Origin of the sequence: Neisseria sp. P0018.S001 (assembly GCF_051957355.1) — a bacterium.
GTDB lineage: Bacteria > Pseudomonadota > Gammaproteobacteria > Burkholderiales > Neisseriaceae > Neisseria > Neisseria subflava_A.
Window position 1 is genome coordinate 1 of the sequence record NZ_JBQCWN010000004.1, and the last position, 183,681, is coordinate 183,681.

The window sequence follows — 183,681 nt, forward strand, 5'->3', positions numbered from 1 at the left end:
GTAAAGACAGCGATGCCCGTTGGATAAAGAAAAGCGGCCTCTACAAACTCGGTTACAAACAACATACCCGTACCGATGCGGAAGGCTATATTGAGAAACTGCACATTACCCCTGCCAATGCCCATGAATGCAAACACCTGTTGCCTTTGTTGGAAGGCCTATCCAAAGGTACGACCGTCTATGCCGACAAAGGCTACGACAGTAAGGAAAACCGGCAACATCTGAAAGAGCATCGGCTGCAGGACGGCATTATGCGCAAAGCCCACCGCAAACATCCGCTGTCGGAAGCACAAACCAAACGTAACCGATATTTATCAAAAACCCGTTATGTGGTCGAACAGAGCTTCGGTACGCTGCACCGTAAATTCCGCTATGCCCGGGCAGTCTATTTTGGTCTGCTCAAAGTAAGTGCACAAAGCCATCTGAAGGCGATGTGTTTGAACCTTTTGAAAGCGGCTAACAGGCTAAGTGTGCCTGTTGCCGCCTAAAAGGCGGCCGGATGCCTGATTATCGGGTATCCAAGGGGGATTAAGGGGGGTATTTGAGTAGAATCAGTGGATATTCGAAACAAAAACAGCCGAAAACCTGTGTTTAGGTTTCGGCCGTCGGGTAAAAGGGAGTTTTTGCAAAGGTCTCAGTCTATGAATTGGGTTGTAATCGTAAACCTAAGAGATATCTAAAGACTTACAAGTGCTATTTTTTGAAAAAGAAAAAGTCAAGCAGACTCAGATGCTTGACCTTTTAATTCCTCAGAGTTAATCTGTATTGTGTAACGCTACACAGTATTGGCGTATCGTTAGTGTTACAAAATATACGCAGAAATGCATTTGATAAACCCTTAAATAAGGAACTAAAAATGATTGTAAAACATCCTGGCTTAAGAATCAAAGAAGAGTTATTACCTAAAGGAATGACGGTAACAGAAGCTGCAAAATTGCTAGCAATTGGTCGACCTGCACTATCTAATTTCTTGAATGGTAAAGCAATGTTGTCACCTAACATGGCTCAGCGGTTATCAAAGACCTTTAACTTCCCATTAGATCAATTAATGCAATGGCAGGCTGAGTATGAAGATGCTCTAATTCAACAAACTGAAGCTCCTGCAACTCATATTTATGCTCCTCCTTTTTTAGATATAAAAGCAAATGATATTGAAAATTGGGTCAATACTTGCGAAATTTCATCAAGATCACGTTTATCTGTTTTTTTGAGAACACTGATCCACTCAACGAGCGAAAAAATAACTCAAATTGATTTTCCTGGAAATGATGATTCACAACGACCTGGCTGGGATGGTTGGATTGAGTCAAATGAAGCAACTCCGTGGATTCCTGATGGTAATTCAGGCTGGGAATTTGGTGTTAATAAAGATATTAAGGCCAAAGCTGATAGTGATTTTGATAAAAGCCTTAAGGCTCACCTTTCAGATTCTAAAAATATAACATTTATTTTTGTAACACCTCGTCGCTGGCCTGGAAAAAATAAATGGGTTCAGCAAAAGAAAGCTCTTAATAAATGGAAAGATGTCAGAGCATATGATGCAAGCGATCTTGAACAGTGGCTAGCTCAGTCATTACCAGCACAAAGTTGGCTGGCAAATGAAGCAAAATTGCCTACACAAAATGTAGATTCCTTAGATAGTGTATGTCAAGAATGGGCAAATGTGTGTAATCCAAGTTTAAATACGTCTTTCTTTAACAAATTAATTAAAGTATATGAAGAAAAGATTTTGGATTATTTATCCAAACCGCCCCAAAAACCTTTTTACATTGCAGCTGATTCTAAAATCGAAGCAATGGCATTTTTGTCCGCCCTGTTTTCAGATAAAAAATTTATTTCTTATAGAGATAATTGTCTAGTATTTAAAGAAGAGAATGTCCTTTCTCGTCTTGCTCAAGGCTCTAAGAGTTTTATTGCAATTACTGATAATAAAAACGTCGAAAAAGAGCTGGCTCAATATTCGCAAAAGATTCATGCCTTTGTTGTTTACCCTAAAAATACTCTAATACAAAATATTGATCTAAAACTTGAAATTTTAGATTCAGTAACTTTTCTTCATTCATTAGAAGAAATGGGGTATTCCTATGATACAGCACAAGAATTGGCAAAAAAATCCGGTTATTCATTAACAGTCCTGCGACGACAGCTGTCAAAGAATGAGGCTATTCATAAGCCTGAATGGGTAGATAGTCATAATCAAGTTCTTATTCCATTTCTATTTGCTGGAGGATGGGACAGTTCTAATCAATATGACATTTCTATCCTAGAAGCTTTATCAAAAAATTTACCGTATGAGTCTTTAGAACAAGAGTTTCAAGTAAGCTTGCTTCTTAATGACTCTCCTGTTTGGGCAGTAGACTCACATAGAGGAGTAGTATCAAAAATCGATTTGTTATTTGCTATTGCACCCTACATTACTAAAGCAGATTTAGAGCGCTTCTTTGACAGCGCTAAATTAGTTTTAGGAGAAGATAATCCTGCCTTAGATTTGCCTAAAGATCAGCAATGGCAAGCTAATATATATGATAAAAAGCGTCAGCATTCTAAAGGCTTGAGAGATAGTATAGGGGAGATGCTTATTTTATTGGCTGTTCATGGTAATGAATTATTTAAAAGTAGATTAGCTTTTAATTGTGAGGAAGCAGTAAATAAACTCGTGGAAGAATTATTCTCTCCACTTAACTTAAGAGTATTGCTTGCACAAGCATCTGATTTCTCAGTGTATGCAGAAGCGAGCCCAAAAGTATTTTTAAGTATTATAGAAAACGATTTGAAAACTGATAAGCAATTCTTAGAGCTAATGCAACCTGTTTCTACTGATATTTTCTCTTCACCTAAGTATACTGATTTGTTGTGGGCATTAGAGAAATTAGCTTGGGATAAATTAACAGTTGCTAGAGTGGTAAAAATTTTGGCTCAATTAAGTCAAGAGGAAATCACTGATAATTATAGCAACAAACCTTTTAATTCATTATCTGGAGTTTTTAGAGCTTGGTTACCTGCTACAAATATCAATACGCAAGAACGTATTCAATTATTAAAAGAGTTAGTTAGAAAATTTCCAGATATCGGTTGGCGAATTTGTATTAGCCAATTTCCAAGTACATCTGCTCAAACAGCATTTCCAGCTAGTAAATGTATTTGGAGGAATAATTGTGCTCAAAATACAGTAACTGAACAAGATGTTTATGATTTCTGGAATGCCTCAGTAGAAATAGCATTAACTTGGGCAAGTCATACATTTGAACAATTACTTGATTTAGTCAATCATATTCATGGTTTAACACCTAAACAGCAAAATAAAATTTGGTTTCTTATTAAAGATTGGGCATTAAACCAAGCTACAGAATCTGAGAAAATTACCATGCGAGAAAAACTTCGCACGACTATTTTATCTAAAAGAGCTAAAAGAGATTCTAATAGAATTATGTTTACGGAATTGGGCAAGCAGACATATGCAGCATTAGAACCCAAAGAACTAATAGATAAATATTTCTGGTTATTTAGATCTCATTGGGTAGATTACTCTACTGATGAGATAGAAGATGATCCAAATATGAATTTTGAAGAAAGAGAAGGAATTATTAACCAAAATCGTGTTGTCGCGTTAAAAGAAATTTTACAAGAAAAAGGACTTTCAGGAATTCTAGAATTATCTTTAAAAGGAGATTGCGCAAGTACGATAGGTTTTCTTCTAAGACGTTTTGTATTTTCATCAGATGAGGAGTCAGTACAATTAATTAAATTGGCTCTGGAGTCTTTTAAAAAAGATGCTCACATTAATTATAAGAACATTATTCGGGGATTGTTATCCGAAAGTGATGATAACACCTCTTTATTTGAAACCCTTTCTGGGTATTTAGATGATTCTGGTAAAGTACAAGTATACTTACAGGCACCTTTTGATTCACAGGTATGGAGCTTGGTTGAGTCTCTAGAGAAACATTACCAACAAGAATATTGGGAGCAAATTGTTCCATCATATTGTCAGAATATAAATGAAGCTGAAAATGCCGTAAGATGTCTGCTGTCAGCAAACAGACCTCAAACTGCTTTTTTATATATTAGTTTTAATCTAAAAAAAATATCTCCTAAAGTTATTTTTGAGATTTTAACAGCAATGCTTTTACCAACAGCAAAAAATGAAAATAATCCACCAGATAGTTATCGGTTAGGAGATGCATTTTCTCAAATTTCTGATTGTGAAACTTTGAGCTTAGAACAAAAGGCGAATTTAGAATTTTCCTACATAGTGGCTTTAGCACCTTATGGAAGAAAAAGTGAAAATTGTTCAATCAAAAGTTTAGAAAGATATTTAGAAGAACATCCTGAATTTTTCGTTCAACTTATCTCAAAACTTTATAAAAGAGATGATGGATTAGAAGATGAAAATGAGGCTGTTAACACGCAATTAGTTAAATATTACCGGTATACTTTAAATGCCTTAAGCCACATACCGGGCGAAGATAATTTAGGAAAAATTAATCCCGAAAAGCTTGAAGGATGGGTAAAACAAGCAATTAACCTTGCTGAAAAGCATGGACGTAGAAATATCGTTGAATATTTTATTGGTAAGTTATTAGGCCATTGCCAAAATGGAGAAGATGGGATTTGGCCTTGTGAAGGTGTACGTGATTTAGTTGAAGATATACATTCTAAAAATATGATTGAAGGAATGTATATAGAAAAACGTAATAGCAGGGGAGTTACAAGTCGTTCATTTGGTGATGGTGGTGCTCAAGAATGGAGAATATTCGAACAATATCAAGATTGGCGTAGACAATTAGCTATTACTCATCCGTTTGTGGCCGATGAGTTACTTGGTCAGTTGGCTAAGTCTTATAAAAATGAAGCTGAAATGTGGGATAATGAGCATCGATTAGATATGCATTTATGATGAATTAGGGATATCTAGGCGTTTGTGCAGCTAACTTTATATGGAAGGCCGTCTGAATACTAAATTTCAGATGGCTTTTTCGTGTAAAAGTGCGGTCAAAATTTTAGATATTTTTCATGATTGTTAATTTAATAAGATTCCTAAACCTATAAGACGATTATTTTCTATCTAATTGGAGATTGAATGATGAAAAAATTATTTACAGCAGTACTTTCTGCGGCAGCGATTGCTGTACCGTTTTTGGCTTCTGCGAATACTGCACCACAAACAGAACAAAGCGCAGTACAACCAGAAAAAGCAAAAAGTGTTTGGATTGATGTACGTTCAGCCGAGGAATTTAACGCAGGTCATTTACAAGATGCCGTGAATATTCCGCACGATCAAATCCTTGCACGTATTCAAGCGGTTAGCCCAGATAAAACTGCGCCCGTTAATCTCTATTGCCGCAGTGGTCGTCGTGTAGAAACCGCATTGACCGAGTTGAAAAATGCTGGCTACACCAATGTGACCAACCATGGTGGATATGAAGATTTGGTGAAAAAAGGATTGAAATAAATATCACATCTTTAAAAACAAAAATCCCCTGGCATAAAGCGTTAGGGGATTTTTTATGATAAAGAAATTATTTCTTCTCCATCGCCATTTGCGACATTTTTAGTACCAAATGGCGTGGTAGGAACGGAATGATCCAATCCAACATAAAACGCAGTTTTCCTTCGTTAAATGCCACCAATTCGCCGCGCATTATCGCCTTGTGGCCATACTGTGCCACGGATTGCGCAGATTTTGCGTTATCCCAGGCGGCCACACCCTGCAAATTGCCTGCAGCCACAAAGCCCGTTGCCACTGCGCCCGGGCAAAGTGCCGTAACTGTCACACCACTTACAGACACTTCCTGTGCTACGGCTTGACTGAATGAAGTTACGAAAGCTTTGGTGGCATAGTACACTGCCTGATTAGGGACGGGCATAAATGATGCGGTGGACGAAACATTCAAAATTCTGCCTGACTGTTGCGCTAACATGGACGGCAGATACAGTCGGGTTAACGACATCAGCGCGATAATATTCACTTGCACCATATGCATTTCATCTGCCAAATCCCGCTCGGCAAACTTGCCATGCCCGCCCAAACCTGCATTGTTGATCAGATAATCGACTTGAATACCTAACGCCTGGGTTTGCTCAAAAATGCGTTCGGCAGCATTAGATTCTGCTAAATCGATAGCAATAACGTACGCTTTAATACCGAATTGTGCGGTCAATTCTTCGGCAATTTTATTTAACTTGTCTTGGGAGCGTGCGACCAAAACCACATTGTCGCCTTGCTGTGCGTGAATTTTTGCCAATTCCAAACCAATGCCGCTCGATGCGCCTGTAATGAGTGCTGTTTTTACCATTTTGTTTACCTCTTGTTTAATTTATGGTGGTATTTTATGGTATAATTGTGTTGAATTAAAAGTAAAAAATGGCTTATTTATGGTAAAAAACAAACCTTTTATCCAAAATATCACATCGGAAGACGAAATCGGTCTGGAAATTTGCACTGCACAAGTGTTTTACCAAAGTGAAACAGCAGCAGATGCAGCCATTAAAACCCAACTTGAGCAACAACACCGCTTTGAATATTTTGTGTGGATTTGGGTGCAACAGGGAGAATGTCGGCACATTTTGGACTTTGCCGAGATGGTACAGCAAACAGGCGAATGGCTGCTGATTCGCCCTAAGCAAATTCACCATTTTACAGGTGTGGCAGACTGGGACGGATGGGGAATGTCCTTTGCGCCACAAATACTGACCTCCAATATTTCGGACAAGTTGAGACAACTGCCATCCCAAGGCAAGGTGGCGCCGCAACACGTGCCTTTGCTCACCCAGATGATGCATACCCTCTCTGATTTACGCTATGCGGACGATTTGGCGCAATCGGCAAAAGCCGAGCTGGTACAGCAGCAACTCGGTGTATTTTTAACTTGGCTGTCGTCGGTGTATTCGCCGCAAAACGCCCTGCCCGACCTCCCAAAGCAGCGTTGGCAGGCATTTTGTGCGTTGCTGGAAACGCATTTTTCCACACAGCACCAACTGGCGTTTTACGCTGATGCGCTTTCATGTCACGAAAAAACACTGAACCAAACCTGCCGACAATATGCGGGGCTAACAGCAAAACAGTTCATTAATCAAAGAATTTTATTGGAAAGCAAGCGATTGTTGGCTTATACGAAAGTGTCCGTCAAAGAAATCGCGTGGCAACTCGGCTTTGAAGAGGCTACGCATTTCGGCAAATTTTTTAAGAAAGAAATGCAGAAAACACCGTTGGCATTTCGCAAGGAATTTCAGCAGTCGTAGCCTAGTTTCAATAAAGCTGCCGTTGATATTCAATGTATTTAAAGTCAATGATGATTCAAATATAAAAGGCCGTCTGAAGAATTTCAGACGACCTTCTCTTTATCAATATCCATGAAACCAATTCAGACCACTGTTTTATTCTAAAGGCGTCACTTGGCCTACACATTTAATGCCCAAGATACGCGGAAACTGGACAGACAGCGATTTGCCTTCGCGTGTGAAAATCTCGGAATGGTTGATGCCGAAGCCTTTGATTTTTACCAGTGACCAACTCTCTTTGATATCAGGTGTTGGCACGTCTTGATAAATCAGTTGCTCTGGACCGCCGGCTTGATAGATTTTTACGGCTTTCATAATACCTCCCTAAGAATCTGATGCTTTCAGGTAGCCTACTGCCAATTTTACTTTCCTAACAACCCATTTTTCTCTAAATAATCCCGAGCCACGTTTTCTGCGCTTTCACCTTGCACTTTTACGCGGTAGTTCATCTCGCTCATTTCCTCTTCGCTAATTTTTCCCGCCAGTCGGTTAAGTGCGGTCACAATTTGCGGATTTTTTTCGGCAAATTCTGCTTTCATCAATGGTGCCCCCTGGTAAGCAGGAAACAGGGAAATATCATCTTTCAGTAGGTGCAATTGATATTGTTTCAATTCTGCATCGGTGGAGAAGGCTTCGACTAGGTCGATTTTGTCATTCAACAATGCCGTATAGCGTAAGGCAGGTTCCAAGCTGACAATGTGTTTTAGCATGATACCGGCTGCCTGCATGCCTTTGTAGCCGTCCGCTCGGTCGGTAAATTCCAGTGAGAAACCTGCTCGGATATCGGGCACAGCCTGCTTCAAGTCGCTGATGGCATTCAGTTGGTGCTCCGCGCCGTAGCTTTCTTTGACTGCCAACGCATAAGTGTTCTGATAAGACATTGGTGGCAGAAACTCTAACTGATATTGTTCCGCCAATAATTGTTTGCCCCGTTGATAGGTTTCATCTGGCGACAGATGGCGGTTCTTCTGTTCAGTTGGTACTTGTACTAAGGCTTCCAGCACTGTGCCGGTGAATTCAGGATAAATATCGATTTCGCCACTATTCAGTGCGCTAAACAGGAAAGTAGTTTTGCCAAAATTAGGTTTGACTGTGACTTTCACGTTCGAATTCTCACGTTCAATCAATAATTTATACATGTTAATCAGAATATCCGGCTCACTCCCCATTTTGCCGGCAACCACCACGTTTTTTGTAGCAGGTGTAAATGAAATCTGCGACAGACCGAGTGCGCCGAAGCCCACCGCCAATACAAGAATAATCGGCAACTTGCGTCGCGATTTCTGCAACAGCCCGATAATGCCGCTTACACCGACAGCCAATAACGCAGAGAACAATGCGCCGGTAAACGTCATTGTCATGTTGTTGCGGTCAATGCCGAGCAGAATCAGGTTGCCCAAGCCGCCTGCGCCAATTAATGCCGCCAGTGTTGCCGTGCCGACAATCAGCACTGCCGCCGTGCGAATGCCCGAAATCATGGCAGGCAAAGCCATCGGCAGCTCAATCCGACACAATGATTGCCAGCGCGATAGTCCGAATGCGGTGTACGCATCTTGAATCGATTGGTCGATTTGGGTCAGCCCCAAATAGGTATTTTGAAAAATAGGCAACAGCGCGTATAGCGTGAGCGCAATCAAGACGGGCGGCGAACCGATACCGACAAACGGAATCAGCAAACCCAGCAGCGCCAAAGACGGAATGGTTTGCAATATATTGGTGAACTGCAATACCGCTTCCGCTGCCCGCTGTCTGCGCGCAAACAACACGGCGGCAGGCACCGCAATCGCTACTGCCGCGAGCAAAGCCAGTCCGGAAAGCCATAAATGCGTAAGCAACATTTGCCAGAGTTCTGCTGGGGTAACGTTTAGGGATGAGAACATAGTTTTAATTGTTATGGTTAGTATGTTGAATAATAGATGTTTATGTTTGCTTTACAGCAAAGGTGTTAGCGCCGTGAAAAAGGTTTCAGACGGCCTTCACCATCATAACACTGCCCTTCTCACAGCTTCCTGTCCCTGTTTATCCAACCGTAAGAATTGGTGGATGATGCGTTCGGCATCGGGTGCATCGGCGGTGGAAAACAGCGATTGCACATAATCATTTGCCGGCTGCTTTTTGATTTCTTCAGGTGTGTCGATTTGTACCAGTTTGCCATTATGCATTACACCGATACGGCAAGCGAGTTTGGCGGCTTCCTGCATATCATGGGTAACGAAAACGATAGTGGTGCCAAATTTTTGGTGAATCATAGCAATTTGGTCTTGCAGCACGGTGCGCACCAGCGGGTCAAGTGCTGAAAACGGTTCGTCCATCAGCAGAACTTGGGGCTTGGCTGCAATGGCTCGCAAAATGCCGATGCGCTGCTGTTCACCGCCGGAAAGTTCGTGCGGATAGCGGTCGCGGTAGTGCGCAGGGTCAAGTTCCACCAGCTCCAATAATTCATTCACACGCGTTTTGCGTTCGGCTTTCGGCCAGCCCAGTACGTCAGGCATGAGTTCGATATTTTCCGCGACGGTCATGGTGGGAAAAAGCGCGATTTGCTGCAATACGTAACCAATTTGGTGGCGAAGCTGACGGATGTCGTAGTCTTTAATCCGTTTCCCGTGCAGATAAACGTTGCCATCGGTCGGTTCAATTAGCGCGTTAATCATGCGTAAAGTGGTGGATTTGCCGCTACCCGAGCCACCCACCAACACGAAAAATTCACCCTGATAAATGGTCAAATCCAAATCGTGCACAGCATATTTGCCGTCATATTGCTTGCCTACGCTACGAAACTCGATAAATGGGACAAGATTATTTTGCATATTGCGCCTTTACTACGTCTTCAAAACTAAGTGGTGCACGTCCCAACAACTGCGACAGGTCGTCTGAAACGGTAGCAAGCTCGCCTTTGGCAATGGCAGTGTAGGTAGAAACCCAGGCTTCAATCTGCCAATCGGGAGTGTCAGGATACTCAGCTTTGCGGCTGGCGAAGGCTTCTTCCACAGTTTCATTGTGGTAGCAATGCGGTTTGCCGGTGATTTCGGTTAAGACGGCGGCTATTTCAACAAAACTTAATGATTGGGAACCGGTCAGTGTGTAGGTCTGATTATCGTGGTGGTGATTGTCGCAAGCGATGTCGGCGATGATGTTTGCCGCTGCTTGGGCGACATCGCGCTGCGAAACGCAGGCAACGCGCCCATCGTCGGCTGGGCCTGCGATGATGCCGTCTGCGTTAGCAATTGTTGCCATCATCTCACTGTAAAAATTGTCGCGCAGAAAGGTGTAGCGCATATTTGTTTGCCGGATTGCATTTTCGGTAACCGCATGGGTACGCGCCAGCGTGAAGGTGCTATCCAACGCCGCCTGTGCAAAAGAGAGATAGACAATATGCTTCACACCCGCTTCCGAAGCAGCCTGCACCAAAGTCAAATGCTCCTGTTCGCGCATCGGACTTTCGGCGGCGGACACCATAAACAGCACGTCCACACCGTTTAATACCTGCTTAGCAAGCTCTAAATCACCATAGGCAAACCGTCGCGCCTCGCAGTTCGGCAAATCGGTCGCTTTGGCAGGATTGCGCAGCGGCAGAATAAGCGGCAGACCGCGTGTGTTCAGATGACGGGCGACCATACCGCCGATGTTGCCGCTGGAGCCAGTGATGGCTAGATTCATGTTGTTTTCCTTATGCGTTTTCTAAAGAGATAGCTTTGCCGTTTACAGGGTTTCTGTAAAACCATGTGCATGCTGCTTTTTGAGTTTCAGGTAGACTGAATAGATTCAAGGGATGGTTTATTGATGGTTATTATTGTAGCAGTTTTCCTACATACGATAAGCCGCGAAAGACTTACTTGATTATTAAGCTGAATAATACCGCAGGGCGATTTTTCAGGTATATTACGACCAAGCAGGTAATGGAAAACAGGCAGACCCCGACTATATGCGCTGGCAGCCTGTTGCAGTATGGGATGCCTACCTGCGCTACAAAATCGGCAAAAACCTGACTGCCGAGCTGGTGGGCAGCAACCTGACCAACCGCTACTACCTCGACCCGATGAGCCGCTCTTACATGCCTGCACCAGGTAGGACAATCCGCATTGTGATAACTGGAAAATGGTAATGATCAATTAATCATTTTGGGAGTAAAAAGCCGTCTGAACATTGGGTTTCAGACGGCTTTTTACATGATGGCTTAGTTATGCCCTACTCTTTCATATTATATGAAAGTTGAAGCTAACCTGCATAATTTTTATATCTTCTACTTTGGAAGCAAAAAGGCTGCTTGAAAATAAAAGGTCTATATTTCAGACGGCCTTTGCTTTATAGCAAACTCGAAATTTAAGCCACGAAATCCAAGCCTATGTCCAACGAGCGGCTGCTGTGGGTCAGATAGCCGAGGGCGATGCCGTCCACTCCGGTTTGCGCCACGCGCTTCAGGCGGTCGAAGCCGATGCCGCCCGATGCTTCGCAATAGACGGTGTGGGGGTAGGCGGTTTGCGTGTGGCAGCGGTTTGCCGCTTCTTTCAGGGTTTCGTCGTCCATGTTATCCAGCAAAATCCGTTCCGCGCCCGCCGCGATGGCTTCGTCCAGTTGTGCCAATGTGTCCACTTCGATTTCCACGCAGGTCAACGGTCCGACCGCCTGCTTTGCCTGCTGCACGGCTTGGGCGATGCTGCTGCAATAGGCGAGGTGGTTGTCTTTGATGAGTACGGCATCGTCTAAGCCCATGCGGTGGTTTACGCCGCCACCTGCTCTGACGGCGTATTTTTGCAGGACGCGCAACAGGGGGATGGTTTTGCGGCTGCACACGATGTCCACATTGTAACCGGCAACTTCGGCTACTGCGCGAGCGGTAGCGGTGGCGATGCCGCTCAAATGCGTAAGATAGTTGAGCGCGGTGCGTTCGGCGGCCAACAGCGCGCGGGCGTTTCCTGCGATGGTGGCAAGTGTCTGACCTGCGCAAACGGCTTGCCCGTCTTGGATTTCGGCTTGGAAACGGACGGACGGATCCATCGTCTGAAAGGCAAGACGCGCCAAATCCATGCCGGCGATAACGCCGTCTTTGCGGCTGACGAGGAAAAGTTTGGCGGTTTTGTCGGGAGCGATAACGGCTGCGGACGTAACATCGCCTCGCCTGCCTAAATCTTCACTTAAGGCTTGTTCTACCATGGGGCGCAACAGGGTATCGGGGAGAGGAAGAAGGTTGTTTTCAGACGACATGAAGGTTCCTTTGTTGGAAAAATATTGATATTGCCCGATGGGGCAAAATTTAATTTGAGGCCGTCTGAAAATCAGTTAGCGGCTACCCAGCGGCAGTCCGATATCAGAAATCAGCTGATCGGGCAGAACGTCGTCGCGGAAGCGGTAAAGCTGCGCGGGACGGCCTTTGCTGCCCGATACGCTGGTATCCGACGGCTCGATGAGGTTTTGCTGCTGAATCTGGCGGCGGAAGTTTTGCTTGTGCAGCAATCTGCCGCTGATGGCTTCGACGCTGTTTTGCAGTTGCAGCAGCGTGAATTCGGGCGACATCAGCTCGAAAATCACGGGGCGGTATTTGATTTTGGCGCGCAGGCGGGACAGAGCAGTCGCCAACACGCGGCGGTGGTCGTGGCGCATAGGCTGCCCCGTGAGCATGAAGTCGAAGTTTGCCTGCGGCTCGGCGGCTTCCGCTATCAGGCCGCTTTCATACAGCATTTCATAGCGTTGCAAAACGTATTCTTCCGACCAGTTTTCCGGTTCTACCCCCCAGCACAAATGAATGCGCTTGAGCCGTTTTTGGCGCACTTCCTCCGTATCCGCCGAGTTTGCCCAAATGCGCAGGTGGCTGACGATGGCGGCGCGCTGCCCGCCGTCGATGCGCAAATCTTCCCATGGAAAATAGCCGTAGCAGTCCTGCCATTTCGCGTCAGGATGCAGGATGTTGTCGGCCGCCTCGCGCACCAGCCCCAGATAGCTGACGTACAAGACAGGTAGGCCTTGCTCGTTTTGACGGCGCGTATCTACAAAGGTATAAAGCTGTTCCACATAGCCCATAGGCTGTGATGTCTGTTTGGCAACCCACATCCTGACTCCTGCTTGTAGAGAGTGGCGAAGCGGTGCAAGCAGGCCATTGGGTAATAGCTCTCCTTTGGCAACTGTCAAAACTCTCAAGCTGCCGTTTGTAATGGCGATCAGTACAGGAACCAGCTCGACGATACTTTGCGTATTGGCTGCTGTTTCAGGATAGGCATCCATGCGTGGCTTTCATTCAAGAGAAAACCTTATTGTAAACCAAAGCGGTTTTCAGACGACCTTGCTTATTATACTCAAATTGAGCATAATATAAAAACTATTTCAAAATATAAACGGCAAACCTTTATGCCGTCTGAAAAACCAGCTACAAGGAAACATCATGCAAACCGCCGCCCGCCGCTCGTTCGATTACGATATGCCACTCATCCAAACGCCGACTTCCGCCTGCCAAATCCGTCAGGCGTGGGCAAAGGTTGCCGACACGCCCGACCGCGAGACGGCAGGCCGTCTGAAAGACGAAATCAAGGCTTTGCTGAAGGAGAAAAACGCGGTCTTGGTGGCGCATTATTATGTCGATCCGCTGATTCAGGATTTGGCTTTGGAAACGGGTGGATGCGTGGGCGATTCTTTAGAGATGGCGCGCTTCGGCGCGGAACACGAAGCCGGTACGCTGGTGGTGGCGGGCGTACGCTTCATGGGTGAGAGCGCAAAAATCCTCTGCCCTGAAAAAACAGTGCTGATGCCTGATTTGGAAGCGGAATGTTCTTTGGATTTGGGCTGTCCGGAAGAAGCGTTTTCAGCTTTTTGCGACCAACACCCCGACCGTACGGTGGTGGTATACGCCAACACTTCCGCCGCCGTGAAAGCGCGTGCCGACTGGGTGGTAACGTCTTCGGTGGCGTTGGAAATCGTGTCGTATCTGAAATCGCGCGGTGAGAACCTGATTTGGGGACCCGACCGCCACCTCGGCGACTACATCCGCCGCGAAACGGGCGCGGATATACTGTTGTGGCAGGGTTCATGCATCGTCCATAACGAATTCAAAGGGCAGGAGCTGGCGGCGTTGAAAGCGGAACATCCCGACGCCGTGGTGCTGGTTCATCCCGAATCGCCGCAAAGCGTCATCGAGCTGGGCGATGTGGTCGGCTCGACCAGCAAACTGCTCAAAGCCGCCGTATCGCGTCCTGAAAAAAAATTCATCGTGGCGACCGATTTGGGCATCCTGCACGAAATGCAAAAACAGGCGCCCGACAAAGAATTCATCGCCGCGCCGACGGCGGGCAACGGCGGAAGCTGCAAAAGCTGCGCGTTCTGCCCGTGGATGGCGATGAATTCGCTGGGCGGCATCAAACACGCCCTGACGAGCGGGCACAACGAAATCCTGTTGGACAGAAAGCTGGGAGAAGCCGCCAAACTGCCTTTGCAGCGTATGCTCGACTTCGCGGCAGGGCTGAAGAAAAAAGATGTGTTCAACGGCATGGGCCCCGCCTGATTTGCCGTCCATATTGCCGTTTCAGACGACCTCTCCAACAAGGACAACACCATGCAAACCGATTGCGACGTATTGATTGCCGGAAACGGGCTGGCAGCACTGACGCTCGCCCTGTCGCTGCCTGAATCGTTCCGCATCGTCATTTTGTGCAAAAACCGGCTGGAGGACACCGCTAGCCGCCATGCGCAAGGTGGGATTGCGGCGGCGTGGTCGGGAGAGGACGACATCGAAAAGCACGTTGCCGATACCTTGGAAGCGGGAGCGGGCTTGTGCGACGAAGCCGCCGTCCGCACCATCCTGTCGCAGGGCAAACCGGCAATCGAATGGCTGCTGGCGCAGGGCGTGGCGTTCGACCAAAATAATAACGGCCTGCACCTGACGCGCGAAGGCGGGCATACCTGCCGCCGAATCGCCCACGTCGCCGACTACACGGGCGAAGCCGTCATGCAGAGCTTGATTGCCCAAATACGCCGCCGCCCGAACATCCGCGTTTGCGAGCGGCAGATGGCATTGGACGTTCAAACCGAATCAGGCGCAGCGTGCGGACTGACCGTCCTCGACTGTCGAACGCAAGAAACCTACCGCATCCGCGCCCGCCATACCGTACTCGCAGGCGGCGGCTTGGGACAGATTTACGCCGCCACCACCACGCCGCCCGAATGCACGGGCGACGCCATCGCCATGGCGATACGCGCAGGCTGCGCAGTCGAAAACCTCGAATTTATCCAATTCCACCCCACAGGCTTGGCAAGGCCGTCTGAAAACGGCCGCACCTTCCTGATTTCCGAAGCCGTGCGCGGCGAAGGTGGCATCCTGACCAACCAAGCGGGCGAACGGTTTATGCCACATTACGACCGCCGCGCCGAACTCGCGCCGCGCGACATCGTTGCCCGCGCCATCGCCGCCGAAATCACCAAGCAAACGCAAGACTTCGTCTCACTCGACATCAGCCATCAACCTGCAGAGTTCGTCCGTCAGCATTTCCCGTCCATCCATCGGCACTGCCTGTCCCAATGCGATTTGGACATCACGCGCCAAGCCATCCCCGTCCGCCCCGTGCAGCACTACACCTGCGGCGGTATTCAAACCGACCCCAGCGGCAGAACCTCCCTGCCGCAGCTCTACGCCTTAGGCGAAACCGCCTGTACCGGACTGCACGGAGCCAACCGCCTTGCCAGCAACTCCCTGCTCGAATGTGTCGTTACCGCCAGACTTGCCGCCCAAACCATCGCGGACAGACAAGCGTTCCAAACCGAACCATTCCAAAGGCCGTCTGAAAGCCCCTCCGCCGAAACAGACATCTTTTCAGACGGCCTCCAAAACGTATTCAGCCGACCCACCCTGCAAGCTTTCAACCAACGCCATCTGGGCATCATACGCAACGATACCGACCTGCGCCGCGCCATCGCCCAACTGCAGTTTTGGAAGCAAAACCAAGCCGAGCCATACACCGCGTCCGAATACGAAAACCGCAACCTACTCGAATGCAGCCTCGCCCTTGCCCAAGCCGCATACAGGCGGAGAGAGAACATCGGAGCACATTTTAATAGTGATTGTTGAGGCTGATAGAGACCTTTGCAAATGTTTCTAAATATTCTTTTGAATGATATGGGAAAACCACCTATCATCATTTTCTCATACATGAGATTCAACTATTAACAATGAAATTCCCATTTCTTGCTCTATTTGACTGAAAAAAGATACTGCGATTTTCTTTGCTTCTTGATAATTAATTATCATGGCAATACTCCAAATTGAAAATGTTTGAAGGTAGTAAAATTGACTTCGCCTCCTTTTTGTATTTGCCTATTAATATACCTTTTTGGACAACTGCGCTTTATAGCCCGCGCAAGATCGGCACATTAAATAAAGGCCGTCTGAAACGGTTTTTCTGTTTGCAGACGGCCTCTTGGCTCAAACCGTGAGAACCGCATGCGTGCGTTCCGCACACATCCTACTTGTTGAGTTTAGGTTTCATATGGGCCACGGCTTGCTTTCCAAATATGCTTTTATTTCATAAATTAGATTATTTATATTAGGGGAAACTACATTTCCTGTTTTTTCGATTACAAGTAGACAATTATATTTTATTGCCCAGTCAATGGTTTTCTGAATAAATTTAGTATAATCAAATCTTAAATCAAGTTCACACTCTATATCATCTGGCCAAACGGTAAGACTATTACCAAAATTATCACAAAACATGATTGCATCTTTATCCCAAGACTCTTTCGATTTAAGCTTTTTTTTGCTTCATTTATTATTGATAATAATATAAAATCATTATCGATAAAGTAATTTTCAAAACTTTTATTCTCATTAAAATTCTGAAAACCATTAGATCGATACTCATCAAGTATGATATCTTTATTTGCATTAAATTTATTTCTGATAGCAGCTGATGGGATAAGGTAGTACCGATAATTCCAAATTGCCATTTTTATTTACTCCTATAACGAGGTCTATTAACATTACCTGATTCATTCAAGACATCAATAGAATTTTTCCAATTAGTATTAGGAACGGGAAAGTCAACTTTTTTAAATTTTAATTCACGTATCCTTCCAAGCAAGCCGTAGCCCGCATTAAACCTATGCAGGTAAGGTGTGTGCGGTACGCACGCTGGCCTTGAGTGTGATAAAAAAGATCGTCTGAAAAAAGTTTCCAGCTTTCAGACGACCTTTTGCCAAATATTATCGGCAGCGGCTCAATGCCAACTTTAAACCTGCTCCGATTTCTTCAGGACTGTTATCCAATGATAAAATTACATTGTCTGCATCAATGGCATCCCACGCTTCCAGCTTGACATGGCGGCTCGGGCTGATTTTCAGGCAGCCGTTGTGCAGCCAAATATCCACGCTCATCATGTTTTTAAATAGGGCGCGTCTGGTTTTATAGCCCAAGTTCCCGCATAGATTGGCAACCCAATCCTCATAGCGTTGCCGAAATTTTTCGGTATCAAAAAAATCTTGGTCTTCTGGACTGTCATAAACGAAAGTCCTGCTGTTTGTCAACGCTTGCAAGACCGTCGTGCCTAAAGTTCCATTGTCGGTATCCAATGGCAGGATATGGGGGGGATATAGGTGGTCTGGAGCATATCGCCCAAATCCTGACCATGTTTGAATAATCAAGGCTCTTTCATTTGCCTTATAGCCAGCCCAATAATCTTGTTCTTGATTGAAAGTCATTTATTCGATCTCCGTAATTTTGACTGTAATGTTTTGACTTTTGCCATACTCTATCACACGTTGTAACTGCAATCTTTGCTCTTTATTAGTTTGTGCGGGTATGGCCAGATGGATTTCGCGCTGTTTGATCATGTCGGCCCTTAATGTCATACCCAAAAGGCTATGACGTTCAAAATTTGCCGTTTTAGAGTTGTATCTACACCGCTTCGGATGGTGGTTTTGCCGGCCGGGCTGCCGATATGGCTGTGGCGGCGGGTTGCTTTTGTCTGATTGCTGTGATGGCTTGTTGGAAGAAAGGCCGTCTGAAACGTATTTATTGTTTCAGACGGCCTCTTGGCTCAAACCTTGAGAACTGCATATGTGCGTTCCGCACACATACTACTTATTGAGTTTAAGTTTTATATGGGCTACGGCTTGCTATGCCGTCTTCTTTCCAGGTGTGGTCGCGGCTTTGGTTTTCGGCAAGGTAGGCGTTTACTTGGTCAGATGGCGGATTTTTTGTTCGTCGTAGATGATGGAGACGCTGATACCGGAGTAAGCGTAGATTGGGTCTTGACCTCAACCTACACTTGTTTTACATAAAATTTTGTGTCTCTGTTTGAAAAATCTAAATAACAACATTCTACTTTACCTATTGAATTGATTATAGTTGAAACAGGAATATTAAGAAGCCTAATACCCAAATCATCAATTTCAAAATCATTAATTCCACTCTTATAAAGGTAGCTTATTATTTCATCATTAATTTTTCCAAGCCAATTAAAAGAAATATCTTCTAAAAAAAACTTATTTGGTTCAAATATCTCTATCGCTTGAAGCTGATTTTTATCATCATAAAAACAATGGATATTCAACTCGGGAAAAACATCCATAGGAACTCGAGAGTATGATGACTTATAAATTTCTTGTACATCAGAACTAAATATTGCACGAACTTGTTTTCGATTCAGATTTGATGAGATAATGTTTACACAATTTTCTATTTTTTTTGAACTAAAATAAAAAATTTTCATAATTTTTTGCCTATTTTTTAGTTTTAAAAGAATTTGGGTCTAGTTTTCCCGAATACTCAAGCATCTCCTCGATTGCCTTATCATATTTGGATCCGAACTTAGATCTGATATCCCTCACATCCATTTCAATAGCCTCTTTCAATTTACCTTGTTCCAGTAACTCTTTTTGCTTAGCCCTATATTGGATAGCATAAGGAGAGCGTCCATAACTTTCAGTAAGCCGATGATCCTTCGGATCCATCTTAATAGCAGGACCTTGTTCACTACTAATGGGGGCTCCTTTATAGCAATCCTTCGCAGGACAATGATGCGAATCCAAACCGTCATTGGTCGGTTTTTTGGTTTCCGAATGCGCCCCTCCTTTGTACTTATGTTCCGTCGTTGCCAATGCCGTATCCGGAATCCTATCCCCCTTCGCAACATTGCCGTTTACAGGAATACGGATATTCCCCGCACCCGCCAATAAGGGATCTCTGCCGGTAACGGTCGGCCTGATGTTTTCCAGATTACGGATGCCTGCACGAACCGCTGCCTTTGTCCTCGGATTGGGGTTGACAAAGCTCATCAGTCCGTCGGCAACGTTCAGCGCAAGTTCTTCGTTTTTCCGCTCTCCCTGCCTGATTTTGGTATCTTTCGTCCCGCTGTGCAGCCAGGTCAGGTTGAGGTATTCGGGTTTGTCCTGTCGGCGGTATTCCTCAAACAGCTTCGGATCGTTGTAGGCTTGCGGATTTCTTGCGCCGTAGTCGCGGTAGTCCCAAGTATAACCCAAGGCTTTGTCTTCGCCTTTCATGCCGATTGTGGAAATAACCGTTTGGTCGGTATAGCCGTCTTGGGAACCTTTATCCACCCAGCGCAGTATCTGCCTGCGGATTCTCATTGCCGCTTCTTGGCTGCTGATTTTTCTGCCTTCGCGTTTTTCAACTTCGCGCTTGAGATCATTGGCATATTTGTCGAACTGAGTTTGATTGGGCGGTTTCAGTGCATAAGGTGATGCAGGCTACTTTTTCTGATTGCTGTGGCAACTTGTCGAAAGAAAGGACGTCTGAAACGTTTTTTCTGTTTTCAGACGGACTCTTAGCTCAAACCTTGAGAACCGCATACGTGCGTTTCTCACACATCCTTGTTGAGTTTAGGTTTCATATGGGCTACGGCTTGCTAGTGGTGGGAAAGCAAGGACAGCAAAGAATGAGTGCTGCACAAATAACCCTTGGCAGGCAAAGCAAAAAGGTCGTCTGAAAACCTAAATTGATGTTTTCAGACGACCTTTTTCATGAGTCGGCTTCCTTAAATTTTTAAGGTGTGAAAAACGGAAGTTTTCTATTTCAAATTATTATCAATTTTCCAAACGATAATATCGTTTTTAAAAAAATGAATTCGCTTTAACTTCATAGCCTTAAATTAATTACCCAAAGAAGGCTTGACCTAATGATTTAATATGGCTATGGTTCAATAAAAAATAACAATATTCTATACACGCACCGCAATGCTTTTTCCCTCCTCCTTATAGAAAGGATATTGCAATGCCCTGCTTGACCCGTACGTTGCCTCGTCTGACTGTCTTCCTGCTGTCCACCTTCGCGGCATTCTCCGCAGCTGCACACGGAAACCACACACATTGGGGTTACACCGGACACGACTCCCCCGAAAGCTGGGGCGAGCTTTCTGAAGAGTTCCGTTTGTGCTCTACAGGCAAAAACCAATCCCCCGTCAACATTACCGAAACCGTCTCCGGCAGACTGCCCGCCCTCAAAGTCAATTACAAACCGAGCGAGGTTAACGTGGAAAACAACGGCCACACCATCCAAGTCAACTACCCGGAAGGCGGCAATACCCTCAGCGTGAACGGACGTACCTACACCCTGAAACAATTCCATTTCCACGTACCCAGTGAAAACCAAATCAAAGGCCGCACCTTCCCGATGGAAGCCCACTTCGTCCACTTGGACGAAAACCGCCAGCCTTTGGTATTGGCAGTATTGTACGAACCTGGCAAAACCAACGACCGCCTGGCTCCGATATGGAACGTGATGCCGATGAAGGAAGGAAAGGTAAACCTCGACAAAGCTTTCGACGCCAGCACCCTGCTGCCGAAACGACTGAAATACTACCGCTTTGCAGGTTCGCTGACTACGCCGCCGTGCAGCGAAGGCGTATCGTGGCTGCTGTTGAAAACCTACGACCACATCGATCAGGCGCAGGCAGAAAAATTCACCCGCGCCATCGGCTCGCATAACAACCGCCCCATCCAGCCGCTTAATGCGCGCGTTGTCATCGAATAAACGGTAAAGCCTTAAACGAAAAGGTCGTCTGAAAACCTAAATTTGGTTTTTCAGACAACCTTTTTTCGCTCTTCATCACAATATTTCCGGAACAAAGTCATCGGCTTGGGTTTCAACTCAAGTCAAGACCTTTGCAAAATTCCCATGAAGACATTTAGGGGATTTGGGGAATTTTGCAAAGGTCTCACAAAGTTCCTACAGAACTAAAATGTAAAGGGCAGCCTGCACTCGCATCTATCAACGTGAAGGCTACTTTGTTTTCAGCCTGTCTGAAACGATCAAAAAACAGTATGATTTGTCTATTTTCTGTTTGGAGGAGTCATCCATGATCGCTGCTACCATCACGATCCAAGACCAAAACCTCGCCGGCAAAGTGTTGCACGAGCTGTTTTTAAAGTTCCGAACCAAGCACATCAGCGCGGCGGATCTGATTGCCGAACGCGTGCGGCAGGAAGTTGCAGCCTACAACAACCGCGCCGCCGATTTCCTCTTACGCCACAGCCTCGTTATCCCCACCGATCTCGGCGACATCGTGATTCGGGAAACGCACGGCAAAAAAGGCACGCCCCCGCAACCTGTGGACGTGGAAAAGCAAATCGCCGTCGCTTTGAAAGCTTTTGAGCAAAATTCGTTTTTCATTCTTGCCGACAATCGCCAACTGGAAACGCTGGACGATATGGTGTGCCTGCATGACGGGCTGGTCGTCAATTTCATCAAACTCACGCCGCTAGTAGGCGGATAAGCAGCCTGAAAACCGCCGCGCAACGCTACCTCACCTTTGTAGAAGATGCCCCATACAGCCTGAATAGTGCGGACAAGAAAACCCTTACCGACGTTATCCACCTTTGCAGCGAAATAACCAACACATTGATACGCAAGGACAGTCCTATGAGCCAAAACCAAACCGTGCAGATTTCCGACAGCCGCCGTGCCAAGTTCAATCAGCTTCTCAACACACTGGAAAAAGAATGGCTCCAAAGCCGTTCACACGAATACGACACGATAAACCTGAAGCTCTGCCCTAGTTTTGCCGAAGTGGAGAAAGCCGCACCCGGATACCGCGTCGATTTGCTGATCCACTGCATTGATTTGATACGCGGCTGGGGACGGAATAAAATTTTTAAAAACAAAGGCGAGGACAGGATACACAATTACGGCACCATCCGTGTAGCGGTAGCGATGGCTCTGGCGCGTAAAACGTTGCCGATGACTGAGCAGGATGTGCAGCGTATTTTTGCCGCCATGCTGGACGATAACGGGCTGTCCGAGCAGGAGGCAGATTACTATCCGCTCAAATATCTGATAAACCAAATCAAAAAACAGTTTCCCAATCCGAGCGAAACGCTTTCAGACGGCCTGAAAAACGCCTGCGACCGTTACCGCGTCTTTGCGGAAAACCTGTGGGACAAGAAAGCCGCTACCGCCAACCTTGCCACCCTGGCAGAACTGGCAGGCGGTTCCGCCGAAGCCTGCTTCCCCGCCCAAGATGACGAGTTTGCCCGATACGCCAATCCGCAACTTGCCGTGCTGCCACCGGAACAGCAGGACGTATGGAGCAAGATCATTGCGCTTGCCCTATCCGCCAATGCGGGCAAGCCAAGCGAAAAATACCTGAAAGAAGCCAAAACGCTAATTGACACGCTGGGGGCGGACAGGTTCAAAAAGATGCTGCACGGCTGGATAGAATTTGTCTACGGTAATGAAGAAGTACGTATTGAAACCTTTACCCACGAATACAGAGGCGGCTCATACAACTACGACACCCATGTCCTGCCCGTTTGCAGCATCAACCAGACCGTGCTCAAAGGGCTGGTGTGGATGTGCAGCCATTTCCACGACAGCGCCACCCTGTCCGCTCTTACCCAGCTTGCGCTGCATTCATACGACAAAATCCCCAATCTCGGCGCGCGCTATGCTGCTATGGGCAACGCCTGCTTCTACGCGCTGTTCCGCTCCAAAGGGCTGGACGGCATCGCCTGCCTTTCACGCCTGCGCCTGCGGATTAAGTTCAGCAACGTGCAAAGCGCGATTGCCAAATATTTGGACGAAGCCGCTGCGCAGCGGGGCGTATCCCGCAACGAAATCGAAGACATGGCGGTGGACAGCTTCGGCTTGCAGGAAGGCTGCCGTGACTACGACTTTGGCGGCTACACCTGCCGTCTGGCGGTAACGGGCGTAGGCAAGTCCGAACTGCGCTGGTTCAAACCCGACGGCTCGCCGCAGAAAACCGTGCCCGCCTTCGTAAAAACCGACCATGCTGACAAACTGAAAAAGATTAAAGCTACACAGAAAACCCTTAACGCCACGCTCACCGCCCAACGCGACCGCTTGGACCAAATGATGCGCTCCGAACACCGCGTACCGCTGGAACACGCCGAACAGTATTACTGGCAACACGGGCTGATGTCCTGCCTCACACGCTCGCTGGTATGGCAGTTTTTCCGCGACGAAAACGACACGCAGGGCAAATCCGCGCTGTGGCTGAACGGAACATGGGTGGACGAAATGGGCGCGCAAACCGATGTTTCGGACTGCCTGCAAGTCAGCTTGTGGCATCCTGCGCTCGCTACGCAGCAAAGCATCGCCCAATGGCGCAAACTGCTGCTGGACAAAGAAATCCGCCAGCCGCTGAAACAGGCATACCGTGAAATCTATCTGCTCACCGAAGCCGAAATCAACACCAAAACATACAGCAACCGTTTTGCCGCCCACATCCTGAAACAACACCAATACATGACGCTGGCCAAAGGGCGCGGCTGGAGAGGCTCGCTGGCCGGCGCGTGGGACGGCGGCGACGACGCAACCGTCTCGTTGGAATTGCCTGAATACAACCTGCTCGCCCAATTTTGGGCAAACGCGGTGGACAGCGAAGAAGCATGGACGGAAAGCTATATCTGGCAGTATGTCAGTACCGACCAAGTGCGCTTTCACCGGTTGGACGACGATTACCATGCCACCGCGCTGGACTTAATTGATATTCCGCCGCGCGTGTTTTCCGAAGTATTGCGCGACGTGGATTTGTTTGTCGGCGTGGCAAGCGTAGGCAACGATCCGACTTGGGAAGACAACGGCGGAGAGGCACGTTTTTACAGCTACTGGCAGAGCTATTCCTTCGGCGATTTGGGCGAAGTCGCCAAAACCCGCAAAGCCGTACTGGAAACCCTGCTGCCGCGCCTGAAAATCGCCAAGGTTGCCCACATAGACGGCAACTTCCTCATCGTACAGGGCAAGTTGCGTACCTACAAAATCCACATCGGCAGCAGCAACATCCTGATGCTGCCGGACGACCAATACCTCTGCATTGTACCCGACAGCCGCAAAAAAGACGCATCCGACAAACTGTTTATCCCGTTTGAGGGCGACAACACGCTCTCGGTCGTCCTCTCCAAAGCCATGCTGCTGGCGGAAGACGACAAGATTACCGACAGCACGATTACCTCGCAGATTCAGCGGTAAATTGGGACAGCCTGAAAAACGCAAATGCCTCCATCCTTGCGGTTTCAGGCTGTTTGGGAACACAAGACGCGTAGGCAGCACATGTCCTACCTACGGAAAGAACACAATACATATTTTTACCATAAATATATTGCTTTTCATCTGATTTAGATAACCGACAACATCATGAAACCTGCTTTTTACCTCCCAATATTGTTTTTACTTTCAGCGTGCCGTCCTGAAGCTGAAACAGCCGATACGGCTGCACCAACGGCACGTAAGCCTTCTTATTACGAGTCTGAAAAGCGTCAAACTGCAGTCACTCCAGTTAAAACACAAATTCCTGCATTATCTGTAATCAAAAGCCAAGCCGATTTTGACTTGCTTTCGCGTATTTATGAGCAAGGGAGCGAATATGAAATTCCTCATATCCTTTTCCTCATCGATCGCGAAGACGATGGCCGTACCGACTACATCAATACTCCCAAATTTCGGCTACATGAACGCTATTTAGCTACTATCTTGAAATCCATGCTGTCAAAAACTGAATTGAATCAACAATACCGTAGTCCCAACCGGCGTTATCTGTTTGGTACTATTAGTTGGCAGAATAGTACTCAGGAATATGTTTATGAGTTTTGGGAAGGAGACAAAATCACGCCTGAATTATTGAAATTGGCAGCAGGCCGTCTGAAAGACAGTTTCTACGCTCCGTTGCGTTATAAAACCAATTCTTTATGGCAGGAAACCGTTGCCGAGCAAAGTAAAGTTCCTTTTATTACCCAAGAAAGTTTGATTAAAAATTTTCCCTACCTGCCTCTAAACCAAGGTAAAGCGATAGGTACATTACGCGTTATTGCTAAAGAAGATGATCTTTATAATGTCGGCTCCGACGATATTATTATTTTGAAAGAGGTTCCCCTAGAGCTGCCACCTGTGGCGGGGATTATTAGTGAGAAACCATCCACTGCATTGTCCCATGTGAATGTATTGGCACGCGGCTGGGGGATTCCCAATATTTACCTTAAAGACGCAGAAAAAATCCTAGCCCCATATATTGGCCGTCGTATTGAATTTGAAGCGACTGCTAAGCAATACCGAATTGTCCAAACCAACCGGAACACTACCAGCAAAAGCTTTTCAGACGGCCTTACCCTGCCCCAACCTGATGTTTCCAATTACAACCTTCGGGCTTTGGCAAACCTGCGCCGTGATGACAGCTATTACTGCGGCAGTAAGGCTGCCAACCTCGGCCATATCCGCGCCCATATTGCAGGCAGTAATGTACCTGATGGATTCTGCATTCCGTTTGCCTACTATCAAGCCATGATGGATAGGCTGGGTATTAACGCGACAACACTGGCACAAATCGAAACACAAAGTGATGGGGACAACCGCAAGCGACGCACTGCCTTACTCACACTGCAGAAAAAAATTACCGATGCCGAAATCCCGTCAGAATGGAAACACAAATGGGTTGAACAATGGCGCAATCAATTAAACAGCAAAGGCGTGTTTGTCCGCAGCTCCTCTAATTCCGAAGACCTGCCCAATTTCAGCGGCGCAGGACTGTACACCACCGTGCCAAATGTTACCGATGAAAACGCGTTGGCCGAAGCAGTGAAGCAATCTTGGGCCTCCGTTTTCAATTACAGCGCATACGAAGCCCGCCGTATTGCCGGATTGCCTCACGATAGCGTGAAAATGAGTGTCTTTGTGCAACAAAGCATTAATGCAGATCTCTCCGGCGTACTGGTTACCATCAATCCTTATGATATTGCTCAGAAAAACAGCGCCTACATTGCCGCCAAACACGGGTTGGGTATTCGTGTCGTTGAGGGCAAACGGGTAGCCGAACAGGTAGTCTATAACCGTCGCAATGATTCTGTACAACGTCTCAGCTCCTCTAATGAAACCACAGCGCTGCAACTGGATAAAAACGGTGGAGTACGGGAAGTTCCTGTAACCAATGGCAATGTGATGAATCAAGAACAAATCCGTTGCCTTGACCAAACCGGCCAACAAATCAAACAGCTATTTGCTAATGGTGAGCAGGACATCGAATGGGCGTTTGACAATGGTAAGCTTGTTATCCTCCAGGCACGACCGTATCTAAACGGCACACGTTAAAGTAAAAAGGCCGTCTGAAATTATCGTTTCAGATGGCCTTTGCATCATAAGTTAGTTATACCCTATACTTCCAGGTCTCCAAGGAACTATGATGTCAAAACAACTCACTGTTTATTTTATTCGCCATGGCCGTACCCAATGGAACGAACAAGGGCTTTTGCAGGGATCCGGCAATTCACCACTGACCAAACAAGGGATTGCAGGAGCTCAGAAAACCGGGGCGGCGCTACAACAAGTAGAATTTACCGCTGCTTATTCCAGTATTTTACAACGCGCCATTGATACGGCTGGCCATATTATCGGTCAGCGTCCTATTCCTCTTTTTCAGCACTGTGGACTAAATGAGCAATCTTTTGGAAGTTGGGAAGGTATGCAGATCGCTGATCTGCGGAAGCTAACCGAATTCAAACAATTAACCAATGACCCGGCAGCTTATAAAGCATTAAGCAATGGTGGCGAAACCTTTGAACAATTAGCAGTACGTACAATGGCCGCCCTTTACGATATCATTAAAGTACATCAATCGGGAGCCAATATTTTAGTGGTATCGCATGGCCACACCTTGCGTCTCTTATTGTCCTTACTAGGCGGAGCGACTTGGGAAAACCATCGTGATGAGGGTAAATCCGTGTCATTGTTGAATACTTCGATCAGTATTGTGAAATACGATAGTGAAAGCGGTTTCCATATTGAGCAGCTTAACGATGTGGCTCATTTACAATGATCACAACTATTCATCAATAATAAAAAAGGTGGACATTTTTACCCACCTTTTTTGCCATTAACCAAATACTTTTTCCAAGTGTGCTTGGTAGTCTGCTAAGTATCGTGCTACTTGTGGATTTTTAATCACATCGTTACATAAGAATGTCGGCAGACGGGTCAAGCCGATGAATTCGTTGAGTTTGTGGAAGTGCATGTATAAAGCATCCACGCCTTTTCCTTCAAAGAAGTCTCCTTCACGAGTGAACGCTTCAATCGGGGCATTCCAAGTAAGCGAAAGCATGTGTTTTTTGCCTTGCAACAAGCCACCTGTGCCATAGCCTTCGCTTGGATTAACACGATGGCGACCATCACTGTGGTAAAGCTTGCCGTGTCCAGCGGTTAATACTTCGTCTATGTATTTTTTCACTGTCCAAGGTTCGTGCATCCACCAGCCTGGCATCTGCCAAATCACTGTATCCATCCATAAGAATTTTTCGATTTCTGCCTCAACATCATAGCCGGCATCAATCACGGTTTCTTTTACATCATGTCCAAGTGCGGTCAAAACTTCTTTCGCTTTTTTATGAAGCGTGTGGTTCAACTCGCCATGTGAATGTCCGAAATCTTTACCACCGTCTAATAATAAAATATTCATCTTCTGCTCCTACAACAAATAATTCTGAAAAATGAGGGCTTCAATTATGCCTTTTTACTGCATCTTTTAAAAGTGCATTCGCTTATACGCTATTTACAGACCATAAAGGGAAATTTCTCGTACCTATCATTAGCATTCATTATTCCTCTTCAATCAAACAAGCCTTTTCTATCAACTCTCTGATCCATTTATAAGCAGGATCTTTATGTGTCCGTTCGTGCCAAATCAGTGTTTTGGTAAAACCTTGAATTTTAAGAAGGGGTTCAAAGCGTTTGAGATTGGGCAAGTTGCCAATCAAACGTTCAGGCAGGACTGCCAATAAATCGCTTTGTTCTAGTAATTCAGGCAAAACAATAAAGTTTTGTACCGATAGGTTGACATTTCTTTGTAGCCCCATCGATTGCAGCGCTTGGTCGGTAACACCACTGAAGCTGCCGCCATGATAGGAAATTAAGGCTTGCTCTAACTGGCAAAATTGCTCAAGGGTAAGTTCTGTTTGTTGGGCTATTGGGTGATCGTGGCGAACGGCACAAATATAGCGTTCGTCATACAAATTTTTTGCGTGAATATCCTGTGCTTGGAAGTCTAGTGTAACCACCGCAAAGTCAATTTACTGCTGTTCAAGCTGATTTTGTACGATGCTTTCGTTAATCGCCAGCACCACCACTTTAATTTTCGGCGCTTGGATTTTAGAAAGCCTGCCTAACAACCGCGTGCGTGTATTAACCGAAGAAAGCCAAATCGGCAAACTCGCCAAAGGCTTGGCAGAAACTGTGCCAAATCCAATGGTAAACGGCCATTAAGCATGGTTAGACGGTTTAACAAAAGCTGCGAAAAAATAAAACAACCTGCACTTTTGAAAACAAGGTACAGGCTGCTTTAGGGTAATGAGCCGCTTATCAATCTAGCCTCACAGTCTCCCCGTCTTCCGGAACGTTCACACGGCTTTCAATGCCTTGACCGCGTATAAATTTACGCATATCGGCGCGGCTGACGGCGGTATGATTCACGGTATCCATGTGTACGGTGATGATTTTGGCCTTAGGCATGACTTGGCTGGCTTTTAATACATCAGCCGTCCCCATAATAATGCCGTCTGAAATGCCTGAAATCAGCGCGTAGCCCGTGTTCATAATCAGATAATCGGGTTTGTAGCGGTTCAATGCTTTGTTTACATCTGCCGTCCACACAGTATCACCCATAATATAAGCGGTTTTATGTCCGTTGCTTTGGAATACCACACCCATTGCATCACCTAAGATTTCGGCTAGCTGAGGGTTGGCATACATGGCTTCTGTACCATGTACGCCGCCGGTTTTGCTGATGGTTACGCCGTTGAAGACAGTGCTGCCGTTCAACACGCGTACATCAGTAAAGCCTTGGCTGCGGATTTTTGCCGCGTCAGCTTGGTGCTGCACATATACGGGCAGGTTCTTCGGAATAGAACGTGCGGCGGTTTCGTCCCAATGGTCTTCGTGAGTATGGGTAACGATAACTGCATCCACACCGTCCAAAATTTTATTCACGCTCATCGGCAGCCCGACCAGCGGCATTTTGGCTTGGTTATTGAACGTGCCGGGAAAGCCGTTCATGGAATGCTTGGGGGCGAAAAACGGGTCAACCAAAAACGTCTGTCCTGCATATTCGACCTTGGCGGTAGCATTACGGATATGTTGGTATGAATCGTCTGCCCAAGCGGAAAAGGCTGTCGCGCCCAAAACAGTGGCAAGAATAAATTGCTTGGATTTCATGATATTGCTCCTTAAAAAATCATAGAGCGTATTTTAAGCAGCAGGTGCATCGGCTAAAATGGGCAATATTGCCAATAAACGTAAGGATAGTGCCAAAATGTCGTCTGAAAACGAGCGTAACGAATTTCGCCAAAATCAAGCTGTCCCAAAAATCGTGCTATATGCTCAATCGGGCATGAATGATTTTGTCTTCAACATTCCCTTTTCTGTTTTTCAGACAACCTATCGGAACCATCCGCTCTTTGACCTGAAAATCTGTTCCGATGATAGCAAAGACGTTATTACGGCACTGGGCGCAAGCATTCCCATACATGGCGGCCTAGATTTGACGGAAGAAGCCGACATCATCGTCATCGCAGGCTGGCGCAATATTGAAGAAGCCCCGACACCCGAGTTGAGCGCACATTTACAGAAAGCAGTACAACGTGGTGCACATATCACTACCCTATGCTACGGCTCTTACGCCCTTGCCTACACAGGACTTTTAGACGGCAGAACCGCCGCGACCCACTGGCTTGCCGAAGACGACTTTGTCCGCCGTTTCCCTAAAATTCATCTGGATACCAACCGCCTTTATGCGGAAGACGGCAACTTTTTAACATCGGCAGGTGCGGCAGGCGGGCTGGATTGTTGCCTGTACCTCATCCGCAAAATCCACGGTGCAACCGTTGCCAACGACCTTGCCCGTACCTTGGTTGCGGCACCACACCGCGAAGGCGGGCAGGCACAGTTTATCCACCGACCTGTCGAACGTCGTACCGCCGATGACAAAATCAATCACTTATTGGACGAACTGCGCCAAAACCTTGCGACCCCATACCGCTTGGACGATTTGGCAAAAAAATTAGCCGTTTCCCGCCGTACCTTTATCCGCCATTTTTCTCAAGCCACAGGCATGAATTTCGGTGAGTGGCTCACCACAGAGCGGCTATGGCAGGTACAAGATTTATTGGAAAATACGGATTTGCCGATAGAACGCATCGCCGAACAAAGCGGCTTCGGCAGCGCAGCAAACCTGCGTTTACAGTTCAAAGCCAAGTTTAAAATCAATCCGAATGCCTGGCGGAAAGTATTTGGCAGATAGCTAAACACAATACCTCCTCCAAGTACAGGCTGCTTTTAAAGGCCGTCTGAAATCCCCAAAAGCAACCTGCACTTTTCAGACGGCCTTTTTTCTTTTTCAAAGAGTAGAGAAATTTCAAAGAGTTTTTATAAATCATCTTCAAAATCCAAACGCTTGTTCTATCCTAATCATTTATATTCAAAGATGACAAGCTCAATCTCATCCTCGCCAATAGAGATAGCGGCTCTTATATGGATACAAGATGCCGTCTGAAAGTTGAGTTTCAGACGGCCTTTGTGTAATGTGAGCTTTCCTACCATTTTTCATTGCATCGATGAATCATACTCCCTCTACGATGTAAATTATGTAAACACTGTGTTGATGGTTTATCATAGCTAGCCTGTACCAAGCAATCATAAATACCGTAATATGTATAAAATCAAAAACCAATAAGAGAAAAAATGAATAAACAACAACTTGCAGCCAAAATTTGGCAATCTGCGAATAAAATGCGTTCCAAAATTGAAGCGAACGAATACAAAGACTACATCTTAGGCTTTATTTTTTACAAATTTCTTTCTGATAAATTAGAAAAATATGCCCTTGAAAAAGACTTAGAAAAATCAAATTTTGCCGATGAGCTTACCGAATCTAACGTGGAGCTTGTCAACTATATCAAAAGAAATCTCGGCTATTTCATTAGCTACGAACATCTGTTTTCAACTTGGTTGGATCAAGGATCGAGTTTCAATATTGCCAACGTTCGTACTGCAATGAGCGCTTTCAGCCGCAATATTGCAGAAAACTATACTGCAGTTTTTGACGGTATTTTCAAAACCTTAGAATCCGGTTTGAGCAAATTGGGCGATACCGCCTCCAGCCAAACCAATGCAGTGAAAGACCTTTTTGTACTGATTGCCGATATACCGATGGACGGCAAACAGGGCTATGACGTATTGGGCTTTATTTATGAATACCTGATTAGTATGTTTGCTGCCAACGCAGGCAAAAAAGCGGGCGAATTTTATACGCCGCACGAAGTATCTTTGCTGATGTCTGAAATCATTGCCGACCATCTCAAAGACCGTGAAGAAATCAGCATTTACGACCCGACCAGCGGCTCAGGTTCATTGCTGATCAACATCGGCCATAGCGTTGCCAAACATCTCAAAAGCGCCGACAGCATCAAATATTACGCCCAAGAATTAAAAGAAAACACTTACAACCTCACGCGCATGAATTTGGTCATGCGCGGTATTTTGCCGAGCAATATTTTCACCCGCAATGCCGACACCTTGGAAGACGACTGGCCGCTGGAAGGCGATCCGCTGTATCTGGATGCCGTAGTGTCCAATCCGCCCTATTCCCAGCCATGGAATCCCAAAGACAAAGAAAGCGACATCCGCTACAAACGCTTTGGCGTTGCCCCGCAGGCAAAAGCCGATTTTGCCTTTTTATTGCACGACCTCTTCCACTTAAAGCCCGACGGCATCATGACCATCGTCTTGCCGCATGGCGTGCTTTTTAGGGGCGGAGAAGAAGAGAAAATCCGAAAAAATCTGATTGAATACAATCATATCGATGCCATTATCGGTCTGCCTGCCAATATCTTTTTTGGTACGGGCATTCCCACCATCATCGTCGTTTTACGCCAAGAGCGCGAACGTAACGACGTATTGATGATTGACGCCTCCAAGCATTTCATTAAAGTGGGCAAAAACAACCATTTGCAGGCAAGCGACATCAAGCGCATTGTCGATTGCGTGACCCATCGCCGGGAATTGCCTAAATTCTCCCGTATTGTGTCGAAAGCCGAAATTGTAGCAAACGGCTACAACCTCAACATTCCGCGCTATGTCGATTCCGCCGAGCCGGCAGAGCAATGGGATATTTTCGCCACCATACACGGTGGCATTCCCAAAGCCGAGCTGGCACAATTTGCAGACTATTGGGCAGCCTTTGACGGTTTACAGACGGCCTTATTTACCGATAACGGCACACCTTATGTGCAGCCGAAAACCGACAATCTCAAAGCCGCCATGCAAAGCCACGCCAGCGTGCTGAATTACCAAGCGCAATTTGCAGAAAACTTTGCCGATTTCACCGCTAGCTTGGAAACCCTGCTGATTGAGCCGATGGAAACGCTCAACATCTCCCAAACCCAGCAACAACTCGCCGAACTCATTCGGGAAAAAGTGCAGGCAATGCCTTTATTAGATTTCTATACCGCCTATCAAAAACTCGATGACCTATGGCGTGCCGATGTGGCAGGTATTGCCGCGGATTTGGAGATGATTCAAACCGAAGGCAAACAGGCAATTAAGCAGGTTGATCCATTTATGGTGCTGAAAAAAGACAGCAAAACCAAAAAAGAAGCCGAAGTACAAGACGGCTGGGTGGGGCATATTCTGCCGTTTGAATTGGTGCAGGCCGTCAAATTGCCGCAGGAATTGGCAAACCTAAAAGCCAAAGAAACCCGCTTGGCAGAAATTGTCGCCAAAATGCAAAGCATTTTGGAAAACCTCAGCGAAGAAGAAAAAGCCTGTCCGGCCGTTAATGAAGAAGGCGACGGCTTTATCAATACCGAAATTCCAAAAGCCTTGCAACAAGAATTGGAAGCGGACGGCGTAGCGATTGCCAAAAAAGCCGACTTGACCAAAGCCATTGACAAACACATTTTTACCGAAGAAAGCCTAGGCGCAAAATTGCAGGCTGCCTATAAGCTGCTTGCCGAAGAAAAAACGCTCAAGGCGGAACTCAAAACCCTATCCGCCGAGCTTCACAGCAAAACCAAAGCCGCCATTGAAGCTCTGGATGATGCCGAAGCCCTCGATTTGCTCCGCCAAAAATGGTTTGTTCCGCTCAATGCGGCGATGTGCAGGCTGCCTGAAAACATGCTGGCGCAATTCAGCCAAAAACTGACCGCACTTTGCGACAAATATGCCGACACCTATCAGCATATCAGCGAGCGCAAACAAGAAAGTGCCGCCGCACTGGCGCAAATGATGGACGAACTCACCGGCAGCGAGTTTGATTTGCAGGGCATTGCCGCATGGCAGGCAATTTTGAAAGGCTAAGGTGGGCAAGAGATGAATAAACAACAAGAGCCACGTTTGCGGTTTAAGGGGTTTACGGGAGCGTGGGAAGAGAAAAAATTAGAAGATATTTTTTATACGATTAGAAATGCCTTCGTTGGTACAGCAACGCCTTATTATGTTGAAAATGGTCATTTCTACTTAGAGTCAAATAATATAAAAAATGGCGAAATAAATAAAAAGAGTCAAATTTTTATTAATGATGAATTTTACTATAAACAGCAAGATAAGTGGCTCAAGACTAATGATTTAGTGATGGTTCAATCAGGACATGTTGGTCATTGTGCAGTTATTCCTGAAGAATTGAATAATGTAGCTGCTCACGCCTTAATCATGTTTTCGAACTATAAATTAGAGGCTAACCCATATTTTTTAAGCTATCAATTTCAAACTAATCGCAAAATCAATGAAATAGCAAAAATTACAACAGGTAATACCATAAAACATATTCTTTCATCAGACATGAAAGAGTTTGTGGTGGATTTCCCAATGGTAGAAGAACAAACCCACCTCGGTTTGTTTTTCCGTCGCTTAGACAGCCAAATTGCCGAGAGCCGTGCGGTGTTGGAAAAAAGCCGTCAGCTTAAAAAGGCAATGCTGGCAAAAATGTTTCCCGCAAATGGTGAAAAAATACCGAAAATCCGCTTTAAAGGGTTTGAGGGGGAGTGGAAAAGGAAAACGTTGGGGGAGGTTGCGGATATTGTCCGTGGTGCAAGTCCCCGCCCAATTCAAGACCCAAAATGGTTTGATGAGAAATCCGATATTGGCTGGTTGCGGATTGCCGATGTAACTGCCCAAAACGGACGCATTCATTATTTGGAGCAAAAAATTTCAAAAGCAGGGCAAGAAAATACTCGTGTGCTTGAAGAACCGCATTTGTTGTTGAGCATTGCCGCTTCCGTCGGCAAGCCCGTTATCAACTATGTCAAAACAGGCGTTCACGATGGATTTCTGATTTTCAGAAACCCCGACTTTGAATTGGAGTTTATGTATCAATATCTGGATAGTTTTGTTGAAAGCTGGCAGCGTTATGGACAGCCCGGCACACAAGTCAATTTAAATTCGGATATTGTGAAAAATGCGGAATTTTTTATACCGCCAACCAAATCCGAACAAACCCAAATCGGTAATTTCTTCCGCCAATTAGACGAAATCATTGCCTTACAGTCGGCAGAGGTTGAAAAATTAAACCAACTTAAAAAAGGGCTGTTGGCAGCGATGTTGGTATAGGCTGGCGTTCCTGACCATGATTGAGGCCGTCTGAAAAATTGTAGTAGCGCCCTTACGGAGAAAAAGAATGTTTAATAAAGAAGCTGATTTTGAAAACGCACTGATTGCCTTGCTGTCCACTAAAAGCTGGGAAAAGGAAGTGTTGCGCTATCCCACCGAAGAAAAGTTAATTGCCAACTGGCAGGAGCATTTGAATAAAACCAACCAACATATCGACAAGCTCGATGTGCCGTTGCTTCGCACGGAAATGAACCAGATTTTGGAGCAGGTGCAGGCATTGAAAACGCCTTATGCGCTAAACGGCTTTATCAACGGCAAAACGGTGGCCATCAAGCGTGAAAATGAGAAAAGCCGTCATTTCGGCAAGGAAGTGTCGCTGGATATTTTTGACCGTGAGGAAATTTCTGCCGGCAAAAGCCGCTATCAAATTGCCCAACAACCTCGTTTTTCTCCCCGTTCGGATTTATACCCTAAGCAGCGCGGCGATTTGATGTTGTTAATTAATGGGATGCCGATGTTTCATATTGAGCTGAAACGCTCTGGCGTGCCCATCAGCCAAGCGACCAATCAAATTGAGCGATACCATAAGGCAGGCGCGTTTTCGGGCATTTTTAGCCTGGTGCAGGTGTTTGTGGCGATGACGCCGGAAGAATGCCGCTATTTTGCCAATACCGGCGGTCAATTAAATCCTGCGTTTTATTTCCGTTGGGCGGATTTCAATAATGTGTATATGAACGATTGGGACAAGGTGGCGACGCATTTCCTCTCGATTCCGATGGCGCATCAGTTTATCGGCGATTACACCATTGCCGATGCGAAAGACGAGCAGCTGAAAGTGTTGCGCAGTTATCAGTATTATGCGGTCAACAAAATTGCCGACACAGTGGCAAAAACAGATTGGACTTCGGGCAATCAGCGCGGCGGCTATATTTGGCATACCACAGGCTCGGGCAAAACAATGTCGAGTTTTAAATCGGCGCAGTTAATCAGCCGCCGCAAAGATGCGGATAAGGTGATTTTCTTGCTCGACCGTATTGAGCTGGGCAAGCAATCGCTGGAGGAATATCAGAATTTTGCCGACAGCAAGGATGATGTGCAGGCAACGGAAAACACCGCCATTTTGCTCGCCAAGCTGAAAAGCAAACAAGACCGCGACCGCTTAATCGTTACCTCTATTCAAAAAATGAGTAATATCAAGGCGGAAGAAGGAGTCAATGAGGCTGACATCGAGCAAATCAGTGGCAAGCGGCTGGTGTTTATCATTGATGAAGCCCACCGCACTACTTTTGGCGATATGTTGCTCACCATTAAGCACACCTTCCCCAATGCGATTTTCTTCGGCTTTACCGGCACGCCGATTGAAGAAGAAAACGCTAAGAAAAATTCAACCACTGCCACGGTTTTCGGTAATGAATTGCACCGCTATTCGATTGCAGACGGCATTCGTGATGAAAATGTGCTGGGCTTTCATCCCTTCCATATCCGCACCTTTAAAGACAGCGATTTACGCAGATCTGTCGCTTTGCAAGAAGCCAAAGCAACAGATGAAAGCGAAGTATTTGCCGATGACCAAAAGAAAAAAATCTACAATCAATTTATGAACGATGTGCCGATGGCGGGAGAATATACTTCAGACGGCAAATATCAAAAAGGCATTGAAGATTATATACCCAATGTGCAATATCAAACGCCGGAACATGTGAATGCAGTGATCGACGACATGCTGGAAAATTGGCCACGCCTCAGCCAAGGCAAAAAATATCATGCCATTTTTGCCACCAGTTCTATTCCCGAAGCGGTCAATTATTATCGCTTAATTAAAGCCAAAATTGCTGAGAAAATCAGAATTGCTGAGGAAGTCGGAAATTCTGAGGAAGCTAAAAATTCCTTGCCGAAACTGACCGCCCTTTTCGATCCGAATATTCTTAACGATGGGCAAGGCAACGACAAGGAAATATGGATTGCCGAAATTTTGGAAGATTACAACGCCCAGTTCGGCACAAGCTTTGGCTATGCCACTTATTCCCGATTTAAAACGGATTTGTCGGATAGGTTGTCGCATATCAATGCGTATAAGAGAATCAAGCCCGACGAGCAGCTGGATTTGTTGATTGTGGTCGATCAGATGCTGACAGGCTTTGACAGCAAATGGCTCAATACGCTCTATCTAGACAAAATTTTGGATTACGCCAACTTGATTCAGGCGTTTTCCCGTACTAACCGCGTATGCGACAAAACCGATAAGCCTTTTGGTTTAATCCGCTATTACCGCAAGCCGCATACGATGCAACGCAATATTGAGCGAGCCGTAAAACTTTATTCGGGCGACCGCCCAATGGGGCTGTTTGTCGATAATTTAGATAAGATTATCGACAAAATGAATGTCTGTTTTGCCGATATTGCCGATATTTTCAAATGGGCAGGATTAGAGGATTTTTCAAAAAACCCTGATGATACAACCTCATGCGCAAAGTTTGTCAAACTATTCAATCAGCTCAATGAGCACTTACAAGCTGCTCGGCTCTTGGGTTTTTCTTGGGAAAAATTAAGCTATGACGTGGTACAGGAAGACGACAGCGTGATCACTGCCACACTCAATTTTGATCAAGAGACTTACGATAAACTGCTGGCTCGTTATAAAGATTTATTTAAAGAAAGTTCAGGCAATGGTGGCGGTAGCGATGATGTGCCGTTTGATTTGCGTTCGCATATCAACGAAATCGAAACCGATAAAATTGATCAAAATTATATGAATGCCCGCTTTGAAAAATGGCTTAAAACCATCGGCGGCATAGAAGAAGCTGCTGCACTTGAGGAGCTACACCACTCTTTTGCCACGCTTTCTAAGGAAGATCAAAAATTTGCTGAGTTGTTTTTACACGATGTGCAATCCGGCGATATCAAGCTTGATCCAAATTTAGCATTAAGTGATTACATCACCACGTACAAACAAAAAGATGCCAATGATAAGGTGCTAAAAGTAATTAAAGGTTTAGGGCTGGATGGAGATTTGCTACGTGCACTGTTGGCAAGAAAATATACCAGCGAAAATTTGGACTTAGGCAGACTAAATGACCTAAAAGCAACAGTCGATAGGGAAAAAGCCAAAGTTTATTTTAACGAAGAACGTATATTTTATTTAAATATACGGATTGATGAATTTCTAAGGGAACTAATTACAAGATAGTTATTACCTATTGAAAGATACTAAATAATCATCAAGTTAGCATATCCTTACCTGAACATTAGCCCCCTCACTGACCCAACTACAAAGGCTGGGCCAAATCATTTTCTGTGTTGTAGCTGATAAAATCCTGCTCATGAGGGAAATGGACAACCCGCGCGCGCTGTTGCTGCAGCCAGCCGCGGATGCTACGCATTCCTGAATAAAGGTATGGCACGGTACTTTGCAGGATTTGCGGACGGATGAACATCACGCTGTAATGCGGTCTAGCCGGGGTTTCAACATAAAATGCATTACACAATGGCGTGCGCCGCGCGATAGTTTCAAACTGAGAAACCAAGTTTTCCGGTAAACGCGGCATATCGCAGGATACGATAAGCAGCCAATCGGCAGTGGCAATTTGCAAATCGTTGGCGGCGGTACACAAGGCGGCCAAAGGGCCGTAATGTTGCCATTGGCGCGCATCGGAGAAAACATGCGCGCTGCGTTGGGCGTAGGATTCGAGATTGCGGTTGGCACTGATGGCGATATGGCTGACTTGCGGGCGGATTTTTTCGATAACGTGGTCTATCAAGGCTTTGTTGTGCCACTGCACCAACCCTTTATCGACACCTCCCATCCGGCTTCCCTGCCCGCCGGCCAATATCAGTGCAAAAATTTTCATTTTGGTAGTCCTTTGCAAAGCAGAGTGTGTAAGTGTTATTCGCGATGTTGTATTTATGGAATAAGTTTTTAAGGCTTCAGGCCATCTGAAACCTGATTTTGTGATTTAATTCACTTAAGATGAATTTTATCATAACATGATTTTACATTAAACCCCTGTTTTTTCTTATCATAACCATACAATTATTTTAGACAGGTTGTTTATAGGCCGAAAGAATGATATTTTTATAAGATTATCGGATTAGTCTTCCTGCGTGCTTTATGCGTTTATTCTCCGGATCTTCAGACGGCCTAAGCCTGTCCTCGCGCTTAAAACTACTGACTGTGTTATGGGTCGGCTCGGCTTTTTTATCGATTGCCTTTACCCTGCTGCTTTCTTGGCGTTTGGAAAGCGCGGCCAAAACGATTGAAGATGCGGGCAGCTTGAAAATGCAGGTATATCGTTTGGCTTATATGGCAAGCGTCCGTACGCCCAATGCTCAAATTGACAACCAAATCAAAGAATTTGAGCGTACGCTGGCCAGTGTAACGCAAAGCGATGCCATTCATCCGCTGATTCCGTCACAAATGCCGCTGGCTTACGATTTGATCCAATCGATGCTGTTGATTGATTGGGAATCCAACATCAAGCCTTCTTTGCAACATTACGAGCGGCCGACCCAAATCGGCTTATACCGTTTTGCCGGCAATATCGAGCTGTTTTTACAGGCGATGGAAAACGCCAACGAGCAAAATACTTTGTGGCTGCGCCGTTTTCAAATGGCGATGATGTTGATGATTTTAGTGGCTGCCGGCTTGATGATTGTTTGGCATTATTCGTGGATCATCCGGCCGCTGGAAAAACTACGCGACGGGGTGGAAACTATCAGCGAAGGTCGTTTCGGGGTACAAATCGATACAGACCAAATTCGTGAATTCGCCCAAGTCAGTAAGGGTTTCAACCAAATGAGCCGCCGTCTGAAAACGCTTTATACGGATTTAGAAGGACAGGTTGCCCAACAAACCCAAGACTTGGCCCGGCAAAACCGTGATTTGACCCTGCTCTACCAGACTACGCGCAACCTGCACCAAACCTTTACGCCGCAACAGGCCGCAGAAGAATTTTTGGCTCAGATTCTGCCGGCGTTTTCCGCTTTGGGCGGTACGGTATATCTTTCCGATGAAGAACGCAAACGCTCTGACTTGGCGGCAAGTGTCGGTGAAACCGAAGAGGGAAATCGTGTAGAATTCCCAATCGTTTACCAAGACGAACAGCTCGGTGTATTGGCCCTGTATTTTTCAGACGGCCATATGCCCAATGAGCAAGATGAAAAATTGTTGCAGACTTTAAGCGGGCAGCTGGGGATTTCCATCGCCAACAACCGCATGGAACAAGAACGCCGCCTGCTTGCCGTCTTGCAGGAACGCAACTTGATTGCACAAGGTTTGCATGACAGCATTGCACAAGCCCTGACCTTTTTGAATTTGCAGGTGCAAATGTTGGAAAGCGCGTTTGCTTCAAACCAACGCGAGCAGGCTGAAGAAAATATCGGCTTCATTAAAGACGGCGTGCAGGAATGCTATGAAGACGTCCGCGAGCTTCTGATGAATTTCCGCACCAAAATCAGTAATAAAGATTTTCCTGAAGCGGTAGAATCTCTGCTGGCGCGTTTTGAACGACAAACCGGTATTCCAGTTGATTTAAAATGGCAGGACGACGGGCAGGCTTTGAATTATGATGAGCATTTGCAAATCATCTTCATCTTGCAGGAAAGCCTGTCCAATATCCGGAAGCACGCGCGTGCGCAACATGTCAACGTCGAAATTGCTAACCACGGCGATTTTGTCATGACGATTCGGGACGACGGCGCAGGCTTTAATAAAGAACACCTATCAAACCGGCCTTCAGGCGAACATGTCGGCTTGGGCATTATGCAGGAACGTGCCCAACGGATTAACGCAGAATTGGCCATTACATCGCAGATTGGGCAAGGTACGGCGGTTATGCTGACTTTGCCGCAACAAATGAGAACAGCATCATGACGATTAAAATTACCCTTATTGACGACCACACCCTATTTCGCAGCGGCATCAAAGCTCTGCTCTCCCGCCAGCCTGATTTTGAAGTCGTCGGCGAAGCTTCAGACGGCCTGGCCGGCGTAAAAATGGTCGAACAGCTCAAGCCTGACGTAGTTTTGCTGGACTTGGATATGCCGGTCATGAACGGCCGCGAAGCACTGGCTCAAATTCTGAGCATCAATCCGCAACTGACCGTCATCATGCTGACTGTTTCCGAAGACAGTGACGACTTGACCGAATGTATGCGTATGGGTGCAAAAGGCTTTTTGCTGAAAAACATCAACGCCGACTTCCTGTTGGAAAGCATCCGCAAAGCTGTCGATGGCGATAATGTCTTTTCTCCAGAAATGACCAGCCGCTTGGTGCAATCACTGATTTCTCCATCTCCTTCCCGCTCAGACCATCTGCTGGCGCAGCTGACCCCGCGCGAAATGGAAATCTTAGGCTACCTTGCCGCCGGACACAGCAATAAAATCATTGCCCGCCATTTGAACTTGGCAGAGTCAACCGTCAAAGTGCATGTGCAGAACCTGTTGCGCAAGCTGAATCTAAGCAGCCGCGTTCAAGCTGCGGTTTATGCGGTGCAACACAAAGTACCGCAACCGGAATTGTCTTAAAAAGGCCGTCTGAAACCTTCTTTTTAAAAGGTTTCGGGAAGAGCGTTTATTCGCTATAATCACGCCGATTTGTATGTAGGGTTGTCTGATTCTTTCAGACGGCCTTTTTATTTGATTTCTCACTAATTTAAAACAACATGTCCGAAAACATTCCAGAAAATACACCCGAAAATACCGTTCCTGAAGAACACAAACGCAGCATCCGCAGTTTCGTCTTGCGCCAAGGCCATATGACTGCGGCCCAACAGCGCGCCATTGATACGATGTGGCCGCAATTTGGTGTGGACTTCCAAGAAGCTCCTTTGGATTTGAACCGCGCTTTTGGACGGGACAATCCTAAAGTTTTGGAAATCGGTTTCGGTATGGGCGTCGCGACAGTGGAAATCGCCAAACGTCTGCCCGATACCGACTTTTTAGCGATTGATGTTCACGGCCCGGGCGTCGGTAATATCTTGAAGCTGATTGAGGAAGAACACATTTCCAATATCCACGTGATGCGTCATGATGCGGTGGAAGTAGTGGAAAAGATGCTGGAAGACGGTTCTTTAGACGGCATTCATATTTTCTTCCCTGACCCTTGGCACAAAAAACGTCACAATAAACGCCGCTTGGTACAAGTGCCGTTTGTTGAAAAGCTGCTGCCCAAACTCAAAAGCGGCGGCTATGTCCATATGGCAACCGACTGGGAAGAATACGCCGTGCAAATGCTGGAAGTTTTGAGCAGTTTTGACGCTTTGCAAAACACGGCTGCCGATTACGCCCCTACGCCTGATTATCGTCCTGAAACCAAATTTGAAGCCCGAGGCAAACGATTGGGTCATGGCGTTTGGGACTTGGTGTTCCGTAAGAAATAGCCGAACATAAAACACAAGGCCGTCTGAAAAATTTCAGACGGCCTTTTATCTTACTGATTAAGCTAAGAAAAGTTTATAAGCCGGATTATCGGTTTCTTCTTTATAAACATAACCCAAGCTCTCCAAGAAGTCGGTAAAGGCTTCATTGTCGCTTTCAGGTACATCGATACCGACCAAAATACGGCCATAGTCCGCACCATGATTGCGATAATGGAACAAGGTAATATTCCATTCGGCACGCATATGGTTCAAGAAGCGGGACAATGCGCCGGGACGCTCTGGGAATTCAAAGCTGACCAAGCGTTCGCTGGATACTTTTTCCGTACGTCCGCCGACCATGTAACGGATATGGATTTTGGCGATTTCGTCATTGGTCAGATCGACATTGGGCAGGCCTGCTTCAGTCAGTTGTTCACTGATGACGGCCAAGTCTTGCGCACCGGCGGTTTGCAGGCCGACAAAAATATGAGCATTGTTGTCGTTGCCGTAGCGGTAGTTGAACTCGGTAATGTTCCGACTACCCAATACATTGATAAACTTGAGGAAGCTGCCTTTTTCTTCAGGAATGGTAACGGCAAAAATACCTTCGTTGCCCTCGCCCAGTTCACTGCGTTCTGAAACATGGCGCAGGCGGTGGAAGTTCATGTTGGCGCCGCTGGTAACGGCAACCAGGTTTTGACCTTGGATATTGTTTTTCGCAACGTAAGCCTTCAAGCCGGCAAGCGCCAATGCGCCTGCAGGTTCGGTAATGCTGCGCGTATCGTCAAAAATATCTTTAATTGCGCCGCACAACATATCCGTATTGACCGTAATAATCTCGTCCAGCAGCTCTTTACACAGGCGGAAGGTTTCATCACCGACAACCTTGACCGCCGTGCCGTCTGAAAACAGGCCTACATCTTTCAAATGTACGATTTCCCCTGCCTCAACCGATTGTTTCATACAGCAAGAATCATCGGTTTGCACGCCAATGACTTTAATTTCAGGGCAAACCTGTTTGATAAACGCCGCTACACCCGCTGCCAAACCGCCGCCGCCAATCGGGACAAAAATCGCATTGATATTGCGATGTTGTCGGAGAATTTCCATGCCGACAGTTCCCTGACCGGCAATCACATCAGGATCATCAAACGGCGCGATATAAGTCAGTTTTTCCTTTTCTGCCAACTCCATCGCATAATCATAGGCATCGTTGTAAGACACGCCTTTCAATACCACTTCGCCGCCTCGGCTCTTGACCGCATCAATTTTGATTTTCGGCGTAGTTTCCGGCATCACAATCACCGCACGGCAACCCAAATACTGCGCCGACAAAGCCACACCCTGTGCATGGTTGCCCGCACTGGCAGCAATCACGCCGCAATCCAAGGCTTCTTTAGGCAGTTTCGCCATTTTGTTGTACGCGCCGCGGATTTTGAACGAAAACACCGGCTGCAAATCTTCACGTTTGAGCAAAACCTGATTGTTCAGACGGCCTGACAGACTGCGCGCCAAATCCAAGGGCGTTTCTACGGCCACATCATAAACGGAAGCGGTCAAAATACGGGTTAGATAATCAGAAAGAGGAAGGGAATGGTTCATGGTATTTTAGTGTTCGGAAATAAATTGCAATTCGGTCAAATCGACCGGAGGAAAAAGTTAAAACCATACCCCTGAGGCCGTCTGAAGGCAAGAAAAATCTTAGCAAAGCCTAAATGAGACGGTATAATGTCCGCTTAATATCTATTTAATATGCCAAACTGTTTACTTTGAAACAGTGTCCACTCATATTCAAATCCACACATAATGATGAAAAAAACGCTACTTAGCTTAATTTTTGCTGCCCTCCTGAATACTCCTGCCCTTGCTGCAGACCCGGTTGCTTCCGCACCTGCCGTACAAAGCGAGGCTCAAACGCAGCCGCTGCTGCGCAGCATCAACAGCCCGACAACACCGCCGGAAATTGCGGCGACTGCCTACATCGTTACCGACCTGCACAGCAAGCAAACTTTGGCATCCAACAATGCCGACACGCCTATCGAGCCTGCCGCATTGACACAAATGATGACCGCCTACCTTGCCTTTAAAGCACTGGAAAACGGTACGCTCCAAGCAGATCAAATGCTGACAGTTTCAAACGTCGGCTGGAAAGTCGAAGGTTCTCGTATGTTCCTCGCCCCCAAAGTTCCTGTCAGCGTCAGCGATTTGATTAAGGGTACAACCATCCAGTCAGCCAACGATGCCGCCATTACCCTTGCCGAAGCTATTGGCAACGGCTCTATCGACGAATTCGTCAAACAAATGAACGAAGAAGCCAAACGCTTGGGCATGAAGCATACCCACTTCAACAACCCGACCGGTATTTCTTCTAACGGCCATGTTTCAACCGTTGGCGACTTGGCCATTTTGGCAGCCGCGCTGATCAATGACTATCCGAAATACTATCCTTTGTTTGCAAACAAATCTTTCAAATACAATAACATCGAGCAGCCCAACCGTAATCTCCTGCTCTATCGCGACAGCAGTATCGATGGTTTGAAAACCGGATATAGCGAAGGCGCAGGCTACCATCTCGCTGCTTCCAGCAAACGCAACAACCGCCGCATTGTTTCCATCCTTGCCGGTGCCGAATCCACCGAAGCGCGCGCCAGCGAAAGCAGCAAATTGCTCAACTGGTCATTGCAGGCATTTGATACACCTAAACTGTACAACGGCGGAGAAGTGATTTCCCAAGTCAAAGTTTACAAAGGCGGTACCAAAGCCGTAGATATCGGTTTCTTGGACGATGTTTACATTACCATTCCCCACGATACCGGCAAAAACGTCAAACCAATCTTAGAAACGCTTCAGCCCGTCCTCGCCCCGATTGAAAAAGGCCAAGTATTGGGCAAGCTGAAAGTCATGAAAGACGGCAAAATCATTGCCGAAAAAGACGTCGTCGCCCTGACCGGCGTGGAAGAAGGCAGCTGGTTGCGCCGTATGTGGGACGCGATTGTGTTGTGGTTTAAAGGTTTATTCAGTTAATCCTCTTTCTATCAAAACATAAATAAAGGCCGTCTGAAATTTTCAGACGACCTTTTGTATATCTGTTTTATGGCTTTAATAAAAATTCCTAATAAGAAATTTATCCATTTTAATCTTAGCAGTTTCAGTGATTGACAATATGAAACGCTTCAAAAAAATGCCGTCTGAAAACATAAAGATTTTCAGACGGCATTTCAATACCTTAATAGGTTATCAGTATGGGCTTAAACTAAGCCTTTTTTCTCCAGATAGCTTTCGTAATCGCCCAAGTAGTGTTCATATCCGCCTTTGCCATCCAATTCGATAATTTGGGTAGCCAATGAAGATACAAACTGACGGTCATGCGATACGAAAATCAGCGTGCCGTTGTATTTTTCCAGCGCCATGTTCAAAGATTCGATGCTTTCCATGTCCATGTGGTTGGTCGGTTCGTCCATGACCAAAACATTGGGTTTCAACAGCAACAGTTTGCCGTAAAGCATACGGCCTTTTTCGCCACCGGAGAGAACCTTCACTTTTTTCACGACATCGTTGCTGCCGAAGAGCAAACGGCCCAAAGTGCCGCGGATGACTTGTTCGTCATCGCCTTCCTGGCCCCATTGGCGCATCCATTCACTCAGGTCCATATCGACGTCGAAGTCATTTTCATGGTCTTGCGGATAGTAGCCGACGCTAGCTTTTTCCGCCCATTTGATGGTGCCTTCGTCCGGCAGCAGGCCGTCTGAATATTCGGGGTTGTATGCGCCTGCCAAGAGTTTCAGCAAAGTAGATTTACCTGCGCCGTTCGGGCCGATGATGGCGAGGCGCTGGCCTGCTTCAAGGATGAAGTTCAGGTTTTTAAACAACTGGGTTTCAAAACGTTTGGCCAGTTTTTCAACTTCCACAGCCTGACGGTGCAACTTGGCTTTTTCGTCGGCTTCAAAACGGATATATGGGTTTTGACGGGTAGAAGGTTTGACTTCGACCATCTCCGATTTGATTTTGTCTGCCTGCTTCAGACGGCTGGTTGCCTGACGGGCTTTGGATTTGTTGGCAGAGAAGCGTGCGACAAACTCTTGCAGCTCTTGCAGTTTCTCTTTTGCCTTGGCGTTGTCTTTCAGGGCGCGCTCACGCGATTGGGCGGAAGCAAGCATATAGTCGTCGTAGTTGCCCGGATAGATGGTGATGGTGTTGTAGTCCAAATCCGCCATATGGGTGCAGACTTCGTTCAAAAAGTGACGGTCGTGCGAGATGATAATCATGGTGGAGTCGTACTGGTTCAACACGCCTTCCAACCAGCGGATGGTATTAATGTCCAAGTTATTGGTCGGTTCGTCCAAAAGCAATACATCTGGTTTGGAGAACAGGGCTTGCGCCAGCAATACGCGCAGTTTGAAGCCCGGTGCAACTTCTGCCATAGTCGCATTGTGCAAATCTTCGGAAATGCCCACGCCGCCCAACAATTCGGCAGCGCGTGCTTCGGCAGTGTAACCGTCGTATTCGGCAAACTTGGCTTCCAGTTCGGCGGCTTTCATGTAGTCGTCTTCGGTAGCTTCGGGGTTGGCGTAAATCGCATCACGCTCGGTCATCGCCGCCCACATTTCGGTGTGACCCATCATCACCACGTCCAGCACGCGCATGTCTTCGTAGGCAAACTGGTCTTGGCGCAATTTACCCAAACGCACGCCGTTTTCAATCGCTACTTCGCCGGCAGTCTGTTCCAAATCGCCGCCGAGGATTTTCATGAAGGTGGACTTGCCTGAGCCGTTGGCGCCGATCAAGCCGTAACGGTTGCCTTCGCCAAATTTGACGGATACGTTTTCAAACAGCGGCTTTGCGCCGAACTGCATGGTGATGCCGTTGGTAGAAATCATTATTCGTAAAACCTTTATAAATAGAATGTTATAATCGGACGCGATTGTAGCATATTTTTGCAAAGACCTCAGGATTGAGGCCATGGCAAATGTGCCCAATTTCGAGACAACGCTTCACGAAAAAATGCGTTGCAGTCAGCATTTCAGGCCGTCTAAAACGGAGAAACGATATGGAAACGCACAAAATCTATTACGCTGTGATTATTTTGGTATGCGCTGCTTCCATGCTGCTCAGCCCGTTTTTCTATATCCGCCGCACGCGATCTGGCTCTGAATTACGACGTGCGCCCAGACAGTGGAAGCCCATCCTCTTCGCCAACATCATCATGATTGCGGCTTTGTTTGTTTGGTGGAAATGGTTTTAAGGAAAAATAAAAATGAACAAACTTTGGATCTGCACATTACTGCTCGCTTTGACAACTGCGGTTTCCGCCGCACCCATTTTTGAATGTACCGATTCTGCCGGCCGCAAAGTCTATACCCAAGCCGGCGGTAAAAACTGCAAAGCCAGCAATATCGGCAAACCGTCCGTATATACTTCTGCGCCTGTTTCAACACCGGCAACGCCGACTTACCCAAGCAAAGCCGAGCAGGCGGAAGAAGCTGTCGCCCCGGTCAATCCGGCTGATGTCGGCGCGGCCAAGCGTGCTTTAGATACCGCCAAGAAAAATTTGGAAGAAGGCAAAAAAGTGCGTTATGGCAATGAGCGTAACTACGCCCGTTATCTCGAACGGATAAACGGTTTGGAAAAAGCCGTCCGCTCGGCTCAGGAAAACTATGACGCGGCGCAACGCCAGCCTGCATCTCAAGATCCTGTTGCCTATTGATATTTACCACACCAGCAAGGCCGTCTGAAACTTGATGTTCAGACGGCCTTTTCATCTTTTCAATATAACAAAATCGTCTTTATACCAAACAAAGCATTCTTTCCAGTTTTCAGACGGCCTTGTTAAAGTAAGCGTGTATTAAATTCTGACGGTTGCCATTATGTTGTTACTCAAAACACCCTCTGTATTGCCGGGTTTCAAGCTCAGCCTGGGTTTGACGGTTTTGTGCCTGTCGCTTTTGGTGGTTTTGCCGTTTGCGATGATGGCGGCCAAAGCGGCGGAAATCGGCTGGAGCGGATTTTGGAACACGATTACCGAACCCAATGTCTTGGCGGCCGTCTGGCTGAGCTTGCGGATGTCGTTTTATGCGATGTTGACCAATATCGTGTTCGGTACATTGGTTGCCTGGGTATTGGTGCGCTATGAATTTCCGGGCAAAGGGTTGGTAAACGCTTTGGTCGATTTGCCGTTTGCGCTGCCGACGGCGGTAACAGGCATTGCGTTGGCAACCCTATATGCGCCCAATGGCTGGATAGGCCGTTTTTTCGAGCCTTTGGGCATCAAAATCGCCTTTACGCCTACCGGCATCTGGATTGCGCTGATTGTCGTCAGCCTGCCCTTTATCGTCCGCGCCGTGCAGCCGGTATTGGAAGAATTGTCGGGCGAGTATGAAGAAGCGGCGGCAACTTTGGGCGCAAGCCGTTGGACTACGTTCCGCCGCGTCCTTTTGCCTGAAATCACACCGGCACTTCTGACCGGTGCAGGCATGATGTTTGCCCGCTCTACCGGCGAATACGGCTCGGTCATCTTTATCGCAGGCAATATTCCGATGGTGTCTGAAATCCTGCCCTTGATTATTACCGGCAAACTGGAGCAATACGATGCTCAGGGCGCGTCTGCCGTTGCTCTGTTTATGCTGATGATTTCGTTTGTCATCCTGCTGATTTTAAACATTATGCAATGGACTTTAAGCCGCCGCGCCGGAGCGAGGGTTTAACAAACAACAGGCCGTCTGAAAAATCAGAGCAAACATTTTTCAGACGGCCCAAACAGATACAAGAATAAATCGAGACTACCCTACCATGAAAACCCATTCCACCAATCCAAACTTGAGCGAACCGCGTTGGCTGCGCGTATTGCTGACCGCTACCGCCTTGGGCTTTCTGCTGCTGATGCTGGTCGTGCCTTTGGTTGCCGTATTCTATGAAGCCTTAAAAGGCGGTTGGGATTTGTACCTGCAATCCTTGACCGATCCCGAAGCATGGTCTGCCATCAAATTAACGCTGATTACCGCGCTGATTGTCGTTCCCGTCAATGCCGTATTGGGCGTGGCGATGGCGTGGTTGCTGACCCGTTTTGATTTTCGCGGCAAGCAGTTGCTGACTACCTTGCTCGATTTGCCGTTTTCCGTATCGCCCGTGGTGGCCGGTTTGATGTTCGTCTTATTGTTCGGCGCGCACACGGCATTGGGCGGCTGGCTCGAAGCGCAAGGCATACAGATTATCTTCGCCATTCCCGGCATTATTTTGGCGACCCTGTTCGTTACCTTCCCCTTTGTCGCACGCGAAATTATTCCTCTGATGCAGGCGCAGGGCGACAGTGAAGAACAGGCTGCCTTGATACTCGGCGCAAACGGCTGGCAGATGTTTTGGCGCGTTACCCTGCCCAACATCAAATGGGCGCTGCTCTACGGTATCATTCTTACCAACGCCCGCGCGATGGGCGAGTTTGGCGCAGTCAGCGTGGTATCGGGGCACATTCGCGGCGAAACCAACACCATCCCGCTTTTAGTCGAAATCTTCTACAACGAATACAACTTCACCGGCGCATTCGCCCTCTCCGGCGTATTGGCACTTTTAGCCTTGGCCACCTTGCTGGTGCAAAACATCATTACCAAATTACAAGATAAAAAACTCGCCGCCGCCGAAAGGAACGCAGCATGAGCATCACTATTCAAAACTTAAATAAACACTTCGGAGCGTTCCACGCGCTGAAAAACATCAACCTCAACGTCCCCACCGGCAAACTCGTTTCCCTGCTCGGCCCTTCCGGCTGCGGCAAAACCACGCTCCTGCGCATCATCGCCGGGCTGGAAAACGCCGACGGTGGCCAAATTCTCTTTGACGGGCAAGACGTCACCGCCAAGCATGTGCGCGAGCGCAAAGTCGGTTTCGTGTTCCAACACTACGCCCTTTTCCGCCACATGAACGTGTTTGACAACGTTGCTTTCGGTTTGACCGTATTGCCCAAATCCGAACGCCCGTCCAAAGAACAAATCCGCGCCAAAGTCGAAGAATTGCTCAAACTCGTGCAGCTCTCCCACCTCGCCAAATCCTATCCACACCAACTCTCCGGCGGCCAACGCCAACGCATCGCCCTCGCCCGCGCCCTTGCGGTCGAACCCAAACTCCTGCTTCTGGACGAACCCTTCGGCGCGCTGGATGCCAAAGTGCGCAAAGAATTACGCACCTGGTTGCGCGACATCCATCACAACTTGGGCGTAACCAGCATTTTGGTCACACACGACCAAGAAGAAGCCCTTGAAGTTTCCGACGAAATCGTCGTCATGAACCACGGCAAAATCGAACAAACCGGCAGCGCCGAAGCCATTTACCGCAAACCCGAAAACGCCTTCGTTACCGAGTTCCTCGGCGAAACCGATGCTTTTGAAGGACGCATCGAAAAAGGCATCTGGCATTACAACGGCTTCGCATGGAAATTGGACGCGCAATACAAATGGCAGGAGCAAACTGCCATCGGCTATATTCGTCCTCACGAATGGCAGCTGGCCGCCGAAAACGAAACACCGATGATCCGCGCCGAAATCGAAAAAATCCACGCCGTCGGCGCACTGACGCATATTTTGGTGAAACACGACAAACAAGACGTGCATATCACGCTGGCAGGCAGCGATGCTGCGCGTTACCAAATCGCCGAAGGCAAAGAATTGAGGCTGATTCCGAAACAGGTTTATGTCTTCTCTCAAAACGAGCTGATTGAATATTCGATTTGAGACCAAATCATCAGGCCGTCTGAAAATCTGCTTTCAGACGGCCTTTCATCTTATTTAAACCTGCCAATCAATCGGCTCTAAACCATGCGCCTGCAAATAAGCGTTTGCCTGCGAAAAATGTTTGCAGCCGAAAAAGCCACGATATGCCGATAAAGGCGAAGGATGCGGCGCGGTCAGCACCAAATGACGGTTGCGGTCGATAAACGCGCCTTTCTTCTGCGCATGGCTGCCCCACAGCATAAAGACTAAATGCTCGCGTTCCTTATCCAATTGTCGGATGACTTCATCGGTAAACGCCTCCCAACCAAAAGTTGCATGGGAATGCGCCAAACCGGCACGGACAGTCAACACCGTGTTCAACAGCAACACGCCCTGTTCCGCCCAATGCTGCAAATAGCCGTGTTGCGGAATCCGAAAGCCCTCAATATCCGTCGCCAACTCTTTATAAATATTGACCAGTGATGGCGGTACCGCAATTTCAGGTTGCACGGAAAACGCCAAACCATGCGCCTGACCTGCGCCGTGATACGGGTCTTGCCCCAATATCACTACTTTCACATTTCCGAATTCAGTCGTCCGAAAGGCATTGAATACATCGCGCTCAGGCGGATAAACGGTTATCCCCGCCTGCCTTTCATGGCGAACCTTCTCCAAAATCGTTTGAAAATACGCCTTTTCTTTTTCTGCACCAATTGCCTCGTGCCAAGTCTGCATTATTTGCCGCTCCGTATTTGAATGGACTTAATTATAACTGAAATAATTTTCAGCCTTAGCCTTTTCATTTTAAGCCCTTGCCATTATGATAAGGATTATCAAAAGATTATTAAAAGGATATGCCGCATGACGATATGGTTTGTTGCCGCCGCCGTTGTTCTGATTGTCGAATTGTTTATCGGAACGGTTTATCTTTTGGTGGTCAGCGTAGCGCTGGCTGCCGCAGGAATCATGTACGGATTAAGCGGACACTTTTCTGCCGCCGTTTTGACCGCCGCCATCATCAGCGCACTCGGTATCTGGCTGGTACACGGCCGTCTGAAAAACCGCTTGGCTCCCCAAGCGCTCAACGATGATTTGGATATTGGGCAAAACGTCCGCATCCTACGCCACCTGCATGACAATATTTACGAAGTCGCCTACCGCGGTACACACTGGCAGGCACAAGCCGAACGACCTCAAGACACTTTTCAGACGGCCTCAAGTGCAGTCATTACTGCCAAAAATGGCAATCTTCTGATTATCCGCACACTATCCCAACCATCATCATAAGGAAACATTATGGAATTTCTGCTCAGTCTCCCCGTCCTCATCCTCATCGTCGTTGTTGTTTTTGGTTTCAAATCCTTTATCGTTGTGCCGCAGCAGGAAGTTTATGTGGTTGAACGATTAGGCCGTTTTCACAAAGCACTAACGGCAGGTCTGAACATCCTGATCCCATTTATCGACCGTGTCGCCTATCGTCACTCGCTGAAAGAAGTTCCTTTGGATGTTCCCAGCCAAGTCTGTATTACCCGCGACAACACTCAGCTGACTGTGGACGGCATCATCTACTTCCAAGTTACCGATCCTAAACTCGCTTCATATGGTTCCAGCAACTACATCATGGCGATTACCCAGCTTGCGCAGACAACTTTGCGATCTGTCATCGGCCGCATGGAATTGGATAAAACCTTTGAAGAACGCGACGAAATCAACAGCATTGTTGTTGCTGCTTTGGACGAAGCGGCAGGCGCTTGGGGTGTGAAAGTATTGCGTTACGAAATCAAAGACTTGGTTCCGCCGCAAGAAATTCTGCGCTCAATGCAGGCGCAAATTACCGCCGAACGTGAAAAACGTGCGCGCATTGCCGAATCCGAAGGCCGTAAAATCGAGCAGATTAACCTTGCCAGCGGTCAGCGCGAAGCAGAAATCCAACAATCCGAAGGTGAAGCGCAAGCCGCCATCAACGCGTCAAACGGTGAAAAAATCGCCCGCATCAACCGCGCACAAGGTGAAGCCGAAGCCCTACGTCTGGTGGCCGAAGCCAACGCCGACGCCATCCGTAAAATCGCCGAGGCGGTTCGCTCAGAGGGCGGTGCTGAAGCTGTTAACCTGAAAGTTGCCGAGCAATACGTTGCCGCCTTCAGCAATTTGGCTAAAGAAAGCAACACGCTGATTATGCCCGCCAACGTTGCCGACATTGGCAGCTTGGTCTCTGCCGGTTTGAAAATCATCGACGGCAACAAGCCTAAAGCCTCATAATAGCGTTCTGACTCAGGCCGTCTGAAAACCCAATACGGCTTTTCAGACGGCCTTTTTATATCGTTCGATTTTTATATGAATACACAAACCATCAAAACCTATCTTGTCGGCGGCGCTGTCCGTGACCATCTGTTAGGCCTGCCCGTCAAAGACCGCGACTGGGTAGTCGTCGGTGCAGATGCGCAAACCATGTTGGCTCAGGGTTATCAGCCGGTTGGCAAGGATTTCCCTGTCTTTCTCCATCCGGACAGCCATGAAGAATACGCCCTCGCCCGTACCGAGCGCAAAACCACCAAAGGTTATGCCGGATTCAGTTTTCATGCCGATAAAGACGTCACGCTGGAACAAGACCTGATGCGCCGCGACCTGACCATCAATGCCATGGCTCAGGATTCAGACGGCACGATCATCGATCCCTTTGGCGGACAACAAGACTTAGCGGCCGGCATCCTGCGCCACGTTTCGCCTGCCTTTGCCGAAGACCCCGTGCGTATTTTGCGTATTGCCCGTTTTGCCGCGCGTTATGGTTTTCAAATTGCCGATGAAACCATGTCGCTGATGCGGCAAATGGTAGAAAACGGCGAAGCGGATGCCTTGGTTGCCGAACGCGTCTGGCAAGAATTGGCTAAAGGCTTGATGGAAAAAAATCCGCGCCGAATGATTGAAGTTTTGCGCGAATGCGGCGCACTCAAAGTTTTGCTGCCCGAGCTTGATGCCCTTTTCGGCGTACCGCAACGCGCCGACTATCATCCCGAAATCGACAGCGGTATTCATACGCTGATGGTTATACAACGAGCTGCCGAGATGAATCTGTCCCTCGCCGAACGCTATGCCGCCTTATTGCACGACTTAGGCAAGGCAAAAACACCGGCCGATATCCTGCCGAAACACTACGGACATGATGTCAACGGCGTCGAACCCGTCCGCGAAGTCAATCAACGCCTGCGCGCACCCAAACACTGCGCCGAACTTGCCGAACTCGTCTGCCGTTGGCACATCATGCTCCATCAAGTCGGGCAGTTTAAAAGCAAAACCATTTTGAATGTTTTGAAAAAAACCGATGCATTCCGCCGCCCCGAACGTTTTCAGACGGCCTTAAACGTCTGCGTGGCCGATAAGCAAGGCCGTCTGAATCTTGAAAACACGCCTTATCCGCAGCGTGAACACTGGCTGGCCTTACTTGAGGCCGCCAACAAAGTAGATGCAGGCAAAATTGCCGCCGAGTGCCGCACACAAGGGAAAGCCCATTTAATTACCGAACAAATCGATCATGCCCGCTTAGCACAAATTAGGCCGATTCAAAAAGCGTATAAGACAGAAAAATTAGGAAGCTATTGATGGTATAGACGGCCTTTGAAACAGCCGCAACAATATCCGCTATAATCCGTACCTTGACCATCTTATTTCAACAATAAAAATCATGACTATTCAGACCGATTTACTTCACGAAAAAATCAGCAATGAAGATTATCAACGCCTCATTGTCAAACACAGCGAATCTTTCAGCGACGGCGAAATCCGCCTATTAAACGAAATCCTTGAAAAATTCCACTTTGATGTCGTACAGGCGCAGGCTTTGGCGCAAGCCGTCATGCAGCAGGTGCGCTTCGATCCAAACGACTACCATATCGACAGCGACGATGAAGATACAACCGGCATCTGTCCGCACTGCATCAATCCGCCCATGCCGCCCCTACGCGATTATCTAGTTTGGCGCGAAACACGCGGCTAAAAATTTTCCTAATCGATTTTGATAAGCTATTAACCATTCGCTATCGAACAAGGCCGTCTGAACAGGTGTCATCGTTACATTTGTTCAGACGGCCTTTTGTAAATAAATGTTCATGACTAGGATAAATCAGTATAATCTGCGCCGTTTGAATTTTCTTCGGAGCTTTTATGAATCAGCTTAAAACGGCGGTAGCCGGTGCGCAGATTTTGTTTGTCGCATTCGGTGCCATGGTGCTTGTGCCGCTTCTGACGGGACTGAACCCGGCTTTGGCATTATTGGGCGCAGGCTTGGGCACCTTGTTGTTCCAATTGGTTACCAAACGTAAAGTGCCGATTTTCCTCGGCTCTTCTTTTGCCTTTATTGCACCGATTATCTACTCCATCGGCGAATGGGGCCTGCCTTCTACCATGTTCGGTCTGTTTGCGGCAGGTTTCATGTACTTTGTTTTTGCCGCTCTGATCAGATGGCGCGGTCTGGATGCGGTACACAAGCTGTTGCCGCCCGTGGTTATCGGCCCGGTGATTATGGTAATCGGTTTGTCCGTAGCCGCTGCAGCCAGCAGCATGGCCATGGGTCAGGCAGATGGAAAACAGGTCATCGACTATATCGACTCGCTGATTCTCTCCGGCTTTACCTTTGCGGTAACCGTCATTGTTTCTGTCTTCGGCAGCAAGATGATGAAGCTGATTCCGATTCTGATCGGCGTGGCTTCCGGCTATGTGTTGGCTTTGATCATGGGCTTGGTCGATACCAGCGCCATCATCAACGCTCCTTGGTTTGCCGTCCCTCATTTTGAAACGCCTCAAGTTAATTGGCAGGCTGCCTTGTTTATGTTGCCCGTTGCCATTGCCCCTGCCATCGAACACATCGGCGGCATTATGGCCATCGGTAATGTAACCGGCAAAAACTACACTAAAGACCCAGGCTTGGACAAAACCCTCGCCGGCGACGGCTTGGGCGTATGCGTGGCCGGTTTGATCGGCGGCCCTCCTGTAACCACTTACGGCGAAGTAACCGGCGCGGTGATGATTACCAAAAACAGCAACCCCATCATCATGACTTGGGCGGCAATTTTTGCGATTTTCATGGCGTTTTTCGGTAAGTTCAACGCGTTTTTGGCTTCGATTCCCATGCCGGTTATGGGCGGCATTATGTTGCTGCTGTTCGGTACAATCGCCTCTTTGGGCATCAAAACATTGATTGATGCGAAAGTCGATTTGATGCAGCCGAAAAATCTGGTTATCGTCAGCTCCGTATTGACGACCGGCATCGGCGGCATGATTATCAAAGTAGGTACTTTGAGCTTCGCCGGTGTAGGTTTGTGCGCCGTATTGGCGATTATCCTGAACTGCGTTTTGCCCAATACAAAATCAGAAGAAGCATAAATAGCTGGCTCATAAACTCAAAGGCCGTCTGAAAATAAGATTTCAGACGGCCTTTTTATTACGCTTTATACAATGAAAAATGCCGGAGACTTAACTATCTCCGGCATTTTTGAATAAGGTGGCGAGCCGAACCCCCGGCACTGGCTCATCAGAGTGGGCTGCTGGCTTCCGCCCCTGACCCGGTGTTCCGAATTACCATGCGGGGAGACCCGCCGTAGAAGAGACGCATTATAGCGGTTTTACAGAAAAACTCAAGTGATAAAATCTTTCAGGCCGTCTGAAAACCATTTACACGACAAGATTGTAAACAATATTACCTAGTTGCAAATCATTCCCATTGAAATGTTTATCGTCTTTTCCGTTGAAAAATATCGAAAATTACACTACATTAACACCTTACGCCATCAAGAAGAAATTGCATTTTTCAGACGGCCTTTAATATAAAAACATTACATCCATCAACGGAACACAACCATGACCACGACTACTGCCCCTCAGCGTATTCGAGAAATTCCCTATAACTATACTTCTTATACCGACCGCGAAATCGTCATCCGACTGTTGGGCGACGAAGCGTGGCAAATCCTGCAAGACCTGCGCGGTCAACGGAAAACAGGACGTTCGGCACGAATGCTGTTTGAAGTATTGGGCGATATTTGGGTGGTCGTGCGCAATCCGTATCTGGTCGATGACTTGCTGGAGCACCCAAAACGCCGCGCCGCGTTGGTACGCGAAATGCGCCACCGCTTAAATGAAATCCGCAAACGCCGCGACGATAATCGGCAAGTGGATGTCTTGGTTGCCGCAGCAGAAAAAGCAGTCGAGCGTTTTGATAGCAGTTTTGATGAAACCAGCCAAAAACGCCATCAGATTTTGGAACGCTTAAGCAAAATCACCAAGCCGCACAACATCATGTTTGACGGCTTGGCGCGCGTAACGCACGTTACCGATGCGACCGACTGGCGCGTGGAGTATCCATTTGTCGTTGTCAATCCTGATACCGAGGCAGAGATCGCGCCTTTGGTGCGCGCCTTAATCGAGTTGGACTTGGTTATTATCCCGCGTGGCGGCGGTACGGGTTATACCGGTGGCGCAGTACCTTTGGACGCAAACAGCGCAGTCATCAATACCGAAAAACTCGACAAGCATCGCGGCGTCGAATACGTTGAGCTGGCAGGCTTGGACGGCAGACATCCGATTATCCATTGCGGCGCAGGCGTAGTAACCCGCCGAGTGGAAGAAACCGCGCATCAGGCAGGTTTGGTGTTCGCCGTTGATCCGACTTCCGCCGATGCGTCTTGCGTGGGCGGTAATGTGGCGATGAATGCAGGTGGCAAAAAAGCCGTACTGTGGGGTACTGCCTTGGATAACCTCGCCTACTGGAACATGGTCAACCCTCAAGGCGAATGGTTGCGTATCGAGCGCGTGCGCCACAATTTCGGCAAAATCCACGATGAAGAAACCGCCGTGTTTGACGTACATACGCTGGATTCAGACGGCCGCAATATCGTCAATACCAAACGTTTGGAAATTCCCGGTCACAAATTCCGCAAAGTCGGTTTGGGCAAAGACGTTACCGATAAATTCTTGAGCGGCCTGCCCGGCGTGCAGAAAGAAGGCACGGACGGTATCATCACCAGCGTCGCCTTCGTGTTGCATAAAATGCCGAAATACACGCGCACCGTGTGTATGGAGTTTTTCGGTACGGTCGCCACCGCTACCCCGTCCATTGTCGAAATCCGCGATTTCCTGCTTACCCATGAAAGCGTACGACTGGCCGGTTTGGAACATTTAGATTGGCGTTACGTCCGCGCCGTCGGCTATGCCACCAAAGCAGCAGGCAAAGGCCGGCCAAAAATGGTCTTGCTGGCAGACGTGGTTTCAGACGACGAAGCCGCCGTAGAGACAGCCGCCGAACACATCTGCGAACTTGCCCGCGCCCGCGACGGCGAAGGCTTTATCGCTATATCTCCCGAAGCCCGTAAAACCTTCTGGCTTGACCGCAGCCGCACTGCTGCCATCGCCAAACACACCAATGCCTTTAAAATCAACGAAGACGTAGTAATCCCACTCGAAAGACTCGGTGAGTATTCAGACGGCATCGAACGCATCAACATTGAACTTTCCATCCAAAACAAACTCAAACTCTGTGCCGCTTTGGAACAATATCTGTCCGGCAAACTCCCCATCGACAAAATGGGCACGGACCTGCCGACCGCCGAACTTTTGGGCGAACGCGGCAAACACGCCCTTGCCCACGTTTCCGCTGTCAAAGCGCGTTGGGAATGGTTGCTCGCCAATCTCGATACGCCTCTTGCCGACTACAAAGCCCGCTACGGCGCAGCCGTCCACGCCGCGCCCGAAGCCAAAGACAATGAAAGCTGCTTTATTGCCTTCCGCGATTTCCGCCTGCGCGTGTCTGTCAAAGCAGACGTAATGAAGCCGCTTTCTGAAATCTTCAGCGGCAAAACCGACACCAAAATTATCCAAGGCTTGGGCAAAATCCACGCCAAAACCGTACGCAGCCGCGTCTTCGTCGCCCTGCATATGCACGCCGGCGACGGTAACGTCCACACCAACATTCCGGTTAACTCAGACGATGCCGAGATGCTTCAGACGGCCTATCGTTCGGTCGAACGCATTATGAAAATCGCCCGTTCGCTCGGCGGCGTAATTTCCGGCGAACACGGCATCGGCATTACCAAGCTCGAATTTTTGACCGATGAAGATTTGCAACCGTTTTGGAACTACAAAAACCAAGTCGATCCGAAACACACCTTCAACCGTCACAAACTGATGAAAGGCTCAGACCTACGCAACGCCTATACGCCGTCCTTCGAGCTTTTGGGTGCGGAATCGCTGATTATGGAAAAATCAGACCTCGGCACCATCGCCGATTCCGTCAAAGACTGCCTGCGTTGCGGCAAATGCAAACCCGTCTGCTCCACCCACGTTCCGCGCGCCAACCTGCTGTACAGCCCCCGCAACAAAATCCTCGGCGTAGGCTTGTTGACCGAAGCCTTCTTATACGAAGAACAAACCCGTCGCGGCGTTTCCGTCAAACATTTTGAAGAACTGATGGACATCGGCGACCACTGCACCGTGTGCCACCGCTGCGTTAAACCTTGCCCTGTCAACATCGACTTCGGCGACGTTACCGTAGCCGTCCGCAACTACCTTGCCGATTCCGGCCACAAACGCTTTGCGCCTGCGGCTTCAATGGGCATGGCATTTTTGAACGCCACCGGCCCGAAAACCATCAAAGCCCTTCGCGCCGCCATGATACAGACCGGCTTCCCTGCGCAAAACTTTGCCTACAAAATCGGCAAGCTTCTTCCAATCGGCACGAAAAAGCAAAAAGCCGAACCGAAAGCTACCGTCGGTACCGCCTCAATCAAAGAACAGGTTATCCACTTCATCAACCGTCCTTTGCCGAAAAGCGTGCCTGCTAAAACTCCACGCTCCATGCTGGGTATAGAAGACGACAAGAGTATTCCTATCATCCGCAATCCGGCTTCTCCGGAAGATGCCGAAGCCGTGTTCTACTTCCCAGGTTGCGGCTCCGAGCGTCTGTTCAGCCAAATCGGACTAGCCGTTCAAGCCATGCTCTGGCATGTCGGAGTACAAACCGTCCTGCCGCCGGGCTATATGTGTTGCGGCTATCCGCAAGACGCAGGCGGCAATAAGGCTAAAGCCGAAGAAATGAGCACCAACAACCGCGTGGCTTTCCACCGTATGGCAAACACCCTCAACTACCTCGACATTAAAACCGTCGTCGTCAGTTGCGGCACCTGCTACGACCAGCTTGAAAAATACCGTTTTGAGGAAATCTTCCCAGGCTGCCGTATCATCGACATCCACGAATACCTGCTTGAAAAAGGGGTACAACTGAACGGCGTGCAAGGTCAGCAATACCTCTACCACGACCCTTGCCATACCCCGATCAAAACCATGAACGCCACCCAAATGGCCAGCAGCCTGATGGGACAGAAAGTCGTCTTAAGCGACCGCTGCTGCGGCGAGTCCGGTATGTTTGCCGTTAAACGGCCAGACATTGCCACTCAGGTCAAGTTCCGCAAACAAGAGGAAATTGAGAAAAACCTCAAAGAGCTGCCGCAGGGCGAACCTGTCAAAATGCTTACCTCCTGCCCAGCCTGCCTGCAAGGCTTGAGCCGCTACGCCGACGACAACAATATGCCTGCAGACTACATCGTCATCGAAATGGCAAAACACATCCTCGGTGAAAACTGGCTGGATGAGTTTGTGAAAAAAGCCAATAACGGCGGTGTAGAAAAAGTATTGCTCTAAGGACTTAGACAAAAACTTTTGGCTGTAATAAAGGCCGTCTGAAAATCTTTCAGACGGCCTTTTTATTCAAAAGAATCAAGATAAAATCATCAAATCAAACGCCTTTACAAATAGCGATGCCACACCAGCAGCATTCAATAAAAAATAAAACCTGAAGCCTTTTATTCCTCAGGTTTTATTTATCAAGCCTTATGCTTTTTCTTTCTGGAGTTTCTCTACCATCATTTGATGCAGCGTTTTCTTAGCCGGTTTCATCGGAACACGGTTATCCGTCCAACCCAGCTGCTTGCTAGGCGTCAATGCACGGAATTTAGAGGCTGTCCAACCGAATGCACGGTAAGCTTTACTGCCGCTGAAAATACCGTTAAACGTACGCCATGCCAGTTGTTCGCCGAAAGTATGCGATGCGCCTTGACCACGGATAGGATGCGGAACGGTTTCTGTTGGCGAACGTTGCGCTTCAACACGCAGACGTTGCATTTGTTCGGTAATCGGAATGCGTACCGGGCAAACTTCAACACAGGCGCCACACATGGTACACGCAGTCGGCAGATCGCGTGTCGCATCCAAGCCCAACAAATGCGGAGAGATAATCTCGCCAATCGGGCCGGGATAAGTCGTACCGTAGGCCGCACCACCGATACGGGTATAAACCGGACAGTGGTTCATACACGCACCGCAACGGATACATTGCAAGGTGCGGCGCATTTGATCTTCTGCATAAGCTTGGCTACGGCCGTTATCAAGCAGCACCAAGTGCATTTCTTGAGGGCCGTCCAGCTCTTCGCTACGGCGAGGGCCGGTAATCATATTGAAATAAGTGGTAATGTTCTGACCGATGGCGGAACGCGGCAGCAGACTGTACAAAGGCGGAACATCCGACAGCTTTGCAACCACTTTTTCAATACCGGTAATGGCGATATGCACAGGCGGCACGGTGGTACTCAAGCGGCCGTTGCCTTCGTTTTCGACCAGACACAAAGTGCCTGTTTCCGCAACGGCAAAGTTCACACCGCTCAAACCGACATCGGCAGTGCTATAAATATCGCGCAATGCTTTACGCGCAAATCCAGTCAACTGGTCTACATCATCTGTTAATGGAGTACCGAGGTTTTGATGGAAAAGCTCGCTAACCTGCTCTTTGGTCTTGTGAATGGCAGGCATCACGATATGGGTTGGTTTCTCGCCGGCCATTTGAACGATAAACTCGCCCAAGTCGCTCTCAACTGCTTTAATGCCTTGATCCTGCAGATAATGGTTCAGCTCAATCTCTTCGCTGACCATAGATTTGCCTTTCACCATCAGCTTGCCATTTTTATCGGTAATGATGCTGTGAATGATTTGGCAGGCTTCGGCAGGTGTTTCCGCCCAGTGAACTTTAACGCCCAGCTTGGTCAGGTTTTCTTCCAGCTGTTCCAATAATGCAGGCAATTTGGACAACGAACGTTGACGGACATGCTCACACAAGTCACGCAGGCTTTGCAGCTCTTCTTCATCTGTCAAAACGGCTTTGCGCTTGGTCATCAGCATATCCATCGCTGTGCGCAAGCTTTTACGCAGAGGCTTGTCTTGCAAAGAAATCGCAGCGTTTTGCTTGAACGTTTCCGGCTTCATATGGAATTTAATGGTTTGGGAACTCATGCTTTTTCCTCCAAATCGGCAGGGGAAATATGATCAGGCAGAACGGCCAAAACCACTAAATCGCGCGGGCCGTGTGCACCATAGGCCAAAGTCAATTGAATATCGGCAGTCTTAGACGGGCCGGAAATCAAAATAACGTTGGTAGGCATGCCTTTTTCTACCAGTTTTTCACCTTCAACAGCATTATGGAATTCGTTGTACATCTTGCTGGTGTCAAACAGGCAGAAATGCACAGGCGGAACCAAACTCAGGCTGCGCGGCTCAACAGGGCTGGACTCCAGCATAATCGTACCGGTACGGGCAATACCGCATTTAGAGCCGCTAAAACCAGCCTCAATATCGGTAAAGAATTCGTTTTTCCAGTCGTCGATTTTTCGCTCAAAACCACACGCTTCAATATTAGTATCGGCCAAAGCTGCACGAGCCAGCTGGCCGTGTTCTGTTTCCAATGGGAGCAGAATATTTTTCAAGCCTTTGCCTTCGGCTGCTTGGCGGAATACTTGCGGCCAGTTGGATTTGGTAACCCAATAGATTTCAGTTTTAACGGCACGCATGGCAGCCGCCCAATGTTTCAAGCGCTCGACATCGTTAGCCCAAGAAACACCCATTTTACGGTAATACTCGAAAACCGGCGGTTCTTCCATCGGCAAGGAATCGGCTTTTTTCAATTTCGCTAAAATATTTTCGCGCGCGCTCATGCTTTACCTCCGGTACGTTCCAACAGGAAAGATGCAATATGTTTCGGACGTGGCATATTGGGTTCGTCTTTGGCAATTTTGCCGCCGATATTCATCATGCAACCGCAGTCCGCGCTGATGATTTCAGTTGCGCCTGTTTCTTTTAAGGCTGCGACTTTGTCGGTTACCATCGCACCGGAAATATCGGCTTGTTTCACAGAGAATGTACCGCCAAAACCGCAGCACTCGCTTTCATGGTCGTGAACGATACGTTCAACATTTTCCATGCCATCAATCAGCTGCCAGCCTGACAAATGGACATTCATCTCACGACGCGCCGCGCAAGAAGTATGAACGGCCACTTTAACCGGCTCGCCTTTATCTTCAGGTTTATAACCAATCGCCAGCAGGAAGTGAGTAAATTCAATGATACGGTTAGCGCAATCAATGGCTTTTTGCTCGTACTCGGTACCTTTGAACAGAGTCGGCCAATGGTGTTTCATCATGCCGCCGCAAGAACCGGAAGGCACGACAATCGGCCAATTTTCAGGGAATAAATCCAGTTGCGCTTTGGCAACATCAAAGGCTTCTTTAGGATGGCCTGACGAATAGGCCGGTTGACCGCAGCAGCTTTGCTCCATTGGATAATGGACACGGATACCCTGTTGTTCGATTAAAGTAATGGCATCCATGCCTGCTTCAGGCATGAAAAGGTCGAGAACGCAAGTACCGAAGAAATAAGCATCGGTTGGCTTGCTGTCGAATACAGTGATTTGTGGTGGTTTGATTGCGCTCATTTTTTAGAACGGGACAACCCGTTTTCTTGTGTAAAAATAAGATGGATACTTTAAGTAATTGCTTGTAATGGGTCAAGTCTAATTTTAAAAAATAATATTAAAAAAGCATGACAAACCAGACAAACACCTTTTCCTTATTAACTTGATAATCTACATAATAACCACTATCAATAAGAAAACTGATGGATTCATTTTTTAATGAATGAAGCTCGTACATTCTCTCTTTATTTAAAACACAATAACTGCCTCTTTATAGAATCTTGATTTACATCAGAAGTCATGAACTTAATCTCTATGACTCATTTTTAAACAAAATAAGCGACCCATTATGCTGTACATATGTTTCAGACGGCCATATCTGAATAAAAAGATGTCTAAGATAATAAAAATAAAAGTTTTTCTCACAAGACTCAGGCCGCCTGAAAGATAAGTTCGTCAAAAGGCCGCTTTCCATATGCTCAACCTTACTTTTAATCAAAATCAAACACTTGAAAAATCATCCTTCTTAACCTTGAAAACTCTATGCACACTCAAGCACTTCCAGTATCATTGAGACAGTCTCTTGACGCAAAATTACAGTCTTAGCCGCCCACAATCGGCATGAATTTGCAAAAGAAGTGAAACCAAGCTTCAAAACAATTTCACCTTAACTTCGGAGTAGGCATTATGTTGACCCAGACTCAACAGGTTGATTTGACCTTGCATCACCTTAAAGAACGCACCCTATCGATTTATACCCCCGAACAGCGTGCAAGCATCGAGACATCTGAAGACTGGAAACAGTTTGACAGACGACTTGAAGAACACTTCCCAAAACTGATGCACGAGCTGGACAATGTTTACAACAACAACGAAGCCGTCCTCCCCATGCTGGAGCAACTGATTGCCCAAGCATGGCAAAGCTATTCCCAACGCAACTCATCCTTAAAAGAAATCGATATCGCGCGCGAAAACGATCCTGATTGGATTTTGTCCAACAAACAGGTTGGCGGCGCGTGCTACGTCGATTTGTTCGCAGGCGATCTGCAAGGCTTGAAAGCCAAAATTCCTTATTTCCAAGAGTTGGGCCTGACCTATCTGCACCTGATGCCCCTGTTTAAATGCCCTGAAGGCAAAAGCGACGGCGGATATGCGGTCAGCAGCTACCGCGATGTCAATCCGGCACTGGGCACAATAGACGACTTGCGCGATGTCATTGCCGCGCTGCACGAAGCGGGCATTTCCGCCGTCGTCGATTTCATCTTTAACCATACTTCTAATAAACACGAATGGGCAAAACGCTGCGCCGCCGGCGATCCGCTCTACGACAATTTCTACTACATTTTCCCTGACCGTTGGATGCCCGACCAATACGACCGCACCCTGCGTGAAATCTTCCCCGACCAACATCCGGGCGGCTTCTCCCAACTGGAAGACGGACGCTGGGTATGGACAACATTCAACTCCTTCCAATGGGACTTGAATTACAGCAATCCATGGGTATTCCGCGCCATGGCAGGCGAAATGATGTTCCTTGCCAACTTGGGCGTTGATATTCTGCGCATGGACGCCGTTGCCTTTATTTGGAAGCAAATGGGCACAAGCTGCGAAAACCTGCCTCAGGCACACGCCCTGATTCGCGCGTTTAACTCTGTAATGCGTATCGCAGCGCCAGCCGTGTTCTTCAAATCTGAAGCCATTGTCCATCCTGACCAAGTTGTCCAATACATCAGCCAAGACGAATGTCAAATCGGCTACAATCCTCTTCAAATGGCATTGTTGTGGAACACGCTTGCCACGCGCGAAGTCAACCTGCTCCATCAGGCACTGACCTACCGCCACAACCTGCCCGACCACACGGCATGGGTCAACTACGTCCGCAGTCATGATGACATCGGCTGGACGTTTGCCGATGAGGACGCATGGCAGTTCGGCATCCACGGCTACGACCACCGACAATTCCTCAACCGCTTCTTCGTCAACCATTTCGACGGCAGCTTCGCGCGCGGTGTACCGTTCCAATACAACCCAAGCACAGGCGACTGCCGTGTCAGCGGTACAGCCGCAGCATTGGTCGGCTTGGCACAAAACGATCCATATGCCGTTGACCGCATCAAACTTTTGTACAGCATTGCTTTGAGTACCGGCGGCCTGCCGCTGATTTACCTAGGCGACGAAGTCGGTACGCTCAATGACGATGACTGGTCGCAAGACAGCAACAAGAGTGACGACAGCCGCTGGGCACACCGTCCTCGTTATGATGAAGAGTTATATAACCAACGCCATGACGGCTCGACCACTGCCGGTCAAATCTTCCAAGGTTTGCGCCATATGATTTCCATCCGCCAAAGCAATCCGCGCTTTAATGGCGGCAGGCTGGTCACCTTCAACACCAACAACAAACACATCATCGGCTATATGCGCAACAACGCGCTTTTGGCATTCGGCAACTTCAGCGAACATGCGCAAACCATCAGTGCGCACACCCTGCAGGCCATGCCGTTTAAAGCGCACGATTTGATCAGCGGTCAAACCGTTTCTCTGAATCAGGATTTGGTCCTGCAACCCTATCAAGTCATGTGGCTTGAAATTGCATAAGCTGAATTTTTTATACATCATTCAAGGCCGTCTGAACAAATCAGCATTCAGACGGCCTTTTAAGGCATAAGATGTATTTTGTATTTTGGGCAGTTTCGCTTAGAATGCACGCTTTAATACCAAATGACACACTTAAAGTCAGGAGTAAAAATCCATGTTGAAAAAATTCGTACTCGGTACCATCGCTGCAGTAGTTTTGGCTGCTTGCGGCGGAGAAGGCAGCAACTCAGCTTCTTCTGCTCCGGCACAATCCGGTGCGGCCTCCGGCTCACTGATTGAGCGTATCAACAACAAAGGTACCATCACTGTCGGTACGGAAGGTACTTACGCACCATTCACCTATCACGACAAAGACGGCAAATTGACCGGCTATGATGTCGAAGTAACCCGCGCAGTTGCCGACAAACTGGGCATCAAAGTTGAATTTAAAGAAACACGTTGGGACTCCATGATGGCAGGTTTAAAAGCCGGCCGTTTTGACGTAGTCGCCAACCAAGTTGGCCTGACCAGCCCTGAGCGTCAAGCGACTTTTGACAAATCCGAACCTTACAGCTGGAGCGGTGCTGTATTGGTTGTACGCAAAGACAGCAACATCAAATCCATAGATGACATCAAAGGCGTGAAAACCGCACAATCCCTGACCAGTAACTATGGTGAAAAAGCCAAAGCTGCAGGCGCAGAACTCGTACCGGTAGATGGTTTGGCACAATCTCTGACCCTGATTGAACAAAAACGTGCCGACGCAACCCTGAACGACGAATTGGCAGTATTGGACTACCTGAAAAATAAACCTGATGCTGGTGTAAAAATCGTTTGGTCTGCCCCGGCTGATGAAAAAGTCGGCTCCGGCTTGATTGTCAATAAAGGCAATGATGAGGCATTGGCCAAATTCAGCACAGCCATGACTGAGCTGAAAGCCGACGGCACGCTGAAAAAGCTGGGCGAACAATTCTTCGGAAAAGACATCAGTGTTAAATAATTTTCTTGCTTCTCTGCCGTTTATGACGGAAACACGCGCTGATATGTTCATCAGCGCGTTTTGGCCTATGGTCAAAGCCTGCTTTATAGTATCTCTTCCTCTGGCGATTGCTTCTTTCGTTATCGGTATGATTATTGCCGTAGCCGTTGCTTTGGTAAGAATCATGCCACCAGGTGGAATTCTTCAAAAAATTCTACTTAAAGTGGTTGAATTCTATATTTCGGTCATTCGTGGAACACCGCTTTTAATACAACTAGCAGTGGTCTTCTACGGTCTGCCATCTGTTGGTATTTATATCGACCCGATTCCTGCCGCCATCATCGGCTTTTCGCTCAATGTCGGCTCATACGCTTCCGAAACCATACGCGCGGCAATTTTGTCCGTACCTAAAGGCCAATGGGAAGCCGGTTTCTCCATCGGTATGACCTATATGCAGACTTTCCACCGCATTGTCGCTCCGCAGGCATTCCGCGTTGCCGTACCGCCTTTGAGCAATGAATTTATCGGTTTATTCAAAAATACCTCGCTTGCAGCTGTTGTAACGGTAACTGAATTATTCCAAGTTACCCAACAGATTGCGAATCGCTCCTATGACTATCTACCGGTTTATATCGAAGCCGCATTGGTTTATTGGTGTTTCTGTAAAGTGCTGTTTTTGATTCAGGCGCGTTTGGAAAAACGTTTCGACCGTTATGTCGCCAAATAAGGAGTTGTCATGATTAAAATCCGCAATATCCATAAGACCTTTGGCGAAAATACCATTTTGCGCGGCATCGATTTGGATGTCGGCAAAGGACAGGTGGTGGTTATCCTAGGCCCGTCCGGATCAGGCAAAACCACGTTTTTACGCTGTTTAAACGCTTTAGAAATGCCTGAACAAGGTCAGATCGAGTTTGACAATGCGCAGCCGTTAAGCATCGATTTTTCCAAAAAACCAAGCAAACATGATATTTTGGCACTGCGCCGCAAATCCGGCATGGTGTTCCAACAATACAACCTCTTTCCTCACAAAACTGCGTTGGAAAACGTCATGGAAGGGCCGGTTGCCGTACAAGGCAAGCCTGTCGCTCAAGCGCGTGAAGAGGCTGTCAAATTGCTTGAAAAAGTCGGTTTGGGCGATAAGATTGACCTCTACCCCTACCAGCTTTCCGGCGGTCAACAGCAGCGTGTCGGCATTGCCCGCGCATTGGCGATTCAGCCTGAATTGATGCTGTTTGACGAACCGACTTCCGCGCTTGACCCTGAATTGGTGCAAGATGTTTTGGATACCATGAAGGAATTGGCACAAGAAGGCTGGACCATGGTTGTCGTTACGCATGAAATCAAATTCGCCTTGGAAGTGGCAACCACCGTTGTCGTGATGGACGGCGGCGTTATTGTCGAACAAGGCAGCCCGCAAGATTTGTTCAATCATCCCAAACATGAGCGGACACAAAAATTCCTGCGCCAAATCCGTGCAGACAATGCCGATCTTCAAATTTAATTGAAACGACAGACAATTTGAAAGCATTTCCGACCGTCATTTCATAAAGGCCGTCTGAATAAGTGAAATAGAAATCGTTGATTTCGTTTTCATACTTGTTCAGACGGCCTTTTATATGTCTTTTCAGGTAAAATAACGCCTTTCGTTTTACTCATCCCCTTGCCTGCCATCATGATAGAAATTAAAAAACTCACCTTACAACGCGGTTTGAAAGTCCTGCTCGATAAAGCCGATGCCGTAATCAACCCTGGCCAACGCGTTGGTTTAATCGGTAAAAACGGTACGGGCAAATCCAGCCTGTTTGCGCTAATAAAAGGTGAAATCACTCAAGATGGCGGCGAAATCCTTATTCCCAAAACATGGCGCCTTGCTTCCGTCTCTCAAGAAACACCTGATTTAGATATTTCCGCTTTAGACTACGTTTTACAAGGCGATGCCGAATTGCAGGCTTTTCAGACGGCCTTGGCTCAAGCAGAAGCGCAAAACGACGGCATGAAGCAAGCCGAATATCACGCCAAACTTGAAGAAATCGATGCCTACACTGCTCCGGCACGTGCCGCCAAACTGCTTAACGGCTTAGGTTTTGCACAAGAAGAACATACGCGCCCCGTCAAATCCTTCTCCGGCGGCTGGCGTATGCGCCTCAACCTTGCCCAAGCGCTGATTTGTCGTGCCGATTTGTTGCTTTTGGACGAACCGACCAACCACTTGGATTTAGAAACCGTGTTATGGCTGGAAAACCATCTCGCTTCCCTGCCCTGTACGCAAATCATCATCTCCCATGACCGTGACTTCTTGAATGCCACCACAACGCACACCATCGAGCTGTCGCAACAAAAACTGACCCAATACGGCGGCAATTACGATTTCTATCAAGCCGAACGCGCCCAACGTCTGGCGCAACAACAAGCCGCCTACGTCAAACAGCAGGCGCAAATCAAACATCTGCAATCCTTTATCGACCGTTTCAAAGCCAAAGCCACAAAGGCCGTACAAGCCCAAAGCCGCATGAAGGCATTAGCCAAACTTGAGCGCATCGCTCCTGCGCATTTGGATAGCGAGTTTTCCTTTGAGTTTGCCAATCCGACCCATCTGCCTAATCCATTATTGAAACTCGACCATGCCGACTTAGGTTATGGCGACAATACCGTTTTACACGATATCACCTTGTCTTTGGAAAGCGGCGCACGTTACGGCCTATTGGGCGTTAACGGCAGCGGTAAATCTACATTTATCAAAGCATTGGCAGGAAAAATCGATTTACTTTCCGGCAGCATCGTACGCTCCGAGAAGCTCAATATCGGCTATTTTGCCCAACACCAACTAGACACATTGCACGCCGATCAAAGTCCGGTTTGGCATATCCAGCAGCTTTCGCCCGAAGTCCGCGAACAGGAAATCCGTAACTTTTTAGGCGGTTTCAACTTTATCGGCGATATGGCGGTTCAAAAGACCGAGCCCTTTTCTGGCGGCGAAAAAGCGCGGCTCGCCCTTGCCATGATTATCTGGCAAAAACCTAATCTGCTGCTGCTTGACGAACCGACCAACCACCTAGACTTGGATATGCGCCACGCCCTGACACTTGCTCTGCAAAGTTTCCAAGGCGCATTGATTGTCGTATCACACGACCGCAGCCTGCTTGAAGCGACTACCGACAGCTTCCTATTGATTGACAAAGGCCGTCTGAACAACTTCGACGGCGATTTGAACGACTACCGTCAATGGCGGTTGGCACAAGAAAACGCCGCAGCAGCCCCCGCCGCATCTGCACAAAGCCAAAGCCGCAAGGACACCAAGCGTATCGAGGCACAAATCCGTCAGGAAAAAGCCAAACGCAGCAAACCGATTCAGCAGAAAATCGACAAAGCCGAAAAAGAAATCACGCGATTGACTGATATTCAGACGGCCTGTGAAGCATTTTTGGCACAAGAATCTGCTTATTCAGAAGAAAATAAACCCAAATTGCAAGAGACACTCGCACAATTAACAGAAACTAAAGTAAAATTAACGCAACTGGAAGAAAACTGGCTGCAATGGCAGGAAGAGCTTGAGCAAATCCAAGTGGATGTCGAAGCCGAGTTTTCCCAATAAAAATAGAGCCATCAGGCCGTCTGAAATAAAACACAATACGGAAAAACATGACTTCAACCATCAAACAAGCCGGATACTTCCTCGTATCCTCTTTCGTCTTGGGCATTTCTCTTCACGCAGCCGCCGCAGTTTATTCCTGCGGCAACGGCAGCTATACTTCCGAACCCAAATCCTCCTGCGCACAGGCACAATTGCCTAAAATCAGCGGCCATCAAGGCAGCGGTTACCACCTCAACATCCGCAGCCTCAATGCCTCTAATGAACGCGCAAGTGCAAAGCCTAAGAAAAAGGCACGCGCGGAAAAATCCGATAAACAAGAGAAAAAAGCCGACAAACCGAGCAAAAACAAAAACGGTACAAAAGCTAAAAAACAGCAGCCCATGCCGTCTGAACAAGAATAAAATGCTCAACTGCAACGAATCGGCCCTACCTGAATCATGAAAAAATATCTGCTTACCCTATCCCTGCTGCCGCTTGCCGTTTTCAATAGCCAAGCCCACGCCGCAAAAATCTACACCTGTGAAGTCAACGGCTCGATTGTCTATACCTCGCGCCCAAGCGGCAACTGCCAAGCCGTCAACGATTTGCCGATTGTCGGCAAATACAGCAGCAGCCGATACGACGCCCCGGTTAGCGATGCGCCTACACTCAACGCACCGACATCACAAACGGCTCCGGCAAAAAGCAAAAACACAGCAGCAAAATCCAACCACAAAGCAACGCCCAAACCTGCCCCTATCCGCACTGCTTCTGAAACGGCTCCTCCTCCGGTTCCAAAATCCTCCGGTGTCAACAGTCGCCGCTCTATTCTGGAAACCGAGTTATCCAATGAACGCGCGGCTTTGGCCGATGCCAAAAAGCAACTGAGCCAAGCGCGGACAGCCAAAGGTGGCAGCGTCAATCAACAGGCCATCAGTACGCTGCAAGGTGCGGTTTTGGATAGAGAGAAAAACATTCAAGCCCTCCAGCGCGAACTGGGCAGAATGTAAGTCCAAATCAATCAAAACATCAGGCCTTCTGAATAGGTGGAAACGAAATCCAAAATTTTCGTCATGCCAAACAGACGGCCTGAATCCTATAATGATTACGCCCGTTTCAATTTCTTGTGCCTAGTAAATACGGTATAATTTGCCCTTTACGCACATTACCTCCGGTCTTTTCAGACGGCCTTTATCTCATGACTGCAAAATCTTCTAAAACCCAAACAAAAAAACGCGTCTCTACCAAACCGGCAGCCAAACCGACCACACGCAAATCCACCAAAGCACAAACTCAAGCCGACAATAAAGTCTCCCAACGCCTCAAGGCCGCCAAAGAGCTGCAAAAAAACGAAGAAAAAAAAGCGCGTCCCGAGCATGTCGTCAACTTGATTAATGATGCTTTATGGCTGTTTGGCTTGGTTATCACCATTTATCTGGCCATTTCCCTGGCCAGCTTCAGCATGGACGACCCTGCATGGTCGCGCAGCGTTCCCAAAAGCAACGATGTCGCCAACCTCGGCGGCCTCTTTGGCTCCTATCTTTCCGATGTCGGATATTATCTGTTCGGCCTATCGTTTTGGTGGTGGATAGCTGCCTCTTGCGTTTTCCTCTACAAAAATTTCCGCCCCATGAAAAAGCAGGAAAACCACAAGCCCTACAATCACAGCGTAGCCGCTTTGGCATTGTTTCTCCTGCTGGTGTGCAGCCCGATTATCGAACATTTCCTGTTTGACAATGCATTGAGCGAATCCCTTCCCGTCGGTGCAGGCGGCTTGGTCGGCTTGCTGGCGGGTTCAGGCTTGGCTTGGCTGTTGGGTAAGTCGGGCAGTCTGTTGATTATGCTGGTGATGTTGCTTTTATCCATTTCCCTGCTGGCTCAGGTGTCATGGTTGGAAGTCATGGCCAAATCCGGCAGCCATATGGGTGGTCTGTTTGGCAACCTGATGAAAAAACTGTCTCAGTTCCGAAATAAAAAAGAAGATGTCTGCTCCGAAGCTTTGGAAACCCAAAATACGCGCCGCATGGTTAAAGAAGCCAAAACCATTACCGCCACTCCGGTTACTCCGTTGGCAGGCAGCAGCAGCAACCGTAAAACCGTTGCCGTATCCGTTGCGCCGCCCCCTAAAATCCAAACTTCCCTGTTTGACGATACTGAACCTAAAAACAACGGCGAATACCACAAACCCAATATGAACCTGTTGCGTATGCCGTCTGAAGAACCGGTTGCCGTCAATCCGGATGAATTGCAACAAACCGCAGAATTGATCGAAGCCAAGCTGGCTGAATTTGGCATCGGCGTACAGGTTGTTTCCGCCACTTCCGGCCCCGTGATTACCCGCTACGAAATCGAACCGGCACAAGGTGTCAAAGGTAGTCAAATTGTCGCCCTGTCCAAAGATTTGGCGCGCTCGATGTCTCTGCAAGCGGTACGCATCGTAGAAACCATTGCCGGTAAAAACACCATGGGCATTGAATTGCCCAATGAGAAACGCCAAGACGTGATGTTGAGCGAAATCCTCTCTTCACCCGTGTTTACCGACGCCAAATCCAAACTGACCGTTGCCTTGGGTAAAGATATTGCAGGTACGCCCGTTGTCGGCGACTTGGCAAAAATGCCGCATCTTTTGGTCGCTGGTATGACCGGCTCGGGTAAATCCGTCGGCGTGAACGGCATGATTATGTCCATGCTCTTCAAAGCCACGCCCGACGAAGTCCGCTTCATTATGATTGACCCTAAAATGCTGGAATTGAGCATTTACGACGGCATTCCGCACCTGCTTTGTCCGGTTGTGACCGATATGCGCGAGGCAGGACAAGCGTTGAACTGGTGTGTTGCCGAAATGGAAAAACGTTATCGCTTACTTTCCCATGCCGGCGTGCGTAATTTGGACGGTTTCAACCAAAAAGTCGAACAAGCCAAAGCAGCAGGTAAGCCATTACTCAATCCGTTCAGCTTAAATCCTGACGATCCTGAGCCTCTGGAAAAACTGCCGTTGATTGTAGTCGTCATTGACGAATTGGCAGACTTGATGATGACCGAACGCAAATCCGTTGAGCAACAAATCGCACGCCTTGCCCAAAAAGCGCGTGCAGCAGGCATTCACATGATTGTCGCCACCCAACGCCCAAGCGTTGATGTGGTTACCGGCCTGATTAAAGCCAACATTCCGACACGTATGGCCTTTACCGTACAAAGCAAAATCGACAGCCGCACTATTCTTGACCAAATGGGTGCAGACGAATTGCTCAAATACGGCGACTCATTATTCCTGCAACCGGGAAGCGCAGAACCGACACGCCTGCAAGGTGCGTTTGTTTCCGATGATGAAGTGCATCAGGTCGTCAATTTCGTCAAAGAACAGGCTCCGACCAATTATGTAGAAGGCCTGCTCAGTGGTGAAGCGGCCATCGAAACCACCAATATTGTCAATCCGAATGCAAACAGCGATGAGTTATTTGATCAAGCCGTTGCCTTCGTATTGGAAAGCCGGAAAACTTCCATTTCCGCACTCCAACGCCAATTACGCATCGGCTACAACCGTGCCGCCAATTTGGTAGATGCGCTTGAAAATGCCGGTGTTCTTTCTCCGGCAGACATCAACGGCAGCCGACGGATTCTGGCGCAAAAAGACCAGCTGTAAAAAACAACAATATCGAAACGCAAAGGCCGTCTGAAAAGAATTTCCCACTTTTCAGACGGCCTTTTTATGTTATTCGTGAAACATTGTGTTATACTAAGCAGCTAAATTTTGACCTTATGCACGCTTCCGAAGTTCTTCGGAATACTGAGCAGAAGGATAACCGTTTAAACACAACAAATTTAAGGGCTTACGATGAGCGTAACTGTTGAAACTTTAGAAAATCTGGAACGCAAAGTAGTATTGTCTCTGCCTTGGTCCAAAATCAACGCAGAAACTGAGAAAAAACTGAAACAAACCCAACGCCGTGCAAAAGTTGACGGCTTCCGTCCGGGTAAAGCACCGTTCAAAATGATTGCCCAAATGTACGGCGCAAGCGCACAAAACGACGTTATCAACGAATTGGTACAACGCGAATTCTACGAAGTTGCCGTTGCTCAAGAATTGAAAGTTGCCGGTTACCCACGTTTTGAAGCCGTTGAAGAACAAGACGATCAAGAGTCTTTCAAAGTTGCCGCTATTTTTGAAGTTTTCCCTGAAGTAACTATTGGCGACCTGTCAACCCAAGAAGTAGAAAAAGTAACTGCGACTGTTGGCGATGCCGAAGTCGACCAAACTGTAGAAATCCTGCGTAAACAACGCACCCGCTTCAACCATGTTGACCGCGAAGCCCAAAACGGCGACCGCGTCATCATCGACTTTGAAGGCAAAATCGACGGCGAACCTTTCGCTGGCGGCGCGTCTAAAAACTACGCTTTCGTATTGGGCGCAGGTCAAATGCTGCCTGAATTCGAAGCCGGTGTCGTCGGCATGAAAGCCGGCGAAAGCAAAGATGTTACCGTAAACTTCCCTGAAGACTACCACGGTAAAGATGTTGCCGGTAAATCTGCCGTATTCACCATCACTCTGAACAACGTTTCTGAAGCTACTTTGCCTGAAGTTGATGCAGACTTCGCTAAAGCTTTGGGTATTGAAGACGGCGACGTTGCCAAAATGCGTGAAGAAGTGAAGAAAAACGTTGGCCGCGAAGTTGAGCGCCGCATCGGTGAACAAACTAAAGAATCTGTCATGAACGCCCTGCTCAAAGCAGTCGATTTGCAAGTTCCTGTTGCTTTGGTCAACGAAGAAGCCGCTCGCTTGGCAAACGAAATGAAACAAAACTTCGTTAACCAAGGTATGGCTGACGCTGCCAACTTGGATCTGCCTTTGGATATGTTCAAAGAACAAGCAGAACGCCGCGTTTCTTTGGGTCTGATTTTGGCTAAATTGGTTGAAGAAAACAAACTTGAGCCAACTGAAGACCAAATCAAAGCCGTTGTTGCCAACTTCGCTGAAAGCTACGAAGATCCTCAAGAAGTTATCGACTGGTACTACGCAGAGCCTTCCCGCCTGCAAGGCCCGACTTCTTTGGCAGTAGAAAGCAACGTTGTTGATTTCGTTCTGAGCAAAGCTAAAGTAACTGAAAAAGCGCTGTCTTTTGACGAAGTAATGGGCGCACAAGCTTAATTGCTCCAAGGCCGTCTGAAACAGACAATCAAAAGCACCGAAGCGCTTTAAATGCTTTGGTGCTTTTCCATCATTAACAGGAGACAAAAATGTCCTTCGATTTCAATAATTACCTTGTCCCTACCGTTATCGAGCAAAGCGGTCGCGGCGAGCGCGCATTCGACATCTACTCACGCCTTTTGAAAGAGCGCATCGTTTTCTTGATCGGCCCGGTGACAGACGAATCTGCCAACTTGGTTGTTGCGCAATTACTGTTCTTGGAAAGTGAAAACCCTGATAAAGATATCTTCTTCTATATCAACTCTCCGGGCGGTTCGGTTACTGCCGGTATGTCGATTTACGACACCATGAACTTCATCAAGCCTCATGTTTCTACCTTATGCTTGGGTCAAGCAGCAAGTATGGGCGCATTCCTGTTGTCCGCAGGCGAAAAAGGCAAACGCTTTGCCCTGCCAAACAGCCGCATCATGATTCACCAACCGCTCATCAGCGGCGGATTGGCCGGTCAGGCTTCCGATATTGAAATTCACGCTAAAGAGCTGCTGAAAATCAAAGAGAAACTGAACCGCTTACTCGCCAAACATTGTGATCGCGATTTGGCTGACTTGGAACGCGATACCGACCGCGATAATTATATGTCTGCCGATGAAGCTAAAGAATATGGTTTGATTGACCAAGTTTTGGAAAACCGCGCCTCTCTGCAAGCCTAATCTTTATCGATTTTAAATTAAAAGGCCGTCTGAAAAATATATATTCAGACGGCCTTTCTTCAATCTTACTTCGCGTTGTCTTTATTATTCACTTGAACCGGATACAGCAAAATCAAAGGATTGGCTTTCACTTGACTCCAGAAGCTCTTCAGAAGATTACGCATACTACCCAAACGCGTACCGCGAGAACGGAGCGCAACAGCCAAAGCCAAAGAAAAACTGACCACCAGATTCACCATGCCGATTGCCAATACACTGGCCAAGCCAAGCATAAAAGTGAATATATCTGCATGACCGCTAATCGCGGCATAACCCAAATTTGCCGAAGAGAACGCCACATGGCGAATATCCAGCGGCAAGCCGAAAAGATGGCCAAAATAGCCGGTCATCCCCAAAAGCATACCGAAAATAAAATTGCCCATAAGCGAGCCGTAATGCTTATGAATATAAGCAGCCAAACGGCGGCGCGGCTGAGGACGCATGATTTTTCGTAAAAACGGATTAAACGGCAGGCGCTGACGCAGGTTCAGATAATCGGAACGGTTGTCAAAAAAGCCCGCAATAATCCCCGAGCAAAACAGCCATACCCCGGCAATAGCGGCATACCATAAGGTCGGCTGAGTAAAAATCTCAATAGATTTAAGCTGGTAGGCTGTAACCGCCTCGTTTAATAAAGGCTGACCATGCGTGTAGGCATAGCCAAAAGCAATCCCTGCTGCCAACAATACCGCAATCGATACATTGCCAAACACGGCAACACTTTGCGAACGGCATACGTCAATCAGCAGTTTAGCCAATTTATTGTCCACCGCTTTGCTGCCTTCATTTGAGTCCACCTGTTCAGCAAAGCTCGCCGCCGTCATAGCAGGCTGTTTGGTTGCAACAGTGCAATGCAGCATATGAATCAGCATAAAGCCCAAACCATAATTGAGCCCGGCCAAGAATGAAGTAGTAAACTCACCGAATCCCAAAGACGCGATATGGATTTTATTCAATGCCATCAAAGCAATAATTACGCCGCCGCCCGCTGCGGAATAAAACATTTTGAAATATTCGCTACGGTTGCGCGTAATGTAATGCTCGCCATGATGACTTTTGTTTTCCGTAATACTGCGTGCCAGCATTCGGATACTGCTTTTACGCAAGTGGCTGGTACTATATTGCTCTACCGCCGCGTAAATCATCGCATTCATCAGATTGATGGTTAAGCGAGTACGGCTGCCGGTTTCGATTTGAATATTAGTCAACAGTTTCAGACGGTCTATGGTTTGTTGCAGGCGCTCCAACAAGTGCGCCACTTTCACTGACGAGCCAGACCCCGCTCCTGTACCACGCCGACGCAGATACTCAATTTGCTTGTCGCACTGGTCAAACATGACCTCCAAGTGCGCCGTATCATAAGTTTCTTCACTGTGGCGATAGTGTTCTACCAATTTTGCAATTTCACGTTGCAAAGCAACAAATGCTGAATCTGCCTCCAACAAACGGGGGGCAATCCGTATTAAATCCGGCTCAATCGCTTCGGAAGCAATCCAAATAGACAGCATTTCCACCGCTCGTAAACGGGCATCCGCTAACTGTCGGCTGGCCGTCTGAAGCAAAGCAGGATCGGCTTTACTCTGCAACAATTCATACATGCTCAACCATTGGCGCAAACTCAGGGTTTGCAACCATTTATCATCGTTTTTCGAATGGAAAAGATACAAAAACACTTCGCGCAGATTGGAAAAATCTTTATAAGACGGGCTGAAACGCTCGTAAATCCGTATGCCCATCTCTCGAGTAAAACTATGGCGCGAGAAAATACCCAGCTTAATCAGCGCAGGATAGATGTGAACTTTGGACAGCCAGGCATAGAAGCGCAGGCTGAATTGACGGCATAAAGCATCATCTTGTTTTAAAGTAGATAAAATCAAATCGAAACGTTCGGAAGCCTGTTTTTTACCTCCTCGGCGCAAAAATTTGATTAATGCATTGAGAATAAGAACAAAGTCGGTATCATTTAAGCGTTCCGACAAAATAATGTGAAGATTTTGATTAGTCAGTTTTTGCATTGTAGTATTATTACATAAAATAAGATATTTAGCAAGAACCTTGGCAAACAGGTCGGATTATATCGCATTCTTTATCAACCCATGGTACAAGATTTTCGATTAATATTCTCTAAAATTCAATGAATAATCAAATTACATAACAAATATATGATGTGAATCAATAACTAGGAAAGGCCGTCTGAATTCCTTCAGACGGCCTTTTACAACAGCATACTACATTGTTTTAAACTTATGCAAACAAGAGCTTACCACCCTCTTCTTTAACATGGATTGTGCTATCCGGTGCATATTTACCTTCAAGCAATGCTTTTGCCAGCGGGTTTTCGATTTCTGACTGAATGGCGCGTTTGAGCGGACGGGCACCATACACAGGATCGAAACCGGCTTCGGCAATCAGATCCAAGGCAGCATCATCGACTTTCAGATGCAGATGTTGTGCTTCCAAACGTTTTTCCAAACCTTTAAGCTGGATTTTCGCAATACTGCGGATATTGGCCTGATCCAAACCATGGAACACGACTACTTCATCAATACGGTTGATCATTTCAGGACGGAAATGTTCTTTCACATCCTCCATCACAACTTCTTTCACCGCTTCGTAGTCCTGAGTACCCATTTGTTGGATATGTTGGCTACCAATATTGGAAGTCATCACGATAACGGTATTTTTGAAGTCTACGGTACGGCCTTGTCCGTCGGTCAAGCGGCCGTCATCCAATACTTGCAGCAAGATGTTGAATACGTCCGGATGGGCTTTTTCCACTTCATCCAAAAGAATCACGCTGTATGGTTTGCGGCGGACTTGCTCAGTCAGGTAACCGCCCTCTTCGTAACCAACATAGCCGGGAGGCGCACCGATTAAGCGGGCAACAGCATGTTTTTCCATGTATTCGGACATATCGATACGAATCAGATGATCTTCGCTGTCAAACAGGAAGCCTGCCAAAGCTTTGCACAACTCGGTTTTACCCACACCGGTCGGGCCTAAGAACAAGAAGCTGCCATAAGGTTTATTCGGATCAGCCAAACCGGAACGGCTGCGGCGGATAGCGTCAGATACGGCACGCACGGCTTCATCTTGACCGACCACGCGGCGGTGTAATACTTCTTCCATCTTCAGCAGCTTGTCACGTTCGCCTTCCATCATTTTGGACACTGGGATGCCGGTCATGCGGGAAACCACTTCTGCGATTTCCTCCGCGCCGACATTATTACGCAAGAGTTTGTTTGCCGGTTTTGTGCTGTCCGTATCTGCCCGTTCGGCGGCTGCACGCTGTTTTTCCAAATGCTCCAAATCTTCATACATCAATTTTGAAGCCAGTGCCAAATCGCCTTGCCGTTTTGCCTGTTCGATTTTAATTTTGACTTCGTCAATTTGTTTCTTAATATTGGCAGCACCGTCTGAAATCGCTTTTTCGGCTTTCCAGATTTCGTCTAAATCGGCGTATTCTTTTTGCAAGCCGTCGATTTCCTCGTCTATCAGTTCCAAACGTTTTTTGCTGGCATCGTCTTTTTCTTTTTCAACGTGCGCCTTTTCCATCCGAAGCTGAATCAAACGGCGGTCGATTTTGTCCATCGCTTCCGGTTTGGTTTCTTTTTCCATCTTGACACGGCTGGCGGCTTCGTCAATCAAATCAATCGCTTTATCAGGCAGGAAGCGGTCGGTAATATAACGATCGCTCAACTCCGCTGCGGCAACGATAGCAGGGTCGGTAATATCGATACCGTGGTGGATCTCATAACGCTCTTGCAAACCGCGCAAAATAGCGATGGTATCTTCCACACTTGGCTCGCCAACCAATACTTTTTGGAAGCGACGTTCGAGTGCCGCATCTTTCTCGATGTACTGACGGTATTCATCCAAAGTAGTCGCACCGATACAGTGCAATTCGCCACGCGCCAAAGCCGGTTTCAACATATTGCCCGCATCCATTGCGCCGTCGGTTTTGCCTGCACCAACCAAAGTATGGATTTCATCAATGAAAATCAGAGTGTTACCATCGTCTTTAGCCAAGTCGTTCAACACGCCTTTCAAGCGTTCTTCAAATTCGCCGCGGTATTTCGCGCCGGCAATCAAAGCCGCCAAGTCCAGAACCAAAAGGCGTTTGTTACGCAGGGATTCAGGTACTTCGCCGTTAACAATACGTTGCGCCAAGCCTTCGACGATGGCGGTTTTACCCACACCCGGCTCACCAATCAGCACAGGGTTGTTTTTGGTACGGCGTTGCAATACCTGAATTGCACGGCGGATTTCATCATCACGACCGATAACAGGGTCGAGCTTGCCGTCTCGGGCGCGTTGAGTCAGGTCGAGTGTGTATTTTTTCAAAGCATCGCGTTGGTCTTCAGCATTCGCATCGTTCACGTTTTGTCCTCCTCGTACCGCATCAATCGCGGCATTGATATTTTGTTCGGTTGCACCGGCTTCTTTCAAAATTTTGCCGGTCGCATCATTCTGCTGAACCAAAGCCAGCAGGAAAAGTTCGCTGGCGATATAGGCATCGCCACGTTTGGTCGCAGCCTTGTCCATCAAGTTCAATACAGCTTGCAGCTCACGGCTAGGCATAATATCGCCACCTTGACCGGATACTTTTGGCAAGCTGCTCAAATGTTGCTGCAAACGTTGTTTTACTTGAGGCACATTCACACCTGCATGAGCCAGTAACGCAGCAGCACCACTGTTTTGATCGTCAAGCAACGCTTTTAAGATAAAGCCTGCCTCAAGGTAGCTGCTGTCCGCAGCCAAAGCCAGACTTTGACCTTCTTGCAGAGCTTGCTGAAATTTGGCAGTCAATTTATCAAATCTCATTTTAAGTTCCTCTTCAAATATATTCTGTTAGAGCCTATATAAGCGCAAATGTGGATAACTCAAGAGCCATTTATCCCATTAATCAACAATTTTTACTATATTATTGTTTTATAACGTTTTATTTCTATGAGTTTATGTGCATAACTTTTATTATCCATCTACTCTTTACTCAAAAGGCCGTCTGAAAAATCAAGAATAATCAGGTATAATCGGCACCATATTTATTTTCAGACGGCCTTTGTGCCGAAGGATACTTTCATGAGCAAAAAACGAGTTTTAACAGGCGTTACCACAACAGGTATTCCCCACTTGGGCAACTACGTCGGTGCCATCCGCCCGGCCATCCGCGCGGCGCAAGATTCCAATACCGAATCATTCCTCTTTTTGGCCGACTATCACGGCATCATTAAATGTCATGAGCCGAAAATGATTCATCAATCTACTCAAGCTGTTGCTGCCACATGGCTCGCCTGCGGACTCAATCCGGAACAGACCACTTTCTACCGTCAAAGCGATATTCCCGAAGTAATGGAATTGAACTGGATTCTGACCTGTATCACTGCAAAAGGCTTGATGAACCGTGCCCACGCTTATAAAGCTGCAGTACAGGCAAATACCGAAAACGGTCAGGAAGATCCAGATCACGGCGTGGAAATGGGCCTGTACAGCTACCCTATCCTCATGACTGCCGACATCCTTATGTTCAATGCCCATGAAGTTCCAGTCGGTCGCGACCAAATCCAACACGTTGAAATGGCACGCGATATTGCCGGTCGCTTCAATCACCGCTTCCAAGAACTCTTCACCTTGCCTGAAGTAAAAATTGACGAAAATGTCGAACTCTTGGTCGGCTTGGACGGACGAAAAATGTCCAAATCCTACGGCAATACCATTCCGCTTTGGGAAAACGACAAGAAAACCCAAAAATCGGTCAACAAAATCATCACCAATATGAAAGAACCCGGCGAGCAGAAACAGCCTGATGAAAGTCCTCTGTTTGAAATCTACAAAGCCTTCTCCACGCCGTCTGAAACTGCCGAGTTCACGCAAATGCTGGCCGAAGGCCTTGCTTGGGGTGAGGCTAAGAAACTCTTAGGTGCAAAAATCAATGCCGAACTCGCAGAACCCCGCGAGCGTTACAATGAGTTGACAGCCAAACCATCTCAAATTGAAGACATTTTGCAGGCCGGCGCACAAAAAGCGCGTAAAGAAGCACGTGAATTGTTAGATAAAGTACGCGATGCGGTAGGTATTCGTCCGTTGAAATAATAATAGTAAGGCCGTCTGAATATTTCAGACGGCCATAATATCGTTTATTATTTGAAATATAATCGTTTTCTAGGGTTTCTCATATGAAAAAAACCTTCCCCCTTATCTTGCTCAGCCTTTCATTGGCTGCCTGCGGCGGTAAATCTGAAGATACTGCAGCCAATGATGCTGCTTCAGGCAAAGCGCCCAAGCCTACCTTCAAAGTTAAATATATCGATGAACAAGCCATAGCCGGTTTGGATTTAGGTACAGCTCAAGAAGGCGAAACTAAAGAAGGTAAAAAACAACGTACCTATCCGATTAACGGCATAGAGGGCGGCATCATCAATCTGATTGGCAAGCACCCTACCGACTTAGAAGTCATCAGCGGCCAATGCATGGAAAAAAATGAAAAAGGCGTTTCAGCCGGCTGGTCAGCCAACGGCGTCTGCCACACTGTCTTTGCAAAAATGGTAGACAATATTGCCCAAGACGGCAACAAACTGACCGACTATCTGATTTCACACGCTGCTTTACAGCCTTATACCGAGGGTAAAAGCGGTTATGCCGCCGTACAAAACGGCCGCTATATTTTAGAAATTGACAGCGAAGGCATGTTCTATTTCCGTCGCCGCCATTACTAAACCCCTGACCATCCTATTTTCCCCTGACACAAGGACTGAATCATGGCTCAAGTTACTTTCCAAGGCTCACCTATTTCTACAAACGGCAATTTGCCTGCCATCGGCCAAGTTGTACCTGATTTCACATTGGTAGCGGCAGACCTATCTGAAAAATCATTGGCTGACTTTGCAGGCAAACGCAAAGTGCTGAATATTTTCCCTAGCATTGACACCGGCGTATGCGCCCAGTCCGTCCGCACTTTCAACAAACATGCCTCTTCTTTGGATAATACCGTTGTTTTGTGCATTTCTGCCGATTTACCGTTTGCACAAGCCCGTTTCTGCGGCGCAGAAGGTTTGGAAAATGTAGTGACACTTTCCACATTCCGCAGCAGCTTTTCTAACGATTACGGTGTTACACTGACAGAAAGCCCATTACGCGGCCTGACTGCCCGTGCAGTGGTGGTTTTAAATGATCAAAACCAAGTTCTCCACGCTGAGTTGGTTTCTGAAATTGCGAACGAGCCTGACTACGAAGCAGCTTTAGCTGTTTTGTAATTAACCAAATAAAATCAGGCCGTCTGAAGCTTTTCAGACGGCCTTTAGATTATCTTCAAAATAAAAACGGTAGCTTAAAAGCTACCGTTTTCTGTTTCAAACCTTATACAGATTTATCTGTTTTATCTGCCTGCTTCCACTGAATCAGTATTCTGAACCTCATTTTGCTCAACAGGTTCAGCAGCTTCAGCAACAGGCGCTTCAGGCTCTTCTACTTTGTCATCACGGACATTGTGGCTGTAATCTTTAGGCGGGCTAGGTTGTTTACCAGCCATAATTTCCAAAACTTGGTCTCGATCGATGGTTTCCCAATCCATCAGTGCTTTGCACATGGTTTCCATCTTATCGCGATTTTCATCCAAGATTTTGTAAGCCACTTGGTATTGCTCATCCAAAATACGGCGGATTTCCGCATCGATATCTTGTTGGGTTTTCTCGGAAATATTTTGAGAACGGGTTACGCTGCGACCCAAGAATACTTCACCTTCGTTCTCAGCATAAACCATCACACCCATTTTGTCGCTCATACCATAACGCGTTACCATCTCGCGTGCCATTTGAGTTGCACGCTCAAAGTCGTTAGATGCGCCGGTAGAAATACGGCCGACAAAAATATCCTCAGCAATACGGCCACCAAACAAGATTGAGAGCTGGCTCAGCATTTGGTCTTTGTACATACTGATGCGGTCACGCTCAGGCAGCTGCCAAGTCAAACCCAATGCACGACCACGAGGCATAATGGTTACTTTGTGAACCGGATCGGTAAACGGCAGGCTTTCCGCTACGATTGCATGACCGGCCTCATGATAGGCTGTCGCACGTTTTTCATCTTCGTGCATTACCATGCTGCGACGCTCCGGACCCATGTAGATTTTGTCTTTCGCATCTTCAAAGTCGCTTTGATCGACTTTAACTTTATTACGACGGCCGGCAAACAAAGCTGCTTCATTGACCAAGTTTGCCAAATCCGCACCTGAAAAACCCGGTGTACCGCGTGCTAAAGAAGTCAAATCTACAGATGCATCCAAAGGCACTTTTTTAGCGTGAACTTTCAAGATTTGCTCACGGCCACGAATATCAGGCAACGGAACAACGACTTGACGGTCAAAACGGCCTGGACGCTGCAACGCAGGGTCAAGTACATCAGGACGGTTGGTTGCTGCGATCACAATAACGGTTTGGTTACTTTCAAAACCATCCATTTCAACCAACAATTGGTTCAATGTTTGCTCACGCTCATCATTACCACCGCCCAAACCGGCACCACGCTGACGGCCAACCGCATCAATTTCATCGATAAAGATGATACATGGCGCGTTTTTCTTAGCCTGCTCGAACATATCGCGGACACGGCTCGCACCGACACCGACAAACATTTCTACGAAGTCAGAACCTGAAATACTGAAGAATGGCACACCGGCTTCACCAGCAATCGCTTTAGCCAGTAATGTTTTACCCGTACCAGGGCTACCGGCCAACAAAATACCGCGCGGTACACGACCACCCAGGCTTTGGTAACGGTTAGGCGATTTCAGGTAATCCACGATTTCTTGTACTTCTTCTTTTGCCTCATCACAACCTGCAACATCGGCAAAAGTCACTTTATTGGAATCTTTGTCCAACAAACGTGCACGGCTCTTACCAAAAGAGAATGCGCCGCCTTTACCGCCACCGCCGCTTTGCATGCGCATGAAGTAGAACCATGCACCGATCAACAACAAAACAGGCAGCAGGCTGTAAAACAGACTGGCCAGCATGCTTGGTTTTTCTTCCGGAGTCACTTTGACGCGTACTTTGTTGTCCAACAGTGTTTTAACCAAGTTGTCATCCAAAGGCGCATTGGTATAGAAGGCAGTTTTATCGGTGCGCTCACCTTTAATCAGATAGCCGCTGACAACAGATCCTTCAATATTGACATTGGATACTTCGCCACTATTAACTTGCTGAATAAATTGAGAATATTCGATTTGCTGTTTATCTTCCTGCTTATCGCTGAGTGCATTGAATGCTGCTAAAAGCATAGCACCACCCACTACCCAGACTAATATGTTTTTAATGGTATTCCCCACTGAACAGGCTCCATGGTTACAAAATAAATAAAATCAAGGGAAAGAATTTTAAAGCACCCACCCTACATTGTCAGCGTTTATTTTTACCTAATAGGTAAATCTCACTGGAACGATTGCGGGAAGCATCCGGCTTTCGAGTTTGTACACTGGCAAAAATTTCACGCATAGCCGCCGTATACTCTTGATAACCCGCGCCTTGAAACACCTTCACTAAAAAACTGCCTCCGGTTTTCAAATGTTGGGAGGCAAAATCCAAGGCCAGTTCACACAAATAAAAACTGCGTGCCTGGTCTGTTACGGCATTGCCTGACATATTGGGTGCCATATCACAGATTACAAGGTCTAGCGGACGATTATCCAATAAAGCTTCAAACTGCTCCAAAACAGCATCTTCCCTAAAGTCGCCCTGAATAAACGACACACCTTCAATAGCTTCCATTGGCAAAATATCCAAAGCAAACACTGCCCCAGTTTTACCGACCAGCTTGGCCGCAACCTGTGACCAACTTCCCGGCGCGCTGCCCAAATCCGCCAAAACCGTACCTGGTTTGATTAATTTGTCTTTTTGATTGATTTCCAATAACTTATAAGCCGCTCTGGCACGATATCCGTCCTTTTGTGCCATATGGACATAATGATCGTTGACGTGCTCATGCAGCCATGCTTTTGAAGATTTTGAGCGTACAGCCATCTTGATTTGAAATGCTTAAGTTAAAATCAGCATTGTACGTTATTTCCCCCGTAAATGTTCTAAATCGCGTACAATATAGCCATTATTCTTTTGAATTGGATACTTATTAATATGAGCGACAACAAATTAAGCACCAAAGAAATTTTGGCCTTGAAAGCCCAAGCACACCACCTCCACCCTGTCGTTATGGTTGGCCAACAAGGCTTGACCGACTCAGTCATCAAAGAAGCCGATGCCGCATTGACAGCGCACGAATTGATTAAAGTCCGTGTTTTTGGCGATGATCGTGCTGAACGTATTGAAATTTGCAATGCCCTGTGTGAAACACTGGGTGCTCAACTGGTGCAACATATTGGCAAATTACTTGTTTTGTGGCGTAAGAAACCGGACGACGAATAATTTAAACTGAATAAACAGCAGAAGTATTTTCTCGACCCACTTTAATCATATCCTTCTGTTGTATTTATGCAGTACGAAATGATTTATTCCATTATTCTAAGCATCAAAATACAAATACGGTTGTCTGTTTTTGTAAATAACCTCAAAATTACAAAATCATAACGGCCGCACTCTGTCGGCCGATTATTTTATTCTTAATCCTTCGCAAAATATAAAAGCAAACCGATGAATGCTCAACAATATGAAGAATCTTTTCTTCTAGCAGAAAAATTGATCACTCAAGACCCTCCTGACTTTGCACGAGCCATCCCATTGCTCTGCGAGGCAGCAGAAGCCGGGCATGTTGAGGCTGCATTTCAACTGGCAGGATACCTGATCGAACACCACGAAAATGCTCAAGATTTAGCAATTGCAGTTGAATATTTAAAGCAAGCTGCAAGAGCTGGTCATCCATACGCCCGCTATAATCTTCTCCAGTTACAAGAAAATAATGGAATAGAAATAGAAAAACTCATTGCAGCCTATCAAGAGCTTGCTGAAGAAGGATTAGCCCCAGCACAACTACGCCTCATGCGTTTATATGCAGATAATGGCAATGACCAAGAAGCAGTCAAATGGGCATTGAAAGCTGCCGAACAGCAAAATCCTCAGGCGCAATACTTCTTAGCCCAACATTACCAATATTCCAGCTCTTCTGATTTGGAATATTCCCATAAACTTTATCAGAAATCCGCTGCACAGGGATTTATTGCAGCACACTGGCAACTCGGTCTCCAATACAAATTGGGGCAAGGTGTCGCACAAAATCCTGAAAAAGCAATCGAACATTTACGTATTGCCGCCGATTACGACATTGTTCCAGCGCAAACTTCTCTTGCGGAACTCTTAGCCGCATCAAATCCTGCTGAAGCATTGGAATGGTTTGAAAAAGCTGCCGCACAAGGTGACAGCAATGCGAATGTAGCACTTGCCGAAATCTATCTGCTAGGCAAAAACACCGAACGAGACCCTCAGAAGGCCTATCAGCACGCTAAATTTGCTGCTGATCAAAATGATCCGGAAGGTTTGCGCCTTTTAGGTGATATCTATCGCTACGGATTGGGACGAGCAGTTGATGCTGACACCGCACGCCAATATTATCAACGCTCGGCTGATTTAGGTAATCTTGCCGCTTACCAAAAACTTCTGTCTGACAGCGCATTGAATAACCAGCAAAACTATGAGCTAACCAAAGAAATCGCCCTCCAACGTCAGGAAGCCGAGCGTCTGTACAAGCTGGCATTTGCAGCGCACTATGGCTTAAAACGCAAACAGAATTACGCTGAAGCACTGGAGTTATACCATCAGTCCGCAGAACGTGGACACAGTAAATCCCAAACCAATCTAGGTATGATGTATTACTGCGGACAAGGCGTACCTGTCGACTACGCCCAAGCTGCAAAATGGTTTGAAGCAGCGGCCAAACAAAGAGACACGATGGCTCAATATAATCTTGCCTGCCTGTATTATCACGGCATGGGTGTAAAAAAAGACATCAACAATGCTTGCTTCTGGTTGCAAGAAGCCATCCAACATGGACATGAACAGCAAGACGTTCTCAAAGAGCTTCTGACTCAATGGAAGCAATTCTCTCAAAAAGGCTCTACTGATAATTAGAGGCCGTCTGAAATTCTAACTTCCTACATAAATGACATGTCAGCGCTAAAGTAGCCTGTACATGTCATTTTTTTCATTTACCCTTCCTCAACAATCGCCATCTTCAAATCCCATTTCTCCTTAATCTCTTTAGAGTCTTCAGACGGCCTATTCTCTTTGTAAAAAACCAGATAATCTAAATTTAATTTTCTATTTACAACAAAATTTGAAAAATATTTTTCGTATTCGAATAAACTTTCTCAAATATCTGATGCTTTTTTACTGTATCCACTCAATATCTCGATTTAAAAACAAGCTACATAACTCTTTTAAAAAATCTTAATTTCAACCTCTAAATCCTATCAATATCTACAGCACAATTTGCCAGTTTGCCCAATTACTGATAGCATTTGCAGGTTAGCTGGTTTGTAAAAAGTTCAATTCTTTCTGATTTTTTATCAACGGTTATAACGTATTGATAATATTTCAGTAATTAAAACTTTTTTCGAATTTAACTCTAGGAATTTTCGTTTTAAACTCACATCTGTTCGCAAACGAAAATATCGGAGTAATACTCCGTCATTGAAAAACACTCAACACAAGGATAGATATTATGTCCACCCAATTACACGATGTTGACCCAATTGAAACCAAAGAATGGTTAGACGCGTTAAGCTCTGTTTTAGAATATGAAGGTAGCGAACGCGCCCAATACCTGCTGGAAAGTTTGGTCAAATACAGCCGTGACAAAGGCATCCGTATGCCTCACGGCACCACTACTCCATATTTGAACACCGTTTCCGTAGAAGACGAAAAAGGCATCCCTGGCGACCAAAACATCGAACACCGCATCCGTGCATTCGTTCGTTGGAACGCTGCCGCTATCGTTTTGCGCGCAGGTAAAAAAGATTTGGAATTGGGTGGACATATTGCATCTTTCCAATCAGCCGCCACTATGTACGAAGTCGGCTTCAACCACTTCTGGAAAGCTAAAGGCGAAGGCGAAGAAGGCGATCTGGTATTCTTCCAAGGCCACGTAGCCCCTGGTATCTACGCACGTGCGTTTGTTGAAGGCCGTCTGACTGAAGACCAGCTGAACAACTTCCGTCAAGAAGTTGGCGGTAAAGGTCTGCCTTCTTACCCTCACCCTCACCTGTTGCCTGACTTCTGGCAATTCCCAACCGTATCTATGGGTCTTGGCCCATTGATGGCAATTTACCAAGCACGCTTCCTGAAATACTTGGAATCTCGCGGTCTGGCTAAAACCAAAGGCCGTAAAGTATGGGTATTCTGTGGCGACGGTGAAATGGACGAACCTGAAAGCCAAGGTGCTATTGCTCTGGCTTCACGCGAAGGCTTGGACAACTTGGTATTCGTCATCAACTGTAACCTGCAACGTTTGGACGGCCCAGTACGCGGTAACGGCAAAATCATTCAAGAGCTGGAAGGCAACTTTGCCGGCGCCGGCTGGAATGTTGTGAAAGTCGTCTGGGGTCGTCGTTGGGACCGCCTCTTGGCAAAAGACAAAGATGGCATCCTGCGCAAACGTATGGAAGAGTGCTTGGACGGTGACTACCAAACTTACAAATCCAAAGACGGTGCATACGTTCGCGAACACTTCTTCAATACACCTGAACTGAAAGCATTGGTCGCCGATATGACTGATGACGAAATTTGGGCATTGAACCGCGGTGGTCATGACCCTCAAAAAGTCTACAACGCTTACGACCGCGCTGCGAATCACGCTAACGGCAAACCTACTGTAATCTTGGCAAAAACCATTAAAGGTTACGGTATGGGTGCATCCGGCGAAGGTCAAAACGTTGCCCACCAAGCCAAAAAAATGGACAAAGCGTCTCTGAAACAATTCCGTGACCGCTTTGACATTCCTGTAACTGACGAGCAAATCGACAGTGGCGACCTGCCTTACCTGACTTTTGCTCCTGACAGCGAAGAATACAAATACCTGCACGCACGTCGCGAATCTTTGGGTGGCTACCTGCCTCAACGCAACCCTACCCAAGACGTTCTGGAAGTGCCTGAACTGTCAGCATTTGATGCCCAACTGAAATCCAGCGGTGACCGTGAATTCTCCACCACCATGGCTTTCGTACGCATCCTGTCTACTTTGCTGAAAGACAAAAAAATCGGCAAACGCGTTGTACCTATCGTTCCTGACGAAAGCCGTACTTTCGGTATGGAAGGTATGTTCCGCCAATACGGCATTTGGAACCCTAAAGGCCAACAATACACCCCTCAAGATAAAGACCAACTGATGTTCTACAAAGAATCCGTCGACGGTCAAATCTTGCAAGAAGGTATTAACGAGCCAGGCGCAATGGCTGACTGGATCGCGGCTGCAACCAGCTACGCCAACAGCAACTTTGCGATGATTCCTTTCTACATCTACTACTCTATGTTCGGTTTCCAACGTATCGGCGACTTGGCATGGGCTGCCGGCGATATGCACGCACGCGGCTTCCTGTTGGGTGGTACTGCCGGCCGTACAACGCTGAATGGTGAAGGTCTGCAACACGAAGACGGCCACAGCCATATTCAAGCAGATTTGATTCCAAATTGTGTTTCTTACGATCCAACATTCCAATACGAAGTAGCCGTTATCGTTCAAGACGGTCTGCGCCGTATGTATGCCAATAACGAAGACGTGTTCTACTACATCACCCTAATGAACGAGAACTACGCTCACCCGGACATGCCTGAAGGCGCAGAAGAAAACATCCTGAAAGGTATGTATCTGCTGAAAGCCAGCGGCAAAGGCGACAAGAAAGTTCAATTGATGGGTTCCGGTACTATCCTGCAAGAAGTAATTGCCGGTGCCGAATTGTTGAAAGCCGACTTCGGCGTAGAAGCAGACATCTGGTCTTGCCCATCATTCAACCAGCTGCACCGCGATGCCATCGAAGTGGAACGCTTCAATCGTCTGAACCCATTGGAAACTGCAAAAGTACCGTTTGTTACTTCTCAACTGCAAGGTCATGACGGTCCGGTTATTGCCGCTACCGACTACATCCGCAGCTATGCTGACCGCATCCGTGCCTACATCCCTAACGACTACCACGTCTTGGGTACTGACGGCTTCGGTCGCTCCGACAGCCGTGCCAACCTGCGCAGCTTCTTTGAAGTTGACCGCTACAACGTTGCCGTTGCTGCATTGAGCGCATTGGCCGAACAAGGCAAAGTCAGCAAAGAAACCGTTCAACAAGCTATTGAAAAATATGGCATCAAAGCCGATTCAGCTCCTAGCTGGAAACGCTAATTGATGTTTCAGACGGCCTGTTTGCTTCATTCAGACATCAGGCCGTCTGAAAACCAAATGCTTGAATGGTTTGAACAAACTGTACCGATGCCGTGTGAAACAGTTTTTAGATGGCATCAAACTGAAAATATTAAAGGAACTCAAATGAGTATCGTAGAAATCAAAGTCCCTGATATCGGCGGTCATGAAAACGTCGACATCATCGCCGTAGAAGTTAAAGTAGGCGACACTATTGCCGTTGACGACACCCTGATTACTTTGGAAACCGACAAAGCCACTATGGACGTACCTGCTGATGCAGCCGGCGTCGTGAAAGAAGTTAAAGTTAAAGTTGGCGATAAAATCTCTGAAGGCGGCGTTATTTTGACCGTTGAAACCGGTGCTGCCGCTGCTGATGCCGCTCCGGCCCCTGCAGCAGAAGCTCCTGCTGCTGCGCCTGCAGCCGCTCCTGCCGGTGGTGCTACCGTACAAGTTGTTGTACCAGATATCGGCGGTCACTCTAACGTAGACGTTATTGCCGTTGAAATCAAAGTTGGCGACACTGTTGCCGTTGACGACACCCTGATTACTTTGGAAACCGACAAAGCCACCATGGACGTACCATGTACCGAAGCCGGTGTGGTTAAAGCCGTATTTGTAAAAGTTGGCGACAAAGTATCTGAAGGTTCTGCCATTATCGAAGTAGAAACCGCTGGTTCCGCCGCAGCTGCTCCTGCTCCTGCCGCTCAAGCTGCCGCTCCTGCACCGGCTGCCGCTCCGGCTCCTGCTGCTCCCGCACCAGCCGCTGCGCCTGCGCCAGCTGCACCTGCTCCTGCCAAAATCGACGAAGCTGCGTTTGCCAAAGCTCACGCAGGTCCTTCCGCACGTAAACTGGCGCGTGAATTGGGCGTAGATTTGGGTCAAGTCAAAGGTACCGGTCTGAAAGGCCGTATCATGGGCGAAGACGTTAAAGCCTTCGTTAAATCCGTTATGCAAAGTGGTGCAGGCAAACCTGCCGCTGCCTCTTTGGGCGGTGGTCTGGACTTGTTGCCATGGCCTAAAGTTGACTTCTCTAAATTCGGCAGCATCGAAGTTAAAGAACTGTCACGCATTAAGAAAATCTCCGGTCAAAACCTGTCTCGCAACTGGGTTGTGATTCCTCACGTTACCGTACACGAAGAAGCGGACATGACCGAATTGGAAGAATTCCGCAAACAGCTGAACAAAGAATGGGAACGCGAAGGCGTGAAACTGTCCCCATTGGCGTTCATCATCAAAGCCTCTGTTGCTGCGCTGAAAGCCTTCCCTGAATTCAACGCCTCTCTGGATGGCGACAACTTGGTGCTGAAAAACTACTTCAATATCGGTTTCGCAGCAGACACGCCAAACGGCTTGGTTGTTCCAGTCATCAAAGACGTGGACCAAAAAGGCTTGAAACAAATCAGCCAAGAGCTGACCGAATTGTCTAAAAAAGCCCGCGAAGGCAAGCTCAAACCGCAAGAAATGCAAGGCGCATGCTTTACCATTTCCAGCTTGGGCGGTATCGGCGGCACAGGCTTCACGCCGATCGTGAATGCTCCTGAAGTCGCCATCTTGGGTGTGTGCAAATCCCAAATCAAACCGGTTTGGAACGGCAAAGAATTCGCTCCTCGCCTGATGTGCCCATTGAGCCTGTCCTTCGACCACCGCGTCATCGACGGTGCCGCCGGTATGCGCTTTACCGTATTCCTGGCTAACCTGTTGAAAGACTTCCGCCGCATTACTCTGTAATCCGAGCATTTTCAGACGGCCTTTTTACTCAGGCCGTCTGAAAAAAGAAGTCCGAACATCATTCAGAAAGATTAGACATGAGCTTAGTTGAATTAAAAGTGCCCGACATTGGCGGTCACGAAAATGTAGATATTATTGCGGTTGAAGTAAATGTGGGCGATACCATTGCCGTGGACGATACCCTGATTACTTTGGAAACCGATAAAGCGACTATGGACGTACCTGCCGAAGTTGCAGGCGTAGTCAAAGAAGTTAAAGTTAAAGTGGGCGACAAAATCTCTGAAGGCGGTTTGATTGTTGTCGTTGAGGCCAAAGGTGCAGCTGCTGCTCCTAAAGCCGAAGCGCCTACTGCTCCTGCACAAGAAGCACCTAAAGCAGCCGCTCCTGCCCCTCAAGCTGCTCAATTCGGCGGCTCTGCCGATGCCGAATACGACGTAGTCGTATTGGGTGGCGGCCCTGGCGGTTATTCTGCTGCATTTGCCGCTGCTGACGAAGGCTTGAAAGTTGCTATCGTTGAACGTTACAAAACTTTGGGCGGCGTTTGCTTGAACGTCGGCTGTATCCCTTCCAAAGCACTGTTGCACAATGCTGCCGTTATCGATGAAGTACGCCACTTGGCTGCCAACGGTATCAAATACCCTGAGCCTGAACTCGATATCGACATGCTGCGCGGCTACAAAGACGGCGTTGTTTCCCGCCTGACTACCGGTTTGGCAGGCATGGCTAAAGGCCGTAAAGTAGACATTATCCAAGGTGACGGCCAATTCTTGGATCCGCACCACTTGGAAGTTTCTTTGACGACCAGCGAAGTGTACGAACAAGCTACACCTACCGGCGAGAAAAAAATCGTTGCCTTCAAAAACTGTATCATTGCAGCAGGCAGCCGCGTAACCAAACTGCCTTTCATTCCTGAAGATCCACGCATCATCGATTCCAGCGGTGCACTGGCTCTGAAAGAAGTACCGGGCAAACTGTTGATCATCGGCGGCGGTATTATCGGTCTCGAAATGGGTACGGTTTACAGCACTCTGGGTTCTCGCCTGGATGTTGTTGAAATGATGGACGGCCTGATGCAAGGCGCAGACCGCGACTTGGTTAAAGTATGGCAAAAACAAAACGAATACCGTTTTGACAACATCATGATCAACACCAAAACTGTTGCTGTCGAGCCTAAAGAAGACGGCGTTTACGTTACCTTCGAAGGTGCAAATGCGCCTAAAGAGCCACAACGTTACGATGCCGTACTCGTAGCTGCCGGTCGTGCGCCTAACGGCAAACTCATCAGCGCTGAGAAAGCCGGTGTTGCTGTAACTGATCGCGGCTTCATCGAAGTGGACAAACAAATGCGCACTAACGTGCCGCACATCTACGCTATCGGCGATATCGTCGGTCAACCGATGTTGGCACACAAAGCCGTGCACGAAGGCCACGTTGCCGCTGAAAACTGTGCCGGCCACAAAGCCTACTTCGACGCGCGTGTTATTCCGGGCGTTGCCTACACTTCTCCTGAAGTGGCATGGGTTGGCGAAACCGAGTTGTCTGCCAAAACCTCCGGCCGCAAAATCACCAAAGCCAACTTCCCATGGGCTGCTTCCGGCCGTGCAATTGCCAACGGTTGCGACAATGGTTTCACTAAGCTGATTTTTGATGCTGAAACTGGCCGCATCATCGGTGGCGGTATCGTTGGCCCTAACGGCGGCGATATGATCGGCGAAGTCTGCTTGGCCATCGAAATGGGCTGTGATGCAGCCGATATCGGTAAAACCATCCACCCACACCCAACCCTGGGCGAATCCATCGGTATGGCTGCGGAAGTGGCATTGGGCGTATGTACCGACCTGCCTGCTCAGAAAAAGAAATAAGTTCACTCAAATAAAATTTGAACGAACTTGATGGAACAAAGGCCGTCTGAATGTTTCAGACGGCCTTTTCACAAATAAGGAGACTCAATATGAAAAAAATCGAAGCTATTATCAAACCTTTCAAACTCGACGATGTACGCGAAATCCTGACTGAAATCGGCATTACCGGCATGACTGTTAGCGAAGTGAAAGGCTTTGGCCGCCAAAAAGGCCATACGGAAATTTATCGCGGCGCAGAATACGCGGTTGATTTCCTGCCTAAAGTAAAAATCGAATTGGTATTGGCTGACGATAAAGTCGATCAAGCTGTTGATGCCATCTTGGAAACCGCGCATTCCGGCAAAATCGGTGACGGTAAAATCTTTATTTATCCGGTTGAAGAAGCTATCCGTATCCGTACCGGTGAACGCTCGGAAGCAGCGCTTTAATAGAAATCGCAAAACACAGAATACAAATGCCGTCTGAAAATAAGTCGTAGCGTGGTTTGTTCAGGACTTATTTTTCAGACGGCATTAATTGAATACCCCCCCATTCTCTAAAGTCTATCCAAGTAAACCGGTTACCGAAAACCTCACGCCATCAAGTATGGAGGAATTCAAGGCAATGCTTCCCTTGGCCTTCATGAACGACTTTACCGTATCAAATAACTCTTTCCAAAAAATAAATTACCCAATCCCATTCTTAAAAACCTCAACGCCCTACTTCTAAAATCAAATCCCCCATATTTTTCCCTATTCTTATTGCCGCTTTACTTTTCAGACGACCCCTTTATCCAAACTCCGTTATAATGACGGCTTTAAAATTAATTCATTCCCAAGACGGTCTTATCATGAAACACATCCACATTATCGGTATCGGCGGCACATTTATGGGCGGCGTAGCGGCTATTGCCAAAGAAGCAGGTTTTAAAGTCAGCGGTTGCGACGCAAAGATGTATCCGCCGATGAGTACCCAGCTTGAAGCCTTGGGCATAGACGTACACGAAGGTTTTGATGCCGCTCAATTGGACAAATTTAAAGCCGATATTTACGTTATCGGTAATGTTGCCAAACGCGGCATGGATGTGATTGAAGCCATTTTGAACAAAGGCCTGCCTTATATTTCCGGCCCACAATGGCTTGCTGAAAACGTATTACACCATCATTGGGTACTCGGTGTAGCCGGCACACACGGCAAAACGACTACCGCCTCCATGCTCGCCTGGGTCTTGGAATATGCCGGTCTCGCTCCGGGCTTCCTGATTGGTGGCGTACCGGAAAACTTCAGCGTTTCCGCCCGTCTGCCACAACCCCCGCGCCAAGACCCTAACTCAAAATCCCCATTCTTCGTTATCGAAGCCGACGAATACGATACTGCCTTTTTTGACAAACGCTCCAAATTCGTACACTACCGTCCGCGTACCGCCATTTTGAACAATCTTGAATTCGACCACGCCGACATTTTTGCCGATTTGGGCGCCATTCAAACCCAATTCCATCATTTGGTACGCACCGTGCCGTCTGAAGGCCTCATCGTCTGCAACGGCCAACAGCAAAGCCTGCAAGATACTCTGGATAAAGGCTGCTGGACGCCCGTAGAAAAATTTGGTACCGAACAAGGCTGGCAGGTTGGTACCGTCCATGCCGACGGCTCGTTCGACGTACGTCATCACGGCGAAACAGTCGGACACGTCGCGTGGGAACTGATGGGCGAACACAACCGTATGAACGCCCTCGCCGTTATCTCCGCTGCACGTCATGCCGGCGTCGATATTCAGACGGCCTGCGAAGCTTTAAGTGCATTTAAAAACGTCAAACGCCGTATGGAAATCAAAGGCACGGTAAACGGCATCACTGTTTACGATGACTTTGCCCACCACCCGACCGCCATCGAAACCACTATCGAAGGTCTGCGCCAGCACGTCGGTAACGCACGCATCCTCGCCGTCCTCGAGCCACGTTCTAACACTATGAAACTCGGTACCATGAAAGCCGCCCTGCCCGCAAGCTTAAACAATGCCGACCAAGTGTTCTGCTACGCCGGTGGCGTGGACTGGGACGTCGCCGAAGCCCTCGCGCCTTTAGGTGACAAACTGCACGTAGGCAAAGACTTCGATGCCTTTGTTGCCGAAATTGTGAAAAATGCCGAAGCAGGCGATCATATTTTGGTCATGAGCAACGGCGGTTTCGGTGGAATACACGGGAAGCTGTTAGAAGCATTGAAATAGCCTTCTCCAATAACTAAGGCCGTCTGAAAAGTTTTCAGACGGCCTTTTATCATATGCCAATTTAAAATCTATATTTACAAAAAATGTTTTGGTAATACCCAAATAACACTCATCTATTATTTGCCCGTACATACTTGCTCAAGACCATTTTTCCATTATGCATTGCCAACCCACTCAAAAATCTGATAATAATGCAGACAACATCTAAGCCGTGCATATATCATGAAACACAAAATAGCCTTTAAGCCCATAGTTCTCAGTATTGCGCTTTCTATCCTTCTGATTACAACAGTTGTATTTTTTGCTCGTCATCACAATTCTATCCTAAGTATTAATACCGATTTCCTACAACAAAAAATTACCGAACCCAAAGGACCATCACCGAAAATCGTACAATCTGCGCGCAACCAAATCGGCAAAACCCTTCGTTACGACCCAGCTTACACGAAGCTCACTTATCCGATGGGAGATGTGCCGATATCAAAAGGCGTTTGCACAGACGTCATTATCCGTGCCTTGCGCGACCAAAATATAGATTTGCAAGATCTTGTTCATCAAGACATGAGCCGCAACTTTTCCGTCTATCCGAAACGCTGGGGTTTGAAACAACCTGATACCAATATTGACCACCGCCGCGTACCTAACCTAATGACTTATTTCACGCGTCAAGGCTGGGCAGTTCAAGATACAAACTATCAAGCTGGCGATATTGTAACTTGGGAACTGAAAGGCAACCGTCCCCATATCGGTATCGTCTCCGATCGAAAAATCGGAGACAGGCCCCTGATTATCCATAATATCGGTTCAGGAACCCGTGAAGACGATGTCCTCTACCGCTACACCATTACCGGACATTTCAGACTTCCCGTTCAATAAATCCTGGTGCTAAGCTCTAAATACTAGTTTTGCATCTGAAAAGCCATAGAGCAATAAAAAAGGCCGTCTGAAACAGTTTCAGATGGCCTTTTACTTACCTAACCCTCTTTATTTAACCGCAACCACCACATTTGCCGCAGCCACTGCTGCAGTCGCGTTTTTTCGGTTTGAACACGAATTTTCGCAAGAGGAAGAATACGCAGGCGAGCATAATCAAGCCGACGATAATATATTGAGTCATGATGATAGTATCCTTGAAGAAATTTGGTAAACCACGAATGCGGCAAAATAAGCCATCAGGAACAAATAGCCTGTAATCATAAGCATATTTTTCGTGGATTTGGTTTCGCGTCTAATCACGGTCAAAGTCGCGGCACACATCGGAGCATACACATACCAAGCCAAGAAGGCAAAGGCGGTCGGCAAGCCCCAGTTGTTGTGTATAATAGGAATCAAAGCGTTTTGTACCGCATCTTCAGACGACGCGCTGACGGCGTAAACAGTACCCAAAGCGGCAACGACCACTTCGCGCGCGGCAATACCCGGAATCATGGCGATACACATTTCCCAAGTAAAGCCTAAAGGTGCAAAAAACGGCTGAATAGCATGACCAAGCGTACCTGCCAAGCTGTAATCGATGGCGGCACCGGTTGCGCCTTCAGGCGGTTGCGGCCAGCTTACCAAGCCCCACAGAACCACGGCCAACGCAAAAATGATGGTACCGGCACGCTTCAGGAAGGCTTTTACCCTATCCCACAAGCTGGTCATGATGTGTTTGAAGTTAGGCGTACGGAAAGTCGGCAATTCCATCAAAAGTGGGAATTGTTGCACATTGCCTTTCATCCGCGCCAAGCGTTTCATGATATACGCTGCCAATGCAGCCGACAGAATGCCTACGATATAAAGAATAAACAATGTCAGGCCTTGCAGGTTGAAAATCCCACCCACTGTACGGTCAGGAATAACAGCGGCGATAATCAGCGCATACACTGGCAAACGTGCGGAACAAGTCAGCAACGGCGCAACCGCGATGGTAACAAGGCGTTCGCGCGGGTCGTTAATGGTACGCGCCGACATCACGGCAGGAACGGCACAGGCAAAGCTGGACAAAAGGGGAATAAACGAACGGCCGGACAAACCGCTTTTTGCCATGATGTTATCCAGCAGGAAGGCTGCACGCGGCAGATAGCCTGAGTCTTCCAAGAGCAGGATAAAGGCAAACAAAATCGTAATCTGAGGCAGGAACACCAACACGCTGCCCAAACCGGCAATGACGCCGTTGACCAGCAAATCGTTGAGGATGCCCGGCTCCATGTTGGCGCCTATCCATTCGCCCAGCGCGGTAAAGCCACCTTCGATGGCGTCCATAATCGGCGCCGCCCATGTGTAAACCGCTTGGAACACCATAAACAGGATGACCAGCAGCATAATCATGCCCCAGACGGGGTGCAGCACGATGTCGTCGAGTTTTTTGTGCCATGCGGGCAGCGTCATCTGGGTGCGTACCACTTGTGCCAAAATCGATTCGACTTCTTGATAAAGTTTGTCGCTATCCAGCGCATCGAGCGTGCGTTCGGCAGAGGCGGGGTTTGCGGGGAAAGAGCGTTTGCGCGGCAGCTTCGCCACGGCTTCGCGTACAGCCTGTACACCCGACGCGCTCACTGCAACTGTTTCCAAAACAGGTGCATCCAACAACTCGCTCAGTTTGGCCGCGTCGATATTCAAGCCCCTTTTGCGGGCCACGTCGCTCAAATTCAGCGACACCACCATAGGCAGTCCCAGCGTTTTCAGTTCCAAAATCATGCGCAGGGTCATACGCAGGTTGGTCGCGTCGGCAACGGCAATAATGGCATCGGGCGGAATGCCCATCTTGCCTACCATTACATCTTTCGCCACCGCTTCGTCGGGGCTGGTCGTGCGTAGGCTGTATGTGCCCGGCAGGTCGATAATGCGGACGGCCTCGTCGTCGAGGAAGGCGCCCTCGCGCTTATCGACAGTTACGCCCGGATAATTGGCAACCTTGGCATGTGAGCCGGTCAAACCGTTGAACAAAACGGTTTTGCCGCAGTTTGGCGCGCCAATCAAGGCAAAATAGCTTAGTTCCATCATTTTTCCTTATTCTTTCAGACGGCCTTAAACGGCCTCAACGATACGACACATAATCTTCCCGGCCTCTTCCGAACGCAGGGAAAATTGGGATTGGTTACCCAAACGTACCGCAAACGGGCCTCTCCCAAAACCACCCACTGCAATCACTTGCAACGGCATTCCGCTGGAAAAACCCAAATCCGCAAGACGACGGGTTACCAAGGAATCCAATTCGCCAAAAACAGGGTTGGAAATAATAGAATCAATATGGACGACTGCGCCTTTTTTCAGGCGCGACAAAGGAACAGCAGACATAAGCCTCTCTTTTCATTTGTTTTAAAAAATCAGATTATTAGAAATGTGAGAAGTGCTGACGAATGTGTGGCACATTTGAAAGGTTGGTTATGAGTGGCTATTCGCTACTTCTTTCAATAAGTGCGGTTTGTTTTGAGTATTGTTATTTTCTTTGCTAATGATAAATCTTATTAATGTAAAAATCAAATGTAACAAGATAAACTAAAAAGGCTGAAATCCTTTTATCATTAGGATTTCAGCCTTTTTATACACTCAACAAACCAAAGGCCGTCTGAAAACTTTCAGACGGCCTTCAAAATAAAAAACCGAATCAAATCGGTTTTTTATTCCCATTCAGGGAAAGACTCTAAATTACAGAGCGTCTTTCAATGCTTTACCGGCACGGAATTTAGGAGTTTTAGCAGCAGCAATAGTCAAAGGCTCGCCAGTTTTAGGGTTGCGGCCTTGACGTTCGGCGCGTTCGCCGACGTAGAAAGTACCGAAACCGACCAGAGTAACAGTGTCGCCGTTTTTCAACGCGTTGGTTACGGCATTAGTAGTAGCATCCAAAGCTTTTTGCGCAGCAGATTTGGAAATGCCGGCTTCTTGAGCAATTGCTTCGATCAATTCAGACTTATTCACAATTAGTCCCTTCCTATCGTAAAAAATGATGAAATGCCCGAATACTCGGGTCTTAAGCACTTTTAAAGCACATACGCACTTTATAGCAATTCTGAAATTATCATGTCAAGTAAAAAATGTGGAATTGCCCTATTTTTGGGGCATTCAGGGCAAAACCACATTTTTTGCAACATCAGACGGCCAACTTAATGCTTAGTTGCTTTTGTTCTTGACTTCGTCTTAGAAGTTTGCGGAGTTTCGTCAACCGCCAATTCAGCCGCCCATTGCTCAGGCTGAGCTTCCAAACCCAAAGCCAACACTTCATCAATCCATTTGACCGGATGAATGGTCAGACCGGTTTTGACATTTTCAGGGATTTCTTCCAAATCTTTGACGTTGTCTTTTGGAATCAATACATGCTTGATCCCGCCACGCAAAGCAGCCAGCAGTTTTTCCTTCAAACCGCCAATCGGCAAGACTTCGCCACGCAAAGTGATTTCGCCGGTCATCGCCACGTCTGCACGCACCGGAATTTTGGTAAAGGCAGAAACCATCGCCAAAGTCATGGCGATACCTGCACTCGGACCGTCTTTCGGCGTCGCACCTTCAGGTACATGGACGTGAATGTCTTTCTTCTCGTAAAAATCAGGAGCCAGACCCACTGATTCAGCACGTGAACGGACAACCGACCATGCGGCCGATACCGATTCTTTCATGACATCGCCCAGTTGGCCGGTGCATTGAATCGTACCTTTGCCCGGCAAGGCAACCGCCTCAACGGTCAACAACTCGCCACCGACTTCGGTCCAAGCCAGACCGGTTACCTGACCGATGCGATTTTCGCTTTCGGCCACACCATAGTCGAAACGGCGCACGCCCAGATAGTCATGCAGATTTTTCTCAGTAACTTTAATCGCTTTAGGCTTGGCCTTGCTTACTGTTTTGGATTTGGACGCTTTTTTCTTGTCCTCATTCAAAGTAACCTGCATCACTACTTTGCGGCAGATTTTGGCAATTTCGCGATCCAACGAGCGGACACCGGCCTCGCGGGTGTAGTAACGGATAATATCGCGCACTGCACTCTCATCAACCACCAACTCGCCCTCTTTCACACCATTGCGCTTCATTTGTTTCGGCACAAGGTATTGCATGGCGATATTGATTTTTTCGTCTTCCGTATAACCGGACAGGCGGATAATTTCCATACGGTCAAGCAGCGGAGTCGGGATATTCAAGCTGTTTGAAGTGGCAATAAACATCACATCGCTCAAATCATAATCGACTTCGGCATAGTGGTCGGCGAACTTGTTGTTTTGCTCAGGATCCAGCACTTCAAGCAATGCACTGGCCGGATCACCGCGGAAATCGCTGCCCATCTTGTCGATTTCATCCAGCAGGAACAATGGATTTTTCACACCCGCTTTCGCCATGTTTTGCAGGATTTTGCCCGGCATAGAGCCGATATAGGTACGGCGGTGGCCTCGGATTTCGCTTTCATCACGCACGCCGCCCAAGGCCATACGCACATATTGGCGACCTGTGGCTTTGGCAATCGACTCACCCAAGGAAGTTTTACCCACCCCCGGAGGACCAACCAGACACAAAATCGGGCCTTTGAGCTTGTCCATACGTTTTTGAACAGCCAAATATTCCAAAATGCGCTCTTTGACTTTTTCCAAACCATAGTGGTCGGCATTCAAAATCAAATCAGCCTTGGCAATATCTTTGCTGACACGGGATTTTTTCTTCCACGGCAGCTCAAGCAAAGTATCGATATAGTTGCGCACGACAGTAGATTCCGCAGACATCGGCGGCATCATTTTCAGTTTTTTCAATTCAGACAGACATTTTTCTTCAGCCTCTTTGCTCATGCCTGCTTCTTTGATTTTGTTTTCCAGCGCATCCAGCTCGTCGCGCTCGTCCTCTTCGCCCAACTCTTTCTGAATCGCTTTCACTTGCTCATTCAAGTAATACTCGCGTTGGGATTTTTCCATTTGACGTTTCACGCGACCACGGATGCGTTTCTCAACCTGCATGATGTCGAGTTCGGCTTCCAACTGCGCCAGTAGAAATTCCAAACGGTCAACAATACCGGCAGTCTCCAGCACATATTGACGCTGCTCCAATTTCAGCTGCAAATGCGCGGCAATAGTATCGGCAAGACGGCTGTTGTCATCGATACTGCTGATGGTGCTGATAACTTCGGCAGGAATTTTTTTGTTCAACTTCGCATATTGCTCAAATTGAGTCAGCAGAGTACGGCGCAAGGCCTCAATTTCAGGATTGTCTTTGTCGCTATTCTCATCAATCGCCTCAACATGAGACAAAAACAATCCGCCTGTTTCATCAACCGTCAACGCGCGCGCACGACGGATACCTTCTACCAATACTTTAACGGTACCGTCAGGCAGCTTCAAAACCTGCAAAACTTGGGCAACCGTACCGGTCTGGTGCAAGTCTTCAGCTTTAGGGTCTTCTGTATTAGGGTCAAGCTGGGCCAACAGGAAAACCGGATCATCATTGGCCATTGCCGCCTCAAGGGCCGCAATCGATTTAGGACGACCGACGAACAGCGGCAATACCATATGCGGATACACCACGACATCGCGTAAAGGCAAGGTAGCCAGCGCACTGTATTCCTCGAAATATTTGTCTTTTGTCGGCATAGTTAATAATCTCAATCATTGTTAAATCAGAATGTAGCTCAAAATTGGGCTGAAGCGCTGCATTTCAAGACTTGAAAACAGCTTATCCGCACCTATTTTCGAAAACATCATTTTTATAGCCCGATATGGACGTTTACGATAAAATATATCGGATTTCGGGCCGTCTGAAAACTTTTCAGACGGCCCTGGCTAACCAAACAAGGTAGTAAACCATGACAGACTCAACCGAAAAAAAATCATTAATTGAATTCCCTTGCACCTTTCCTGTAAAAGTCATGGGCGCAGTTCATCCCGAATTTGAATCCGCCATCTTGGAAACCGTGCGTAAACACGCTCCCGACACCGAGCCGCACCACATTACTACGCGCCCAAGCAGCAAAGGCAACTACACCAGCGCAACCGTCAAAGTAAATGTTGATAACCAAGAGCAGCTCGACAATATCTACCGCGACCTGACTTCACACGAATTGGTAAAAGTGGTGCTGTAATGAAAATCGTGCACAAAGGCTTGGTCGATTACCTGCCGACTTTCGAAGCCATGAAGGCATTTAATGCCTCGCGTGACGAAAACACCGAAGACGAATTATGGGTGGTCGAACATCCGCCCGTATTCACCCAGGGCTTGGCCGGAAAACCTGAACACCTCCTCATTCGCGACGATATACCCGTTGTCCAAATTGACAGAGGCGGTCAAATTACCTACCACGGTCCCGGCCAATTGGTCGTTTATACGATGATCAATTTCAAACGCCGTAAGACCAGTGTGCGCCATATCGTTTCCGCACTTGAGAACAGCATCATCGCCACCTTGGCAGAATACGGCATCGAAGCAGCAGCCGATCCAAAACGTCCCGGCGTTTATGTCGGCGAGCGTAAAATCGCTTCCCTGGGCCTGCGTATCAAAGACGGTTCCGTTTACCACGGCTTGGCGCTTAACGTGAATATGGATTTAAGTCCGTTTACCCATATCAACCCCTGCGGTTATGCCGGTATGGAAATGACCCAAATTGCCGACTTTGTCTCTCCGGCACCCAGTTTGGCAGAAGTTGCAGATAAACTGACCAAGCATTTACAAAAAGAGCTGGCATAAGGCCGTCTGAAAATATTCGACCCCAACACCATCTTTTAACTGCCCCTCTGAACCCACAAGCCCTTAGGTCATAAAGACTACGATAAGCTTTTCAGACGGCCTTTATAACGACAGAAAGAACACATCACCATGAGTGAAGAAGTAAAAAACGACCCCAAACGCGGCATCAAACTAAAAGGTGCAGACAAAACTGCACGCATTCCGATTAAAGTGGTTCCATTGGAACAAAAATTGAAAAAGCCCGAATGGATCCGCGCCAAATTACCGGGCAAGAAATTCTTTGAAATCAAAAATATTCTTCGCGAACAAAAAATGCATACTGTATGCGAAGAAGCATCTTGTCCAAATATCAGCGAATGCTTTACCAAGGGTACGGCCACATTCATGATCATGGGCGATATTTGTACCCGCCGCTGCCCGTTCTGCGACGTTGGCCATGGCCGCCCCAATATGTTGGATCCTGACGAGCCTAAACACTTGGCCGAATCCGTCAAATCCATGAACCTGCGCTATGTCGTAATCACTTCCGTCGACCGTGACGACCTGCGTGATGGCGGCGCCCAACACTTCGCTGACTGCATTAAAGCCATCCGCGAAACCAGCCCGAATACCAAAATCGAAATCCTTGTTCCCGATTTCCGCGGCCGTCTGGACATCGCACTGGAAATCTTGGCAGAAACGCCACCCGACGTGATGAACCACAACTTGGAAACCCATCCAAGCCTGTATAAAAAAGCCCGTCCAGGTGCCAACTACCAACATTCCCTCGAGCTTCTACGCCGCTACAAAGAAATGATGCCCCATATTCCGACCAAATCCGGCATCATGGTCGGCTTGGGCGAAACAGACGAGGACGTGCGCGAAATCATGCGCGATATGCGTGCCAACAATATCGAGATGATTACCATCGGCCAATATCTGCAACCTTCAGACGGCCACTTGCCCGTCTTGCGCTATGTAACGCCCGACCAATTCAAAGTTTTTGAAAAAGAAGCATACGAATTGGGCTTTACCAATGCCGCCATCGGCGCAATGGTTCGTTCCAGCTACCACGCTGACGAACAAGCAGCCGAAGCTTTGCGTGAAACCCACGGCGGTTGCAGCCATCACTAAGGTTTAAATCATATAAGGCCGCCTGAAAAATCAGGAAACTGTTTTTCAGACGGCCTTTATTTATGCAAAACTCTTTAGATTTTAAAAAAATGAACTTTAGTCGGTTTCTATTAAGCCAATCTTAAGCAATACAAAAAAGCGGCTAAACAGAATAAACACTGTTTGCCGCTTTTTAATTTATTTCTTTATTTACTTCTTCAACAATTTTGCCGCTTCAATCGCATAGTAAGTCAAAATGCCATCAGCACCGGCGCGTTTGAATGCCAATAAGCTTTCCAAAATGGTTTTTTCACCATCCAACCAGCCGTTTTGAATGGCAGCCTGAAGCATGGCATATTCGCCGGAAACTTGGTAAGCGTAAGTCGGTACGCCAAACTCGTCTTTGACTCGACGGACGACATCCAGATACGGCAGACCCGGTTTTACCATGACCATATCTGCGCCCTCTTGAATATCCAATGCTACTTCGTGCAAGGCTTCATCAGTGTTTGCAGGATCCATTTGGTAGGTTTTCTTGTCTGCCTTACCCAAATTACCGGAGCTGCCAACAGCATCGCGGAACGGGCCATAGAACGCTGAAGCATATTTTGCCGAATACGCCATAATGCGCGTATGGATATGTCCAGCATCTTCTAAGGCTTCACGGATGGCAAGAATACGTCCGTCCATCATGTCTGATGGGGCAATGACTTGTGCGCCTGCATCAGCATGACACAAAGCCTGTTTTACCAAAACTTCAATGGTTTCATCGTTGAGGACATAGCCATTTTCATCGGTTAAACCATCTTGGCCGTGAATGGTATAAGGGTCCAAGGCAACGTCGGTCATGATACCCAACTCTGGGAATTTCTCGCGCAGGGTTCTTACTACTGTCGGTACCAAGCCTTCAGGGTTATAAGCCTCTTCTGCAAGCTCGGTTTTGTTTTGCGTTACCACGGGAAACAAAGCCAGCATAGGAATGCCGAGCTTCAATGCTTCTTCAGCAGTGAACAACAATTTGTCCAAACTTTGGCGTTTGACACCGGGCATGGACGGGACTGCCTCTTCCTGATTCTGGCCTTCCAATACAAAAACCGGATAGATCAAATCATCTGCTGTCAAAGTATGCTCGCGCATCAGGCGACGTGAAAAATCGTCTTTACGCATACGGCGCATACGGGTGTTTGAGACATAACGCGGAGGGAAATTCATAATAATTGCCTTTAAATGATGAAGTCTTAAAATCAGTCTTCGACTTGACGCATGGCCTTAACCGAACGCTTGATTTCGCTGAGCGTATCGGTTTTATAACCGCTACGTTCCTGTTCGGTCATACCGTTTTGATCCAATTGGGCGATATTTTTCAATGCCTCGGCATACTGGCCGTCTGAAAGTTTTTCCTGTTTGATGTGCCAACGGTTTTTCACTTCGGAAGCCGTCCATAAGCCTACTTTGTTGTAGTAGAACAAAATGCTTGCCGCTAGCGTTTTCATATCGCTGTCAGGCTTGGCACTGCCGATACTGCGGCCGATACGGTTGTTGCGCTGATCGACCGCTTGGTCGGCAAGGTAGCGGCTGAAGTAGTCATCTTTACCTTCACGCAATTCCATATCCGTCAGACGCGCATTACCTGCTTTTTCTGCAATAATGCTGTCGAATTTGGAAGCAATCGCCGCCTGCCACAATGCTTGGCGTACGGCATTGACTTGTGTTCCCCTGCTGTCGCCGTTTGCTTTGTCATCCAAACCTGAACGCTCGGCAAAGCGTGTGGCATTGCTGGTCATATTGATTAAACCTTCGTCTTCCATGCCGATAACTTGGGCGGCTACGGGATGGTTAAGCGCGAATTGAGCCATTTTACTGCGACGGCTTTGATCTTCCTGATACGATTGACAGCCGGACAATACCAGCATGCCGAGAACGGCGCATTGAATGTGTTTTTTAATATGTTTCATGATGTAACTATCGATATTATTGTGTGAGTTCAACTTCTTTGTTTAACATAGAAACGCCCGTAAGCGCAAATTAATTTCCATACGGACAAATCGGCGCATGAATGGCTATTTTATAATAAAAATAAGGCCGTCTGAAAACTTTCAGACGGCCTGAGTATTTTTAACCCAGTAAGCTGCGAATCTGCGGCCAGTAAAACAGGCAGGCTATCGAACAAATAGCAATGCTGATACCAGCTGCATTAATGCTGCTGATTTTTTCCTTAAATATTGCCGCACCAATCAGCGTACCCAAAACAATCACACCAATATTCATACCGGCAAATACCAATGTCGGATTATCCTTCATGATTTGGTGTGCAGAAATGTAGGTAACAATATTCAAAAAGTTCAGGCAGCCTAAAATCATACCGCCCACTATGCCCTCTTTGGTCCATTTGCTTCCTTTGGCAAACAGGTAGCCAAACATCAAGATACCGGCCAAACAAAACGCCACCAGCAAATTACCGGCAAACGCGGTACCGCTTTTCGCCACTTGCTTGAACAAAATATCGATGACGCCGTAGCCGCACCAAACGCCCAAAAGCAGCATTACTTGCGTGCTGAAGCCACCGGATTTCTTGCCGCCATCGCTTTTCCAAAGCAAGAAAAACAGTGCCGTAAATGCCAATACCAAACCGATCAGACGGCCTTCGGTCAACTGCTCATGGAAAAGCGTGAATGAAGCGACAATCGGCAGAAACAGCGATAAGCGTTGCGCCGCATCCGATTTGACGATACCTGCCGCATCGACGGATTTGCCCATAATGACAAACACGCTTGGCAACAAGATGCCCAAGGCCGCAAAAAGCCACCAAGTCGGCAAAAATACCTGCGGATTGCTCAAATCAGGTTTTAACACCAGCATGGTCAAAGTGACGGCAACGATATAGTTCACTGCTACCGCCTGCTCGATATTGATTTTTTGCTTGCGCGCCACTTTCAGCAATACGGAAACCAACACGCTGCAAACGATACTTGCCAATAAATATGCCATGCTTTAAAACCATCCTTGAGTGGAAACAGGCTTATCTTCATTCAGTTTAATCAATCCGACGACTACACGATAAATGAGCCAAACACCGGTTGCCGCCAAAATCAGCCAACCGATTAAGATAAGTATGGTCAGCATCCCTAAAACCATACCAATCAAAGACACCCAAAATGTCTTAATCAGATAATCAATATGGCTGGCGTAAATGCTGCCTTGCGCTTCATCGCGTTTGATAAACGCCAAAATCACACCGACGACGGGTGTAAACCAAATAAACAAGCCCAACGCATATGTGACATAGGCAATAAAAACATAGTTTTTCACTTCGGATTTGGACGTATTGACCACGTTCGCCGCCGTATTATTGCTCCCTGTATTATAGTTTGCCGTATGATTGGCTGCCGTATCATTGAAGCTATTATCTTTGACTTCCTGACGTTCATACTGCATAGCCGCATCATAAGCCAGACGTTTTTCCGGATGAGACAATACTTCAAACGCCTGTCCGATGGCTTTAAACCGCTCCGCATCTTTCTGAATATCCGGATTGGCCACCAATTTACCGTAAGCCTCGCGGATAACGTTAATATCAGCATCCTGAGATACACCCAAGATTTCGTATAAATTTAATTGTTCCATCTGTATTCCTATCCTTTATGAATCGACTGCAACATGAACATTTTGCGGATTGAGCGTCCGCAGGTTTTCAGGCTTCATGCCCACGATAAACCCTCGCTTGCCGCCATTGATAAAAATCTCGTCCAGAGCCCAAATACTTTCTTCCACATAAACCGGCAACGCAGTTTTCATACCGAACGGCGACGTCCCGCCGACCAAATAGCCCGTCCATTTCGCCGCCTGATCCGCCGTTGCCGGCTCGATGTGTTTCAAGCCCAGTTCACGCGCCAGATTGCGGGTGGAAATATGTTTGTCGCCGTGCATTAAAACAACCAAGCCTTTTTTATGCTCATCCTGCAGAACGATTGTTTTGATGACCTGATGCTCGGGCTTGCCCGTACATTCGGCAAAACGCGCTGTACCGCCATGTTCTTCATACGCGTAAACATAAGGGACAAAATCGATTTTCTTACTGCGTAAAAAGCGTACTGCCTGCGTAACCGGATATTCTGCTTTACTCATGGGTTGTTTCCCACCATCCTTTTCAGACGGCCCCTCTTAAATGTGGAACGTAAACAACTGCAATGTTACCATACCTTCTTTTTGAAATCAGGAGACAACATGGACATCCGCTATCTTGGTGCAAGCAAACGCTATTCAGAAGCCGTCGTAGCCAACGGCTTGGTTTTCCTCTCCGGCATGGTTCCCGAAAATCCTGAAGCCGACGCCAAAGCGCAAACTGAAAACGTTTTGGCGCAAATCGATTCATGGCTCGCACAATGCCAATCCGACAAAGCCCATATTTTGGAGGCTACCATCTATCTGCCCGATATGAATGACTACGCCGCCATGAACGAAGCCTGGGACGCATGGACAGCCCCTGAACGCGCTCCGGCTCGTACCTGCGTGGAGGCGAAACTGGCTTCGCCCGACTGGAAGGTTGAAATCAAAATTACCGCCCTTCAAATCAAATAAAGCACAAATATCAGGCCGTCTGAAAACGCCGCTTCAACCAAGCAAGCGCAGTTTTTCAGACGGCCTTTATTCTTTTGCGGTACAATACCGCCCTTAAATTTTTCTATTATTTCAAAGCACAAACAGCCATGTCCAAAAAAACCAAGCAAGAATTAGAAAACAACAAACTCAGCAAACGCCTGCGCCATGCCGTCGGCGATGCCATTAACGATTTCAACATGATCGAACCGGGCGACAAAATCATGGTCTGCCTCTCAGGCGGCAAAGACAGTTACGCCCTGTTAGACATTCTGCGCCAGCTTCAAGCCAGTGCGCCGATTGATTTTGAACTGGTCGCCGTCAATCTCGACCAAAAGCAGCCGGGCTTCCCTGAAGAAGTATTGCCGACCTATCTCGAAAGCATCGGCGTTCCCTACAAAATCGTTGAAGAAGACACTTATTCCACCGTCAAGCGCGTATTGGACGAAGGCAAAACGACTTGTTCGCTGTGCAGCCGCCTGCGCCGCGGCATCCTCTACCGCACCGCAAAAGAATTGGGCTGCACCAAAATCGCCTTGGGACACCACCGCGACGACATCCTTGCCACCATGTTCCTGAATATGTTTTACGGCGGCAAACTCAAAGCCATGCCGCCCAAACTGGTAAGCGACAACGGCGAACACATCGTCATCCGTCCTCTGGCGTATGTCAAAGAGAAGGACTTGATCAAATATGCCGAGCTGAAACAATTCCCAATTATTCCATGCAACCTCTGCGGCTCTCAGCCTAACCTGCAACGCCAAGTCATCGGCGATATGCTGCGCGATTGGGACAAACGCTTCCCCGGCCGTATCGAATCGATGTTCTCCGCCCTGCAAAACGTCGTTCCATCACATTTGGCCGATACCGAACTCTTCGACTTTGTCGGCTTGGAACGCGGTCAAAACCTGAAACATGGTGGCGACTTAGCGTTTGACAGCGAAAAAATGCCGGAACGTTTCTCCGACGGCAGCGAAGAAGATGAAAGCGAAATCAAAATCGAGCCGCAAAAAGCCGAACGCAAAGTCATCAATATTCTGGCAAACAAACCTAAAACCTGCGGTTTATAATTCCATTTAATTTTCAGACGGCCTTTCGGTAGCTATTTACCGAAAGGCCGTCTGAATATTCATATTTGAAATTTTTCTATTCTTTTTTATCTATTCTTTCCCTGACAAACCGTGCAACAGCAATCCCAATACGTCTTGCGGCAGCTTTTGCGGCGCAGCGGCATAAAGCGCGGCCAGTTGCGGGTGGCGCATCAATATATCCGCCTGTCGGATGAACAGATCGATGAGTTCCACAGGCAAATCAGGCTGAATCAGGCGGCGTTGCTGCAGAGTATGGAAGAATCCGCGCATAAAAGCGTATTTTTCTTCGTTCAATTCGTGGAAAAACCGCTCCAGCTCCAAATCGGTGTTCTCTTCGATGTCGCGAAGGAAAGCGGCGGAATAAAGTTCTTCAAACGATTGTTTTTGCAGGGCAAACACAGCCTCGGCGGCTTCGCGCAGGCTGCATTGCCGTGCAAGCAGATTTTCAAATTCGGCACGGACGCAGTTTTTCTGCTCGGTAACAATTTCCTGCAAGAGTGCGTTTTTACCGCTGTAATATTTGTAAAAGGTAACGCGGCTGACGGCAGCCTCGGCGCAGATTCCGCCTACAGATACGGCGGAAAAGCCGTGTTCGCGGAACAGGCGGTGGGCGGTGTCAATGATGGTTTGTTGTTTGCTGGCAGTCATGACGGTAGGAAGGTTTTGATTTTGTTTATAAAGGAGGTTCATTAAAGTTATCCGCAAGTCGGATACTCATCATATTTCCCCACGGCGGCAATGGCAATATAACGGCTTTCAGACGACCTCTTTCCTTGTCCCTCCGCTCCGCCCTACGGATGAGGACTGTCGGATGCTTGGCAGGCCAAATTCATGAAGATTACAGAATCTCCCTCCTCCAACCTTCTCCCCAAAATAGGAGAGGGATTTTTTTGGACGATTCACAAGATAAGAGGGATGTAAAGTGAATGATAAACACTTGCATTCCTGTTTTTTGTTTCTTATACTTTACATTAATAGTTTGTTTTATGTAAATGTGTAAACAACAAATATTTGCATACTGATGGAGCGGTTGGATTGTCTGATGTTCAATCCGCCCCGACGTATGTCGTCTGAAAGGATAAGGAAATGCAGAAACCTACCCTCCGCCGCCTGCCGCTGCTGCTTGCCGCCACCTTTGCTTCCGAATGGATTTATGCCGCCGATGCGGCGCAAGACGCGGAACAGGTGCAGTTGGAAGAAGTCGTCGTCACCGGCGAACGCACCAACCGCAGCGGCTTTGAAACCTCCACCTCCAACCGCGTTTTCACTACGCCCAACATCGACCGCAGCGGCCACAATCTTTCCGCGACCGACCTGCTCAAACAAACCGTGAACACGGTGGACTTGGGCAGCGGCAACGATTTGCCGACCGTGCGCGGCGTTGACGGCTCAGGCCCCGCCGTCGGCGCGGTGGCATTTTTCGCAGGCACTCGGCCGCGCCTGAACCTGTCCATAGACGGCCGCTCTGCCACTTACAACGAATACGCCTTCGGCATGCAGTCGCTGTGGGACATGCAGCAGGTGGAAGTCTTGCGCGGGCCGCAAAGCCATGTGCGCGGGCAGAACGCGGTGGCGGGCGCGGTGGTGATGCGTTCCAAAGACCCGACCGACGAATGGGAGGGCGCGCTGCGCTTGGGCAACCAGAAAACGTGCAACATCGCCGGCGTAGTGTCCGGCCCGATTGTGAAAAACAATCTTGCCTTCCGCTTGAGCGCGGAGCGGCAGCAGCGCGAAAGCTATGAGCCGTTCGTGTCCTACGAACCGACCGGCAACCCGCGACGCGTGGAAAACAACAACGTGCGCTTCAAACTCCTGCTCACGCCCGAAAACCACCCCAATTTTTACAGCCGCCTGACGCTGAACCACATCCGTTCGCGCGCGCCGCAAAACGAAATCATGGGCAACACCGCCAGCCGCCGTTTTTTAAAAGAAAAGCCCGTGTTCGTAACCGGCTCGACATCAGGCATCTGGGACGTATCGTGGCAGCTTAACGACTATCTGAAACTGGAAAACAAACTGGTTTACGGCCGCTACCACAACGAGCGGCTGCATCTGCCGATGACCGTCAGCCCGCAAGGCGTACCCGCCGAACTCAAAGGCCACGAGCTGCAATGGGAGCCGGTATTGCATTTTTCAAACAAAGGCCGTCTGAAAGGCCTTGCCGGGCTGCACTACTTCCGCAGCAAACAAGACGAATGGGTAGATATCCGCAGCGTCGGCGGCCGCAACACCTTTGACGACCGCGACAGCGTGCGCGCCCTGTTTGCCGAAACCACATACAGCCCCAGCGAAAAATGGGACATCACAGCCGCCGCCCGCATTGAAAAAGAAACGCACAAACGAAGCGGCGGCAGCGGCGCGCTGCACCTTGATTTAGACAAAGGCCAGACCGTGTTCCTGCCCAAAATCGATATCGCCTTCAAACCCACCGACCAATGGGTCAGCGGCATCAAAGCTGCACGCGGCTACAACCCTGGCGGCGCAGGCATCACCTTCGGCCGCCCCGTCGTAACCTACACTTATGAACCCGAATATGTGAACAACTACGAGTGGTACACCCGCTGGCGCAGTGCAGACCGCCGCCTGCAACTCACCGGCAACCTGTTCCTGAACCACTACCGCGACATGCAGCTTCCCTTCTATCTCGGTACCAACTCCGTCGTCATCCGCAACGCCAAAAAAGTCCACACCTACGGCGCAGAACTTGCCGCCGACTGGCAGGCGACCGACAGCCTGAAACTCACCACCGGACTGGGGCTGCTCAACACCAAAATCAAAAGCTATCCCGACAGCGGTATCGAAGGCAACAAACTCGGCCGCGCGCCCAAATACACCGCCAACATCGGCGTGAAATACCTGAACGACAAAGGCTGGGAAGCCGGCGGCGACGTGCGCTTCTACGGCGGCTACTACTCCGCCGCCGACAATGCTGAATCAGGCAAAATCGGCGCATACAACCAAGTCAACCTCTACACCGCCTACAACTTCAAACAAGGCCGCGTCTCGCTCTACGCCGACAACGTGTTCAACCGCCGCCGCCCCATATTCATTTCCAGCGCCGACCGCCAAGACGCGCTCTACCAACGCCCCAGAAGCGTAGGCGTGAGTGCAGAATGGAAGTTTTAGACGGAGCTGAAATGATGGAGGTCGTCTGAAAAAAACGTAGTTCGGACATTTATGCCCAACCTACCGTTTCCGTCATTCCCGCGCAGGCGGGAATCCAGAATGGATACTCGAAGGCACTTCTTTATCCGATAAGTTTCTGTGCGGATGGGTCTGGATTCCCACCTGCGCGGGAATGACGGCACAAGAAGTCTAATCATCAACAATATCCAACCTGCGCCCAACCCCCAAAACACCCAAAGGAATCCCATGCACTACTTCACCCCCACCAAAACCCTGCCCGAAGGCACCATCTACCTGACCGACCTGACCCACGTCGCCGACTTTTCCGACTGGCTGGCCGAATTCGAAACCCTGTTAAACCAAAACCGCCGCTTCGCCACCGTCTGCACCCCGATGCGGCGGCAGGTGAGCGACGAACAGCGCATTGCCGACCGCAAAACCTACATCGAATGGATAAAGGCACATCGGCCTCAACTGTCCGAACGCTGCGCCGCCATGCTCCTCATCGAACCCGACGCGGCGCAACTAGCGTTCTTCCGCGAACAATCGTCCAAACTCGGCCCCGCGCTGGGCGTGAACTACATCGTCGAAGCAGATGAAACAACCGCCCTGCTTCGCGCAGAAGAAGCATTGAAGGCCGTCTGAAAAGATACTAAACCTATTTAAATACAAATCAAGTATTGCCACCCAATATGTTCAGACGGCCTTGTCCCTTTATTTGCCTCATCTTCAAAAGAATCATGTGATGTCCGACAATCAGACTTCCCCAAACTCACGCGACTGGCTACTGCTTATCGGCGGCAGCACTTACAAATTCACGCTGACCGGTTTTTATCTGGTCGCGCTGGTCGCTATTCTGAAAAACCACGGTTACAGCCTGAACCAACTGAGCTGGATTCATTTGATCGGCGGAATCGAAGCGGCGAAGGTATTGTTTGCCGCGCTGATGGAACGGCGGCCGGCGGGGCAGTTCGGACGGTTTCGCGGCTGGCTGCTGACGGCGACGCTGGGGCTTTCGGCGGTGTTCGGGTTGATGGCCTGTACCGACATCACGCAGAACTTCCCGCTACTTCTGGCCTGCTGCGTTTTGCTCTCAGCAATGTCGGCAGTGTACGGCTGCGCGATGCTGGGCTTGTCGTGCATCGTCCTGCCGCACCGCGAACGCGGCTTCGGTGGCGTGATTCAAACAATGGCGGCACGCGGCGGCAAGATGATCGGCGGCGCGCTGGTATTGTGGCTGTATCAGGAATACGGACAGACGGCGGCGGCCGGCTTTATGCTGGCGTTCAGCCTGCTGATGTTGCTGCAACTCTTATACTACCGCGAGCCGGAAAGTCCGACTGCGCAAGGCAATTGGACGGCGTTGGCAGCACGGCTGGTTTGTTTTTGGCAGCAACCTGAAACAGGCTGGCGGTGGCTGGTTTTGCTGTTTGCCGTTGCCGCACCGTATGCGTTTATGGCGGCAACTTTTGTACCCAAACTGGCGGATTTGGACTTCACCCCGAAGCAGACGGGCGGAATTTTGGCGGTAGGTATTCCTGTTGCCTGCCTGATTGTGACGCCGCTGTCGGGTTGGTTTTCGCGCAATTATCCGCGCCGCAAACTCGTGTTCCTGCTCTACGCGCTGCAACTGCCGCTTTTGGCGTCCATGACCGCCATCGATGCGCTCGCCCGCATCCATCCTTGGCTGCCACCCGCGCAAATCATCGCCCTGAGCCTGAGCTACACGCTGCTGCTGCCGGTGATACTGGCGTTGGTGATGGACAAATCAGACCGCGCCACCGCCGCACTCGACAGCAGCCTGCAATTTTCCGTCGTCCTGCTCGGCAGTTACGCGGCCGGTTTCGCCGCCCTACGGCTGGCAAAGGCTATTGGTTATACAGATGCGTATTGGGTTGCAGTGTACTTAGCCGTATTGATAGGCCTGCTTTTATATTTGAATAGAAATTTATTCAATCATTCAGAGCATGATTCACAATAATTCGTTCAGATATTTATCCATCGATTTTAATTGGGCGCGCCTCCGGATAATTTTTCATTTTATTGCACAATCTCTCATGAAAATATAACAAAACGTGCCCATAATACTGCCGTTATTACACTCTTAAATTCAAAAGGAACCTCATGACTGCTGTTCTCATCGTTCTCGGCTTGATCGCCATTGTTGTCGGTATTTTAGGCACTATTTATCCTGCCTTACCCGGATTGGGTTTGATGTTTGGTGGTGCATGGCTGTTGGGTTATGCCGGCGATTATCAAGTGTTTGGCTCGGGTACGCTGACCTTTTTGGCCATCGTTGCCGTATTCGGCACTGCGATGGACTATGTGGCAGGGGCATTGGGTGCAAAATATACCGGAGCAAGTAAAACCGCGGTTTGGGGTGCATTTATCGGCGGCATCGTCGGCGCATTCTTCTCTATTCCCGGCTTGTTGCTCGGCCCGTTGACCGGAGCGGCCATCGGCGAATTTATCGCACGCAAAGACACTTGGCAGGCAGGCAAAGTCGGTATCGGTACGTTTATCGGCTTTATCATCGGTACCGTGGCCAAAATCGGCTGCGCCTTGACCATCGCACTGACCATCCTGTTTGTTTGGTTAGCCTCATTCTTCTAAACAAAAAACATTAAAGGCCGTCTGAATTTCAAGCATTCAGACGGCCTTTTTATTTCATTGTTTATTTGCCGCAGCAGGCTTTATACTTTTTACCGCTGCCACACGGGCAAGGATCGTTGCGCCCCACTTTTTCGCCTTCACGGCGTATGGTTTGCGGCTTATTGATGATGGCCTGCCAGTACCAGTAAATATCAAGCAGGACATGCGGCAAATCAGATTCCAGCTGGGTCAGCTCTTTTTCATTCAGATGCAAGATGACTTCGCCGTTTTCCCCATCGTCATAGATACCACCCAAAGCCATAATCGGATAGAACAAATCTTCAAACTCTTCCTGATCGACTGCTTCAAACCAATCGGTAGGCACAATATCCAGTGCGTAAAGATAAGCGTTACACCAAGTGTAGAAATCCGGATTGCCGGCTTCATCTTCATAAAACCACAAATCAGGCAAAATCTTCTCGTTGAACTTCATGCGCATATCAGCGGCCATTGCCATTACCAAACGCTCGATTTCGGTGCGCTCTTTAGCATCAAACAAAGATTCTTCACCCAAAATCTCAGGCAGCCAGTTGGTCGGGTTCAAAGCATCCGGACCGCTCAATAAAGCCATCATAAAACCTTGAACCTCATCACAACGCATGGTGTTGTGGGCTTCGGATTTGGCATCCAGCAATTCCATCAACCGGCTGCGTGCCGCTTCATCAAAAGTCAGTATTTGCATTTTTGTTCCTTAAAATAAAATCGTATTATTGTTTTCAGACGGCCTGGGCATGGATACGCTGCCGCATTTGTTCAAACAGACAAACCGTCGCCGCCATCGCGACATTCAAGGATTCGGTTTGCCCCAACATAGGAATTTTGACACAGGCATCGGCCTTCTCTTTTACCGTTTCGCTCACACCGCTACCTTCGTTGCCAAACACCCAAGCGCAAGGTTGACTAAGGTCCATTTCATACAAACCGATATTGCGACCGCCCAAGGCAGTTGCCCAAATTTGATGCTGATACGTTTCCATCCAAGCGGATAATTCCACTCGACTGAAAATAGACAACAGAAAATGCGCGCCCATCCCCGCTCGCAACACTTTAGGCGACCAGATATCCACGGAATCATTGCTGCACACAATTTGCCTGACTCCGGCTGCCGCCGCGCTGCGCAAAATTGTGCCTGCATTACCGGGGTCTTGTACCCGCTCCAATACCACACAATCGCCGTCTGAAGGTAAACCTGCCTGCTGCGGAATATCAATCCAAGTCATCACATCATCGGCATCGGTCAGACTGGTGATTTTAGACAGTGCTTCGTTACCAACCCATGTAATCAACCCTTCGTCCAACTGCGCCACAATCTCTTGAATTTCAGGATGTTGCTGTTTCTTTTCAGGCAGATAAACCTGTTTGGGCATACCGCCGCTTTGCAAATAAGTTTGCAGCAGATGTACGCCTTCCAATACGGTTTCACCGCTTTCGCGCCTTGCTTTGACTTGCGTTAACAGACGAAATAAATGTTTGAGCTGTTCGTTTTGAGCAGAGGTAATCAGTTTCATGGAACGCATTATAACTGTTTTGACTTCGTTGAAGCTATGCTTTCAGACGGCCTGACGGTTTTGCTTCGGAAATAAAAAACCCTTGCAATAAAGCAAGGGTTTTACATGATTTCATTTTTTACTGCACAACAGTCTGCTGCTCATTTTGCTGCTCGGTACGAACAGTTGGACGGCTTTCAAGTTTACCGTCTTTTGCCGCATTCGGCACAACAGTCTCACCAGGCTCGGAAGCTGCTTTATCAACAGGCGTACCGCTTACCGGAATGATATTTTGGGCATGCTGAGCATTAGACTTCTCTGCAACCGGCATAGCGTCACGAGAAGTTTGCGGTGTAAATTGCCATACAGCAACAGCAATCGCACACACGCTGGCAGCAGCCGCGAAGAATTTGAAGAAGCCGCTATTAGCCGCTTCACGCTGAGCATATTTTTCCTGTTTGCCTTTAGCTTCGGCTTGAGGCACTGTAAATGCTTTGCTTTGCATGGCTTCACCGGCAACACTCGCCGCCGCACCCTGACGGATACAGTCGCCGATAATGTGGTACTCATGCCAAGCGCGCATAGCTTCCTCGTCTGCCAATACGGCATCCAGCATCTCATCAGTCAATGCTTCACCGTCCATCAATGCAGACACATACTCCAATGCTTTATTTGTTTTGTCGTTCATTTTTATTACCACCTTTGATCTTCAGAAGTATCCAACAGCGGCCGCAAATCTTTTGCAATCAGTTCACGCGCTCTGAAAATACGCGAACGTACAGTACCTATCGGACAATCCACTACCCGAGCTATTTCTTCGTAAGACAAGCCATCCATTTCCCTAAGCGTAATGGCTTGACGCATATCGTCTGGCAGTTGCGCAATGCTTGCTTCGACGGTCTGCAAGATTTCCCGATTCATCATTTCAGCTTCCGGCGTATGGTAATCCGCAATCTGATCGGTTAAATCAAGAACATCTCCCTCCTCATTGGCTGCTTCCGAGCTGACAAAAAACTGACGACCCGAAGTGGTCAGGAAATTCTTTGCCGTATTGATACCGATACGGTACAGCCATGTATAAAATGCACTTTCTCCACGAAAATTTGCCAATGCACGATAAGCCCTAATCATTGCCTCTTGGGTTACATCGTGTACTTCGTGCTCGTCCTGAATAAAACGGGAAATCAGTCTGTTTAGCCGACGCTGATACTTGGACATCAGCATCTCGAATGCCTTATGGTCACCTTTCTGTGCGCGCTCCACCAAAACTTGATCTATTTGGCGATCGTTCATATTCAACCTTTAATCGTTTTACTGCTTTAAACCAAAAATAGTAAAGCGTGCTGTGCACAGTAAAGACAGCAACGCTTTGAAATAGTTCCACGAGATTACACTCAATTGCTAAAGTTTATTCGTACAGATACTCTAACATTGACTATATTTCTTGATATACATGGACTTAATAAAAGTAGTTTAATTACTAATAGTTACTAAACTTAGAGTCAACCCCTTTATTTTTTGCTATATATTTGGCTAACTTTTCATGAACAGGTAAATAACCTTGTTCCATTCGAACATCGCTTCCCACCCGAAGATTAACAACAGCAAGGCAATTGTTGCCCATACTTAGGATAATCGGCCAATATTTACGGACAAATGGCACAATATGACACTCTTGCAATAGTTTTTCGACTGATTTTTCCCTCTGTCCCGAATGAATCACATCACCTTTGACCACACTTCGAAGTACCGCCGGCCTCTCCAACTCCTCTTCTGACAAACCTCCCTTAAACGGTAATAAAACGAAACCATTTTCCAACAAAATATCTTTCAGACGGCCTCGAACTTCCCTGCCATTACACCAAGGAAGGTTTTGAAACTCACTTTCCTGACAAACAAACAGCTTGTCCCGATATGCGACCAGTTCCCCGTCTGACAAATTCAACTGCGCCTGATCTGCGGTTTCCAACACTCGGGCAAAATCGACAATACTGTGATAAGAAGGCAATGATTCCGTTTGCTTTCGCAAAAAATACCAAAGCAAACGACGACGCAAAAGCGGCGTACATTGCCGCCACAGACTGATGCTGAATATGCCGTTTGGACTGATGCGCTGGTATTCAGACTCAATCAATTCATCTAAAAGCTGCAAATCTTCCTGCAATAATCGAACATTGGCACAAATTTGCTGTTCAAAATTCGGAATACGCTGCTGCCATTGCGGCAAAGCCTGATTTCTCATCCAATTGCGTAAATAGCCGGAGTCTTCATTACTTTCGTCTTCAACAAAAGATAATCCCCATTGTTGCGCATACTCAGCCAGTTCCTGACGGGAAAATGCCAAAAGCGGTCGCCAAATTTGAACCTCTTCATTTAAATCACGCCATACCGGCATGGCCGCCATACCGCGCAATCCACCCCCACGTACAGCCGACAGCATAAATGTTTCGATTTGATCATTGCGGTGGTGGGCCAAAACAATAATTTTCCTCAGGCCGTCTGAAAATGCCTGATATCGTGCAGCCCTAGCCGCCGCTTCCAAACCTTTTCCTTGTTTTTCCACATTGACACGACACACTCGCAAAACAACATTCAAACCCCGACAATAATCCTGACAAAATTTAGCCCAAGTGTCAGCATTGGTGCTTAAACCATGATTAACATGGACGGTACGCAAATCAAAATGGCGAAATTCGCGCATCCGATGCAAAAGATGCAGCAGGACGACAGAATCCAATCCGCCACTCAAGCCAACTTCAACAACAGTATGGCTCGGCAAATTAGGAAAAGCTGCTTGAAAACTTTTAAATAGGAAATCAGGGAATACTTGCGACATTTCAGACGGCCTGAAATTGTGAGTTACTCAAAAATAGAACACAAAAAAAGCAAGCAGTGGCGCCATCTGCTTGCTTTTTCAACAATCAAACTTATTTATCGGTAAATTTACCGTAAGCCATGATGCGGTCGAAACGGCGAGAAAGCAAGTCAGGCATGGTCATGCTTTGCGCTTCGCTTAATTGCTGTTCCAAAACGGTTTTGACGTTTTTCATCGTGGTTTCAAAATCACGGTGTGCGCCACCCAAAGGTTCATCAATTACTTTATCGATGACATCCAACTCTTGCAGACGTTTGGCGGTAATACCCAAAGCTTGTGCAGCATCTGCTGCTTTTTCAGCAGTTTTCCAAAGAATAGAGGCGCAACCTTCGGGAGAAATCACCGAATAAGTCGAGTATTGCAGCATATTGACGTAGTCACCGACAGCCACTGCCAACGCACCACCTGAACCACCTTCGCCAATGATGGTGCACAATACCGGCACATGCAAGCGGGTCAGTTCGTACAAATTACGGCCGATGGCTTCAGACTGGCCGCGTTCTTCTGCTCCAATGCCCGGATACGCGCCCGGGGTATCGACAAAGGTCATGACCGGAATATTGAATTTTTCGGCAGTCTGCATCAAGCGCAGTGCTTTACGGTAACCCTCAGGACGCGGCATACCGAAATTGCGGCGGATTTTTTCTTTGGTATCGCGGCCTTTTTGATGACCGATAACCATCACGCTTTGGCCGTTGAAACGCGCCAAACCGCCGACAATGGCATGATCGTCAGAATAATGGCGGTCGCCGTGTAACTCTTCAAAATCGGTAAAAATACCGTTGATGTAGTCCAAAGTATAAGGACGCTGCGGATGGCGGGACACTTGTGAAATTTGAGCCGGAGTCAGCTTGCTGAAAATCGACTTGGTCAACTCGCTGCTTTTCTTTTGCAGTCTGGCAATCTCGTCGGAAATATCAACGGCAGATTCATCTTGTACGAATCGCAACTCGTCGATTTTATTGGTTAATTCGGCGATGGGTTGTTCGAAGTCCAAAAAAACGGGTTTCATAAAACAAAGCTCTCGGTAACGGTTGCTGACATGATACGCTAATCAGACGTATTTGACAGCATTTCTCAAAGGGAAACTGCCATCTTTTGCAATAAAAAATCTTTCAGACGGCCTTTAACAAAGAAATAGTATATCTGCACTAAACGAATGAAGTGCCGTATCTTATGATAAACTTCAATTCAGTTCAATCATTTCAAACAGGCTATGAAAAACGATCATGACAATTCGTCCATGCGCTTGGACAAATGGCTGTGGGCCGCGCGCTTTTTCAAGACCCGCGCGCTGGCACAAAAACATATTGAGCTGGGCAGGGTTTTGGTAAACGGCTCAAAGGTGAAAAACAGCAAAAATATCTCTGCCGGCGACACCATCGACATGACTTTGAACTCCCTACCCTACAAATTCAAAGTTGCCGCGCTCAATCATCAACGCCGCCCGGCACCGGAAGCGCGTTTACTCTACGAAGAAGACATGAAAACGGCTGCCGAACGCGAAGCTCAAAAACAGCTCGACCAGGCCAGCCGCATCAGTGCCGCTTATCCGGACGGACGCCCAACCAAACGCGACCGCCGCCAGCTTGACCGTATGAAGCGCGATAGCTGGTAAGCGTTGAATCCATTGTTTCAGACGGCCCCATATCCATGCCGTCTGAAAACCAAAAACAGGCAGGACATCCTGCCTGTTTTTTATTTGTGATGATTAAAATTTATATTCTAACTGACCACGAATAACGTTTACGTCCTGCTTATCTCTGCCGACGGTAGGCGTAACCTGTTTGCCGGCCAAATAGAAGCCTTTAAGTTTCCAGTTTTTCCAAGGAATATAGGTCGCACCGATTTGCACGCCTTGGACGTTTTTGCTGTAATCCTCAACAGAAGAGACACCGGACAACGAACCGACACGGCGGTAGTTCAAGAATACGTCGTAAGAATTGCGGACGTTCCAATCGGCTGATTTATAGCGCACTTCAGTGAACACGCCATCATTTTTAATTTTTTGTCCGGCATCATTATATGCTTTGATATTGGACTTGCTGACTGCAGCCATCCAATGCCAATCGTCATTAAATTTGATGTCCGTACCGATTTCGCCGAAGACCGCATTTTTCTTCACACCGCGTACATCGATGTCTTTCATGTAGCTGACGGTTGCGCCGACGTTAATATTCTCATTCACAGGCAACATGCTTTGAACCGCGGCAAAATGTCTGCGGCGGCCGCCAATGCCCCATGCGTTGTCGTTCAGATTGCCAGTACGGCGGCCCGCATAGATTTTGGTAGGCAGGGTTTTATTGTCGAAGAAGATTTCGCCGCCGGTTACTTCGGTATCCCATACGCGGCCGTATGAAGAAAACGCACCAAATTTACCGACACGCGCTTTAATGTTGTTGTATAAAGTGCCTTCGGCATACAGTTTATTCACCGGCACATCATGATCGCCATTGAATTTACCGGTTTCCAAATCGATATTCGGCTCGATTTGTGCAACCAATTTCCAGTCTTTGTACAGTTTCGCGCGCAACCAAAACTCCGCATTAAAGTTGGCATTGGTATCTTCAGGCGTCGGATTAATGCCGCTGTTATTGGCATTGATGTCTTTGGTATCCGCACGTACGCGCAAGCCACCATTTACAGTCAACAAGTCATTGAAAATACTGATTTTATCGTCGTCTTTTCGAATAATACTGCCGGAATTGACATAATCGTTGGTGGTGGCCAAAGCCGCCGCATCACGTCCGCCATCAGCATTCTCTGCCAAAGAATAAGACGATGAAGCCAATAAAATACAGGTTACAATCAGTTTGGTTTGAAATTTCATGCCGACTCTCCAAAAGAAGGTATTGAAAGTGAAGTATTCGATAAAGCGTACAAAATTATGAATTTCGTATAAATTATTCATTTTATTTACTAATTATTTTTATCGTATGTAAATTAGTGTAATCAGTCAAGCAGATTTAAACGCTTTATCCTCTTTCAGACGGCCTCTTGATTCAAGTCAAACAGAATCCTGCTCATCAAGCTGTTCAAACTGCCATTCCAAGGCATCGGCCAATGCCGTCCTGCGTTTTTGATGGCATCCCACAGCCTGACACAATTCCTCCGCATTTCCCCAAAACACAAAACGTTCACGCGCACGGGTAATGGCTGTGTAAAGCAGATCCTTATCCAAACCTCGGGCTTCCTCTTCACTTTCCGTCGTTGCAGGCACTGACGGGGGCAATAGCCATACTTCCCGATATTCCGAACCTTGGCTCTTATGCACCGTCATGGCAAAAGCCGATTCAAAATCGGGCAAACGGCTGATAGCAATTTTTTTGAATCCATCTTTCTCAGGAAAATAGGCAGACAAGCCATTCAACGATTCTTCATCTTTCATAATTAGCCCGATGTCGCCGTTAAACACTTCCAGCATGTAATCATTGTGGGTAATCATGATGATTTGTCCAGCAAACCAAGGCGTTTCGCCCGAAACCTTGCCTTGTCGTTGCAAGTATTCTTGATAAGCCTGATTCAAATCATCCGCATCCTGCCGCCAAGCCGCCAATACCACCACATCGGCCGCATGACCATAGGCAAGTGCAACATTATTCTCTTCCACAGCCTGCCAATAATCCTGTTGCTTTTGATACAGCAAGGCAACCTGCTCTTTCAGACGGCCTGATTTCATTTCCAATTCTTTGGGGAACTTGTCAAACTGTTCGACCGCAGTTTGCTTTTTCCCGGACACCACTGCCCTTGCCAAACAGCCGATACCGCTGTCTGCACCAAAACGGTGGCTGAACGTCAATTTGGCATTGTTTTGCGATAAAGCCTGTGGCTGCCCTTTTATCTCAAAGCCATGATCAGGCAGGTACACTTCCAACTTCTCAGCGGTTTCTTTATCCAAAGTCGTCGGACGCGACAATGCCGCCAATACGGCTCCCAAGCCAACCGACGGCAACTGGTTTTCATCGCCAAGCAACACCAGACGACAGCCAGTCGGCACGGCACGCAATAAATCCAACACCAGCGGCAAATCCAACATCGAAGCCTCATCCACCACCAAAACATCCAAAGCAAGCGGATATTCATGATTAAACGCAGGACGCATTTGCGGCGGCCTCAATTTCAATAATCGATGGACGGTCTGCCCTTCCAAGTTTTCCAAATGCGCTTTAATACTTGAGGACAAATCAAAACCGTCCAAAGCACGCTGTAAGGCCCGTGCCATATGCGCAGCCGCTTTGCCTGTCGGCGCCGCCAAAGCGATACGGGGCAGCTTCGTACTGTTATTGCAAATCAGACCCAAAAGCTTTGCTACGGTCGTCGTCTTACCCGTACCCGGCCCGCCGGTAATCAGCATAAAGTTTTGCAGCAAAGCCAAAGCCGCAGCATCCCGTTGCTCTTTACTGTCTTTAGTATCAAACCAATCGCTCAGGCTTTTTGAAGCCGCCATGAAATTCACTTCTTCCGCCTCGGCACTGGCCAGCCGTTTTATTTCAACAGCCAAATCATGCTCCAACTGCCACATCCGCCCCAAAAACAATTTCCGGCCTTGTAGAATAAGCGGTTTATCCGCATTACCGACCAAGTTCGGTAAGTTGCTTAAGACATCAACATCCGCTTTATCCAAGTAAATAAATGAATGCCCGTTTTGCAAGGCTGCAAACAGTCGAACCACATAAGGCTCAATAACGGATGCACCCTGTACTTCGTGGCGGCGGAAAAACGCTATGGCCGCATCTGCGGCAGAGGAAAGGATAGAGTCGGTCGGATTCATGGCTCAGAATTGATTGATACGGAAAAAAGAAAGGCCGTCTGAAAAACAGCGTTTCCATAAATGAAAACCTATTTTTCAGACGGCCTCTATTATACCTTTCAAAGCATAAAATATTTGCCTGAAATAATAACCTTATTGCAGCACTTGCAGGCTGCCGTCTTTCATGGTCATTACCCGGTCGAAACGCTCAGCCAGCTCGTCATCATGGGTCACCACAATCAGGCTGGTGTTTAATTCGCGTTTCAAATCCAGCATCATGTCCAACACATTTTGCGCATTTTTACGGTCAAGGTTCCCCGTCGGCTCATCTGCCAACAGGCATTTCGGCTCATTAACCAAAGCACGGGCAATCGCCGCACGCTGACGCTCACCGCCGGAAAGTTCGCTCGGACGATGCAGCATACGCTTGTCCAAGCCAACCTTTTTCAGCATCTTGACAGCCTTCTCCTCAGCCATCGCCTTGGGCATTTTGCCGATTAAAAGCGGCATCATGACATTTTCCAACGCAGAAAACTCAGGCAATAGATGGTGGAACTGATACACAAAGCCCAAATAACGGTTGCGCAATTCGCCTAACTGTTTTTGGCTCAAACCGCCCAAATCCTGATCCATCAGTATTACCTTGCCTTCAGACGGCATATCCAAGCCACCAAGAAGGTGCAGCAACGTAGATTTACCGCTGCCTGACGAACCAATAATACTCACGCTTTCCGCTTCGGCAACTTCAAAATCTAAATGATTCAACACTTGTACATTCAATGCGCCGTCATTATAGCTTTTGCCAACGCCAGTACATTTCAAAATTGTCTTACTCATAACGCAAAGCCTCCGCAGGTTGGGTTTTTGCTGCACGCCAGCTCGGATACAGTGTGGCAATAAATGCCAAACCAAGCGAAATGCAGGCAATAACGGCAACATCCTTCAAGTTCACATCACTAGGCAGGTAATCGATGAAATAAACCTGTGAATTAATCAAATGCACGCCAAACAGGTCTTCAAAAAACGCGACAATCTTGCCGACATTCCAACCCAGCAATACACCGCATACCACGCCTACAAGCGTACCGAAGAATCCCGCAAATGCGCCCTGCACCAAGAAAATCTTCATGACGCCACCCGGAGACAAACCCAACGTGCGCAGAATCGCAATATCGGCTTGTTTTTCCGTTACTGCCATTACCAAAGACGAGACGAGGTTAAACGTAGCAACTGCGATAATCAGCGTCAAAATGATGAACATCATGCGTTTTTCCAACTCAACGGCTTCAAAATAGCTGCGGTTATTAAACGTCCAGTCACGCACCCATACTTCATCTTTTTTAGCATCAGGAATCAACTTGGCAATAAAAGACGGCGCATTCTGAGGATCAGCCAATCGCAAACGCAACCCACCGACATTTTCTCCCAGTCGATACAAGACTTGCGCATCCTTGATATGCGTCATGGCCAATGTGTTATCGACTTCATAAACACCTGTTTTTACCACACCGACTACATTAAACTGCTTCAAGCGTGGCACTACGCCGGCAGGAGTAACATTTCCCTCCGGCGTAATCACAGTAACTTTACCGCCAAGCTCCGTACCCAATGCCTCAGCCAGCCCTTGGCCTAAAATAATATCAAATTCTCCCGGCTTCAAATCGTCAAAACTGCCGGCCGGCATATCCTTGCCGTAATCAACGACATTTTTTTCTTCAGACGGCAAGATACCGCGTATCTGTACACCGCGTACTTCTCCGGCATTGGCAAGCAAAGCTTGATCGGAAACATAAGGCGCGCTGGCCAATACTTCTTTTTTGCCTTTTACAAATTCGCGCAAATTCTGCCAACCCGGCGCACTGCCGACATCGTAATAGCCGATTTCCGCATGAGGTGCAACATTCAACAATTGACCGCGTATCTCTTTCTGAAATCCGTTCATCACTGATAGCACCACAATCAGTGCCGTTACGCCCAAGGCGATACCGGCGATTGAAATCATGGTAATAAATGACATAAAGCCATTGCGTTTTTTCGCACGCAGATAGCGCAGGCCTATCCAAGTTTCTAAAGAAGCCATTCAAAAATGCCTCATTCGTTTGTCAAAAAAGGCTTATTGTACCGTAAAACCGACAGGTCGTCCGATTGCCCGACTGATGTAGCATTCAGGGATAAAGTGTATGTAAAACCATGTATCTTCCCGTAAATTCCGCCGAAAAACTTGCACAATCTACCAATCGCCCTTATTCTGAAGCTGTGACACACTTTGTCACCATCAAAAAGGAAATACACTAATGAACAGCAAAAAATTCTTGGCCCTCGTATCCGTAGCTGTAGGTTTGTCATTCAGCTTCAATGCATATGCCGCCAAAGAAATCAAAATCAGTTCAAACAATACCGCTTACTCCGATGCCGATGTTCAAAAACTGGCAGCCACTGCTGTCGGTATGGGCGTAAAAGAACCTGTCAGCCTCAACAGCGGAAACGGTGTTGTTACCGTATCCGGCAGCAGCGCAACCAAATGCGCATTTAAAGTCGGCAACGGCGATACGCCTCAAATTCAAGGCGTCAGCTGCAAATAATCTGATTTAATCAATGAAAAGGCCGTCTGAAAGACTTTCAGACGGCCTTTTTATATTGCCATTTAAGATTGGATATTTCTTCTGTCGTAAACAGCCTGTGCCAAAGTACCGGCATCCACATATTCCATCTCGCCGCCCAAAGGGATTCCCCTCGCCAATCGGCTGACTTTATAAGGAAGATTTTTAAACAATTCTGCCAATACATACGCTGTCGCGTCGCCTTCGGCCGTGAAGTTGGTTGCAATGATAATTTCCTCAATATCACTCGCCTGCAAACGGGCAACCAGCTTATCTAATGCCACTGCCGAAATATCCATGCCCTGAGCCGGACTGACTTGCCCCATCAAAACAAAATACAGGCCATCATGGCAATTGGCCGCTTCCATACTGGAGACATCTGCCGGCATATGCACAATCATCAGACGGCTTTTCTCACGTTTTTCGTCCGCACAAATTTCACACAAATCGCCTTCGCAAAATGTATTACACATCCGACAATGCTGCACCTGTCTCAAAGCAAACTGCAAAGCATCCACCAACTCCTGCGCTTCTTCGCGTTTGTACTGTAAAAGCTGGTAAGCCATGCGTTGAGCGGATTTCGGGCCGACATTAGGCAGGATTTTTAATGCATTAATCAAGCGGACAAAGGCATCAGGATTTTTACTCATGATTTCAGACGGCCTTTTAAAAGATAGCTAAAAATAAGAAAACAGCCGGAATTCATCCGGCTGCCCTACTCAAATACTCTGCTTATTCGGCAGCATTATTAACTTGCTGTGCACCTTGCTTACGATCGATTTTCTTACCCAAATACTGGAGTAAATTATCGAACACATTGGCAGAAAGCTGCTGAACCAAAGCCTGTTTAGCAGCCGGAATCTGTGAATCGGCATTTTCAGGAGCAGAAACGCTCTGAACTTCCATAATCACCGGCGCAGGCATACCTTCCAACAATGTATACGCAGGTTTGCCGCCGACAGGACGCGCTTTCAGCAAAGCTGCATAAGCCTCCGGAGACATGGTTTTACGTGCATCTTGTGCGCTCAATTGAGAAACAGGCGACCATTGAATATCGGCAGCTTTACCGGCTTTCAATGCGGCCAAAGTTTCCTGGGCTTTTTTCTCTGCCAGTTTGGCGGCTTCGGAGCGCAGATATGCTGCACGGACAGTATCTTTGACTTCCGCAAATGGTGCAATTTTCTCTTCGCGCACTTCTTTCGCACGAATGACCCAAACGGTTTCGTTATTGATGGCGATCACTTCAGAATTGTGTTTTTTCTTCAGTACATCATCACTAAACGCGGCATTAATCAATGCTTCAGGCAAGCCGGCTTCCTTCGCGCCCGCTTTGGTCACCCATTCATCCAGGCTTTCCACTTTCAAGCCTGAATTGGCGGCTGCTTTTGCCAAAGAAGATGGATCATTGAAGGTATCTTCACCCAGTTTTTCTTTAGCTGCATTAAAGGCAGAAGCTGCTTTTTTCAGTTTCAAGGCTGCTTCGATACGCGCTTTGGCTTGTTCTAAAGTCGGTTCAGCTTCGACATTCAAAACTTTAATGACGTGATAACCCAAAGATGATTTAACGGTATCGCTGACTTCGCCTTTGCCCAATGCAAATGCCGCTTTATCAAACTCTGGCCCGAAGCCGCTGCCGCCGCTTTTGCTCAGATAGCCCAAGTTGCCGCCTTTGTTGCTGCTGGACAAGTCTTTGGAGTACTTGGCCGCCAGTTCGGCAAACGAATCCGGATGTGCTTTAAGCTCCGCAGCCATTTTGTCCACTTCGGCTTTAATTTCTGCATTGCTTGCTTCATCTCCGTTAGGCATAACCGGAATGAAAATATGCGCAATTTCGGCTCTTGGCGACAAATCTATGCTTTTGCTGTCGTAAGCTTTTTGTACTTCTTCTGCGCTGACGGTTTGCTTGTCAGCCAAATCCTTAATGTTCAAAGCCACATATTCCAGCTTAACGGCTTGAGGAATCAAGTAATCTTTCTTATGCGCTTCATAATACTTTTGCAAAGCCGCATCATCTACTTTTACTTGTGCTGCAAATGCTTCAGGGCTGAACGTAAATGAACGGATGGTACGTGTTGCTTGAGTCAGGTTAATCAACTGACGCGCTTGCGCATCGCTGACCAACGCACCGTTTTGCACCAAATTCAACAGATTTTGCAATTGGAACTGTTCGCGGATATCTTCAACAAACTGATCTTCGGTCATTTTGCGCTGATCCAAATACTTCTTGAGCAAATCCTGACTGAATTTACCGGCAGCATCATGGAAATTCGGATCATCCACGATAACTTGCTTAATTTGTTCCTGAGACACAGCAATGCCCATCAGCTTGGCACCCTGCTTCAGGTAAGCTCTTTGCAATAAAGATTGGAATATCGCATCACGCGAAGGCGCATTATTGCCGGCAGCCTGCTCATTTTGTATCGCAATCTGTAAAGCATGCTCGCTGACCTTCTCATCCCCGACTTTGACAATGTAATCAGAACCCGGCGAAGACAAATTATTGGCACCGAATCCGATAAAGGTCAAACCGATGATACCTAAAACAATCTGGGCGGGTGTTTTATATTTTTCAACAATATGGAACATATTTATCCGAAAGAAAAGTTTGGCGTGGCAGCCGGAAAATGCTGCCGCAAAAATCTTAAAATCCTGAAAACAGGCTCAAAGCGCGTATTGTAACGTATTTTTTCAAGGCTTGCTTTTTCAGACGGCCTAAAAACCTAAAAATGCCTTATCCGAAAATTTCCTGATACGCTTCTACTGAAAATCCGACATGAACCTGTCCTTCTTTGACCAATACAGGCCGCTTGATGATGCTGGGATTTTCCACCATTAAAGCAATCGCCCCTTCTTTTGTGGCGGCAGATTCTTGCGCATCTTTATCCAACTTGCGCCAAGTCGTACCTCTTTTATTGAGCAAAATTTCCAAAGCCGCCTGCTCCAGCCAGCCATCAATCAATTCGGCAGTCGGGGCGTTTTTCTTAAAATCTACAAACTCAAACTCGATGCCGTTTTCCGCCAACCAACTGCGCGCTTTTTTAACCGTATCGCAATTGGGAATACCGTATAGTTTTATCATCTTATTTATCCTTAGTTTTATTCATAAAATCACAAATTCAGGCCGTCTGAAACTTTTCAAATGGCCTGAATTGAATGCCACTTATTTCTTAGCAACTTTCTTCACTTTAATCTTCACACTTTTGCCTTGCGCGTTATTTTTATGCCCGGCTTTGACGGAAGCTGTTTTCGCCTGCACTTTTTTCTTGCCTGCAGCTTTAGGTTTGCTTGGCTTAGCGGGCTTGGAGGCAGGTTTACTTTTCACCTTGCTCTTCTTTGCCTTCATGGGAGCAGCCAACGCTTCATCAATTTCTTTAGCCGACAGTTTACGCTTACGCTTTTCGACAGACTTGTCAACAGCTATCGGCTTACTCACAGGTTTTGCTTTTCTACCTCCGCGTTTCTTACCGACTGAACCGCCGCTGATTAAGGTCAAATCAATCTTGCTGGTATCTAAATCGGCACGCGCGACTTTTACAGTGACCGTATCGCCCATATTGAAACGGACACCGCTGCGTTCGCCCTCAATCGCCATAATTTCAGGACGGAAGTTGAAATAATCCTCTCCCAAATCACTGATATGTACCAAGCCGTCGATATGAATATCGTCCAAGGTTACAAAAATACCGAAACTGGTCATGCCCGAAATCTTGCCACTGAAGACTTCACCGACTTTGTCGCGCATATAATAAGTTTTCAGCCAGTTTTCCACATCGCGGCTGGCATCATCGGCTCGGCGCTCACAGAAAGAGGTATGCACGCCCAAAGCCTCCCAGGTTTTATTGGGTTGGTAAGTTTGTCCGTTCAACACCGCCTTAATGGCACGATGTACTGTCAAATCGGGATAACGACGGATAGGCGAAGTAAAGTGTGCATATGCGCTATAAGCCAGACCAAAGTGACCGTCGCAATGCGGCTCATAAACCGCCTGCTGCATAGAACGCAACATCATCACTTGCAACAACTCCGCGTCCGGACGGTTTTTAAATTGCTCGGCAAGCGCAGCATAGTCTTTCGGCGTCGGATTATCGCCGCCCCCCAAACTCAGCCCCAGTAAACCAAGCTGCTCGCGTAAAGTGGCCAGTTTTTCGGGAGTCGGACCCAAGTGATTGCGGAATAAAGCCGTATGTTTGTTTTTCAGCAAAAATTCTGCCGCGCAAACATTCGCCGCCAACATACATTCTTCAATCAATTTGTGCGCATCGTTGCGGACGACTGGAACGATCTTGTCGATTTTACCGTTGTCGTCAAAAATCATCTGAGTCTCAACGCTCTCAAACTCAACCGCGCCACGCTCGAAACGTTTTTTCTGCAAGATTTTAAATAACTGATACAGAGTATCGATTTGCTGCTTAAACGGATGATCCTGGCCGTCTGAAATCCAATCCCAGACCTGATTGTAAGTCAGTCGCGCATGCGAACGCATTACTGCCGGATAGAAGCGGTATTCCTTGATATTGCCGGCATAAGTAATCACCATATCGCACACCATACACAGGCGTTCGACATCAGGATTGAGCGAGCAGATGCCGTTGGACAACTTCTCCGGCAGCATCGGAATCACACGGCGTGGGAAATACACGCTGGTACTGCGTTCCTGAGCATCTACATCAATTCCGTCATCAGGACGGACATAATGGCTGACATCGGCAATTGCCACCACCAAACGGTAATTGCGGCCGACTTTTTCAGCAAAAACCGCATCGTCAAAGTCCCGCGCAGTTTCTCCATCAATGGTTACCAGAGGCAAATCGCGTAAGTCCACGCGTCCTTTCAAGTCGGTTTTACGCACATGATCGGGAATTTTCTTCGCGGCTTTGACACATGCTTCGCTGAATTGATGAGGCAAATGGTGCTTGCGTACAGCAATTTCGATTTCCATACCGCTGTCGGCATAATCGCCCAACACTTCAATCAGCTTAGCCACAGCAGGACGATGCGCTTCAGGATACGTCTCAATTTCAGCCACAATCACCTGGCCGGATTGCGGTTTAAAGTGCGCCACGCTTTCAGGTTCCAGTACGATACTTTGGCTCAAACGCTTGTCTTCGGCCTCCAAAATGGCCACGCCGCGATCCATATAAAAACGGCCGACCACTTTAGACTGCGCACGCTCCACTACATCCAAAACCGTACCTTCACGACGGCCTCTGCGGTCGATACCGGCAGGACGAACGGTAACAATATCCCCGTGCATTACACCGCGCATTTGACGCTCATACAAAACGAAATCGCCCTCGCCTGTCGGCGTTAGCGGCACGGCAAAACCAAAACCGTCTTTATGCGCTTCGACACGGCATTTAACCAATGCCAATTTTTCTGCCGCACATACCGCGCCACGTCGATTGATCAACACCTGACCATCGCGCGCCATCGCTTTCAGACGGCGTTCGAAGAATTCATATTCATCTTCTGTAATCGACAATTCATGTGCCAAAGCTTCGATTTTTGTCGGCACACCTTTTTGTTCCAATAATTCAATGACCCACTCACGGCTGGGCAACGGATGAGAGTAACGTTGTTTCTCCCGCTCCAAATACGGGTCTTTTTCTCGTAAATTTAAAGATTTAGTATTTTTGTTCATTTTGATAGTTGACATTCTTTTTTTAAAATATATAATAGCTGCTTCTTCGCAGTTCAGGTAGTCAACTCTACCTTAAATTGAAGAATAAAGCAAAGCCCAGGTGGCGGAATTGGTAGACGCGCTAGCTTCAGGTGCTAGTGTCCTCACGGGCGTGGAAGTTCGAGTCTTCTCCTGGGCACCAAATAATTTGGTGCTTCTTTGCTTAAGAAAATTTAAATTGCCCAGGTGGCGGAATTGGTAGACGCGCTAGCTTCAGGTGCTAGTATCCTCACGGGTGTGGAAGTTCGAGTCTTCTCCTGGGCACCACTGATAAATCAATCAGTCAAGTTTTACATTATTCTGATAACAAGTTAGGATAATAGTCCACAGAGAGGTGGATGAGTGGTTTAAGTCGCACGCCTGGAAAGCGTGTATACGTGAATAGCGTATCGAGGGTTCGAATCCCTTCCTCTCTGCCAGATACTAAAGACACCAGCTAACGGTGTCTTTTTTCATATCCGCCCTTCTTAAAAATATTACACCACACTTTTATTTCTATTACCCTCTAATCATAAACCTGCCACTCATTCTTATCTTATACTAAACCTTAATGATTAAAGGCTGTCTGAAAGTTTTCAGACGGCCTCTTTCTTAAAACCTACCAAATCCCAAACCATTGTTTATCAGACTGCTTTTTATTACCGTTCTGCTGCTCGTGGTTTTGACGGCGAAATTGCCAAGGCGCTTGCGGATTATCTTTTTTCCATAAACCTTTACGTTTTTCCTTGGCTTGTTTTTGTGCGGCCGAATAGTCAGTGTAGGCAGTTTTACTTTGTTGTTTTTTGGCATAACTTTCATAATGCCATGCGGCGCCATCCCGTATCTGCATTAAATTCAAGTCAATCGTGCCGACTGATACTTGGGCAACTTCGCGCTGGTAGCGATCGGCTTCAAACACGCGGACTTTGGCTTTTTTATTCAATGCAGCATCAATCAGATTGTCTCGTGATTGCGTACCATAAGCCTGATTGATTTCTGGTGCATCGATATGGGCCATACGGATTTTATGTTTCCTGCCGTCGCTATCGATAATGTGCATGGTATCGCCATCATGGATTTTGATGATTTTTCCGTTGTATGTGTAGGATTGTCGCGATGACTTTTGTTTTTGTTCCGGTTTAGGTTTAGCTTCGGCTTTGGTGTCAGATGTGGCTTTGACGACATTTTTTCCCAGCCATTCATTGACCTTTTCCAAACCGATATTGTCGCCTTGTGCCAATGTTGCAGCAACGCTTACCCCGGTACGAATCAACTCAGTATCGCGTGAGCTGTAACCAAGCGCGCCCAAAACGGATAAAACAACGGGCAACCATTTTATAATTTTACTGATTTGCATATTTTGCCAAATTAAAGGCCGTCTGAAAGACCTGATGCACTTTCAGACGGCCTTTAAGATTGATTAATCTTCATTAATCCTGACAAGGCAGGATGACTTTTGCGCCTTCTGCCGTACCTAAAACCAACACATCGGCGGCATCGCGGGCAAAAATACCGTTTTCGAGTACGCCGGTGATTTTGTTGATTTCGTCTTCCATTTTCAGGGCTTGATCGATATTGAGGCCATGAACATCAACGATTTGATTTCCATAGAAAGTAGTATAACCAACACGCAACTCAGGCTGTCCGCCCATGGCAAGCAGTTTGCGCGACACCAGCGAACGGGCATTTTCAACCACTTCCACCGGCAATGGGAATTTACCCAAACGGGAAACATATTTGCTTTCATCGGCAATACAAACAAATTTATCGGATGCGCTGGCCACGATTTTTTCGTTCAAATGCGCACCGCCGCCACCCTTAATCATTTGCAGCGCATGGTTGACTTCGTCTGCGCCGTCAACATAAACCGCCAAACCCATCACTTCATTCAGTGAAACTTCTGGAATCTCATATTTCGCCAAAAGCTCGCTGGATTTTTTAGAAGTAGACACGGCACCCTTGATTTTCTTACCGCTTTTACCCAAAGCTTCGATAAAAAAGTTGATGGTAGAGCCGGTACCGATACCGATGTATTCGTTTTCAGGAACAAATTCCACCGCTTTTTCGGCGGCAATACGTTTGAGTTCGTCTTGAGTTGCCATGTTGTCAGTCTTTCAGTTTGAATAATAAAGTAATTTTAAGCTCTTAGGCTTTAATCAGCAATACTGCCGCTTGCGCTTCAATGGCTTCCATACGTCCCAGATAGCCAAGTTTTTCGTTGGTTTTACCCTTGATGTTCACGCAGTTTTCGGGCAAACCCAAATCTGCGGCAATATTAGCGCGCATTGCCGGAATATGCGGCGCAAGTTTTGGCTTTTGCGCAATCACGGTCGTATCGACATTAACCACCTTCCAACCCAACTCCTGCACGCTTTGATAAGCCTCGCGCAACAGCACACGGCTGTCAGCATCTTTGAACTCGGCGGCAGTATCGGGAAAATGGCTGCCGATATCGCCCAAACCGGCCGCACCCAACAGGGCATCGGTAATCGCATGCAACAGCGCATCGGCATCTGAATGACCCAGCAAGCCTTTTTCAAACGGAATGTTTACGCCGCCGAGTATCAAATCTCGCCCTTCGACCAACTGATGGACATCGTAGCCCTGTCCGACACGGATATTCATGTTTGTTTCCTTAAATAATGGGTTTTGATTGTTCAGACGGCCTTGAGCAACAATCTGACAATGTATTCGTCTTGCGGCAGCGTCAATTTTAAATTGCGCGTATCGCCCTGCACCAAGCGCGGCCGGATACCCAGTTTTTCAATCGCTGATGCTTCATCCGTAATCTCACTTAAATCATCAACCGATAAAGCACGATGTAACAAGGCCGTCTGAAAAAGCTGCGGCGTTTGCGCCTGCCATAATCCTGCGCGTGCAACGGTTTCATCAATATGATGACTGCCGTCTGAGCGCTTGAGCGTATCAGCCACCGGTATGGCCAAAATACCGCCTTCATCATTCTCACCCGCCTCATCAAGCAAACGTGTTAACGCTTCAACAGGCAGGTAACAGCGCGCGGCATCATGAACCAAAATGTTATCTTGCGCCTCGGCCAAACCTTGCTCCAATAAAACGGACACACCATTGCGTACCGTTTCGGCACGACTTGCGCCGCCTACTCGAAAGACGCGTACTTTCTCAGACAGGGCCGTCTGAAAAACCGAATCTTCCGGCGAAAGAATAACAGCAATTAAATCTATGCGGGGGTGTTGCTCAAAGATTTCTATGGTATGTTGCAATACGGTTTTACCATTGATTTCAACATATTGTTTAGGTTTTCCTGCACCAAATCGCGCTCCCACACCGGCAGCAGGAATCAAAGCGATATTGCGGCGCATCATGCTGACACTCCGGCATCGGCCTCATCCGGCGTTTCAGCCTTGCGCCATACGCACGCTTCGCCCAAATCGTCCAAATATTTTTCATGTGCGGCCAGCTCGTCCGCATTGGCTTTGATAACTTTCAACTGCGAGGTACGTTTGGTTTCCGCAATAACGGTTTGTTTGACTTCGCCCTCTTCTTCCGCCTCGCCGCCCATCAGGTCGAACTGCTGACGCGTCATGGCAAGATAGACTTCACCCAAAAGCTCGCAGTCGATTAGCGCGCCGTGCAAAACCCGTTTGCTGCGGTCAACGGAAAAGCGGTTACACAACGCATCCAAGCTTGCCTTTTGCCCCGGAAACATTTCACGCGCCATAGCCAGCGTGTCGGTGACTTTACAACCCAGTTCCTCGATAGAAGGCAAACCCATGCGGCGGAACTCCATATTCAGGAAGCCGACGTCAAACTTAGCATTATGGATAATCAGCTCTGCGCCACGAATAAAGTCGGCAATCTGTTCACCCACTTGAGCAAACGGCGGCGCATTCTTCGCTTCCAATACTTCAATCGTCAAACCATGCACCTTCGCTGCTTCCTCCGGCATATCGCGTTCGGGGTGGACATATAAATGAAGATTGGAGTCGGTCATTTGGCGGTTGATCATTTCCAAGCCGGCAAATTCGACCAGACGGTCGCCGTTTTCAGGATAAAGACCCGTGGTCTCCGTATCGAGGATAATCTGACGTTGGCTCATGGTTGGTGGTTTCTGCAATTATCAAAACGTCCTGAATCATACTGAAGGCCGTCTGAAATGTATAGTCAGCAAAACTTTAGCTACTTTTGAAATACCCTTTTATAGCTGGATTTTTTCAGACGGCCTTTATTCTTTTTTCATCTATTGGCCAGCTATTACTCCAATTTGAGTAGAAAGCCCAATTTCTAAAAAATTTTTTAAATTTAATTTCTTTAATAATTAATACCTTACTTATAAATTAAATAATAGGAACAATTATCATTTGCAAATTTAAAAAATCGCCGTATAATACAACCCATCGAAACAAAACAACCGCACAACAGAATGAAAGGAGAAGAAAATGCCCGAAAGTATTTTTAAGCAAGTCTCCCTCGACATTCTGAGACTGCACCAGCAAGCCATCCGCTCTTTGATCGCTACCAAGTGTTGCGATGAGTGCGAAGTACACGACGCAGTATTCATTACTTTAGATGGCCGATATTATGTTTGGCTCCCTTGTATGGGCAAATCGCCCCAATCAGAAACCGGCATCCTGCTGATTGAAGATGAAGACGGCAATACACGCTTGAGCTGGGTTGCCGATACACGCGAAGTCAAGCAAAAAGACAGTCTGTACAACCGCGTTGTTTCCGCCCTGCAAAGAAAAATGCAGCGCACGAAAAACAAATTTATTCAGTCGGCAAACGCTAGATTGCTTGAGCTGACGCCTCAGCAAGGCCGTCTGACGACAAACAGCAAAGATTTCTCGCTTTCACCACATGACTTGATGAAAGCACTTTATCCGGCAACACATCAAATAGGAGAATTTGCCCTGTAACAGTTTTTGGTAGTGGTTTGTGTTCCTTTTGCGCCCCTTAAAATTTTAAAGGGGCGATTTTTTTTGCCCCTACTTTTCAGACGGCCTAAACATCGGTTTTCCAGTACAATAAAGGCCGTCTGAACATTTCCTACTTTTCAACCATGCAACTGCTCAAATACATCCAATCACAAGGCCTCGGCAGCCGCAAGCAATGCCAATGGCTGATAGACAATGACTGCATTGCCATCAACGGCGAAATCCATAATCGTGCTAAAGACGATATCGATCCGTCTCAAGTGTACACCCTGTCTGTTGACGGCGAAGAGATTGCCGCCGTACCCATGCCCTATTTCTACATTTTGCTTCATAAGCCTGCAGATTACGAGACTTCGCACAAACCCCAGCAATATCCAAGCATCTTTAGCCTGTTTCCCGACCACATGCGCAATATCGATATGCAGGCAGTCGGCCGCTTGGATGCAGACACAACCGGCATTATTCTGATTACCAACGACGGGCAATTTAACCACCGCGTTACCTCGCCCAAACACAAAGTTCCGAAGCTCTACCGTGTCACTTTGAAACATCCTGCCGACGATACCCTTTGCACTACGCTGAAAAACGGCGTCCTCCTACATGACGATAATGAAACCGTCGCCGCGGCCGAAGCAGTATTGGCCGACCCAACCACATTGATGATGACCATTACCGAGGGTAAATACCATCAGGTCAAACGCATGGTTGCAGCCGCAGGAAACCGTGTCGAACAGCTCCACCGTGAGAAATTCGGTGACTGGAATGTCAATGATTTGGCCGCCGGAGAATGGAAATTTATCCAAATCTAAAAAAATTCCAAATTTTTTCGATAAATTTTTAAACAATATGGATTTTTTATTTATTTAAAATCAAACATCTAATCCTTATCATTTTTATTTAACAGAATTTAACACTGTAAAGACTGAACTATTGTATAATTCGCCTGTCTGAGTAACACTTGCTTCGAAAGAAGTGAGTAAGTGAGTAAGACGTTTTCCCCGTAATGTGTTTGGCCATCTATACTTTCCCCTTAGTATAGATGGTTTTTTTTATCTAAAATTTGGCAATCAAGCGGGCATGCTTTCAGACGGGCCTTTCTCATCTAAAGAAGCCATCATTGCTAAACCCCATCTCCACTCATTAACTTGCCATTACTCCTTTTCTCTTTCTCGTCTCTTCCGCATCAATCTGTGCCGTTCCAATTTCAGATAAATCATTTTATAGAAAGAAAAACTATCGGCGACTATCCAAGCTAAGGTTACAGGATGTTATTAGGCAGCCTTAGATAAATACCATCTTTGTTGCCGACATACTTGAAAGCAACACCTTAGTACTATCCAATATCCTTACAACACCCCTTTCCCATATCCCACTTTCAGACAGCCTTTATCGTTACGGCTCTTTCAATCATTCATATCGTTTCAGCCAAATTCTCTGTTTGCAGGTTTCAACACCAAGCAAACCAGAGGAACTCACTAAAAATTATTCATTACATAGTTTTTTTAACTAATTTTCTTTTCCGACTTTAGTCAAGATTCGTTAAATCTTTACGGTAAAATGTTGTCTTTATTTTTATGCATCTGAGTATTTATGTCTTCCAATCAACCCCGTCAAACTTGGTCCAACCGTTTGACTTACATCCTTACTGTTGCCGGCGCGACTGTCGGCTTTGGTGCAACTTGGCGTTTCCCGTATTTGGTCGGTGAAAACGGCGGCGGCGCGTATGTATTCCTGTTCTGTATCGCCATGCTGGTCATCGGTATTCCGATGATTTTGGTGGAAAACGTCATCGGCCGCCGTAAAGGCGTGAACGCGCTGGATGCGTTTGGCGGCACAATGAATGGCAAACCCGTTGCCAAAGTTTGGAAATTGGTCGGTTGGATGGGCCTGATCGGCGCATTCGGCATCATGGCCTATTACATGGTGCTCGGCGGCTGGGTGATCAGCTACATCGTCAATATCATCGGCGGTAATTTGGACATTTCCAGTCCGGTTTCCGGCGAAGTCACCAAAAGCTTCTTTACCGAACACATCGAAAACAGCCCCTGGGAAATTGCGTTTTACACCTTCCTATTTGTGGTTGTGAACCAATGGATCTTGGTAAAAGGCGTGATCGGCGGTATTGAAAAAGCGGCAAAATACCTGATGCCTTTGCTGTTTTTATTCCTGATTGCCATGGTCGTGCGCAACGTTACCCTGCCGGGTGCAATGGAAGGCATTACCTTCTATCTGAAACCTGACTTCAGCAAAATTACAGCCGAACTATTCGTCTTCGTTTTAGGACAAGTATTCTTCGCCTTGAGCTTGGGTTTCGGTGTGATGATTACGTTATCCAGCTATCTGGATAAAAGCGAAAATCTGGTTCAGACGGCCGTAATTACCGCGATTACCAACACTTTGATTGCCGTGTTGGCGGGCTTTATGATTTTCCCTTCCCTCTTCAGCTTTGGCGTCGCCCCTAACTCCGGCCCGACGCTGGTGTTCCAAAGCCTGCCGATCGTGTTCTCCAATATGTGGGCAGGCCCAGTGTTTGCAGTGATTTTCTTCTCACTGCTTCTGATTGCCGCGCTGACCACTTCTCTGACCATTTATGAAGTGTTAATTACAACCATTCAGGAGAAAACCAAAATCCGCCGCGCAGCCGCGATTACCATCGTACTGGCAGGTATTTTTATCTTCGGCAATATCCCTTCCATCTTGAGCTACGGCCCATGGAAAGATATTTCCGTGTTTGGTAAAAACATTTTCGATGCCTTTGACTATATCAGCGGCAACATCCTGTTTATGCTGACCGCGCTTGGCTCTGCCTTGTTTGTCGGTTTCGTGATGAAAGATGAAGCGAAGGACGAATTGCTCTACAAAGGTAACCAGACCACCGTCAATATCTGGTTTGCCTATGTGAAATACCTCGTGCCATTGGTGATTCTGCTGATTTTCATCAGCAACCTGTTCTGATAAGCAAACATATAAAAAGGCCGTCTGAAAAGTTCAGACGGCCTTTATTTTGACTATGCTTTATTCAGCCCAGTTTTTCTTCTTACTGGTTTTACCGATACCGGGGTTGAAGCTGTTGGTCGGGTCAAGTTTTTTATAGAACTGTTTCAGCTCGGGCTTGGCTTCATACAGATGACCGACATTATGCTCGGCAGGATATTGCGCGCCACGTTGGTCAAGCAGATAGAGCATTTCATGTTCCAAAGCCATACAGTCGTTGCCTTTTTTAATGATGTAGTCCTGATGGAACACATGACACATAAAATGTCCGTAATACAATTTATGGATGATTTTATTGTCAATTTCCGGCGGCAGTGTTTCAAACCAATCACGATCATCACGGCGCAAGGCGATATCGAGCGCAACCAAATCTTCTACTTCATCATCATGTACAGAACGGTAACGGATCGCGGCAGAAGCCACGGCAAAGCGATGCAACATGGCCGCCTGCGTTTCTTCGGCATTACATTCGAAGAATGCGCCGCCATGGGTTGCAAAATATTCCTTCAAGAACGTGCGCGCTTCTGCTACGCCTTCGCCACCCATTTTCAAGATCAGATGGTGTTCGTATTTGTCGCGATAATTGCGCATAGATTTAGGCAAATGATCTGGCAGAATTTTGCTGACCAGCTGCATGAATTTATCGGAAAAATGCTTAGGCAAGAAGCTGACTTTTTTACCGAATCTATCGACACGCGCTTTAAAATCAAACAATTTCGGCAATTGGTGCGTACCGAATTTCTTAATCACATAGAATGTATCTTTACCATAAACGGCAGCAATATCAAAAGCATGACGATGGATATACTCACCGGAAATAGGCAGGTTTTTAAACTCACTCAAAGCAGCACGACGGATATCGGTCAGCTCATTAATATCATTTGTACCGATATAGAAAACGGCAGTCTGTTTTTCTTGTGGGAACGTATCCAAGCGTACGGCAAACACCATCAGCTTGCCCGCGCAACCTGATGCTTCGTAGTGGCGCGCAGGGTCGGCATTAAAACGGGCGGCAGTCGGTTCATTCACTTGGCGGACATGATCGCAGTATGCATGGTCATGTCCTTTGCCGGCATCTTGCGTAATGTCTTTTCGTTGATAATGGAAACCTTGCAAGTTGGTCAAAATTTCTTCAGGGGTTTCGCCCAAATCAATGCCCAAATGGTTGACCAGCTCCAGCTTGCCCTCTTCGTTGATTTGTGCAAACAGAGCCATTTCCGTATAAGCCGGGCCACGCTGTACCAATGCACCGCCGGAGTTATTACATACACCACCCAATACAGATGCGCCGATACAGGACGAACCGATCACGGAGTGCGGCTCACGGCCTAAAGGTTTCAGCAGCAGCTCCAATTGATTCAGGGTAGAACCGGGCAGGCAGACAACTTGTTCGTTATTATTAATCGGCTGAATGATGTTCAGACGCATGGTATTCACAATCACGATATCTCGGTCGTAATCATTACCATCAGGAGTCGAGCCGCCGGTCAGACCGGTATTGGCGGCCTGCGTAATCACAATGACATCAGCCTCAACACATGCCTGCAAAATTTGCCACATTTCTAACACCGTACCCGGACGGACAACTGCCAGCGCCTTGCCTTCGCCAAAACGGTAGCCTTGACGGTATTGTTCGGTTTTTGCCGGGTCTGTGATGATGTATTTTTCACCGACAGTTTGCGTCAGCCGGCTGATTAATTGTGTAGCATTCATTGCATACTCCTTGAGAGATTAATATATTTATTAGATTGCAAGCATTGTAGTAATCCATTCAATCAAAGTAAAGGCGAAACCCGTTTTTTAAACTCATCTTTTAAATAAACAAAAGGCCGTCTGAAAATTTCAGACGGCCTTTTGTTTTAAGCCTGAATAATCGATTATTCGGCTGCTTTCTCTTCGCGAGCAGGTGCTTCCAGCAAAGCTTTGATAGACAGGCGTACGCGGCCGCGATCGTCTACTTCCAATGCTTTCACGTTCACAACCTGACCTACTTGCAGGTAGTCGCTGACATTGCGTACGCGCTCGTGGGCGATTTGGCTGATGTGTACCAAACCGTCTTTGCCCGGCATCACGCTGACAATCGCGCCAACGTTGTTGTCGAGGATTTTAACCACAGTACCTTCGTACACTTTGCCCACTTCCACTTCAGCAGTGATTTCTTCGATGCGTTTTTTCGCTGCATCGCCTGCTTCTTGAGTAGTCGCAGCAATTGTGATGGTACCGTCTTCAGCGATGTTGATTTCAGTACCGGTTTCAGCAGTAATCGAACGAATAGTTTCGCCACCTTTACCAATCACATCACGGATTTTGTCTTGGTTGATTTTCATGGTGAACAAGCGTGGGGCGTGTGCAGACAGTTCTTGCGGGCCTGCAACAGCGGCTTTCATCTGATCCAAGATGTGCAAACGTGCTTCTTTGGCTTGAGCCAAAGCGATTTGCATGATTTCTTTGGTAATACCTTGGATTTTGATGTCCATTTGCAGTGCGGTCACACCTTTGGTTGTACCGGCTACTTTAAAGTCCATATCGCCCAAGTGGTCTTCGTCACCCAAGATGTCGGTCAGAACGGCAAATTTGTTGTTGTCCAAAATCAGACCCATGGCGATACCGGCAACGTGTGCTTTCAAAGGCACACCGGCAGACAACAGGCTCAGGCAGCCGCCGCAGACGGAAGCCATAGAGGAAGAGCCGTTGGATTCGGTAATTTCAGAAACCACGCGCATGGTGTAGCTGAAATCTTCAGGTTCCGGCAATACGGCCAACAACGCACGTTTAGCCAAACGGCCGTGACCGATTTCACGACGTTTTGGCGCACCTACGCGACCCACTTCACCGGTAGAGTATGGCGGGAAGTTGTAGTGCAGCATAAAGCGGTCGGTGTATTCGCCGGACAGTGCATCAATGATTTGCTCGTCGCGTGAAGTACCCAAAGTTGCAACCGCCAAAGCTTGGGTTTCGCCACGGGTAAACAGTGCAGAACCGTGAGTGCGCGGCAATACGCCGGTTTGAATGTTCAGCGGACGAACAGTGCGGGTATCGCGACCGTCGATACGCGGTTGGCCGTCCAAAATTTGGCTGCGGACAACATCGGCTTCCAAGTGTTTGAAAATGCCTTTGATTTCGTTGGCTGCCAAAGTGTCGGTTTCTTCGGTAATCAACGCTTCTTTTACAGCACTCCAAGCTTCGTCCAATTTGGCAGAACGCGCTTGTTTTTGACGGATTTTGAACGCTTCTTTAATGGTTTCACCGGCAATTTCGCGTACTTTTGCAACCAATTCTTCATTGGTTTCAGGTGCTTTCCAATCCCAAACTTCCGGGTTGACTTCATCGGCAAACTCATTGATGGCATTAATGGCCACTTGCATTTGATCGTGACCGTAAACAACCGCACCCAGCATCACTTCTTCAGACAAGATGTCGGCTTCGGACTCCACCATCAACACGGCTTTAGAAGTACCGGCAACAACCAAGTCCAATTGTGATTTGGCCAATTCGGCTTTAGTCGGGTTCAAAACGTACACGCCGTTTACATAACCTACTCGCGCAGCACCAATCGGACCAGCAAACGGTACGCCGCTCAACACCAGCGCGGCAGATGCACCCAACATTGCAGGAATGTCAGAATCAATTTCAGGGTCAACAGACACCACCATCGCTACGATTTGGATGTCGTGGTAGAAACCTTCAGGGAACAGAGGACGAATCGGACGGTCGATCAGACGGCTGGTCAGGATTTCTTTTTCGCTTTGTTTGCCTTCGCGTTTGAAGAAACCGCCGGGGATTTTACCTGCTGCGTAAGTACGCTCGAGGTAATCGACAGTCAGAGGGAAGAAGTCTTGGCCTTCTTTTACTTCTTTGTTGGTAGTAACGGCAACCAAAACAACGGTATCACCCATGGATACTTTAACGGCAGCTGCGGCTTGGCGAGCGATTTCGCCGGTTTCCAAAGTAACGGTTTGATTACCGTATTGGAAGGTCTTAACGTGTTTATTGAACATTGTTGTTCCTTTCAAAATACCGCACTGCTAAAACACTAATAATGCACACTAAAATCCGAATGTGCATAGTTAGGGTTTCAGACCGTGCGGCAGGTTATAAACAAGCTTTCAGACGGCCTTTAAAGGCACTGAAAACAACTCTCGATTATAAAGGCAACTATCCTTAAAATCCAGTATTTATACAATAAAAAGGCCGTCTGAAACATATCTCTTTCAGACGGCCTTCAAACTTAAAAATCAATCCTGAGTCAGCAAAGTCAATGCTTCCTGATATTTTTCAACTGTTTTTTGAATCACATCGGCAGGCACTGTAGGCGCAGGCGCTTTTTTGTTCCAACCGCTTTGCTCCAACCAGTCGCGGACAAATTGTTTGTCAAAAGACGGCGGATTGGTGCCGACTTTGTATTGGTCTGCAGGCCAAAAACGACTGGAGTCAGGCGTTAATACTTCGTCCATCAAAGTCAGCGTACCTTCTTCATCCAAACCAAATTCAAACTTGGTATCGCAAATGATAATACCGCGGGATTTCGCATATTCGGCCGCTTCTGTATAAAGCTGAATTGCTTTGGCGCGCACTTCCGCCGCCAATTCTTTTCCGATAATGCGTTCGCATTCTCCAAAGCTGATGTTTTCATCATGATCACCGACTGCGGCTTTGGTCGATGGCGTAAAGATCACTTCAGGCAGTTGTTGCGCTTCCTGCATACCTTCAGGCAGTTGAATACCGCAAACAGAGCCTGTCTTTTGATAATCTTTCCAACCGCTACCTGCCAGATAACCGCGCACAATGGCCTCCACTTTCACCGGAGTGAGTTTTTTAGCCACGACGGCGCGTTTTTCTAAAACTTTGGCTTCGTTTTCTGGCAAAACATCGTAAACCGTATGGCCGGTAAAATGGTTAGGCATGATATGAGCCAGTTTTTTAAACCAAAAATTGGAAATCTGCGTCAGGATCTCCCCTTTACCCGGAATCGGGTCATCCAAAATCACATCGAATGCAGACAGGCGGTCGGAAGCAACCATCAACATACGTTTATCGTCAATTTCGTACAAATCGCGTACTTTGCCAGAGTAGATTTTTTTCAAGCTGATTTCAGACATTTCGGGTATCTCTTAGGTAGACAGAAGAATACGGTATTTTAGCCCAATTTGGAATTTTTCGTCAGATTGTTTACAAAATAAAGGCCGTCTGAAACCTTATATTTTGGTTTCAGACGGCCTTATTCATTGATTTCAGAGAAGAATCCTGAAAATCACCATCCTATCAGATTACAGAAACTTGAGTCTGATCTTGGATGTGGTTTACAGCAGACAGAGAGTAGTAGTCGCCGTGGCCGGTTACTTGGTAAGTGCTACCGTCAGCAAACTTGAAGTTTTCAACTTTGTGATTGTTACCGGTGAACCAGTCGTCGATGGTGATGCTATCGTTAGTACCAACGGAAACAGTCAGGTTAGCACCAGATTTGCTCAGCAATACGTCGGAAGCTGCAACGCCTTTACCGAACAACAGGGTGTCATTACCGCTTTCCTCACGGATAGTGTCGTGACCATAACCTTTGTCGAAGAAGTAAGTGTCGTTACCGGTACCGCCGATCAGGATGTCGTTGCCGACACCACCGTCGAGGTAGTCGTTACCATCTTTGCCAACCAGACAGTCGTCACCGGCCAAACCGTACAGATGGTTGTTGCCGCCGTTACCTTCGATGTTGTTGTTCAAAGAGTTACCGGTACCGTTCAGGTTTTGCATACCTTGCAAGAACAGGTTTTCAACGTGATCGGTCAAGGTGTAGTCAATAACGGTACGAACAGTATCGATACCGGCTTGTGCATTGCCGTACTCGATAACTTGGTCGTTGGCATTGTCAACGAAGTAAACGTCGTTACCGTCGCCACCGCGCATGATGTCAGCACCGGAACCACCGTTCAGGTAGTCATTGCCAGCACCACCTTGCAGGTAGTCTTTACCCTCTTCACCGTACAGAGAGTCACCGTCAGCATCACCGTAAATGGTGTCGTTACCAGCACCGGCGTAGATTACGTCTGTGCCGTTGCCACCGTAGATGATGTCTTCGCAAGCAGTACCATAAATGGTATCTTTAGCATCAGTACCGCGGATAACGTTACCGTCTTTGCAGTCTTCAGCTCGAATGACATTACCTGGGTTTTTGTCTTCCTGACCGTATGAGTTGTTTTGGTTATGGTCGTCAACACAGTCTTTGCAGTCTGGCTCAGGTTTCGGTTCTGGTTTAGGCTCAGGTTTTGGCTCTGGCTTAGGTTCTGGTTTAGGCTCAGGTTTTGGTTGAGGTTTTGGTTCTGGTTGCGGTTCTGGTTGTGGCTCAGGTTTAGGCTCAGGTTTTGGTTGAGGTTTAGGCTGAGGTCGTGGTTTTGGTTGTGGTTTCGGTGGTGTCGGTTTGATTGGATCACAGTTGTAAGGTGGGCAAACCGGAACACATTTGTAAACGGTGGTTTTTGCTGGTGGGCAGAAAGCCGCAATAGCAGAAACCAAACCAGTTACCGCATTAACTACTGACACGCCGACGCTGGCAATGCTAGCGATACTGCTGATAGAAACAGAAGTTTTCGCTGCAGGAGCGCAGTAGTAAGATGAGAAGGAAGCCTTAGGCGCAGGAGCGCAGTAAGAACTAACCAGGGGTCTAGCATAATACCCCCCGTAACAGTATGCCATAATAATTACTCCCAAAATAGTTAATAAAGATATTGAGCTGACGGAACGAGCAAATTCCGCCCTTGCTCAATTATTATTTTAGTAATATTTTTCAAAATATTTACTCAAAAATATCAAACGGTAGAATTTGCCGATAAAAGGACGGAGTTTCGCCTTTTTTTAAATCCCATTATCCTAGAAACAATAAAAACATTAACATTGATTCACAATCTCTCAAAAAGCATAGATCCTTTATCTATCTTGTTAAAAGCTAAATTTTAACTATAGTTATAGTAAACAAACATAATACCAATAAGAAGTTATTATTATGAATAGATAATATCGACAATTTACCCAAATACATCCGCATCCGGATTTTGTTCTACGCTAATAATGTGAATTTGTCTTATTTACACTATAATGACACGAACACCTATTCAACAGCTATCAGAGGAGATACTCAACCATGCGTACTTTATTGACCGGAGCAAAAGGTCAGCTTGCCCGTTGTCTGCGCGACCGCCTGCCCGAAGATTGGGAACTGATTGCTACCGACTCTACTTCGCTGGACATTACCGATACCGAAGCCGTGCATCACATGATCAAAAACTTCCAACCAGATGCCATCGTTAATGCCGCAGCTTACACTGCCGTCGATAAAGCAGAAGAAAATGCAGAGGCTGCTTTTGCCGTCAACGCAACCGCTGTTCACAACCTAGCCGCAGCTGCCCGCGCCACACACGCCCGCTTTATCCATATTTCCACTGATTATGTATTCGACGGCGAAGGCAAACGCCCTTACCGCGAAACCGACTACACCAATCCGCGCAGCACTTACGGTCAATCCAAAGTAGCAGGCGAGCTTTTGGCTTTAGCCGCACATCCGGAAAGTACAATCGTCCGTACTTCGTGGCTGTTTAGCGAATACGGCAGCAATTTCGTTAAAACCATGTTGCGCCTTGCTAAAGAGCGTGATTCCCTCTCCATTGTCCACGACCAAACCGGTTGTCCGACTTATGCAGGCGACTTAGCTTATGCCATCATCAGTTTATTGCAACAGTCCACTTCCCCACGCGGTATCTTCCATTACTGTGGCAACAAATCGGCAACATGGTACGAATTTACCAAAGCCATCTTTCAGACGGCCCACCAATTAGACGACAGCTTCCGCATTCCGGAACTGAACGCGATTACTACCGATCAATACCCCCTGCCCGCTCCGCGTCCTGCATACAGCATTATGGATTGCTCACGCCTAGAGACCGAATTCGGTATCAAACCGTCCGACTGGCAAAAAGCCCTGCGCGAAATTCTCCGCAAAATCAACTGATAAGTTGATTCATCTATATCAAGGCCGTCTGAAAACATATTTTCAGACGGCCTCTTTGTTTCTTTTATATCAAATGCTTTATCTATCCAGTCTGTCATTTGAAAAGTGCTACAATAGCCGTTTATTTTATTTTTCAGACGGCCTGACAATATGTGCAACCATCATCCTAAACATTCACACGATAACGACACCATCCGCATCCGCGGCGCGCGTACACATAATTTGAAAAATGTCGATTTAGACATTCCGCGCCACAAGCTCGTGGTGGTAACAGGATTGTCAGGCAGCGGTAAATCATCGCTGGCGTTTGATACTTTGTATGCCGAAGGGCAACGCCGTTATGTTGAGAGCCTTTCCGCCTATGCCCGTCAGTTTTTACAGATGATGGACAAACCCGATGTCGATTTGATTGAAGGCCTGTCGCCCGCAATTTCCATCGAGCAAAAATCCACCAGTCACAATCCGCGCTCAACCGTCGGCACGGTTACGGAAATCCACGATTACCTGCGCCTTTTGTACGCACGCGTCGGCACGCCGTATTGCCCCGAACACAATCTGCCGCTATCCAGTCAAACCGTATCACAGATGGTCGATGCCGTATTGAAACTGCCGGAAGACACGCGCGTGATGATTTTGGCGCCGGCAGTGCGCGAGCGTAAGGGCGAGTTTGTCGATTTCTTTGCCGACTTGCAGGCTCAGGGTTTTGCGCGTGTACGCGTGGACGGCGAAGTCTATCAGCTTGACGAAGTACCGAAGCTGGAAAAAAACATCAAACACAACATCGACGTCGTCATCGACCGTGTTAAAGTAAAAGCCGACATTAAACAACGACTGGCGGAAAGTTTTGAAACCGCGCTTCGCCACGGCAACGAACGCGCACTGGCGATGGAAATGGACAGCGGCGAAGAACATTGGTTCTCCGCGCGTTTCGCCTGTCCCGTATGTTCATACAGCCTACCCGAATTAGAGCCGCGCCTGTTTTCCTTCAACAACCCGATGGGTTCCTGCCCGACTTGCGACGGCTTGGGCAACACCAACTTTTTCGACCCCGAAAAAGTGGTCGCCCATCCCGAATTATCCTTAGCCGCAGGCGCGATTGACGGCTGGGACAAACGCAACCAATTCTATTTCCAAATGATTCAATCGCTGGCGCATCATTATAAATTTGATGTCAACGCCGCTTGGGAAACCCTACCGGAAAAAGTCAGAAAAGTTGTCTTGCACGGTTCGGGTAAAGAAGTCATCGACTTCACCTACCTGTCCGAACGCGGCACCACCTTCAACCGCAGCCACGCCTTCGAAGGCATCATTCCCAATCTCGAACGCCGCTACCGCGAAACCGACAGCGAAACCGTGCGCGAAAAACTGCGCGAATACCAAAACCACCGCGCCTGCCCGAGCTGCGGCGGCGCACGTTTGCGCAAAGAAGCCCGCTACGTTTACGTCAGCGGCAAACCCTTGCACGAAGTCTCCGCCTGGCCGCTGACCAAAACCCACCAATTCTTTGAAACGCTGGATTTAGACGGCAACAAAAAACAAATCGCCGAAAAAATCCTCAAAGAAATCACCGAGCGGCTCGGCTTCCTGATTAACGTCGGACTGGATTACCTGAATTTAAGCCGCTCCGCCGAAACCCTTTCCGGTGGCGAAGCCCAGCGCATCCGCCTCGCCAGTCAAATCGGCAGCGGACTGACCGGCGTAATGTACGTTTTGGACGAACCCTCCATCGGCCTGCACCAGCGCGACAACGACCGCCTGCTCGCCACACTCAAACGCCTGCGCGATTTGGGCAACAGCGTTATTGTGGTCGAACACGACGAAGACGCCATCCGCGAAGCCGATTTTGTCGTCGATATGGGTCCCGGCGCAGGCGAACACGGCGGCAACGTACTGATTGCCGATACCCCCGAAAACGTCGCCAAATGCGAGCAATCCATTACCGGACAATACCTCAGCGGTAAAAAATCCATTGCCGTGCCGTCTGAACGCACGCCCGTCAATCCCGACCGAATGCTCGTCCTCAAGGGCGCGCGCGGCAACAACCTCAAAAACGTTACCCTCGAACTGCCGCTCGGTTTGATTACCTGCATCACCGGCGTATCCGGCAGCGGCAAATCCACCCTGATTAACGACACCCTCGCCAAAATCACCGCCCGCGAACTCAACCGCGCCCAAGAAGAACCCGCCCCATACGACGACATCCATGGCCTCGAACACCTCGACAAAGTCATCAACGTCGACCAATCCCCCATCGGCCGCACCCCGCGTTCCAACCCCGCCACCTACACCGGCCTGTTCACCCCCATCCGCGAACTCTTCGCCGGTGTACCTCTCTCGCGCGAACGCGGCTACAACGTCGGCAGATTCTCCTTCAACGTCAAAGGCGGCCGCTGCGAAGCCTGCCAAGGCGACGGCGTCATCAAAGTCGAAATGCACTTCCTGCCCGACGTGTACGTCCCCTGCGAAGTCTGCCACGGCAAACGCTACAACCGCGAAACGCTCGAAATCCAATACAAAGGCAAAAACATCAGCCAAGTCCTCGACATGACCGTTGAAGAAGCCCGCGAATTTTTCGACGCCGTCCCCACCGTATCGCGCAAACTGCAAACTCTGATGGACGTAGGCCTCGGTTACATCCGCCTCGGCCAATCCGCCACGACCCTCTCCGGCGGCGAAGCCCAACGCGTCAAACTCGCCTTGGAACTCTCCAAACGCGACACCGGCAGAACGCTCTACATCCTCGACGAACCCACCACCGGCCTGCACTTCGCCGACATCGCCCTATTGCTGGAAGTCATAGGTCGTCTGAAAGGCAAAGGCAACTCGATAGTGATTATCGAGCATAATCTGGATGTGATTAAAACAGCGGATTGGATTGTGGATTTGGGGCCGGAAGGCGGCGATGGTGGTGGTAAAATTATCGCTTCAGGTAGCCCTGAGGAAGTGGCGAGGGTTAAGGGAAGTTATACTGGAAAGTATTTGAAGACAGTTTTATAAAGGAAAATAGCAATGTCTTTTGATAATGATTTTTATAGAGATGAAATTTCTGATATTCAAGATAGCATTAAAGCTCAAGATGCTAAAATTGGTATTCTATGTGTGATTTGCTTTCTGCCAATTAGCCAAGCAACAAACTCTGCTGAGCTAATCACTAAAATATTACAACATTCTTGCTTCGGAAAAATACTAATATTTATCATTGGATTATCTTGGTTTTTATCTATTGGCTCATTATTTTTTGCTCTGTATCCAAGATTTAAGAAAAAGCATCCTACTCTTGCAGAGAAAGAAACGAAAGATCATAATGTTCAACAATTAGAAATTGAATTAAATAACTTATACGATATATTAAAAATTAAAATATCTGCTATTAAAATAGCCTTATGGGCTATTTCATTATTTTGCTTATTATGTCTCCTTGCCATTATATTTTCGATTTAAGGGATGAAAATGACTAGCTATATGAATGATTTTCAGAGAGAAATGATACAAGATTTAATTAATAAACAATTAGATATTGCTGATCAATTTTGGAAAGAAAGTGGATCAAATTTGGAAAATGAAGAATCTAAAAGGCGTGAGCTTGCTTTTGAAAGCCTTAATAAGTCTGAAAGTATAGTTTGTGATAGTGCAGAACCCCTTGATACTAGGTTACCGGGGGTCCCTAAAATTCCTGAATACAAAAGTAGAAATGAAGAATTAATTGCACTAGTTGCTGACATGCGAGACTCAACTAAACATGCAAAAACCCAAATTAATGTACAAGGACAACCTTTTAGTCCTTTGCGCAGAATTTTTCTAGAAACATCAGCCTTATTACCAGCTATAGAAAAAACTATAAACTTTGAAAATGGGGAAGTCACAGAATATCTAGGAGATGGGGTTTTAGGTTTCTTTCAGTTGACAGGAGAAGATGAGGATATTTATAAAGTTAATAGAACAGCTCAAAGGATTATCTTTGATGTCAGAGAATTAGTAAATAATTCAATATCTAACAGATACGGGTTACCTAAAGAAATTCATATAGGTGTTGGATTAGCAAAAAGTCATACTATCATACATGCAATTGGTTTAGATAATAAGAAACATGTAAAAGCGTTTGGTAGTTGCGTATATGATGCAACAAAATTATCATCTGGCCGTAATAAAATTGGTGTTTCTCCTGAAATTCGAAAGATGTGGCCACAAGGAAGGGGAGGTCAGATTCGTTTTAGACCTAAAAACTTCCTAAATATTTTTTCAGGATTTGAAATTACAAATTCAAATGAATAATTATATAAGCAAGCCGTAGCCTGCATACTCAACCGACCGCGTGCGTGGCTGCACCACACACCCTACCTGTGAATTACACGGAACTTCAAAACCAGCGCGTAGGGTGTGTGCGGTACGCACGCACGCGGTTGTTTGATTGATGGCTTTCTGTTGTAAATTAAACTTAGTTAAAACTAACGCTTTCAGACGGCATGAAAAATGGCCGTCTGAAAATTGAAAATATTTCATCTAAAATAACTCTCCTAACTCACAAAACAAAAAACGGATTCCAAATCATTGGAATCCGTTTTTCTGTAAAGCTTAGCCGTATTATTTAGCTTCTTCTTTAGCGTCTTCAGCAGCTTCTTTGGCATCTTCCGCTGCGTCTTTTGCTTCTTCTTTAGCCTCTTCAGCGGCATCTTTGGCTTCTTCGGCTTTTTCTTCAGGAGTTTCTGCAGCAGGAACGCCTTTCAAAGCGTCCAAAGAAGTTTTACAAGTTGCATCACGTTGGTCTGCAGGCAGGTTTTTCAACGCCTCTTTGGTTTGTTCGAAAGATTTTTGCATCATGTCTTTGGTTGCGGCATCTACGTCTTTAGTTGCTTCGGCAAATGCTTTTTCGTACTCGTCACAAACGGCAGAAGAAGATGAGCCTGAACCGCCGCCGCATGCTGACAGGGACAGGGCTGCCAATAAAGCTGCCAATAAAGCTGATGTTTTCATGTGTCTCTCGCTTTTTTAAATTTAGGTTAAAGGACGTTATATGTTAATTAATTATATGAAGGTGTCAATAGTTTTTGTTTAATTTAATCAAAACTATATCATTGAAAGAGCCAGCCTATCTCAACATGATCAAGGCCGTCTGAAATTTCAGACGGCCTTTGCTTTTATAAGTAATTCTTTTTCCAACGATTACGCCGCTTTACGGTGATAATGTCTGAGCGCGTGCTCTTTGCGTCGTCCGCTGGAGAAGGCGGATACGCGTTTCAGATAGCCGATCACTCGGGTGCCGTAGTCGATATCGTGGCTGCCACAGGCGGAACAGGCGTGTAAGGTGCGTTTGTCGATGTGGCCGCATTCGTTGCAAATGGTGATGCGCACGTTCACGCAGAAGTAGTTGCAGCCGGTTTGCGCAGCAATGTCCAAGAGGGAGCGGTAGCCGGATTCGGGCAAGGCTTCGTCGAGGTTTAGGTGCAGCGCGGAGCCGCCGTCGAGCCAGTCCACCAGTTCTTTGCCGTGCAGCAGGAATTTATCGAGCGCGTTGATTTCTTCGTCTTCGACGACGTAGAAATAGGAGTTGTAGCATTCGCGGCTGACTTTGTAGCCGTCGGCTTTGTCCCATTTGGCGTTTTTCACGCCGAGGTTTTCAGCAGGGACAAACTCAGTGTTGAACTTCACGCCGTAGTGTTTGCTGGCGGCTTGGTTGGCTTCAAATATGGTTTTCAGACGGCCTTGGACGAAGTTGATGTAGTCGTCGTTGTAGCCGACTTTGATGCCTTGCGATTCGGCTGCTTCCGCCATGCCGTTGATGCCGATGGTGAGGAACTGTTTGTCCAGCGTGATGAAGCCTGCATCGTAAACGGGCAGCATGCCGGCAGCTTGGTATTCTTCCATCAGTTTGCGGTAGGCGTATTGGTATTTGTGGATTTTGGCTACTTCGGCGGCAAGGTCACGCCCGTCTTGTTCCAGCCGGTTCATATTGATGGTGATGACGTTGATGGAACCGGTCGCCACGCCACCCGCGCCGAGTGTGTAGCTGAAGGTGCGGTCTTCAATGGCGTTGCGCAGGCGGCAGCAGGAAGCCAAGGAGTCAGGGTTGTCGGAAAGATAGACGAAGAAGGAATTGCCCTCCTCCAACTCTTTCGCCATTTCGTCGGCAAACACGGTGTCTTTGCATTTGCCGCCGTCGGTCAGCATTGCGGCGGTCACGACGGGGAAAGTCAAAACGGCTTTGGTGCGCTCCTGATTGAACCATTTGAGGAAGAAGTTTTGCAGCTTCGCCACGCTCGCCCACACCGGTTTGCTGAAATCGGGAAAAACAAAATCGCCGAACATCGCATCGAAATAGTATTGATCGTAAACAGAAATATTCCAAAACACGCTCTGATAGCCGCGCGCGGCGGCGGGCTGATTGATGCTGTACACCACCTGCTGCATGTGGTTGGCGATTTCTTTGCCGTGGGTTTCCAAATAATCGTCGCCGTAGTCTTTGCGTGCGAAGTAGTCGAAATAAGTCAGAAATTCCACCGTCGCCACCGCGCCGGCAAACTGCGCGCTGATGGCAAACACTAGGTTGATAAACGAACCGCAAAACGAAGCCAGATGCTGCGGCGCCTTGGATTCGCCGCCGAGTTTGCTTAAGCCGTCGAGCAGGAAGGGATACAGCGTAACCGACACACAATAAGGCTTGAGGCTGGTTTCGTCGTGCACATAAATCTCATGCGCCTCAATCTGGCGGATGTATTCGGCGGCAACAGATTGGTCGAAAATTTCGGCGATTTTGCGCGACACTTGGGCGCGGTTAATCTGCACGAAAAAGTCTTTCATGATTTCCGCTTCCATCGTGGCGATGTTTTTTTGCGTTACGTTGGCGTTGGCGTCCATTTTCGAGCCGTCCGCCGCGTTTTGCGCGCTGATGTAGTCGCGCATGAATTGTAGTTTTCCGTTTAACTGTTCGGGATGCAGCCGAATCATGTTAATTCTCCTGTATGGTTTGGATGATTTATTAAACAATGACGGTTGGGCCGTCTGAAACATCGCTGTCAGCGAATACAATAAATTCAATTTAAATCAGTGCAATACAACATTGAGCTAAATTGAAGCCACTGGAAAAACTTTAGGCGTAGGTTTGTCTTTGATAAACAATCGGTTCAACACTTCGCCCGTACGCAAATCAATAAACTTCTGATTGGTGGTCGGGCTGTCCAAGCCGCCCAGCTCCATCTGCCAGCGGCCGGTTTTCAGATACGTCAGATAAGTCAGGATGCCATCTGAAACCGCCTCCAACTCCTCACGCTCCAGGCCTGTGTACAAACAGGCTTTCAAACCTTCCTGCGTAACAATAGCCAGCATTTTCTGTAAGGCTTTCGGTTGCCACTCCCCGCCCATAAACAACACGCAGCTAATTAGCCCGCGATAGCGTTTCAGACGGCCTTTTAAATACTCCTCGGTCAATTCCGTGCCGATACCCTCTTTCCATGTATCGGCACTGTGGCAACCTTTGCAACGCAGCGGACAACCTGAAAACAGAAATGCCAGCGACACTTCGCCGGGCACTTCCTGCCAAACAATTTGCTCAACTGTAAATTTCAAGCTACTCATTGCAATACCATAAACACAAGATATGGTGCGAATTAAAACACAAGACTACTAGATATGGTATTTTTATTTAACAATGTATTTTACTCATATAATAGATTTTTATTATTTATCTAATTGTCTATTACTATAAAATAGCAGTTTTAAACAAATAAAAAGGCCGTCTGAACACGATTCAGACAGCCTGTAATTAAAAAAAGAAAAGCAAACTCCGTTATAACAAAGACAGTTTTAACAAATCAAAAAAGGCCGTCTGAAATCATCTTTCAGACGACCTCAATTTCAGGTTTTAGCCCCGATTCGAGCCTTTAACCATATCCATCAAAAACAATCGGCAATCCAAGTTACCATTAAACAGCGGAATTTTACGCTTCGGAGAAAGGCGCATAAATTTCGGCATATCGCGATCGCCGGTAAACATCCCAGCCAGCCAGCCTGCGTAGTGCTGTTTCAACCATGTGCCCAGTTGCGGATAAAGCGCCTGTAAAGCCTGAATTTCGGCAAGGCGCACGCCATAAGGCGGATTGGAAATCATAATGCCGTGTTCGCCGTTCGGTCGCGCGGCCTGCGCATCTTGCACGTCAAAGCGGATGAAATTATCCACTTCGGCGGCTTGGGCATTGGCCAATGCAGCACGAATCATATAGCGGTCATTATCGCTACCGGAAATTGGCGCGGTGGCCGGTTTGATTTGTTTTTCAGCTTCACGGCGCAGGGCTTGCCATTTTTCTTTATCGAAGTTTTGCAGTTTTTCAAAACCGAAACGGCGCATCAAGCCCGGCGCACGGTGTGTCGCAATCCATGCAGCCTCAATGGCAATCGTGCCACTGCCGCAAAACGGGTCTTGGAAAGGTTGCGTACCGTCGTAGCTAGCCAAAAGCAGCAAACCTGCCGCCAAGTTTTCCCTCAATGGCGCTTCGCCGGTATCCTGACGATAGCCGCGTTTGAAGAGTGCTTCGCCGGAAGTATCGATAAAGATTTCCACATTGCGCTCATCGATAAAGGCATGAATGCGGATATCGGGGTTGATTTTGCCCACGCTCGGACGCGCATCATAAATATCGCGGAAGGCATCACAGACGGCATCTTTGATTTTCAAACCGACAAAATCCAAGCTTTTCACATTGGCGCGCTTGCCTTCGACTTTGACTTTGAAGGTCTGCTCCAGCTTAAACCAACCTGTCCAATGCAGATTTCGTGCGAGTTTGTAGATATCGTGTTCGTTGCGATAACCGCCTTTGGTCAAGCGCAGTAAAACGCGGCTGGCAACGCGCGAATGCAGGTTGATACGATACACCTGCTCCATCGTGCCTTTACATGCCACACCGCCGTCAACAGCGCGGATATCCTGACATGCCATGTTTTCGAGTTCCTGCGTCAAAGGCGCTTCCAAACCGCGAGGACAAGTGATAAAAAGTGAATAAACCGTCATATAAAACCTTTCCGGGTAGAGCTATCCGAACCACTCGGATAACAAATAAAAACAATATTATAGCCGAAAAACCAAAAGGCCGTCTGAAACTTCAGACGGCCTTTGAACAAAGTTTGCTTAGTGATCCAAACTGTCGGTTTCAACCTTAACCGCTTTATCCGTTTTATCTTCCGGCAAAACCAAGTTCAACAATACCGCCATAATACCGCCGGCAGAGATTGAGTTTTGGAACAATACCGGCAGGTTTTTGAACACTTCCGGCTCAAATGCCACGCCCAAACCCAAACCTACAGAAGTTGCCGCGATAACCGCTTCACGGCGGCGAATACCGTGGCTGACCAAAATCCGCACACCGGCAATCGCAATCAGGCCGAACATCAACACCATCGCGCCACCCAAAACCGGACTCGGAATCGTAGTAAACGCGCGGCCGATGACGGGGAACAAGCCCAACAATACTAAAATCGCCGCAATATATTTGCCCACATGGCGCGAAGCCACGCCGGTCATTTGAATCACGCCGTTGTTTTGCGCAAAAGTAGTCAAAGGCAAAGAGCCCAACGCAGTCGCAATCACAGATACCAAACCATCTGCCAATACCCCGCCGCGCAGACGTTTGGTGTATTCCTCACCCTCAATCGGCTGCTCGGAGACCATCGCAGTCGCCGTCAAATCGCCTACCGCTTCAAATACGCTCAACAAGAAAATCGCACCGGCAACGATAAACGCGTGCCAATCAAATGCGAAACCATATTTAAACGGCACAGGCAGGGTAATTAGCGGCAGGTTTTGCAGGGCGGAAAAATCCACTTTGCCCAAAAACAGCGCAACAATATAACCGACAATCAAACCCACCGCGATACCGCTCATGCGCAGCAATGGATTTTTCAAGCAGTTGAAAACCAATACAATCAGTAACACCAGCGATGCCAGACCCAAGTTTTCCATCGAGCCGAACGTGCCGTCTGCTTTCGCACCGAAGCCGCCGCCGAAATCGGTAATGCCGACATGCACCAAGCTCAGGCCGATCAGCATCACGACCACGCCGCTTACCGTCGGCGTAATCACTTTTTTCAAATAAGGCAAAAGCCAAGCGGAGAAACACACCAAAAACGCGCCGACAAAGGACACGCCCAAAAGCGTTGAAATCATCGCATCTTCAGTCAAACCGCCCTCTTTCATACCAGTACCGAGTGCAATCATCACGGTAACAAAAGAGAAGTTGACCGACTGAATCGACAACATGCCCGAACCGACCGGCCCGAAACGGTTGACCTGCAAATAAGTGCCGACACCCGAAGCCACCATCGCCATCGACACCAAATAAGCCGTCATTTCAACCGGCAGCTCCAATGCCCCGCCGACAATCAGTGCCGGAGTAATCATCGGAACAAAAATCGCCAGAAGGTGCGTAACCGCACTCAACAACGCATTCCCAAACGGCGGCTTATCTTCCAAACCGTAAACCAAATCAGGCGAACCGGCCTGTTTATCTGTTATTTCGGCCATAATGACCCTTTCTTAAGAATCGTTAAAAAATATTAAGATGCGCATTTTAACTAATTTAAAATGTATCAGCAAATTCAAAACCATCAGGCCGTCTGAAAGTTCCGCCCAACCGTTTTCAGACGGCCTCAAACAGCCTTAACACATTTTAATCCTTGACAGTATTTTTCCATCTTAAAACAAACAAACTAATGATTTAAAAATGTATTATTCATTAAGATAATGACAAATCACGATTAAACGGCTCGGCCTCATAGCGGATATGTTTCACACAAACAACAAAGTAAGCTACAATCCGATGAATAATCCACCCACACCATAAAATTAAAGGTTTCCGTATGTTAAAAGGCAGTCTGGTTGCCCTGATTACTCCGATGAATCAAGACGGCAGCATCAACTACGAACAACTTCGCGACTTAATCGACTGGCACATTGAAAACGGTACCGACGGCATCGTCGCAGTCGGCACCACCGGCGAGTCAGCCACCCTGCCTGTCGAAGAACATTTGGCCGTTATCGAAGCCACTGTCAAACACGTCAACAAGCGCATTCCCGTTATCGCCGGCACAGGCGCCAACAATACTGTCGAAGCCATCGCCCTTTCCCAAGCCGCCGAGCAAGCCGGTGCGGACTACACCTTATCTGTTGTTCCCTACTACAACAAACCTTCGCAAGAAGGCATTTACCAACATTTCAAAGCCATCGCCGAAGCCACTTCGATTCCGATGATTATTTATAATGTTCCCGGCCGCACCGTCGTCAGCATGAGCAACGACACTATTTTGCGCTTGGCTGAAATTCCCAATATCGTGGGTGTCAAAGAAGCCAGCGGCAAAATCGGCAGCAACATCGAATTGATCAACAGCGTTCCTGAAGGTTTTGCCGTGTTCTCCGGCGATGATCCTACCGGCCTGCCTTTCATGCTGTGTGGCGGTCATGGCGTAGTAACCGTCGCAGCCAACGTTGCACCGAAACTCTTTGCCGACATGTGCCGAGCCGCCCTTGAGGGCGATATTGCGACCGCCCGTCGTCTAAACGAGCAACTTATCCCAATTTATAACACCATGTTCTGCGAGCCCAGCCCGGCCGCGCCCAAATGGGGCCTGAGCTTATTGGGCAAATGCGAACCCCATGTTCGTCTGCCTTTGGTAGCACTGACCGAAGCCGGTCAAGCCAAAGTCCGAGCCGCTCTGGAAAAATCAGGACAAATCTGATCCGGAAATAAGGCCGTCTGAATCCCAAACACCCTTTTCAGACGGCCTCCCTGTTAAGAACTTCATCCACAGGAAAACAAGATGACCTATATTAAACCCATCGTAGTAGCCCTCGCCCTGATTAGCATGACTGCCTGTTCCGGCAGCAAAAAAGAACAACCCAAACTCGACTATCAAAGTCAATCACACCGCTTGGTCAAACTGGAAGTACCACCTGATTTGAATAACCCGGACCAAGGCAACCTCTATCAATTACCGGCAGGCAGCGGTGCCGTCCGCGCCAGCGACTTCAACAAACGCCGCACCCAAGCCGTACAACAACCTGCCAATGCAGAAGTTTTGAAATCCGTTAAAGGCGTACGCCTTGAGCGTGACGGCAACCAACGCTGGTTGGTTGTCGATGGCAAATCGCCTCGCGAAATTTGGCCGTTGCTGAAAGTGTTCTGGCAAGAAAACGGTTTCGACATCAAATCCGAAGAACCGGCCATCGGCCAAATGGAAACCGAGTGGGCGGAAAATCGAGCCAAAATCCCTCAAGACAGCCTGCGCCGCCTGTTGGACAAAGTAGGCTTGGGCGGCATCTACTCCACCAGCGAACGCGACAAGTTCATCATCCGCATCGAACAAGGCAAAAACGGTTCGACCGACATCTTCTTCGCCCATAAAGGCATGAAAGAAGTTTATGCCGACCGCAAAAAAGACACCACCATGTGGCAGCCAAGCGAGAGCGACCCTAACCTCGAAGCCGCATTCCTCGCGCGCTTTATGCAATACTTGGGCGTTGACGGCCAACAAGCCGAACAGGCCCTGACCCAAAGCGTTGCCGCCCGCAGCAATGCCTCCGAGTTGGCCCGTTTGGACAACGGCACCCTGCTGCTGGCAGGCGATTACGGCCGCAACTGGCGCCGTACCGCCCTTGCGCTCGACCGCATCGGCCTGACTGTTATCGGTCAAAATGCCGAACGCCGCGCTTTCTTGGTTCAACAAGCGCCAACCGAAGGCGAAGCAGTTGCCAATAAAAAACCCGGCCTGTTCAAACGCGTATTTGGCAAAGGCAAAGCAGAAGCGCCAAAAACGTATCCTGAAATCATTGTTTATGTTGAGCCAATCAACAATGGCGCACGCCTCCATCTGTTGAACAAAGACGGCAGCCCATACAAAGGCAGCGATGCCTCCACATTGTTGAGCCGCCTGCACACAGAATTGCGTTAATCCGTTATTCGACTTAAGGCCGTCTGAAATATTCAGACGGCCTTTTTAACGAATCCGGCATGGTTTCAAATTCTCAATCTGACGTATAATCAAAACATTTTCCCCTTACCCAAGCTGCCATGACCCGACAAAAAGCCTATCTGCTCCTAACCGCCCTGTTTACCCTGATGTTTATCGTACTGATTCTGTTGGGCGCTTATCTTCTGAGCATTCACAGCAAACAATTCGCCGTTGCCGCCTTTCTGTTTGCCTTCGCCGCCGTTTTTGCCCAAATCGGCAGCCTTGCCCTTTACATCCGCCACAAAGCACGCGCACAAATGGCCCGTATGCAGCAAACCGAAACCCATTAAGGAAAAACCATGTTTGAAAAAATCGTCCTTGCCAGTGGCAACGCAGGCAAACTCAAAGAATTTTCCCGCCTCTTTACCGACTTAAACATCGAAGTCCTGCCGCAATCGCAGTTCAATACGCCCGAATGCCCCGAGCCGTACCATACCTTTGTTGAAAATGCCCTGGCTAAAGCACGCCATGCCGCCAAATTCAGCGGCTTACCGGCACTTGCCGACGACTCCGGCATCTGCACCAACGCCTTAAACGGCGCACCCGGCATTTTCTCCGCACGTTATGCAGGCGAAAACCCCAAATCCGATGCCGCAAACAATGCCAAACTGTCTGCCGATCTTGCCGATAAAGACGACAAAAGCTGTTACTACGTCTGTGTCCTTGTCCTCGTCCGCCACGAAAACGATCCGCAGCCCATCATCGCCGAAGGCATCTGGCACGGACAATGGCAGGCCGAAGCAGCCGGCACAAACGGCTTCGGCTACGACCCGCATTTCTATCTGGCCGAACACAGTTGCACCGCCGCCGAGCTTGACCCTGAAATCAAAAATGCCGAAAGCCACCGCGCCCAAGCATTGCGTGAATTGTTAAGAAAAATCGAGTCCTTATAAATCGATAACAGGCCGTCTGAAAACCTGAAACGTTTTTTTAGATGTTCCAAATCCAATAAATAATAAAAGAAATCCATGTCCCCTAAGCAAATCTTGATTGTCGCCATCCGCTTGGTCGTTTTAATCGGTATCGTACAAACGCTTGGCAGCATCGCGACCATATTCGTACAGACAGAAAGCATGTATGACAGTAAACAAATCTCATCCGTACTGATGCTCTACGGCTTGTATTTAATTGCATGGCTGCTGCTATGGTGTTTCCCTGCCACCATTGCCAACCGCCTGTTGCCCGAACATCTGCAAACCGTACAGGAAGCCCCAAAACACCCTGCACCATGGCTGACGACCGGTATTGTATTAATAGGCATATATACTGTTTTCCAAGCTATCCCCGACCTAATTTACCAGTTCTCTCTCTATCTTTTTGTACAGTCTATTGCTATCGACACACATACATCCGTTTGGGCGGACCTCGGCGCACAAAACCAAGCCGGTATACTTGCCAACATCGCGCAGCTTTTTATCGGCATTTTCCTGCTATTCGGTGCACCCAAACTCTCATCTTGGTTGCGCAAAAGACTTTAACTACATAAAAACAACAGGCCGTCTGAAACCTTCAGACGGCCTACCTCACATTCATTCCCATGCCCAAACCCACACCTGAAGAATTGGCAGCCTTTGCAAAACACGTTGCTGCCTTTATCCCGACTACGCCTGACGAACTTCTGCAACTCATTGACAGTCAAAAAACTGCTATCGTCTTTTTAGGCAAACCAAGCTGTTCATACTGTCGCCGTTTTGTTGCAAAACTGTCTACCGTTTCCTTAAACAAGCAGCTTACCATCCGCTTTACAGACAGCAGCAACAAAGCGGCTTTAAAGACTTTTCGTGAACAACACGGCATCAAAACTGTTCCCGCATTACTCAACATCTCACAAGGCAAAATAAAATTTGTCTGTAATTCCAAATTATCAGAAGAAGAAATTGAAGCTTTTTTGAGTGCTTAGACTGCACAAATTTCCTACTGATTACTTTCCCGGCCGACATTTCAGTTAAAATAACGGCCCTAAAAATTTCAGACGGCCTCGAGCCTCAACACATCATGACCCAAATCACTTTCCAACGCCCCGGACAACTCACCGCCCTGCCTCCTTTATCACTCTATATCCACATTCCGTGGTGCATCAAAAAATGCCCGTATTGCGACTTCAATTCCCACAGCCTGAAAAACGGCCTGCCGGAAGAAGCCTATATCGATGCCCTATTAACCGACTTGCAGCTTGAATTGCCCAATATTTGGGGCAGACCGGTGGAAACCATATTTTTCGGCGGCGGTACGCCCAGCCTGTTTCAAGCGAAATCGATTGACCGTTTGTTAAGCGGTGTGCGTTCGCTGTTGCGTTTGCAACCCGAAGCGGAAATTACTTTAGAAGCCAATCCGGGCACATTTGAAATTGAGAAGTTTCAAGGATTTAAAAACGCAGGTATTACGCGCTTGTCTATCGGCGTACAAAGTTTTAATGACGATATGCTGGCTCGATTGGGACGCGTTCACAACGGCAAAGAAGCCCTGACAGCCATTGATACTGCCTTGAAATTATTTGAAAAAGTTAATATCGATTTGATGTACGCCCTGCCAAACCAAACGGTTCAGACGGCCTTAAACGATGTACAAACCGCTATTGCAACAGGCGTATCGCATATCAGCGCATATCATCTGACCATGGAGCCGAACACGCCTTTCGGTCATACGCCGCCAAAAGGTTTGCCGCAAGATGAAGCAGCATTGGATATTGAAGATGCCGTACACGGCGCATTAGAAAGCGCAGGCTTTATCCACTACGAAACATCGGCTTTTGCAAGACCTGCCATGCAGTGCCGCCATAATTTGAACTACTGGCAGTTCGGCGATTACTTAGGCATAGGAGCAGGCGCGCACGGCAAAATTTCCTATCCTGACCGTATCGAACGCACCGTCCGCCGCCGTCATCCCAACGACTATCTTGCCACCATGCAGAGCAATCCGCATGAAGCAGTTGAACGCAAAACCGTTGCTGCCGAAGACCTTCCATTCGAATTCATGATGAACGCCCTGCGCCTGACCGACGGCGTACCTACTACAACGCTGCAAGAACGTACCGGCGTACCCACTGCAAAAATCATGGCTCAAATCGAAACCGCCAGACAAAAAGGCCTGCTTGAATCAGACCCGACTGTGTTCCGCCCGACCGAACAAGGCCGTTTGTTCTTAAACGACTTGTTACAGTATTTTTTATAAGTGCGGTTTTACAACAGTTGAAACATTTTTAGATTTGCTTAATTTACGACAAGAAAATACAATCAGAATAATTGTTGGGGTAGGTGCTCGTGTGGCTGTTAATCATGCTTCAACAAAAGTTGAGACAGCTAATTCATATCATGAACGTAAAGAAACTAAAACCGGCGTGGGTGTAATGGCTGGTGTAAGCTACGAAGTAACTCCTAACGTTGCTTTGGACGCTGGCTATCGCTATAACCATTGGGGCAAGATCAATAACGTTAAGCTCCATACTCACGAAGTATCTGCCGGTGTACGCGTAAAATTCTAATATTTGAATACTTGACATGAAGCAATCATTGCTTCAAATATCAAGTAACAAAAGGCCGTCTGAAACCTGTTGCTCAGGATTTCAGACGGCCTTTTAACTTCTTTAAATATATCTAACTTTTTGCTGCTTTTACTTTTGCTGCTTTTACTTTTGCTGCAAACCACAGTGCCGCAGCCGTACCTGCCATATCGGCAATGCCGTCCGCGATTGAACCTTGGCGCGTAGCAGTCAGAAATGCCTGAGCCAGCTCGCTTCCTATGGCAAACAATAAAGCGGCAAACAGAATGCCTTTATAAGGAATATTCCTATTGTCTTGAATAAATATTTTTGCACACAACCATGCCTGACCGAAAAACAGCCCGAAATGGCCGACTTTATCAAAATGGGGAAATGGCGGCGGGCTATTACCGCCCTCTTTGAAAAGTAAGGCATAAATGGCGGCGGCAAACCAGATTAAGGCAGCGGCAGTAAATTTGTTTAATGGTAAGGCTTTCATTTTTCGGCCTCTTCATCCAACCATGTTTGACAGATGTCTGCCAAGCGGACAAATTTTCCACCCCGCGCCTTCAAAATATCACGCCATTGTGCCACTTCTTCTGCATCCGGTGCATCTTCAATACTGCATTCGTAAAGACAGAAGTCTAATGTTTCGCCAACAATGCCGGGGGCTTCGGTCTGCATCAGGTTGGTCAGTTCGTTCATATTTACTGTTTCTTTGATTGGTTATCGCTAGCCAGACCGCGCCGTCTGTTTTCAGGCCGTCTGAACTAATGTGCAAGGCTGCCCGTTTGATTTGGGCACGCTTACTTACTGTGTAAAAAACGCGTTGCCTCTTCCCATTCGCCATTTAACACGGCCGGCAATCCTTGCAGGGATTTGGCGATGGAATCATCAATTTGCTGTCTGTGTTCCGCCGACGGTTTATTCAATACATAACCGACAACCAGATTACGGTCGCCCGGATGATCAATACCCAAGCGCAGGCGGTAAAAATTAGGCGTACCCAAACGAGCCTGAATGTCTTTGAGGCCGTTGTGTCCACCGTTGCCGCCGCCAAGTTTGAATTTGATACGGCCGCATGGAATATCCAGCTCGTCATGGATCACCAAGATTTCCTCCGGCTTGATTTTGTAAAACTGAGCCAAAGCGGCAACGGCCTGACCGGAGCGGTTCATAAAGGTCATGGGTTTGAGCAGCCAAACATCACCATCAGGCGTAGTGGCGCGTGCTACTTCGCCGTAAAATTTCTTTTCGTCTTTAAAATTAACTTTCCATTTCCACGCCAGTTCATCCAACAGCCAAAAGCCAACATTGTGGCGCGTTTGTTCGTATTCTTGGCCTGGATTGCCCAAACCGACGATTAATTTAATTTTCAAGCTCATTACTGTTCTTTCAGTTTGACAGGCCGTCTGAAAAAGTTTCAGACGGCCTTTGATTTATTCTTGCCCAGCGCGTTTACGTCGCGCTTCTTTCGGATCAATCAACAATGGACGATAAACCTCAATCCGATCGCCATCGCGCAACACAGTCTCACTTTTCACGACCTTGCCGAAAATACCCAAAGGCGCTTGCTGTAAATCCAACTCTGGGAACTCCACCTCCAAACCGCTTTGCAGGGCAGCTTCGCGTACGGTTGTACCTTCTGCAACGGTCATACCCTTCAACACTTGCCTATCGGCTAGTCCGTAAACAATTTCAATCTCAAGCATAGCGGCGGTCGGCCTCTTTAATAAAAGCATCCACCAATGTACCAGCAAGATGGCCGAACACCGGGGAAATCATGGCAGAGAGTACGGCATTGGAGAAATCGTATTCCAATCTGAATTCAACTTTGCACATATCATCGCCCAAGTCGATAAATTTCCAAGTGCCGCGCAGGGTTTTAAACGGCCCTTCGAGCAAATCCATACGGATTTCCTGCCCCGGTATATTGTGGTTGTGCGTCGCAAACGACTGCTTGACACGCATATAGTCCATAAACAGGCGCGCTTTGAGCTCATTGCCTTTACGTTCGATGACTTCGGTCTTGCTGTACCACGGCAAAAATTTTGGATAGTCCTCAACTTTGTCCACCAGCTCAAACATTTCCTTAGCGCTATGCAGCACCAATACGTTTTTCTCGACTTTTTTCATGTGGTTGTAGACCTTGTTTTGAATACTTGGGGTTCAGACGGCATGATTTAGAAAAATATCTGCCCTACTTTGGGACAAAATTCCTAATTTAAACCGCTTCGCCATTTTGTTTCGCTTCCAGCCATTCCCAGCGTTCCAGCTTTTCCAAAAGCAGCATTTCAATTTCTTCAGCCCTGCTTTGCAATGCACCTGCTTTTTCGTAATCTTTGAAAATTTCAGGATCGGAAAGCTGGGTATTGATTTCAGCCTGCTCGGTTTCCAAAGCGGCGATTTCATCAGGCAGGGCGTCGAGTTCGCGCTGTTCTTTATAGGAAAGTTTGACCGTGCGGTTAGCTTTGGGTTTGACTTTTTCAGGCTCGGCAACCGCTTTAGGCGCAGAGGCCGTCTGAATTTTATCTTCCCGCGATTTTGCGTCGATATAGTCCTGATAGCCGCCGATGTATTCTTTCAGACGGCCTTGTCCTTCAAAAACAATGCTTTGGGTAATTACATTGTCGAGGAACATACGGTCATGCGAGACAAGGAATACCGTGCCTTGGTAATCGCGCAATAAGTCTTCAAGCAGCTCTTGAGTATCGATATCCAAGTCGTTAGTCGGTTCGTCCAAAACTAAAATATTGGCGGGACGGGTAAAGAGTTTTGCCAGCAAGAGACGGTTGCGTTCGCCGCCGGAGAGCGATGAAACAGGGCTTTGTGCGCGGGCTGGATGGAACAGGAAATCTTCCAAATAGCTCATGACGTGTTTTTTCTTGCCGCCGACTTCAACGTAATCATTGCCCTGTCCGAGCGTGTAAAACACAGTGTCGTTTTCATTCAACGCGCTGCGGAACTGGTCGAAATAAGCAACTTCCTGTTTACTGCCGATACGGATTCTGCCGTAGGTCGGCTGCAATTCGCCCAAAATCAGCTTAAGGAAGGTGGTTTTACCGATACCGTTTGGACCGATTAAGCCGATTTTGTCGCCGCGCTGCAAAATGGCGGAGAATTTGTCCATGATGACTTTGTCACCATAGGCAAACGAAGCATGTTCCAATTCGGCGATGATTTTGCCGCTTTTTTCGCCGCTGTCGAGCTTAAAGTTGACCTGCCCTTGTACGTTGCGGCGTTCGGCGCGCTGGCGGCGCAGCTCTTCCAAACGGCGCACGCGGCCTTCGTTACGGGTACGGCGCGCTTCGATGCCTTTGCGTATCCATGCTTCTTCCTGTGCGTGGAATTTGTCGAAGAGGCGGTTATGTTCCGCCTCGACTGCCAACTCTTGCGCTTTTTTCTCGCTGTATTTGGAGAACGAGCCAGGATAGGAGCGCAGAATGCCGCGGTCGAGTTCAACGATGCGCGTGGCGATATTATCCAAAAAACGGCGGTCGTGGGTAATCACGACCAAGCTGCCTTCAAACGCTTTGAGCAGGTTTTCCAGCCAGATAATCGCGTCGATATCCAAATGGTTGGTCGGCTCGTCCAGCAGCAATACGTCGGGCTTTTGCACCCAAGCCTGCGCCAAAGCGACGCGCTTTTTCTGACCGCCGGAAAGGTTGCCGATTTTTTCGTTTTCCGGCAAACCGAGTTCGCCCAATGTCTGCTTGACTGCCGCATCCAGCTTCCAGCCGTCCTTCGCTTCGATTTCAAGTTGCAATTCGTTGAGTTCTTTCAACAAAGCCTCACTCGAACCATTTTCCAACTCATGGCTGACATGATGATAATGGCGCAATAAATCGCGAATTTCGCCCAAACCTTCGGCAACAGTATCAAATACGGTTGCGTCCTTATCAAAAAAGGATTCCTGCGGCACATAAACGATTTTAAGGTTGTTTTGAACAATAATCTGCCCGTCATCGAGCTTTTGTACGCCTGCGAGGATTTTTAAAAACGAAGACTTACCCGCACCGTTGCGGCCGATTAAACCGATTTTCTCGCCGCTGTCGAGTTGAAAAGAAGTTTTGTCGAGCAAGGCGACGTGGCCGACGGCAAAAGAAGCATTTTCTACAGATAAGATATTCATGGGGAAACTTCAAAAAAGAAAAGGGGGACATTTTAACCGATTATCGGCAGATATTTACCGACAATCATATGAAATTGAAAGTATCAGGCCGTCTGAAAGCAGTTTTCAGACGGCCTTCATTATTATTCTTGAACCTTCAAACCGAAATGCAGATAGGCTCGTTCGGTTGCTACGCGTCCGCGCGGTGTACGCTGCAAAAAGCCCTGCTGAATCAGATATGGTTCAATCACATCTTCGATGGTATCGGTTGATTCGCCAATCGCAGCAGCCACGTTTTCCAAACCGACAGGGCCGCCGCTGAACTTGTGCAAAATTGCCTCAAGGAATTTCCTGTCCATTACATCCAAACCCTGACCATCCACATCCAGCATACTCAAAGCCGCATCGGCAATTTCCGCATCAATGACGCCGTTGTTTTTCACATCAGCGTAATCGCGCACACGTCGCAAAAGGCGATTGGCAATACGCGGCGTACCGCGGCTGCGCTTGGCCACTTCCATCGCACCCTCGTCACCCATATCCAACTGCAACAACTGGGCAGAACGGGCAACAATAGTTGCCAAATCTTTATTCTGATAAAACTCTAATCGGGACACGATACCAAAACGGTCGCGCAAAGGATTGGTCAGCATACCGGCACGGGTCGTTGCGCCCACCAATGTGAACGGCGGTAAATCGATTTTGACCGAACGCGCGGCCGGTCCTTCGCCTATCATGATATCCAACTGATAATCTTCAAGCGCAGGATAAAGAATTTCTTCAACCACAGGACTTAAGCGGTGGATTTCATCGATAAACAGCACATCATGCGGCTCGAGATTGGTCAACAGCGCCGCAAGGTCGCCGGCACGTTCCAAAACCGGGCCGCTGGTTTGACGCAAATTAACGCCCAATTCTTTGGCAATAATGTGCGCCAAAGTAGTTTTGCCCAAACCCGGAGGGCCAAACAACAAAGTGTGGTCAAGCGCTTCGCCACGTTTTTTCGCCGCCTGAATAAAAATGGCCAACTGCTCTTTTGCTTTATCCTGCCCGATATAGCCGTCTAAAGTTTTCGGACGTAAAGCTCGTTCAAGCAATTCTTCCTGAGCGGAAATATTTTGAGCAGTGATAATACGCTGAGGTTGTGCAGAAGTAAGATTATCGGTTTGTAACATAATGTTTCTAAATTCTAAGACCGTTCCCGACCCGTTATTTCAGATGGCCCGAACAATCAGACAAAGCGGTTAAATTATGATTTTGGCCATTATACCCGATAAGGCCGAGCCACTTTTCCTTCAAATTTAAATCACACAAAAATTTTCGTTTTCAGACGGCCAAAGCAACGTATAATAAACGGTTAATTCAAATACCTATCGCATTCAGGAGAACACATGAGCCTCAAGCAAAAAGTCATCGCCATCGACGGCCCCAGCGCATCCGGCAAAGGGACGGTTGCCTCACGCGTAGCCGAAGCCTTGGGTTTTCTTTACCTCGATTCCGGTGCGCTTTACCGCCTGACCGCGCTTTACGCACAAAAACAAAATGTTGCCTGGACAGATGAAGACGCCGTCAGCACACTGGCAGAAACTTTGCCCGCACAATTTGAAGGCAGCGTCGTGTTATTAAACGGCGAAGATGTATCCGAGCAAATCCGTACCGAAGCCATCGGCATGGGTGCATCTGCCGTCGCGCAGTTGCCTAAAGTGCGTACCGCCCTTTTGCAGCGCCAACGCGATTTCCTGACCGAAAAAGGTTTGGTCGCCGACGGCCGCGATATCGGCTCGGTTATTTTCCCTAATGCCGCATTAAAAATTTTCCTGACCGCAAGTGCCAATGTCCGCGCCCAACGTCGTGCCAAACAACTCGGTATCCCATGCGAAGGCGTGGCATTCGAGCGTATCTTGTCGGACATTGAAGCGCGCGACGAAGCAGACCGCCGCCGCCCTGTTGCCCCATTGAAACAGCTGCCCGACGCCCTGCTTTTAGACACTGACAACCTTTCTATCGAAGAAGCTGTAAAAAAAGTGCTTGATTGGTATCATAAAGTTTAAAATTTGGAGTATAATCGCGAAGTTTTCATTTCAGACGGCCTGTTAACCCTATAACAAGGCCGTCTGAAAACATTTCCCAACCTGCCGCGCCAAGGACGGCAGGTCATTTCAAACCTAACCCGCACCCCTTGGCGGTGTACCGAAAAGAGTATATATGACTATGGAAAATTTTGCCCAGCTGCTGGAAGAAAGCTTTACCCTGCAAGAGATGAACCCAGGTGAAGTGATTACTGCCGAAGTAGTCGGCATCGATCAAAACTTCGTTACCGTTAACGCAGGTCTGAAATCAGAATCTCTGATTGATGTTGCTGAATTCAAAAACGCTCAGGGCGAGATTGAAGTTAAAGTTGGCGATTTCGTTACCGTTACCATCGAATCTGTTGAAAACGGCTTCGGCGAAACCAAACTGTCCCGCGAAAAAGCCAAACGCGCTGCCGACTGGATCGCTTTGGAAGAAGCTATGGAAAACGGCGACATCCTGTCCGGCGTTATCAATGGCAAAGTCAAAGGCGGTCTGACTGTTATGATCAACAGCATCCGCGCATTCCTGCCGGGTTCTTTGGTTGACGTACGTCCCGTAAAAGACACTTCTCACTTCGAAGGCAAAGAAATTGAATTCAAAGTGATCAAACTGGACAAAAAACGCAACAACGTCGTTGTGTCCCGCCGCGCTGTTCTGGAAGCTACTTTGGGCGAAGAACGCAAAGCCTTGCTGGAAAACCTGCAAGAAGGTTCAGTTATCAAAGGTATCGTTAAAAACATCACCGATTACGGTGCATTCGTTGACTTGGGCGGCATCGACGGTCTGTTGCACATCACCGACTTGGCATGGCGCCGTGTGAAACACCCAAGCGAAGTTTTGGAAGTTGGTCAAGAAGTAGAAGCCAAAGTCCTGAAATTCGACCAAGACAAACAACGCGTTTCCCTGGGCATGAAACAACTGGGCGAAGATCCTTGGAGCGGTCTGACCCGTCGTTACCCACAAGGTACCCGCCTGTTCGGTAAAGTATCCAACCTGACCGACTACGGTGCATTCGTTGAAATCGAACAAGGCATCGAAGGTTTGGTACACGTTTCCGAAATGGATTGGACCAACAAAAACGTACACCCAAGCAAAGTTGTTCAACTGGGTGACGAAGTTGAAGTCATGATCCTGGAAATCGACGAAGACCGCCGCCGTATCTCTTTGGGCATGAAACAATGTCAAGCTAACCCTTGGGAAGAGTTTGCCGCCAACCACAACAAAGGCGACAAAATCTCCGGCGCAGTTAAATCTATCACTGACTTCGGCGTATTCGTAGGTCTGCCTGGCGGTATCGACGGTCTGGTTCACTTGTCTGACCTGTCTTGGACTGAAGCCGGCGAAGAAGCTGTACGCAAATACAAAAAAGGCGAAGAAGTTGAAGCCGTTGTATTGGCCATCGACGTTGAAAAAGAACGTATCTCTTTGGGTATCAAACAACTTGAAGGCGATCCGTTCGGTAACTTCATCAGCGTAAACGACAAAGGTTCTTTGGTTAAAGGTTCTGTGAAATCTGTTGACGCCAAAGGTGCCGTAGTCGCTCTGTCTGAAGAAGTTGAAGGCTACCTGCCTGCTTCTGAATTCGCCGCTGACCGCGTTGAAGACCTGACTACCAAACTGAAAGAAGGCGACGAAGTTGAAGCCGTTATCGTTACCGTTGACCGCAAAAACCGCAGCATCCGTCTGTCTGTTAAAGCGAAAGACGCTAAAGAAAACCGCGAAGCGCTGAATTCAGTTAACGCCGCTGCAACTGCCAATGCCGGTACTACCAGCCTGGGCGACTTGCTGAAAGCCAAACTGTCCGGCGACCAAGAATAAGGTTGCAGACATGACGAAGTCTGAATTGATGGTTCGCCTCGCAGAAGTGTTTGCCGAAAAAAATGGCAACCAACTGCTGGCTAAAGATGTCGAATACAGTGTAAAAGTCTTGGTTGATACCATGACCCGCTCACTGGCTCGTGGACAACGTATCGAAATCCGCGGCTTCGGCAGCTTCGACTTGAACCACCGCCCTGCCCGTATCGGGCGCAACCCTAAAACCGGCGAACGTGTGGAAGTGCCTGAAAAACATGTTCCCCACTTCAAACCGGGTAAAGAGTTGCGTGAGCGTGTAGACTTGGCATTGCAAGAAAGTGCTCATTAATACTTAGTAGCAAAACGCCGCAGAAATGCGGCGTTTTTTTGTTTTTTCAAAAAATACTAAAGCCAACCTTTTTGCTTGCACCTTAATCGCACACTTTTCCAACTATATTGACAACAAAGCCTTTGCAAAAAACGCAGGCCGTCTGAAATCATTTATAATAGACCGACTATTCCATAATGAGAACATCATTCCGACTACTGTCCAAATTATTGCGGATGATGTTTCGACTATCGCCAGCAAAACATAATAAAGGTTATACATGAGCAATAGAGACCAACTATTTACGCCACCGCCATTTGAAAACCACAGCCCGTTGACTTGGTATCAGGCCGCCGCCGAACAACCCAACTTCATCCGTGACGAAGCACAAGCACGAGCCATTGAATATTTGGATCGCTTATGGACCGAGCTGATGATGTTCAAACGCAAACGCAACCGTTTTCTCGGCCGCAGCCTGCGTTCCCCTCAAGTACCTAAAGGACTCTATTTTTATGGCGGCGTAGGACGCGGTAAAAGTTTCCTGATGGACGCTTTTTTTGGCTGCCTCCCTTATCGCCGTAAGCGCCGCGTGCATTTCCATGCCTTTATGGCCGAAATTCATCAACGGCTGAAAGCTTTAAAGAGTGAAGCGAATCCTTTAAAAGCCGTTGCAGCAGAAATTGCCAAAGAAACACGCGTATTATGCTTTGATGAATTTCACGTCAGCGACATTGCCGATGCAATGATTTTAGGCCGTTTGTTGGAAAACCTGCTGAGCGAAGGTGTTGTTTTGGTGGCCACTTCCAACTACGCCCCATCCGAACTCTATCCTCAAGGCCAAAACCGCAGCAGCTTTCTGCCAACCATCGCCCTTATCGAATCTAACCTGACCGTTTTAAATGTAGATGGCGGAGAAGATTACCGATTGCGCACATTGCGCCCTGCCGAAATTTTCTTTGTGCCCAATAATGAAGAAAACGAGCAAAAACTGGCTACTTTATTTAAAGAAATGAGCGGAATCTCTGAATTGAATCCAGGAATCAGCATTATTCATGGACGGGAAATTCCTCATAAAGCCCAGTCGGAACGCGCCATCTGGTTTGATTTCCGCGCATTATGTTTTGGCCCGCGTTCACAAGCTGACTATCTGTATTTAGCCGAACATTATGAGATGGTTTTCCTTTCAGGATTAGAACGTCTAACCCCGCAAGAAAAAGCAGAAGCACGCCGTCTGACATGGTTAATTGACGTTTTATATGATTTCCGTGTGAAATTGTGCGCCACCAGTGCAGTTGGCGTAAACGATATTTATGTCGAAGGCGATTTCGCCGAAGAATTTACCCGCACAGCCAGCCGTATGATCGAAATGCAATCCGAAGTCTATTTGGAACAACCACACCTGACTTTAAGCAAATAATGCCTTTCCCCAAAAGGGGCGAAATTTGGTAGAATACACTTCCCTTGCCTCTTGGCTGCGACAACTTACCTATCAATAAAAACAAGGACATAACATGGCCATAGAACGTACGATTTCCATCATCAAACCCGATGCAGTAGAAAAAAACGTCATCGGCAAGATTTACAGCCGCTTTGAAGAAAACGGCTTGCGCATTATTGCGGCGAAAATGAAACATCTCTCTGAGCGTGAAGCAAAAGAGTTTTATGCCGTACATAAAGATCGCCCTTTTTATGAAGACTTGGTTAAATTCATGACTCGCAATCCTGTCATGATTCAAGTATTGGAAGGTGAAAATGCCGTTGCCAAAAATCGCGAATTGATGGGCGCAACCAACCCAGCCGATGCAGCTCCTGGCACAATCCGTGCCGACTTTGCAGAATCTGTCAGTGTTAATGCCGTACATGGTTCTGACAGCGTTGAAAATGCTGCGATTGAAATTGCTTACTTCTTCAGCCAAAGCGAAATCTGCCCGCGCTAAGAGTAAAAGCCTGTAGCCGCTTTACGGCCGTCCGATTTATATCGGACGGCAAAACTGCTTTGTATGTCCTACAAATTAAAGGCCGTCTGAAAACCCAAAGGCTTTTAAAGCAAAGCTGCCCAATAAGCCTCTTTGCTTTAAAAGCTTTACTGAGAAACATAAAAATACATGAAAACCAATCTACTGAACTACGATTTAAATGGACTGACACAACACTTTGCCGAAATGGGTGAAAAGCCTTTTCGTGCCAAGCAGGTAATGCGTTGGATGCATCAAGCGGGTGCACAAAACTTTGAAGAAATGACTGACTTGGCCAAATCATTGCGCGCCAAGTTAAATGAACAAGCCACAATCGAAGTGCCTAAATTAATGATGGCACAAGAATCTACTGATGGCACACGCAAATGGTTGCTGGATGTAGGCACGGGCAACGGTGTAGAAACCGTCTTTATTCCCGAAGCCGAACGCGGTACTTTGTGCATCTCTTCCCAAGTAGGTTGCGCATTGGAATGCACTTTCTGCTCTACCGGACGACAAGGTTTCAACCGCAACCTGACTGCCGCTGAAATTATCGGTCAGCTTTGGTGGGCCAATAAAGCCATGGGCGTTACCCCTAAAAATGAACGCGTTATCTCCAATGTTGTGATGATGGGCATGGGCGAACCCATGGCAAACTTTGACAATGTTATTACCGCTTTGAGCATTATGCTGGATGATCACGGCTACGGCTTGAGCCGCCGCCGCGTGACTGTTTCCACTTCGGGCATGGTTCCACAAATGGACAGACTGCGTGATGCAATGCCTGTTGCTTTGGCTGTATCTTTACACGCATCCAACGATGAAGTGCGCGATCAAATTGTTCCCCTCAACAAAAAATACCCGCTCAAAGAATTGATGGCGGCCTGTCAACGTTATCTGGTCAAAGCACCCCGTGACTTTATTACCTTTGAATACGTTATGCTCGACGGTATCAACGATAAAGCGCAACATGCGCGCGAATTGATTGAATTGGTTAAAGACGTACCGTGCAAATTCAATCTGATTCCGTTCAATCCTTTCCCAAATTCCGGCTACGAACGTTCTACCAATGAAAATATCCGTGTCTTCCGCGATATTCTGCAACAAGCCGGCTTTGTCGTTACTGTCCGTAAAACCCGAGGTGACGATATCGATGCCGCTTGCGGACAACTGGCCGGACAAGTACAAGATAAAACACGCCGCCAACAAAAATGGCAACAGATTTTGGTCGAACAATAAGGTTAATTATGAAAATCAAGTTCGGATTCGCATTACTTACCGCACTGACTCTTTCTGCCTGCGCTTCCTCTTCCGGCCCAAGCCCTAAAGAACGTGCCATTCAAGTTTCTAATATCAAAACCCAACTGGCTGTGGAATATATGCGTGGCCAAAACTACCGCCAAGCTACTGAAAGTATCGAAGAGGCGCTTAAGTCCAATTCAAAAAATGACCTTGCTTGGTTGGTACGCGCCGAGATTTATCAGTATTTGAAAGTCAAAGACAAAGCTCAAGAAAGCTTTCTTAAAGCATTGTCTTTAAAACCGGATAGTGCTGAAGTTAACAACAATTACGGTTGGTTCTTATGCAATCAAATGAATGCACCTGCCGAATCTATGGCTTATTTTGATAAAGCACTGGCCGACCCAACCTATCCAAGCCCCTTTATTGCCAATATGAATAAAGGCATTTGCAGTGCAAGGTTAGGCCAATACTCTTTGGCCCAAGCCTATTTGGAAAGGTCTTTAGCAGCGAATCCGCAATTCTTCCCTGCTTTCAAAGAACTTGCCCGAACCAAAATGATGGCAGGCAATCTGAACGATGCCGACTATTATTTCCGCCAATACCAAAGCAAAGTTGATGTCCTGCAGGCTGATGATTTGCTTTTAGGCTGGCGTTTGGCTACCGCCTTGGGCAATAAACACGCCGCATACGAATACGAAGCCCAACTTAGGGCAAACTTCCCTTATTCAGACGAACTACAAACCGTCACAACAGGCCACTAAATGGAAAATAACGATAAAATCAACTACGACACACAAGCCGCCAAAACATTGGGGGATGAATTACGCAAACACAGAACTGATGCCAAAATCGATATTCAAGATGTTGCCTCACGTTTGAAACTGTCTGCCGAACAAATTGATGCTTTGGAAAAAGGAGAATATTCAGGCTTTCCCGGTTTAGTCTTTGTTTCAGGCTATTTGCGTTCATATGCACGATTTCTGAAAATCGACGAACAAACCATCGCCAAACATTTGCTCTCCATTACTCCGCAACTTGAAGACCATGTATACGCGGTAACACGCAGTGCCAACACCGGCTTAAGCTACACAGACACTGAAAAACAAGGCTTCCCAAAATGGATATTGGGGATAGCCGCACTGGCTTTGGCTGTAGGCGGCGTTTACTTTTGGCAAAGCAAATCCAGTTTTGAAAACGAACAGGCAAATATTCAAAACAGCAAAGATGTTGCTGATACGATGAAAACGCCTGCCTTAAAAACGGATAATGTTGCCGTTAGCGAAATGACGGAAGACGGCAAAAAAGAAATTACCAATAAGCCTGAAGTGGCTAATGATCAAGCAGCTTCTGAAGCTTCTGCCATAGCACAAGAAGAGAAGCCTGCCGTCAAAGTTGAGAAAGACGAACTTTGGATTAAAGTCCAATACCGAAGCAATCTGATTATTACAGACAAAGATGGAAAAGTTGTATTCAGCCGTATCGTTCCAGCCGGAAGCGAACAACGTCTGAGAGGCGGCGCACCTTACAATGTTTGGATCGGTATTGCAGCCGGCTCGGAAGCCAATTACGGCGGCACACCTATCGAACCTTTGAAATACCGTGTTGCCGGTGAAAAATCCGCCTCTTTTGTTGCAGGAAAAAACTAAAATGACCACACCTAAACGCCGTCTGACACATCAAGTACAAATCGATCATCTCATCGTCGGTTCGGATGCGCCCGTTGTTGTGCAATCTATGACCAATACCGACACCGCAGATGCAGAAGCAACCGCCCGACAGGTCAAAGAGTTGAGCGATGCCGGCTCAGAAATGGTCCGTATCACGGTCAATACTCCGGAAGCGGCTTCCAAAGTCGCTGAAATCCGCAGCCGCTTAGACGATATGGGTTATACCACGCCCCTGATCGGCGACTTCCATTTCAATGGCGAACGCTTATTGGCTGAATTTCCCGAGTGCGGCAAAGCCCTGTCTAAATACCGCATCAACCCAGGCAATGTTGGCAAAGGCGCAAAAGGCGATGAGAAATTTGCCTTTATGATTCGTACAGCGGCAGAAAACAATAAAGCCGTACGCATCGGTGTGAACTGGGGTTCGCTTGATCAAAGCCTTGCCAAGCGCATGATGGATGCCAACTTGGCCTCCGCTGCACCAAAGCCGCCTGAAGAAATCATGAAAGAGGCTTTGATTGTTTCGGCGCTGGAATCGGCAGAAAAAGCCGTGGCTTTGGGCTTGCCTGAAGACAAAATCATTTTGTCGTGCAAGGTCAGCGCCGTACAAGACTTGATTCAGGTTTACCGCGAATTAGGCAGCCGTTGCCGTTACCCGCTCCATCTCGGTCTGACCGAGGCTGGCATGGGCAGCAAAGGTATTGTAGCATCTACCGCGGCCTTGGCCGTATTGCTGCAAGAAGGTATCGGCGACACCATTCGAATCTCCCTAACCCCCGAGCCCGGCAGTTCTCGCACTCAAGAAGTCATTGTCGGTCAAGAAATCCTGCAGACTATGGGCTTGCGCTCCTTTACGCCGATGGTCACAGCCTGCCCGGGTTGCGGCCGCACCACCAGTACCGTATTCCAAGAGTTGGCTCAAGACGTACAAAACTATTTACGCCAAAAAATGGCTGTTTGGCGCACTGAATATCCAGGCGTTGAATCATTGAACGTCGCCGTAATGGGTTGCGTGGTAAATGGTCCGGGCGAAAGCAAGCTTGCCGATATCGGTATCAGCCTGCCCGGTACAGGCGAAACTCCGGTTGCGCCGGTTTATGTAGACGGAGAACGGAAAGTCACCCTTAAAGGCGACAATATCGCTGCCGAGTTTTTACAAATCGTTGAAGATTATGTCAAAACCAACTACTGCGAAGGTGGCGCAAAACGTAAGCAAAACCGCGTTATTCCCATTCAATCTGCCTAAAACATTTTCAAGATAAAGAGGCCGTCTGAAAATATGTTGGGCAAACTGGATACTTGGCTGACTGAACATCCCAAACGCAAGGATTTGCATGGTTGGCGACGCTTTATCGTTGAATTTTGGTTTTTCGGTTTAAAAGAAGCACGAGCCTGCTTATTTGCAGGCTTGTTTTTCATTGCCATGTTCCTCGTTCCGAAAACAGGCTGGTTGGGTATTTCACGCTACGACCTACTGCTGATTTTTGCCATCTCCGTACAAGCAGCCATGCTGTATTTCAAGTTGGAAACTTGGGATGAAGTGAAATCGATTACGCTGTTTTACTTGGTGGGCTTTGCTTTAGAGTGGTTTAAAACATCAGGCGATATCCAGTCTTGGAGCTATCCTGATGAGGCATACACCAAAATCGGCGGCGTACCGCTGTTTGCAGGCTTTATGTATGCTGCGGTCGGCAGCTATATCATTCAAGCATGGCGGCTGTTTGACTTAAAAATCAAAAGTCATCCGCCGTATTGGTTGGGCACTTTGTGCGCACTGGCGATTTATATCAATTTCTTTACCCATCACTATATTGGCGACTATCGCTGGTATCTTGCCGCTTTCGCTCTCGGCCTATATGCCCGGACAACGGTCTTATACACGCCCTATGACACCACTCGCAAAATGCCGCTCCTGCTCGCTTTCGTCCTGATCGGATTTTTTATTTGGCTGGCGGAAAATTTGGGAACCCTATTCGGCGTTTGGCGCTATCCCAACCAAATCGGCGCGTGGGCATCGGTACACATCAGTAAATGGAGTTCATGGGCGTTACTGGTGATGATGACTTTTACCATCGTTGCGAATTTAAAACACATCAAACATACCATCAGCGTATCGAAAGATTAGTTGCTTAATATTTTAAAAGGCCGAGACCTTTGCAAAATCCCCTAAAATCCCCTAAATTCCTACTAAGACATTTAGGGGATTTTCCATGAGCACCTTCTTTCAGCAAACCGCCCAAGCCATGATCGCCAAACACATCGACCGTTTTCCAC

At 47.6% G+C, this 183,681-nt stretch carries 159 protein-coding genes, 3 tRNA genes, 1 other RNA gene and 3 pseudogenes; 92 read left to right on the top strand and 74 right to left on the bottom strand.

Annotated features, from left to right (window positions below; all coding sequences use genetic code 11):
- From ACTHTJ_RS03730 to ACTHTJ_RS03740, 3 genes are all read left to right on the top strand, one after another.
- Positions 1-488, top strand: a 488-nt coding sequence (locus ACTHTJ_RS03730; protein WP_440360773.1) for an IS5 family transposase, incomplete at its 5' end; no start/stop codon positions are given.
- Between the two features lie 368 nt (positions 489-856).
- Positions 857-4,897: a helix-turn-helix transcriptional regulator gene (locus ACTHTJ_RS03735; RefSeq protein ID WP_083297212.1), complete on the top strand. Its 4,041-nt coding sequence runs from the start codon at positions 857-859 to the stop codon at positions 4,895-4,897.
- Between the two features lie 186 nt (positions 4,898-5,083).
- On the top strand, positions 5,084-5,452 hold the full coding sequence (locus tag ACTHTJ_RS03740; protein WP_070461580.1) for a rhodanese-like domain-containing protein: 369 nt from the start codon (positions 5,084-5,086) through the stop codon (positions 5,450-5,452).
- Between the two features lie 67 nt (positions 5,453-5,519).
- On the opposite strand, the gene ACTHTJ_RS03745 is transcribed toward ACTHTJ_RS03740, so the two are convergent.
- On the bottom strand, positions 5,520-6,296 hold the full coding sequence (locus ACTHTJ_RS03745) for an SDR family NAD(P)-dependent oxidoreductase (RefSeq protein ID WP_070461567.1): 777 nt from the start codon (positions 6,294-6,296) through the stop codon (positions 5,520-5,522).
- Between ACTHTJ_RS03745 and ACTHTJ_RS03750 the strand changes: the two genes are divergently transcribed.
- Complete coding sequence (locus ACTHTJ_RS03750) at positions 6,277-7,242, top strand: helix-turn-helix domain-containing protein (protein ID WP_159069499.1); 966 nt, start codon at positions 6,277-6,279, stop codon at positions 7,240-7,242. The genes ACTHTJ_RS03745 and ACTHTJ_RS03750 overlap by 20 nt on opposite strands.
- A 135-nt stretch (positions 7,243-7,377) precedes the next feature.
- Here the strand turns inward: ACTHTJ_RS03750 and ACTHTJ_RS03755 are convergent, their stop codons facing one another.
- The 4 genes from ACTHTJ_RS03755 to ACTHTJ_RS03770 all read right to left on the bottom strand — a co-directional run bounded on the left by ACTHTJ_RS03755 (position 7,378) and on the right by ACTHTJ_RS03770 (position 10,938).
- Positions 7,378-7,596 (bottom strand): alcohol dehydrogenase catalytic domain-containing protein, encoded by a 219-nt coding sequence (locus ACTHTJ_RS03755; RefSeq protein WP_199900406.1) that lies wholly within the window; start codon positions 7,594-7,596, stop codon positions 7,378-7,380.
- A 47-nt stretch (positions 7,597-7,643) separates the two neighbouring features.
- Complete coding sequence (locus ACTHTJ_RS03760; RefSeq protein ID WP_070585260.1) at positions 7,644-9,161, bottom strand: ABC transporter permease/substrate-binding protein; 1,518 nt, start codon at positions 9,159-9,161, stop codon at positions 7,644-7,646.
- 102 nt (positions 9,162-9,263) lie between these two features.
- Positions 9,264-10,088 (bottom strand): ABC transporter ATP-binding protein, encoded by an 825-nt coding sequence (locus ACTHTJ_RS03765; RefSeq protein WP_070585263.1) that lies wholly within the window; start codon positions 10,086-10,088, stop codon positions 9,264-9,266.
- Entirely contained in the window at positions 10,078-10,938 is an 861-nt protein-coding gene (locus ACTHTJ_RS03770; RefSeq protein ID WP_070585265.1) for an SDR family oxidoreductase, read from the bottom strand. The genes ACTHTJ_RS03765 and ACTHTJ_RS03770 overlap by 11 nt, the downstream gene beginning before the upstream one ends.
- A gap of 262 nt (positions 10,939-11,200) precedes the next feature.
- Here ACTHTJ_RS03770 and ACTHTJ_RS03775 point away from each other — a divergent pair.
- A pseudogene (locus ACTHTJ_RS03775) lies at positions 11,201-11,383 on the top strand (hypothetical protein); the annotation flags it as partial.
- A 218-nt stretch (positions 11,384-11,601) separates the two neighbouring features.
- Here the strand turns inward: ACTHTJ_RS03775 and nadC are convergent.
- Positions 11,602-12,483 carry a carboxylating nicotinate-nucleotide diphosphorylase gene (nadC, locus tag ACTHTJ_RS03780; protein ID WP_070585269.1) on the bottom strand — a complete coding sequence of 294 codons (882 nt, stop codon included), beginning with the start codon at positions 12,481-12,483 and terminating at the stop codon, positions 11,602-11,604.
- 75 nt (positions 12,484-12,558) lie between these two features.
- Positions 12,559-13,497 carry an NUDIX hydrolase gene (locus ACTHTJ_RS03785; RefSeq protein ID WP_070585271.1) on the bottom strand — a complete coding sequence of 313 codons (939 nt, stop codon included), beginning with the start codon at positions 13,495-13,497 and terminating at the stop codon, positions 12,559-12,561.
- Positions 13,498-13,654: 157 nt separating this feature from the next.
- On the opposite strand from ACTHTJ_RS03785, the gene nadA reads away from it, so the two are divergent.
- The gene (nadA, locus tag ACTHTJ_RS03790) at positions 13,655-14,767 is read left to right on the top strand and encodes a quinolinate synthase NadA (protein WP_070585273.1); all 1,113 of its coding nucleotides are present in this window, start codon (positions 13,655-13,657) and stop codon (positions 14,765-14,767) included.
- A gap of 51 nt (positions 14,768-14,818) precedes the next feature.
- Positions 14,819-16,327, top strand: coding sequence for an L-aspartate oxidase (nadB, locus tag ACTHTJ_RS03795; protein WP_070585275.1), 1,509 nt, complete (start codon positions 14,819-14,821; stop codon positions 16,325-16,327).
- Positions 16,328-16,741: 414 nt separating this feature from the next.
- Here the strand turns inward: nadB and ACTHTJ_RS03800 are convergent.
- The 5 genes and pseudogenes from ACTHTJ_RS03800 to ACTHTJ_RS03820 all read right to left on the bottom strand — a co-directional run.
- Positions 16,742-17,205: pseudogene (locus tag ACTHTJ_RS03800) on the bottom strand (hypothetical protein).
- Between the two features lie 255 nt (positions 17,206-17,460).
- The gene (locus ACTHTJ_RS03805; protein ID WP_070585279.1) at positions 17,461-17,955 is read right to left on the bottom strand and encodes a contact-dependent growth inhibition system immunity protein; all 495 of its coding nucleotides are present in this window, start codon (positions 17,953-17,955) and stop codon (positions 17,461-17,463) included.
- The gene (locus ACTHTJ_RS03810; protein WP_349267077.1) at positions 17,956-18,105 is read right to left on the bottom strand and encodes a hypothetical protein; all 150 of its coding nucleotides are present in this window, start codon (positions 18,103-18,105) and stop codon (positions 17,956-17,958) included.
- 413 nt (positions 18,106-18,518) lie between these two features.
- Positions 18,519-18,827, bottom strand: a complete 309-nt coding sequence (locus tag ACTHTJ_RS03815) for a hypothetical protein (protein ID WP_070585507.1) — start codon at positions 18,825-18,827, stop codon at positions 18,519-18,521.
- 508 nt (positions 18,828-19,335) lie between these two features.
- Positions 19,336-19,923 (bottom strand): annotated as a pseudogene (locus tag ACTHTJ_RS03820) (hypothetical protein); the annotation flags it as partial.
- Between the two features lie 565 nt (positions 19,924-20,488).
- On the opposite strand from ACTHTJ_RS03820, the gene cah reads away from it, so the two are divergent.
- From cah to ACTHTJ_RS03845, 5 genes are all read left to right on the top strand, one after another.
- Positions 20,489-21,247, top strand: coding sequence for a carbonic anhydrase (gene cah / locus ACTHTJ_RS03825; protein ID WP_070585283.1), 759 nt, complete (start codon positions 20,489-20,491; stop codon positions 21,245-21,247).
- A 325-nt stretch (positions 21,248-21,572) separates the two neighbouring features.
- Complete coding sequence (locus ACTHTJ_RS03830; RefSeq protein ID WP_283120593.1) at positions 21,573-21,989, top strand: hypothetical protein; 417 nt, start codon at positions 21,573-21,575, stop codon at positions 21,987-21,989.
- Positions 21,990-22,135: 146 nt separating this feature from the next.
- Positions 22,136-24,703, top strand: coding sequence for a DUF4132 domain-containing protein (locus ACTHTJ_RS03835; RefSeq protein ID WP_440360774.1), 2,568 nt, complete (start codon positions 22,136-22,138; stop codon positions 24,701-24,703).
- Positions 24,704-24,868: 165 nt separating this feature from the next.
- A complete protein-coding gene (locus ACTHTJ_RS03840) occupies positions 24,869-26,812 on the top strand; it encodes a PEP/pyruvate-binding domain-containing protein (RefSeq protein ID WP_107867365.1) in 1,944 nt (647 codons plus the stop codon).
- 91 nt (positions 26,813-26,903) lie between these two features.
- Positions 26,904-27,536, top strand: coding sequence for a histidine phosphatase family protein (locus ACTHTJ_RS03845; protein ID WP_440360775.1), 633 nt, complete (start codon positions 26,904-26,906; stop codon positions 27,534-27,536).
- Between the two features lie 57 nt (positions 27,537-27,593).
- Here ACTHTJ_RS03845 and ACTHTJ_RS03850 read toward each other — a convergent pair whose 3' ends face one another.
- Both ACTHTJ_RS03850 and ACTHTJ_RS03855 read right to left on the bottom strand, forming a co-directional pair.
- Positions 27,594-28,172, bottom strand: a complete 579-nt coding sequence (locus ACTHTJ_RS03850) for an NAD(P)H-dependent oxidoreductase (RefSeq protein ID WP_101755434.1) — start codon at positions 28,170-28,172, stop codon at positions 27,594-27,596.
- Positions 28,173-28,311: 139 nt separating this feature from the next.
- The gene (locus ACTHTJ_RS03855; protein WP_101755435.1) at positions 28,312-28,770 is read right to left on the bottom strand and encodes a LysR substrate-binding domain-containing protein; all 459 of its coding nucleotides are present in this window, start codon (positions 28,768-28,770) and stop codon (positions 28,312-28,314) included.
- A 40-nt stretch (positions 28,771-28,810) separates the two neighbouring features.
- On the opposite strand from ACTHTJ_RS03855, the gene ACTHTJ_RS03860 reads away from it, so the two are divergent.
- Positions 28,811-28,975: a hypothetical protein gene (locus ACTHTJ_RS03860; protein ID WP_199900775.1), complete on the top strand. Its 165-nt coding sequence runs from the start codon at positions 28,811-28,813 to the stop codon at positions 28,973-28,975.
- 96 nt (positions 28,976-29,071) lie between these two features.
- Here the strand turns inward: ACTHTJ_RS03860 and ACTHTJ_RS03865 are convergent, their stop codons facing one another.
- Positions 29,072-29,923, bottom strand: a complete 852-nt coding sequence (locus ACTHTJ_RS03865; protein WP_440360776.1) for an MBL fold metallo-hydrolase — start codon at positions 29,921-29,923, stop codon at positions 29,072-29,074.
- A 97-nt stretch (positions 29,924-30,020) separates the two neighbouring features.
- Here ACTHTJ_RS03865 and ACTHTJ_RS03870 point away from each other — a divergent pair, with 97 nt between their 5' ends.
- The 4 genes from ACTHTJ_RS03870 to ACTHTJ_RS03885 all read left to right on the top strand — a co-directional run bounded on the left by ACTHTJ_RS03870 (position 30,021) and on the right by ACTHTJ_RS03885 (position 38,498).
- Complete coding sequence (locus tag ACTHTJ_RS03870) at positions 30,021-31,007, top strand: GlxA family transcriptional regulator (RefSeq protein WP_440360777.1); 987 nt, start codon at positions 30,021-30,023, stop codon at positions 31,005-31,007.
- 440 nt (positions 31,008-31,447) lie between these two features.
- Entirely contained in the window at positions 31,448-34,063 is a 2,616-nt protein-coding gene (locus tag ACTHTJ_RS03875; protein WP_440360778.1) for a type I restriction-modification system subunit M, read from the top strand.
- Positions 34,064-34,075: 12 nt separating this feature from the next.
- Positions 34,076-35,311: a restriction endonuclease subunit S gene (locus tag ACTHTJ_RS03880; protein WP_440360779.1), complete on the top strand. Its 1,236-nt coding sequence runs from the start codon at positions 34,076-34,078 to the stop codon at positions 35,309-35,311.
- Positions 35,312-35,378: 67 nt separating this feature from the next.
- Positions 35,379-38,498 (top strand): type I restriction endonuclease subunit R, encoded by a 3,120-nt coding sequence (locus ACTHTJ_RS03885; protein WP_440360780.1) that lies wholly within the window; start codon positions 35,379-35,381, stop codon positions 38,496-38,498.
- A gap of 79 nt (positions 38,499-38,577) precedes the next feature.
- Here the strand turns inward: ACTHTJ_RS03885 and mobA are convergent, their stop codons facing one another.
- Complete coding sequence (mobA, locus tag ACTHTJ_RS03890; protein ID WP_049328535.1) at positions 38,578-39,159, bottom strand: molybdenum cofactor guanylyltransferase MobA; 582 nt, start codon at positions 39,157-39,159, stop codon at positions 38,578-38,580.
- Positions 39,160-39,419: 260 nt separating this feature from the next.
- Between mobA and ACTHTJ_RS03895 the strand changes: the two genes are divergently transcribed.
- From ACTHTJ_RS03895 to trmB, 3 genes are all read left to right on the top strand, one after another.
- A complete protein-coding gene (locus ACTHTJ_RS03895; RefSeq protein ID WP_070585309.1) occupies positions 39,420-41,180 on the top strand; it encodes a histidine kinase in 1,761 nt (586 codons plus the stop codon).
- A complete protein-coding gene (locus ACTHTJ_RS03900; RefSeq protein WP_003746785.1) occupies positions 41,177-41,833 on the top strand; it encodes a response regulator in 657 nt (218 codons plus the stop codon). Before ACTHTJ_RS03895 ends, ACTHTJ_RS03900 begins: the two co-directional genes overlap by 4 nt.
- 137 nt (positions 41,834-41,970) lie before the next feature.
- The gene (gene trmB, locus ACTHTJ_RS03905) at positions 41,971-42,687 is read left to right on the top strand and encodes a tRNA (guanosine(46)-N7)-methyltransferase TrmB (RefSeq protein WP_070585311.1); all 717 of its coding nucleotides are present in this window, start codon (positions 41,971-41,973) and stop codon (positions 42,685-42,687) included.
- A gap of 57 nt (positions 42,688-42,744) precedes the next feature.
- Here the strand turns inward: trmB and ilvA are convergent, their stop codons facing one another.
- Positions 42,745-44,268, bottom strand: coding sequence for a threonine ammonia-lyase, biosynthetic (gene ilvA / locus ACTHTJ_RS03910; RefSeq protein ID WP_070585312.1), 1,524 nt, complete (start codon positions 44,266-44,268; stop codon positions 42,745-42,747).
- 204 nt (positions 44,269-44,472) lie between these two features.
- Here ilvA and ACTHTJ_RS03915 point away from each other — a divergent pair, with 204 nt between their 5' ends.
- Entirely contained in the window at positions 44,473-45,690 is a 1,218-nt protein-coding gene (locus ACTHTJ_RS03915; RefSeq protein ID WP_070585314.1) for a D-alanyl-D-alanine carboxypeptidase family protein, read from the top strand.
- Between the two features lie 224 nt (positions 45,691-45,914).
- On the opposite strand, the gene ACTHTJ_RS03920 is transcribed toward ACTHTJ_RS03915, so the two are convergent.
- Positions 45,915-47,543 (bottom strand): ABC-F family ATPase, encoded by a 1,629-nt coding sequence (locus ACTHTJ_RS03920; protein ID WP_070585316.1) that lies wholly within the window; start codon positions 47,541-47,543, stop codon positions 45,915-45,917.
- A 170-nt stretch (positions 47,544-47,713) separates the two neighbouring features.
- Between ACTHTJ_RS03920 and ACTHTJ_RS03925 the strand changes: the two genes are divergently transcribed.
- From ACTHTJ_RS03925 to ACTHTJ_RS03945, 5 genes are all read left to right on the top strand, one after another.
- Positions 47,714-47,908 carry a hypothetical protein gene (locus ACTHTJ_RS03925; protein WP_036493670.1) on the top strand — a complete coding sequence of 65 codons (195 nt, stop codon included), beginning with the start codon at positions 47,714-47,716 and terminating at the stop codon, positions 47,906-47,908.
- A gap of 12 nt (positions 47,909-47,920) precedes the next feature.
- Positions 47,921-48,370, top strand: a complete 450-nt coding sequence (locus ACTHTJ_RS03930; protein WP_440360781.1) for a DUF4124 domain-containing protein — start codon at positions 47,921-47,923, stop codon at positions 48,368-48,370.
- Between the two features lie 160 nt (positions 48,371-48,530).
- Positions 48,531-49,367: a sulfate ABC transporter permease subunit CysT gene (gene cysT, locus ACTHTJ_RS03935; RefSeq protein WP_004520580.1), complete on the top strand. Its 837-nt coding sequence runs from the start codon at positions 48,531-48,533 to the stop codon at positions 49,365-49,367.
- Positions 49,368-49,452: 85 nt separating this feature from the next.
- On the top strand, positions 49,453-50,313 hold the full coding sequence (gene cysW / locus ACTHTJ_RS03940) for a sulfate ABC transporter permease subunit CysW (protein WP_036490816.1): 861 nt from the start codon (positions 49,453-49,455) through the stop codon (positions 50,311-50,313).
- Positions 50,310-51,383: a sulfate/molybdate ABC transporter ATP-binding protein gene (locus ACTHTJ_RS03945; protein ID WP_283120926.1), complete on the top strand. Its 1,074-nt coding sequence runs from the start codon at positions 50,310-50,312 to the stop codon at positions 51,381-51,383. The genes cysW and ACTHTJ_RS03945 overlap by 4 nt, the downstream gene beginning before the upstream one ends.
- Positions 51,384-51,437: 54 nt before the next feature.
- On the opposite strand, the gene ung is transcribed toward ACTHTJ_RS03945, so the two are convergent.
- Positions 51,438-52,097, bottom strand: a complete 660-nt coding sequence (ung, locus tag ACTHTJ_RS03950; RefSeq protein WP_070585327.1) for a uracil-DNA glycosylase — start codon at positions 52,095-52,097, stop codon at positions 51,438-51,440.
- Positions 52,098-52,223: 126 nt separating this feature from the next.
- Here ung and ACTHTJ_RS03955 point away from each other — a divergent pair, with 126 nt between their 5' ends.
- From ACTHTJ_RS03955 to ACTHTJ_RS03975, 5 genes are all read left to right on the top strand, one after another.
- Complete coding sequence (locus tag ACTHTJ_RS03955) at positions 52,224-52,649, top strand: NfeD family protein (RefSeq protein WP_039863785.1); 426 nt, start codon at positions 52,224-52,226, stop codon at positions 52,647-52,649.
- 9 nt (positions 52,650-52,658) lie between these two features.
- Positions 52,659-53,621, top strand: coding sequence for an SPFH domain-containing protein (locus ACTHTJ_RS03960; RefSeq protein ID WP_039863787.1), 963 nt, complete (start codon positions 52,659-52,661; stop codon positions 53,619-53,621).
- Between the two features lie 75 nt (positions 53,622-53,696).
- A complete protein-coding gene (locus ACTHTJ_RS03965) occupies positions 53,697-54,959 on the top strand; it encodes a multifunctional CCA addition/repair protein (RefSeq protein WP_070585329.1) in 1,263 nt (420 codons plus the stop codon).
- Positions 54,960-55,041: 82 nt separating this feature from the next.
- Positions 55,042-55,353 carry a hypothetical protein gene (locus ACTHTJ_RS03970; protein WP_070585331.1) on the top strand — a complete coding sequence of 104 codons (312 nt, stop codon included), beginning with the start codon at positions 55,042-55,044 and terminating at the stop codon, positions 55,351-55,353.
- A gap of 167 nt (positions 55,354-55,520) precedes the next feature.
- Positions 55,521-56,738 (top strand): uracil-xanthine permease family protein, encoded by a 1,218-nt coding sequence (locus ACTHTJ_RS03975; RefSeq protein ID WP_070585333.1) that lies wholly within the window; start codon positions 55,521-55,523, stop codon positions 56,736-56,738.
- A gap of 117 nt (positions 56,739-56,855) precedes the next feature.
- Here the strand turns inward: ACTHTJ_RS03975 and ffs are convergent.
- Positions 56,856-56,952, bottom strand: an RNA gene (gene ffs, locus ACTHTJ_RS03980) — signal recognition particle sRNA small type.
- 260 nt (positions 56,953-57,212) lie between these two features.
- On the opposite strand from ffs, the gene ACTHTJ_RS03985 reads away from it, so the two are divergent.
- Positions 57,213-61,046, top strand: a complete 3,834-nt coding sequence (locus ACTHTJ_RS03985; RefSeq protein WP_070585335.1) for a DUF3683 domain-containing protein — start codon at positions 57,213-57,215, stop codon at positions 61,044-61,046.
- Positions 61,047-61,235: 189 nt separating this feature from the next.
- On the opposite strand, the gene ACTHTJ_RS03990 is transcribed toward ACTHTJ_RS03985, so the two are convergent.
- The 3 genes from ACTHTJ_RS03990 to ACTHTJ_RS04000 are packed head-to-tail and all read right to left on the bottom strand — an operon-like array spanning position 61,236 to position 64,161.
- A complete protein-coding gene (locus ACTHTJ_RS03990; RefSeq protein ID WP_070585336.1) occupies positions 61,236-62,687 on the bottom strand; it encodes a LutB/LldF family L-lactate oxidation iron-sulfur protein in 1,452 nt (483 codons plus the stop codon).
- The gene (locus ACTHTJ_RS03995) at positions 62,684-63,385 is read right to left on the bottom strand and encodes a LutC/YkgG family protein (protein WP_070585339.1); all 702 of its coding nucleotides are present in this window, start codon (positions 63,383-63,385) and stop codon (positions 62,684-62,686) included. The genes ACTHTJ_RS03990 and ACTHTJ_RS03995 overlap by 4 nt, the downstream gene beginning before the upstream one ends.
- A complete protein-coding gene (locus ACTHTJ_RS04000; RefSeq protein ID WP_049344813.1) occupies positions 63,382-64,161 on the bottom strand; it encodes a (Fe-S)-binding protein in 780 nt (259 codons plus the stop codon). Before ACTHTJ_RS04000 ends, ACTHTJ_RS03995 begins: the two co-directional genes overlap by 4 nt.
- Positions 64,162-64,827: 666 nt before the next feature.
- Here ACTHTJ_RS04000 and ACTHTJ_RS04005 point away from each other — a divergent pair.
- From ACTHTJ_RS04005 to clpP, 10 genes are all read left to right on the top strand, one after another.
- Entirely contained in the window at positions 64,828-66,738 is a 1,911-nt protein-coding gene (locus ACTHTJ_RS04005; protein WP_070585340.1) for an alpha-amylase family protein, read from the top strand.
- Positions 66,739-66,892: 154 nt separating this feature from the next.
- Entirely contained in the window at positions 66,893-67,717 is an 825-nt protein-coding gene (locus ACTHTJ_RS04010; RefSeq protein ID WP_049333849.1) for an amino acid ABC transporter substrate-binding protein, read from the top strand.
- The gene (locus tag ACTHTJ_RS04015) at positions 67,707-68,423 is read left to right on the top strand and encodes an amino acid ABC transporter permease (RefSeq protein ID WP_049333847.1); all 717 of its coding nucleotides are present in this window, start codon (positions 67,707-67,709) and stop codon (positions 68,421-68,423) included. The genes ACTHTJ_RS04010 and ACTHTJ_RS04015 overlap by 11 nt, the downstream gene beginning before the upstream one ends.
- A gap of 9 nt (positions 68,424-68,432) precedes the next feature.
- Complete coding sequence (locus tag ACTHTJ_RS04020; RefSeq protein WP_049333845.1) at positions 68,433-69,200, top strand: amino acid ABC transporter ATP-binding protein; 768 nt, start codon at positions 68,433-68,435, stop codon at positions 69,198-69,200.
- 171 nt (positions 69,201-69,371) lie between these two features.
- Entirely contained in the window at positions 69,372-71,291 is a 1,920-nt protein-coding gene (locus ACTHTJ_RS04025) for an ATP-binding cassette domain-containing protein (protein ID WP_070585342.1), read from the top strand.
- 47 nt (positions 71,292-71,338) lie between these two features.
- Entirely contained in the window at positions 71,339-71,692 is a 354-nt protein-coding gene (locus ACTHTJ_RS04030; RefSeq protein WP_070585344.1) for a nucleolar protein, read from the top strand.
- A gap of 36 nt (positions 71,693-71,728) precedes the next feature.
- A complete protein-coding gene (locus ACTHTJ_RS04035; protein WP_070585346.1) occupies positions 71,729-72,280 on the top strand; it encodes a hypothetical protein in 552 nt (183 codons plus the stop codon).
- Positions 72,281-72,468: 188 nt separating this feature from the next.
- Positions 72,469-74,913: a DNA translocase FtsK gene (locus ACTHTJ_RS04040; protein ID WP_070585348.1), complete on the top strand. Its 2,445-nt coding sequence runs from the start codon at positions 72,469-72,471 to the stop codon at positions 74,911-74,913.
- Between the two features lie 192 nt (positions 74,914-75,105).
- Positions 75,106-76,416, top strand: a complete 1,311-nt coding sequence (gene tig / locus ACTHTJ_RS04045) for a trigger factor (protein ID WP_070585350.1) — start codon at positions 75,106-75,108, stop codon at positions 76,414-76,416.
- An 89-nt stretch (positions 76,417-76,505) separates the two neighbouring features.
- Entirely contained in the window at positions 76,506-77,126 is a 621-nt protein-coding gene (gene clpP, locus ACTHTJ_RS04050) for an ATP-dependent Clp endopeptidase proteolytic subunit ClpP (protein ID WP_003683589.1), read from the top strand.
- Between the two features lie 65 nt (positions 77,127-77,191).
- Here clpP and ACTHTJ_RS04055 read toward each other — a convergent pair whose 3' ends face one another.
- Both ACTHTJ_RS04055 and clpB read right to left on the bottom strand, forming a co-directional pair.
- A complete protein-coding gene (locus ACTHTJ_RS04055) occupies positions 77,192-79,180 on the bottom strand; it encodes a site-specific recombinase (protein ID WP_440360782.1) in 1,989 nt (662 codons plus the stop codon).
- A gap of 229 nt (positions 79,181-79,409) precedes the next feature.
- Complete coding sequence (gene clpB / locus ACTHTJ_RS04060) at positions 79,410-81,989, bottom strand: ATP-dependent chaperone ClpB (RefSeq protein ID WP_070585353.1); 2,580 nt, start codon at positions 81,987-81,989, stop codon at positions 79,410-79,412.
- 258 nt (positions 81,990-82,247) lie between these two features.
- On the opposite strand from clpB, the gene trpS reads away from it, so the two are divergent.
- The 3 genes from trpS (at position 82,248) to tpx (ending at position 84,418) form a co-directional block, all read left to right on the top strand.
- A complete protein-coding gene (gene trpS, locus ACTHTJ_RS04065) occupies positions 82,248-83,258 on the top strand; it encodes a tryptophan--tRNA ligase (RefSeq protein WP_070585355.1) in 1,011 nt (336 codons plus the stop codon).
- A gap of 83 nt (positions 83,259-83,341) precedes the next feature.
- Entirely contained in the window at positions 83,342-83,881 is a 540-nt protein-coding gene (locus ACTHTJ_RS04070; protein ID WP_070585356.1) for a hypothetical protein, read from the top strand.
- 42 nt (positions 83,882-83,923) lie between these two features.
- The gene (gene tpx, locus ACTHTJ_RS04075; RefSeq protein ID WP_377072837.1) at positions 83,924-84,418 is read left to right on the top strand and encodes a thiol peroxidase; all 495 of its coding nucleotides are present in this window, start codon (positions 83,924-83,926) and stop codon (positions 84,416-84,418) included.
- Positions 84,419-84,540: 122 nt separating this feature from the next.
- Here tpx and ftsH read toward each other — a convergent pair whose 3' ends face one another.
- Complete coding sequence (ftsH, locus tag ACTHTJ_RS04080; RefSeq protein ID WP_377072838.1) at positions 84,541-86,487, bottom strand: ATP-dependent zinc metalloprotease FtsH; 1,947 nt, start codon at positions 86,485-86,487, stop codon at positions 84,541-84,543.
- A gap of 70 nt (positions 86,488-86,557) precedes the next feature.
- The gene (locus ACTHTJ_RS04085) at positions 86,558-87,178 is read right to left on the bottom strand and encodes an RlmE family RNA methyltransferase (RefSeq protein WP_070460733.1); all 621 of its coding nucleotides are present in this window, start codon (positions 87,176-87,178) and stop codon (positions 86,558-86,560) included.
- Positions 87,179-87,289: 111 nt separating this feature from the next.
- On the opposite strand from ACTHTJ_RS04085, the gene yhbY reads away from it, so the two are divergent.
- From yhbY to ACTHTJ_RS04125, 8 genes are all read left to right on the top strand, one after another.
- Positions 87,290-87,577: a ribosome assembly RNA-binding protein YhbY gene (gene yhbY, locus ACTHTJ_RS04090; RefSeq protein WP_377072840.1), complete on the top strand. Its 288-nt coding sequence runs from the start codon at positions 87,290-87,292 to the stop codon at positions 87,575-87,577.
- 225 nt (positions 87,578-87,802) lie between these two features.
- On the top strand, positions 87,803-89,233 hold the full coding sequence (locus ACTHTJ_RS04095; protein WP_377072842.1) for a tetratricopeptide repeat protein: 1,431 nt from the start codon (positions 87,803-87,805) through the stop codon (positions 89,231-89,233).
- A 592-nt stretch (positions 89,234-89,825) separates the two neighbouring features.
- Positions 89,826-92,489 carry a pyruvate dehydrogenase (acetyl-transferring), homodimeric type gene (aceE, locus tag ACTHTJ_RS04100; protein WP_070585369.1) on the top strand — a complete coding sequence of 888 codons (2,664 nt, stop codon included), beginning with the start codon at positions 89,826-89,828 and terminating at the stop codon, positions 92,487-92,489.
- Between the two features lie 144 nt (positions 92,490-92,633).
- The gene (gene aceF, locus ACTHTJ_RS04105; RefSeq protein ID WP_107810998.1) at positions 92,634-94,238 is read left to right on the top strand and encodes a dihydrolipoyllysine-residue acetyltransferase; all 1,605 of its coding nucleotides are present in this window, start codon (positions 92,634-92,636) and stop codon (positions 94,236-94,238) included.
- Between the two features lie 77 nt (positions 94,239-94,315).
- Positions 94,316-96,100, top strand: a complete 1,785-nt coding sequence (gene lpdA / locus ACTHTJ_RS04110; protein ID WP_070585374.1) for a dihydrolipoyl dehydrogenase — start codon at positions 94,316-94,318, stop codon at positions 96,098-96,100.
- An 89-nt stretch (positions 96,101-96,189) separates the two neighbouring features.
- Positions 96,190-96,528, top strand: coding sequence for a P-II family nitrogen regulator (locus ACTHTJ_RS04115; RefSeq protein ID WP_003683576.1), 339 nt, complete (start codon positions 96,190-96,192; stop codon positions 96,526-96,528).
- Between the two features lie 401 nt (positions 96,529-96,929).
- Positions 96,930-98,306, top strand: a complete 1,377-nt coding sequence (gene mpl, locus ACTHTJ_RS04120) for a UDP-N-acetylmuramate:L-alanyl-gamma-D-glutamyl-meso-diaminopimelate ligase (RefSeq protein WP_070585376.1) — start codon at positions 96,930-96,932, stop codon at positions 98,304-98,306.
- Between the two features lie 222 nt (positions 98,307-98,528).
- Entirely contained in the window at positions 98,529-99,182 is a 654-nt protein-coding gene (locus tag ACTHTJ_RS04125; RefSeq protein WP_049333815.1) for a DUF1287 domain-containing protein, read from the top strand.
- A gap of 112 nt (positions 99,183-99,294) precedes the next feature.
- On the opposite strand, the gene ACTHTJ_RS04130 is transcribed toward ACTHTJ_RS04125, so the two are convergent.
- The 5 genes from ACTHTJ_RS04130 to lon all read right to left on the bottom strand — a co-directional run bounded on the left by ACTHTJ_RS04130 (position 99,295) and on the right by lon (position 104,851).
- Complete coding sequence (locus tag ACTHTJ_RS04130) at positions 99,295-99,423, bottom strand: FeoB-associated Cys-rich membrane protein (protein WP_003683546.1); 129 nt, start codon at positions 99,421-99,423, stop codon at positions 99,295-99,297.
- Entirely contained in the window at positions 99,420-101,288 is a 1,869-nt protein-coding gene (gene feoB, locus ACTHTJ_RS04135; protein ID WP_036490761.1) for a ferrous iron transporter B, read from the bottom strand. Before feoB ends, ACTHTJ_RS04130 begins: the two co-directional genes overlap by 4 nt.
- 27 nt (positions 101,289-101,315) lie before the next feature.
- Positions 101,316-101,585, bottom strand: a complete 270-nt coding sequence (locus ACTHTJ_RS04140; protein WP_070585378.1) for a FeoA family protein — start codon at positions 101,583-101,585, stop codon at positions 101,316-101,318.
- Between the two features lie 351 nt (positions 101,586-101,936).
- Positions 101,937-102,206, bottom strand: a complete 270-nt coding sequence (locus tag ACTHTJ_RS04145; protein WP_003683413.1) for an HU family DNA-binding protein — start codon at positions 102,204-102,206, stop codon at positions 101,937-101,939.
- Between the two features lie 185 nt (positions 102,207-102,391).
- Positions 102,392-104,851 carry an endopeptidase La gene (lon, locus tag ACTHTJ_RS04150; protein WP_070765488.1) on the bottom strand — a complete coding sequence of 820 codons (2,460 nt, stop codon included), beginning with the start codon at positions 104,849-104,851 and terminating at the stop codon, positions 102,392-102,394.
- Positions 104,852-105,063: 212 nt separating this feature from the next.
- Between lon and ACTHTJ_RS04155 the strand changes: the two genes are divergently transcribed.
- The 3 genes from ACTHTJ_RS04155 (at position 105,064) to lipA (ending at position 107,054) form a co-directional block, all read left to right on the top strand.
- Entirely contained in the window at positions 105,064-105,339 is a 276-nt protein-coding gene (locus ACTHTJ_RS04155) for an HP0495 family protein (RefSeq protein WP_049328369.1), read from the top strand.
- The gene (gene lipB / locus ACTHTJ_RS04160) at positions 105,339-105,941 is read left to right on the top strand and encodes a lipoyl(octanoyl) transferase LipB (protein WP_070843451.1); all 603 of its coding nucleotides are present in this window, start codon (positions 105,339-105,341) and stop codon (positions 105,939-105,941) included. Before ACTHTJ_RS04155 ends, lipB begins: the two co-directional genes overlap by 1 nt.
- A 129-nt stretch (positions 105,942-106,070) precedes the next feature.
- Positions 106,071-107,054, top strand: a complete 984-nt coding sequence (gene lipA, locus ACTHTJ_RS04165; protein ID WP_003683323.1) for a lipoyl synthase — start codon at positions 106,071-106,073, stop codon at positions 107,052-107,054.
- 189 nt (positions 107,055-107,243) lie between these two features.
- On the opposite strand, the gene hemB is transcribed toward lipA, so the two are convergent.
- The 5 genes from hemB to ybaK all read right to left on the bottom strand — a co-directional run bounded on the left by hemB (position 107,244) and on the right by ybaK (position 111,158).
- Complete coding sequence (gene hemB / locus ACTHTJ_RS04170; protein WP_070585386.1) at positions 107,244-108,245, bottom strand: porphobilinogen synthase; 1,002 nt, start codon at positions 108,243-108,245, stop codon at positions 107,244-107,246.
- 32 nt (positions 108,246-108,277) lie between these two features.
- Positions 108,278-108,988, bottom strand: coding sequence for a DUF6973 domain-containing protein (locus ACTHTJ_RS04175; protein WP_070585388.1), 711 nt, complete (start codon positions 108,986-108,988; stop codon positions 108,278-108,280).
- A 160-nt stretch (positions 108,989-109,148) separates the two neighbouring features.
- A complete protein-coding gene (locus ACTHTJ_RS04180; RefSeq protein WP_070585390.1) occupies positions 109,149-110,021 on the bottom strand; it encodes a DMT family transporter in 873 nt (290 codons plus the stop codon).
- Positions 110,022-110,024: 3 nt separating this feature from the next.
- The gene (locus ACTHTJ_RS04185; RefSeq protein WP_070585392.1) at positions 110,025-110,657 is read right to left on the bottom strand and encodes a DnaJ domain-containing protein; all 633 of its coding nucleotides are present in this window, start codon (positions 110,655-110,657) and stop codon (positions 110,025-110,027) included.
- A 15-nt stretch (positions 110,658-110,672) separates the two neighbouring features.
- The gene (ybaK, locus tag ACTHTJ_RS04190; protein WP_070585395.1) at positions 110,673-111,158 is read right to left on the bottom strand and encodes a Cys-tRNA(Pro) deacylase; all 486 of its coding nucleotides are present in this window, start codon (positions 111,156-111,158) and stop codon (positions 110,673-110,675) included.
- 99 nt (positions 111,159-111,257) lie between these two features.
- On the opposite strand from ybaK, the gene ACTHTJ_RS04195 reads away from it, so the two are divergent.
- Complete coding sequence (locus tag ACTHTJ_RS04195; protein ID WP_070585397.1) at positions 111,258-111,611, top strand: RidA family protein; 354 nt, start codon at positions 111,258-111,260, stop codon at positions 111,609-111,611.
- Positions 111,612-111,739: 128 nt separating this feature from the next.
- Positions 111,740-112,699: a tRNA 2-thiocytidine(32) synthetase TtcA gene (ttcA, locus tag ACTHTJ_RS04200; protein WP_003746908.1), complete on the top strand. Its 960-nt coding sequence runs from the start codon at positions 111,740-111,742 to the stop codon at positions 112,697-112,699.
- Positions 112,700-112,789: 90 nt separating this feature from the next.
- On the opposite strand, the gene ACTHTJ_RS04205 is transcribed toward ttcA, so the two are convergent.
- The gene (locus tag ACTHTJ_RS04205; protein WP_070585400.1) at positions 112,790-113,410 is read right to left on the bottom strand and encodes a TetR/AcrR family transcriptional regulator; all 621 of its coding nucleotides are present in this window, start codon (positions 113,408-113,410) and stop codon (positions 112,790-112,792) included.
- A gap of 396 nt (positions 113,411-113,806) precedes the next feature.
- Here ACTHTJ_RS04205 and ACTHTJ_RS04210 point away from each other — a divergent pair, with 396 nt between their 5' ends.
- The 4 genes from ACTHTJ_RS04210 (at position 113,807) to ACTHTJ_RS04225 (ending at position 118,459) form a co-directional block, all read left to right on the top strand.
- Positions 113,807-115,846 (top strand): TonB-dependent receptor, encoded by a 2,040-nt coding sequence (locus tag ACTHTJ_RS04210; RefSeq protein ID WP_440362659.1) that lies wholly within the window; start codon positions 113,807-113,809, stop codon positions 115,844-115,846.
- A gap of 246 nt (positions 115,847-116,092) precedes the next feature.
- Positions 116,093-116,491, top strand: a complete 399-nt coding sequence (locus ACTHTJ_RS04215) for an extensin (protein ID WP_070585403.1) — start codon at positions 116,093-116,095, stop codon at positions 116,489-116,491.
- 100 nt (positions 116,492-116,591) lie between these two features.
- On the top strand, positions 116,592-117,827 hold the full coding sequence (locus tag ACTHTJ_RS04220) for an MFS transporter (RefSeq protein WP_070585405.1): 1,236 nt from the start codon (positions 116,592-116,594) through the stop codon (positions 117,825-117,827).
- Between the two features lie 143 nt (positions 117,828-117,970).
- Positions 117,971-118,459 (top strand): DUF456 domain-containing protein, encoded by a 489-nt coding sequence (locus tag ACTHTJ_RS04225; protein ID WP_063075298.1) that lies wholly within the window; start codon positions 117,971-117,973, stop codon positions 118,457-118,459.
- Between the two features lie 61 nt (positions 118,460-118,520).
- On the opposite strand, the gene ACTHTJ_RS04230 is transcribed toward ACTHTJ_RS04225, so the two are convergent.
- The 6 genes from ACTHTJ_RS04230 to ACTHTJ_RS04255 all read right to left on the bottom strand — a co-directional run bounded on the left by ACTHTJ_RS04230 (position 118,521) and on the right by ACTHTJ_RS04255 (position 123,872).
- Positions 118,521-119,180 (bottom strand): YecA family protein, encoded by a 660-nt coding sequence (locus ACTHTJ_RS04230; RefSeq protein ID WP_070585408.1) that lies wholly within the window; start codon positions 119,178-119,180, stop codon positions 118,521-118,523.
- Between the two features lie 34 nt (positions 119,181-119,214).
- Positions 119,215-120,006, bottom strand: coding sequence for a TrmH family RNA methyltransferase (locus ACTHTJ_RS04235; RefSeq protein WP_070585513.1), 792 nt, complete (start codon positions 120,004-120,006; stop codon positions 119,215-119,217).
- 118 nt (positions 120,007-120,124) lie between these two features.
- Positions 120,125-120,673: a sigma-E factor negative regulatory protein gene (locus ACTHTJ_RS04240; protein WP_107769390.1), complete on the bottom strand. Its 549-nt coding sequence runs from the start codon at positions 120,671-120,673 to the stop codon at positions 120,125-120,127.
- Positions 120,674-120,678: 5 nt separating this feature from the next.
- The gene (gene rpoE, locus ACTHTJ_RS04245; protein WP_036493687.1) at positions 120,679-121,278 is read right to left on the bottom strand and encodes an RNA polymerase sigma factor RpoE; all 600 of its coding nucleotides are present in this window, start codon (positions 121,276-121,278) and stop codon (positions 120,679-120,681) included.
- 187 nt (positions 121,279-121,465) lie between these two features.
- Positions 121,466-122,821, bottom strand: a complete 1,356-nt coding sequence (tilS, locus tag ACTHTJ_RS04250) for a tRNA lysidine(34) synthetase TilS (protein WP_070585413.1) — start codon at positions 122,819-122,821, stop codon at positions 121,466-121,468.
- A gap of 91 nt (positions 122,822-122,912) precedes the next feature.
- Positions 122,913-123,872 (bottom strand): acetyl-CoA carboxylase carboxyltransferase subunit alpha, encoded by a 960-nt coding sequence (locus ACTHTJ_RS04255; RefSeq protein ID WP_049333774.1) that lies wholly within the window; start codon positions 123,870-123,872, stop codon positions 122,913-122,915.
- Positions 123,873-124,076: 204 nt separating this feature from the next.
- Here ACTHTJ_RS04255 and ACTHTJ_RS04260 point away from each other — a divergent pair, with 204 nt between their 5' ends.
- On the top strand, positions 124,077-124,478 hold the full coding sequence (locus ACTHTJ_RS04260; protein WP_003679090.1) for an RNA-binding S4 domain-containing protein: 402 nt from the start codon (positions 124,077-124,079) through the stop codon (positions 124,476-124,478).
- A gap of 93 nt (positions 124,479-124,571) precedes the next feature.
- Here the strand turns inward: ACTHTJ_RS04260 and ACTHTJ_RS04265 are convergent, their stop codons facing one another.
- From ACTHTJ_RS04265 to ACTHTJ_RS04280, 4 genes are all read right to left on the bottom strand, one after another.
- Positions 124,572-125,771, bottom strand: a complete 1,200-nt coding sequence (locus ACTHTJ_RS04265) for a hypothetical protein (protein ID WP_070585418.1) — start codon at positions 125,769-125,771, stop codon at positions 124,572-124,574.
- Between the two features lie 96 nt (positions 125,772-125,867).
- Positions 125,868-127,631 carry an exodeoxyribonuclease V subunit alpha gene (recD, locus tag ACTHTJ_RS04270; RefSeq protein WP_070585420.1) on the bottom strand — a complete coding sequence of 588 codons (1,764 nt, stop codon included), beginning with the start codon at positions 127,629-127,631 and terminating at the stop codon, positions 125,868-125,870.
- Positions 127,632-127,763: 132 nt separating this feature from the next.
- On the bottom strand, positions 127,764-128,447 hold the full coding sequence (gene lolD / locus ACTHTJ_RS04275; protein ID WP_003683651.1) for a lipoprotein-releasing ABC transporter ATP-binding protein LolD: 684 nt from the start codon (positions 128,445-128,447) through the stop codon (positions 127,764-127,766).
- On the bottom strand, positions 128,440-129,690 hold the full coding sequence (locus tag ACTHTJ_RS04280) for a lipoprotein-releasing ABC transporter permease subunit (protein WP_070585422.1): 1,251 nt from the start codon (positions 129,688-129,690) through the stop codon (positions 128,440-128,442). The genes lolD and ACTHTJ_RS04280 overlap by 8 nt, the downstream gene beginning before the upstream one ends.
- Before the next feature lie 214 nt (positions 129,691-129,904).
- On the opposite strand from ACTHTJ_RS04280, the gene ACTHTJ_RS04285 reads away from it, so the two are divergent.
- On the top strand, positions 129,905-130,192 hold the full coding sequence (locus tag ACTHTJ_RS04285; protein WP_003683377.1) for a hypothetical protein: 288 nt from the start codon (positions 129,905-129,907) through the stop codon (positions 130,190-130,192).
- Positions 130,193-130,254: 62 nt separating this feature from the next.
- Here the strand turns inward: ACTHTJ_RS04285 and recR are convergent, their stop codons facing one another.
- The 4 genes from recR to rnr form a co-directional block, all read right to left on the bottom strand.
- Entirely contained in the window at positions 130,255-130,860 is a 606-nt protein-coding gene (gene recR / locus ACTHTJ_RS04290; protein WP_003679078.1) for a recombination mediator RecR, read from the bottom strand.
- Positions 130,861-130,942: 82 nt separating this feature from the next.
- The gene (locus tag ACTHTJ_RS04295; protein ID WP_070585424.1) at positions 130,943-132,796 is read right to left on the bottom strand and encodes a SurA N-terminal domain-containing protein; all 1,854 of its coding nucleotides are present in this window, start codon (positions 132,794-132,796) and stop codon (positions 130,943-130,945) included.
- Positions 132,797-132,941: 145 nt separating this feature from the next.
- A complete protein-coding gene (locus tag ACTHTJ_RS04300) occupies positions 132,942-133,289 on the bottom strand; it encodes an ArsC family reductase (protein ID WP_070585426.1) in 348 nt (115 codons plus the stop codon).
- 81 nt (positions 133,290-133,370) lie between these two features.
- A complete protein-coding gene (gene rnr / locus ACTHTJ_RS04305; RefSeq protein ID WP_440360783.1) occupies positions 133,371-135,851 on the bottom strand; it encodes a ribonuclease R in 2,481 nt (826 codons plus the stop codon).
- 94 nt (positions 135,852-135,945) lie between these two features.
- Here rnr and ACTHTJ_RS04310 point away from each other — a divergent pair.
- The 3 genes from ACTHTJ_RS04310 (at position 135,946) to ACTHTJ_RS04320 (ending at position 136,309) form a co-directional block, all read left to right on the top strand.
- Positions 135,946-136,032: transfer RNA gene (locus ACTHTJ_RS04310), tRNA-Leu, on the top strand.
- Positions 136,033-136,070: 38 nt separating this feature from the next.
- A tRNA-Leu gene (locus tag ACTHTJ_RS04315) sits at positions 136,071-136,157 on the top strand.
- A 61-nt stretch (positions 136,158-136,218) separates the two neighbouring features.
- Positions 136,219-136,309, top strand: a tRNA-Ser gene (locus ACTHTJ_RS04320).
- A 179-nt stretch (positions 136,310-136,488) separates the two neighbouring features.
- Here the strand turns inward: ACTHTJ_RS04320 and ACTHTJ_RS04325 are convergent.
- The 5 genes from ACTHTJ_RS04325 to dnaQ form a co-directional block, all read right to left on the bottom strand.
- The gene (locus ACTHTJ_RS04325) at positions 136,489-137,226 is read right to left on the bottom strand and encodes a thermonuclease family protein (protein WP_101755495.1); all 738 of its coding nucleotides are present in this window, start codon (positions 137,224-137,226) and stop codon (positions 136,489-136,491) included.
- A gap of 73 nt (positions 137,227-137,299) precedes the next feature.
- Positions 137,300-137,971 (bottom strand): ribose-5-phosphate isomerase RpiA, encoded by a 672-nt coding sequence (rpiA, locus tag ACTHTJ_RS04330; RefSeq protein ID WP_003679072.1) that lies wholly within the window; start codon positions 137,969-137,971, stop codon positions 137,300-137,302.
- Positions 137,972-138,014: 43 nt separating this feature from the next.
- Positions 138,015-138,494 carry a 2-C-methyl-D-erythritol 2,4-cyclodiphosphate synthase gene (gene ispF / locus ACTHTJ_RS04335; protein ID WP_070608281.1) on the bottom strand — a complete coding sequence of 160 codons (480 nt, stop codon included), beginning with the start codon at positions 138,492-138,494 and terminating at the stop codon, positions 138,015-138,017.
- Between the two features lie 32 nt (positions 138,495-138,526).
- Positions 138,527-139,213 (bottom strand): 2-C-methyl-D-erythritol 4-phosphate cytidylyltransferase, encoded by a 687-nt coding sequence (ispD, locus tag ACTHTJ_RS04340; protein WP_070585435.1) that lies wholly within the window; start codon positions 139,211-139,213, stop codon positions 138,527-138,529.
- The gene (gene dnaQ, locus ACTHTJ_RS04345; protein ID WP_070585437.1) at positions 139,210-139,947 is read right to left on the bottom strand and encodes a DNA polymerase III subunit epsilon; all 738 of its coding nucleotides are present in this window, start codon (positions 139,945-139,947) and stop codon (positions 139,210-139,212) included. Before dnaQ ends, ispD begins: the two co-directional genes overlap by 4 nt.
- 340 nt (positions 139,948-140,287) lie before the next feature.
- On the opposite strand from dnaQ, the gene ACTHTJ_RS04350 reads away from it, so the two are divergent.
- The 3 genes from ACTHTJ_RS04350 (at position 140,288) to ACTHTJ_RS04360 (ending at position 143,737) form a co-directional block, all read left to right on the top strand.
- Positions 140,288-140,764 carry a hypothetical protein gene (locus tag ACTHTJ_RS04350; RefSeq protein WP_049348077.1) on the top strand — a complete coding sequence of 159 codons (477 nt, stop codon included), beginning with the start codon at positions 140,288-140,290 and terminating at the stop codon, positions 140,762-140,764.
- Between the two features lie 143 nt (positions 140,765-140,907).
- Entirely contained in the window at positions 140,908-141,591 is a 684-nt protein-coding gene (locus tag ACTHTJ_RS04355) for a 16S rRNA pseudouridine(516) synthase (RefSeq protein ID WP_107868305.1), read from the top strand.
- Between the two features lie 781 nt (positions 141,592-142,372).
- Entirely contained in the window at positions 142,373-143,737 is a 1,365-nt protein-coding gene (locus ACTHTJ_RS04360; RefSeq protein ID WP_070585441.1) for a sodium-dependent transporter, read from the top strand.
- Between the two features lie 60 nt (positions 143,738-143,797).
- Here ACTHTJ_RS04360 and dld read toward each other — a convergent pair whose 3' ends face one another.
- From dld to ACTHTJ_RS04380, 4 genes are all read right to left on the bottom strand, one after another.
- Positions 143,798-145,489: a D-lactate dehydrogenase gene (gene dld, locus ACTHTJ_RS04365; RefSeq protein ID WP_070585444.1), complete on the bottom strand. Its 1,692-nt coding sequence runs from the start codon at positions 145,487-145,489 to the stop codon at positions 143,798-143,800.
- A 164-nt stretch (positions 145,490-145,653) separates the two neighbouring features.
- On the bottom strand, positions 145,654-147,774 hold the full coding sequence (gene pnp / locus ACTHTJ_RS04370) for a polyribonucleotide nucleotidyltransferase (RefSeq protein WP_070585446.1): 2,121 nt from the start codon (positions 147,772-147,774) through the stop codon (positions 145,654-145,656).
- A 237-nt stretch (positions 147,775-148,011) separates the two neighbouring features.
- The gene (locus ACTHTJ_RS04375) at positions 148,012-148,875 is read right to left on the bottom strand and encodes a phosphoribosylaminoimidazolesuccinocarboxamide synthase (protein WP_070585448.1); all 864 of its coding nucleotides are present in this window, start codon (positions 148,873-148,875) and stop codon (positions 148,012-148,014) included.
- 163 nt (positions 148,876-149,038) lie between these two features.
- Entirely contained in the window at positions 149,039-150,460 is a 1,422-nt protein-coding gene (locus ACTHTJ_RS04380) for a calcium-binding protein (RefSeq protein WP_440360784.1), read from the bottom strand.
- A 445-nt stretch (positions 150,461-150,905) separates the two neighbouring features.
- Here ACTHTJ_RS04380 and rfbD point away from each other — a divergent pair, with 445 nt between their 5' ends.
- The 4 genes from rfbD to ACTHTJ_RS04400 all read left to right on the top strand — a co-directional run bounded on the left by rfbD (position 150,906) and on the right by ACTHTJ_RS04400 (position 156,041).
- The gene (rfbD, locus tag ACTHTJ_RS04385; protein ID WP_070585450.1) at positions 150,906-151,769 is read left to right on the top strand and encodes a dTDP-4-dehydrorhamnose reductase; all 864 of its coding nucleotides are present in this window, start codon (positions 150,906-150,908) and stop codon (positions 151,767-151,769) included.
- A gap of 150 nt (positions 151,770-151,919) precedes the next feature.
- Entirely contained in the window at positions 151,920-154,766 is a 2,847-nt protein-coding gene (uvrA, locus tag ACTHTJ_RS04390; protein WP_440360785.1) for an excinuclease ABC subunit UvrA, read from the top strand.
- Positions 154,767-154,778: 12 nt separating this feature from the next.
- Entirely contained in the window at positions 154,779-155,210 is a 432-nt protein-coding gene (locus ACTHTJ_RS04395; protein WP_314376869.1) for a hypothetical protein, read from the top strand.
- 9 nt (positions 155,211-155,219) lie between these two features.
- Positions 155,220-156,041: a hypothetical protein gene (locus ACTHTJ_RS04400; protein WP_314765940.1), complete on the top strand. Its 822-nt coding sequence runs from the start codon at positions 155,220-155,222 to the stop codon at positions 156,039-156,041.
- On the opposite strand, the gene ACTHTJ_RS04405 is transcribed toward ACTHTJ_RS04400, so the two are convergent.
- The 6 genes from ACTHTJ_RS04405 to ACTHTJ_RS04430 form a co-directional block, all read right to left on the bottom strand.
- The gene (locus ACTHTJ_RS04405) at positions 156,042-156,269 is read right to left on the bottom strand and encodes a hypothetical protein (RefSeq protein WP_440360786.1); all 228 of its coding nucleotides are present in this window, start codon (positions 156,267-156,269) and stop codon (positions 156,042-156,044) included. It abuts the gene before it with no gap.
- An 81-nt stretch (positions 156,270-156,350) separates the two neighbouring features.
- Positions 156,351-156,740, bottom strand: a complete 390-nt coding sequence (locus ACTHTJ_RS04410; RefSeq protein WP_070504841.1) for a DUF5339 family protein — start codon at positions 156,738-156,740, stop codon at positions 156,351-156,353.
- 189 nt (positions 156,741-156,929) lie between these two features.
- Positions 156,930-158,774, bottom strand: a complete 1,845-nt coding sequence (gene nrdD, locus ACTHTJ_RS04415; protein WP_083296586.1) for an anaerobic ribonucleoside-triphosphate reductase — start codon at positions 158,772-158,774, stop codon at positions 156,930-156,932.
- Between the two features lie 54 nt (positions 158,775-158,828).
- Positions 158,829-159,338, bottom strand: a complete 510-nt coding sequence (gene nrdG / locus ACTHTJ_RS04420; RefSeq protein ID WP_440360787.1) for an anaerobic ribonucleoside-triphosphate reductase activating protein — start codon at positions 159,336-159,338, stop codon at positions 158,829-158,831.
- A 286-nt stretch (positions 159,339-159,624) separates the two neighbouring features.
- On the bottom strand, positions 159,625-160,767 hold the full coding sequence (locus tag ACTHTJ_RS04425) for a THUMP domain-containing class I SAM-dependent RNA methyltransferase (RefSeq protein ID WP_440360788.1): 1,143 nt from the start codon (positions 160,765-160,767) through the stop codon (positions 159,625-159,627).
- 117 nt (positions 160,768-160,884) lie between these two features.
- On the bottom strand, positions 160,885-162,276 hold the full coding sequence (locus ACTHTJ_RS04430) for a nucleobase:cation symporter-2 family protein (RefSeq protein ID WP_440360789.1): 1,392 nt from the start codon (positions 162,274-162,276) through the stop codon (positions 160,885-160,887).
- Positions 162,277-162,611: 335 nt separating this feature from the next.
- Here ACTHTJ_RS04430 and dapA point away from each other — a divergent pair, with 335 nt between their 5' ends.
- The 8 genes from dapA to ACTHTJ_RS04470 all read left to right on the top strand — a co-directional run bounded on the left by dapA (position 162,612) and on the right by ACTHTJ_RS04470 (position 168,240).
- Entirely contained in the window at positions 162,612-163,487 is an 876-nt protein-coding gene (dapA, locus tag ACTHTJ_RS04435; RefSeq protein ID WP_070585470.1) for a 4-hydroxy-tetrahydrodipicolinate synthase, read from the top strand.
- An 81-nt stretch (positions 163,488-163,568) separates the two neighbouring features.
- Positions 163,569-164,699 (top strand): outer membrane protein assembly factor BamC, encoded by a 1,131-nt coding sequence (gene bamC / locus ACTHTJ_RS04440; RefSeq protein ID WP_070585472.1) that lies wholly within the window; start codon positions 163,569-163,571, stop codon positions 164,697-164,699.
- A gap of 119 nt (positions 164,700-164,818) precedes the next feature.
- Positions 164,819-165,049, top strand: a complete 231-nt coding sequence (locus tag ACTHTJ_RS04445; RefSeq protein ID WP_036490655.1) for an NGO_0222 family membrane protein — start codon at positions 164,819-164,821, stop codon at positions 165,047-165,049.
- Positions 165,050-165,058: 9 nt separating this feature from the next.
- A complete protein-coding gene (gene rdgB / locus ACTHTJ_RS04450) occupies positions 165,059-165,652 on the top strand; it encodes an RdgB/HAM1 family non-canonical purine NTP pyrophosphatase (RefSeq protein ID WP_070585474.1) in 594 nt (197 codons plus the stop codon).
- Between the two features lie 75 nt (positions 165,653-165,727).
- Positions 165,728-166,237, top strand: coding sequence for a hypothetical protein (locus ACTHTJ_RS04455; protein ID WP_070585476.1), 510 nt, complete (start codon positions 165,728-165,730; stop codon positions 166,235-166,237).
- Between the two features lie 59 nt (positions 166,238-166,296).
- Positions 166,297-166,659 carry a thioredoxin family protein gene (locus ACTHTJ_RS04460; RefSeq protein ID WP_070585478.1) on the top strand — a complete coding sequence of 121 codons (363 nt, stop codon included), beginning with the start codon at positions 166,297-166,299 and terminating at the stop codon, positions 166,657-166,659.
- Positions 166,660-166,754: 95 nt separating this feature from the next.
- Positions 166,755-167,930 carry a radical SAM family heme chaperone HemW gene (gene hemW / locus ACTHTJ_RS04465; protein WP_070585479.1) on the top strand — a complete coding sequence of 392 codons (1,176 nt, stop codon included), beginning with the start codon at positions 166,755-166,757 and terminating at the stop codon, positions 167,928-167,930.
- A 34-nt stretch (positions 167,931-167,964) separates the two neighbouring features.
- On the top strand, positions 167,965-168,240 hold the full coding sequence (locus tag ACTHTJ_RS04470) for an opacity family porin (protein ID WP_283120599.1): 276 nt from the start codon (positions 167,965-167,967) through the stop codon (positions 168,238-168,240).
- Between the two features lie 112 nt (positions 168,241-168,352).
- Here ACTHTJ_RS04470 and ACTHTJ_RS04475 read toward each other — a convergent pair whose 3' ends face one another.
- The 7 genes from ACTHTJ_RS04475 to ruvB all read right to left on the bottom strand — a co-directional run bounded on the left by ACTHTJ_RS04475 (position 168,353) and on the right by ruvB (position 173,523).
- The gene (locus ACTHTJ_RS04475) at positions 168,353-168,736 is read right to left on the bottom strand and encodes a VanZ family protein (protein WP_070585483.1); all 384 of its coding nucleotides are present in this window, start codon (positions 168,734-168,736) and stop codon (positions 168,353-168,355) included.
- Complete coding sequence (locus tag ACTHTJ_RS04480) at positions 168,733-168,942, bottom strand: dioxygenase (RefSeq protein WP_070585485.1); 210 nt, start codon at positions 168,940-168,942, stop codon at positions 168,733-168,735. Before ACTHTJ_RS04480 ends, ACTHTJ_RS04475 begins: the two co-directional genes overlap by 4 nt.
- 101 nt (positions 168,943-169,043) lie before the next feature.
- The gene (gene pth, locus ACTHTJ_RS04485; protein ID WP_070460838.1) at positions 169,044-169,622 is read right to left on the bottom strand and encodes an aminoacyl-tRNA hydrolase; all 579 of its coding nucleotides are present in this window, start codon (positions 169,620-169,622) and stop codon (positions 169,044-169,046) included.
- A gap of 54 nt (positions 169,623-169,676) precedes the next feature.
- On the bottom strand, positions 169,677-169,949 hold the full coding sequence (locus tag ACTHTJ_RS04490; protein ID WP_070460839.1) for an RnfH family protein: 273 nt from the start codon (positions 169,947-169,949) through the stop codon (positions 169,677-169,679).
- On the bottom strand, positions 169,942-170,373 hold the full coding sequence (locus ACTHTJ_RS04495; protein ID WP_003683270.1) for a type II toxin-antitoxin system RatA family toxin: 432 nt from the start codon (positions 170,371-170,373) through the stop codon (positions 169,942-169,944). The genes ACTHTJ_RS04490 and ACTHTJ_RS04495 overlap by 8 nt, the downstream gene beginning before the upstream one ends.
- 88 nt (positions 170,374-170,461) lie before the next feature.
- The gene (locus ACTHTJ_RS04500) at positions 170,462-172,369 is read right to left on the bottom strand and encodes an ATP-binding cassette domain-containing protein (protein ID WP_440360790.1); all 1,908 of its coding nucleotides are present in this window, start codon (positions 172,367-172,369) and stop codon (positions 170,462-170,464) included.
- A gap of 122 nt (positions 172,370-172,491) precedes the next feature.
- On the bottom strand, positions 172,492-173,523 hold the full coding sequence (gene ruvB / locus ACTHTJ_RS04505; protein WP_070585489.1) for a Holliday junction branch migration DNA helicase RuvB: 1,032 nt from the start codon (positions 173,521-173,523) through the stop codon (positions 172,492-172,494).
- A 216-nt stretch (positions 173,524-173,739) separates the two neighbouring features.
- On the opposite strand from ruvB, the gene cmk reads away from it, so the two are divergent.
- The 10 genes from cmk to ACTHTJ_RS04555 all read left to right on the top strand — a co-directional run bounded on the left by cmk (position 173,740) and on the right by ACTHTJ_RS04555 (position 183,532).
- Positions 173,740-174,399 (top strand): (d)CMP kinase, encoded by a 660-nt coding sequence (gene cmk / locus ACTHTJ_RS04510; RefSeq protein WP_440360791.1) that lies wholly within the window; start codon positions 173,740-173,742, stop codon positions 174,397-174,399.
- Positions 174,400-174,553: 154 nt separating this feature from the next.
- Positions 174,554-176,239, top strand: coding sequence for a 30S ribosomal protein S1 (gene rpsA / locus ACTHTJ_RS04515; RefSeq protein ID WP_003678994.1), 1,686 nt, complete (start codon positions 174,554-174,556; stop codon positions 176,237-176,239).
- A 10-nt stretch (positions 176,240-176,249) separates the two neighbouring features.
- Positions 176,250-176,564 (top strand): integration host factor subunit beta, encoded by a 315-nt coding sequence (locus ACTHTJ_RS04520; protein WP_003678992.1) that lies wholly within the window; start codon positions 176,250-176,252, stop codon positions 176,562-176,564.
- Between the two features lie 259 nt (positions 176,565-176,823).
- A complete protein-coding gene (zapE, locus tag ACTHTJ_RS04525; protein ID WP_049336592.1) occupies positions 176,824-177,960 on the top strand; it encodes a cell division protein ZapE in 1,137 nt (378 codons plus the stop codon).
- 94 nt (positions 177,961-178,054) lie between these two features.
- Positions 178,055-178,480: a nucleoside-diphosphate kinase gene (ndk, locus tag ACTHTJ_RS04530; RefSeq protein ID WP_004519785.1), complete on the top strand. Its 426-nt coding sequence runs from the start codon at positions 178,055-178,057 to the stop codon at positions 178,478-178,480.
- Positions 178,481-178,648: 168 nt separating this feature from the next.
- Positions 178,649-179,737 carry a 23S rRNA (adenine(2503)-C(2))-methyltransferase RlmN gene (gene rlmN / locus ACTHTJ_RS04535; RefSeq protein WP_070585495.1) on the top strand — a complete coding sequence of 363 codons (1,089 nt, stop codon included), beginning with the start codon at positions 178,649-178,651 and terminating at the stop codon, positions 179,735-179,737.
- 8 nt (positions 179,738-179,745) lie between these two features.
- Positions 179,746-180,501, top strand: a complete 756-nt coding sequence (gene pilW, locus ACTHTJ_RS04540) for a type IV pilus biogenesis/stability protein PilW (RefSeq protein ID WP_070585498.1) — start codon at positions 179,746-179,748, stop codon at positions 180,499-180,501.
- Complete coding sequence (locus ACTHTJ_RS04545; RefSeq protein WP_070585500.1) at positions 180,502-181,386, top strand: helix-turn-helix domain-containing protein; 885 nt, start codon at positions 180,502-180,504, stop codon at positions 181,384-181,386.
- A gap of 1 nt (position 181,387) precedes the next feature.
- Positions 181,388-182,653, top strand: a complete 1,266-nt coding sequence (ispG, locus tag ACTHTJ_RS04550; protein ID WP_070585502.1) for a flavodoxin-dependent (E)-4-hydroxy-3-methylbut-2-enyl-diphosphate synthase — start codon at positions 181,388-181,390, stop codon at positions 182,651-182,653.
- 33 nt (positions 182,654-182,686) lie between these two features.
- Positions 182,687-183,532, top strand: a complete 846-nt coding sequence (locus ACTHTJ_RS04555) for a DUF817 domain-containing protein (RefSeq protein ID WP_070585503.1) — start codon at positions 182,687-182,689, stop codon at positions 183,530-183,532.
- Positions 183,533-183,681: the final 149 nt, after the last annotated feature.

Bases quoted from the DNA above. Each gene is read 5' to 3' on its own strand.
- ACTHTJ_RS04210 (WP_440362659.1), top strand. From the start codon at position 113,807: ATGCAGAAACCTACCCTCCGCCGCCTGCCGCTGCTGCTTGCCGCCACC.
- ACTHTJ_RS03900 (WP_003746785.1), top strand. From the start codon at position 41,177: ATGACGATTAAAATTACCCTTATTGACGACCACACCCTATTTCGCAGC.
- mobA (WP_049328535.1), bottom strand. From the start codon at position 39,159: ATGAAAATTTTTGCACTGATATTGGCCGGCGGGCAGGGAAGCCGGATG.
- ACTHTJ_RS04410 (WP_070504841.1), bottom strand. From the start codon at position 156,740: ATGAAAACATCAGCTTTATTGGCAGCTTTATTGGCAGCCCTGTCCCTG.
- ACTHTJ_RS04230 (WP_070585408.1), bottom strand. From the start codon at position 119,180: ATGCAAATACTGACTTTTGATGAAGCGGCACGCAGCCGGTTGATGGAA.
- pth (WP_070460838.1), bottom strand. From the start codon at position 169,622: ATGAGCTTGAAAATTAAATTAATCGTCGGTTTGGGCAATCCAGGCCAA.
- ACTHTJ_RS04130 (WP_003683546.1), bottom strand. From the start codon at position 99,423: ATGACTCAATATATTATCGTCGGCTTGATTATGCTCGCCTGCGTATTC.
- nadA (WP_070585273.1), top strand. From the start codon at position 13,655: ATGCAAACCGCCGCCCGCCGCTCGTTCGATTACGATATGCCACTCATC.
- ACTHTJ_RS04480 (WP_070585485.1), bottom strand. From the start codon at position 168,942: ATGAACGAACTGACCAACCTGATGCAGACCGAAGCCCCCGGCATTGTT.
- ACTHTJ_RS04280 (WP_070585422.1), bottom strand. From the start codon at position 129,690: ATGGCTTCTTTAGAAACTTGGATAGGCCTGCGCTATCTGCGTGCGAAA.
- lipB (WP_070843451.1), top strand. From the start codon at position 105,339: ATGAAAATCGTGCACAAAGGCTTGGTCGATTACCTGCCGACTTTCGAA.
- nrdD (WP_083296586.1), bottom strand. From the start codon at position 158,774: ATGTTTCAGACGGCCCAACCGTCATTGTTTAATAAATCATCCAAACCA.
- recD (WP_070585420.1), bottom strand. From the start codon at position 127,631: ATGAATCCGACCGACTCTATCCTTTCCTCTGCCGCAGATGCGGCCATA.
- aceE (WP_070585369.1), top strand. From the start codon at position 89,826: ATGTCCACCCAATTACACGATGTTGACCCAATTGAAACCAAAGAATGG.
- zapE (WP_049336592.1), top strand. From the start codon at position 176,824: ATGAGCAATAGAGACCAACTATTTACGCCACCGCCATTTGAAAACCAC.
- ACTHTJ_RS04430 (WP_440360789.1), bottom strand. From the start codon at position 162,276: ATGGCCGAAATAACAGATAAACAGGCCGGTTCGCCTGATTTGGTTTAC.
- ACTHTJ_RS04555 (WP_070585503.1), top strand. From the start codon at position 182,687: ATGTTGGGCAAACTGGATACTTGGCTGACTGAACATCCCAAACGCAAG.
- ACTHTJ_RS03830 (WP_283120593.1), top strand. From the start codon at position 21,573: ATGATCGCTGCTACCATCACGATCCAAGACCAAAACCTCGCCGGCAAA.
- ACTHTJ_RS03960 (WP_039863787.1), top strand. From the start codon at position 52,659: ATGGAATTTCTGCTCAGTCTCCCCGTCCTCATCCTCATCGTCGTTGTT.
- ndk (WP_004519785.1), top strand. From the start codon at position 178,055: ATGGCCATAGAACGTACGATTTCCATCATCAAACCCGATGCAGTAGAA.
- ACTHTJ_RS04285 (WP_003683377.1), top strand. From the start codon at position 129,905: ATGAACAGCAAAAAATTCTTGGCCCTCGTATCCGTAGCTGTAGGTTTG.
- ACTHTJ_RS04445 (WP_036490655.1), top strand. From the start codon at position 164,819: ATGACCCGACAAAAAGCCTATCTGCTCCTAACCGCCCTGTTTACCCTG.
- ACTHTJ_RS04380 (WP_440360784.1), bottom strand. From the start codon at position 150,460: ATGGCATACTGTTACGGGGGGTATTATGCTAGACCCCTGGTTAGTTCT.
- ACTHTJ_RS03805 (WP_070585279.1), bottom strand. From the start codon at position 17,955: ATGACTTTCAATCAAGAACAAGATTATTGGGCTGGCTATAAGGCAAAT.
- ACTHTJ_RS03865 (WP_440360776.1), bottom strand. From the start codon at position 29,923: ATGAAATCCAAGCAATTTATTCTTGCCACTGTTTTGGGCGCGACAGCC.
- trmB (WP_070585311.1), top strand. From the start codon at position 41,971: ATGTCCGAAAACATTCCAGAAAATACACCCGAAAATACCGTTCCTGAA.
- ACTHTJ_RS04035 (WP_070585346.1), top strand. From the start codon at position 71,729: ATGAAAAAATATCTGCTTACCCTATCCCTGCTGCCGCTTGCCGTTTTC.
- ACTHTJ_RS04140 (WP_070585378.1), bottom strand. From the start codon at position 101,585: ATGTCTGCTGTTCCTTTGTCGCGCCTGAAAAAAGGCGCAGTCGTCCAT.
- ACTHTJ_RS04095 (WP_377072842.1), top strand. From the start codon at position 87,803: ATGAATGCTCAACAATATGAAGAATCTTTTCTTCTAGCAGAAAAATTG.
- lpdA (WP_070585374.1), top strand. From the start codon at position 94,316: ATGAGCTTAGTTGAATTAAAAGTGCCCGACATTGGCGGTCACGAAAAT.
- uvrA (WP_440360785.1), top strand. From the start codon at position 151,920: ATGTGCAACCATCATCCTAAACATTCACACGATAACGACACCATCCGC.
- feoB (WP_036490761.1), bottom strand. From the start codon at position 101,288: ATGGAACTAAGCTATTTTGCCTTGATTGGCGCGCCAAACTGCGGCAAA.
- ACTHTJ_RS04030 (WP_070585344.1), top strand. From the start codon at position 71,339: ATGACTTCAACCATCAAACAAGCCGGATACTTCCTCGTATCCTCTTTC.
- ACTHTJ_RS04215 (WP_070585403.1), top strand. From the start codon at position 116,093: ATGCACTACTTCACCCCCACCAAAACCCTGCCCGAAGGCACCATCTAC.
- ACTHTJ_RS04085 (WP_070460733.1), bottom strand. From the start codon at position 87,178: ATGGCTGTACGCTCAAAATCTTCAAAAGCATGGCTGCATGAGCACGTC.
- ACTHTJ_RS04520 (WP_003678992.1), top strand. From the start codon at position 176,250: ATGACGAAGTCTGAATTGATGGTTCGCCTCGCAGAAGTGTTTGCCGAA.
- ACTHTJ_RS04195 (WP_070585397.1), top strand. From the start codon at position 111,258: ATGGACATCCGCTATCTTGGTGCAAGCAAACGCTATTCAGAAGCCGTC.
- ACTHTJ_RS04225 (WP_063075298.1), top strand. From the start codon at position 117,971: ATGACTGCTGTTCTCATCGTTCTCGGCTTGATCGCCATTGTTGTCGGT.
- nadB (WP_070585275.1), top strand. From the start codon at position 14,819: ATGCAAACCGATTGCGACGTATTGATTGCCGGAAACGGGCTGGCAGCA.
- mpl (WP_070585376.1), top strand. From the start codon at position 96,930: ATGAAACACATCCACATTATCGGTATCGGCGGCACATTTATGGGCGGC.
- ACTHTJ_RS04260 (WP_003679090.1), top strand. From the start codon at position 124,077: ATGAAAAACGATCATGACAATTCGTCCATGCGCTTGGACAAATGGCTG.
- ACTHTJ_RS03735 (WP_083297212.1), top strand. From the start codon at position 857: ATGATTGTAAAACATCCTGGCTTAAGAATCAAAGAAGAGTTATTACCT.
- ACTHTJ_RS03975 (WP_070585333.1), top strand. From the start codon at position 55,521: ATGAATCAGCTTAAAACGGCGGTAGCCGGTGCGCAGATTTTGTTTGTC.
- nadC (WP_070585269.1), bottom strand. From the start codon at position 12,483: ATGTCGTCTGAAAACAACCTTCTTCCTCTCCCCGATACCCTGTTGCGC.
- ACTHTJ_RS03770 (WP_070585265.1), bottom strand. From the start codon at position 10,938: ATGAATCTAGCCATCACTGGCTCCAGCGGCAACATCGGCGGTATGGTC.
- nrdG (WP_440360787.1), bottom strand. From the start codon at position 159,338: ATGAGTAGCTTGAAATTTACAGTTGAGCAAATTGTTTGGCAGGAAGTG.
- ACTHTJ_RS03850 (WP_101755434.1), bottom strand. From the start codon at position 28,172: ATGAATATTTTATTATTAGACGGTGGTAAAGATTTCGGACATTCACAT.
- pilW (WP_070585498.1), top strand. From the start codon at position 179,746: ATGAAAATCAAGTTCGGATTCGCATTACTTACCGCACTGACTCTTTCT.
- ACTHTJ_RS04500 (WP_440360790.1), bottom strand. From the start codon at position 172,369: ATGAATATCTTATCTGTAGAAAATGCTTCTTTTGCCGTCGGCCACGTC.
- ACTHTJ_RS03920 (WP_070585316.1), bottom strand. From the start codon at position 47,543: ATGATTTCTACCAACGGCATCACCATGCAGTTCGGCGCAAAGCCGCTG.
- pnp (WP_070585446.1), bottom strand. From the start codon at position 147,774: ATGTTCAATAAACACGTTAAGACCTTCCAATACGGTAATCAAACCGTT.
- ACTHTJ_RS04495 (WP_003683270.1), bottom strand. From the start codon at position 170,373: ATGAAAAAAGTCGAGAAAAACGTATTGGTGCTGCATAGCGCTAAGGAA.
- ispG (WP_070585502.1), top strand. From the start codon at position 181,388: ATGACCACACCTAAACGCCGTCTGACACATCAAGTACAAATCGATCAT.
- bamC (WP_070585472.1), top strand. From the start codon at position 163,569: ATGACCTATATTAAACCCATCGTAGTAGCCCTCGCCCTGATTAGCATG.
- tpx (WP_377072837.1), top strand. From the start codon at position 83,924: ATGGCTCAAGTTACTTTCCAAGGCTCACCTATTTCTACAAACGGCAAT.
- ACTHTJ_RS04115 (WP_003683576.1), top strand. From the start codon at position 96,190: ATGAAAAAAATCGAAGCTATTATCAAACCTTTCAAACTCGACGATGTA.
- ACTHTJ_RS04205 (WP_070585400.1), bottom strand. From the start codon at position 113,410: ATGAACCTCCTTTATAAACAAAATCAAAACCTTCCTACCGTCATGACT.
- ACTHTJ_RS03955 (WP_039863785.1), top strand. From the start codon at position 52,224: ATGACGATATGGTTTGTTGCCGCCGCCGTTGTTCTGATTGTCGAATTG.
- ACTHTJ_RS03870 (WP_440360777.1), top strand. From the start codon at position 30,021: ATGTCGTCTGAAAACGAGCGTAACGAATTTCGCCAAAATCAAGCTGTC.
- ACTHTJ_RS03845 (WP_440360775.1), top strand. From the start codon at position 26,904: ATGTCAAAACAACTCACTGTTTATTTTATTCGCCATGGCCGTACCCAA.
- ACTHTJ_RS04155 (WP_049328369.1), top strand. From the start codon at position 105,064: ATGACAGACTCAACCGAAAAAAAATCATTAATTGAATTCCCTTGCACC.
- ACTHTJ_RS04055 (WP_440360782.1), bottom strand. From the start codon at position 79,180: ATGCAAAAACTGACTAATCAAAATCTTCACATTATTTTGTCGGAACGC.
- rlmN (WP_070585495.1), top strand. From the start codon at position 178,649: ATGAAAACCAATCTACTGAACTACGATTTAAATGGACTGACACAACAC.
- ybaK (WP_070585395.1), bottom strand. From the start codon at position 111,158: ATGAGTAAAGCAGAATATCCGGTTACGCAGGCAGTACGCTTTTTACGC.
- ACTHTJ_RS03810 (WP_349267077.1), bottom strand. From the start codon at position 18,105: ATGACATTAAGGGCCGACATGATCAAACAGCGCGAAATCCATCTGGCC.
- ACTHTJ_RS04395 (WP_314376869.1), top strand. From the start codon at position 154,779: ATGTCTTTTGATAATGATTTTTATAGAGATGAAATTTCTGATATTCAA.
- yhbY (WP_377072840.1), top strand. From the start codon at position 87,290: ATGAGCGACAACAAATTAAGCACCAAAGAAATTTTGGCCTTGAAAGCC.
- ACTHTJ_RS04020 (WP_049333845.1), top strand. From the start codon at position 68,433: ATGATTAAAATCCGCAATATCCATAAGACCTTTGGCGAAAATACCATT.
- ACTHTJ_RS04350 (WP_049348077.1), top strand. From the start codon at position 140,288: ATGCCCGAAAGTATTTTTAAGCAAGTCTCCCTCGACATTCTGAGACTG.
- ilvA (WP_070585312.1), bottom strand. From the start codon at position 44,268: ATGAACCATTCCCTTCCTCTTTCTGATTATCTAACCCGTATTTTGACC.
- ttcA (WP_003746908.1), top strand. From the start codon at position 111,740: ATGTCCAAAAAAACCAAGCAAGAATTAGAAAACAACAAACTCAGCAAA.
- ACTHTJ_RS04185 (WP_070585392.1), bottom strand. From the start codon at position 110,657: ATGGAACAATTAAATTTATACGAAATCTTGGGTGTATCTCAGGATGCT.
- ACTHTJ_RS03970 (WP_070585331.1), top strand. From the start codon at position 55,042: ATGACTATTCAGACCGATTTACTTCACGAAAAAATCAGCAATGAAGAT.
- ACTHTJ_RS04125 (WP_049333815.1), top strand. From the start codon at position 98,529: ATGAAACACAAAATAGCCTTTAAGCCCATAGTTCTCAGTATTGCGCTT.
- recR (WP_003679078.1), bottom strand. From the start codon at position 130,860: ATGAGTAAAAATCCTGATGCCTTTGTCCGCTTGATTAATGCATTAAAA.
- ACTHTJ_RS03745 (WP_070461567.1), bottom strand. From the start codon at position 6,296: ATGGTAAAAACAGCACTCATTACAGGCGCATCGAGCGGCATTGGTTTG.
- cmk (WP_440360791.1), top strand. From the start codon at position 173,740: ATGAGCCTCAAGCAAAAAGTCATCGCCATCGACGGCCCCAGCGCATCC.
- lolD (WP_003683651.1), bottom strand. From the start codon at position 128,447: ATGAGTAAGACAATTTTGAAATGTACTGGCGTTGGCAAAAGCTATAAT.
- dld (WP_070585444.1), bottom strand. From the start codon at position 145,489: ATGAATGCTACACAATTAATCAGCCGGCTGACGCAAACTGTCGGTGAA.
- lipA (WP_003683323.1), top strand. From the start codon at position 106,071: ATGAGTGAAGAAGTAAAAAACGACCCCAAACGCGGCATCAAACTAAAA.
- ACTHTJ_RS04180 (WP_070585390.1), bottom strand. From the start codon at position 110,021: ATGGCATATTTATTGGCAAGTATCGTTTGCAGCGTGTTGGTTTCCGTA.
- ACTHTJ_RS04375 (WP_070585448.1), bottom strand. From the start codon at position 148,875: ATGTCTGAAATCAGCTTGAAAAAAATCTACTCTGGCAAAGTACGCGAT.
- rdgB (WP_070585474.1), top strand. From the start codon at position 165,059: ATGTTTGAAAAAATCGTCCTTGCCAGTGGCAACGCAGGCAAACTCAAA.
- lon (WP_070765488.1), bottom strand. From the start codon at position 104,851: ATGCCGACAAAAGACAAATATTTCGAGGAATACAGTGCGCTGGCTACC.
- ACTHTJ_RS04360 (WP_070585441.1), top strand. From the start codon at position 142,373: ATGTCTTCCAATCAACCCCGTCAAACTTGGTCCAACCGTTTGACTTAC.
- ACTHTJ_RS03750 (WP_159069499.1), top strand. From the start codon at position 6,277: ATGAGTGCTGTTTTTACCATTTTGTTTACCTCTTGTTTAATTTATGGT.
- hemW (WP_070585479.1), top strand. From the start codon at position 166,755: ATGACCCAAATCACTTTCCAACGCCCCGGACAACTCACCGCCCTGCCT.
- ACTHTJ_RS04175 (WP_070585388.1), bottom strand. From the start codon at position 108,988: ATGAAACATATTAAAAAACACATTCAATGCGCCGTTCTCGGCATGCTG.
- aceF (WP_107810998.1), top strand. From the start codon at position 92,634: ATGAGTATCGTAGAAATCAAAGTCCCTGATATCGGCGGTCATGAAAAC.
- cysW (WP_036490816.1), top strand. From the start codon at position 49,453: ATGAAAACCCATTCCACCAATCCAAACTTGAGCGAACCGCGTTGGCTG.
- ACTHTJ_RS03930 (WP_440360781.1), top strand. From the start codon at position 47,921: ATGAACAAACTTTGGATCTGCACATTACTGCTCGCTTTGACAACTGCG.
- ACTHTJ_RS04490 (WP_070460839.1), bottom strand. From the start codon at position 169,949: ATGCTTGAGATTGAAATTGTTTACGGACTAGCCGATAGGCAAGTGTTG.
- ACTHTJ_RS04010 (WP_049333849.1), top strand. From the start codon at position 66,893: ATGTTGAAAAAATTCGTACTCGGTACCATCGCTGCAGTAGTTTTGGCT.
- ACTHTJ_RS03945 (WP_283120926.1), top strand. From the start codon at position 50,310: ATGAGCATCACTATTCAAAACTTAAATAAACACTTCGGAGCGTTCCAC.
- ACTHTJ_RS04005 (WP_070585340.1), top strand. From the start codon at position 64,828: ATGTTGACCCAGACTCAACAGGTTGATTTGACCTTGCATCACCTTAAA.
- ACTHTJ_RS03915 (WP_070585314.1), top strand. From the start codon at position 44,473: ATGATGAAAAAAACGCTACTTAGCTTAATTTTTGCTGCCCTCCTGAAT.
- ACTHTJ_RS04265 (WP_070585418.1), bottom strand. From the start codon at position 125,771: ATGAATAATTTATACGAAATTCATAATTTTGTACGCTTTATCGAATAC.
- rnr (WP_440360783.1), bottom strand. From the start codon at position 135,851: ATGAACAAAAATACTAAATCTTTAAATTTACGAGAAAAAGACCCGTAT.
- ACTHTJ_RS03760 (WP_070585260.1), bottom strand. From the start codon at position 9,161: ATGTTCTCATCCCTAAACGTTACCCCAGCAGAACTCTGGCAAATGTTG.
- ACTHTJ_RS04405 (WP_440360786.1), bottom strand. From the start codon at position 156,269: ATGAAATATTTTCAATTTTCAGACGGCCATTTTTCATGCCGTCTGAAA.
- ACTHTJ_RS03880 (WP_440360779.1), top strand. From the start codon at position 34,076: ATGAATAAACAACAAGAGCCACGTTTGCGGTTTAAGGGGTTTACGGGA.
- cysT (WP_004520580.1), top strand. From the start codon at position 48,531: ATGTTGTTACTCAAAACACCCTCTGTATTGCCGGGTTTCAAGCTCAGC.
- ispD (WP_070585435.1), bottom strand. From the start codon at position 139,213: ATGATGCGCCGCAATATCGCTTTGATTCCTGCTGCCGGTGTGGGAGCG.
- dapA (WP_070585470.1), top strand. From the start codon at position 162,612: ATGTTAAAAGGCAGTCTGGTTGCCCTGATTACTCCGATGAATCAAGAC.
- ACTHTJ_RS03925 (WP_036493670.1), top strand. From the start codon at position 47,714: ATGGAAACGCACAAAATCTATTACGCTGTGATTATTTTGGTATGCGCT.
- ung (WP_070585327.1), bottom strand. From the start codon at position 52,097: ATGCAGACTTGGCACGAGGCAATTGGTGCAGAAAAAGAAAAGGCGTAT.
- ACTHTJ_RS04220 (WP_070585405.1), top strand. From the start codon at position 116,592: ATGTCCGACAATCAGACTTCCCCAAACTCACGCGACTGGCTACTGCTT.
- clpB (WP_070585353.1), bottom strand. From the start codon at position 81,989: ATGAGATTTGATAAATTGACTGCCAAATTTCAGCAAGCTCTGCAAGAA.
- ACTHTJ_RS04400 (WP_314765940.1), top strand. From the start codon at position 155,220: ATGACTAGCTATATGAATGATTTTCAGAGAGAAATGATACAAGATTTA.
- ACTHTJ_RS04070 (WP_070585356.1), top strand. From the start codon at position 83,342: ATGAAAAAAACCTTCCCCCTTATCTTGCTCAGCCTTTCATTGGCTGCC.
- ACTHTJ_RS04235 (WP_070585513.1), bottom strand. From the start codon at position 120,006: ATGAAACTGATTACCTCTGCTCAAAACGAACAGCTCAAACATTTATTT.
- ispF (WP_070608281.1), bottom strand. From the start codon at position 138,494: ATGAATATCCGTGTCGGACAGGGCTACGATGTCCATCAGTTGGTCGAA.
- dnaQ (WP_070585437.1), bottom strand. From the start codon at position 139,947: ATGAGCCAACGTCAGATTATCCTCGATACGGAGACCACGGGTCTTTAT.
- ACTHTJ_RS04000 (WP_049344813.1), bottom strand. From the start codon at position 64,161: ATGAGCGCAATCAAACCACCACAAATCACTGTATTCGACAGCAAGCCA.
- ACTHTJ_RS04355 (WP_107868305.1), top strand. From the start codon at position 140,908: ATGCAACTGCTCAAATACATCCAATCACAAGGCCTCGGCAGCCGCAAG.
- tilS (WP_070585413.1), bottom strand. From the start codon at position 122,821: ATGTCGCAAGTATTCCCTGATTTCCTATTTAAAAGTTTTCAAGCAGCT.
- ACTHTJ_RS03740 (WP_070461580.1), top strand. From the start codon at position 5,084: ATGAAAAAATTATTTACAGCAGTACTTTCTGCGGCAGCGATTGCTGTA.
- hemB (WP_070585386.1), bottom strand. From the start codon at position 108,245: ATGAATTTCCCTCCGCGTTATGTCTCAAACACCCGTATGCGCCGTATG.
- ACTHTJ_RS03875 (WP_440360778.1), top strand. From the start codon at position 31,448: ATGAATAAACAACAACTTGCAGCCAAAATTTGGCAATCTGCGAATAAA.
- ACTHTJ_RS03990 (WP_070585336.1), bottom strand. From the start codon at position 62,687: ATGAGTTCCCAAACCATTAAATTCCATATGAAGCCGGAAACGTTCAAG.
- ACTHTJ_RS04545 (WP_070585500.1), top strand. From the start codon at position 180,502: ATGGAAAATAACGATAAAATCAACTACGACACACAAGCCGCCAAAACA.
- clpP (WP_003683589.1), top strand. From the start codon at position 76,506: ATGTCCTTCGATTTCAATAATTACCTTGTCCCTACCGTTATCGAGCAA.
- ACTHTJ_RS03995 (WP_070585339.1), bottom strand. From the start codon at position 63,385: ATGAGCGCGCGCGAAAATATTTTAGCGAAATTGAAAAAAGCCGATTCC.
- ruvB (WP_070585489.1), bottom strand. From the start codon at position 173,523: ATGTTACAAACCGATAATCTTACTTCTGCACAACCTCAGCGTATTATC.
- ACTHTJ_RS04455 (WP_070585476.1), top strand. From the start codon at position 165,728: ATGTCCCCTAAGCAAATCTTGATTGTCGCCATCCGCTTGGTCGTTTTA.
- ACTHTJ_RS03860 (WP_199900775.1), top strand. From the start codon at position 28,811: ATGCTTTCGTTAATCGCCAGCACCACCACTTTAATTTTCGGCGCTTGG.
- ACTHTJ_RS04025 (WP_070585342.1), top strand. From the start codon at position 69,372: ATGATAGAAATTAAAAAACTCACCTTACAACGCGGTTTGAAAGTCCTG.
- ACTHTJ_RS04300 (WP_070585426.1), bottom strand. From the start codon at position 133,289: ATGATAAAACTATACGGTATTCCCAATTGCGATACGGTTAAAAAAGCG.
- ACTHTJ_RS04425 (WP_440360788.1), bottom strand. From the start codon at position 160,767: ATGACGGTTTATTCACTTTTTATCACTTGTCCTCGCGGTTTGGAAGCG.
- tig (WP_070585350.1), top strand. From the start codon at position 75,106: ATGAGCGTAACTGTTGAAACTTTAGAAAATCTGGAACGCAAAGTAGTA.
- ACTHTJ_RS04040 (WP_070585348.1), top strand. From the start codon at position 72,469: ATGACTGCAAAATCTTCTAAAACCCAAACAAAAAAACGCGTCTCTACC.
- ACTHTJ_RS04255 (WP_049333774.1), bottom strand. From the start codon at position 123,872: ATGAAACCCGTTTTTTTGGACTTCGAACAACCCATCGCCGAATTAACC.
- ACTHTJ_RS04325 (WP_101755495.1), bottom strand. From the start codon at position 137,226: ATGCAAATCAGTAAAATTATAAAATGGTTGCCCGTTGTTTTATCCGTT.
- ACTHTJ_RS04295 (WP_070585424.1), bottom strand. From the start codon at position 132,796: ATGTTCCATATTGTTGAAAAATATAAAACACCCGCCCAGATTGTTTTA.
- ACTHTJ_RS03965 (WP_070585329.1), top strand. From the start codon at position 53,697: ATGAATACACAAACCATCAAAACCTATCTTGTCGGCGGCGCTGTCCGT.
- rpsA (WP_003678994.1), top strand. From the start codon at position 174,554: ATGACTATGGAAAATTTTGCCCAGCTGCTGGAAGAAAGCTTTACCCTG.
- rfbD (WP_070585450.1), top strand. From the start codon at position 150,906: ATGCGTACTTTATTGACCGGAGCAAAAGGTCAGCTTGCCCGTTGTCTG.
- ACTHTJ_RS03785 (WP_070585271.1), bottom strand. From the start codon at position 13,497: ATGGATGCCTATCCTGAAACAGCAGCCAATACGCAAAGTATCGTCGAG.
- cah (WP_070585283.1), top strand. From the start codon at position 20,489: ATGCCCTGCTTGACCCGTACGTTGCCTCGTCTGACTGTCTTCCTGCTG.
- ACTHTJ_RS04240 (WP_107769390.1), bottom strand. From the start codon at position 120,673: ATGAACGACAAAACAAATAAAGCATTGGAGTATGTGTCTGCATTGATG.
- trpS (WP_070585355.1), top strand. From the start codon at position 82,248: ATGAGCAAAAAACGAGTTTTAACAGGCGTTACCACAACAGGTATTCCC.
- ACTHTJ_RS03765 (WP_070585263.1), bottom strand. From the start codon at position 10,088: ATGCAAAATAATCTTGTCCCATTTATCGAGTTTCGTAGCGTAGGCAAG.
- ACTHTJ_RS04475 (WP_070585483.1), bottom strand. From the start codon at position 168,736: ATGAAAGCCTTACCATTAAACAAATTTACTGCCGCTGCCTTAATCTGG.
- rpoE (WP_036493687.1), bottom strand. From the start codon at position 121,278: ATGAACGATCGCCAAATAGATCAAGTTTTGGTGGAGCGCGCACAGAAA.
- ACTHTJ_RS03815 (WP_070585507.1), bottom strand. From the start codon at position 18,827: ATGGATGTTTTTCCCGAGTTGAATATCCATTGTTTTTATGATGATAAA.
- ACTHTJ_RS03895 (WP_070585309.1), top strand. From the start codon at position 39,420: ATGCGTTTATTCTCCGGATCTTCAGACGGCCTAAGCCTGTCCTCGCGC.
- ACTHTJ_RS03835 (WP_440360774.1), top strand. From the start codon at position 22,136: ATGAGCCAAAACCAAACCGTGCAGATTTCCGACAGCCGCCGTGCCAAG.
- ACTHTJ_RS03885 (WP_440360780.1), top strand. From the start codon at position 35,379: ATGTTTAATAAAGAAGCTGATTTTGAAAACGCACTGATTGCCTTGCTG.
- ACTHTJ_RS03840 (WP_107867365.1), top strand. From the start codon at position 24,869: ATGAAACCTGCTTTTTACCTCCCAATATTGTTTTTACTTTCAGCGTGC.
- ACTHTJ_RS04460 (WP_070585478.1), top strand. From the start codon at position 166,297: ATGCCCAAACCCACACCTGAAGAATTGGCAGCCTTTGCAAAACACGTT.
- ACTHTJ_RS03755 (WP_199900406.1), bottom strand. From the start codon at position 7,596: ATGAAAGCCGTAAAAATCTATCAAGCCGGCGGTCCAGAGCAACTGATT.
- rpiA (WP_003679072.1), bottom strand. From the start codon at position 137,971: ATGGCAACTCAAGACGAACTCAAACGTATTGCCGCCGAAAAAGCGGTG.
- ACTHTJ_RS03985 (WP_070585335.1), top strand. From the start codon at position 57,213: ATGACCACGACTACTGCCCCTCAGCGTATTCGAGAAATTCCCTATAAC.